The following is a 229,261-nucleotide window of genomic DNA, read 5'->3' on the forward strand; positions in this document are numbered from 1 at the left end:
TGCTTCTACAGCATTTGCTACACGTCGAGGGTGGTCAGTTTGTCCCGGAATCCCCTGGTCAGTTTGCCCCGGAATTGGTGGTCAGCTTGCCCCGGAATCAGGTGGTCTGGTTCATCAGAATCTCCAATATCACGCTCATAATTTTCATTCGATTTACCGTGGATATGCCGGTAGTTAATGACTAAGCCCCTGTTGATATTTGCCATGTTTCGGTTCTATGATTAATAGTAAAGTTAAGATTATCCCCGCCTGTAATACCATCCCGGAAACAAATCCCGCGCAAGTGCCTGCCTGCCGGATGAGCGCGATGAAACAGTCGTATAGCGCAGCTTACGGTCTGTTTTGGACTGCGGGTCGGCCATACGGCAGGCCGGCTCTTGCCTCCTGCCCGAACCTGTTGAATGGATGAGCGAACGCGAAGCAATGAACTGGGTGCAGGGTAGCTATTCCCCTCATCATTAACGCCCCTAAAGAGTAGATCAGTCCCGGAATGCATCAGGATAGCAGCGGCATCCATCGCAGAAGATACAGCGGATAGCCCGGCCGGCGGAAGAATGACGTTTCGGGATGCCAGAGTGACAAAAGGGTTAACAGTTTTGGATAACAATACTTCGCCTTACCGGAACAACTCAAACCGTTTTTGTTCGCATCAATTCATACGATTCCCTCAGATAAACAAATAAGGCTGGCCGGATATCATCGAGGGATTCTACACGAATATGGTTCTCGAACTTTTTGCCGGTAGCCGAACTTTTCAACACAGGCTTTTCTGGGTGCGCTGCGGCAGAATAGAACTTAATGTCAAGCCATTTCTTCATCGGCCGGATAATGAGAAAACCGACACGGCGCGTAAAGACAATACAATTCGGCGTAACACCGACGAGTACTTTAGGCCAGTCCGCTACCTCGGCAAGGATCTTGTCAAACGCCAAAACCAGTTCCGGCGACCGTCCCTCAAACAAACTGTCCAGACTGACCCGCGCACAATAATGGCGGTAATCATTCCAGGGCAGTTCACGGTCACAATTCGGGCAGGTCCAGCTCATCTTTGCATGTTTTTAAAAGCACAGCCAAAACTATGCCGCCAGGGGCCTTCCACATATTCCCAGAGATCGAGACCAATTGTACTTACTGCGAACGGCTTGAAAAGGTCTCTCAGTTTCAGCAGTAGTTGTCTGGAAGTCTCCGGCATCACTTTATTCTGAATAACGATATGCGGTTCTTATCGTTCGAAAGAGATAAAGAACAACAACTATAGTTAGCGCTTTGTCAATTTTTAAAGTACCGGCGGCGAAGGTACTTTTTGATATTATCTTTGTGTATCCGACAGGATAACAGTAGTTCTTGCATTTATATCAGTATTTATATTTGGTTACCCTTCGCCAACATTTTTTCAATTGGTGATGGGCATAATTAGTGTAAACGGTTTTGTAGAAAAGCTGGATTTGAAGGATATGAAAATATCAACTTTGATGTACAGCTACCCGGCTCTGATAACTTATCAGTTTGCCATGGGCATAATTAGTATTAACGATTTTGTAAAAACATTAAATTTAAAGGATATGAAAAAAAACATAATAAGGTGGATTGGGGTCGTTGCGGGGATGCTTCAAAAAAGTTGATCCTGCTGAGCAGATGCACGAACGAATTATCATAACACCCCGGGGGTTCGAGTCCCTACATCTCCACTAAAGCCTGTCCCCTTACCGGGACAGGCTTTTTGTTTTTAAAAATGCCAGTGTACAATTCCAAACCATCCCCCGTGCCCCATTACAAAGCTTAGCGATTCCCGTCCGGCCGATGTGCGTTCTGTATTCGCTGATTAACTCCGTTTAGGCAATGTGATCGGAATTCCGACCTTTAAACCAAAACCCATGTTCCGCTGGCGGAAGTCATCGATCGGCTCTGCCTTGTTTGTCTTAATGGTGGTTCGCTGCGAATCAGTAAAGTCTTCGTAACGAAAGTAAGTGATGACAGATAGTACAGTTTTATCCTTTTCTCTGTTATTGACGTTAAAAATAAAACCGCCCTCTGCGCCGATCTTCCAGGTATCATTTTGCCTTCCTGCGATAGCGGGAAGCTTAAACAGATCACTTTGGGCTACATTCCCTGATAAATATAAGCCCGGGCAGGAAGATGCCAGCGGAAGCAGATAAAGTTCTACGGTACCCTGCTTCATAAAAGCAGACTGTATATCGCTGTTATTATATGCTGAGCCGGTTTTCGACTTCTCGGTTACAGATGTGCCGTAAATAAACATGGGATTCCTGGTCTCATAGTTATAAGCCGTCAAATTAGCCAGGTTGTTACTTTGAGAAAGAGACAAGGCCCCTCTTAAAAATACACCAAGCTTTCCCGGATTGACCCAATATTGATTCAAGGTAAGGGATGCACCGTATGACCAGCGGTAACCTGATTTAAAGTAAAGTGAATCGCGCCCTTCAAATAAGGTATAGTACTCATTGGCTTTGTCCGTTTTAACAAAAGGAGAAAATGTTAACCAGAGATAGGATTTTTGTGTCCATATAGTGCTGGCATTAGCGATCACTTTATTAACCTTATCAGCGGGAAGTCCGTCAAAGGCCTTTTTTTGTTTCAGGTACAGCAATACCACATCATTATTGAAAGTGGCCGGGTCCATCAGTCCGGTTTTTGCATCATTTTTAGCCGGCGGCAAAATGGCCATAATGGCGTCCAGGGATTGATCCGTCTTAATGACTAAACCAGATTTGCGGATAAGTTTGGGTATCAGATATGCTGCAATGCTTTTTTGCGCCTCAATATCTACCGTTACCTGCGGTAGTGTCTTAGGCTGATTCAATATGCCCAGATGATGATTATAAAGTGCTGTTACGACGTAAAATGTATCAATTGATCTGCCAGCCTGTTCAAACACAAGTTCATTCTGCGCTGCTAATATTTGCTTTTTAGGCCCGTTCGTTTGCTTAGGGCCAAACTTTGCGCTATTGTGTAAGGTAATAAAATGCCACGACGGCCTGAACTCGAAAGCGGAGCTCGCGCTGTTCAGGCCTTTTAAAAAACTAAAGTTCTTGTCAGTAACGCCGCCCTTTAGTTCAAAGCTGAAAATATCCCAGGGGACTTTAGAATTTTTGGTAGGGAACACGGCAGAGATCGTTCCTTCCGGCTTGGATACATCGATCTTAAATCCACTGACCGGCGTGTTTTCGCCTGTAATGGCATAAGTGATATCATCGACGATCATTTTGGTGAATATAGAATCGGGGATCAGTTGGCTTTTCTGCGCAAAACCCGGGGCTGTCAGAAGGATAAACCCTACGGTAAACCAGCTTCTGATCAGTTTGATAAGTAAGTTTTTTTTCATGAAAGGTGATTAAGGTTGTCTAAAGTTAACGATATGAAATTAAAGAACTCAAAATAACTTCTTCCGGGTGTTTTCACGGTAATTTTTTTTCAAAACCTGAAACTCACCTGCGTACCCGTATAGTGATCATAGGATGGGATATAAAGTATGTAGTTATACTTTACAAGTTGATTAACGCAATTATGGTAGGTTGAAATTGAACTTATTTTAGCGAGTAACATCATTTCGCGCCTGGTAATTTTGAAATTCGCATGTTTACCGCTTTTGATCCAAGTTACAAATAAGGCAAAAAACAGGCTGATATGCGATTGTAATAACCTTTCGTCATTAAGCACTCTCAGCGATAAACGAAAAAACGGTCCGTTCACTTTCCCCCACCTTCCATTAGGAGTTCTATGTCCTTCCTTTTATAATAGATCAGGCTACCTATTTTGGTATATGGCAAATTATGCTGAATCCGGAGACTTTGCAGGGTACCTGCGGATATATGCAGCAATTTGCGAACCTGACTGGTTCTTAGCCATTCATCCGATACTTTATCGGTTGTAGAATTATTTAATATAGTCTTAAATTCCGTAATCAGCTCTTTTTTGAACTGGACGAGATCTTCTTTTGTAATAATTTCTGCTGCCATAAACTTATTTATGGCAGCAAAAATCCTGGCTTTAGTCCGCCTGAATTGAGGAGGTCTTCTGTACTACAGATAAATAATTATTGCTGAACCAGTTGCTGTTCTTTTGGCCCCACAGCCATTTTTCGCTTTAACTGCATCATATCTTCACTAACTTTAACGTCAAGGATCTTTGCATAATGCTGTGTCTGTTTCAGGTTTTTGTGCCCGAGCATTTTAGAAACGGATTCTATGGGGACACCGTTACTAAGTGTTATGGTAGTAGCAAAGGTATGCCTTGCGATATGGAAGGTTAGCACCTTATTGATACCACAAGTATCTGCGATTTCTTTCAAATAAGCATTCATCTTCTGATTACTAAGAATGGGCATTACAGTTCCCTTAACCATACACACGGGATGCTTATCATATTTTCTGATAATGGCCTGTGAGACCGGAAGTAATGGAATTTTTGAAATGGTGTCGGTTTTCTGACGGGTGGTGTCAATCCATTCTTCCCCGTCTATACCTATAACGATCTCTGTGCGCCGTAGTTTCTGAACATCTGCGTAAGCAAGGCCGGTATAGCAACTGAAAAGAAATATATCCCTGACTATGGACAAACGGTCAGTAGGGAATTCCTTCTCAGAAATAACAACCAACTCGTTTTCGCTGAGGTAGGGCCGTTGTATATATCTTTTGGCTAAGCTGAATTCAGAAAAAGGATCTTGCCTGATCCAGTGCCGCTTTACACAAAGCAGAACTATTTTCTTAAAGTAAGTAAGGTATTTGATGGTTGTATTATGCTGGCATTTTCTTTCTGATTTAAGATAGAAGGAAAATTGGCTTATAAATTCGTAGTCCAGTTTTCTGATATCAAGGTCAGGTGCATCATACTTCCATAAAATAAATCGCCGGACATGCAGGAGCGTTCTTTCAAACAAATCCAGTGTGCCGGGTGAATATTCCTCCGGCACCAATGCTTGAATCTGCAGGTTATGAGCCTGAAATTCTTTAAGAATATACTTCCGGTCATCAACACCCAGCAGGCAGTTTTTTATAGCTAACGCAGTGATATCTTTATTGGCATCGATAAGAGCCCGTCGCGCATCATGAACCTTACTGGACAGCAGGTCAAGGTATAGATTAAGCGATTTGGCATCCTCCTTAGAACCGGCAGCTCTGCCGCTCCTGCTGTTCCAGCGGTTGGGGTCCCAGGTACGTTTTGCTGAAATTGCAATTGGATCGCCGTCAACGGTGATCCTTAAATAGATTTGGTATGGATCATTGTCTTTGTAAAACTTTGGTTTTTTCAGGTAGACCAATAAACTGAAGGTTTTCTCTAACATAAAATGCTGAATTAAGAGTGAACAAAATTCGACTCACAGCACTTACAAAACAAGATGTTTTATAATCGAACATCCTTATTGCCAATTAGTTATGGCACTTTTAGAGAGTAGTAAAACCAAAATCAAGTACTCCTTAAATTACTCTTTTTTATTTTGGGCTTATATGAATGATTTGTGATAGTAGCAGAAATAAAAAAGCCTCTAAATCAACGATTTAGAGGCTTTTGAAACCCTTTGATATTGGTCTTAGCGGTGAGGGAGGAGATTGAACCCTCGGTGTGTTCAATATGAAACGGGCTTAAATGAACAATATTGATAGGTTTATGAAAAAAATCAAACTAATAAATGCTATTCGACTACAAACAGTAACAAATTAAATGAGAGTAATTTGGAGATTAGTTCAATTACATCAAATAACTATCTAATTAACAGGATTTTATATAATACATAAAACAACAAAAACACTTCGAACCTAAAATTCTTTAACGAAGAATTCGACACAATTTAGATTGCTTTATGAAATCTTCCTATAGCATCTTACATTTTCATCCCGGCCATACTATTACCATTCCCGTTTTTAAAAATTGCTTCGCTATTCAGTAAGTAAGCACCATTAATGACGACCACATCACCGGCATTTAAGCCCGATAAAATAGGTACATAGTTTTGGTTCCCGGTCCCCGTTTTGATCATTCTCGGGGAGAAGCTGCCATTCGTATTTTTAACCCAAACCATGCTGCCCTTACCACTGGTCAGGATAGCCGAAGCCGGCACCGCTAAAGACCGGTTATTCCCGCCGGCTATCGCGATATAAGCCTGCATGCCCGGCCTGATCAAACCCTGAGGATTAGGAATACTTATTCTGATCAGATCTACTTTGGACGCGTCTGAAAGTTCAGGATTGATAAAGTCTACTTTGCCTTTGATGATGGTACCGCCAAGATCAGGCAGGGATACATTGACCATCTCATTCTCTTTGTAATTGCCGGTTTCACTGGCGTAAAGCTGCGCTTCCACCCAAAGATTGTTTAATCCCTGCGTTTTCAGTACCGTCATACCCTCGGTCACATAATCGCCCTCGTGAACGGCGATGTCACTTACCGTACCGGCAACGTTACTTAATATCGTGGTGGTGGCAGAAACTTTCTGCGTTGTTGCCAAATTCTTGATCTGTGATCCGGACAATCCCCATAATTTTAATTTACTTTCTGCGGCAGTGATCAGTTGTTGATAGTCCACGTCGGGGTTATGCAACACTTTTTGTTGCTGTTTAGCCAATAAGTATTCTTTCTCGGCTACTTGCAAGTCTTCGCTGTAAAGCGCATAGACCGGCTGACCTATGGTGATCTTTTCGCCAATAGCCCGGATAAACAATTGCTGTACCCGCCCGGCCAACCTGGCACTAAACTCCGCTGATGTATTTTCATTGGTAGTGACGGTTCCCGTCAAGGTTTTCTCGTTGCCGGTGTTTTCTTCCCGGATCGTATCTGTTTGTATCCCTGCCAATTGGATCTGCGTTGCGTTCAAAGTGATCGTGTTCGCGCTGGCAGCATCATTGAGTTCGACCTTGATCAGTTTCATCCCGCAGATCGGACAGTTGCCATCATGGTCTTCATGCACCTGCGGATGCATAGAACAGGTATAATAGGCTTTTTGCTGTTGAATCGCTGTCTGCTTTGGCTTTTGTTGGCAGGCTGCAAAAAACAGAGCCAACAGCAGGGTTAATATTTTGAGGTTATTCATGACCTTTAGTTTTAAGAAAGCTTTCACTATCTGTTAAATATTGGGCATTGATCGCCAGGCTGTCTGTAACGGCCAATCCCTTGACGATCTGCATTTCGTTTCCATTGACCGCTCCGGTATTGACCTCATGCGCCCGGTATAAGGCACCGGATTTTAGCCAGACTACTTTAGAGCTGCCTAAATTAATGATAGCTGATCTGGGTATCCATAAGCCATGTTTGGTGCCGGTTTGTATTTCGGCTTTGACCAGGCTGTTTACTTTGAGGTCATGATCCATATTATCGAGATACACCCGGATGCTGGTGGTCTTATCTCCATTTTGTAAAGCAGGTTCTATAAAATCAACTTTCCCCGCTATTGTTTTTTCAGGCTTATCTGTCAATATCAACTGAACTGCCTGGTTTAGTTTTAAGCTTGCTATGACTGATTGATCAATTTTCAGGATCGCCCAGAGCTTGTGCGGGTTGACCACATTAAATAATGTCTGGCCTTTCGCTACATTCATTCCTTCTTTAATGGCTAAAGGCAGGTTGTTGGCAAAGCCAGCCACCATCGGCGCATCGCCACTGACCTGGTCATGCGGCGTATCATGTACATGGCCCTCGTAGGGACTAAAAACCGGCAAACTGTAAAACGCTTTACCTGTTTTAACCACCTGGGTAACCTGCTGCCGGGTCATACCTGACAATAAAAGTTTTTGTCTGGCCGCGTTGATCAATTCCGTTTCCTGCGCCGAGTTTTTGCTCAGATAGATCAGATCTTGCTGTGCGCTAACTAAGTCAGGACTATAAATATCAAAAATACGCTGCCCCGCACGGATCTCCTGAAAGGCGTACTTGATGTACAGTTTTTCGATACGACCAGAAAATCGCGAAGCGATATTATTGAACGTCCGGGTATCAAAGTCTAAATAACCCTGTGCAGTTATTTTGGTCGGCATATCTTTCTGTACCGGGGTGATCGCCTCAACATTAGAAATTACAGTACTGTTGACCGGCTGCAAAACTGTATTCAAGCTAATACCTGCACCCTCGCTGGCCTGGCCAGATCTCTTAACCAAGGTCATCCCACATATCGGGCAACTGCCGGGATGATCTTCCATGATCTGCGGGTGCATCGGGCAGGTATATTTTACATCGCTTTTTACGGCGGTTGCAGCTGACGCCGGTTTTTTATTTTCGCAGGCGGTTACCACCAGCATGATGGCTAATGATAAGGTTAAAATACTTTTAATACTTTTCATATTCCCTTTCATAAGCTACCTGTAACGTTAATAATTCCTGTAAACGGTCTAATGCCGCCATCCTTGCTGTTTGCAAACTTTTGATCCCGTCGAGTACGGATGGCAGATCACCGGTGTTTTGCTCGTAAGCCAGTAAGGCGGTTTTATACGTATTTTGCAGAGCAGGAATGATGTTTTGGTTATAGTTCCTTAATTGCCTTTTTTTGCTGCTCATATCCGTTCTTAGTCCCGCTAATCGCCCTTGTGCCTGGTTAAGTATGTCCCTTTTCTTTTGTTGTAATTCTTCCACCTCGTACCGGATACCTTTCAAATTGGCTTTATATTCTTTAGAAGCCCAGGGTACGATCGGGATGGTGACCGAACCCATTAAGACATATTGATTGGCCATACCACCGTAGCTTTGCATGTGTGCTGCTTGTACGCCAAAGTCTGGCTTGCGCCTGGCGTACTCCATTTGTGAGTTCAGTTGCTGTAATTCGATATTCCGGTTGATTCCTTTGATATCACTTCTTTGGTTAGTAAGAATAGCTGTATCAGTAATATTGGTTTCGTAATCTTTTAATACGAGCGTTGTATCCACCGTAAAAGTGGTTTGCTGCGACCGGTTCATCAGTGTATTGAGCATGATGTTCCTTTGGCTGATCTCATTATTCAATTGGTCACGGGTATTATCCAGTTCAAACAGGTCAGCTTTAGCTTTATAAATATTGGGCAGTTTTTCCTTGCCGTAGGTCAGCCGGATATTGGCATCCTTCAGCATATATTCCAGCAAATTTTGTGTGTTCTGCAATTGCACTAATTTCTGTTCCAGTACCACCCGTTCATAGTAATATTGCCTGGCTTGCGCGAGCAGTTGATTTTTCAGGTAGTTTCTATCTTCCTTCGTGATGTTGGATAAGCCTTTCAGGTAATCTTCTTTAGCCTTAAGCTTGGCCGGGTTGGTAAACATCTGCTCTGCCTGGATCATAAAGGAGCCGCCATTGGGGTTAACCTGGTAGGGCACCTGGTATTGCCCGGCGCTGATCTTTGGCGCATCCAGGCTTTTTGCCCCGGTCGCATAAGCATCCTGCGCGCTGCCTTTGGCATCATAAGCCAAGAGTGCCGGGTTAGCGGCCATACGGGCTAAAACACTGTCTAAAGGCAGGCGCTGTGCGTTTGCAAAAGTGGCTGCACATAGTAAACCTGTTAGTATGATCTGATATTTTTTCATGATTCCTTTACCTCCAATACTTCCAGCTTGCCATATTTTTTGAGTTCGTATTCTTTTACCATCAAAAAGATGAGCGGTGTAACCAATAAAATATGGGTTGAAGAAGTTAATACCCCACCGATCATCGGCAAGACTATAGGCAGCATCACATCGCTGCCCGTCCCGGTTGCCCAAAGCACCGGCACCAAACCGAACAAGGCTACGCAAACCGTCATCAGTTTTGGACGCAGGCGTTTCACCGCGCCGTTCATCACGTAGAACCTTAGATCTTCTTTAGTGATCGTTTCCTTCGAATTACCTTTTAGTATCACCAATTGCTGCATGGCATCATTCAAATAGATCACCATCACGATACCCGTTTCTACGGCGATCCCAAACAGGGCAATAAAGCCGACAGCTACGGCAACCGATAGATGCACCCCGAAAAAGTACACCATGTAAGCGCCGCCTATCAACGCGAATGGAATAGAGATCAGGCTGAAGAATGCTTCTCTTATAGAATTGAAAGCGAAGTAAAGGCAGGCAAAGATGATGATGAGCACGACGGGTAAAATCATTTTTAAAGTATGTTCTGCCCGGATCAAATTTTCGTATTGCCCGCTCCATTCGATATAATATCCCTTGGGCAACGTTTTGACGAGGCTATTGAGTTTATCCTGCGCTTCCTTTACGGTACTACCAAGATCACGGTCACGCACGTTAAATAAAACTGTACCCCTTAACAGCGCATTTTCCGATTGGATCATGGCCGGGCCATCGCTGATCTTAATATCCGCAACGGACGATAAAGGTATCGGGCCATTATTCATCGTTTGCACCAAAGTTCGTTTGATCGCCTCCAGGTTATTACGGTAATCCTGCGCCAACCTGGCATTGACGCTAAAACGCTGCCTGCCCTCGACGGTCATGGTCAGATTCATTCCGCCTAAAGCACTTTCCACTACTTCGTTCACATCATCCACACTCAATCCATAGCGGCCGATAGCATCCTTATTGACCTGTATATCCAGGTATTTGCCACCGGTGATCGGGTCGACATATAAGTCCTTTACGCCATTTAACCCGACTAATGCCTGTTTCATTTGGGTGGCCAAAACATTGATCGTGTCCAGGTTCTGCCCGTAGATCTTCAATCCCACATCCGTACGGATACCGGTAGAGAGCATATTGATCCGGTTAATAATGGGCTGTGTCCAGCCGTTCACTACACCGGGAATTTGGAGTTTGGCGTTCAACTCATCGATGATATCTTCCTTTTTTATGCCCGCGCGCCACTCACTTTTTGGTTTTAGCAGCACGATAGTTTCCGTCATACTGATGGGGGAATTATCGGTAGCGGTATTCGCCCTACCTGCTTTGCCCAACACATTAGCTACTTCGGGTATGCTTTTGATGATCTTATCCTGTACCTGCAACAGTTGTTTAGCCTGTGCATTGGATACATCCGGCTGGGTAACCGGCATAAAAAGGATAGTTCCCTCATCCAGCGGTGGCATAAATTCACTGCCTAAAGAAAGCAATAAAGGTATGCTGACGAGCAGGGCAATGATATTGATCCCGATAGTTGTTTTGCGCCATGTTACGCACCAGTTGAGTATTGGCCTGTAAATTCTTTCCAGTCCCCGGTTGAGCGGGTTATGGTCGTCGGTTCTTAATTTGCCTTTCAGGAAAAAGGAGATCAGCACCGGTGCCAGTGTTACTGCCAAAATAGCATCAATAGCCAGTATAAATGTTTTCGTCCAGGCTAATGGGCCAAACAACTTGCCCTCTTGCCCTTCCAATAAAAATACCGGCAGAAATGAGGCTACGATGATCAGCGTAGAAAAAAACACGCCCCGACCCACCTGCTTACAGGAGGCTTCTATGATCTTGATTCGTTCTGCTGTGGTCATGACTTTTCTTTTACTTGTGCAATGGATAAATTCCGGTGCGAGTTTTCTACCATGACGATCCCGTTATCTACGATCACCCCGATAGCTAAAGCAATACCGGTGAGCGACATGATGTTGGATGATATGCCAAACGCATTGAGCAAAATAAAACTGGCCGCGATGGTGATGGGTATTTGAATAATAATGCTGAGCGCGCTTTTAATACTTAACAGGAATAGAATAACGATAATAGACACCGTGATCATTTCTTCGATAAGCGTGTGTTTGACAGAACCCACCGCGTTTTCGATCAGTTCGCTGCGGTCATAAGCGATTTTGAAACTCACACCCGCAGGCAAACCTTTTTGAATATCCGCCATTTTAGCTTTGACCGCATGAATCACTTTATCCGCGTTCTCTCCATAGCGCATCACGACGATACCGCCGACCGCTTCACCGTTCCCGTTGCGGTCAAAAATGCCGAGGCGTTCATCGCCGCCCATTTGTACCGTAGCCAGATCTTTGATCCTGACCGGTATCGTATTGTTAACACCGACAGCAATATTTTCTACATCGGATAATGACTTGATATAACCCAGGCCACGCACAATATAACCGGTGCCGTTCATTTCAAACTTGCGCCCGCCCACATCATTGTTATTGCTTTTGATGGATTTGAGTACCTGTGACAGCGGAATATTATAATAGTTAAGTTTATTGGGATCAATGCTTACCTGGTACTGCTTTTCAAAACCACCAAAGGAAGCGACCTCGCTCACACCCGGGACCGTTTGTAAGCCCAGTTTTACATACCAATCCTGCAAAGCCCGCTGCTCGCCCAGATCCATATTCTTGGTATCCAGCGTGTACCACAGAATATGCCCGACACCGGTACCATCCGGCCCGAGCGTTGGGGTAATGCCCGGCGGCAATAAACGCTGCGCATAATTCAGCCGTTCCAGTACCCGGCTTCTTGCCCAATAGACATCGGCCTTATCTTCAAATACAATATAAACAAAACTCATCCCGAACATGGAGGTCGCACGGATCGCCCGAACTTTGGGAATACCTTGCAGGTTGCTTACCAGCGGGTAGGTAACCTGATCTTCCATTACCTGCGGGCTGCGGCCCTGCCATTCGGTAAATACGATCACCTGGTTTTCCGACAGGTCGGGAATGGCGTCAATGGGGTTCTCGCTTACCGCGTATACGCCCCAGGCAAAAAGCCCGATAGCAGCCAGCAATACGAGATACCTGTTTTTTAAGGACAGGCTTATCAATTGGTTGATCATCTTAATTGATTTAATCAGCCCCGCATGTTGCGGGGCTGAAATGAATTACATTTTCATTTTTCCTGCCGGTTTCTTTTTATCGACCTTTTTTACCAGCGTCATACCGCATTTAGGGCATTTGCCGGGTTTATCACTCAATACTTCCGGGTGCATGGTACAGGTGTATTGTACTTTGGCAACAGGCTTTACCTTTTTGGTTTTGGTGGTATCAGAAACAGGGTTAGTTATGTGTGCGGCAAAAACGGTCGCGGCAGAAAACAAGATGGCAACAGCCATCAGTATTACTTTTTTCATGGGTTTAAAATTTAAGAAATGAATAAATAGCACAGGCAAAAACCTATACGGAATTATGAATTAAGATGGATCACGAGGGGAAATACAGGTCAGATCCTGTAGGCGCAGTTTAAAGTATAGATCGGTGTAGCTGGGCATCCTGGTGGAGCGTGACTTCGATAGCCTATTGCCGCAATTTGTTCACTTACAGACACATCAGCATTCCAAGCGCTTTCTGGAGGCAGGATCACCGGTGAAAGATTGACTAAAGCAAAAGAAGCCGCGTTAACATGCGTATCCTTTACCTTAAAAGACTTCACATCATTTTTGCAGCAATTATCTTTATCTGTATGATCCGCAATTGCATAGGTTAGTTTAACCGATGCGAGTTTACCGCAGCAATAAAAACGGTTCACCCCGATACCCACGCAGGATAACAGGTAAATTGCCGTTAATAAAATAAGCGCGGAGCGTTTCATTGATACGAATATACTTATTAATTTATAGTAACTGTTTATTCCAACTGCCGGGACTAAGATTTTACTTTTAACAGACTCGCGTTGATCGCCACCACGACTGTACTAACCGTCATCAGTACTGCACCAGCCGCCGGACTTAACACAATGCCCTGGTTATACAACACACCCGCGGCCAGTGGTAAGGCCACCACATTATAACCGGTCGCCCAGGCCAGGTTCTGTATCATTTTACGATAAGTCGCCTTACCAAACAGGATCAGGCTGACTATATCTTTGGGATTACTATTCACCAAAACGATCCCGGCAGTTTCTGCGGCTATATCGCTGCCTGAACCTACAGCGATCCCAATATCAGCCTGGGCAAGTGCAGGTGCATCATTAACACCGTCACCGGTCATCGCTACAAATTCGCCCTTGCCTTGCAGTTCTTTGATTTTCTCTAACTTCTGATGTGGCAACACTTCTGCAATAAAACTATCCATGCCTAATATTTTACTTACGCTGGCGGCTACTTTTTGGTTGTCCCCGGTTAGCAGGATGGATTTGATGTTTTCTTCCTTTAAGGTTTTAATAGCTTCTGCAGATTCGGGCCGTATTTCATCGGATAAGGCAATATATCCCGCCAGCTTTTGATCGATCAATACAAATACTACTGTTTCGGTGTCATTAGCGATAAATCCATCCGGTACAGCTAATTTATTTTCATTCAAATAGCCAGGGCTGACGACCAATAGCTTTTTGCCTTCCACGGTGGCTTCAACTCCCTGGCCAGTGATCGCCTTAAAGTTTTCGGCTTGCGGGATTGTTAGTTTCAACTCTTTAACTTTTTGCAGGATACCTGTCGCGATAGGGTGTTCCGATTTTTGTTCTAATGCCGATGCTAAACGTATGATTTCATTTTCATTGAGGTCTTTTTGTAAGGAAACCACTTTTGACACTTCAAACTTCCCAACGGTAAGCGTACCGGTTTTATCGAATACAATGGTGGTGATCTTCCTGGCATTTTCAAAAGCGGTTCTGTTTTTGATGAGTAAGCCATGCTTAGCCGACAAGGCAGTTGATTTGGCTACGACAAGTGGTACCGCTAAACCCAAAGCATGGGGGCAGCATATAACGATAACGGTTACCATTCTTTCCATCGCGAACGCTAAGGTCTGGCCTGTTAGATACCAATATAGGAATGTGCCGATGCCCGTAACTAACGCGATAACGGTTAACCACTTGGCGGCGGTATCTGCTAAAAGCTGTGTCTGAGATTTGGATTTTTGTGCATCGTCCACCAATTTAACTACCTGGGACAAATAGGAATCTTTGGCCGCGTGGGACACGGTTACCTTAAAGGAGCCATTTCCATTGATAGAACCAGCGATTACTTTATCGCCTTTTACTTTTAATACCGGCTTGGATTCCCCGGTCAGCATCGATTCATTCAGGTAACTTTCGCCTTCCAGTATGATCCCGTCAGCCGCGACTTTCTCGCCTGGCTTAATTAGGATAATATCATTTTCTTTCAGGGTATCGGTTTTTACATCATGCACCATGTCCGGCATGACCATATGTGCATCTGCCGGCATAAGCTGTACCAATAACTCCAATTCATTTGACGCGCCCATAACCGAACGCATTTCTATCCAGTGCCCCAATAACATGATTAAAATAAGGGTAGCGAGTTCCCAAAAGAAATCCATCCCTTTCAAGCCGAATACAATAGCCACACTATAACTGTAAGCAACGGTAATGGCAAAGCCGATGAGGAACATCATGCCAGGATTTTTTGCCTTTACTTCAGCTACTAAACCCGTTAAAAAAGGCCAGCCACCATAAACAAATACGATAGAGGATAAAGCAAACAAAATGTAGGACGACCCTGTGAACTGCCAGTTAACACCCATAAAATGCTGTATCATCGTTGATAACAGCATAATTGGAATGGTCAATACCAGTACTACATAAAACCGCTTTTTAAAATCGGCGATCATCATGGCATGGTGTTCATGCTCCGACATGCCCATGTGCGGATCATGACCTTTGTGCATTTTACTATGATCCATCCCTGCCGTCATTTTTTCCATATGCATTTTACATGAGTTTAATTGATAGATCAGTTTCCCGATCTTATTCTACCGCATAGCAAAATTGCAAATAATTGATTACCAATTAAATGACGACCATCATATTATAAAATGTCCCCCATTGTCATTTAATGCTGACTAATTTTCGCTGCGATAATAAAGTTACACTTAATAAAAGCGCAGTTAAAATCCCTCCATATAAAAAATCCTTGCCCGGATAATGGCTGCCCATAAAGCCCGCTATAGGATAAGCGACGGCCCACCAAAGGTGCGAAAAGGCAAAGTGCGATCCATAAATCTTGCCCTGTTCATTTTCGGCAATATTTTCACCGATCAGGGTTTCTGATGGCATTTCCGCAAGGCTTTGGCCCAGGCCGGCAAAGAGCCATAATACCAGCATTACCGGGTACCCAACGAAATTGGTGATGGAGATGGTGATCGCCAACACCGTCGCGCCAATAATCAATGATAACCTGCGTGATTTGGTTTTATCTAGACTGCCGGCCACAAATGCTGCAATACTGGCACCTATACCAAAAGCAGCCATTATCCAGCCATAGTGCTTATCATCCAGGTGTAGTCCGCTCTTAATATGTCCTACGGTATTCACCAATATTTGTGCTCCCGCAATCGCTGAAACAAATTCTATGAGCAATGCAAAGCGGATCAGCGGATTTTTAAACAAGAGCCGGATCCCTTTGATCGCATCATGCCAGGCGGTGAATGCCTTTTCATTTTTCTTTATGGCGTGCTGTAGTTTGGTTGCCGGAAGCATCAATATCAGAATAGCGGCGATAACGAACGAAACTGCATCAATAAAAAAGATATCTTTTGCGCCAAACCACACCGCAAGTATCCCCGCTAAACCGGGGCCTAATACGCCTAAGATCTGAAAAGTTGCTGTAGACAAACCTACTGCCTGCCTGTAATTAGCTTGATCTACCACTTGCGGTATAACTGCGCGATAGGTAGGCGTAAAAAAGGCATTGAATATGTTAAGTAAAAAAACAAGCACGTAGATCTGCCACTCCTGATCCACAAAAGGCAAACACGCGACAATCGCCATTCGGATAAAGTGAGTCACGTATAGAATAGTTTTTCGACTCATGCGGTCAGCCAGCACGCCCGCGAAGGGCGAAAAGATAATAAAGGCAGTAACCCGCAGGGTTAGCGCTGTCGCTAAAATAACAGCTGATTTTTCTTTACCAAACTGATAGGATAATAAAGCCAATCCAACCCAGGTAAAAGCGTCACCCAGTAAACTAATGGATTCAGCAAAGTATAATATAGAGAATATCCGATTTTTTAAGACCTGAAAGGATTCTTTTAGCGCGTTTAGTAATGACGTGGACCTGACTGCTTTATTCATTATTTAACTTGGATCTTTTGGATAAAGACAGCCGGATTTATATTAGCTTCCTGCTAACGGATAACCTTTACCGATCCAATTGGTTTGCAGGTTAACGGGAAGGTTTAACAGCTTAACATTGGTAAACCCCATTTTCTTCAATTCCTGGAAAGCAGGCCTGATGTTAGGGCATTTAGGAAAAGGACAGCAACCGCAGTAAATAACGATCCCTGTATTTTTAGGCAGCGTGGCCACCATACTTTTTAACGCTTTCAGATTTTCTGATTTACTAGCCGCACCAATATGTTTAGCTCCTTTAATATCTTCAACCGCACCTATATTTATTATTAACGGAAGGGTAGCCGTGTTTGCTTTGATACTGGCAGCAAGTGCAGCAGGCTCTATTAGTTCACTGTCTGTCCAGGGATAATTATTCAGAACGGCAGGTAAAGCTACCGGGGATGTCTGCGCTTTGCCTGTTGACACCCATAGCGCTGCTATGATAAGGCAAAAAGTTGTTAGGTGTATTTTATTTTTCATTTAGGTGAAATTATGATGACCTTTATTACCGAGATCGGATTTTATTCATGAAAGATAATCAAAAAGCACACTGGGAGAATGTTTATTCCAATAAAACTTCTGAAGAGGTAAGCTGGACACAGGCGGTGCCCCAAACATCTTTGGATTTTATTCACGGGTTTAAGCTATCTAAAAGTTCGAGTATCATTGATATTGGTGGGGGCGATAGTAAACTGGTAGATTTTCTTTTACAGGAGGGCTTTCAGAATATTACCGTTTTGGATATCTCCGAAGCCGCGATCAACAAAGCAAAAGCCAGGCTTGGCGAACAAAGCAAATTGGTTAAGTGGGTAGTTTCTGATATTACCGAGTTTAAAACAGATGAGCATTTTGACCTGTGGCACGACCGTGCTACTTTCCATTTCCTGACCCGGGAAAGCCAGGTAGCAGCTTACCTGAAAATAGCAGGCGATGCAATCAGTAGCTATATGGTTGTAGGTACATTTTCAGAAAACGGGCCGGAAAAATGCAGTGGCCTGCCTATAAAACAATATACAGAAGATCAGTTAAGATCCCGGCTACAAAAAGACTTTGAAAAGATCAGATGTATTAATGAAGACCATATTACGCCTTTTCAAACCAAACAAAACTTCCTGTTTTGCAGCTTTAAAAAGCAAAGTGTCAATTAATTAATTTAGACCACCGTTATTAATGCCCGGTTGTTTAGAGGCTCCAACCAACCGATAGGCGCCAAATTATGCCCCAGGCTTTTTAGTTCTGCTTCAAACGCCGCAGCACCCTCCTCCGCAACGGCTACCAGCAGGCCGCCGCTTGTTTGCGGATCAGCCAGGATATATTTCTGTTCTTCGGTCAACTGCCCAATTTTGCTTCCATAGCTTTTCCAGTTACGCTCAGTACCGCCCGGAAAGCATTTTTGTTCTAAGTAGCCCGCTAACGATGGGATCACCGGGACTTTATCAAACTCAATGATCGCCGCTAAACCACTGCCCTCGCACATTTCTGAAAGATGGCCTAATAAACCAAAACCGGTAACGTCAGTCATGGCTTTTACATGATCCATTCGGCCAAATACTTCGCCCAACTTGTTTAAAGTGGTCATGCTCCTTAATGCAATCGCTGCATCTTCCGGTAACAGCACACCCCGCTTTTGAGCAGTTGATAAGATGCCTACACCCAAAGCTTTTGTGAGGTATAACCGGCAACCCGCAGTGGCTGTTGAATTCTGTTTAAGCTGTGAAATATTCACTATACCATTAACCGCTAAACCAAATACCGGCTCGGGGCAATCAATACTATGGCCCCCTGCTAATGTTATACCTGCTTCGGCGCAAATAGCGCGGGAGCCCTCCAATACTTTTTGAGCGACTTCCGGCAGCAATTTATCAATCGGCCAGCCCAAAATAGCAATGGCCAATACCGGTTTACCGCCCATAGCATAAACATCACTGATCGCGTTAGCAGAAGCGATACGCCCGAAGTCATAGGCATCATCCACAATCGGCATAAAAAAGTCTGTCGTAGAGATTAAGGCCGTACCGTTACCCAGATCTAAAACCGCTGCGTCGTCTCTTTTATCATTACTAACCAACAACCTCGTATCCGGAATTGCAGCGATAGGGCTGTGCAGTATCTTGTCGAGAATTGCGGGGCTGATCTTACAGCCGCAACCTGCACCGTGTGAATATTGAGTAAGTTTTATGGTTTGATTATCCATTAGTAATATGCGTATTGACTGTAAAATTTAATAGGTGATAGGCCTGGTTAGCGATAGCGGAATCGTTTAATTCTAATGAAAAGACCTTCTCCGGGTTTCGCTTATTTAAACCGGTACGATAGGTTTTATCATAATAAACCAGCACTATCTTCACAAAATCTCTCATGCGGCCTTCCATAATGGCCTCGATAGCGTATTTGGTTTGTTCGTGGCCAAGCCGTTTGCGGATACGTTCGGTAGATTCCATCAGGAAATTTTTATCTAAAGACCCGTATTCAGCAGCCAACGCGTTAACACGCAGCTGCAAATTAACCTTGATATCAATCATCGGAGCACCCCGCATTTGGTGCCAGAATGAATTGGGTATAGAACGTTTGCCTATGGATAAGCTTTCATCTTCTACCCAAATTTTTTGCTGCTTATCCAGTCCTTTTAACTGATCGGCCAAATTGTTTTCAAATTGTTCCTGTGTCGGCTGTACCATTTTATTCATGCTGCCATAGGAAGAACCCTGATGCTGTGCCAGATCTTCCAGGTCTATCACTTGTTCGCCCATTGATTTGAACTTTTGCAATAACTTTGTTTTACCTGAACCGGTCATCCCACCGAGAATTTGAAGCTGATAGGGTTGCTCAAATTGCTGATGCACCCAGCCGCGATATTTTTTGTAGCCACCTTGTATTAGATAGACATCGAAGCCGTAGAGATCAAGCACCCAGGCCATTGCCCCGCTGCGCATACCGCCGCGCCAGCAATGCACTCCTATCTTTTTGTCCGGTGCGATAATCAAAGCCTCTTTAATAAAGCCCGACCATTTAGAACCGGTGAGATCAAAGCCTAAAAGGATAGCTTCTTCACGGCCAACTTGTTTGTAAGTTGTTCCTACGCTGACCCTTTCTTCATTAGTAAACAGAGGGAGGTTGAATGCGCCGGGCACATGGCCCTGTTCAAATTCAGCCGGTGTGCGTACATCAACTAAAGGGATGATGTTATGGAGAAGCAGGAAATCATTAACTAAAATCGGCTTGGTCATTAAAAGCAAAGATACGTTACAAATCAAACAACGGAGGCGGCTAACTAAGGAAAGCAACTAACGCTTATATTTTGTTACTACTAACGATATGATTCATTTTAGATAAAGCATCACGGCATTTCATGTTGAGAAAACGCTAAAGCCGTAACTCTACATGAAGCTAAAATGGGTTCAAGGCGATCAATTAATCGGCCTACAGCACGAATCCCCTTCCTGTACAGGCGGACATTTTACAGAGCCATAACTGCAAAACACACAACAATCGCCCGCCATTGGTTTGAGTATCTTTTTACAATTTCGCATTCATAAAAATAAGTACAGGCGTTTAACGGCATTAGTTCTTGTTTTTTAAAACCGCAATACGGACAGGTAATCACCGTGATATTTAATATAACTTCAGCCATCGAATCTTCGCTTAATCATCACTTCCTTCCATTCTGATAAAACAATAACCTTAGCCCGTTGAAAACAACCACCAAAGTCGATCCTTCATGACCGACTACCGCCGGGCCTATCCCGGAAATTCCGAGAATAGTTAAAGGTATCAAAACGACAACCATACCTAAACTGATCACCAGGTTTTGTTTGATGATCCGGCGGGACTGGCGGCTTAAGCCGATAGCGAACGGCAGGTTGTCCAGCCTGTCAGCCATTAAAGCGATATCTGCTGTTTCTAAAGCTACATCGGAACCTGCCGCACCCATGGCGATACCCACGGTACTTTTAGCCATTGCCGGTGCATCATTCACGCCGTCACCGATCATGGCGACCTTCTTTTCTTTCTTAATCAGATCCTGTACTGCTTTAACCTTTTCTTCGGGAAGCAGACCGCCCATCGCATCGGTGATGCCTATTTGTTTAGCAACGGCCTCCGCTACCTGTTGATTATCACCGGTCAGCATGATCATCCGTTTAATGCCCAGGTCTTTCAATTCCTGTAAGGTTTCCTTTGCTTCGTTACGCGGTACATCCATCAGGGAGATCAAACCAACAATTTCGCCGTCCTGTTCGACTAGCATAGTTGTGTTGCCTTCTTTTTCCAGTTTTTCAACCTGGGCATGCACCTCATCGGAAAGTTTTTTAAATAAACTGCGATTACCGATAATGATCTTCTTACTACCAACGGTTGCTTTGACCCCATGCCCGGTAACCGCTTGCAGGTTCTTGGCTGACGGAATATCCTTCTGCTTTAATCGTTCCAAACCGCCTTTGACAATTGCCGCAGCTAATGGGTGATCGCTTAATTTTTCAACAGCGATTGCGATCTCCAAAATTTCATCTTCGGACAGTTTAGCTAATGCCACCACGCCGGTTAGCTGTGGCTTACCTTCGGTAAGTGTACCTGTTTTATCAAAAGCAATGGCGGTCAGCCCGCCTAATTCTTCCAAGGGTCCGCCGCCCTTAATGAGTACACCACTACGCGCCGCACGGGCGATGGCGCTTAAAACCGCGCTTGGCGTAGAAATAGCTAAAGCGCAGGGACTCGCCGCAACCAATACTGCCATTGCCCTATAGAAGCTTTTGCTAAAGGGTTCATCGATCACCAGAAAGGCGAGTAATAATAGGCCTACAAGGATCAATACAGCCGGCACATAATATTTTTGCAGCTTATCGGTGAACAACTGCGTGGGCGATTTTTGTGCTTCCGTATCGTTCACCAGTTTAACCAACCTTGATAAGGTTGAATCAGCGGCCAGTTTAGTCACCTTTACTTCCAATACCTGGCTACCGTTGATCGTGCCTGCAAATACTTTATTTTCGGCTTTGAGTGTTTTGTCATCATGATCTTTGTCCGGATCGGCAACCGGCGATTTATCAACCGGCACACTTTCACCCGTGATCGGTGCCTGGTTAACACTGCTTTCCCCTTTGATCACGGCACCGTCGGCAGAGATCTTGCTGTTAGGTTTGATAATGATGATATCTCCTAAAACCAATTCCTCGATCGGCACTTCTGTTTCTTTACCATCCCGGCGAACTATGGCTGTTTTAGGCGCCAGGTCTGCCAATGCCGCTATAGACTTAGTCGCTTTTCCCATGGCGTAATGTTCCAGCGAATGGCCGAAGCTGAATAGGAATAACAATAACGCGCCTTCAGCCCATTGTCCCAAAAATGCCGCACCAACAGCGGCAACCAGCATCAAAAAGTCGATCTCAAACTGTCCTTTGCTGATCGCTTCGTAAGCTTCTTTAGTGGTATAAAATCCGCCAAAGAAATAACCAATACCGTATAATATCGTACTGGTGAGCGGTGGCAGCGCGTGTACGAATGATAAGCCAAAGCCTAACGCAAGGAAGACACCAGAAAGCGTCGCAAATATGAGTTCCGTGTTCTTGCCGAAAATGCCACCATGCTCGTGATCGTGACCAGCTTCGTTTCCTTCATGTTTATGATCGTGTTTATACTCTTTATCTTTTGCAATGGATATATCAATGCTGGGTTGTTTTTTTGCCGTTTTGGCTGTATGTTGGGTTTGCTTTTTCATAGGTTAAATTATTCGTCTTCGCCTGTATTTACCATTTTAGCCAGCACGAAGAATGTCTTTTTCACTACGATCTTCGAGCCTTCTTTTAATTCCTTTACAGGGGTGATCTCTGTAAAGCCAATATCCGATACCCCTTTGGCTAAGGATACCCGTTCAAATACAATTTCATTGGCATCCTGTTTTTTTACCCGGAAAATATAATCCTGGCCGCCGTTGCTGACGATGGCCTCTGAAGGGACCGCCGGCACCACCGATGTGCCGATACTGATAATAGCAGTAACATTCATCCCTTCGATCAGCCCGGCTTTATCACCCATTACCACGGCATGTACCGGGATAGTTTTGGACTGGCTGGCAAAGGCCGTACCTATAGAATAGATCTGCGCATCATATTCCTTGCCTGCACTATTGGTCAGGGTAAAATGGATACGCTGCCCGGCTTTCACTTTAGGCAGGTCTTTTTCAAATACGAACAGGTCAAGGTGGAGTTGTGAATTATTTACGATCTGCGCTATGGGTGTGGACGCATCTACGTTGGAGCCGATCTGTGCAGAAACCTCACTCACCGTACCGCTGATCGGCGCGCGCACAGGTATGCTGGTTACAATATGCCCATTATTAGTTGCGGATTGGGAGATGCCCATGGCCGATAATTGCATTTGCTGTGATCTTTGGGTCGCCTTTAATGCCGACAATTCTGCTTCGGCCTTTTGCAGGTTTTTTAAAGGGGCAGCATTGCCCTCAACCAGTTCTTTCTGCCTTTGGTATTCCTGTTGGGCTAGTATCAGTTGCGCCTGGTTGGTTTGAGATTGTTGCTGTAACTGCGCTATTTCGGGGTTCATGATCGTAGCGATCACCTGGCCCTTGTTCACATAATTGCCGGGCTGTACAGTCAATGTCTTTATTGTTCCGTTAGTGACCGAAGTAACCAGGGCCTTGTTTTGGTTGGGAACAGACAGCAAGCCGTTAGCTTTTATAGCTGTCGCCAGGTTCTTCATTTCGATCGTGCCGAGTTCTATACCAGCTGTTTTGATCTGGTTAGTAGTTAAACTTACCGTATTAACGGCTTCGGGGGTGGCCTCCTGTTTCGCCTCTTCTTTGGGTTTTTCCTGCTGCCCACAGGAAATGACCGTAACTGACACAAGGGCGAGGAATAGGTAGCTATAATATTTCAAATATGCTTTCATGTAATATCTTATTTGCTGTTATTGGTGTAATAGTTCAGTTGAATGGCCGATTGGTTGTATTCATTCAGCACGTCCAGATAGTTCCTTTGAATATCAATCGCCTGGGTAAGGTATTGTGATAACTCCGCAAAACCGATCTCGCCGGAACGGTAAGACAAGTTAGCCGCCTTGATGATGGCATCAGCTTGCTTTAACCCGGTGGAGCTATAATAGTCCAATAGATCATTGTTCTTTTGTAAGGTCTCCTGTTCCTGATTGTAGGATGTGCTGAAGGCCAGTTGCTGATCGGCCAGTACGGTTTGCTGGTACCTTTGTTCCAGTTGGGCAGCTTTGACCGAATGCTTGTACTGCCCCATCCCAAACAGCGGGATACCGACCGTTACCGAGAATCCGGAATAAGACGGGTTAACGCCATACAGTCGCTGTGAAAAGAAGCGCCCCTCGAAGGAGGGCATCTGACCCTGGCCGGCAACTTTTGCTTCCGCATCTGCGATGTTCACGTTCTGCTGTTGTAATTTTAATAAGGGATGTGCAGCGGTATCCGGTGCGGAGCCATCCAGTTTGACCTTTTGCAATGATGAACTATCCGGCAATAAATTCAACTGCGTATTTAACAGCCGCTTTAATGCCCGCTGCTGGTTACTGATATCCCTTTGTACCAATCGCAACTGCACTTTGGTTTCTTTAGCTTTAGCCTGGGCGGCGATACTATCCAGTCCGGCATTTTCGCCCGTCTTCACTCTCAAGACGGCAGCTTTAGCTAAGGTGGTGTAGATGCTATCCAGGCGTTGCCATAAACGTTGTTTACTTTGGTAATACCACAGGTTATAATAAGTTCCGGAAATATCTCTTTTGATCCCGGCAAGTTGTACTTGTTGGGCATACTCAGCCGATCTGGTTTGTTCATTTAATAGCCCTTTTTTAGCTTTGTATAAACCCGGCCAGTCCAGGCTTTGGGAAACACCGATCTTTAAAATGCCTTTCTGATCATCCGGATTGATGTCCTCGTTCTCGACAAAAACACCTGTTTTAGGTAAGGTGAAAGCTGTTTTGCCGAGTTCCTTACGCTGGTCTATCTTTAAACCCGAAGAACGCAACTGCAAATTATTTTGTAGTGCCATTTCATAAGCACCGTTTAGGCTGATCCGTTTGGCAGGATTGGTTTGCGCGAAGGTTGGTAGGGTGACGCCAATGACCAACAAGGTGATCAAAACTTTTTTCATTTTACCTGATGGGGATTTAGTGTTTTTAGTAAAGATCAAATAGAGTAAAGGCAACACGATCAGCGTTAACAAGGTCGCTGTCAACAAGCCGCCGATCACCACCGTAGCCAATGGTTTTTGCACTTCCGCACCCGCGCTGGATGAAACTGCCATCGGCAGAAAGCCCAGCGAAGCTACCGCTCCCGTCATCAGTACCGGGCGTAGGCGGTCTTTTGTGCCCTGATATATCCTTTGCAATACGTCATCCTCACCATCTTTGGCTAACTGGTTGAACGTACCAATGAGGACGATACCATTCAGAACGGCCACGCCAAACAGGGCAATAAAGCCCACACCTGCGGAAATGCTAAATGGCATTCCACGTAATAACAAAGCGAACACACCGCCAATAGCCGACATGGGTATGGCTGTAAAAATAAGGGTCGCCTGTTTAACGGACTTGAACGTGAAATACAGCAGAATGAAAATGAGCAATAGCGCTGCCGGAACGGCGATCATCAGCCGGGCACTTGCCTGTCGCAGGTTCTCAAAGGTGCCGCCGTAAGTGTAGTAATAGCCGGTAGGCAACGGGACTTTGGTATTAAGCTTGGCCTGTACTTCCTTCACCACGCTTTCTACATCCCTGCCGCTTACATTAAAGCTGACCACGATACGCCGCCTGGCATTTTCGCGACTGATCTGCGCCGGGCCAGTTTCATAGGCCACGGTTGCTACCTGCGATAAAGGGATCTGGTTGCCATCGGTCGTAGGGATAAACAGGTCGCTGACATTTTCTATCGCCTTGCGATGGGCGGAATCTAATCTAACTACGAGGTCAAACCGGCGTTCATTTTCATAGATAGCACCTGTCGAAGTTCCGGCAAAGGCCGTACTGATCACCTGGTTCACCTCTTCGATATTTAAGCCGTAATTGGCCATCCGTGCCCGGTCATATTTAACGGTGATCTGTGGCAATCCGCTAACCCTTTCCACCTGTGGGGCAGTAACGCCTTGAATAGGCTTAATGGCCCGCGCTACTTTAGCCGCGAGCAGGTTTAAGGTATCGAGGTTCTCCCCAAAGATCTTGACGGCGACATCCTGTTTCACCCCGGTCATGAGTTCATTAAAGCGCATTTGTATCGGCTGACTGGGTTCTGCGATCACGCCGGGAATATCAGCCAGGGTGTTGCGCATATCATCTGCCAGTTCATAAAAACCTTTACCACTTGGCCATTCGGATTTATCTTTCAGGATCACCATGAGGTCAGATGCCTCCGGTGGCATCGGGTCGGTCGCCACATCGGCACTGCCTGTTTTGCCAACCACCATTTTTACCTCCGGATATCTTTTCAGCATCCGTTCGGCCTGCATAATGGTTTCCACGGTCTGAGTGACCGAGGTGCCCTGCGGCAATACAAATTCTATCGCATAATCACCCTCTTCCAGTTGCGGGATAAACTCACCGCCCATCCTGGAAAAGATGATCCCGCTGACAATTAATAAGGCAACCGCAATGGCAACTACCTGATACTTAAAACGGATCGCCGCTTTTAAGACAGGTTCGTATTTCCGCTGCAAAAACCCGATCATCCGGTTGGAAAACGTCTTTTTGGGTTCGGCTTCTTTGGACAGGAATAGCGCCGACATCATCGGGATATAAGTAAGCGATAACAGCAAAGCACCTAAGATGGCAAAGCCTACCGTCTGCGCCATTGGGCGGAACATTTTACCTTCGATACCTACTAAGGTTAAGATCGGTATATACACCACTAAAATAATGATCTCGCCAAACGCAGCGCTGTTACGGATACGGGAAGCGGATTGGAAAACTTCCTCGTCCATTTCAGCCTGCGTGAACCGCCCTGTATTCTTTTTCAGCAAAAGATGGTGCATGGTCGCCTCCACAATGATCACCGCGCCATCCACTATCAGCCCGAAATCGATCGCCCCTAAAGACATCAGGTTAGCCGACACGCCAAAAAGGTTCATTAGCGACAAAGCGAATAGCAGTGCTAAAGGAATAGCTGAAGCGACGATCAGGCCTGCCCGCCAGTTGCCTAAGAATAGCACTAGCACAAAGATCACGATCAAGGCACCTTCGATCAGGTTACGCTCAACCGTGCTGATCGCCCGGTTAATGAGATTGGTCCGATCTAAAAACGGCTCGATAATCACATCGTTTGGTAACGATTTTTGTACAAGTTTCATGCGTTCTTTCACCAGGCCTACAACTTCGGCGCTATTTGCACCCTTGGTCATGAGCACAATACCGCCAACCACTTCTTTTTCGCCATTATAAGTCATCGCCCCGTAGCGCGGCGGTGAACCTAATTGGATTTTGGCGACGTTCTTAATGAGTATCGGTACACCATTCGCCTGCCGTTTAATGATGGTGTTTTCAATATCGGGAATGCCGGCCATCAAACCCACACCACGGATAAAATAAGCATTTGGCTTGCGGTCAATATAGGCGCCGCCTGTGTTTTGGTTATTTTTTTCTAAAGCCGTAAATATCTCGGGGATAGTGACCTCCATTGCTTTGAGCTTATCAGGATCAAGGGCGACCTCGTATTGTTTGGCTACCCCGCCAAAAGCGGTTACTTCAGCTACGCCAGTTATGCCGTACAACTGACGCGTCACAATCCAGTCCTGCATCGTGCGCAGGTCCATCGCCGAGTATTTCTTTTCACTACCTTTTTTAGGGTGTAGAATATATTGATAGATCTCGCCTAAACCCGTGGTAACAGGTGCCATTTCAGGTCTGCCGGTGCCTTTGGGAATCTGCTCCTGTACCTCGTTCAGTTTTTCGGCGATCAGTTGCCGAGCGAAGTAAACGTTCACGGATTCCTTAAAAACAATGGTAATAACGCTCAATCCAAAACGGGACATCGAGCGCATTTCGGTAATATCAGGCAAGTTGGACAGCGAACGTTCTACCGGATAGGTGATGAACTGCTCCACTTCCTGCGCGGCTAAGGTTGGTGCTTTGGTGATCACCTGCACCTGGTTATTGGTAATATCGGGTAAAGCATCGACCGGGATCTGCGATGTGCTCCAGATACCCCAGGCGATTAATGCCAGGGTAAAAAAGCCGATCAAAAGTTTATTACGGATACTGAACCGTATAATGGCATCTAACATAAATGATAAAAATTAATACGAATAGAAACAGGCCTGTCGAAGATCTTTCGCAGGCATACTTAATCAAGAACAGGTCGTATTAACCGATTTGAGGGGGCTGCCAGATGGAAAGGCTTACTTGCTGGATGGCCGGCGTAGAATGTATTGGATACTCCAAACAAACTTGTGCTACCGGAAGAACTGAAAAAACATTTTGTTGCAGGACACGAACGGTCGAACAGCAAGCGCAGGTGCAAAATGGAGAACACGTTTCCTGCTGGATTCCGCTATTGCAAGAATGGCTCTTTTGGATTGTCGTGTAAAGCTTAACAGTGTTGTCTTGCGTATCACGGCATGGCATAATAGCCAAAACCGTCATATATAAACTTATTACCACTGCTAAATACTTCATTCACAACAAAAGTAACAATGTTTACTCAACTTACTTATATCTATTAACGATGAATGACAAATTCAATGGCAGCCGACAATGATGGTTGATGCATCCCCATCCCTAACATAGAAAACAACAAGTTATTGGAGAGTACTTAATCAATAAAGTAATCGTTTAAATATCTTTAATGAATAACGTTATTAAGCATCTTAAATTTATTAGATATTTATGTAAAACTAACCTTTCTCAAAAAGTTGTTCTACATCAAATTCCTTATAGTACATAATTCCACCAATCTTAGTAAACTTTAATAAACCATTAATTCGTAAGTTCTGTAAAGTTCCAGGTGAGATGTTCATTATCTTAAGCACGTCCGCACTTTTAATCCATTTTCTTTTTTTATTGTTATCAATTCGAAGTAGCACAGAAAGGTCTCTTAGAAGTTCGTTCTTAAATTCCTCCAGATCCTCTTTCGTAATTATATTAATTGCAGCCATTTGGTTTTTGGACAAAATTATAATTTCAAACTAGGGTTTCGAGATATTAGCAAGCCGCCAAAGTCGGTCAGTTAACGAATGTTTAATTTATTTGACCTATTTGCATAGCGCTCAAAACCACTTCTAAATTATTCATGTCCTGTCCTACCCTTTTATCTAATAATTTGGCATAATGCTGCGTTTGCCTAAGACTTTTATGACCAAGCATTTTTGAAACTGATTCCAGCGGCACCCCATTGTTAAGTGTTATTGTTGTTGCGAACGTATGGCGCGCGATATGAAAGGTCAGGTTTTTTGAAATCCCACATACGTCTGTAATCTCCTTCAGATACGAATTCATCTTTTGATTACTTAAAGTTGGAAGCACGGTGCCACGTACCTCACACACCGGATGGTTTTTATACTTCTCTATTAAAGCAATTGGGAAAGCTAAAAGCGGCACTTTAGAAAGCGTATCTGTTTTCTGGCGATTAATGTTGATCCATTTTTGATTTTTCTCACCTACAATAATTTCAGACCTTTTTAATTTTGCTACGTCTGCATAAGCCAATCCTGTATAGCAACTGAATAAAAAAATGTCCCTTACTTGAGATAACCTTTCTGAAACGAAACATTTATTTATCATCTTATTTAATTCATCATTAGTAAGATAATCTTTCGGTACTTCTTTTTTTGTTAATTTGAAGTTAGCGAATGGGTCTCTTGTTAACCAACCATATTTAACACATAAAAGCACTATCTTTTTAAAGTAAGTCAGGTATTTAATAGTTGTATTATGCTGGCAGTTTCTAACTGTTTTAAACCAAAAAGAATACTGATCTATAAATTCATGGTCAAGTTTTTTTAACTCCAGATCATCCATCCCGTATTTCCAAATGATGAAATTGCGGGTATGTTCTAATGTTCGTTCGAAGAGATCCAGAGTCCCAGCGGCATATTCTTTGTCTAATAATTCTTCTACTCTTTTGTTGTGGTCTTTAAATATTACGAGTATGGTTTTTCTATCATCGACGCCAAGTAAACAATTTTTGATGGCTAAAGCCGTGATATCCTTATTAGCATCAATAAGTATCCTTCGCGCTTCATGAACTTTATTTGTTAAGAGGTCGATAAAAGTGTTTAATCCCCGCGCATCTTCCTTGGTGCCAATAGCTCTGCCACTTCGTGCGTTCCATCTCAAAGGGTCCCAAGTGCGTTTGGCGGAAAGTTCAATAGGAACACCATCTACTGTTATCCTGAGATAAATTTGATACGGATCTTTGTCTTTGTAAAATTTCGGTTTTTTCAGGTAGACAAGTAAACTGAAAGTCTTTTCTAACATACTGCTTCAATTAAAGGGTTAACAAATGTCGAAATGCAGCACTTACAAAACAAGATGTTCGATAATCGGACACCTTGATTACCAATTAAATATGGCATTACTAAAGAGTAGTAAACTTATTATCAACTACTCTCTTAATTACTCCAATTTATTTTGGGCTTATATGAATGATTTGGCAAAGCAGCAGAAATAAAAAAGCCTCTAAATCAACGATTTAGAGGCTTTTGAAACCCTTTGATATTGGTCTTAGCGGTGAGGGAGGGATTCGAACCCTCGGTACAGTTGCCCGTACGTCAGTTTAGCAAACTGATCCTTTCGGCCTCTCAGGCACCTCACCAGGTATTAAAAATAAAGTCCCTTTTTTCGGGATTGCAAATATAGTAATTCAGGCAAGCTGTCAAAAAAAAAAATCGTTTTATATGGGGGAGTTTTTAATAAAATGAGCGTTGCACCAGCATAAACCCACAAACAGCTCACTTAATCAACCACTTAACCATTCACCAAACAATTAATAATCTATTCTTACGTGATAAATACTCATCAGCATCCGCTTGAAGATGGTTTTAATGGTTTCGAGGTCTTTTAGGGTTATATTACTGTCTTTCAGCTGGTTTTGATCCAGTTTGTATTTTACAATGCGATCTACCAGTACACTGATGGATTCTTCATCTGGCTCCTTCAAAGAGCGCGAGGCGGCTTCAACCGAGTCGGCAAGCATCAAAACGCCCGCTTCTTTGGAAAAAGGAATAGGCCCGGGATAACGGAAAATGTTCTCATTGATGAATTTTTCGGGGAAGTTCTTTAAAAACGACTGGTAGAAATAATCTACCCTGGTATTGCCGTGATGGGTGCGAATAAAATCAATAACGATCTCGGGCAGGTTTGCCTTACGTGCCATTTCAATCCCCTTACTTACGTGGCGAATGATGATCTGGGCGCTTTCCTCATAAGGCAGCTTATCGTGTGGGTTAAAATGTGAGGTTTGGTTCTCTATAAAAAACAGCGGGTTCTGCATTTTACCAATATCGTGGTACAAAGCTCCTGCCCTAACCAGCAACGCGTTGCCGCCTATGGAATAAATAGCATTCTCGGCAAGGTTGGCCACCTGCAGGGAATGCTGAAACGTACCCGGGGCACTAAAAGCCATCTCGCGCAGCAAGGGCGCGTTGGTGTTGGTCAGTTCTATCAGGGTGATATCTGATGTTATGGCGAACATCTTTTCGAAGGCATAGATGAGCGGATAGGCCAGCAAGGTGAGCATTACGCTGCCCGCAAATGGCAGAAAGTCCATCCAGTCGATAGTAGTGAACGAACCTTCGCGCACCAGGGATATCCCCATAAAGGAAACAAAATACGCGAAAGTGATAATAAGTGCAGATATGAGGAATTGCTCGCGGCGCAACAGGTTCTTAATGCTATAGATGGATACCATCCCTGCCGTGATCTCGAAAAAAGCAAATTCGAAACTGTTCGGTACAAAAAAGCCTGCCACAAGTACTACCAGCAAGTGAATATTAAGCGCCAAACGGGTATCAAACAATATGCGGATGATGATAGGAACAATACAGTAAGGGATGTAGTACAAATTGCCCGGCCATTGCAGCTTAATAGCAAGCGATAATGTGGCCAGCATGGCGGTCACAACAAGCAATATCAAACTTACCAAACGGTTATCGTCATAAATATCGCGCCTGAACAGGTATAGAAATATCATCAGCAGTGTTATAACCAGGCCCACCAGTAAAAACTGGCCAAGCAACACCAGCGTATGATTACCGTTGATTCGCGCGTTATCTTCAAATGCTTTTTTAAACGAACCTAACTTTTGAAAAGCCTCATCATTAATAACCGAACCCTTACTGATAATGGTTTCGCCTTTTTGTACCATACCACGGGTTATGGAAAGATTTTCTACTACTTCCTGCTCCAGCCTTTGGGTAAGTTTTAAATCGTAAGTAAGATTGGTTTGCAGCCTGTCCTGCATCAGGTTCAGCAGAAAGGCCCTGTCAACGTAAGGCACTTTACCTATGGCGTTATCGCAATAGGCAATTGCCGTTTCGCGGGTAAGCAAGTCGGCCGTGTTGCGTTCAGTAGCAATGTTGTTGTTAAGTATAGTAACCTTGTAATTAGGGTTACCCTGCTGATATTTTGAATCGGGCTTAAAAACACCACGGGTGTAAACGTCGGTAAGCAGGGAGATGCCTGTTTGCAGGTATTGCGCTTTTAATTTATCGTTGATACCTGCGGTATGCCATTTGATCTCCAGATCTGTTTTAAACCCTTCCACCAGTTGCTTACCCACCTCTGTATTTAACTGGTAAACGGGGGTTACGGTAGCCAGCGCTGCTTTTTCGTCGGCCTCTATCTCCTGGTTGGTTTTTAAGATAGCGAAGTTATAAGGCGATACCAGATCCTTTTGGTTCCAGATGCGGCTTTTTTCGTATTCATAGCCAAATTTGGCCTGCTTGGGCAGGGCGTAAACAATAACGCTTACGCTGGCTATCATCATAAAAAATTTAACATTTAGCGCGTATTTACGCAATAATGCCTTCTGCCGCGACGATGATAATTTTGCCATTTGCGAGTTTAACCTATCAAAAATAATATAAGTTTCGGTTAAATGTGTTTTTTCTTGTTTTTATCAAAACAAAGTTGATATCTTTATGATATCATTTTAAAATCATTTCAACCATGAACTCTGAAAAAGTTATCACAGCGCCTTCGGGCTATTTAGCATTGTTATTATTCTTTTTGCTGGGCGGGGCGGCAGCATATTTCTTTATAACACTAAACCCTGTGCCGGGTGCTATTATTACAGTTGCAGATATTATATTAGTGCTTTGCGGACTTATCGTGGTAAACCCGAATGAGTCGCGTGTGCTTATCCTGTTTGGTAATTACATGGGCACCGTTAAATCGGGCGGTTTTTATTGGGTAAACCCTTTCACCGTTAAAAAGAAGGTTTCCTTACGCGCTTTTAACCTTAACGGGCAGCAATTAAAAGTGAACGACAGCGTAGGTAACCCCATAGAAATTGCGGCGGTAATAGTTTGGCAGGTAAAGGAAACCGCTAAAGCCGTTTTCGCGGTAGAAAACTATCTGCAATATGTAAACATACAAAGCGAGGCGGCGGTACGCCACCTGGCAAACTCTTACCCATATGACCATATTGAAGATGAAACCGCCAGCATTACCCTCCGTGGCGGCGCCGAAGAGGTAAGCCACATGCTGGAGAAAGAATTGAACGAACGCCTGGAACGTGCCGGCATAGAAGTGATCGAGGCACGGATCTCTCACCTGGCTTATGCGCCTGAGATAGCACAAGCGATGCTGCAGCGCCAGCAGGCATCGGCCATTATTGCAGCACGCAGGCTCATTGTGGAAGGTGCCGTAGGTATGGTAGAAATGGCTTTGAACAAAATGGCCGAAAAGAACATTGTAGAACTCGACGAAGAGCGCAAAGCAGCTATGGTAAGTAACCTGCTGGTAGTTTTATGCGGCGAGCGAGCGGTTTCCCCGGTTGTGAACACAGGCACCCTATACCACTAAGAGAATGAATGATTTTAGAAATTTTGACCAGATAAAAACAAATGAGCTGTTTATTACCCGGCATAAATGGTTCTTTCCCTATTACGAGCTTACAGACGGCCAGTTTGTATATGGTAAACTAAGTTATAAAAGCCATTGGCGCAGGTACGCAATCATAGAAACAGCCGAGGGCCGCTGGACCATCAAGCACAAGGGTTGGTTTAAATGCGCTATGCTGCTGAACCAGGATGAGGATCATACCATAGGCACCATTGAGCCGCAACGGTGGAAACGGGATACCTTATTAAAGCTGGATAATGGATTTGAGGCCACTTACTTGTATAAAAAGCTGTTTACTAAAGCTTTAACGCTCGCCAGTGCTACACAGGGTGATTTATTGCAGATCATACAGAAACCATTCGGGATAAAAACGCCCTTTAAAATACAGGTTGATGCGTCGCCGCAGAAGGTGAAGCTGAATATACCTTTATTTACTTTGATAGGTGTAAACTTAATTTTACTGCGGCAGGCACAGGCTGCCGCAGCGGCTTCGGCATAAGGAATGTAATGGCAGAGAAAAAAGCATTTATATTGAGGATTAACCCAGAAGTACTCAAGGAGATAGAAGCCTGGGGTGCCGAAGAATTCCGTAGCACTAACGGGCAGATAGAATATTTGATGCAACAGGCGCTGGCCGGACGGAAGAAAGCCACGCGCAAGAAAAAGGACTAAATTTAAGCCAGGTGCCTACTGGTCCAATCTTTGAAATATGGACGGGTGGTCAACAAATCATTTCTGGTTATCACCGCAATTAGCCGAACAATTTTTGATTGAGCAGACGAGTAAAATCAACTCGGTATAATAGAAGAGTGCATATTTACTATGCATGCATAATAAATTATCCACACCGCGTTATTCTTAAAGCAAAAAATATAACTTTGCGACACCAAATATAAAAGGCATCCAACATCATGAAAGAAGTATATATCGTATCGGCAACGCGTACCCCTATCGGCAGTTTTGGCGGTAGCCTGGCGAATTTATCGGCAACGGCTTTAGGCGCTGTGGTGATTAAGTCGGCGGTTGAAAAGGCCTGTCTGCAACCCTCCGATATCCAGGAAGTTTACATGGGCAACGTGCTTTCGGCCAATTTGGGCCAGGCACCGGCCACACAGGCCGCTATATTCGCCGGCTTGCCTTTTATGCCCGCTACCACGGTTAACAAAGTTTGCGCATCGGGCATGAAAGCTATTATGCTGGCTGCCCAAAGCATCGCCAATGGCGATAACGATATTGTGCTGGCAGGCGGTATGGAAAGCATGAGCAATGTGCCATATTATTTGGATAAGGCCCGCAACGGCTACCGCCTGGGCAACGGCCAGATAACCGACGGCCTGGTGAAAGACGGCCTTTGGGATGTATACAACGATTATCATATGGGCTCCGCTGCCGAACTTTGTGCTGTAGATTGTAATGTTACCCGCGAAGAACAGGATGCTTTCGCGATAGAATCCTACAGACGCGCGCAGGCATCGCAAACTGCCGGAAAGTTTGCCAACGAAATAACCCCGGTAGAGCTAAAAGATAAGAAAGGCGAGGTAACCTTATTCAGCAACGATGAGGAACCTGCTGCGGTGAAATTCGACAAGATCCCCACGCTAAAGCCGGTATTTAAAAAAGACGGTACAGTTACCGCCGCCAATGCGTCCACCCTCAATGATGGTGCTGCGGCGCTGGTTTTAATGAGTAAAGAAAAAGCCGAAGCGATGGGCATAAAGCCTTTAGCCAAAATAGTATCTTATGCCGATGCACAGCAGGCACCGGAGTATTTTACAACCGCGCCCTCAAAAGCTATCCCATTGGCTTTACATAAAGCAGGATTGTCAGCAGAGCAAATTGATTTCTTTGAGATAAACGAGGCTTTCTCCGTAGTATCGGTAGCAAACAACAAATTATTGAATTTAGACCCTGCTAAAGTTAACGTAAACGGCGGCGCAGTGGCTATAGGGCACCCGCTTGGCGCTTCGGGCGCGCGTATTATTGTTACGCTGATACATGTTTTACAGCAGAATGGCGGCAAGCTTGGCGCAGCCGGGATATGCAATGGCGGTGGTGGCGCAAGCGCAATGGTGATAGAGAATTTGGTGTAGATTTTGCGGGATTATTTGTAAATTAGCGTTATGACAGTTGTAGAAGAGAACGACGAAATTGTAGTTAGGTTTTCAAAAGGGGTAAACCTTGATGAAATTCAAAAGCAATTGGATTATATCCGGTTTAAGGAAATAACTGCAAAAAGCAAGGCAACGCAAGAAGATGTGGATACATTGGCAGCAGAAGTAAACAAAGCATGGTGGGAGAAAAACAAGTCAAAATATTTCCCCGCTGTCTAAGTGGACATCATTGTCGATACCAATATAGTTTTCAGCGCAATTTTGACCTCTACCGGGAAAATTGCAGAATTATTAGCCAACAAGCCCGCTGGGCTTAATTATTTTACTCCTAATCATATGTTGAAAGAGTTAGAAACTCATTCTAAAAAACTTCTTTCACTTACCGCGTACACTCGCGATGAATACGATGAAGCGAGAAATTTCGTTATCCAACAAATACAAGTAGTTGCAATCACCAATATTAGTTTAGTTAATCAGAAAATAGCCGGCGAAATTTTAATCGATATAGATAAAGAGGACGCGCCTTTTTTAGCATTAGCCTTTGAGAAAAATGCCATGCTATGGACGGGCGACAAGAAGTTAATTAAAGGCTTGTCGGCAAAAGAACATTTTAATATTATTACCACAGATATTTTATATTCTCAATATTATTAACGGTGCAAAAAACATCCATTATTTTCTTCTTTTTACTTTTTAATGCCTGTTTTTCCTTTGCCCAGCATTCTGATGATAGCGGCAATCAAAAACTGCTGCGTATGTACCAGGATAGTCTTGCTAACCTGGGTAAACGCTTTATAAACGACACCAACGACCTGGCCCGCAAAGCGGCTAACTATAAGTTCATCCCCACGCTGGTATCTGCCTTAAAAGTTAACAATTCATTCCGTTTCCCGTTCGATTCGGTAAAAAGTGTGAGCATTATTAACGCGCCCGATAACCGTTTCCGCATCATCAGCTGGCATGTAATGAATGCCGATGGCAGCTACCGCTTTTACGGAACCATACAAATGAACACCGGAGATAAGCTGGTAATGTACCCCCTGGAAGATTACTCCCCGCTATTAAAAAACCCCGAAGACAGCCTCACCAATAATCGCAAATGGTACGGCGCCCAGTATTATAAGATCATCCGGGTAGATACCGGCAATCCCTATTATGTTTTACTGGGCTGGAAAGGCAGCACCGTCCGCTCCAATAAAAAAGTGATAGATGTGATCTCATTCAACCGGGACAATAAACCGGTAATGGGCATGGGCGTTTTTAATGGCAACGGCAAAAACCGTAAGCGTGTGGTGTTTGAATATACCCGGCAAGCATCTATGTTGCTGCGCTATGTGCCCGAACAGAACCTCATCGTTTTTGACCACCTGGCCCCGCCAGACCCAAAAATGAAGGATAAGCCCGATACCTTTGGGCCCGACCTGAGTTACGATGGCTATAAACTAAAAGAAGGTAAATGGGTATTTGTAGAGAACCTGGATATGCGTAACATCCCACAACCCGAAGACGCTGGTTTTGTAGACCCAAAAAAGCAAGCGATCATTGATAGAGACCAGGTACCGGTAAAAAAAACAATACAGCAGTAAATAAACCAATTAACCATCATTGATATACCCTTCTGTAATAATTTCGGTATAAAATTTTGGTTTAGTATAATTATAGTATTTTTAAAGCAAATTTTATCCCCACCACGATAATGCAGGAAACCCCGATAGCGTCAGAAAAGCCGAAAGGCCGTATCCCCAGTAGTGTACCCTTTATTATAGGCAACGAATTTGCCGAACGTTTTAGCTTTTACGGAATGCGCAGCATATTGGCTGTATTCCTGGTGCACCAGTTTTTCAGTCACGATGCTACCGCCATAGCCAACGCAAAATCAAACAGTATAAACCACACCTTCTCTACCCTGGTATATGCCACTCCCCTTCTCGGCGCCATCCTGGCCGACTGGTTCTTTGGCAAATACCGGGTCATCCTCATCGGTTCGTTGATATACACCATAGGTCACTTTTTACTGTCGATGTTTGATACCTCGCTTAGCGGCTTCCAAACCGGATTGATCATCATCGCGTTCTCGGCAGGGGCCATTAAATCCTGCGTATCCGCCAACGTGGGCGATCAGTTCGACCATAGCAACCAGCATTTAATGAGCAGCATTTACAGCTGGTTCTATTTCAGTATCAACGCTGGCTCCATGGTGAGTTTAGCGCTGATCCCCGTTATTTACGAAAAATGGGGCGCTTCATGGGCGTTTGGAGTACCGGGGATACTGATGGCATTAGCCACTATCATCTTCTTCTCGGGCAGCAAACGGTATATTAAGCTACCGCCAAAAGGAATTAATAAAGATAATTTTGTATCAGTAAGTTTCTATGCACTCATGTGCAAGTTCAATGGCAAAACAAAAGCCAGCGGGAAAACCGCTTGGGAATGCGCCGAAGCCAGGTATGGTGAAGAAAAAGTTGACGGCATAAAAGCAGTTTGGCGCGTTATGGCCGTATTTGCCTTTATCCCGGTTTTCTGGTCGCTTTGGGATATGAACAGTGCCGAATGGGTGCTGCAATCGAAAGAGTTAGATCTTAGCCTCGGCATTTTTGGCTGGACGGTTCTGCCATCGCAGATCCAAACCGTAAACGCTTTCTTCCTGCTTGCGTTTATCCCTATCTTCAATTACGGCTTATACCCTTTAGTACAAAAACTGGGCATTAAGTTAACCCCGCTGCGTAAAATTGGCTTTGGTTTGTTTGTAACCGGCTTTAGCTTTGTCATCATCGCTTTACTGCAAGTGAAGGTTGATGCAGGCCAGCACCCATCCGTTTGGTGGCAAATACTGGCTTTTGCTATCCTTTCTGCAGGCGAAGTATTGGTATCTATCACTGGCCTGGAGTATGCTTACACCCAATCGCCGCCATCTATGAAAAGCACCATGACAGCCATTTGGTATTTCACTTACTCTATCGGTTCGTTCTTCAACGCGGTAGTAAATAACAGCATCGCGGGTGGCGGTATGTTTAAAACCTTTACCGGCGCATCGTTCTTCTGGCTGTTCGTGGCCATCTGTTTTGGTTTTGTGGTGGTATTTGTGTTTGTGAGTCCCTTCATCAAGGAGAAAGCTTACCTGGCTGCCGATGTGTTGGCAAAAGGCATGGATATCCGCGACGATCACACCAGCAAAATTCATCCCGATAACCCTATCGTGTAAAATATTTACTCGCCTAAGCCGTTTGCATTTAAGGCAAAAGATAGCGTGTAAAGAAAATATTACCTAAAAATTACAGGATCGCTGCAGCTTTCCTGTTTTTTTATTTTGAACCATTATAAATTGGGTTATTTTAGCCGTTTACATTTACCTCATTTCAACTATTGATAAGTGCCGGATAGTATAGTAATTATACCAACCTACAACGAGAAGGAAAACATCGAAAGGATGATTCACAAGGTATTTTCGCTTGTGCACGATTTCCATTTACTTATTGTCGATGACGGGTCGCCCGATGGCACTGCAAAAATTGTAAAATCATTACAGCGCGATTACGGCGAAAAGCTTTTCATTGTAGAACGAACGGGCAAACTGGGTTTAGGTACGGCCTACATCCACGGTTTTAAATGGGCCATTGCCAACCATTACGATTATGTTTTTGAGATGGATGCCGATTTTTCGCATAACCCAGACGACTTGCTTCGCCTGCGCCAGGCCTGTATAGATGATAACGACGCGGTTATCGGTTCCCGGTATATCAAAGGGGTTAACGTGGTTAACTGGCCCATGAGCAGGGTGCTGATGAGTTATTTCGCATCGGTTTACGTGCGCTTTATTACCGGTATTGATATACAGGATTCTACCGCCGGCTTTATGTGCTACAGGCGCAAAGTACTGGAAACCATCGAACTGGATAAAGTAAAATTTGTAGGTTACGCGTTCCAGATAGAAATGAAATTCACTACCATAAAACATGGTTTCAGGATAAAAGAGATCCCCATCATCTTTACCGACCGCACTGCCGGCACCTCCAAAATGTCAAAAGGCATTTTCAAAGAAGCCGTGTTTGGCGTACTGCAAATGAAATTCAACAGCATCTTCAGGAAGTATCCAGAGGGGTAGATTTGAGATGTGAGATATCAGATGTGAGATAAGGCCTTGCTGCTAAGCATTTTTGTCTCAAATCTCAAATCTCGTATCTAACATCTAACTAAAAAATACTAATTTCGTTGGCAATGAATGAAAATCTCGACCCGGAACGTGAGCACCTATCCCCTGCCGAACGCGATATAGAAAAAGTATTGCGCCCGCAGGCTTTTGAAGATTTTACAGGGCAACATAAGATATTAGCCAACTTAAAAATATTTGTACAGGCCGCCCGCCAGCGTGGCGAAGCGCTGGACCATGTGTTGCTTCACGGCCCGCCGGGGCTGGGCAAAACTACCCTCTCGCACATTGTGGCCAACGAGATGGGCGTGGGTATTAAAATAACATCGGGCCCGGTGCTTGATAAACCCGGCGACCTGGCCGGCCTGCTCACCAACCTGGAGACCGGCGACATCCTTTTTATAGACGAGATCCACCGCCTCAGTCCGCTGGTAGAAGAATACCTGTACTCGGCCATGGAGGACTTTAAGATAGATATTATGCTGGAGAGCGGGCCAAACGCGCGTTCGGTGCAGATCTCATTGAACCCTTTCACTCTTGTTGGTGCAACCACCCGCTCGGGATTGCTTACCGCGCCGTTAAGGGCAAGATTTGGGATCAATGCCCGGCTGGAATATTACGATGCTAAACTGTTAACCACCATCGTATTACGTTCTTCATCCATATTAAAAACGCCCATCAGCGATGAAGGTGCCTATGAAATTGCCCGCCGCAGCCGCGGTACGCCGCGTATAGCAAACGCCCTGTTGCGCCGCACACGCGATTTTGCCCAGATAAAAGGCGATGGCAATATTGATACCGCCATTGCCAAGTACGCCCTGAACGCCCTTAATGTGGATGAGCACGGGCTCGACGAGATGGATAACAAGATCCTGAGCACCATTATAGATAAATTTAAGGGCGGCCCTGTTGGCCTGAAAACCATAGCCACCGCCGTTGGCGAAGAAGAAGGCACCATTGAAGAAGTTTACGAGCCTTTTTTGATACAGGAAGGTTTTTTAATGCGAACAGCCCGCGGCCGCGAGGCTACAGAGGCCGCTTATAAGCATTTGGGCAGGATAAAACTGGGGGGCAATCCGTCATTATTTTAACATAATTGCGCGACGGTGGAAATTTATCATTGGTTAAATATTTACCAATCAGGAAATTAAAAAGTGTCTGTTTTACACAATGTGATACTTTTTTAACATTAAAACATTATTGGGGTTGCAGTTGTAGTTAATTTTTTATTATTTGCCTGCACCAATAACAGCCTATGTTAGACGTAATACCTTGCGAAAACGAGTTACTCCTAAGAGTTGCCGGTGGAGATGAACACGCCTTTAGCGAACTGTTCAACACCCATCACCAGCTTTTAGGTACCCATATATACCGTATAACCGGATCTGCTGAGCTTGCGGAAGAAGTGGTGCAGGACGTTTTCCTGAAAATATGGCTCAGCCGCGAAAGCCTTGCGGCGGTGCAGCATTTCAAAGCCTATTTGTTTGTAATTTCTAAAAATCATGCGCTCAACTGCCTGCGAAAGCTCGCTAAAGAACGCCTCCGCCAAAAAACCATCGAAGAAAACGCGATGGTACTGATCCCTGAAGAAAGCAGCGGCTTAGATGCTTACTACAGCCTGCTTGACGAGGCCATTGACCACCTGCCGCCGCAGCAGCAAAAGGTATACCTGCTTAGCCGCCACAAGCGCTTAAAGTATGATGAGATAGCCAGCCAGATGGGCCTCTCTCGCGAAACCGTGAAGAAATATCTGCAGGCATCTACCCATTCCATCACCAATTTTGTGCAGTCGAACATGGATATGTCTGCCGTAATTGCGCTCGCTGCAATTATTTTGAAAAAAAGTTAAGAAGCAATAGCCCCTTTTTATTCGCCGTTTGTGTCTTTAACATAAAGCTCCCCTGCTTTATACGCTGCCAATTATTGAACAACATTTAATGAAAACATCCAGGTTGAGGTTGCAATACCTTTTTGATAAATATTATAACAAAACGGCCACTCCGCAGGAGCGCGACGAGCTATTTGCTATAGTAGATGCCGGCAAGTGCGATGAAGAGTTGTCACGCTATGTCCGCCAGGCCTGGGACGAGCTTAAACCGGGTGAGTCTTTTTTTGATGCTGATAAATCAAATGCCATTCTAAAAAACATACTGGGCTCCGTCGATACCGATAACAGCCGGAAGCCCGGCCGAACGTTGATCTTATGGGGGAAAATTGCAGCGGCTGCTGTGGCACTTATTTTTATCTCGCTTTGCACTTACTGGCATTTATATCCTAAAAAGGAAACGCAAACACATGCTAAAGCAGTTAAACACCCTGCGCATGACGCTTTACCGGGCGGCAACAAGGCTATACTTACCCTCGCCAACGGCAAAACCATTATTCTGGATAACGCCCAAAACGGAACGCTGGCTAAGCAAGGCGCTACCATAGTTAAAAAAACCGCAGACGGCCAGCTACTGTATAACTCCGCCGCCATGGCCGATAATAGCCCCATCCCATCCATCAATACCATTGTAACGCCACGCGGCGGACAATACCAGGTTATTTTACCCGATGGCACCAAAGTTTGGTTAAATGCGGCATCGTCATTACGCTTTCCTACGGTTTTTACCGGCAAAACCCGCGAGGTTGATATAACCGGCGAGGCTTATTTCGAAGTGGCCAAAAACCCGGCGATGCCTTTTAAAGTGAAAACCAACCGTGCCGAAATTGAGGTACTGGGCACCCATTTCAACGTAATGGCCTACGATGACGAGACCACGATGAAGACAACCCTGCTGGAAGGCGCCGTAAATATTAAAAGCGGAAGCTTTAGCGCCATCCTCAAACCCGGCCAGCAGGCACAGATAACCGCCAACGGCCAAAGCAAAGTGGTTGATGATGTGGATGTAAACGACGAAACCGCCTGGAAAAACGGCATCTTCCAGTTCAGGGACGCGGGGATAGATATGATATTGCGCCAGGCATCACGCTGGTACGATGTGGACGTGATCTACAAAGGCAAAATCCCCCACCGGGAATTTAATGGCCGCATAGCGCGCAGTGTAAAAGCATCGGAGTTGCTTAATATGCTGGAGTACACCGGCTTTAAATTAAAAATTGAAGGAAAGAACATCATCGTTTTATAAAGAGCCAAAAAAACACGCAATATACATTACCAACATTCACCTTTAAAAAACGCACCATGATTGAAGAACTACGACGACGACCAAGTTAGCCCGCAAAGCGAACCCGGTTGGGCTAAACGTGCCAACAGATCATAAAAAAACCGGGAAGTGTTTCGACCACTTCTCCGGCTAAATATCTGGGTTCCCCAACCATCGCAATCTGACGAATTGAAACTTAATGTTTAACCCAAACTCTACAAACTTATGAATTTTAATTCTAAGGCCCTGCCCCTGGCGTGGCCTAAACTTTCCAAAATTATTTTGGTTATGAAACTCACTGCCATTTTAATAATTGCAGCACTCACCAACATCAGCGCCAAAACTTACAGCCAGGTGGTTTCTTTAAAACAAAAGAACACCTCGGTTGAAAAGATCCTGCGCCAGATAGAAAAACAAACCGGTTATCATTTTATGTATGATAAGCAGGATGTATCAAGAGCGGGCGCTATCAATATCGAAGTATCGAAGGTTACTATTGCCGAAGCACTCGACAAAGCCTTTGAAGGACAGCCGCTTACCTACAAAATCTTCCAGGAGACCATTGTAGTAAAAAAGAAGGATGCCGACAATAACCCTGTTGAAATTAAAGCAGTAGACATTGTTGGTACCGTTACAGATGCCAAAGGCCCCTTGCCTGGTGTAAACGTAAAGCTTAAAGGTACCACAACCGGTACAGTAACCGATGTTAACGGCAAATACAAGCTCACCGTACCAGAGGGCAACGGCACGTTGGTATTCAGCTTTATTGGCTACAACTCGCAGGAAGTTGCCATTAATAACCGCGCCACCATTGACGTGGTATTGGCAGAGCAGCCACAGGCACTAAGTGAGGTGGTTGTAGTGGGCTACGGCACTCAAAAACGTGTGGACCTTACCGGTTCGGTAGGCAGCGTGAGTGGTCGCCAGTTGCAGGACAGGCCGCAAACCAACCTGGAGCAGGAGCTTGCCGGAAAAATTGCCGGTGTAAACGTATCTACCAACTCGGGCGCACCGGGTGGTGCTACCAAGATCCGTATTCGTGGTTACAGCTCAATCAACACCAATACCGACCCATTGTACGTTGTTGACGGCGTGGTTTGGACAGAAGGCGGTAACTCCATTAACCCTAACGATGTAGAATCGATAGATGTACTGAAGGATGCATCCTCTACCGCTATTTATGGCACGCGCGGTGCAAACGGCGTTATTTTGGTAACCACCAAGCGTGGAAACAAAGGCGCGCCGTCATCAGTAAGTTATGATAGCTATGTAAGCGTAAGCAAAATGGCACGCAAAATACCGGTGCTAAATGCGAAACAATTTTTAGCGGTGGAAGACCAGTCGTACGCCAACATCAAAAAATACGACCCGGTTGGCTGGGCGGCAGGCAAATACGCCGATGACGACCCGAAAGTGATTCGCACGGCATTAATAGGCAAGCTGTTCGATAGTAATTTACAGCCGCTATATGATGTAGACTGGCAGGATGCAACCACCCGCACCGCGGTTAGCCAGAACCACAACCTATCGTTCACCGGCGCTACAGAAAAGCTGAACTACGGCTTATTCTTAAACTATGCCGACGACCAGGGTATCATCATCAATAGCTACTTAAAACGCTATAATGCCCGACTAACTTTTGATAACCAGGTAAAATCGTGGTTAAAAGTTGGCGCTACTTTAAACTACAATGCGCAGGATGGCCGCCTGCAGGATAATGGTACCGGTGGTAACAACATCCCGCGTATGTTAATTGAGATGCCATCTATCATCCCTATAAAATACCCCGACGGCAGCTACGGCAAACGTACCGACTACCCCAATATGGAGGGCGGCGATAACCCTGTTGCTCAGGCAAACGAAATTGTAAACCTTAATAAGATCCGCGTGTTTAGCGGTAACGGTTACTTAAATTTCAACCTGTTCCCGGGCTTGCAGTTCCGCAGTACGCTGGGAGTAACCACTTCTGCAAATTACTTCCCTAATTCGCAAACAGGTTTGGTTGGCGGCGCAACTGCCGATCAGAAGTACAGCTCGGCTTCTATCAGCGAGCGTAACAACACGTTCTGGCAATGGGAAAATCACTTCACCTACGATAAAACCTTCAACGACATCCACAAGATCAATGTGGTGGCGGGTTTCGAACGTCAGAATTTTAAACAAACAGGTTTTGGCGCATCAACTGGCAGCTTATCTGACGATTTTTATGGTTATTACAACCTTGCAGCAGGTAAGATTCCAGGCATACCTGGCTCTAATTACGACGCGTGGCAAATGCAGTCGTTTTTCGGCAGGATCAATTACAATCTCAAGGAGAAATACCTGTTAACTGTTACCGGCCGTGAAGATGGTTCATCCCGCTTCGGTAAAAACGTTAAATATGGTTTCTTCCCTTCTGCCGCATTGGCGTGGCGCGCATCGCAGGAAGCGTTTCTGAAGGATAACAAAACCATATCCGACCTAAAGTTCCGCTTAAGCTACGGGCTAACCGGTAACTCAGAGATTGGACAGTATCAATCGCAGGCCAGAATTGAGACCACCAACTATATTTTTGGCGGCGCGCAAGCCATTGGCACGCACCAAACCACTATTGGTAATGAAGATCTGTCATGGGAGAAAAATTCCGAGATAGACTTTGGTGTATCACTTGGCTTATTTAACAACCGTGTTACTTTGGAAGCCGACGCTTATCTAAAGAAAACCCAGGCCTTGCTGCTGAATGCGCCATTACCGCAAACCAGTGGCTTTGGCAGTGTTTATAAAAACATTGGCAGGCTGCAAAACAAGGGTTTGGAGTTCACCATCAGCACACAAAATATAAAAACCGATAATTTCAGCTGGAACTCTTCCTTCAATATTTCGCTGTTAAAAAGCAAGATCATTGCATTGGGTGCTAATAACGACGATATCTACCTGTCGCCGGGATTCCTGTCAGATTTTAACCTGATGCGTGTTGGCCTTGCGCCGGGCAGTTTTTACGGCTACACGGTATTAGGCACCTGGGGTACCAGCGAAGCTACTGAAGCGGCTAAATACAACCTGCTTCCGGGTGATCTAAAAATAAAGGATCTGAATGGCGACGGCAAAATCAGTGCCGACGACCGCGAAGTATTAGGAAAATCAACTCCGGATGGTTACGGTACCTTTACCAACAACTTCCGCTATAAAAACATCGATTTGGGTGTAGAGTTACAGTTTAACTATGGGAACCAGATCATGAACCTAACCCGCCACTCGGGCCAGGACCGTACCGGCCAGGCAAACAGCTACGCCACTGTATTAAACGCGTGGACACCAGAAAACCAAAACACCAGCATAGCCGAAAACAGGCCAGCCTATGTGAGGTATCAAACCGAGATCTATTCTACCAAGGTAGAAAACGGATCGTTCATACGCGGCAGGGCGGTAACACTGGGTTACAACTTTTCGAATAACATTCTTAAGAAATTAAAAATGAGCAGGCTGAGGGTATATGCACAAGGGCAAAACCTGTTCCTGATAACCAAATACACCGGTTACGATCCTGAGGTATCTACCTACAACGGCAACAGCAACTTTACCCAGGGCATCCAGTTTTATGATTATCCAAAACCAAGAACATTTCTGCTTGGTGTAAACGCAAGTTTCTAATTAAACAACAATTAATATACAGTATTATGAAGTTTAACTTAAAAAAATACAGGGTCGGGTTGCTATTACTGATCCTTACTACAGCACTTGGCAGCTGCAGAAAATATCTCGATGAAGAAAATAAAGGTAACTTTGTAAAGGATAATTACTTTACAACCGCATCGCAGGCCCAAACTTTTGTAAACGGTATTTATACCTCGTTATATATGTTCCAAAACGGCGATGCCTATGGCGAGAGCCCTTTTATTACGCTTGAATTATTTGCCGGGCATGCTACCTCACTTGGGCAAAGCGTAAACAACCGGGCCGTTATTACACAAACTACCAGTTCGGTTAACCCGGGTTTTCAAACGGTTTGGGCTAATAGTTATAACGCTATTTCAAACGCCAACATCGCCATCGCTAATATCCCCAAGATCACTATGCCCGATGCAGACAAAAAACGACTACTTGGCGAGGCCTACTTTTTAAGGGCATTCTTCTATTTCCACCTGGTAAGGCTTTATGGCGATGTGCCTTTAATTACCGAACCTGTTGCCATTAACAGCGAGAACCTGTACCCTACCCGTACCCCTATTGCCGATGTATATGCTTTGATTGTGAGCGACTTGCAGGCGGCCAAAACTTCGGGCTTAGCTGAAAAGGAAGAAACAGGCCGCGCGTCGCTTGGCGCTGTACGTACATTACTGGGCAGCGTATACTTAACTATGGCGGGCTTCCCTTTAAATAAGCCGGAGAACTATGCTTTGGCTGCACAGGAGGTTTTACCCGTGTTGAGCCAATATACCCTGTTTGACAAATACGATTACCTGCACGATAATGCCCATAAAAACACAGGCGAACTTATCTTCCAGATAAATTACCTGTTGGGTGTACGTACTAATGCCATTCCGCAACTTACACTGCCATTTAATTTACAGGTAGGTGCCTACGGTGATCACCTTGGAGCCATGATCCCCACCGATGAATTTGTGGCAAGCTACGAGAGCGGCGACCTGCGTGCACAGGAAAGGCAATTTTATTTCTCCAGTTATCCTAAAGACAAAGACCCAAATACAATCATACAATTTGGCGAGCACGCTTTATACAAGTTTTTCCATGTAGAAAGCGCATTAGGCAATGGTAGTTCTGACGAGAACTGGACATTGCTGCGTTTACCAGAGGCAATGCTGATATATGCCGAGGCAAGCAACGAAGCCGGGGGTTCGCCTAATTCAACTGCATATGCGCAGATAAATGCCATCAGGACCCGTGCTAAACTTGCTCCGTTAAGTGGTCTGTCTAAAGATGCCTTCAGGGAAGCCGTTTGGCGCGAGCGTTACCACGAGTTGGCCTATGAGGATAAAGCGTACTTCGATATCCAGCGTACGCATAAGGTGTATAATGTTACAAACAACACCTTTGGTGATGCCACCTCCACCCCTAATGAACAGGGTGTAACCATGAAACAGCAATACTACCTGTGGGCAATACCGCAGCGAGAAATAAACACCAACACTAAACTCACTCAAAACCCCGGTTGGTAACAAAATAAATATAAAAGACTGGCAATACCCGCCAGTCTTTTATATTTACCGCCGGTTTAGTCCGCCAACATCAATTCACATATGAAAAAAAGTTTCCTTTTTTTAAGTTCGATACTCTTAGCCACCACCACATTTGCCCAGCAGGCACCAAAAATAACCGACCCGGTTGAATGGATAAACCCATTGATGGGCACCCAATCTAAATACGACCTGAGTAATGGTAACACCTACCCTGCCATTGCCCTGCCCTGGGGAATGAACTTTTGGACTCCGCAAACGGGCAAAATGGGCGACGGATGGCAGTACACTTACGATGCTTATAAGATAAACGGCTTTAAACAAACCCACCAGCCATCTCCCTGGATGAACGACTATGGGCAGTTTGCCATTATGCCTGCAACAGGCAAGCTAAAAGTTACGCAAAACGGCCGTCAAAGCTGGTTTTCGCATAAAACAGAGATTGCCAAACCCTACTACTACAGCGTTTACCTGGCCGACCATGATGTTACTACCGAGATAACGCCTACGGAGCGCAGCGCGCAATTCAGGTTCACCTACCCAAAATCAGATAGCTCATTTATTGTGATAGACGCCTTTGATAAAGGTTCCTACATCAAGGTATTGCGTGGCGAAGGTAAAATAGTGGGTTACTCTACCAAGTATGCCCGCGGTCCGTTAAAAAACTTTAAAAATTACTTTGTTATTTATGTAGATAAACCAATAGCGCTGTCACAGCTTTACAGCGATAGTACTTTGAACGACGGCAGCGAACTCACTGCAAAGCATGTGAGCGCGATCATTGGTTTCAAAACTGCAAAAGGCGAGAAAGTACACCTGCGTGTAGCTTCGTCATTCATCAGCATTGAACAAGCCGACATAAGCCTGCAAAGAGAAGTGGGTAAAGATAGCTTTGATGCTACCGAAGCGAAGGCCAAAGCCACCTGGAACAAAACACTGAGCCGTTTAGCGGTTGAAGGCGGCACGGTTGACCAAACCCGCACTTTTTACTCTTGCCTTTACCGGATGCTGTTCTTCCCAAACAAAATGTACGAGGTAGACGCCAAAGGGCAAATTATGCACTGGAGCGCACAGGACGGCACGGTAAAACCCGGCTATAAATTTGCTGGTACGGGCTTTTGGGATACCTTCCGCGCTTTGTACCCTTTCCTGAATTTGGTTTACCCGGCCATCAACAAAGAGATGCAGGCCGGTTTGGTTAATGATTATAAAGAAGGTGGCTGGCTACCCGAGTGGAGTAGCCCGGGTTACTCGGACGTTATGGTTGGTAACAACTCCGCGTCGGTAGTATCTGATGCTTACCTTAAAGGTGGCCGCGGTTACGATATCAATACGCTCTACGAAGCCCTAACCCATGGTGCCAATAATGATGGCCCGAGGGCTACCGGCCGTGATGGTGTTGACTATTACAATTCGCTTGGATATGTGCCTTACGACGTAAAGATAAACGAGAACGCCGCACGCACTTTGGAGTATGCATATGACGATTTCACCATATATAAATTAGGCAAAGCCCTGGGACGCCCAACTGCTGAAACCGACGTGTACAAACAACGCAGCATGAACTACAAAAACCTGTTCGACCCGCAAACCGGGTTAATGCGCGGTAAAAACAAGGACGGTAAATTCCAGACCCCTTTTAACCCTTTTAAATGGGGTGATGCTTTTACCGAAGGAAATAGCTGGCACTACACCTGGAGCGTTTTCCATGATATCAACGGGCTTATCAGTTTGATGGGTGGCAAGGAAAAATTTGTGACCAAGTTGGATTCGGTATGGTCGTTACCACCGGTATTTGATGACAGTTACTACGGTGAAGTTATCCACGAGATCCGCGAGATGCAGATTGCCGGCATGGGCCAGTACGCACACGGTAATCAGCCTATCCAGCACATGCCTTACCTGTACAACTACGCCGGCCAGCCATGGAAAACCCAAACCCATGTGCGCGATGTAATGAACAAGCTTTATAAAGCCACCCCCGACGGTTACTGCGGTGATGAGGATAACGGACAAACATCGGCCTGGTACGTATTTTCGGCAATGGGCTTTTACCCGGTTTGCCCATCCAGCGGCCAATATGTGTTGGGTACACCTTTGTTTAAAAAACTCACACTGACCTTGGAGAATGGCAAAAAAGTGATCATTAACGCGCCAACAAACAGCGATGCTAACCGTTATGTAAGCGCTTTAACCGTAAATGGTAAAGCGTACGATTACAACTGGCTTAGCCACGCGGCGTTATTAAACGGCGGTGTGCTGAATTTCAGCATGTCGGCAACGCCAAACAAAGCAAGAGGCATTAAGGCCGAAGACGTACCATATTCATTATCAACAGAAAAGTAAAAAAAGAGGATATATTAGCAGCATGAAATTAACGCGGTTTTTATTTTGCCTGGCCATACTTTCGGCTGTATTGAGATCATTTTCTTTTGCGCAGGATACGGTAAAGGCAAAAATTACCCCGCCGGTGGTAAAGGTGCTGCCTCCATCGCCGCCGCCGGTATTGATGAGTACGCTTAGGCTGGGCATAGCGGGCATGTCGCACGATCATGTGAACGGCATCCTTAACGACTACCAGCAGGGCAAAGTTATTATTGTTGGTATTGCCGAAGCGGATAAAGCGCTCCGCGCCAAATACCAGGAAAAATACAAGTTACCAGATTCCATCTTTTTTGACGATTTGAAGAAGATGGCCGTAACCACCAAACCCGATGCGGTACTGGGCTATAACCCGGTTGCCAAACACATTGATGTGGTGGAGATCTGCGCCCCTTTAGGCATCAGCGTAATGGTAGAAAAACCGCTCGCTGCTACCCTTGCACAGGCTAAGCGCATGGAGTTTTTAGCGTTGAAGTATTATATTAAACTGCTTACCAACTACGAAACTACCTGGTACCCCTCCTACCAGCATGTTTATAACATGGCATCGAAGGACAGCATAGGCCGGATCCGCAAAATGGTGGTGCACGATGGGCACCAGGGACCAAAGGAAATTGGTTGCAGCAAAGAATTTTTAAGTTGGCTGACCGACCCTGAACTAAACGGCGGCGGCGCCCTTATCGACTTTGGCTGCTACGGTGCCGACCTGATGACCTGGCTGATGGAAGGCCAGAAACCAATTGCCGTAACGGCTGTTGCACGCCACTTTAAACTGAATGTTTATCCCAAAGTGGAAGATGATGTTAATATTTTAATAGAATACCCTACCGCCACCGGGCTCATAGAAGCATCATGGAATTGGCCATTCTCGATAAAGGACCTGGAAGTTTTTGGCGATAAAGGCTACATGCACGCGCTCGACCGAACCAACGTTCTGACCAGGGTAAACGATAACGTAAGCAATGCCAACATCACCAATGCTTTGGAAGCACCGCTGGATAACCCGGTTACCTACCTGCCGCTGGTACTTAAAAACCGACTACTTGGCATTAACGACCGCTCCTCGCTAAAATATAATATGACGGTGATGCAGATACTCGACGCAGCCAAACGTTCCATTGCCGAGGGTAAGCGGATAGTGCTTTAATTCTATTTTATTTATTAACAGTTAATAATATATCCTTTAGAATTGTATTATTTTAGCGCCCTAACTATAAACAATCATCCATCGCTATGTTAAAACAATTTTCTGCCCTGTTACCATTGTTCGTTTTTGGCATGGTTTCCTGCCAGTCCAAACCATCATCAACCGATAAAAAAGCAAACGATACCGTTGCCACCACGCAAACCAGCTCGCCCGATGTGGTAGCCAAGCTGGCAACCGGCCCGGTAGATAATGCCGCAGTAATGGCCCGCAAACAAGTACCAATTGTTTGCTACCACCAAATACGCGACTGGAAAGCTACCGACAGCAAAGGCGCTAAAGATTATATTGTACAAATAGCGGCTTTTAAAGAGCACATAAAAATGCTGGCCGATAGCGGTTATCATACCATCCTGCCAAATCAGCTATATAATTATTTAACTACCGGTGCCGCGCTACCCAAGAAACCTATCATGCTCACGTTTGATGATACGGATCTGGATCAGTTTACCATTGCTGCCCCGGAGTTGAAGAAATATGGTTTTAAAGCCGTTTATTTTGTGATGACCGTATCTATAGGCCGCCCGCATTACATGACTGCCGATATGGTTAAAAAACTATCAGACGATGGTAACGTGATTGCCAGCCACACCTGGGATCACCATCGTGTAGACAAGTACACGCATAACGGCATATTGGTGATAAAAGGCAAAAACGGCAAAATAACCAACCGCCCGGTTGATGATTGGGTTACCCAGATAGATAAGCCAACCAAAAAACTGGAAGAAATAACCGGTAAAGAGATCGTTTACTTTGCCTACCCATTTGGGATCTGGAAAAAACCGGTGTTGCCTGAGATTCAAAAAAGAGAATTCAAATTGGCTTTTCAACTTGCTGACAAACGCGACCCGGACTATCCTCTACTAACTGTTCGCCGCATATTGGATAGTGGTTACTGGAGCACCAAAACCTTCAGCAACAGCGTTAGAAATAGCTTCTAAAAAGACTTAGGCATAAGCCATGTACGGATCTCATCTTCAAAACATTGCTAACAATGGATTCACCGTTGTAGATGATGTTTTCACCGAAGATGAGATCCGTTCTGTTTTGCACGAGATCAGCAAAGCCGACGCTAACAAAAGCACATTCCGTAAATCAGCCGGGCTTTTTGCCATCAGGCAATTCCTTAAAGAAATTCCGGCAGCAAAGTCGCTCATTTTTAACGCAAAACTAAGGGCAGCTATTACCGCCTTATTTGGGGATGGTTTTGTCGTTGTGAAATCCATTTATTTTGACAAACCCGAAGAATCTAACTGGTTTGTGGCTTGGCACCAGGACCTCACCATCTCGGTAGATAAGCGAACCGACCTGCCGGGCTTTGGGCCGTGGACGGTTAAGCAAGATCGGTTCGCGGTACAGCCCCCATTACAAATTCTTGAAGATAATTTCACTATCCGCATCCACCTGGATGATGCAGATGCAGGCAACGGTGCGTTGAAGGTTGTGCCCGGCTCTCATCTCAAAGGCATCTACCGGCCCGAAACGATCGATTGGGATGTAGAGACCGAAACTACCTGTACTGTTAAGGCCGGCTGCATCATGGTAATGCGCCCTTTGCTGCTCCATGCCTCCAACCGTACAATCAACCACAAGCCCCGTAAAGTGATCCATATTGAATTTAGCAGGGCCGGGTTGCCAGGAGAGATAACCTGGGCAGAACTTTGCAAAACTCAATAATTTAAAAAATTGTTGCCACAACATAATTTTTATCCCGGATTCTATTTTCGTCCTGTAAAGCAACCTAATTAATTTATTACTGATTTTATGTTTATCACTATAACTGCTACGCAATGATGCGATAAGTTTTAGCACACCATCGCCATGAAGGGAAAGGCAGAGTTGCTTAGTTTATCAGATCAGCTTAAAAAAAGCCAGAAAAACACCGTCAGCTTAGACCAGGTTGTGCTCGATCATATTTCCGGCTAACTGGAAAGGCTGGATACCGTGATCAACAATATGGCACACGAAGCCCCGGCGCGTACCATTTACAATTAATCAGCTTAGCATCAGCATTCCGGCACATAACATATTCCATTTATTTTATCCGCTCAAATGAGCTATATTATAGGTAAATTGCGCGTATATGAGCACCCAGGAGATCATCACCATCACCATTGTACTTACTGCTTTATTTGCCTACATCAACAACCGGTTTATAAAATGGCCGCCCACCATTGGTATTATGGTACTCTCGTTGTTTTCTTCGGTTTTACTTGCAACGTTAGGTAGTTCACAGTCGTTACTCTCGGCAAAAGCCATTCAATTAGCCAGCTCGGTAGATTTTCAGGATGTGCTGATGAACTTTATGCTTAGTTTCCTGCTCTTTGCCGGGGCCATACATATCGATGCCAACAAACTTAAAAAAGAACGCTGGCCCATTTTATTACTGGCTACGGCGGGCACGCTTATTTCTACCTTCTTGGTAGGTGGCATGGTGTATTACCTCCTAATACTGTTTCACATCAGCGTACCCTTTATCTATTGCCTGCTGTTTGGCGCACTGATATCCCCTACCGACCCTATAGCTGTTCTGGCGATATTAAAGCAAGCCAAAATACCCGCCTCTCTCGAACTTAAAATATCCGGCGAATCGTTGTTTAACGATGGCGTGGCGGTGGTTATCTTCATTAGCATTGCAGAGGTGGCGCGCTCCGGTGATTTTTCTGCGATGGCCGTTAGCAAGCTATTTTTGCAAGAAGCCGTTGGCGGCTTAATATTTGGCGGTGTACTTGGCTACGCAGGTTTCTGGGCATTGCGCTCCATAGATGATTATAAGGTAGAGGTTTTAATTACCCTCGCCATTGTAATGGGAGGGTATTTTTTAGCAGGCCGTTTACACATATCGGGGCCGTTGGCCATGGTGGTTGCAGGCATTGTTACCGGCAATAAAAGGCACGAGGGGTTGTCCGACGTAAGCCGCGATTACCTGGATAAATTTTGGGAGCTGATAGACGAGATCCTAAACGCGGTGCTTTTTCTGCTGATTGGGCTGGAAATGCTCATCATCAAAATAAACCCGGTGATGATGACCATTGGAGGCATCACTATCCTCATTGTTTTGCTGGCGCGATGGATCTCGGTTTTTATCCCCATATCACTATTGCGTTACAAAATAAAGTTCGAAAACAACGCGGTAATTATCCTTACCTGGGGTGGTTTGCGCGGGGGGCTTTCTGTAGCCATGGCCCTATCGCTCGGCACAAATATGTACCGCGATGAGTTTGTACTGATCACCTACATCGTAGTCGTATTCTCCATTTTGGTGCAAGGGTTAACGATTGGCAAGGTGGCGAAGCGGCTGCAAACTAAGACTTAGTTTGCACAATCAGTTTCTTCAGCCCTAAAAACTTTGCATACTGTTTTGCCGCTTTTTCAACCGCCATCAAATTCTTCTGGCTTAAGGGTTTAAAAGGCGTTATCTCTATTTCCAGCAAGTCCTTTTTTATGGTACGTTTCCAAAGCCCCTCAATTTTGCCATTGATGAGGATGGTATGGTTAAAAATAGTGCCGCGCGGGTCCACTTTGTTGATGTGCTTGACATCGACGGCAGCGCTGCGGTCTTTATAGCTCACTATATACTCGTCATAATTGGGTAGCAGACGAACGGGGTTTGCTTTAACACCGGTTAATCCCGGCTCTGTAAACCAGTAAGTATTACCTTCAGCCTCGTGACTGCTCAGTTTCGATCTAACGGCTTCCAGCCCGGCTTTGGCCTCGGTATTGGTCAGGCCGCTCCACCAGGCAAAATCGGCTACAGTTGCCGGGCCATGCGATATGAAATAACGTTCGGCAAGGGTGGCAATAGCTTCCTCTTTTTCGAGGGGTTTTGTTTTAGGCACACGCGCATCAAACAAAGCATAGGTAAACTGCTTGCCTTCCCGTCCGCCACTGCACACCAATTGTTCCAGTTCCAGATGCATCATGATGTGTACAAATCGCTGGTCGTTAGTGGCAACTCCGTGAAGATTAAGATAATCTGCGAGTTCGTCCCGTGCCATCTGCTTTTTTCCTTCCAGTGCTTTAGCTACCAACTTTTCGCATTTGTCAAGAACATGTTCATCCAACTGGAGTTCCCGATGGCGAGATGCCGCGGCAGATTGGATCCGTCGGGCCGTCAAATCAAGCATCCAACGAATATCATCGGGATGTACAAAATGCCAGGTGGGGCGCAATACGTGGGTGCGAATAATATCACCATCGGCTAAGGCTTTGTCCATTAATTCATCAGTACCATTTTTTAAACGCTGGCCCACTGCCCATTTGGCCCCGGCATAATCCTGCGACTGCACAGCGCCCATGTGCTTTACGATATCGGCAGGGCTTGTAAACTCCGGGTTTACCAAATGCTGGTTTTGAAGACGTAATTGGGTGATGCTGAAAATACTCATGACTGGTTAGCAATACACTAATATAGTAAGGTTAGCGTAATATATTTGTTTGGCAGAATTATCCGGTAAACGTCTCATCCCGGTTCGCTAATCGTGTTTAAGCAAAACCATTCACCGCTCACTACTCACCACTTAACTAACATTCCCCCAACTTTTCCACAATGGCATTAATCCAAAGGCAATGGATTAAATTAGCAGATTATTAAAAGGACAAACTTGGCCAAAACTACCGAAACCAAAGAAACGCCCCTAATGCAGCAATACAATGCCATCAAGGTGAAATATCCTGGTGCGTTGCTGCTATTCCGCGTGGGCGATTTTTACGAAACTTTTGGCGAAGATGCCATTAAAGCCGCCGGCATTTTGGGCATTACGCTCACCCGCAGGGGCAATGGCGCTGCTACTTTTATCGAATTGGCGGGTTTCCCACACCATTCGCTGGACACTTATTTACCCAAACTGGTACGTGCCGGCCAGCGCGTGGCCATCTGCGACCAGTTGGAAGACCCTAAAACCACCAAAACCATTGTAAAGCGCGGCGTTACCGAGCTGGTTACGCCGGGTGTGGCCATTAGTGACAACATTCTGCAGCAAAAGAGCAATAATTATCTCGCGTCGTTACATTTCGAAAAGAACAGTATCGGCATTGCCCTGATAGATATTTCTACCGGCGAGTTTTTAACCGCGCAGGGCAACGTGGGTTATATAGATAAACTGCTGCAAAGCTACGCGCCAAGCGAGGTGATATTCCCCAAAAGTCGCCAACACGATTTTAAAGACAATTACGGCGACCGCTTTTACACCTACACCCTTGATGATTGGCCTTACAGCGGCGATTACGCGCAGGAAACCCTGCTGAAGCATTTCGGTGTAAAGTCGCTCAAAGGTTTCGGGATCGATAAATTGAATTTAGGCATCGTAGCGGCAGGTGTTGCACTGCATTATTTAAATGAGACAGAACACCGCAACCTGCAGCACATCAGCGCTATCGGGCGCGTTGAAGAAGACCGGTACCTGTGGCTTGACAGGTTCAGCATCCGCAACCTGGAACTGGTTGGCTCGGCCAACGAAAACGCTTTAACACTGGTTGATGTGCTCGACCATACCTGCTCGCCTATGGGCGCCCGTTTGCTGCGCCGCTGGATAGTGATGCCGCTGAAAGAAATAAAACCAATAAACGACCGCCTTGGCGTTGTAGAGCATTTTATAGCGCAGGAAGAACTGCGCGAAACCTTACAGCAATACATCCGCCAGATAAGCGACCTGGAAAGGCTCATCTCTAAAATAGGGCTTCAACGCGCCAACCCCCGCGAGGTTTGCCAGTTGAAGAAAGCACTGCTGGCCATTGCCGAAATAAAAAAAATAACAGAAGCTACCGGTAGCGAACCACTGCGCGCCATTGGCGAGCAGCTAAACCCATGCCCCACCATTTGCGAAAAGATTGCCCGCGAACTGCACCCCGAGCCGCCGGTAATGCTGGTTAAAGGTTCGGTAATGAACGAAGGGATAAACGAGGAACTCGACAGGTTGCGTAAGATCGCTTTTGGCGGTAAAGGCTACCTGCTGGAGATCCAAAAGCGCGAAGCGGAAGCTACGGGCATACCATCGCTAAAAGTATCATTTAATAACGTGTTTGGTTATTACCTGGAGGTTACGCACAGCCACCGCGAAAAGGTACCCACCGAGTGGATCCGCAAGCAAACGCTGGTGAATGCCGAACGTTACATCACCCCCGAATTAAAGGAATACGAAGAGCAGATATTAGGTGCCGAAGAAAAAATACTGGCGCTGGAAACCCGGATGTATAACGACCTGCTTTATTCGTTATCGGAATACATCAAGCCTATCCAATTGAACGCGCAACTGATAGCCCGGTTGGATGTGCTGCTAAACTTCGCTACCATATCTATCAAGAACTATTACGTAAAGCCAAACGTGAACGACAGTCGCGTGCTGGATATAAAAGGCGGCCGCCACCCGGTGATAGAAAAAAACCTACCGCTGGGCGAAGAATACATTACCAACGATGTATATCTCGATTCGGATTCGCAGCAGATCATCATCATTACCGGGCCAAATATGGCGGGTAAATCGGCCTTGCTAAGGCAAACCGGCCTTATCGTGCTGATGGCGCAGATGGGCTGCTTTGTACCGGCCAAGGCCGCTTCCATTGGTTTGGTGGATAAGATCTTCACCCGTGTTGGTGCATCGGATAACCTGTCCTCTGGCGAATCAACCTTTATGGTGGAGATGAACGAAACGGCGAGTATCCTCAATAACTTGTCAGACAGAAGCCTGATTCTTTTGGATGAGATAGGTCGCGGCACCTCTACTTATGACGGAATTTCCATCGCCTGGTCTATAGCCGAATATTTGCATAACCAGACAACGGCGCGTGCCAAAACCCTTTTTGCCACCCACTACCATGAACTGAACGAACTGAGCAACACCTTTAACCGGATCAAGAATTTCAACGTATCGGTTAAAGAGGTTGGGCAACAGATCATCTTTCTGCGCAAGCTGGTACCGGGCGGCAGCGAACACAGTTTTGGGATCCACGTAGCCAAACTGGCCGGAATGCCGCAAAAGGTGCTCAACCGCGCGCACGAGATATTAAAGAAACTGGAAAACGAACGTACCGGCGGCGAGCACATCAAAGAAAGCATCCGCAAGGTGCAAAAGCAAGCGGTGCAGATGCAAATGTTCTCGATAGATGACCCGGTGCTGGTCAAGATCCGCGATACACTAAATAACCTGGATGTAAATACGCTAACCCCGGTAGAAGCCCTGATGAAACTGGACGAGATACAGCGGGTGATTAAAGGATGATAGATGTGCGGATATGCAGATGAGGATTGACAAATTTAAAATCCACGCGTCATTGCGAGGAACGAAGCAATCTCTGAACTGTGCATTACCGCTTTGAATGCCGTCGCGCGTCCTATCGGGAGATTGCTTCGTACCCCGCAAAGACGTGGTGGAGAGGCTTTGTTGAAATGTTTATAACATCCGCTGTAACGTTTTTGCGTTTAGCGATATCTTTAGTGCATGTTTTTTAAACGCCATACCAATTTTGCCTTCCTTTTTGCTGCCGCGATACTTTTAACCGCCTGCCACTCCCGTAAACTAACTGTTCGCAATATACCGGTAAGGGTAAATCGCGGCCCTTACGTAATGGTGAAGCCTGAGAAGGAAATAGCCGATAAGTACGCCACAATTATGGGCCTTAAACGCAACGATATCCAAAACGGCAGGCTTTATAGTTTTATAGACGAATGGATGGGCACCCCCTATCGCTTTGGCGGCATGGATAAAGAAGGCGTGGATTGCTCTGGCCTGGTATTCTTACTGCAACTGCAGGTATATGATCTGCCCCTACCACGCACCTGCGCCATGCAGGTAAATAATATCAAGCGTAAATATGAGGATGAACTAAAAGAAGGCGACCTGGTTTTCTTCGACTTTGATGGCAAGCAATTTAGCCATGTGGGCGTTTACCTGCAAAACGGCTACATTGTACACGCCAGCACCCGCCGCGGTGTAGTGATTGTAAAACTGCACGATAACGGCATCTATCAATATTTTTCCCGCGCGGGCTCGGTTATCGATCCCGCTTTAGCAACACCGGGAAATTAGCGCCGGTGCAGTAGGGTTATAATACTTTAATCAACTACTTCAACAGGTTTGGAAACCAGTTTTTTGCGCGAGGTGAACAGCCTGCTTAAAAATGGCTGGCTATCATTTTTGGGATAATACCTCCGCTTTAACCTGCCCATCAAAATGCCAAAAATAGCAAATACGTATACCACCATCTGCGGGTATACCGAGAAATAAGAAATCACCCACATTGCTGCAAAAACAACCGGCACTGCAACGTAGTTGAGCCGCTGTACACGCCACTCTAATATATTCTCTACTTTGGCGTTTTTGATGCAGAGCGTGCTTTTTTTTATGATCAAATAATGGATGAGTACCGTTTGTGCCACGGTTATCATCAGTATAATGCCAAAGTATATATTGAAGCCCCAGGAGTACATCATCATTTTGCGGTTCAACGCTATTAGCGACGCCGCGAAAGGGAAGAGTGATACAAAAAACAAGAATGCCAGGTTGAGTATGATCAAACCCTTATCATAATCCTTTAAAATACTGAACATGCGCAGGTGCCTTACCCAAAAAACGCCAATGAGGAAAAAGCTTAAAATGTACGCCAAAAACCTGGGCAGCAGATCGATGATGGCCTCTTTTACCTGTATTTCGCTTGCATGCCTTATGCTTTCGGGGAGTTTCATCTCCAAAACCATAATGGTGATAATGATGGCAAACACCGCGTCGCTGAATAGCACCACCCGCTCCAGTTGAAACTCTTTCTTTATTTCTTCTTCCTCGGTTATATTCATGGCTAAATATAATTTGTATATTTTTGTAGTATTATGGAGAAACCAAAACAGGATTACTCTTTCTGGACTAAATATAAGCGTTTTGCAGGCACCGAGATCATGCTCTACATCATCATGATCGTTGGCATCATCCTGGGTATTATCATCTTTAGCTGATCAATTCTTTACCAGCGATACATTGTAATTATCTGCCTCCACTACCTGTTGGTAAAACTCTACCAGCTGGCTATAAAGCTCTTTGCTGTAGGTGCCGTCAATCAGTTGCAGGCGGCGTTTAAAGGTTAGTTTATCGCCGCTGATCTCCATATTAGCTGTAAATTTCCCGAAGGGTTTATCAATAGCTACGTGTAGGGGACCAAACTCGGCTTTGTACCCAGCCGGCAGCTTGTAGGTAATTTCATCCTCATCAGTATACCCGCTGTTGATGTAAAGCGCCGTATTGCGGTTTCGTACTTCGCGCGGGGACCGACCACTACGGTTTAGGGGATTAAGCGAAAAATACAGCTTACCATTATCGGTTGTGGCAAAATCCCGCGCGTTCAACTTCACTTCCTCGGTAATTACAGGCAATATGTTTTTCTCCTGTTTAAAGCCAAAGCTCTCTATATCAAGATTGTTCACAGCCGGGTATAATTTGGGAAACATTTTCAACTGCTCGCTGCGCGGCTCATCCAGCATATCCTCCCGGTTATCATATTGCGTCCCTTTAAAAACGGTTGTGATACTGCCGTTAAGCTCGCCGTTATTATCTATTACAAAATCGGCGCGGCGTGTCTGCAGATTCACTTGTGGACTATACCTGGCGGTACGCATCAGCCTGCCACCTTCCGGGGTGCAGGCCAAAACGGTTCTGTCGTCGGTAAAATCGCTTAAAAACCCGAAGGGGATCTTTTGGCTGGTGCATTCTAAAAAAGTAGTATCATTTTTAAAGGGCAGGCACAAAATAATATGGTTGCCCTGACTCATGCTGGCAAAATCCTTCATCAGGCTTACTTTAGGGTTACCGGCTTCTACAACGCAATACCACGACTCGATACCCACCACATTTAGCAGCGCCTGTGTATAGTTTACCAGGGCCTTGCAGTCGCCGTAGCTGTTACGGTCTACATCTGATGCCAAAAAAGGTCGGTAGCCGCCAATGCCGACCTGCACACTAATGTAGCGGGTCTTGCCCTGCATATATTCATAGATCTTTTTGGCCTTCAGCTTAGGGTCGGTGATGCCTGCCGTAAGATCTTTGATAACCTGCACAGTTGGCGATGGCAGTTCCCTGCGGTTAACCAGCAACTTATCATAGGTCCATTGGCCAAGTTCTTTCCAGTTGTTGAACGATCCGGTTATGCCCTCGTATTTAAAATTTTGCGGCGCAATTTTTACCGAACTGAGGTAATCTTCTTCATTAGGGCTATAAGGCTCATATTTAAAGGCTTTTATATCGTTTAGCTGCCAGGTGTAAGTTTTAAGCCCCTCTTTTGTTGTAGCAATGCTCACCTTACCGGGCATATTAATCTCCTTGTACCTGATGTTGAAGGAGGGGGCGCAAGTAAACGTAAACGTGCTTTTTTCTACCGCCAGCCCGGGCGAGTCGTTTGGCGTCCAATCACTAAAATTAAGCGATTGTTTTGACCGCAGTTCATATTCATACTCAATGGTGTAAGGGTAAGCGCCGATGGAAGGTATAAAGTGCTTTACCCGGGAATCATCAAATAGCGAATAACTTGCTGTAGCGCTTTGGTCAACAAGGTCTTTCTCGGTGAATTTACCTATTGGTTTGCCAAATTCGTTATAGGTAGTTCCCTTAAAGTTGCGTACTACATTGGTTTTATTATACCATAAAACTATACGGGCAATATCATCTCCGTTTTTGTTCATTACGGTTATGGCCTTTTTTATATGGTAAACCGTATTATCGTCGTCTTTTACCTCGGTATTTACGTCCTCGCTTCTCACAACCGCACTGGCATAGGGTAGCAAGCCTTTAGATATAAGGCTTACATCGTAATTGGGCTGTGCTTTGGCCAGGGTTGCCAGCATCAGCATAAAAACGGTAGTACAAATTAATTTCATTTACTTCTTTTTAAACACAATTTCTGCCTTCTCTGTTGCTATAATCTTATTGTACAGTTCTTTTAAGTACGGGTATTCTTCGGGCTCGTACACGGTTTTGGTGAATTGCAATACGTTAGAGAAGGTGAAGGTGTTCCCTTCCGCCACAAAATTGGTAATAAATTTACCGCCCTGATTGGGCAGGCTCACGGCCACGCCCTGCGGCGCGCTGTCCACTACGTAATCTGCCGGCAGGTGCATGGTTAGCATAAAACGGTCGTCTGATGGCATCCCTTTATCCACGGGGTAGTTACGTTCGTTCAGTTTAAAAGGGTTATTGGTTATCCTGTCAAAAAAGAACGGGTTAAACGCCAGTTTGCTGTGGTCTAAATTGTCATATACGTCTATTTCTACTTCCAGCTTCTCAACCAGCGATAGGTTAAGGCTATCCAGGTTAGTAATATCGGCAGAAAGTATTTTGGTTTTAACAAGCCTTTCGTCCAGGTCTTCTATATACTCATCCTGTGTGTTGAATTTTTTAATAGCAGTTCTTTTCTCGTAGGCATCATAACCATTATAATAGGTTGTAATGGTGCCTTTTAGCTTACCATTGCTTTGCAACGTGAGGTCGTAAGCGCTGGTTTGCGATTTACGTTGTTTTGATAACGATACCATGTCTATCCAAAAGCTTGGCTTATCTAAACTCATTACCCGGCCCTGGTCGTTTAAACATTTTAGTGGCAGCATATCAAACCCAAGTAAAGGGTCGGTGGCATCAAGCATATAAGTTTTATCGCCAATGTTTGCCCTGGCAACCACATAGTTAAAATCGTCTTCTACCGGGTAAAGCTTATTAATGAAGCCATTAGTGCGGGTGCTCAACAATACGGCCTCAGTTCTTATCCCCGCGGCACTTAGCGCGGCAACCAGTGCCAGGTTTATATCGCCAACGGTACCGCTGTGGCTATCCAATGCTTTACGTACATTATCGCTGCCGGTGGAGGTTAATTTGTTCCACTTTATAGTTTTTTGGATGTAGGCATACACGGCTTTTGCCTTCTCAAGATCATCGGTTTTACCGGCAATTACCGATGCTATGTAGGGTTTTAACTGATCTTTCTTTTTTAATTGAGAGCCGAAATAATCCGACCGCTTAAGGTTGAAGTCGATATCTGCCCATTCTTTGGCAACCTTTATTTTTTGCCCGGTACTGGGGTTGGTATAATCGGAGAGTTCGAAGTAAACAGCCGACATGAAATTTTTAGGCGACGTCATGTAATCCTCTTCAACAAATGCCGGTATATTTTCCATTTGGAAAACCATAAAAGAGCAATCGGCCTTAGCGCCGTACCAGCTAAAGCATTCTTTTTCAATTTCGGCGGTATTCTTGGTGAGTTTTAAATTACCACGCAATGAGATGTTAAAATTCCAGAACCCTGGGATGTGAACATCATACCTGGAATTTACTTTTGGGATATCATCCTGCAGCTTCCACGACGGAAACAAGCCCAAAGCCGCCGACTTTGTGGTGTATTTATACTCGATGATACAGCCAGGGCGCAGATTAGGCAGGGTGAATTTAACAGTTTTCCAATACTTATTCTCCTTCGTGGTAAAAGCCGACTTTGAGTCCAACTCTACAGTTTGGTGGTTACCGCTGTCGTCCAAATAAGTAGTGTAACCCTTTATATCGCTGGCTTCCTCTTCCGAGTTGGAGAGGATCCGCAATGGGATCTCTACGGTAGCTTTATCAAACCCTTTGGTAGTAAGTAATTTTATTTTGACGTGATAATCCAGCGACAGCCTGATATTGCCTTCGCTGTTATCGCTTATGCGGGCCAGGCCATACTCATTTAACACAACGGCACGGGCGGCGGTATCTTTATTATACTTTTTCATACTCATTTCCTCGGCAGAGTTGTCGCCGTAAACAAAATCCTGGCTATGTGCCAGCGGACTTAAAAGGATGAAAAAGAAAACTACAAGTAAAATTTTATTCATATCAGGTTTAAATTGACTTAGGTGCAATGAAAATAACAAAATTACGTCACAATTTATTCATAAAAATAAAAGCCGATAATTTTAAGGTTTTTGCCACCTTTGCATTCCTGATAAAATAACCAATGAAATTAAATTTAAAGCGGCCTCTCGCCTTTTTCGACCTTGAAACTACCGGTATAAATATTGGCGCCGACCGTATTGTAGAAATATCTGTTATAAAACTTAACCCCGATGGCAGCGAGGAAGTTATGACCTGGCGTGTACAGCCGGGCATCCCTATCCCACTGGAATCATCTATGGTACATGGTATTTATGATGAGCATGTACAAGACGAGAAGCGCTTTCATGAATTAGGTGAAGATATCGCCGCGTTTATTGGCGACAGTGACCTTGCGGGATACAATAGCAATAAGTTTGACATCCCTATGTTGATGGAAGAATTCTTGCGCGCAGGCGTAATGTTCGACCTGGAGAACCGCTATTTTGTAGATGTACAGAACATTTTCCATCAGATGGAGCAGCGTACGCTAAGAGCTGCTTACAAATTTTATTGCGAAAAAGACATCATTAACGCGCACTCTGCCGAAGCGGACACCCGCGCCACCATGGAAGTTTTACTGGCCCAGGTAGAGCGTTATGTTGATACCGAATACGAAGATAAAAAAGGCAATCGCAGCAAGCCTGTAGTAGGCGATGTGGAAGCCTTGCATAAATTCACCAACCTGAGCCGCCCGGTTGATTTTGCCGGCCGCATGGTTTATAATGAGGACGGTGAAGAAACGATAAACTTTGGCAAACACAAAGGAAAACGTGTAGAGGATGTATTGAATGTAGAACCAAGCTATTACTCGTGGATGATGCAGGGCGATTTCCCGCTATACACCAAACGCAAGCTGGAAGAGATCCACAAACGCTGGAGTGCCAAAAAAACAGCCGAAAGGCAGGCAGCCAGGCCCGCGCAAACTGCAGCTACCACTGCCCCCAAACAGGAAGCCCCTAAACAGGCCTTCGCAAACAACGCGCCCAAAACCAGCCCGCAGTTAAACAGGCCATACAACAACCAGCCTTTTAAAAAGAAGGAAGAACCTGCCAAACCAGTTGATGACGATATGCTGAAACAACTGGCAAGCAAGTTTGGAAAAGGACTTTAAGGGAGATAAAGAATAAATACACGGAAGCCTGCTAACCGATAGCAGGCTTCCGTGTATCCTGACTTCCCGGCTCTTGCATCTCTTTTCTATTGATATTATGGCTAATACGGTGGTTTCAACACTAAATGGGGCGCAGGAAATTGATATTTCTTTTCAGGCCTTCAAACTTTGTGCGCTTTACGGCGGAGTTTTTAAACACTTTTTGAAACACATCCTGGGTGATGTCTTCCCAATCTTTCTTTTTTAATCCCTGGAGTTCGGGGTGCGGTGTAAAAGATGGTTCGTTGTGAAGTACGGAGAAGCGATTCCAGGGGCATACATCCTGACAGATATCGCAACCAAACATCCAGTTATCCATTTTGCCCTTAAATTCCTGCGGAATCTCGTTCTTCAGCTCAATGGTGAGGTAAGAGATACACCGGCTGCCATCCACCACATAAGGGCCTACAATGGCATCTGTAGGGCAGGCGTCGATACATTTGGTACAGGTGCCGCAATGGTCTGCAGTGGGCTCTACGTCGTACTCCAGTTCGATATCCACGATCAGCTCTGCTAAAAAAAAGAAAGACCCGACCTGCTTACTCAGCAGGTTTGAGTTTTTACCTATCCAACCAAGCCCGGCCTTTTTTGCCCAGGCTTTGTCCAATACCGGCGCCGAATCTACAAAGGCACGGCCGCCAACCTCCCCTATCTTTTCGTTAATAACCTGTAAAAGCTGCTTTAGCTTATCTTTAATAACCAAGTGATAATCAGCTCCATAAGCATACTTTGAGAGCTTTGGAGCGGAGGGATCGAGCTGTAACTCGTTAGAATAGTAATTGAGCCCAAGGGAAATAACAGACTTGGCACCATTTACCAGTAAACGGGGATCGAGGCGTTTATCAAAGTAGTTTTCCATGTAGCGCATTTCGCCGTGCATGCCTTTATTAAGCCATGTTTCCAGCCGGGGTGCCTCCTCCTCTAAGAACTCCGCCCTGGCTATACCACAAAATAAAAAGCCCAGGTTTTTGGCCTCGGTTTTGATCATTTGCGAGTATGCATGGCGGTTTTGCATGGATACAAAGATAAGGAAAAGCTTAAGTCAAAAGTTTAATGTAAAAAGTTGAAAGTTGAAAGTGCGAGCATAGGTTAATTTTGACTTTTTGAAACTGGTACGATTTTTTCTATCTATAATAAGTTACCCGTACCCGGACATACTGCAGGTAACTACATCAACCTTAAATTATACAGATATGGAAACTACAATTGAAAAATTCGACCGCGCCAACAATCAGGGCAAAAACCATGATACTAAAGGCAATATTGCCAATGCAGATAACGATATGGTAAAACCGGAAACAGACGATACCGAAAAGCAAATGGAAATACCTACCGTTACGCCTGATAATGATAACGAAGAACTGGAGAACCCGCAGCCGCAAAACGCCTCCAATAAAGGGCAGGGACCGGCCGGCGAAAACCTCTAAAACAATAAAGCCTCTTCAAATGAAGAGGCTTTATTGTTTAGTTGCCGTTATGGTAAGCCATTGCATTGGCATAAGTGGCCTCGCCGCTTATTTTATTTTTATCGTCGATGCGGAAGATGCTGCATTTGCGTACATCGTACCGTACACCGCCATTGGTTTTATCTTTTAAGCCGATCACATCGTATTCTACAATCACAGTGGAGTCGGTATTGATTACTTTATCAACCAAATACTTCGCATCCGGCGATACGTAAAACTCAAGGTGAAAGATCTGATCGGCACCTTCGGGGCCGGTTGCCATGCCTTTCCAATCGCTTGATGTAATGTTGGCTTTCAGCGCATACTGGCCAACGATGCTTTTTAGGTCATGGTCGTTCAGGTATCTAAAGTGTTCCTGTATCAGGGTTTCTGATTGTGCCTTTTTATCTACAGCAGGTTTTTCCGGCTGTTGGGTGCAGGCCGCAAATGCCAGGGCTGCAAATAAAATGTAAGCGGTGGAACGAAGTGTACTGCGCATGGCTAAATATACGATTTGATTTACTTATACCGCCTTAACTTCCTTATTCCGCCTTAATATCGAAAGGAAGAAACCGATAACCATAATAATGGTACCCGCCCAAAAGAAATTGATATATGGGAATTTAATTGCGCGCATTACAATGTACTTTTTAGCACTCTCGGGCTGCTGATAAACAGATATTTCCACCTTCTTTTTATCCGGGATAATTTTGCTGAACTGCAGTTTTAAGCCGGCCTCTTCCACCTTGGTCGGAAAATCAAATACGCCGCCGTTTTTCTTCAGCATGTAAACCGGTGCGGTATGATAGGTTTTACCGTGCGTTACAATTTCCAGTTCGGCACCAACAGATACCAGTACTTCGCTTGCCGCGATGTTTTGCAGTTTAACACCGTTGTTGAGTTGTTTTAACACCATATAACCTTCGCGGAAACGGATAGTATCGCCTACGGCTACCTCATGTGGTACGGCGGGGTCGTAATCTTTAGTATCGTCTTTAGGGGCTTCTTCCTCACCCGCCACACCCTTTTCCTCGCTGGTACTGGCCGAGTTGGTCATGGTGATGTGAGTGTACAGATCGTGGAACAGGTAGTGCCTGGTATCCGGCGATGAAGCAAGCGAACCTTTATTTACCTGTACTTTAGGGTACAGGGTAAAATCTTCGGCTACTTTGCCTGTGGCATCAACCCTGCGGTAATTCACTTTATAAAAGTGATCGGGCAGGTTGAGCGAGTCGCCTAAATAGGTAACGGTGTAGTCGCCCATTTTTTGTGGCTCGTTGCGGTACACCAAAATATTTTCGCGGGGGTTCTCGTCCTTAGCAAACTCGGCGGAATAGCTCTCACCTGTATTGTTGATTGATATTACTGTACTTGTCCCCGCGGATATCAGCGCGCCCACCATCAGTAAACCAAAACCAATATGCGCAACCGCCGAACCAGCCAGTTTAAACTTACCTTTAAAAGCATCGGCCAAAACCTTACCGTTGGCAATAACCGAATAGATAGAGCCGCACATCACCAGCACAAAAACAAAGTTTAGTTTGTAAAGGCCTGTAGCGTAAACCACCAGCGCGGTTATCAATATTGAAAACACCAGGTAAACAGCTGTAGTAATAAAAAACTTAGTTACATCGGTCTTTTTATACTTCAGGAATTGCGTAAAGGCAGTCAGTATAGTTATCACAAACACAAACGACGACTGGATAACATTATAGTGGATCATCCTGGCCTTCTCGGCAGGTGGCGCAATGTTAAAACCGAACATGGCGTTCCACACCGGCACCGATGTTACGACCAACAAATGGAAGCAGGATAAGCCCAGGAATACGGCACCTACAAACATCCAGAACTCGCGGGAGTAAGTCTCTTCATCTTTTTTGGTGATCGGCAGTTCTTTCCAACGGCTTATCAGCAGCCAAACCGACATTACAAAGAAGATCAGTATCCCGGTAACCAGCTGCCAGAACATACCGAGGTCGGTAAAGGAGTGTACAGAAGTATCGCCCAAAATACCGCTACGGTTCAGGAAAGACGAGTACCAAACCAGCACAAAGCTGATGAGCATTAAAAATGTTGCGGTAAAGTAAGAGTGACCGGTATTTTTATACACAATAAGCACGTGCACTGCCGCAACCATCGTGATCCACGGAAAAATAGAAGCATTCTCTACCGGATCCCATGCCCAAAAACCACCAAAGTTTAAGGATTCGTAAGCCCAGAACGACCCCATTACTACACCTGTTCCCAATATCATACAAGCAAACAGCGCGTATGGGATAGACGGTGCTACCCAATCTTTATAGCGTTTTTGCCAAAGGCCGGCAACCGCATAAGCGAAAGGAACAACCATAGCCGCAAAACCCAAAAACAAGGTTGGCGGGTGGATGATCATCCAGTAGTTTTGCAGGGATGGCACCATACCTTGCCCGTCTTTTATAAACGACATGTAATCGGGGCTTTTAAATATCGGGGCTTCCGACGCCGACATAAAATCCCTAAGCAGCAAAAACGGCGAGCTGCCTAAATGCACACCCAAAACGTTGATGCCCAAAACCATGGTAGCCAGCGTTACCTGCGACAGGGCGACAACCGTCATCACTGGTCGCTCCCAGGTGCCAGCTTTCCAGATCAGCACAATGCCTAATACGGCCTGCCAGAAGATCCAAAGCAAAAAGCCACCCTCCTGCCCGTTCCAAAAGGCGGAGATAATATAGCGTACCGGCAACGTTTTGGAAGTATATGCCCAAACGTAATGGTACTCAAAAAAGTGATTGTAAATAATATAGAATAAACAGGCACCGATACCTAATATAGATAACGAGTTGATATAAAAACCAATACGACCAAGTTTTTGCCAGGTACCGCCGGGTTTGCCGGCATCATCTGTAGTAGAAAAATAATAGCTGATGAATGATAGAAGCGCCGCCCCGAAAGCGAGAACGAGAAAAAACTGGCCTATCTGCCCCGGTAAAAGGTGCTCGCCTTTAAAAACTGTATCCATTAAAATTGGTTATATGCTGGCCTGTTTGGCCTTGTATTCTTTCGTTTCTAACTTGTCCTGGGTGTATTTAGAGGGGCATTTCATCAGGATATTGGAGGCATGGAATTCGTTGCCTATCATTTTACCGGTAAGCACAATTTGCTCAGAGCGTTCAAAATCTTCGGGTTTGGTACCGGTGAACACCACCTTACATTCGTTACCCACGGTATCGCGCATGTAGAACGAGAAGTAATTGGCATCCTTTACGGCATCGTAATGCAATTCTTTTTGTTTATTAAGGCGACCAACAACTTTTAATTCGCTGGTGGTTTGCTTAGCATCGTTAAAATTACCGTAACTACTTGTGCTTGAGTAAACACTAATAATAACCGCTATAGCAATAGCTATCACAATGAGGCCAAAAATGGAACTTTTCTTCATGCTTTGATCAATACGTAAACCGGACTACAAAAATACAAAACGCTGAGCTAATAATGTTTATTACAAGGGATATATGTTATTTAGAATTGTTATTAATAGGTTGTAAGGGTTGTAAGGGTTGTAAGGGTTGTAAGGGTTGTAAGGGTTGTAAGGGTTGTAAGGGTTGTAAGGGTTGTAAGGGTTGTAAGGGTTGTAAGGGTTGTAAGGGTTGTAAGGGTTGTAAGGGGGAATGCGAAATGAGGTTCGTTGTTTTAGATTATGAAAATTCTTTAATCCTGAAAATTCTGATTCAGACAAATTATGGGCGATGCCTGCGGCCCGGGCTCTGCACTGCAACTCCTCATTCCATCCCCACCGATAGAAGTGGGTACTCCATTCCGGGGTTTCCGTTCCTATCCCTATCGCGGGTTCCTGAACTTTGCCACCACGTCATGGCAATGACGCCTTTTTACTAATAAAAAAAACCGTGTTAATCGTTAAATCCATTAATCCTGTTTATCTTTATCTCATTAAAATCTCTTTATAAAATATCCCACCCATTTGCATTGCATTTGATAGGCAGTGTACCTCTTGTGCCTCGAACGGCATAAACATAATTTCTTATACCCTTTTTTTATAAAGAACACCATGCAATCAAACATAAAAGTTGCCGTAATTGGCGGCACAGGTAAGGCCGGTAAATATCTTGTTAAGCAATTAACAGCCCAGAATATCCCCGTTAAATTCCTTCATCGCAAACCGGAGAATTTGCAAATTGACAACCCGCTTATAGAACTTATAAAAGGCGACGCCCGCGATTACAACGCCCTGCTAAACCTGATGGCAAGTTGCAACGCTGTCATCAGCACCGTTGGCCAACCAACAGGCGAACCGCCCGTTTTTAGCGATGTTACCACCAAGATCTTAAAAGCAATGGGCGAATTAAACATTCGCCGGTACATCAGCACAACTGGTTTAAACGTGGATACTCCCTTCGATAACAAAGGCCCTAAAACAAAATTCGGAACCGAATGGATGTACCAGAATTATCCAAAAACCACCACTGATAAACAGGTGGAATACGAGGTGCTCGCTGCCAGCCAACTCGACTGGACCCTTGTCCGCCTCCCCATGATTCAGCAAACAGACGACCTACCCGAAGTAGTAACCAGCCTGCTGGATTGCCCGGGCGATTTCATCAGCGCATCGAGCCTTGGTAAATGGATGATAGCCCAATTGAGCAGCGATGAGTTTGTGAGGAAAGCGCCGTTTATTGCGAATAGGGAATAGTTATAAAGGTTGGGAGAAGTTGGAAAGGTTAAAAACGTTTTAGAAGTTAAAAAAGTTCGAACTTTTCCCACCCTTTTAACTTCTCCCCAACCTTTTCAACTTAATACTACCACACCAGCTTATACCCCACCCCTCTTATATTAATGATCTGGATATTAGGGTCGGCGGCGAGGTGGCGGCGGAGTTTGGTGATGAACACATCCAGGCTGCGGGCGTTAAAAAAGCTATCATCACCCCAAACGGTATCGAGCAGCATTTTGCGGGGCAATACTTCATGGCCGCTTTTGCAAAGGAGTTTTAAAATATCGCTTTCGCGCGCGGTTATTGGCCAGGTGTTAATGCCTTGCTGCAAGGTGTTTTTTACAGGGTTAAAACGCAGGTTGCTTATCTGGTAATGTTCATTGGCCGGCCTTTCGGGCGTTTTACGAATAAGCAGCCGGTTATGGCTCAGTAATACCTTCATCCTTACGATCAGCTCTTCTACACTAAAAGGCTTCTTGAGGTAGTCATTTGCACCACTCTCAAAACCAGCTACCACGTCTTTAGGCTGCGATTTGGCCGTCAGGAAAATGATTGGCGTTATTTTATCTATCTCGCGAATCTTGCGCGCCAGCTCAAAACCATCCATTTTTGGCATCATCACATCCAGGGCTAAAATGTCGGGCTTTTGCTCCCGGTATTTTTGCATGGCTTGCTCACCATTGGCGCAAAGCACCACCTCAAAGCCCGATTCCTCTAAACTCTCGCGCACGATATGGGCCAGCGCCAGCTCGTCCTCGGCCAATAAAACCTTTATTTTATCCATTTTTTAGCGGGATAGATACTGTAAACTCACTGCCTTTGTTCACCTTACTGGCAACCGATACTTTGCCGCCATGGGCCTCTGCAATGTATTTAACATAATTAAGCCCAAGGCCCGTTCCTTTTACATTGTGTACATTCCCCGCTGGTACACGGTGAAATTTGTCAAAAATGTATTTAATATGCTTTGCGGGTATACCCATGCCATTATCCTTTATCGAAAACACGGCGTATTTGTTATGTTTTGTAAGGTTTATTTTAATATCCACGGGTTCGGTTGCGTACTTGATGGCGTTATCTATTAGGTTGAGCATAATATTGCGTAAATGTACCTTATCCGCCTCTATCTCCCCGATCCCATCGCGGTTGATGTAGCTAATACTTACCTCCTTCGTCGTTTTTTGTTTCTCCGCTTCTATCAGCTCGTTCATCAGGTCGTCAATGGCTATTTTTTCCTTCACCAAAACCACCTTTTTGCTTTCGAAAGCCGCTACGTTAAGCACCTTGGTTACCAGCCCATCCAACCGGCTCAGTTCGTTGCGCGATGTTTGGAGGTAGCGTTGGGTTTTCTCCGGGTCGTTTAAGCCGTTAAACTTCTGCAGTCCCTCTATGGCAACGGTGATGGTGGCTATAGGGGTTTTCAGTTCGTGTGTCATGTTGTTGATAAAATCGTCCTTTAGCTCCGTTAGTTTCTTTTGCTTAACTATGGTAAGGATAATATAGAACAAACAAAATTTGGTAAACACTATAAGGAATCCCGACAGGCAGAGTATCAGCACCATCTCGCTCAATATGCCTACCTGTGCCCTGTCGTACACAGCCCGTACATATAAGGTGTTTTTGGGGGTGTCCTGCAAAAATAAAAATCCGTGGTATTTGTAGGTAAACTGTTCGCTTTCACTATATCGGAGTTGTTCCACATGATGAGGGTCGAAATCACTTGCCGGTATCGGCATATCAGACCACACCATACTAAAATCACCGATCCTACGATTTTTGGGATGCAGCTGGCGCATAGCCTCTTTAAAATAACGGTGAAGCTTTACGCTATCTGCACCGCGATAGTTGGGCGGCAGTTCATACACGCCACTTTGGATAATGTTATTATGAGCCATCACGCTATCACTTGGCTCGTTACTATGGGCCTTTAGGAAATCCCGCAACTGGACGGAATGAGACGAGATATCTTCAAAGCTAAACGACATCTCCACCATATCCATTAGTTGGGGTACATAAAACGACATTTCGGCAACTACCTCGGGTACCGTTGCTTTGTGCGCTATTTTTTGACGATAATGGTTGAATTTAGGGATAGTAGTTTGAAAAGGTTTTGACATTCCCACGTACTTGTTCGATATGCCGATCTCTAAACCTACATGTATAGTATCCTGGTCGCGTATAGTATCAAGCTTTATTTTGGTACCCGGGTCTGATAATCGTTTTACTATTACCACCCTAATGGAATCGAAGTAATCTTTTTTGCAGCTGTCGAGTGCGCGCTGCATGGCGACATTAATGTCGCCATCAAATTTTTCTTTGTTCAGTTTATAGGCAGTAAAGGTCCAGTAAAGCTGGAGTGCTATAATCCCGGAGAGTAAAATAGTGGTTAAAAATAATACGATGTAAAGTTTCTTTTTCATGATTTTGGTTGCTTAAGGTAAAAGTAATTTGCCCAAAAGCAACCTGCTGCATCTGTTAACATTCGTTAACGTTAAATAAGGGTGGGTAAGGGAAAAGCAGGTATAATACTATTCCCTGGTAAGCTTGCTATCCCTCACTATCTCGATGTTGAAAAATCCCTTACTAAGAGTTAACACCGCAAAATGCGAATCGGACAGGGTTTTATCGTCATCACAATTCACACTAAGCCCAACCCGCTTATAATTAATTTCCGCATGCGGCCCGCTTCTCGTATGCCGGTAATACTTATACTCAATAAGCCTTTTAACGGTAAAAGTCTTCCCTTCAGCAAAAACACTGTTAACGAAGAAAAAAGCACCCGCAGCCAAAAACCAATAGTACATGGTATAATAATTTCGTTTGCTGCAAAAAAGTAGTATGGGCAGGCAAAAGACGACAATAGACAGCAAAAACCATTTATCATCTAACACGATGTTTCGAAACGCTATCAGCAAGTAAAAAGCCGATAAAACAGACAAAACCCCGGCAATAACAGTTAAGTTGCCGGGCCAATTAAATTGCCTTTGCTTGTGCTTCTTTTGCGTACGTTTCTGCTCGCGTTGTTTTAATGTAAGCATAACTTATCGTGTCAGTTTACTATCTCTTATAATTAAATATCCCAGCCGGCCTCTGCTTACTTTTAAAACCAGGTAATTTGCTTTTTTCATTTCACCATCGTTGCCAACATTAAACGACCTGTTAAAATCGTTATATCTTACATCCACAGAAGACGGATGTCTCCCTTGCCGTTCATTCTTCTGTATTATATTCAGTTTGATATCGATGGTACTTGTATCTGTAAAGGCGTTATTAATGAATATTGGTATAGCAACAACAAGGGAGCCATATCCTAAAAAAGCAAAGAAATAATTCTCTCGCTTTTTGGCAAACAATATGCCTATAAGCCCGCACACAGCACCGAGCGCCAATGGGATGATGTTATTTATCAAAACATCCCTTATATTAAAAATACTATAAAAAAAGCAAAGCACGCAAAACACCCAAAACGCTATCAACACCGGCGACCCCAATTCAATTTTAGGTTTATCGGGCTGTTTACTTTTTATAATGGCTTGTAACTGGGGAACAGTTAATTTACGCAGGCGCTTCATCCGGCTAAATATAATATTATCAAATGTATGAATACAAAAAAGGATGTCTTTATAGCGCCCTCTTCACGTTGCTGTAATGCGCGCATTTTATATACTTTACTATCATTTCACCAACCGTTGGCCTCTGATGATGTGATAACCAAACAATCCTTTATCAATAGTGATCACCGCGTACGCTGCTTGCTTTAATGCCTCGTCGCTTGCGGCTTTAACTGATAGTTTCTTATCGCGGAAGTTAACCATCGCTTGCGGGCCGTATTTGCCATAGTGGTTATATTTTGCCTGGATGCCGACTTTAAAGTCCACCTTCTTCCCATCGGAAAATACATCATTTAGAAAAAATAATACCGAATTGAAAATAAATGCGACCACTAAAACTATCGCCAAAAAACCTTTTACCCTCTTAGCGAAGAACGCAGCTACCAATACACCAAAGCTGCATCCGGCAAGCACGGGGATATGCCATGCTACCAAAGTACGGTCATATTCTATTAAGGGATAAAAGAACGTGTAGTAACCCAAAACAAATATCGCTGGAACTTTTATAAGGCACGACCAGCAGCCAAACCTGCTGTTTAAAGTCCACCTAAATTCTTTTTGGAAGGCTTGCGGTTTAGTCAATGATAGGTTCACCGTCGGGATGTTTTCATTCGATTAAAGTAGGAATATTTTCCAATCCAGCGGCACAAAAAAAGAGCGCCTTTACGGCGCTCTCCATATCTAAACGGCAAATCAATCTTATTTCTTGATTCTTGCCTCTTGCTTCTAACCAAATATCACGGCCAAACACCAAGGTTTTGGTACGATACCGCTATTTTGTTGATAGCGCCTACCATGGCTGCGTTACGCAGGGTTCCTATCTTAGGGTTGTTCTTGTAGATCTCGCGGATCTCGTGGTACGAGCGGATCATGGTATCTTCCAAACCGGAATTTACCAGTTCCAATTCAGACGCGCCTTTGATGATAGTTGAACGCTGCATTGGCGTTAACGCTGTGCCGGTGATGCCTTCTACCATGTTCACCAAATTCAGATTAGAGTTTTCCTCAAACCTGCGGTTGATGCGGCCGAATGCTACGTGACTCAGGTTTTTCAACCACTCAAAGTACGATACCGTAACACCGCCAGCGTTGGCATACATATCAGGGATGATCATACCACCATTTTTGTAAAACGCGGCTTCTGCTTCCGGCGAAGTTGGGCCGTTCGCGCCTTCGGCAATAATTTTAGCTTTGATGCTGCCTACGTTTTGTGAGGTGATCTGGTTTTCTAAAGCAGCCGGCACCAAGATATCGCAAGGCTGCTCCAGGCCGTCCATGGTGTTTTTAAACTCTTTTTTTGCGCCGGCATACCCTAAGATAGATCCGCTTGCTTTGCGGTGCTGAAATACAGCTTCCACATCCAAACCATCTTCGTTGTAAATAGCACCTTCAAACTCGCAAAGGCCAACTATTAGTGCGCCAAATTCCGAAAGGAACTTTGCAGAGTAGTAACCTACGTTACCCAAGCCTTGTACAATTATTTTTTTGCCGCTTAAGCCGGTGGTTAAGCCAATCTTCTGCATATCCTCAGCAACACCCACGCATTCGCGGATAGCAATGGCAACGCCACGGCCGGTTGCTTCTCTCCTGCCGGCAATACCATGCAGTGCAATAGGCTTACCTGTTACAGCACCCATAGCATCCAGTTGACCAGGATTCATGGTAGCATAGGTGTCGGCAATCCAGCTCATTTCGCGTTCGCCGCTACCGTAATCAGGTGCAGGTACATCAATGCTTGGGCCTATAAAGTTCTTTTTGATAAGCTCTACCGTGTAGCGACGGGTAATATTCTCCAATTCGCTTACGCTGTAACTTTTAGGATTTATTTTTATGCCGCCTTTAGCACCGCCAAAAGGAACGTTCACTATGGCGCATTTGTAGGTCATGAGGGCAGCAAGCGCCATTACTTCATCCTCGTTCACCATTTCGCTGTAGCGGATACCACCTTTGGTTGGGCTTTGGTGGTGCGAGTGTTCTACACGCCAGGCATCAATAACTTCGAAACCATTGCCCCTGCGTATAGGGAAACGGAAACGGTAAACACTGTTACACGATTTTATCTGGTCTAACAAACCGGCATCGTGTTGGGTAAATTGCGCTGCAAAATCAAAGTTTTTACATACATCACCAAAAAAGTGAGTATCCTGATCTGCAGTCGGATTATTAATATTCATAATTTAGAATTGGATAAAAAATTAATCTCTCAAAAAACTGCGCAAAGTTGGTTCTTTTTTTGCGAATAATGCAAATTTTTAAAAGACAGTATCTGTTTAAAATGTAAAGAAATTTAAAATCAAAGTTTAAACAGTATTCAGGGGGATTAGTTTAATTCTCCTTCTCTATTTTTTTTAGTCGGCGGTCAATACTGAACAAGTAAATGGCCAGCCCGGTAAAAATTATAACAATGGTGATCACTACCACGTAAATCATCCCCGATGTGCGAAGCGCGTCCGCCATTTGTACATCACTGCCCGGCTGGGCGTTCACGGTAATAAAACTAAGCAGCATAGCCACTAAAAATACCAGTTTCTTCATCTCTTAATTTATCGCGTTCTTTTTAAATTCTATTAAACGTATACGGTAGCGCAGGGTAGCTATCCAAACCGCAATAAGCGCCCAGGCAATAAAAGCCGGGTAAAGCACTATACGCATGCGGTTGTCCATATCCAATTTACCAAACGCAGGGTTACCACCGTTGCCGGGGTGTAACGAGTCGGTTAGGCGGGGCAGAACCATTATGAGCACCACCATAATAGGGAATGCAAAAATGTTGTATATGGCCGATATTTTGCCGCGTTTTTGCTCTTCGTCTATCGAGTTGCGCAGCACCAGGTAGGCGCAGTACAGTAAAAAGGCTATTGCGGCGCTGTTTTGTTTGGGGTCGTTGCTCCAGTATTCGCCCCAGGCGTATTTGGCCCAAAGCATGCCGGTTACCAGCCCCAGTGCAAAAAAGAAAAGCCCTGTATTCACGCATTCGACAGCTATGAGGTCGTGCTCCTCTTTACCGCTTTGTAAGTATCTGATGCTGTAAACTACCGATATGGTGAACACCGTAAACATGGCTATCCACATAGGTACGTGAAAATAAGTGTTGCGTATTGTTTCGTGCAGGATAGGCAGTCGGGGTACGCCTATCAAAAAACCGGCTGTGAGTGTATAAAATATCAGCACAACGGCCAATACTTTCCACCAGGTTTGATAAATGAATTTCATATTGTGCGGCAAAGGTAATTATTTGTTTGTTGAAGAATAGCGCGTTTATGTATAATTAGTATTATTGCAGTGCGAGGCTTTAACAGTTATAATGTTATTTTATTTAAGTTATAAGCGTTGAGAAAATGGCAGGGTTAGCGGTGAGTTGTGAGTTGTGAGTTGTGGAATACTAACCTGCTTCCTTTTGTTTTAAATTCTAAAAATTCATTCAGTTCTTTAAACTCGGGTTCAGACAATGAATGATGGCGATGCCTGCGGCCCGGGCTTTGCAGGGCTGCGCTACGCTCCGGCCCTTCGGGCTAAACCCTTCCAATCCCTATCGCTTCCGAACCGCTGATTTTTCGTTTATAATTTGTTTTTCTAAGGTACTCAAGAAGGCTTTGCCGTTTTAATGATTTTGAGATTACGCTGATGATACCTTCCTAACTAATAAACAAATCCACCAATGAACTAATGAACAACTGAACTAATGAACCACCCTAATCCCCCGGCTCATAATCAACCGGCAGCAGGTTTGATAGCTTCGATTTGCTCCAGGTACCTTCGTAAAGCGGACTTTCGGCGATCACAATGCCGTTCATATCAAAAATAGCGTAGCGTTTGCTGTAAAGGCTTACCACGCTGGTTTCAAAATTCTCCATATCCAGCGGGCGGTATATATCCCTAAAGTTTTCTTCCTCGTGCTTTTTGGTGTACACCACATACAGGTAAGCCGGGAACGTAATAGCAAAGATCCCCTCCTGCCCCGTAACGCGTAACACATCGATAGATTTCAACGGCGGTTTTATCAAATTCTCCTGGGCCCATTTAGGCACGTTCTGCTGATCTATCCAGTACCTTGCCGAATCGCGGTTAACCATCTCGAACTGCTTTATTTTCTTCTGGATAAAGCCTTCCTGGTAACGGTTTGGGTTGAGGATACGGGTGTAGTTATAAATGAGGAAACCCTCGTCCGCCAGTTTATTTTTGTAAAGTGACCTGTAAAAATGCTGTGCCGACCCATAATAGGCATCCTCGCGTTTGGCCTTCCACTTTTTCTTTTGCGATTCGCTGCCCGGCAGTTCCTCGAAAAGCGCCTTGCCCGCGTACGAGATGGTATGCGTCAAATTATCGCTGCTGAAGCTATTCAGCAAAAATTTAGTACGATAGCCAAGGGCATTGTTCTCCACCACCAAAAACTCATCAGAGGATGCTTCCAGTGTTTGCTTTCTGCGGATGTAGGTAAGATCGAGCACATGCGGGTTGGTCACCTTGCACTGTTTAGCGTTTTCGGTAGTACCTATAAAATCTTTTTTAAACTGCTCGTAGTTCTTTTTCCAGTCGGCATTACTGGTGATATTTACCGCCCGCATCATCATCACTTTGGGTGTCATTTCAATAACCAGGTTAATAGGCTGGCTGCCTACCAGTACCTGTTTGGTGTATTCTTCATAACCCAGCGTAGTTACCACCAGGTTATACTGCCCGGGTTTTATGCCGTTCAGTGTGAAAGTTCCGTCATCTAAAGTGGCCGTGCCATAACTGGCATTACTCAGGAAAACACTGGCCTTTGCAACCGGGTTATGCGTACCGGCGGCTGTTACTTTACCGCTTATAAACCCAGCCTGCGCTGCCGCCATTAAGGGTAACCATAAAAACATCAGTATAAACCAGCTGCGGCGCATTGTTTTTTTAATTTTAGAGGACGCTAATAAAGATATAATTTATGAAGCAGAGATGAAAAAAATGGATGGTAATTAAAAAGATACAAGGGGGTTTCCCTTAATCCCTCCACAAAAACGGGAACAATATTAACGAGGTGGTGATCACGATAACATTGATGGCTACCAGCACGCCAATGGTGCCGTAGCTGTGCCCGCGGTCTATCCCGTCCATAGCGGCTTTACTTACTTTTATCAGCAGCAATATCACCGGGATAATTACCGGGAAGCTTAATATGGCCATTAACGTACCGTTATTACCCGCTTTGGATGCAATGGCCGATATCATGGTGAACACCGTAGAAAAGCTGATGCTGCCTATCAGCACCGTGATAAAGTAGAAAAACAGGTCGCCTACCGTGTTGGTGAAGAACAGCATATATACCAACAAGGCCAATATACTCAGCAAGCCCATGAGCATGGCATTGTAGATGGTTTTAGATAAGATAATGGCCTGCGGGCGCGCTATGGTATAATAATACAGCAAGCGGCTTTTACTCTCCTGCATAAAACTTTTGGCGATAGCGTTAACCGAGGCAAACAGCATAATGATCCAGAACAAAATATTCCAAACAATTGGATACCCCTGGCTGCTTTTAAAACCGGGATTTAAGTTAAAGGAGATATAGCAGATAAAAACCGTAGAAACGATGTACAGCAACACCCCGTTAAAGGCGTATTTGGAGCGCCATTCCAGGATGATCTCCTTTTTTAATAAGTTATAGGTCTCGTTAAAAAGCCTCATTGGGGCAAATATAGCAACTTGTAAGTGTTCCACTTAGAATGTGGAACACCTATTTTAAAAATGCATTTGATTATCAGTACTTTACAGTTTTTCGTGAAACACTTTGGCCCCCCCTGCTATTTAGGTGATTTATATAAATATCTGATAATTAATCAATTAAATAAAGTAGAACTTACAAAAATATAAAGTGAAACACTTTATATGTCATATTTTCCCAGAGCCGCCTTTCTTAAAATTTCAAGATTGGCGATTTCGGCTAAAGCCAATTCCGTTGGTTTTAACTTATCCGTTGGCTAAAGCCGAACGGCAATGGACCTGAAAAAGCATTGTGTCTAAATATTGCCGTCCCCTTTAGGGGGCGGATTATGTATACCGATCCCTGGCTTCAGCCAAAATCAACGCAAAAGTTTAAAAGCGATTCTCCACTCATACCTTTTGCAAAAATCTGTTCTTTCCCAATATTTCCTTAGTTTTACCTTTCAACATGAAGAAATTAGACTTAGCGGATAAATGGATCCTGGTTACCGGTGCCTCATCTGGTTTGGGGCAGGAAATGGCCAAACAACTGGCCACAAAACACCGCGCAAACCTCATCATCGCTGCACGCCGTAAAGACAAACTCGATCAGCTTAAAACCGAACTGGAGGCATCCGCAGGCATCAAAGTAAAAGTAATGGTAGCCGACCTGTCCGTACATGAGGATGTGGTGCGGATGATAGATGATAGCTTGGCCGATGGCACGCTCTATGGCGCTATATTAAACGCGGGCGTAACCTACTTTGGCCGCCACAGTGATATGCCCTGGGAACAAACCGAGAACATCATGAAAACCAACGTGAACAGCGTGGTGTATATGACCAGCCGCCTGGTGGCCCATTTCGAAAAGGCAAAAACCGAGGGCGGCGTCATGATCGTATCCAGCATGGCGGCTTTTTTCCCGGTACCTTACCAGGCGGTGTATTCGGCAACCAAGGCTTTTATTATGGCCTTTGCCAATGCCTTATCTGTTGAGATAAAAAACCCGGCGCTTTCTTTAACCGTGTACGCCCCGGGGGGCATTGCTACAGAAATGACCGAAGGCAAAAACTTTAACGACCTTAAAAGCTGGCTGATGCCGGTTGATCAGGCAGCTATTGAAGGGTTAAATGCCTTCATCTCGCGCAAGCATGTGCATATCCCGGGCTTTTTAAACCGGGTGGGTAATGTATTTATGAGTTTTATGCCGCGCAAGTTCATCACCAAAAACATGGGCAAGGTGTACTACAAAGCTTTGCTTAAAGCAGAAAGTTTATAACCATATGTACGAGGCATTCCATAAAACGCCGGTTGGCTTTGTCCGCATCAGGGCAGATGAAACGCATGTTGTCTCTATCAGCATCCGCGATGAAGAATGCGCGGAAACACCGTCAGATTCGCCGGTGATCAATCTCGCCATTAAGGAACTGGATGAATATTTTGATGGGACCAGGAGACAATTCGAGCTGCCGCTTAACCAAATAGGTACCGATTTTCAGAAAGAAGTGTGGGAGAACCTGCTCACCGTAAAATATGGCAGCACCATGAGCTATTTGCAACTGGCCAACCAAATGAAAAACCCATTGGCCATACGTGCCATAGCGGCATCTAACGGTAGAAATATGCTGTGGATAGTAGTGCCCTGCCACCGCGTTATTGGAAGCGATGGCAGCTTAACCGGCTATGCCGGTGGCCTGTGGCGCAAACAATGGCTGCTTGACCACGAAGCCCGCGTGATGGGCGTGGGGCAAACTAAACTGTTTTTTTAAGTTTATCTCCTAACAGTTTTACAATTTTACTGTGCAGTTCTTGCGGTTCAAACGGTTTTGGTAAAACATCGTTCATACCGGCAGCTATGGCTTCTTTATGCTCGTGCTCATAAGCCGCGGCAGATAACGATATAATAGGCACGCTCCGTTTAGGTTCAGTAAACTCCATCCGGATGGCTCTTGCCGTTTCGTAGCCGTTAAGGCCGGGCATGTGGGTATCCATTAAAACCAGGTCGTAATCATGCGCTTTAAACTTTTCGAGCGCATTGGTACCATTATCGGCCACCATTACATTCACTTTCCAGTCTTTTAACATCTTTACCAGCATAAACTGGTTTATCATATTATCCTCGGCCACCAAAATATTTAAACCTTCAAAAGAGGTGAGTGCTTCGGCTGGTTTAACAGCTTTATGTTCGGGCATTTTAGCTATCTCAAACCAGTTGGTAAAATTAAACACGCTGCCCTTCCCTATCCGGCTGCTTACGGTAAGTTCTCCGCCTTTTAGCTCAACCAACTTTTTAACAATAGTAAGCCCCAAACCTGTACCACCATATTTGCTGGCGGTATCATCTTCGGCCTGCTCAAAAGATTCAAATATCCTCGAAAGGCGGTCGGCAGGGATCCCGATACCACTATCCTCTACGCTAAATTTCAACTGTACTTTATCGCCGATTTTCTGAAGCAACGCAACCTTAAGCTTAACAGTTCCCCTGTCTGTAAATTTAATGGCATTACTCAACAGGTTCATCAGTATCTGGTTGATCCTTAAGGAATCTATCAGCAAAACCTCGGGCACCTCCTTATCAATTTCCAGCTCAAACTCAATGCTTTTCTGGTCGGCACTGAATTTAAGCAAGCCATGCACCGATTCGATGATATTGCGCAAATTATGCGGCGACCTAATAATATTAAACTTACCTGCCTCTATTTTAGAAATATCCAGCACATCGTTTATAACGCCCAGTAACGATCGCGACGATGTTTCCAGCATATCCAACAGGTTACTCTGCTGGGTGGTTACGCCCGTTTTGCGCAGCAAATTGCTAAGGCCTATAATGCCGTTCACCGGGGTGCGCAGCTCGTGGCTCATGTTGGCCAAAAATATTTCTTTTACTTTTTTACCGTACTCGGCAGCTTCTTTAGATTTGATGAGCTGTTGCTCATAACTCTTTTGAGGCGTACAATCGCTTATGTTCATAAAAAGAACCTTGTTGCGGTACGATACGCGGCAATCTACCCATATAGTGCGCTTATCAAAGGTATTAAATTGAAACTCGAACACCGAGAATTGCAGGTTATCTTTAATTATCTCGCTAAGTTTCTTTTTAAAGGCATCTTTATCCGCATCAATGGCCAAATCTAATATGCTGCTATTAAGTACCTCTGACTGCCGGTAACCCAATATTTTTTCTACTGCCGGGTTAACGGTTTTTATCCGCAGGGTGGTAGCATAAACAGAACATATCAGGTCGGCACTATTTTTCACTACAACGGCGTAGTCCTCCAATTCTATATTTTTGGCTTTTATCTCGTCTTGCTGGCGCGCAAGCTGTATAAACGAATCAACTTTTGCAGAGGTGATGTAAGGGTCGAGCGGTTTGTAAAGGTAATCTACGGCGCCGGCACCAAAACCTTTAACAGCGTATTTGCTTTCTTTGGATATGGCGGTTACAAATATCACCATGATGTCCCTGGTACGTGGGTTCGACTTCAGCATCTCCACCAGTTCAAAGCCGTCCATTTCGGGCATTTGTACATCAACAAGTGCTATGGAAATATGATTTTCCCAGGCAATCTTTAAAGCGTCGTTTGGCGACGTAGTAGTAAACAAGCGGATATCATTACGCTTTAAAAGTGCTTCAAGCGCAACAATATTTTCTTCTCTGTCATCAACGATTAGAATATTAATAGGGGTCATTTAATATGTAGGTGCGTTAAGTACCATTCTGTAGTAGCTCAAATATCTCCGTAGTCCGTAATATGTATTCAGCACCATCAATGCTAATGGCCGCGTTTGGCATTTCCGCCATTTCTGCATCTTCGGGGTGCTGGGCAATAGTTAGCGCGCCGCTTTGGCGCAGTTTTAAAAGGCCCTCCGCCCCATCCTGATTAGCTCCCGAAAGTAGTATAGCTGTGCAGCTTTTGCCAAAAGAATCGGCAGCACTTTCAAAAGTTACATCTATAGATGGCTTTGAATACCATATCGCTTCTGATACATCCAGGCTAAAAAAACCGTTTTTCTCCATCAATGTATGATAGTTTGCCGGCGCTATGTAAATAGCGTTGCTTTCTATCGGTTCTTTGTCACTAATTTCCCTGAGCAACATACGGCTGTTCTCGGCGAATAGTTTCTCAATTTCGCTAAAAAAATTCTTTTTCCGGTGAATAATGATAACAACTGTTTTATTAAAGTCGTGTGGTAATAATTTCACCAGCCTGAACAACAATTTAAACGAACCCGCCGAGCCGCCCAAAAGCAGCATTTTCGATTTGTTAAACCGCCCGATCAGTTGAGTATTAAGAGCCAATTTTTTGGTATATATTTTCCTTTTGACTGATCACCTTAAACTTTTTGCGAAAACCATCGCTGCGGATGGTCTCTTTGTTACCCAAACAAAGGTAACCTAATGGACAGAGACTTTTGTAAAAAAGATCGAGGATGCGCTCCTGCAGCTCTGTTTCAAAATATATAAAAACATTACGGCAGCTGATCATCTGAAACTCATTAAATACTGTGTCTGAAATAAGGTTGTGTACGGAGAAAAGTGTATTTTGTTTCAACTCGCTGTGAATAGCAGCCGCATCGTACATAATGGTAAAATGATCGGTTATGGAGCCGGGCAGGCCGGTAAACAGGTAGTTTTCTGCGTAACTTTTTATTTTGCGCAAGCTATAGATGCCCTTGCGTGCTTCCTTTAATACTTCGGTGTTAATATCGGTGCCGTAGATGAAGGATTTTTTGCCCAACCCTTCCTCCTTTAACAGGATAGCCAGCGAATAAGCTTCCTCACCCGATGAGCAGCCCGCGCACCAGACCTTGGTATGCTGATAGGTAGAAAGGTAAGGGATAACCTGCGTATTTAAGGCTTTGTAAAAGGAAGGATCGCGAAACATCTCGGTTACGTTAACCGTGATCTCTTCCAGAAATTCCTGAAAAAAGGCCTGGTCGTTCACCAGGATATGTTTCAGATCGTAAAAGGAAAGCTTTTTTAGCATCATGATCCGCGCCAGCCGCCTTTTTAGGGAGGCCTTGGTGTAATCACTAAAATCGAAGCCGTGGATCTTTTTTACAAGGTCTATCAGTTCGGTTAACTGCGGTGTTGTTAAATTGCTATCCTTACCTAAAATTTCTCTCATGTCAGCTATCAAGCCACAATTGCATCAATGAAATGAGCCTGTCCATATCTACCGGTTTGGTGATATAATCATTAGCGCCGGCTGCTATGCATTTCTCGCGGTCGTCTTTCATTGCTTTTGCGGTTAACGCGATAACAGGTAATTTGGCCCATTTGTTTTGCTTGCGTATATACCTTGTGGCCTCGTATCCGTCCATTTTAGGCATCATGATATCCATCAGTACAATATCTATATCGCTTATTTCTTCGAGCTTGGCTATCGCCTCTTCGCCGTCATTGGCTATCACAACATTAAGGTCATACTCTTCCAGCGCGCTGCTCAGGGCGAAAATATTGCGCATATCATCATCTACCACCAAAACCTTTTTACCCTTAAGGCTGTCTTTATTGGCAGTTATTGATCTTTTTGGCGATATAGGGGTCGATGCCTGCGGCGTGCCCGGTGATTCGCTTATTTTGTTCAGGAAGAGGTTCACCTCATCTATCAGCCTGTCTGATGATTTGTTGGTTTTAACCACCATAGCGTTTGCATAATGCATCAGCCTGTTTACTGAGGATTTATCGAGTTCCATTGCGGTATTGATGATCACCGGTAACGCGGCAAACTTATCCACCTCTTTTATCTTATCTAACAGGTCGAGGCCCGAGATATCAGGGAGGTTCAGATCCAATATTACGCACTGGTATTCGTTCTCATGCAGCATCCTGAAAGCCGACTCGCCATCGTAGGCCTGGTCAACGGTAATGCCCTGGCTTTGCATCAGGTCTTTCAGGGCCTGGCTTTGGGCCTTATGGTCTTCTACCAACAGTATCTGCTTAAAGCGGGTACCGCTGTTCACCATAATATCGGTAAACAGTTTATCAAGCGTTTCGGTATCCACCGGCTTTTTAAGGAAGCTGATAGCCCCTTCTTTACGCACACGGTTTGCCGCCGCCTCACCTGCCGACATCAGGTGTACCGGGATACCGAGGGTTTCCGGGTCATTCTTCAGTTCCTTCAATATCTGCCAGCCATCTTTACCGGGTAGCATAATATCCAGAATAACCGCGTCCGGCTGCTTTTCTTTTATTATTTCAAAAGCGCCTGTGCCTTCGTGCACCATAATAGCTTTGTAGCCATGGTCTTTGGCGTAATCCTGCAAAATATTAGCGAAATTCTTATCGTCTTCTACAATTACCACCGTTGGTTCGCGGCCGCTTTCCGGCTTTTTAGCGATAGTATTCAGGAAGCTGGCTGCGGGTTTAAAGGTTTCAACAGTTGGCAGGGCCTCCCCCTCAACACGCTTGGCCTCCAATGGCAGGGTAAGTGTAAACTCGCTGCCTTCGCCCGGCTCGCTGGTAAGGGTGATGTGCCCGCCAAGCAGGCTTGCCAATTCGCGGCTGATGGATAGGCCAAGCCCCGTGCCGCCGTATTTGCGGCTGGTAGAACCATCTGCCTGCTGAAAGGCCTCGAATATGATCTTCTGTTTTTCGGCAGGGATACCAATGCCCGAATCTTTTATGCTGAAACTGACGGTTTTGGCCAACACACCTGGTTTTGCCGTAACCGAAATAGAGCCACCCTCGGGTGTGAATTTAAACGCGTTCGATAACAGGTTTTTAATAACCTGCTCCACCCTTTGCTTATCGGTAAAGAAGGTTGCGGGAACATCCAGCGCATGTGTTTTAAAGGTGATGTTCTTATTCATTGCCATTTCGGCAAACAGCGACTGCACATCGCCCAGAATTTCGGAGATCCGGATATCCTCGTTCTGCATCTCCAGCTTACCCGATTCTATCTTAGAGAGGTCGAGGATATCGTTTATCAGCGTGAGCAGATCGTTACCGGCGTTGAAAATTACGCTGGCGTACTTTATCTGATCCTCCGACAGATTTAGCGGCTTGTTATCTTTCAGGATGCGCGCCAGTACCAAAATACTATTTAACGGTGTGCGCAGCTCATGGCTCATGTTGGCCAAAAACTCCGATTTATATTTACCGGTAATCTCCAGCTCGTCGGCTTTCTGCGTAATGCTCTGGCGGGCCTCTTCAATGGCCTGGTTCTTCTCTTCCAGTAAACTGGCCTTTTCTTCCAGTTCGGCGTTAATGGTGCGCAGTTCTTCCTGCTGTACGCGCAACTCTTCTTCTGATGCCTGCAACATTTCTGTTTTGTTCATCAGCTCTTCGTTGGTAACGCGCATTTCTTCCTGCTGTGCTTCCAGTTCTTCTGCCTGCTGTTGAGTTTCCTCAAACAGATCGTGCATAATGGTACGCGCCTGGGCGGTGTTTACCGCTATGCCAATATCATTTGCAACAAGCAAAATGTAATCTTTCACCTGTTCGCGCAGTTCGCCGCGGAAACCAATCTCCATCACACCCTTTAATTTGTTGTCGAAAAAGAACGGAACGATGAAGGTTTCTATGATCTCCTCGCTTACGATAGATGAACCCAGCTCCAATTTATCATTCAGCTTGCCTTTTACCACAGCGGCGCGTTCGTCCTTGGCGGCCTGGCCTATCCAACCTTCGGAAATTCGGATAGATTTTTTGAGTGATGCAGGGTCGTTATAAGCGTATGACGCGTACAGGTCCAGGCGTTCCTCTGCTTCGTTAAACAAGTAAAAAGTGCCGGTGAGGGCGTGGGCATATTTACTTACTTCGGCTAATATATTTTCTGAAAGCTCTTTTTCGCTTTGCTGCCCCTGTATTTTATCATTAAGCGTGCCTGTACCGGTAAGCAGCCAGTTTTTGGCCTCGTTTTCGGCCAATACTTTTTCCAGTTGGATATTGGCAACTTTTACTTCTTCCTCTATCTTTTTCTGCCTGGCAAACGTTGCCTGGATGTAGAAGAACATGATAACAACGATGACAAGGAATATTAGCGAACCAATAATGATAACAATAATGGCCCTTTTCGATGCATCATTAGATGCCGCTTTTCGCTTTGCAAGCAGGCTGTTCTCTGTTTCTATCACGCGGTTTTTAAGATCGCGGATACTATCCATATTGCCTTTGCCAGCCAAAAACATGTGGCGGGCAACCATATAGTCAAGCCCTTTGGCTTCGCGGGTATCAATGTTTAGTTTTAACACGGCCATTTGGCGTGCCACAAGTTCTTTAAGCGAGTCGATACGTTTCACCTGGACAGGGTTGTCGGCTATCAAGTCGCCAAGCTGTGATAAATTCTCGTTGATGCGCGGTACTGCAACGTTATACGGGGCTAAAAAAACCTTGTTGGCTGTTGCGCCGTAACCGCGCATACCGGTTTCTCCGTCTACTAAATTTTGCAGTAAGCTATTGGTGGTTTTTATAACCTTTTGGGTATGGTCTACCCATACGGTGTCGTCCTCCAACTGCTTGATGCTGTTAAAAGAAAGTAAGCCGACGAATAATACCAATACAATGGAAACAGCAAAGCCTGCTAATACCTGGTTGCGAAAGGAAAGCTTTAACATTTAGTAGAATATAGTTTATATGTGATACAAATATGTTTAAAAATTCAATCGTTAACTAAATTTAATACAACGAAAATAACTTTAAACAGATTAGGAGTACCTATACCGTAGCGGCAGGTGATTTAGCCGGTACAATAAGCTTCTTTTTAGAAAACAGTGCACCTAATACTGCCAGCAGTGGGCCAACAAACAATACATACCACCCCCATTTAAATTTGATCTTACTGGTGAGGAAGGCATTGATACCCTTGAAGGGGATAAAGCTAAAAGTGGTTGTAACCTTTAGAAACGCCGCCAGCAAAAGCAAGGCTACCAGCGCCAAAGACATAAAAGCGGTAAACCGTGTTACTTTAGTTTGGTTAAAAAACGTGCACAGTATGCCTATGATACCTACCAGCAATAGCAACAAACCAAAGGGTTGGTTCATTTTGTAAACATTCATGGTAACGAGGCCAAAGGCGCTCAGCATGGGGCAATACGTAGCGGCAATAAGTATTATAAAACCAATAAGTGATAAGAGTGAAGGCAGGCGCATTATATTATTTTTTAATGTCCATTTTATCGGCAAAGTGGGCGCAGTAATCGCGCAGGTCTTCTACAATGTTTTTCTCCCCGGTTGCGCGTAAGAAGGTATCGCCCATGGTTTGCAGGGTTTCGTAAAAGAAACGCTTCATCTCATCAACCGGCATATCTTTGGTCCAAAGGTCTATTTTCAATGTATTTTGATAGCTCTGATCCCATAAGGAAAGCATGAACGCCTGCACAGGCAAAGCCTCTTTATTTTTTGAATCGGTTGATTCCCAAAGAATTTTTTCGGGGATGTTATTATCGTCGAGTTGTACAGTCAGCTTTATTTCAGCAGTCTTCATCAGTTCTATTTAACAATTAAAAATATGATCGCCACCAAAGTTATAAAGCTTAGCTCTACAATCCATAGTTTTTTGGTTTCGGCAAAGAAATTACGGAAAATTATATCCAGCAATGACACAACCACGCCAAACAATATAAATATCCAGGTGATGGTGCCGCTCCAGTGCTCATAAGGGCTGCCCGTGATTTTAGCACCGTTAATAAATATGTAACCGGCCAGTATAAAAAAACCGGCGGTAGCAAAGTTTAACGGGCTTACCCTGAATTTACGTGGTTGATCAGCGTTTTTTGCCGGATCTATTTTGGCTTCCATATTTTTTTATGGGTTTCTTATTGGTTGGGTGATTAGGTTGTTTTTTGGCTTTGGCCGCTTCAAACTTCTTGATCTGCGCTAATGATTTCTTTTCGTGGAAGGCTCCTTTAAAGTCGGGGTCCTCTTTGCGTTTTTGCAGGTCTATCTCTTTGGCCTGCTCCTGGCGTTCCTCGTACGGGGTTTCTTCTATAAACACACCCTCCGGGATATTGTAAACCGGGATGGTTTGCCTGATGAGCTTTTGGATCTTATTTACATAATACTCCTCAGAAGGAACCGCAAATGTGATGGCTACGCCCGAGTTATACGCCCTGCCAGTACGGCCAATACGGTGTACATAATCTTCTATCACCACGGGTACATCATAGTTTATTACGTGGCTTACATCGCTCACATCAATACCGCGCGATGCAACATCGGTAGCTACCAGTATCTTCACCTTATCTTCTTTAAACGAATTGATGGAGTTGATACGGGTATTTTGCCCTTTGTTGGCATGCAGCACCTTTACGCCTGTTTCACCGTATTTGCGCAGCAGGAATTTATATACATCCTCTGCTGCCACCCTGGTTTTGCAAAACACCATCAGTTTTTTAATGTCGCCTTCTTTGTCCATCAAAACCTTCAGCAAGTTTATCTTGGTTTTATTGTTAGGAACGTGGTACAACTGCTGGGTAACCGTTTCGGCGGTAGTTGCCTGCGGGGTTACCTCTATCACGGTAGGAAATTCCAAAAAGTTATGCGACAGCTCCTGGATCTTCTCCGACATAGTTGCCGAGAACAGCAGGTTTTGGCGTTTAACCGGTACTACCTCTAAAATACGGTTTATCTGCGGCATAAAGCCCATATCCATCATCTTATCGGCTTCATCAAGCACCAGCACCTGCAAGGTTTTGGTAACAATGTGGCCTGCTAAATAAATATCCAGCAAACGCCCCGGTGTGGCTACAATAATATCAACGCCTTTGTTTATCTGCTCTATCTGCGTTTTGGGGCCGAGGCCGCCGTAAAGCACCACAACCCGCAGATCGGTATTTGCCGCGAAGGCTTTGATGTTCTCTTCTATTTGCATAGCCAACTCGCGCGTTGGCGAAACAATGAGCGCGCGCGGACTATCGCCCTGCGCGTATTTCAGCTTCATTAATATCGGCAACACGTAAGCGGCGGTTTTGCCCGTACCTGTTTGTGCAATGCCCATTACATCCTGCCCGTTCATTATCGGCGGGATAGCCTTTTCCTGTATCGGCGTAGCTTCAGTATAACCAGCATCGGCGATAGCATTCAATATCTGCCGGTTAAATTTAAAATCTTCAAAGGGTATGCCCATGGCGGCAAAGATAAGGTTTTTGTTTTAGAGGAGGAATGAAGGAAGAAAACACCCGGGAAATCGCTTTTAAATTTCAGGGTTGGCAATTTTCGGCTAAAGCCAATTCTCGGGTTTCAACTTAACCGTTGGCTAAAGCCGAACGGCAATAAATGTGAAAAAAACATTATTTCTACCTCTATTGCCGTCTCCTTTAGGGGACGGATAGAATAAGCAAATTCCTGGCTTTAGCCAAAATAGTATAAAAGTTCAAAAGCCAGCCCCAGAAGACAGCGCCAATTATTACTACCGGTGGGTTGTAACATTCACCCCTATTTCCCCGTCATTCCAAAAAACATTTATCTTCGCACGCATATTCTCATCCATGAAAAAACACTTACTTACCGCTTTAGTCGTCTTATTATTTGCGGGCGCATCATTTGCCCAAACCGGCAAAGGTGCCAAATACGTTGGCGGCAGCTTTTATTTAAACTATAACGAAGCCGGCACCAGCAGCTACGTAACTTATCCGCAGGGTGCTACCCAATATTACAATACGGGCATTCTCAACATGAATGTTAGTCCGGAGTTTGGCTTCTTCCTGGGCAATAAATGGACCATCGGCATCCAGCCCGGCTATTCGCGCGTATCGGGTACCGAAACCAGCTATTACTATTCTGCCACCAACCCTTTAAACAACTATACTTATGTACATAAGTATCACACGGATATTATAGGCCTGGCCATTAACCTGCGCTACTACTGGATGCTGAGCGATAAATTTGGCATTTACCCCCAAATGGGTATCAGCAGCAACCATGTGCTTAACAATTTTACCGTTGGTTCGCTTAATGTAGGCGGCGGCCCGAATGTAGTTTTCTTCCCAACGAAAAAGCTGGGCATCAATATGGGCTTTGGCACGGTTAACTATAATTACAACTACCAAACCAATGGCACCACGTTAAACCTATCACTGAACAACAACTTTAGCTTTGGGCTGAATTATTATTGGGGAGGGAAGAATTAGAATCAAAAGACAAGAGGTTAGAATCAAGAGCCAAGATATAAGAGCCAAGACGAAGGACATACTAACACTTCTATCTTAATTCTTGTGTCTTGATTCTTGACTCTATCCCCCTATCTTTGCCCCTATGCCAACTATCCTCATCAAAGCCGCTACCATTATTAACGAAGGCAAACAATTTGTTGCCGATGTACTGGTGAAAGACGGCCGCATCGAACGTATCGATAGCACAATCAATGCAACAGCCAACAGGGGAATCAACGCTGAAGGGCTACACCTTTTTCCGGGTTGTATAGACGACCAGGTACATTTCCGCGAACCGGGGCTAACGCATAAGGGTAATATTTATACCGAATCGCGCGCGGCAGTGGCGGGCGGTATCACCTCTTTTATGGAGATGCCCAATACCGTACCCAATACGCTCACCCGCGAATTACTGGAAGATAAATATGCGATAGCCGCGCAAAACTCGCCGGCCAATTACTCCTTTTACATGGGTGCCAGTAACGATAACCTGGACGAGGTGCTGCGTACCGACACGGCAAACGTATGCGGTATTAAGGTGTTCATGGGATCATCAACCGGTAATATGCTGGTAGATAACCCTGCCACGCTGGAGAATTTATTCGCCAACTCTCCTATGCTCATTGCTACGCACTGCGAAGATGAGGCTACCATCAAAGCTAACCTGGAACATTTCAAACAGTTGCTTGGCGAGAATATCCCGATAAAACTTCACCCCAAAATAAGGAGCGCCGAGGCTTGCTACCTGTCATCAAGTATGGCGGTAGAACTGGCTAAAAAGCATAACACCCGCCTGCATATCCTGCATATATCTACCGAGAAAGAAACACATTTATTCAGTAATGATATCCCGCTGGAAGAGAAGCGGATAACCGCGGAGGCCTGCATTCATCATTTATGGTTTAGCGATGCCGATTACGAAACAAAAGGCAACCTGATAAAATGGAACCCGGCCGTTAAAACGGCAGAGGATCGCGACGGAATATTAGCCGCCGTACTGGATGGCCGTATAGACGTAATTGCTACCGACCACGCCCCGCATACCAGCGAAGAAAAAGCGCAAGCTTACCTGCAGGCACCAAGCGGTGGCCCCTTAGTGCAGCATGCGTTAGTAGCCATGTTGGAACTTTACAAGCAAGGCAAAATAACGCTGGAGCAAATTGCCGAAAAAATGGCGCACAATGTTGCCAAGTGTTTCCAGATAGAAAAGCGCGGTTTTATCCGCGAGGGTTATTGGGCGGATTTGGTGCTTGTTGATCTGAACCAGGCATGGAACGTGAACAAAAGCAATATTTTATACAAATGCGGCTGGTCGCCGTTTGAGGGGCAGCAATTTGGTGCGAGCGTAACGCATACCATTGTTTCCGGCAATGTGGTTTACGAGGGCGGAAAAGTGGCAGAAGGCACCTACGGGCAGCGGATGAGTTTTGTGAGATAGTTGCTGCGAAATTTTTTTTAATTCCCCTCTTGAGAGGGGCGAGTGCCGGCATGTGTGGTGGCGGGGTGTGTTCGTCACTTTGCAACCTAAGAAACACACCCCTCCACCCCTCTCAAGAGGGGAATCGCACCGCCCCCTGCTCTTAATTCAATTCTCGCTGCCGTCCAATCAATTTATAAACACCTCATCCATAAACACCCAACCCGGCTTTCCTTTTGCGGAATGCCAATCGGGGACTACTTTAATTGGCCTGGCAATTAGTTTTATACAGGAGATGGTTTGCGCTTTATTCAATTTACAGCTTAATGGCACTAAGCCAAAAGGATCATCCTTATGCGGTGTTGCGGTTTTCAAGGTACTGAGCAGTTTCAGGTGATCTTTATCTGCCCCGCCCCATATTTCTATGCTGGCGGCTAAAAATATCTGTGAACCAATATTGCGCATGGTGTTGAGTTCCAACGAATGCATCTCAATGGGTTTGTTAAACCACATCATTATAGCCAGATTCTTTTGCGAGGCCAGCCATTTGCCGTTACCGAAACTGGTGCCTCCAAGGTCTTTATCGATGATGGTTTTGGCGCCATCGCCCTTATACTTATCATCGGGGCGGGTTATAAACATAACGCTATCGGGCGTGTACCGGCATTTGTAAACGTTAAACTGTACCGTATCGCTGCATATCCACCCGGTTTTAAAAGCACGTGCTTTTATCACCGTGCTTTCGGTTATAACTGTACCCGGCTTATACAACATGGAACGGACGCTATCCGGCGCGCTGTTATCTGTGGTGTAACGGATCTCAACTCCTTTGATAGGGTTGGTCAGCTGTGGCGGATAGCTTTCGCTAAATATCACCGACGAATTTTTCAACTCCGGGTTGGTTAACTTCACCGGCTTGCCATCGTCTTTAAAACCGGTTAATATTTTCAATTGTTTGTTGGTGGCTTGCAGCAATTGAAAATCGGCAGGCTTTAGGCCGGTATCCCAAACGGCCAGTTCAGTCAGACTTTTTATGGCGGCTAATTGTTTAATGTCCGCTACGGTTAGCTTTACCCCTGCTAAAGAAAGACTACGCAGGTTTTTCAATCCGGCCAACTCTTTCAGACCAGTTCCGGTAACATCACTAAAGTTGAGCACCAGGCGGCGCAGGTTCTCCAGTTTGGCAACGGCTTTCAGGTCGGCATCTTTTACCGGCATTTTATTCAGATCGAGCGATACCACCTGTTTGCTGATCGGGCTCAATTCCTCCAAAGCCTTTACGTTGAAAGTGCTTTTATTGTAGATGTTCACCGCCAAAGCAGGCGACTCGGCAGCCAGCGGATAAACCACACGATAATTGTTATTCAGTTTTTTGATATCATCCTCGCTGGCGGCAGAAAATGCATATGTTTCTTCCGTACTCTCCACAGGTTTTAAGAACGTTGAAGCGATCATCCTCAGGGAATCGGTAGCGGGCAGGTCGATAACTTTCTTCTTGAAATCGGGGTTATTCTTCACCCAAAAATACAGGAGCAGTTTTTCTTCGTCGGTAAGCTGCGGTTTGCCTATGGGCGGCATGTGTTTCTTTTCACCTTCGGGGAGGTGGATGCGTTGGAGCAACAGGCTTATTTGTGGGTTACCCGCTACAAACAATTTCCCTTTTTTTCCACCTTTCAGAATAGACTCCTCGTCGGTGAGTTTTAAGCCACCTTTTGTTTTATCTGCATTGTGGCAGCTTTGGCATTTAGCCTCGAAGATGGGGGCGATCACATCGCGGTAAACCAGTGCCTCGTTTATGGGCACCTGCGTTTTATCCTTATCCATCATGGGGCCAAAAACAAAATCATCGCCATGGGTAATGTTCCCGCCGAAATGCCCGGCCATTATCAAACAAAAAACGGTAACCAGGGCACCCGTTTTGGCCATGGCAGCCGTATAACGCTCGCGGTTGCGGATAAGGTAAACGCCATAGCCCACAAAGGCCACACCCACACCAAACCATTTATGCCATTGTAAATTACTGCCCTCGTAACCGGCTTCGTGCGAGAGCAGCAAGCCCATAATTACCGTGACCGAAGCAAACAAAGCCCCCAGCACCAGCAAATAATCGGTAAAGGATTGATAAAATTTCTCGTCGACAAACTCCGGCTTGAAGCGGAAATACTCCATCAGCATGGCCAGCATCAGTATCACTATGGGGAAATGCAGCACAAGCGGATGCAGCCTGCCCGCCGGTTGCAGCCATTGCGGTACCACCAGGCTACTGCCGGCCAGCAATAAAACCAAAATAAAAACATTCAGCGCGAAAAGCGCCCCATCCGCAAAACCTTTATGGCTGCTCTTCATATATTAAACGTGCTGCTGCAAGGGTTTAAACGCGTGTAAACTTATAAGGATAAACCTTGCCCGATGCCCACTGCGCCACATACAGGTTCTCGTCGTTATCTACGCATACATCATGCGGGTTCATAAAGATCTTTTCGGCCTGGGCCATGGGTTGTAATACCCCGTCGATGTAAACCGGTTCGGTACCGCCGAGGTTGGAAACCACTTTATTATTTTTATCGAGAATGGTTGTAAAGCCCGAATTTTCCTTACCCAGATCGGGCGAGCGCAGCACGGCGGCGTAAAGGTGATCGCCTTTAATAACCGGGCGGCATACGCAGGCACCGGGCAGTTTTATAATTTCCTGCAGCTTGCCATCCATGCTGAAACGTTTGAAGCAATTGCGGGTACGGTCGGTAATTAATAAAGTTGGGGTGCTGTAGCGCCGGTCGATCACAATACCATGAGCATTATCCAGGTGCTCGTCGCCCTCGCCTTTGCCGCCGAAAAAGCCTTTTAGCTTGCCGTCTTTATCGTAATGGGTGATGTATTGCGCGCCATAACCGTCTGCAATAAAAATATCGCCATTAATATCTATCGCAGTTTCCGTCGGGACAAACTCCTCCACTTTTTTGTAGACACCCGTTCCCATCGGCACGTTAATGGTCATTAATATTTTGCCATCCAGTGTGGTTTTGTAAACCTGGTGTTTCACGGTATCGGTGATGAACAGAACCTCGGTACCATTCTCGTTAAATAAGGTAAGCCCATGCGCTCCCGGGAAATCGTGCCCCCAGGTGCTCAGTAACTTGCCCGATTTATTATAGATGAGCACGTTATTCTTTGTCTCGTTCGTCAGCAGCAAAATGCGGCCCTTGCTATCCTGTACCATCTCGTGGCAATCGTTCACCGGGTTCTTCTGCGAATTGGCCTTGCTCCATTCCTTATCCAAACGATAGCGCATATTGCCATGGCCGTAGATAGGTCCGTCATTTTTGGCGAACATATCTTTTGCAATAAAAATACCTGCGGAGAGGACTGATGTATTCTTTATAAATTGTCTTCTTTCCATTGACACGATTTTAGGATTTATGGATAACACGATTGTTGAACTATTTTTTTCAAGTCTCCCCCTTCAGGGGGAGATTTAGAGGGGGCTTTGCCTTACGTTATTATCCCCCTTACTACATTGCCTGCCACGTCTGTTAAACGATAGCGGCGGCCCTGGCTTTTAAAGGTTAATTTTTTGTGGTCGATGCCCAGTTGGTTGAGGATGGTTGCGTGGAAATCGTGTACGTGTACCGGGTCTTTCACAATGTTATACCCAAACTCGTCCGATTCGCCATAAACCATACCTGGCTTTATGCCACCGCCGGCCATCCAAACGCTGAAGCAGCGCGGGTGATGGTCGCGGCCATAATTGGCCACATCCAGCTTACCCTGGCTATAATTGGTTCTGCCGAACTCTCCGCCCCAGATCACCAGTGTTTCGTCCAGCAATCCGCGTTGTTTTAAATCCGTAACCAATGCTGCCGAGGCCTGGTCTACATCCTTGGCCTGCCCGGCCATTTCCTGCGGCAGGTTATTATGCTGATCCCAGCCCTGGTGGTACAGCTGCACAAAGCGAACACCGTTCTCCGACAGTTTCCTCGCCAATAAACAATTGGCCGCGTAGGTACCGGGGATCAAACATTCGGGACCATACATTTTTACAATATCATCCGACTCCTTCGATACATCCATTATCTCGGGCACCGCTGTTTGCATGCGGTAGGCCATCTCGTATTGCTGGATCTTGGTGTTTATCTCCGGGTCGCCAAATTCTTTGTAGTTGATATCGTTCAGCGCTGCCAAATTATCCAGCATTTTGCGGCGTTCGTGGCGGTTCAAGCCTTCCGGGTCGTTCAGGTACAGGATAGGATCCTCGCCACTGCTAAACTGTACCCCCTGGTGAATGGAATCTAAAAAGCCATTACTCCATAGTTTGGAGTATACACCTTGCCCGTTGCCTTTGCCTTTGGAAAGCAGTACCGTAAAGGCAGGGAGGTTTTTATTCTCGCTCCCGAGGCCATAGCTCACCCAGGAGCCCATGCTGGGGCGGTTACCCTGCTGGGCACCGGTCTGGAAAAAAGTAAGCGCAGGATCGTGATTAATGGCATCTGTGTTCATTGACCGGATGATGCAGATATCATCTGCTATCTTGCCGATATGGGGGAACAGGTCGCTGATCCAGGCGCGAGATTCGCCGTATTGTTTAAAATCGTAAAAAGAGCCTACCAATGGGAAGGACGTTTGCTTGGCGGTCATCCCCGTCAGGATCTGGTTACCACGTACCGATGGCGGCAGCTCTTGCCCCATCATTTCGCGCAGTTTGGGTTTGTAATCGAAGGATTCCAGCTGCGAGGGCGCACCATCCTGGAACAGGTAGATCACCCGCTTGGCCTTTGGCGCAAAGTTGGGGATCCCGGCAATAAAATCGGCCTCGCTTTCCTCGCCCTTCCCGCTGAACAGGTCCGGTATCAACAACGAACCGAGGGCGGCGCTACCAATGCCCAGGCTCAGTCTCGAAAGGAACCTGCGCCGGTTGATATTGAGCCTGCTTTCTAAAAAGTCTTTTTCCATATCAGGTTTTTGTTATCGCCTCTTCTAAATTGTACATCGCGTCAACCACTTTCATCATCGCCGCCAGTTTTACTTTATCTGCATTGGCCGGCACGGGGTACTCGCCAACTTTAAGCAATTTTTCCGCATCGGCTTTCGTCATGCTCTTTAGTTCGTCGTTGTAGTAAGCCGTTAATATCGCCAGTTCTTTTTCCTGCGGATGCCTGCACATAATGAGGCGGAAAGCTTTGATGATCTTATCCTTAGATTGACTGTTATCCTGCAATAATTTTGCTGCCAATACCCTTGCACTTTCCAGCACGGTTGGGTCGTTCAGCATCACCAGCGCCTGCAGCGGCGTATTGGTGCGCAGGCGTTTCACCTCGCACTGGTCGCGGTTACTGGCATCAAATATGGCCAGCGATGCCGGCGGAACCGTGCGTTTAATGAGCGTGTACATGCCCCGGCGGTAAAGATCAGGCCCATGCACTTGTTTATAGGTGGCCAGTTGCCCCCTGCCCGATGTGGCATTCTCCCAAAGGCCGGGTGGCTGGTAAGGGTTTACGCTTGGGCCACCAATTTTGTGGTTCAGCAAGCCGCTGCTGGCCAAAACCAAATCGCGCACAAACTCCGCGGGTAAACGGTTACGCGGGCCGCGGGCATATAAAATATTATCGGGGTCGGTTCTTAATTTCTCCGGACTAACCACAGCCGACTGCCGGTATGTAGCCGACATCACCACCAATTTCACCAGCCTTTTCATATCCCAGCCATGATCCCTAAAATCTACCGAGAGCCAGTCCAACAGTTCGGGATGCGAAGGCAGATCGCCCTGCATACCAAAATCGCCCGAGTTTTTTACAATGCCCCTGCCAAAAAACTCCTGCCAAACCTGGTTCACAAAAACTCTCGCGGTAAGCGGATTTTTTTTATTGAAAAGCCATTCGGCAAGCCCAAGCCTGTTTTTTGGGTAATTATCCGTAAATGGCAGTATAGCTTTTGGCGTGCCGAGCGTTACCTCATCGCCATGCGCATCGTAATTGCCGCGCTTAAGCACAAAGGTTCGGCGCACATAGTCGCTATCACCCATGATGGATACAATGAGCTTATCAGTATCCTGCTTATTTATAAACTTCAAAATATTCTTAACATCGGCATTACTGATCTGCATCATCGGCCGCTTGGCGTAGGTTTCGGGGCCGCCCACGGAAGATTGCAGCCCTGCTTCTTTTACGCTATTGAAAAAGGCGAATACCTGGTAATATTCTTTTTGCGAGAAAGGGTCGTATTTATGGTCGTGGCAGTGGGCGCATTCCAGCGTTATGCCAAGCAGGGCCTTACCAAACGTGTTGGTACGGTCGGTAACATAACTTACGCGATATTCTTCATCTATCACGCCACCTTCCTCGGTAATTTTATGATTGCGATTAAAGCCCGTTGCCAGTAATTGTTCTTTGGTGGCGTTTGGCATTTTGTCGCCGGCGAGTTGCCAGGTAATAAATTTATCGTAGGGCAGGTTCTCGTTAAAAGCGTGGATCACCCAATCGCGCCAGGGCCATTGGCTGCGGTAGTTATCGTCCTGGTAACCGTGCGAATCGGCATAGCGCGAAACATCCAGCCAGTGCAGCGCCATTTTTTCGCCATACTGCGGGCTGGCCATTAATTCGTCTACCACCTTTTGGTACGCATCCGGGCTTTTATCGGCCAAAAAGCTGTCCATCATTTTAAGAGTTGGCGGCAAGCCGGTAAGATCCAGCGACAGCCTTTTTAGCAGCCGTTCTTTATCAGCTTCGGCGTTCGGTTCAAAACCTTTTTGTTCTATTTTTTGCAGCACGAAATTATCTATCGGGTTCTTTACCCACGCGGTATTTTTTACCTGCGGAACGGGGTGAGCGCGCGGCACCACAAAGGCCCAATGCTTTTCGTATTTGGCACCTTGCTTTATCCATTTCTTAACCAGGTCCACTTCAAACGGGGTAAGTTTTTTTAGGTTTGATGATACTGGTGGCATTTGCTCGGCGGTGTCTTTGGTAGAAATGCGGCGGTAAACTTCCGACAGGGAAGGGTCGCCAGGAACCAGTGCGTGGGCGGTTGGATTGTCTTTTAATGCCGCGTAAGCTATCTCGGGGATGTCCAGCCGCAGGTCGGCTTCGCGATGCCCGGCATCGGGGCCGTGGCATTTATAACACTTATCAGAAAGTATGGGGCGGATGTTGAAATTGTAGCTTATCGTATCGGGGATCTGCTCCTCATCCATCTGCTGCCCTGCAGAATTGCAGGCGTGCAGGCAATATAAAATGCAACCGGCTATCAAAAGCCATACGAGATGCAATTTCCGGAACATGGGCAAAAAATTTGGTTTACGATCAGTGCTTTTTCAAATGTAACTAAACCAAAACATTTTTTACTCCAAAAAATTAACCTTTAAACAACGTAATTAAACTTTTACTTTGGCCATGATGGAGAACGAAGCAATTTATCCGCAATGCGACCGGCTACTGGACCAACTATCCAAATTCGACAGTGAATTGCTGGACCTCGGTGGCTACATCAACGATGACCGCTTCCGGCTTTTTGAGAAAGGGATCGGCTTTAATTTGCCGCTCGATTTTAAATACATCCTTACCCTGCACAACGGCATATCCCTGATGGGTACCAAGGTGTATGGGCTGGATGATGATTTGAAGGAATCGTCGCTAAACAAGGTGTATCACTTTGAGCACCTCGGAGCCGGAAACCCCATGCCCGCCCACTTCCTTCCTTTTTCGCCGGATGGCACCGGCAACCACTACTGCCTCGATCTTTCTAAAATAACGGATGGACTTTGCCCGGTAGTTTTCTGGGAGCACGATGTTGCCTATCTATCATTGAATAACGTAGAAGTTTGCAACAAGAGTTTTACCGATTGGATGCAACAAGTAATGATAGACTGGACGACGGACGATTATAATTACGACGGGAGCGAGAAATAACCCGCTCCCGAAATTCGCTTAATCTACGGCTACGTAAACCTTCGATTCAATATCCTCAAAACTTTTGCCGGCAACATCGTAAACATCAAAATCGGCGGTGTAGATCCGGCCCTCGGCAGTGGCCCAAATGTGCTGCCAGGTGGCCGCGATGTTTGCCGGAAATTTTCCTTCGGGCGTATACACGTTGTACTTGCCATGGGCAATAGCCTTGCCGGTAAAACCCTCTGGCAGGTATTCAATGGAACTTACTTTACAACCGAGGATGGCGGTGTAGTAATCGGTATGATCCGATTCGTAATCGGTGTATACACAATATAGTTCGTTGCCTTCCTTGTCTTCCAATTTGTCGGCCAGGTTCTCCTGGGTGAAGCGCTGCCACAGGCTACCAATATCTTTATCTGCGCGGCCTTCCTGGTTAATGGTACGTACGGCGATGCCCGCTACGAAAAACATGGGTAATTCTACTGTTTTGAAGTCCATTTTGCTGTATTACTAATTGTTATATAGGTTTATAATTTCGCTAATTAACAGATTATTATAGAATTTATATTAATAAACTGTTTATATACTAAGCGGCTAAAGAAGCAGCGCTTTGTTATAAGGTATCTTACAGTATTACTATTTGTTATACCGATTCATAATTAACTAATAAACAGCTATTTACAATATTCACTTAAAAGCGTTTATCTATTTGCCCCTCCAAGGGTCTACGCCCGATTTTTTCCCATTTTAGCTGTCAAAAAGGTGAGATTTTTCTATCAATTCTTTACAGCCAGGAAAGGATTCGGCGGCTTTTTATCGACCGTACCGGGTCTTCATTAGTCAGAAAGAAAAAGGCAGAAACAATAGTTTCCCCGCTCCTAAACCTGTGACCAGTGCAAAACACATGGCATAAATATAGCATGTATTTCGCCAAAAAAATCGGCAGCATCAACATATTTTCATGCCCCTGCCCTACCCTTTTGTCTTGCTTAATTCTCCTCCAGCAACTTCTTCAAGCCGCCGAATATCGCTTGCCAGCTCCCTTCCGAATGTTGTTTTGCAGCTTCGTCTTTAATATTATCCTGGGTTATTATCAGGGTAGTCACGCCGTCCGTTTCCTTAAGTTGGTAACTCACTATTTGATAATTTTCCGGCTTATCTTCCAGGCCGCCCATGCTGCTCCAGTAGCTGTATTTCACATATTCGCCGGGCGTAATTTCCAATATGGTGCCCTTGTCCTGATAAGCTTTGCCTTCCCATTCGCCGCTCCAAACAATGGGGCTGCCCTCCATCCAGGCCGATTCCTGGCTGGTACCAAAGAAGTATTGCTTCACTATTTCGGGGTCGGTTATTCCGTTCCACACTGCTGCTTTTGGCGCGTTGAACGTTATTTCGGTTGTTAATTTTAAGTTTCCCATTATTTATAATTTAGTAGTAGGTGTCAATTCTCCTGTTATCATTGCCGATCTGATCAGCTTAAAATCCAGTTCGCCTATCTCAAAAAAGCCGAATCTGAATTTAAATCCCCAGGCTTTCTTGTTTTCTATAAACTCCAATCCGTCTATCAGCGGAGCTATTGGTGTTTCATCGGCTTCATAAAATTCCACGTTACGGCGGTAAGGCGTAAAGTCTTCGGCCATTTTATGCTGATAAATTACGCCTTCGCATACTCTGCCAATGGCGGTAAAAGCCTGTAAGGGTTCCTTGCCGCTATAGCTAAGTTTTGGCGAGTAGAACACAACCCAATCGCCCTCGTGCAGCCGTTTAAGCGGCCCTTCTTTGCCATGGTTGGCCTGCATAAAACCACCGGAAACGCCGCGTTGCAGGTGGTCTTTTGATACAACGGTTATCCAATATTGGGTTTCAGCTTTCATGTATTTAAACAAGGTTAATGTTATTTCGTTTGCAAGGGATGGCAAAGAAAAGAGGGCGGAGTGACAACTGTATGTCAGCAGAGGTTAGAAATTTTTATTTGGTGAGGTTTTAATGTAGAGTGCATTTACAGTGGCGGGGTGACTCACTCCAATGGCACTTCATACCTCGAATCTCTAACTGTATTAATGAGAATTAAAGAAACGTTCAAAAAAACAAGCAGAAAAAAACAGCAAAATATGTTAACCCTGCTAAAATTCAAACACTTCATTATCAATTAGTTATAAACAGATTTCCGAAATTGTGTTAAGTTATGTTAACCCTGATAGACACACCCCTGATAGACACATAAATTCAATTCCGCGCTACTATCTCGCCTGCTATCGCCTTTATCCTATCCCTTACAAAGGCCGGACTAACGATCTCGGCCTGGTCGCCGTACATCATAAACCAACGTACAAAACCCTCTACCGACATGGTGAGGAAGGTCATTTCCAATTGGTCGGCCAGTTGCACTTCAGATACAAAACCGTTGTAGTATTTCTGGTCGTTAAGGTACCGCGCCATACTGTTATCTACCCGCATTACAATGGTTTCCAGCTTATGGTCAAAAGCGGTTTGTGCGATATAGGCCTTTAGCGTGGGGTGCTTACCCTCAAATGTATGCTCGGTTTCGGTAAGGGAGCGGATACGGTCGGTACGGAAATCACGGTAATCCTGGCGCATGCGGCAAAAGGCTATCATATGCCAGTAACTATCAAGGTAAAATATGCCTACCGGCTCTATTTCGCGGTTGGTTTTTTCCTGGCTGTAGCCGGCCATATAATCAATGCAAAGCACCTTTTTATTGGCTATGCCATTGAGGATGGGCTGCAGGTGGTCGTTATTATTGATGCGGCGCTGGCTATGGCTTTTAAGCACCGCAATGCTGTTATCCATACTTTCCAGCAGGTCCTTTTCAGCTGTTTTAAGGATAGCGCGAACCTTATACATGGCCGATTTATGCTGCGCAGCGGTAGACGCGTCGGTCATTTTCTCCACAAATTTTTCGGCGGTTAAAAATGCTGTGGCCTCCTCGCGGGTGAACATAATGGGCGGCAAGCGGTACCCTTCTACCAGGGAATAGCCCACCCCAGCCTCGCCGATGATGGGGATGCCTGCCTCCTCCAGTGAGCGCACATCGCGATAAACCGTGCGCAGGCTGATGCCGAACCTATCGGCAATATCGCTGGCTTTTACTACCCTGCGCGATTGCAATTGGATCAGGATGGCGGAGATACGGTCGATACGGTTCATACCTCAAAATAAATGAAATTAAACTAAATTAGCCCAAAACGTGTTTAATAATTATGAGCGAACCTATCAACGACAGAATCATCACTTTTGAGCGTTATTACGACCCCATGCTGGCCCATATCATCCGCGCGCGGCTGGAAGATGCAGGCATCCCCTGCTTTATTGCCGACGAAAACACCGTCAGCGCCCATCCATTTTATAACCAGGCCATAGGCGGCATCAAGATAAAAATATTTGAGCACGACCTGGAGCGCTGCCGTGAGATACTGGCGGAGGATAATGAGCTGGGGGAGTAACCATCCTTTTTAAAGACGAGGCTCTGGCTTTTTTTTAAAGTCCTCCTCCTGTGGAGAGGACTTAGGTAAGGCTCCTTCCCTGGGGTACATCAGCGGGACATCTGTATCAAAACTGATACAAAAGCAAGTATTTATACCTGATAATTTTATATTAGCCTCATGATCGATCGCCGTAAATTCCTTAAAGTAACCGCCGCAAGCGCTTCATTGGCAGCTATATCTAAGTACAGCCTGGCAACACCTGCAGGCAATAATACCGGTACTGCCGCTGCGGGCCGTTTACCCATCGTAATTTCTACCTGGGATTTTGGCATTGCCGCCAATAAAGAGGCATGGAAAACCCTCGCCGCCGGCGGGCGGGCCTTGGACGCTGTAGAAGCAGGCGTAAAGATCCCCGAAGCAGACATGAAAAACCATACTGTGGGCCGTGCCGGCTACCCCGACCGCGACGGGTATGTTACCCTGGATGCCTGCATTATGGATGAGTTTGGCAATTGCGGCGCAGTTGCGGCCATGGAAGATATAGCCCACCCTATTGCGGTAGCGCGTTTGGTGATGGAAAAAACCCCGCACGTAATGCTGGTTGGCGATGGTGCAAGTCAGTTTGCCGTAGAACAAGGCATTAAACGCGAGAAACTACTCACCCCCGAATCGGAAAAAGAGTGGAAGAAATGGCTCGTTAAAGCCGAGTATTCCCCAAAAATGAATATAGAGAACGACCAGCACCGCCCCGGTGGCAAATACAACCACGATACCATTGGTATGCTGGCCATTGATGCCAAGGGCAATATCAGCGGAGCCTGCACCACAAGCGGCATGGCGTTTAAATTGCATGGCCGCGTTGGCGACAGTCCCATTATTGGCGCGGGTTTATTTGTAGATAACGAGGTTGGCGGCGCTACTTCTACCGGCGTGGGCGAAGAAGTGATCCGCAACGTAGGCAGCTTTTTGGTAGTGGAACTGATGCGCCAGGGTTTATCGCCCGAGGACGCCTGCAAGGAAGCTGTTCACCGCATTATCAAAAAGAAGCCGGAGACCGCTAAAAAGATCCAGGTTGGTTTTTTGGCCATCAACAAAAAAGGCGAATACGGCGCTTACGCCATACAAGAAGGTTTCTCCTTCGCGGTATGCGATTCGAACAAGCAAGATTTGCTTATACCCGGCAAAAGCTTTTATAAAGACGAGAAGAAGTAGTTGATGGTTCATGGATCATAGTTGGTGGTTCATAGTCGAAGTTATACGTTTGCCTGCTCTACCATGAACCATCATCTATGAACTAAAGGAATTGATGGTTTATAGCAGAAAAACTACCTTTGCCATCGCCCCCATTAACCATTCACAATGAACTAATATGGTAAGCTTAGAAGTTTGCTCCAATTCAGTAACCTCAGCGGTAGCAGCACAGGAAGGCGGCGCTATGCGGGTAGAACTTTGCGATAACCTCGCCGAAGGCGGCACTACCCCATCTTACGGCCAGCTGGTATTGGCCCGCAAAATTTTACACATTAAACTTTTTGTACTGATCCGCCCCCGCAGTGGCGATTTCCTCTACTCCGACCTTGAGTTTGAGATCATGAAAGCCGATGTACGCGCGTGCATTGAGACCGGCTGCGATGGCGTTGTCATTGGCATACTCAACGCTGATGGCACCATAGATAAACCCCGCTGCCTGGAATTGGTGCGCATGGCCAAGCAATACGGTTTGGGCGTAACCTTTCACCGCGCCTTTGACATGTGCGCCGACCTGTACCAATCTTTAGAAGATGTAATAGAACTTGGCTGCGACCGCATCCTTACCTCTGGCGGTAAAAGCACCGCCATGGAGGGCGCCAGTGTGCTCAACCATCTCGTAGAAAAAGCGGCGGGCCGCATAACCATTATGGCCGGCAGCGGTGTTAACCCCAATAATGTTGCCGACCTGGTACATTTTACCAATGTTACCGAAGTACACAGCTCCGCCCGCATCAGCGTCCCCGGCAAAATGGAATACCAAAACGAGCATATCTTACTCAGCAATGGTTTAAAAGACGAATACGGGATTGAAGTTACCGGTGTGGAAGTGGTGAAGAACATTATCGCGGCAGCGAATAGTTGATACATTCATCATGGGCACCACAACTTTTGTATACAGCAAGACAGTAGGTTTTACGGGACTCGCTTTTTTTGCAGGCTTTATGTCTGTATTCTTAGTGTTGGGATTTATCGCCAACGATAGTAAGCTGTGGATGTTTGTCAGCTTTATAGAGATTTCCATCCTCGTCAGTCTTGTTTTTTTTGTGAGGCGCTGCCTTGTTCCCGCCATCAAAAATCAGCCAGCCCTTTTGCTGGATGAGGAGAAATTAACATTTTATGTAACCGGTAGCGTTATTTATTGGAAGGATGTTGTGGAGATCTCCTTCGATAAAAGCCGCTACACCAAATACCTGTCGTTCGACCTGTTGGGCGACAAAAAGAATATCGGGCTCGGGCTTACCTGGGTAAGAGGCAACAACAAGGAGATTTACGAAACTGTACTGGCGTACTTTGAAGCTTCGCTAAAGGAAGATGGGCAACTGGGGTATACGAAGGATGATGTGGTGTAAAGCATTCCTTAAAATATACTCACCGGCAATACCAACTCTATCCTGTTCCTGCCATTCCCGCCAAACAAATCGTCATCCAACAAATAACTGTAACGGATGCCGAACGATACCGAACCCTGGTTAAACAGCTTCCCATCAAAAAACAAGGCTGCGCCGGCCGAGCGGAAATCAGCTTTAAAAGGCTTGCCGTTCAGCAGAAAACTACCGTCTGTAGCGTGAGTATGATCATAAAACAAATAGCCACGTACGCGCAAAAGGTAAGCGAGGTTGGCAAAACCAGCATCGGGGTAGGCTATGGGGAAGTGGTAGCTGGTACCAAACTTTTGCATTTTTTCCAAACTTTCGACAGTGTACCCTTTAGAGAAGGGAAAATCGTTAGAGAACCCGATGCTGTTGTTTGCCCCCTTTTGCTGGTATGCACCGCTGATAACGAGGCTATGGTTTATAGAGAGGCCCGGGAAATAAAAGGACCCTGTTCCCAAAAATTGGGTGGCGCTTAGTCCGGCAATTGCGGTTTTATAATTGAGGCTGATGCTTTGTGCCAGGCGCGGGTTTATTTGCTGTTTGGCCTGTTGGATCTCGTTACTGAAACTGATATAGTTATTAAGGTAGGTATAATGCCTGTCGGCAAACTGGCTGCGGAATGCCTCCTGGAAACGGCGTTGGCTGTAGTACACATCGCTCCCGGCGGATAAAAACGTGGAGGTTTTACCAGCAGTAAAGTTCAACGGCAACTCCAAACCGGCGTGCAGGTCGGTCTCATTAAAGTAAACGCTGTTGCCTTTAGAAAAGCCCTTGCGGTCGAAAGTATAATTGGCACCTGCCGAAATATAAGGGAAGAGCGCGCCATATATGCCGGTATAACCAATGCGTTTGTAACCTTCGTCCCGGTTGTAGTTAAAGGAGAGGCGCGACTGGAAAGTGTTCAGCACATTCTCACCGGCGAGTTCCAGGGAGTAATTGGGATCGTTAAGATTAGGGAAGATACTGTGAAAATTGAACAGGCCGTGCGCTTTGCTGTATTTGGTGATGGTAAGCGGGGTGCTTGGTACAGATGCGAAAAGGTTGGCGGCAGAGTCCTGTTCTAATTTAGTGACACCAAAATCGGATATCGGTTCTGCCTCGCTTAGTGGTGTTTCATTAAGGTCATTTTCTGATAGGGTTCCCTCACGAATATAATAGCCATAGGGTGTAAAGCCAACCCACGCCATCTTAGAATTAATTACCGCAGGTTGATATGCTCCTATCTCCGGGCTCATGTTTTCCTCACTTGTGTCCTTCAAAAACACCTTCCCCGTTTTTACGGAGAGCACAAATAATTTATCGTAGGCACCCGTGGTTTTGCTGAATATAATTTTGCCGTCGCCCACTGCGATAAAACCTATTGGCTCAAAACTAAATGGGGTGAAATATTTTGCCGCCCCGGTTTTTATATCTATCGAAGCCAGCGCCATCTCCCCTTTGCCATTCCTTACAGCGGTAACTATTTTATCAGCGCCATAAAATTTAGGGTAGGTATAAAACAGTTTATCACGATTTGGGATAGCATTAAGCAGCTTTCCGGTCGAAGCATCTAATAAATGCAGCGTACTATTTCCGGATGGTTCTACATCAACAGCCACAATGGTTTTGCTATCATCGCTAAAGGCTGGCGAAAAATATTTGGTTTTATGGGTGATGCGTTGCTCTTTGCGGGTGTTGATATCCAGCACTACTAATTCGTTGTAATTACGGTATCCCCATCGTACGTCAGGGCGATAGGCGGCATAAATCACCTTGCCGTTGTGGTAAGTGAAATAGCTATCGGTATTGATGCTTTGTACGGCTATGAAACGCTCTTTCGCCCCTGTTCGCAATACAAATTGCGGTATGTGGTTATAAGTTGTTTTGAGGTAGATAAGCGTGCTATCATTCACATAGGCCGGATATTCTTCATGGGCAACAAAATGAGCCGGCGGTTGATCATCTATCATATTATCATTGGCAAACTGCTTTTTGAAATGAGCAAATGCATTCTCTCTGAAGTTTTTATAATTCAGGCCCGAATAATTTTTGATAGCATTTTGAAACGGATAAAAGCCGGTTTTGAAAGCGGCTGCATCATGTGTTACTTTCCCCCAAAAATCATTACCATATTTTTCTCGTCCGTACGCCACCATCATATAGCCAAGGGGGTAATGATCGGGGATATAATCTACGTACGAGCCATTGCGCAGTTTCATCCAGCTATAATTCTTCCCCGTTGCCCAAAGCGCACGGAAACCGTTATAAAAGTACGGCAACCGGCCCCTGCCCTGCTGGCTTACCAGTGTTTCGTTGTAAACGGCATCCCCCTCGAAGAACCAGTTGGGGATAGAAAGATCGTTACCCAGTGCCTGCCCGCCTTCGCCAAAAACCACGCGCAAAGCATGGGAGAGCCCCACATTAAAATTGTTGTACTGCTGCACATGCCTAAATTCGTGAATGGCCAGTTGCCCCGGCCAGTACAAGCTGCCAATCTCGAAACTATTTTGCGATGGCGTTAGGTAAAACTCACTGCGGAAAGGCGCTAAACCAACATAGGCGTTGGATATGGTGGTTTGGTTTTGCAGCACAATACTCACCTGTTTCTGCTTAAAACCAATAGTCTGCTTTATTTGCGGGTTAATGTATTGGATAATATTAGCCACCCGCATCGCCGCCGAATCCATCCCCTCGGGAAAGATCACCTTGCTTGCCGGGGTGTTCACCTGCTTCCATTTGATAGCTGGCGGGTTGCCTCCAAACTGCTGGGCGCTGGCGAAAGTGGCGGTCGTAAGTAGCAGTAGCAGGGTTTGGCAGAAGCGGTTTATCATTAGGGTGAAAGTAGGAAAAATTGTGTTAAACGTGATGAAACAGATTTGAGAATTCATTTTTTAGCAGGCTTCCTCTCCGTTGCGTCATTGCGAGGTACGAAGCAACCTCCCGATAGAAGATAGACGACAAGTAAAGCGGTCATGCACAGTTCTGAGATTGCTTCGTACCTCGCAATGACGCCTTAGTGTGCAAATCCGAAATCCACATGACATTTCCTCCCCTAAAACTAAGTACATTTGCCCTTTGTTATTGATACATCATGGCTAAAGTTTCTATCAACCTGGCAACGGGCTCTATCCAAAAAGAAGATATTATTGTAGGGATCGACCTTGGCACCACCAATTCGCTGGTGGCCTTTATCGACCCTGATAAAAACCCAAAAGTAATTAACGATACAGGCAAAGGTGTGTTGGTACCCTCTATAGTGCATTTTGGCGCAACCGGGGATATCAAAGTAGGCAACGAAGCCAAAGAATTTTTAATAACTGATCCGCAGAACACCGTGTTCTCGGTAAAGCGCCTTTTGGGCCGCTCTTATGCAGATGTAAAGAATTACCAGAACTTTTTCTCGTACAAAATTATTGATGATGATACCGAAAGCCTGGTAAAAATAAAGGTAGGCGACAAATTCTACACCCCTATCGAACTTTCGGGCCTGATCCTGAAAGAACTGAAAGAACGCGCCGAGCATGCCCTTAAAACCCCGGTGAACCGCGCGGTTATTACCGTACCTGCTTATTTTAACGATTCGCAGCGCCAGGCAACACGCGACGCGGGTAAACTGGCCGGGCTGGATGTTTTACGCATTGTGAACGAGCCAACAGCCGCGAGCCTGGCCTACGGCATCGGCCTGAACCCCGAAGAAACCAAAACCGTAGCGGTGTACGACCTGGGCGGCGGTACTTTTGATGTATCGATACTACAAATTCAGAACGGCATCTTCGAGGTATTATCAACCAATGGCGATACCTTTTTAGGCGGCGACGATTTCGACCGTGCCATTGCCGATTACTGGATAGAAAAGAACAACATAGATAAAACCGAACTGGCCGAGAATCGCGAGCTTACCCAACAGCTACGCCTGAAAGCTGAGGAAGCCAAAAAAGCATTCGCGCATCAGAGCATCTTCAACGAGAAGATAGGTGACATCTGGTGCACTATCGACCGCAATACCTTTAACGACCTGATCCTGGCCAAAGTACAGAAAACCATCACCGCTTGCCAAAACGCGTTGAAGGATGCCAAGCTAACCATTGCTGATATTGATGAAGTAATTATGGTTGGCGGCAGTACCCGCACCGCATTGGTGAAGAAAATGGTGGCGGAATTTTTCGGTCGCCCCGTGCATGATGATGTAAACCCGGACGAAGTGGTTGCCCTTGGCGCGGCCATTCAGGCCGATGTTTTGGCCGGTAATCGCAGCGATATTTTATTGCTTGATGTTACCCCGCTTTCCTTAGGTATTGAAACCATGGGGGGGTTGATGGATACCATTATCCCCCGCAACAGCAAGATCCCGACCAAGGCCGGCAGGCAATACACCACCAGTAAGGATGGGCAGGTGAACATGAAAATTGCCGTTTACCAGGGCGAACGCGACCTTATTAAAGAGAACCGTAAACTGGCCGAGTTTGAACTGAAAGGCATTCCCGCCATGCCGGCAGGTTTCCCCAAGGTAGATATCAACTTTATATTGAATGCCGATGGGATACTAAAGATCCAGGCTATTGAACTGCGCAGCGGCGTAAAACAGGAAGTGGAAGTAAAACCCGCTTATGGCATAAACGACGAACTGGTAGAGAAAATGCTGATGGATAGCATCACCAACGCAAAAGACGACGTTGCCGCCCGTATGCTAATTGAGGCCAAAACCGAAGGCGAGCAGATGGTGTACACCGTAGAGCGTTTCCTGGAGAAACACAGCACACACCTTACCGCACAGGAGATCAGCGATACCCACGAGCATGTTACTTCGCTAAAAGCTGCTTTAGCCTCCGGCGATAAAGACCTTATCCACAGCAAAATTGACGAAACCAACAACTTTACCCGCGACTTCGCCGAACGCGTGATGGACGAAGCTATTAGCGTAGCCATGAAAGGTAAAAACATAGAGTAAGTTTTTAAAGAGTGCCGGTGAGGACACCGGCACGGGGGATTTAATCCCCTTCCTTGCTGTGGTGTCCTCACCACAGCTGCCGCGAGATTAGCGCAGCGTATCTCGTGGTGTAGCACAAGGTAAGCATTCTGCTTACGTCAGCTGAAAGCTGACCACATGCATACCACGGGTTGAAAACCCTCGGCTGCATTTAAAAAAATACCGCATTTTGTTTAAAACCCATTGGCATAAAAACCGTTATTTGTAGCAACCAAATAACACTGCACTTGAAAAACATCTTCCGCATTCTGCTCGTCACGTTTATTGCATCCATCAGTACCGCATCCGCTCAAACTACACTAAAAGATACCACGCTAAAACCCACCCTTGATACCGCCAAATACGATTCATTGATGAAGCGGATGGCCAATGGTGATAAGCGCTGGCCGGTTAAGAACGCGCCGCTCCCTTTGCCGGGTGCTATATTGCCTTTTAAACGCATCGTGGCCTACTACGGTAATATGTATTCCAAAAACATGGGTGCACTGGGCCAGTACGAGCCTGTAGAGATGCGCCGCAGGTTAATGACCGAAGTAAAAGCATGGCAGGCGGCCGATACCCTCACCCCTGTTGTGCCCGCCCTGCATTATATATGTGTAACCGCCCAGGCAGACGCTGGCCGCAATGGCTTGCATAACCTGCGGATGCCATTTAGCCAGATAGATAAAGCCATTGAAATGGCAAAACCCATTAACGCGCTGGTGTTTTTAGATATCCAGGTTGGTTTTAGCACCGTGCAAACCGAGCTGCCCCTGCTGGAGAAATACCTCAAAATACCAAACGTCCATTTTGGTATCGACCCGGAATTTTCGATGAAGGAAGGCAGCGTACCCGGCAAACGCATCGGAACTTTCGATGCCGCCGATATTAACTTTGTGACCGACTACCTGAGCAAGCTCTGCATAAAATACAACCTGCCACCAAAGGTTTTTGTAGTTCATCGTTTCACCAAACGCATGGTTACCAATTATCAGGATATCAAACTGCGCAACAATGTACAATTTGTAATGGATATGGACGGATGGGGCGGCCCCGATCTGAAGAAAGGCACCTACAAATACTTTGTACAAGGCGAACCTGTACAGTTCACCGGGTTTAAACTGTTCTACAAAAACGATATAAAACCCGAGCCGCACCGCATGCTTACCCCAAAAGAGGTTTTAAGCCTGAAACCAATGCCGGTTTACATACAGTATCAGTAACCCAGCCGTCATCCCGAATTTATTTCGGGAACCTACGTGCAATGTAGCCAATTTGCTATATTGCATGTGAGATGCTGAAATAGATTCAGCAGGACGTCTTTTTCAATGTATACCCAGCTTAAACAATTCCTCGCCAAAAACATGGTTGCCGATGAGGCGCAGCTGGATGCTTTTTGCCAAAAATTCCGGTTGAAGAGAACCAAACGGAACGAGATTCTGCTCACAGCCGGGGATGTTTGTCCTTATATCTACTTCGTCAATTCCGGTTGCCTGCGTATTTATATGATGGATGTGAATGGCAAAGAGTCTACCCGTTTTTTGGTGACCGAAGGTAGATTCGGCACAGCTTTCCCAAGTTTTACCTTACAGGAACCGTCGCTGGCCTACATCCAAAGCATCGAACCTACCGAGGCCCTTTACATCAATTATCATGATTTTAGGGAACTACTGGATATCATCCCCGGCTGGGAACGGGTATACCGCATCAACTTAGAGCACGATTATATCGCTTCCATCAAACGCATCGAGAGCCTTATCACCATGGATGCCACCCAGCGGTACAAGCAACTGATGGAAACCACCCCTACCCTTATCCAGCGGCTGCCTAACAAAATCATTGCCGACTACCTCGGCATTTCCCAGGAAACCCTCAGCCGACTGAAATCTAAAAAGTAAATTATTGACATTTGTCAAATTCCAGCCGAAATCTTATAGCTTGCTTTGTTGTATGAAGTTTAAAACCATGTTTAAAAGAATTATAGCAACCATAGCCATCGGGCTGCCATTACTGGCAAGCGCGCAAAACGTAAAAATAGGCCAGCGTACCATCAAGTTTAATGATACCGCCAGGCAGCGCCCTTTAGTTACCGAGGTTTGGTACCCCACTACCGACAGCGGCGACCCCTTTGTTATTCCACACTACCCCTTCGTGCACATCTCCACTGTAAGGGATGCAAAATTGCCGGACGGTAAACACCCGCTCATCATGATCTCGCACGGGACGGGTGGCGGTCGCATTACTTTAGAATGGCTGGCCGATGCACTGGTGCAAAAAGGCTTCATTGTGGCGGCTGTAGACCATTGGGGAAACACTTATGATAACAAGATAGCCATTAATTTTGTAACCCCGTGGCAGCGCCCGCGGGATATCAGCTTTGTACTGACAGGCTTACTAAACGATAAAGACTTCGGCCAGCTTATAGATCCTGCTCGCATTGGCGCGGCAGGCTTTTCCATCGGCGGTTATACGGTAATTGCCCTGGCCGGTGGCAAACTGGATCTGAAAGCACTGGATGCTTTCACCAAAACACCTGAAGGCATCAGAGAGATCACCCTGCCCGAGTTCCCAAATTTGGCCAGCCAGATAGACGACGAAGCGGTAGCATTGTCGTTTAAAACCAGTCCCGATTTAAAGGATAAGCGCATCAAGGCATTTTTTGCCATGTGCCCGGCAGTTGGGCAAGGGTTTACCAATAAAGCGCAATTAAAACGCGTCACCGCTCCTATGTACATTGTGGGCTCGCAAAGCGACAGTATAGCCCCTGTGAATACCAATGCTTTGGTATTCCGTAAACTGATCCCTAAAAGTAAACTGCTTATTATCCCCGGCAAAACAGGGCATTACGTTTTCCTCAACGAGGGCTCCGAAGAAATGAAACCCACCGGGGGAGTTTATTTTAATGACGATGCCACGGTAAACCGAAAGGCTATTCACCAACAAGTTGGCGATGTGGCAGTAAAGTTTTTTAGCGGCGCATTGAAATAAACGATTGCGATTTGTAAGAAAATTTATATTTTTAGTACAAATCTTATTAACAAATGCGCCGCATTATACCTTTTTTACTTTTTTCAGTTATTTTATTGCTATTCAACAGCGTATCTGCTCAAAATATGGGGGCGCTTAACGCCATGCTCGCCAGGCAAAACATGAACATGCAGATGCAAATGAATATGAATGCGCGCCAAATGTGGGCATTGGGCAGTAATGAAAATTACAATCCTAAGCATACGTTTTTGATCACTATGATTGATGGTAGTAAAAAAGAGGTGTATTCGAGAATATATGCCGATACTGTTGCCCATAAAAGTTATTTGGTGTTTGAAGATAAGTCGTTACCAAAATCAGATACCAATAGGGTAAGGAAAATCTATCCACAGCAAACTATCAATATAACCCGCAATATGGCACTCGCGCCGTCTATTATAAAACGTGCCGATTTTCCAACGGTGCCGAAATATTACACAGGAATAGCTAAAGATAGTTGCTGGATGTTTAAGGTAATTGCAGGCCCGGTAAGCGCCTATTCGCTGTTAAGCGAAGAAGAGGGCCAAATGTTTAACCCGGGAACGATTGTAGCTATCCAGCTAAATGATGGTCCTATTGTAAAATGCACCGAGGAGAACCTCAAGACAATGGTTGCGCACGATGCCGAAGCAATGGAGAAAATACAGGATAAGAATTACTTAAAGGCAATTAAGAAGTTCAACCGTAATATAGAAAAGACAGCAGCTAAAAAATATTAAAGCCCCTTGCGGGGCTTTAATATTTTCCAAAAACTCCCCCTTTAGGGGGTTGAGGGGCTTACAGATTATCAATAATTTCCTGCTCTTTCAAAGCAGCGATATTATTTTTATCGCTATACGTATCTGTTTGGCTTGCAAAATCTTCTAAGATGGAAGCGATTGTGTCCAGGTTATCTGAGACACGCTGGTGCATATCTGGCAAGTCTTTTTCTAACCTTTTATTACCCAAGTCAAAATTATCCACTTCTATTTTGCCTAATTTGGCAATTATAGCTTGTTGACTATGTTTCAAGTCTTCTAATTCATGGACTATCTTTTCCATCAATTCAAATTTTCTTATCTTATCCATGGTATCTGTTTTTAGTATTTATATACAGTCAACATCAAAAACATAAAATTGTTTAACATTTGGAAGTTTGATTTATAACTAATAACTTAGTTATATGAAATACATCCTGTCTGTTCTGCTTTTTACCTGCCTCTTTTTTAATGTTTCGGCGCAAACCAAAGTGGATGATGCCCTGCTTTTGGATTACTACCAAAACCAGCGTTTTGCCGATGCTTCCGACTACCTAAAAACTGTCTATACCGAACCGGTAACCGATTTGAAAGCACTCTCCCAGCTCGCCTACACCTCCAACATGGCCGGCCGCCTGCCCGAGGCCGAAGGCTATTACCAACGCATCTACGATATCGACTCTACACGGTCGGGCGTGCTGTTTAGCCTTGGGAGCATCAACCTGCGCCGGGGCAACTCCGCAAAGGCCGAGGTTTATTATAAACGAATTGCCGCGAAGGATACCACCAACTTTATGGTGTATAAGCAGCTTGCGCAGATCAGTTTGGATAAAGGCGATATCGGTTCGCAAATTGCTTATCTGCAACGGGCAAATAAAATAAACCCCGCGGATGCGGATATTGCATCAGACCTGGCGAACCGTTACATCGACATCAAATTGTTGCCGCAGGCCGAAAATGTATTAAACAAAGCGACAGCTGCCGATCCGGAAAACATCATTTTGCTGGAAAGCCTGATGAAACTGAGCTACGCCCAAAAGAAATGGGCCGAAACGGTAGATGCCTGCCTTAAGTTACTGAAGAATGGTAACGAATCGAGCATCGTACGCACCAAGCTGGGTGTATCGTACTATAACCTAAAGAATTATAACTGCGGTGCAGAAACCTTCGCGGATATCCCCGCTCTGGTGCAAAACGAGTACACCTATTATTATGCCGCCATGTGCTACAAAGCCTTGAAAGACCATAAACGGGCCATCGCATTCTTAGAAAAAGCGATTAACGACGGCATCTCTACCAGCATAGCATCTTATTATGGTGAAATTGCCGATAGCAACGAGAAGCTTTCCAAATACAAAAAGGCAGTGCTGGCCTACCAAAAAGGGCTACAGTTTGAAGAACGCCCAATGATATACTACTCGCTGGCCAATTTGTACGAGGTTAATTTAAAGGATAACAAAACCGCTGCTAAGTATTACAAAAAGTACCTGGCCAGCAACCCACCGGCTACGGAGAAGAATTATATAGCCTATGCGAAGAGCCGGACACGATTAAACGATTAAAAGATTTGACACGACTTTTTTTATCGTAGAGACGCAATATTTTGCGTCTCCCGCATGCAAATCCGAATTGCAAATCCCAATTAGTAATGCCTACCGCTGCATTAACCTCGCTACGTACTTGCCAATAATATCAAACTCCAAATTCACAACGCTGCCTTCGCGTACGTTATGGAGGTTGGTATGCTCATAGGTATAAGGAATTATAGCTACCGAGAAATAATTGAGGCCGGAATTGACTACTGTAAGGCTGATCCCATTCACGCATATCGAACCTTTTTCTACCGTAACGTTACCCGTTGCAGCATCGTACTCAAAGGTGTATTCCCAGCTGCCATCCAGTTCGGTGAATTTGGTGCAGGTGGCCGTTTGGTCGACATGCCCTTGCACAATGTGGCCATCCAGCCGGGCGTTCATTTGCATGCAGCGCTCCAGGTTTACGGGTTCGCCAATTTTAAGGTGGCCAAGGCTGGTTTTATTCAGCGTTTCCTCAATAGCGGTAACGGTATGTGTGGTATCGGTAAGCCCAACTACGGTAAGGCAAACGCCATTATGCGCTACCGACTGATCTATCTTCAATTCGTTGGTAATGGCCGATTCAACAGTAATATGCAGGTTACCCTGCTCCTTGCGTAGGTTGGTTATCTTACCTAAAGTTTCTATAATTCCTGTAAACATAAGAGTAATGCAGATGAGCTTTGTTATTTAGCAGCAAAGCGCACAAAGATATTCACGGTGCGGCACAAAGAAGATATCTGAATGTCAAATTTAGCTATGGCCTTGCTTCGGATGTTTACTTAAAACAACTGGCCAGCTCCACACGTTTATTCCGCAGATCTTTACCACCCTCCATTACCGATTTTAGGTTGGCGAGGTAAAACGTCCACCCTATCTGGCATTGCACCAGCAGGTTTTTCTCGGGGTCGCTTTCCTGCGGAATGTTTTCCTGTAACAGATCCACAATAGTCAACCCGTTGCGGGTACTAAAAGAAACCGTTGCCGTACTACCACCTGTAAATGTAAATTTGATCAGGTCCATCCCGTTGGCCTCTAATATTTGGCCCTTTTCCACCACGGTATTATCGTATCCGTGCCAGTGCCATTCGTAGGTATCTTCCTTTGAGATCTGCTCATCGCCCGACCGCAGTCGTTGGGGAACCGTAAAAAAGTCGGCTTTCCGCAGAAACCATTTTTCCATTCCGCCGGGTGTTGCCCAGGCCAGGTAAAGACTGCGCATATCCACGTTATAATCGCCGCAAAGCTTAAATTTTTTCCACCTGATGTCTTCCATAACCGGTTTAATTAGCCAGATAAAGCTAACGATAATACTTTGTGTTTTATTAATTTGCCCCAAAATCGTTTACTGATGCCAAAACAAAGCGCCGGGATATTAGCCTACCGAAATACGGATCAGCAGTTGCAGGTTTTCCTCGTTCACCCCGGCGGGCCGTTCTGGAAAAACAAGGATCCGGGCGCCTGGAGCATCCCAAAAGGCGAGTACGATGAGGGGGAAGATGCGCTTGCCGCTGCCCAACGCGAATTTGAAGAGGAAACCGGCCAGACCATCTCCGGTGATTTCTCGCCCCTCGCCCCCATCAAATACAAAAACGGCAAAGTAGTACATGCCTGGGCAGTGGCTGCCGACATAGACCATACCAACATCAAAAGCAATTACTTTGAAATGGAATGGCCGCCACGATCTGGCAAGGTGGCCAGCTTTGAAGAAGTGGACCGTGCCGACTGGTTTGACATAGCAACCGCCAAACAAAAAATAGTACCGGCACAGGTGCCGTTTATAGAAGAATTGGCGGCGATGCTAATAGGGTAATCTATTGGGAGGTTCGACGTAAGGCAGGTCTTATCTATCCCTCTTGTATTTCCGCTTAAATCAGCCATACTCTTTGATTGTAAGCACCCCGTAAATCCCCTTTGCAGATACCGCTTAAAATGTTAGTTTTGGGTAGCGATTCCCGTTACCAATATTTACCAAAATGCCAATTACAACCACCGTTATCACCGGCGCCACATCCGGCATAGGAAAAGAGACTGCGCTGGCCCTCGCAAAAAAAGACCATGCGCTGTACTTACTGGTGCGCGATATGGATAAGGGTGAACTGGTAAAGCAGGAATTGATAAGCGCATCAAAAAACAATAACATCTATACCGTATTTTGTGATCTGTCTGATATGGAAAGCGTGCACAACGCCGCCCAGGTACTTAAAACCAGCCTTTTTAGTATCAATGTGCTCATCAACAACGCAGGCGGGGTATTTAACAACCACCAACTTACCAAAGACGGCTTTGAGATGACCTTCGCCGTAAACCATCTCGGGCATTTTTTGCTGACCAATTTGCTCCTTCCGCTACTGGAGCGCGGCCAGGCCCGTGTTATTAATGTAAGCAGCGATGCGCACCGCATGGCCAAGCCTCAATTTAAGGATCTGCAATGGGTACATACCCCTTACTCACCGCTTAAAGCTTACGCGACAGCTAAACTCTTCAATATTTATTTTACCCGTGCGCTGGAGGTAAAGTTTGGGCCGAAAGGAATTACCTCTTTTGCGCTGCACCCGGGGATAGTCAACTCTAATTTTGGAGAAGGCCTTGGTGGCACGGGCAAAACTTTATTATGGCTGGCGCGCCCTTTTATGATAACACCCGAGCAGGGTGCCTTAACCAGCATTTACCTGGCAACCGCCAGCCGTATAGATTCAAAGAGCGGTAAATACTTTAAAAACATGAAGGTTACCGCCCCATCGGCAAGAGCAATTAACGAAGAGGGGCGCAATAACTTATGGAATAAGAGCATGGAGTTGGTAGCGCCATTCCTTTAAACCCATGTTAATGATGTTTAAACATTGTTAAAATGACATTTCTGTAACATTTCTGTTTGCATGCTAACATTTATTGTTTTTTTAAGTTAGATTAGTGCTATTAAACCAGACCCCAAACAGATGACAATTAACAGAAAACTATTTGCAACCGTAGCCTTGCTATCCGTAGTAGCTTTTATGGCTATGTCGCCCGCTCCGAAACCAGAAGAGGAGCATAAATTCCAAAACCTTAAAGTACTCCCCAAGAACATTACCGAAAAAAAATTGCACGAGGTAATGGACGAGTGGAACGCATCGTTAGGTGTACGCTGTAACTTTTGCCACGTGCGTAACGAAGAAGCCAAAAAAATGGATTTCCCGAGTGACGATAAGCCGGAAAAGAAAATGGCCCGCCACATGTATAAAATGATGAACGACATCAACAAAAAATACTTTGAGGCGAAAAAAGATAGTTTGGGCATGATGATGAAAACAGGTGTTAACTGCTATAGCTGCCACCGCGGTGTTTCACATCCGGAAGTAGTTGCCCCGCCGGCTCCGCAACGCCGTGGCCCGGGTGGTCCGCCTCCGGGTCCTGGTGGCCCTCCTCCGGGTGGTCAGGGTGCTACGCCTCCGGCAGGCAGTCCTCCGCCGCCACCTGCGCCTCCTCAAAATTAAGATAATTTGGATAATGTAATGAAGCTGTTATGAAACGATTTTTTTATTGTGCCATAACGGCTTTTTACTTTTATGGCTGCGCAGGTACACCGCCTGTTGCGGGCAATGATGCCGATAAAAAAGCATTGGCCGAAACCAGCAGGTTAATAGGCGCTGCTTTTGCTAAAGGCGATGTTAAAGCTGTAATGAAGTTCCATCACCCCGATGTGGTTAAGGGCTTAAGCTACGGCAGTTTAACCATTGGGCGCGATTCCGTTGAGGCCAGTATGGCGCGTACCTTTAAATCTTTCAGGCTCGAATTTATTGCCAATAAGATAGAAGATGAATTGTTTGAAGGGAACACGGCCACTCAAATAAGTTCGTTCACCATTAAAGGGACGCCCATAGCAGGTGGGCAACCATTTATATTTAAAGGCCGGGCCATGGTGGTTTATATTAAGTATAAAAAGAGCCCCACAGGTTGGGCATCCATCCGTGAAGTGATACAGCCCGCCCCTTAACAAACGTTTTTGTATTTTACCAGCATGAAAAGCAAAGCACACGCTGCCAACTCCCGCAGAAAATTCATCACCCAAACCTTAACCGCCGCGGGTGGCATAGCCTTATTAGGTACAAACTCGGCATTTACGCAAATCAAAAACACCCCCATCAGGGAGCTGGGGGACTTCGCCGACATGACCGTTCAACAGATTATCGATCTGATATTGAAAGAGGGCAACTTAACGCCGTTTGCCGGTACAGTTGATACACTGAAAAGCGGTAGCGCTGATATGGTGGTTACCGGCATTGTTACTACCATGTTTGCAACCATTACCGTAATTGAAGAAGCGGCAAAACTTGGCGCTAACTTCATTATTGCGCACGAGCCTACCTTTTATAACCACACCGATAACCCCGAATGGGTTAAAAACAATTCGGTAGTAAAACAGAAGCAGGCTTTGCTGGCAAAACACAAGATCACCGTTTGGCGTTTTCACGATTATATCCACTCCATAAAACCCGACCTGGTAGCTTATGGCACCGCCAAAAAGCTGGGCTGGTTGCAATACTTTAAAACGGGTAAGTATGATGTTACCGTACCGGCTATGAGTTTGCAGGCATTAATAAAGCATTTAAAAACGTCGCTGGGCATCAAACACCTCCGCTACATTGGCGACCTAAACCAACAAGTTGCACATATTGCCCTGTTACCGGGCGCTCCAGGGGGCCAGCGGCAAGTTACTTTCGCCGAAACCGAAAAACCGGATGTAATAGTGGCCGGAGAACTTTCCGAATGGGAAACCGCCGAATACATGCGCGACCAAAAATTATTGGGTGGCAAAATGGCCCTCGTACTCTTAGGCCATAATTTCAGCGAAGACCCCGGCATGTGGTATTTGGTAGAATGGCTGCAGCCAAAGTTGCCCGGCATGAAGATAACGCACATAGCGTCGGGCGACGCTTTTGAGTGGATGTGATGAACACGAATTGCACTAATTATTCGAATTTAACGAATTAAAAGAGCACCTAAACCGGCTAACGATGAAGCGCTAATCTTACCATCACGATTTGTGAAATTCGTCACATTCGTGAAATTCGTGTTAACTCAATTCGTGTTTATAAATTCTGCGCTATTACAAAGCCGCTGGCCCAGGCCCATTGGAAATTATAGCCGCCAAGCCAGCCGGTAACGTCCACACATTCGCCACCGAAAAACAGGCCCTGTACTTTTTTGCTTTCGAGGGTTTTGGAGGACAGATCGTTGGTATCTACGCCGCCGGTCATTACTTCGGCCTTATCGTAGCCTTTGGTACCCGCCGGTTTTACTTTAAATTCGTGGATCAGTATACTGATGTCTTCCAGTTCGGTTTTGGTGAGGGAGGCGAGGTTTTTTTCCGCGGGCACATAATCGCTCAATGCATCAGCAAACTTGCGGGTAAACAAGCCGCTGAGGTAAGCCAGCAGCATTTTCTTGCCATTTTGTTCCCGTTCGGCCAGTATCATTTCTACGATATCTTTTCCGGGCAGCAGGTCGATGTAAATGGATTCACCCGGTTTCCAATAAGAGGAAATCTGCAAAATGGCCGGGCCGCTTAACCCCCAATGAGTGAACAAAATGTTCTCTTCAAAGCTTGCCCTATCGTTCCATACCCTGCAAAACACGCTGTTGCCGCTCAGTTTTTCGTACCAGGGCTGATCCTTACCCGTAATGGTAAGCGGCACCAGCGCGGGTGTAGTTTCGGTAACCAGCATCCCAAATTTACGTGCCGTGCGCATTCCAAAATCAGTAGCACCCATCTTGGGTATCGGCAACCCACCGGAAGCTATCACCACTTTTTGGGTTGATAATGTTTGTTGCTTACCGTTCCGCTCCAGGCTAACGGTAAAACCATCGGCGGTTTGTTCCACAGCCATTACCTCTGCATCGCACCAGATCTCCTGCCCAAGGTCATCGCATAAAGTGGTAAAAACGTTCACCACATCCTTTGCCTTATCGCTCACCGGGAACAGTTGGCCAAGGGTTTTCTCTTTACCTTCTATCCCGTAGGTTTCAAAAAAAGTCACGGTATCGTCCACCGTCCATTGCGCTAATGCAGAGCGGCTGAAGTGCTCGTTCTGCGAGATGAACTGTTTGTGCGTAGCGTACAGGTTGGTGTAATTACACCTGCCGCCGCCGCTGATGAGTATTTTTGCCCCTACTTTGTCGTTCTTCTCCAGCACCAATGTGCGTTTGCCTAAAAAGCCGGCTTGTACCGCGCACATGAGTCCGCAGGCGCCGCCGCCGATAATTATAGCATCAAATTGGGTTTGTTTTGTTAAATTTGCTGTCATGGATGATGTTTCGCAAATATCAGAATTTGGAAAGATACTTATCTTTTTAATTACAGGCATTGTAATGATACTGATGTTGTTTGGCGTAAACCGCATTCTTGCTCCGCGAAACCCTAATACAGAGAAACTTAGCACCTACGAATGCGGCGAAGAGCCTACTGGTAATGCCTGGCTGCCCTTCAACTCCCGTTTTTATGTGATCGCGCTGGTGTTCCTGTTGTTTGATGTGGAGATGGTTTTTGTATTCCCCTGGGCTACCGTTTTCGGGAACAAGGAGATCATCCAACTCGACCCGCGCTGGGGATGGGTATCGCTTACTGAGATGTTTATTTTCTTAGGCATCCTTATCCTGGGCCTCGCCTACGTTTGGGTAAAAGGCGACCTCGACTGGATAAAGCCAAACCCTACCGTACCCGATTCGGGCACCAACATCCCGCAATCGCTGTATGATAAAATAAACCTGCAGCAAAGCGCATTCAAGGTAAAAGAATTTAGCTCAGAAGCTTCGGCAACCCTACAATCAACTGCCACCGCAACTGCTACTTCCACTGCTACTCCTCCAAAACCCATGTTTAAACCAAGTTTTAAAAAGCCAGCAAATGACGCCTGATCTAACTAATGAAAGCGGAGGCGTAGTGGTCACCAAAATGAATGACCTGCTTAACTGGGCGCGCCTGTCCTCGCTTTGGCCGTTAAGCTTTGGTATTGCCTGTTGCGCCATAGAAATGATGGGCGCCATGGCTGCTACATACGACCTCGACCGTTTCGGTGTATTCCCCCGCCCGTCTTCCCGACAGGCGGATGTTATTATTATAGCCGGCACCGTTACCTTTAAAATGGCCGAGCGCATCAAACGTCTTTACGAGCAAATGCCCGACCCAAAATATGTGATCAGCATGGGATCATGCTCCAACTGCGGCGGCCCTTACTGGCAGCACGGCTACCACGTAGTAAAAGGCGTGGACAGGGTAATCCCCGTTGATGTTTATGTGCAAGGTTGCCCCCCCCGCCCCGAAGCACTTATCGGCGCTATTCTGGAACTGCAAAAGAAAATTGAGCAGGAGAGTTTAGTAGGGTAAAACGTTGATGGCGGTACCTGTGTCAGTAATCCGCTATTATCTCCGCAAGTTTATGATTATTGTTCCGTGTGCCTTGTTAGGATCGTCCAATAGGCTATTTCAAACCTGTGGATGTTCATGTCTTTTGACAGCAAAAGAAACGAACCAAAGAAAACTGCCGGCCACGTTACGTTCTGTGTAAGTTGGTGGTCGTTCAGAGCCTGTGCCACCCAAACGTTCCTGATGCCGGTTTTTTAAGGCTTCGATGGGTTCCTCAAAGTCGGTTGTCGAATTTTCTTAATCTTCTATTCAAAAAATCGACTCTAAATCAGCAAACTAACTGCTAAAGCAAAACCTTTAATAGAACAGGGCGCAGCCGAGAGTTTTTTCTTTGGTTACTTTATTTTTTGCGGAAAAAAAGAAAGTAACATCCACAGGTTTGCCATAACCAACAGCACAACCCTAACGAAGCACTGCGGGCCAATAACCAGCAACTTGATAAACCTCCGAAGGAAAACCCACACCAAATTTCCTTCTTTCAAATAATGCGCTACATTTGTTACCTATGCAAAAAATACTGGTAGCAAACCGTGGCGAAATTGCTTTGCGGGTAATGCGTTCCGCGCGCGAGATGGGTATAAAAACTGTTGCCGTTTATTCGGCTGCCGACCGCGAGGCTCTGCACGTTCGCTATGCCGACGAGGCGGTGTTCATTGGCGAAGCACCATCCAACCAAAGTTACCTGGTGGGCGATAAAATAATTGCCGCCTGTAAGGAAACCGGTGCCGAAGGCATACACCCCGGCTACGGTTTTTTAAGCGAGAATGCCAACTTTGCCCGCCAGGTGCGCGAGGCGGGCCTGATACTAATCGGCCCCTCGCCTGAAGCGATGGAAGTAATGGGCAACAAGCTCTCTGCCAAAGCCGCTGCATTAAAATACAACATCCCTATGGTGCCCGGCACAGAGGAAGCCATTACCGATATTGCCGAAGCCAAACTTCGCGCGGTGGAAGTAGGTTTCCCAATACTCATCAAAGCGGCTGCCGGTGGTGGCGGCAAGGGTATGCGCATTGTTGAAACTCCGGAGGATTTCGTGGAACAAATGGACCTCGCCGTATCTGAGGCCACCTCGGCTTTCGGTGATGGCTCGGTATTTATAGAGCGCTACGTTTCTTCGCCAAGGCATATCGAGATCCAGGTTTTGGGCGATACGCATGGCAATATTCTGCACCTGTTCGAGCGGGATTGCTCGGTACAGCGCCGCCACCAAAAGGTGGTGGAAGAAGCGCCATCATTGGTACTAACGCCCGAAATTCGCGAAGCGATGGGCAAATGCGCGGTAGATGTGGCGCGGTCGGTTAATTATACCGGGGCGGGTACGGTGGAGTTTATTATGGATGAGCAGCTCAATTTCTACTTTTTGGAGATGAACACGCGCCTGCAGGTGGAGCATCCTGTTACGGAACTCATTACCGGTATCGACCTCGTGAAAGAGCAGATCCGCATTGCCCGTGGCGAAGCCATCAGCTTTAAACAGGAGGATCTGAAAATAAACGGCCACGCCATGGAACTGCGCGTATACGCCGAAGACCCCGCCAACAATTTCCTGCCGGACATCGGCACGTTGCAAACCTATGTAACTCCAAAAGGCCCCGGCGTACGTGTGGACGATGGCTTTGAACAAGGCATGGAGATCCCCATTTATTACGACCCGATGATAGCCAAACTCATCACCTTTGGTAAGGACCGCAGGGAAGCCATCGAACGCATGATTCGCGCTATTGACGAGTATATCATCACCGGCATTACTACCACCCTGCCCTTCGGCAAGTTTGTAATGCAACACGATGCCTTTACATCGGGGCAGTTTGACACCCATTTTGTAAAAAAATATTTCACACCGGAATCCCTGGATACCGGCACCGAAGAAGAAGCCATGATAGCCGCACTGGTAATGGAACGATTACTGGGCACAACAAAAATTTCATTGGCGGAAAGCCCTACTACAGGTGTTTCTAATTGGGTAAAAAACAGGTCGTAGAGATACATACTTCGCGTCTTCTTTTAGGCGGGGATCAACCCTACACAACCGTTAAGTGTTCACGACACACAAGTGAACACCGTGAACATTTATAAAAAACTCAAAATCAGCTATTTACAAATTACAGAGTGATGTCAATATTGTGTCACCACTTATATTGTTGCTGTTAACTATTTAGCGGGTAAAAAGACACGCAAGCCAAAATGATATATGAGACCACCAAGTGTTCTTGATATATTGGCAAACCGGCTTTGATACAGCTTCTACATCAAAAAATCACCCACCTCACATAGTATTAATCGTTTAATCCTTAAATCGTGTCAATTCGTGTTAAAATTTGTTAAATAATTTGGATAATTACGAAATAGTCGTAGATTTACGAAACAATCGTAGAAAGATGGAGAAATTATCACAGCAAGAGGAAGATGCCATGCAAGTAGCCTGGCAGGCGGGCACCGGTTTTATCAGGGATTTTTTGGAATTACTTGCCGAACCTAAGCCACCTTATACCACCCTTGCATCAACCATAAAAAACCTGGAGAATAAGGGTTTCTTAAAAAGTGAGAAGCTTGGTAATTCTTACCGGTACACCCCCGCTATACAGGAAGAGGAGTACAAAAAACGCTTTATGAGCGGCTTTGTAAGTGATTACTTTAAAAACTCCTATAAAGACCTGGTTACCTTTTTCGCTAACGAGAAAAAGATTAGCGCCAGCGAGTTGAAAGAGATCATTAAACTGATAGAAAAACCTTAATAACCACTACAATGCCAACCTTATTTGTTTTTTTATTTAAAGTGAACATGGCCCTGCTGCTTTTTTGCGCTGGCTATTACCTGGTGCTACGCCACCTTACTTTTTATTCGCTAAACAGGGTTTATTTAATAACGGCTATCATATTTGCCAGCGTCTACCCCAAAATAGACCTGACGGCATTCGCACAGCGGCACGAGAATATCGCCTTGCCGGTACAGTCGGTAATATTAAACTGGCAGGCCCCGGCGGCAAAACTGGTAAAACCTCTCGCCCAGCCCGATTACTGGCAATGGGCAACAATAGTTTTCTGGGCGGGTGCGGCGTTGCTGGCTATACGTTTACTGGTGCAGCTATTTTCGTTATTAAAACTTCACCGCAGGTCAACATCGGCCAATGTACTTAACCACCATGTAAGGCTCATCAGCGGCGAGGCGGCACCATTCTCCTTTTGGCGAAGCATCTACGTAAACCCGGCCAACCATTCCGCAGCCGATCTGAAAGCCATCCTGCTGCACGAACAGGTGCACGTAAACGGCTGGCATACCATTGATATTTTGTTAGCCGAACTCAGCAGCATCTTCTACTGGTTCAATCCCGGGGTATGGCTGATGAAGAAGGCGGTGCGCGAGAACATCGAGTTTATTACCGACCGTAAAATCCTCAACAACGGCATCGATACCAAAGCCTACCAATACAGCCTGGTGAACGTGAGCTTTAACGCAACCACGCCCGGCATTGTAAACCACTTTAACATTTCAACCATTAAAAAACGCATAATTATGATGAACGCGAAAAGATCTTCGAGGGTAAACCTCACCCGCTACGCATTTGTGGTGCCGGCTGTGGCGCTGCTGCTGGTGTTCAGTTTTTCTAATGCTGCTGTTGTTAAAAAGAATGGCGTAAAAGCATATAAAGCGATCAGCAATACAATAACCGAAAATTTAAAGGATGTGATGCCTTCGGTGTTTATCGATAAAGTTATTGACTCCGCTAAACCAAATAGGGCATTGTCTGAAGATAACGATTTCGGCTACCCGATTTATGTAAACGGCATTAAAAAGAGTACACAGGAACCGCTTCCACATGACAACGAAAGCATGTATTTCCTAAGCGGCAGAGATGCTAAAAAATATCTTAATATTGGCAATGGCGAAGGAAGGGTAACATTTACCTTTACCACCAACTCTACCAACGGAAAAGCACTGAAAGACAAAATTGAAAAATTGATAGCCGAAAATAAAGTAAAGCGCGAACAGGTGAGCCCGGAAGGGCTTGCAAAGCTTAATGCTAAACTTGTAGAAATGGATTCTTTCGACAAGGAAATGGACGCAGAGAGAAAAGCCAATTTCACTTCTACGCCAAATAAAGAGAACTACGGGGCGCTTGTTATCGATACCACTAAGAAAACCTCCTTCAAGTTCACTACAAACAACATCAGCCTGCTGGATTCCCTGAACTATGTATTGAATGGTAAAAAGATCACCATAGAAGAGTTTAACAAGATCGACCCTAACAAGATCATCGCGGTAAACATTGTTACTGCCGATATAGCCAAAACCATGCTGAACGATTATGACAGCATGAACTTCAAACCACACAGCAAGATCCTGTTTGTTACCACCAGCGATTCTGAAAAGGGCAAACAACTGGCCGAAGCGCTCGGCGTTAGGCAAAGGATAACTGCAATACGCATAAATGGTAAAGATCTTAGCCCAATGCAGGCAGATTCTATAGTGATTAATAATGTACGATTAACAAAAAACCTGAAACTCAGGAAAAGCGGTGATTTGTTGTCTCGCGATATGGATTCGGTAGTAATAGTGGGAAACGGAACAAAAAACCTATACCGGATGAACAGTGACCTGGCAACGGTAAGTGGCTTTAATACGCTCACCTACTCTACCACCTCGCCAGCCGATGTGAACAAGCGATTGAATACCGTGAGCCTATATGCCCGCTCCGGCAAAAACAGCGACATTGCCGAAGTGCGTGCCCTGCAGGGCAATGTATTTTACAGCGACAAAAACATCAGCCGCATATCTGATAAACTTATCGTGATAGATGGCAAGGAAGCTACTGAAAAGGACCTTAAAAAACTCTCCGCTTTCGACATCGACCGGATGAGTACTTCATCAGATGCCGATACCGTAAAAAAATACGGAGCCAAGGCAAAGTACGGCGTGGTTTACATCTACACCAAAAAAGCGAAATAATAAAGTACCAGTTATAGTTAATTTAAATTGGTAAGGCCGGGTAGCTAATACTGCCTGGCCTGCTGTTTTTTATTGTAGGCTATGGTGTAGTCAAAATCGGGCAAAGGCGATCACCGGCTGCATTTTTTTACCCGCAAACTTCATTTGGCAAGCATTTTGTTTAATAGTTAATATCACCAAAAAACTACTATACTATGTCTATTTCAGCATACCAACAAACCGCAGATGTACAGCTAAAAGTTGTAAACAACGCGCCTGATACCCGGGTAAACACTGGCGTAGCATCAGCAAAAATATTCAATATTTCGTTCAGCTATTTAAAAAAAGCTTACCGTACCAAGGTGATGAAGGTGCTTTACGCTGGCAGAGATGCCATGTATAAAGTGGTAATGCCCAGCAGCCTTAACGAGGGTAGCTATATGCACTGGCTGCAACGCCAGGATGAAGGCTGGGTGGTGATATTGGGTGAACCTATGGACGCCAAATTATTAAAGGCGGTAACAACTGCTATAGGTACCCAGGAATAAAGCGGTATTGAATTTATAAAAGATCTCCAAGCTCAACAATTAAAAAGGCCCCGAAATTTCGGGGCCTTTTTGTATTTTATTTGACGAATATTTTCAATTAAACAGCTGGCTCATCGGCAGTTGTATCTACCGCGTCATACGGAGAGCGCTCTTTCTTCAGGATAGCAGCGGTTACTAATGCGATAATACAGCCCGATATTAAAGAACCTATAGCCGCAGCAACCGCGCCAAACAGAGCACCATATTTTTTTGTCATTTCAATTGCCTGGTCTATCTGTTCCTGCGACATGTTCTTCTCTGCCAGCACGGTTTGTTGTTGCTCGGCAGCTTTATCCAAAGCGCCGGGATTTAAAAAGGCAAGGTAAACGTAAAAGAAAATAGCCAGCAAAAAGCCCGAAAAGAGCGAGTATTTAAACCCGGTATTAAACGCTTGTCCAAATGTTATGTAACCACCCAACTGATCTTTAAACTCCTTTTGTGCTAAAAAGCAAAAGGCGATAAACGGTAAATAACTAAGGTATTTCACAGGAGAATTTGGATCAAGGTTCAGCAACTCTGTTCCATAGGTAATTACAATTGTTGTGATAGTATAAATAACCGCCCATTTGGTGGCTATTTTAACATTGGTGGGTTTGGTTTCCATTTTTTGGATTTAATAAGGGTTAATTATAAGTTTAAATTTTATTTAAAGCTAATTAATATTTCCAACACAGCCATATCAAAAGATTTACTTACCGCGTCATCGGCGTAAGCGCTCTTTTCGGCCTCGGTTGGCTCGGTATTCTGGAAGAAGCAGATCATCGGGTAAAATAGTTCTTTCAGTTCCGAATCATCAGGTAAAGTACCGGCAACTTTGGCTATTTCGGCAGCCGGGCTTTCAACCAATATCTGGTTAGCGATAACCGGCTCGTAAATACGGTACTCATCCTGAAACTCGTCCTCATCAACCAGCAAAAATTCTTTCAGGTAATCTTCCAGTTCAGGGTCAATATCCTCATCTTCGCACTCGTTAAGGTAAAGCAGCAGGTTAAGCAGTTCGGTGCCCCTATCCAGGGTTTGCTCTTCAATTTTTTCCCACTCGGGCGTTTCCAGGTAATCGTCTTCCAGTTTTTTAACGTCTTCGCTAAAAAAGTTCACTAAAAGCAGGTCGAAGAATACTTCATGCAATTCTTCGAGCTTTGGGTTATCGTTAAAAACTTCGTCAAGCGAGTCGACTTTTTTCAGGAAAGTATCATCTGACGAAAAAACAGATTCGAATTTGGCGTTAAGCGCGGTAGCGTTAAAGCTATCATATTTAGAGAAAGCCGACAGCGCGCCGGTAATAGCCGCGCTTATTTTTGGGTCAGTCATGGTTAATTAGAGTTAGATATTTGATTATTATTACAGGTTAACAAAACTTTTCCTTTTAAGTTGTGCCCCAGGAATGGCGAGTTATAGCTTTTAGACAAGTTAGCGCCACGGTTGTATTCCCATTCGGTCTCGGTATCCAGCAAAACCAGGTTTGCTTTCTCGCCTTCGGCCAGTGTAGGTATAGCTACATTTAATATTTTGCGTGGATTGATCGACAGCAATTCCACAATTTGGTATACAGATAAGCCTGCTTTTATAGCCAGCGAGAATGCCGTTTGTAAGCCGATGATACCATACTCGGCCACCTCGAACTCTACATCCTTAAATTCTATCTCGTGCGGGGTGTGCTGGGTTACCAGCGCATCTATGGTGCCGTCTTTAAGGCCCGCTATCAGGGCATCCACATCTGCCTGGGTACGCAGCGGCGGTTTCACTTTATAAAGGCTGTCGAAGCCCATCAGCGCCTCGTCTGTTAATACGATGTTATGGATAGCGGTATCGCAGGTTACTTTTAGTCCGCGTTTTTTTGCTTCGCGGATCAACTCCACCGAGCGGGCTGTAGAAATAGTAGTAAAGTGAATATCGGTTCCCGAATCTTCGGCCAGGTAAATATCCCGGGCTATCATCAACTCTTCGGCAAGAGAGGGGATGCCCTTCATGCCCAGCATGGTGCTTACCACGCCTTCGTTCATTTTTGCCTTACCGGCGATGAAAGCGTCTTCGGCATAAGAAATTACCTTTGCGCCGAAGCCCTGCACGTACAATAAAGCGCGTTCCATCAGGCCGGCATCTTGTACCGGGCGGTTGCCATCGGTAAAGGCCTTGGCGCCGCTTTTAAACATATCGTACATTTCTGATAGGTCCTTGCCTTCGCGTTTATGCGAGATGGTGCCCAGCGGGTATATATCCACCAGTTTGCCCTTGGCACGGTTAAGCAGGTATTCAACTTCGGCTTTGGAATGTACGGGCGGATGCGTGTTAGGCATGAGGGCTATGCCGGTAAAACCACCGGCTGCTGCCGCCGCGGTACCGGTTTGCAGGTCCTCTTTGGTTTCTAAACCCAGTTCGCCAACGTTGCAGTTAAGGTCGAAAAAGCCGGGCGCGAGGTATTTGCCGGTGGCGTCTATCACCTCCGCTTTATCATCGCTCAGCGACGCGCCTATTTTTGCGACGATGCCCTTTTGAATTAAAATATCGGCAACCTGGTTATGAAAGAGAGACTCGGGATATACAACAGTGGCAGATTTGATAAGCAAATTCATTATCGCTGTTTAAAGGTGGGTTTAATGATTATCCGGCTTGCGTGGCTATACTTTTATCGGTTTTATAGAACCGGATGAGCATCGTTTCGGCGGCCAAAAATATCAAAGCCAAAATTATACAAAGTTTCCATAATTGAAGACCCGAATTTTCGGCACTGTTGATATTGTTCACATTAAATTTATCGCCCGCTATAAAATTGCTCTTTTGCGGGAAAAGTTTAGCCAGATCATTGCGATTGAGGTACGACAGGTCCGATTCGCTCCTATTATCATTAAAGGCCAGAACGGCGGCGGTGCTGTCCTGTTTTTTTAGCTCATAAATACCGGTTTGGTTAAGCTGGCCGGGTAGGTAAAGCACCGTGCTTCCCTCCTGCTGTTTTACATCGGGGATAATGGATTCAGTGCCTTTTACCAGTTTCACCACCTGTTTCTCCGTAGATTGCAGCGGCACGGTCTCAATAGCCTGGTTACTGCCAAGGGTGTAGAATAAGGATTGATCGTGTCCGCTCAGCAGGGCCACCCTAAACATCACCGGCACAAACAAGGCGTGTACGGGCAGGTTGCTAAAATCTTCGTTCAACGCAACGGCAGCTATATACAGCTTCCCCTTGCCCAAACTATAGCCCTCCCAAAGCGATTGCCCGGTTTGCAATTTCATCAGGTTTTCGGCCTGCCTGGAAGCGCCGCTTAGGGCGTAGTATTTCTTCACCACCGGCAGATCGGGGTTTTGCGGGAAAGATTCGAAGATATTTTTAAACACCTGGCTTTGCAGGTTAAGGCCCGATACTTTATTAGCCTCGGTAATAGTTTTGCCCGGGTATGCCGCGCCCATCGGCTGTAAAAGGGCCTGGTAGCTCAATAGTTCGGCTTCCGCAGAGGGGAATATCATTAGTGTGCCACCTTTGCTTACATAGGTTTTTAATTGCTGCACAAGGCCTGCCGAAACATTATCGATATCGCTCAAAACAATAAGCGGATAGGTGTTCAGCGCCGCGTAATCTACATTACCGTCCTGGGTGCGTTTAATACTGAAGAAAGGGTCGGCAGCAAAAACGGCGCTGAGGTATTTATTGGGCGTACCGCCGTCTACCAGCAATAAGGGCAGTTTACTATTTACATTAAAGGTGAAGTAAAAGCTGTTATCAAAGGTCACTGGGTTATCCTGCAGCTGGATCTCGCCACGCTGCCAACCGGCCTGCAAGCCCGAAAAAGTAAGCGTATCAACCTGTACAGAACGTGCCGCCACCGTAAAACTGCCCAATGCCTTTTGCACGCCGTTGATCAGCAGCTTCAATGGTATTTTCTCTGCCGATTTGCCGGCATAGTTTCGCAACCGTACCATTAATTTTTCGCTTTCGCCGGGGCGATGCGTGGCGTTTAACAGCCATACCGAATCTACGGCAACGTTGGGCAGTTCGCTGGCGCTAAGCTGTATGAGGTTTACCGGGAGGTCTGTTTTGGCGATATCGGCCTTACCTGCTATATTCTTTTGAAAATCGGAGATGATATAAAATTGCTTCAACGCACCTGGGGTCATCCCCAGTAAACTTTGCTGGCGGGCTGTTATCTGGGCAATGCTCCGGCTTTGCGGACTTATCTTTACCGCATCCACGGCATCGTTAAACTCCTCGCGGTTGAGCAAGCGTTGGTGTTTGCCTTCGAAATCTTGCGTGAGGAGTTGAAAGCGATCGTTTATGGCGTATGCCGATGCTATTTGCCTGGCCTTTTGTTTGGCCTCGTCCAACAGACTGCCCTCGCGGTTGAGGGTTTGCATGGAGTAAGAATTATCTACAAAAATGCTTACCAAAGCTTGTTTTCCGGCATCGGCGCTGTCCTTGCCGGGGATAAATGGCCTCGCGAAAGCAAAAACCAAAAACGCCAGTGCCAGCATCCGCGCGGCTAATATCAAACGCTCTTTAATGTTGCGGCGCGATGCCTGCTGCTCCTGCACTTCTTTCAGGAACTGCACATTACTAAAGTAAACCTTTTTATACCGCCTGAAATTGAACAGGTGAACGAATACGGGGATAGCCAGGGTGAACAGCGCAAACAGGAAAACCGGGTACAAAAAGTGCATTGATGCGGATTGGATGTGTTACAAATTTGCGAAAAATAAACCGGGATTAAACAGCTTTAGCCGATTAATGGATCTCGCCTGTTGTAATTAACGGGGATGCCTTTTTAACATTGCAAGCAGCCATCAATTGTGATATAAATTCTGTAATTCTTCTACTCCATCTATATCTGAAAGAAAATATTTGTATTTGACGGGTTGTAGGCAAAAGCAGAGGACCGATCATAAAAAAAATGCCCTGGCAACCACCCGGGCATTTTTTTATTTGGCTGAAAATCACCCGTTTATTACTTATAAAGAAATATAATTATCCAATTACATCAACGCGTGTGGCTTCTGGCACGGCTTTGGCTTTACACAAAACATGAAAGTTGTATTCAAAAGAACAAAAGCCGTAAAAAAGGATTCTTGCACAATAGTAAGCCTGTTTGCAAAGAAGATAATGGAACTGAAAGAGGTTCATTTCGCCACGTTGAACTTCCCAGGGTTTATTGCATAAGGTCTTCAACAAAGGTGCTATCTCTGCGCATGGTGCTATAGTGCCAAGTAATCCTGGATATGCATGTCTTCCGCTTTTCTATCTAAGATCGCCTCGTACATCGCCGTAGCCTGATGGTGAACAATTACCTTATCCCCTCCTTCTTCTCCGTTTCTTTTTAGCTTCCGCTTTTTTCTTTTTTGTAGATTTCTTAACTACAGTTCTCTTTTCGGGTTCTGCTTGCTTTACTGTTTGGGCAGCAGGTTTATCGTTTTTCACCGCTACAGAATCTTTACTTAATTGCTGTACCGTAAAATTATTATTACGCAAACCATATTGTATTTGCCTTTTGGCACCGGTTGGTTTGGCAAGGCTATCGTTCCGGTCATAAATCGGGAATTCGCGGATCAGCAAGCCATCTTTAATATAAAAATTATCGTCGCCCCTGTAGCCTTTGCGCTGCGAGGTGGTCAGTTTTGGAAAATCGAGCTTGTTAGCATTACTGTTGTTAAACTCATACGCGTATATTTTGGCATATTTAACCGTATCCATCGCCCTTGCCTGGATCAGAATCTCAGGGTTACCATCGGTATCCATGTCGGCATTGTATGCATCGGCAATGGTTCCGTCCAGGTCGCCCGTGGTGGTGATATACTTGGCGGCGGAAGAATCGGAGTGCAGGATCATAAACGCGCCAACGGCGCTTGCTCCCCGGCCCCAGCTCAGCACATCATACGTTTGCCCCGGCGATACCTCTATCGCTTTATGAAACCGAAATGGTTCCATTAAAGTTGGCTTTCCGGGCGCTACTTTAGCCAAAATGGCTTTTTGCGGGTCGCTGCTACATGCTGCTAATAGTATGCAAACCGTCGCTGTTAATAAACAATATCTTGCATTCATCTTTATATCGGCTTAATTGTAAAGCATTTCCGGCGATACCTCTCCTTTTGGCTTGCCGGGGATAGTCATGTAAACGCGCAGCATGCTGTTGCTGGTATAAGCATCCACATACTTAATGGTGATCTTGTGAAAACCCTTCAGTAAGGGTACTACGGCGTTTGTTTCGTTATTGCCTTTACGGCCATCGTTATCCACCAAAGGCAGGTCATCTATGTACAACACCGAACCATTGTAGGATTGTGTGGAGAAGCCATAATTGCCATCCACATCAGCCTTAATATAACCGGTATAAACCACGCCATATTTACCAAATGCTTTTTTAAACGCCGAGTTGGCCGTTTGGAAGCTTTTGGCAATACCCGTATCTATCACCGCGGCAGGGTTTATCTGCGTTGTATTTACATAAGCACCCTGCGATACCTGGTATTTAACCCCGGTGTTGGTGCCGGTAAAATCAACCGCAGGCATAGGCGCTTTGTTGTAAACCATGGTGCGGGTTATTGGGCTGCGTTTACCAGATGGGGTAACCACGATAGTTTGGAGCTCTCGGTACTGGTCTATAGGCACCTCGTAGGTCATGGGTTTGGTATACACCATTTCCGTTTCGCGCGGGGTGTAGCCATCAATGGTGTAGTATACGGTAGCGCCCTCCACCGGCGATTTTAAGTTCACCGTTAGCTGTGTACCAATAATGGTGGTATCGGCACTGCCAATGGCAACTGGCACGTGGTACTCGTAGCCTGCCTTATCCAGCCATGCTAAATGGCCCGGTAAACGGGTTTCCGCAAAATCCTTATAGTTTTTGTTGGCCACAGGTGCCCATGCAATTTCTGAAAGGGCCAGCATCCTTGGCAACAGCATAAACTCTACCTTTTTATCGGTTGTAATGTATTCGGTCCATAAGTTGGCCTGTACACCTTTAATATGTGCCTGCTGCTCGGGTGTTAAAACCGCTGGCGTTGGGTTGTAGCTGTAAATTTTCGAGATGGGCTCGTTACCGCCAATGCTTAATGGTTCCTGGTTAAGCCTTCCCTGACCATGGTCTATATAAAGGCCCTGGCTGCCCGGCGTCATAATTACATCGTGGTTTTGCTGCGCGGCAGCTATGCCACCTTCTTCGCCCCTCCAGCTCATTACGGTAGCGTTTGGCGCGAGGCCACCTTCTAAAATTTCGTCCCAGCCGATAATACTGCGGCCCTTGCTGTTCACAAATTTTTCCATCCGCTGGATAAAGTAGCTTTGCAAACCGTGTTCGTCCTTCAGTTTTAATTTTTTGATGAGGTCCTGGCAAAACTTGGAGTTTTTCCAAACCGTCTTGGGTGCTTCGTCGCCGCCAATATGGATATATTTACTTGGGAAAAGGTCGATAACCTCGGTCAATACATCCTCCAAAAAGTGGAAAGTTTTTTCGGACGGGCAATAAATATTATTGAAAACGCCCCAGGTTTCGGCAACCTTATAATCTATTTTGGGGTCGCAGCTTAGTTCGGGGAAAGCGGCCAAAGCAGCTTGTGCATGACCCGGCATTTCAATCTCGGGTACAATGTTGATGTATCTGTCGGCCGCGTATTTAATTACATCGCGGATCTGATCTTGCGTGTAATACCCGCTTACCTTGGTATTATCAAACTGTTGCGGGGTACGGTCGCGGTAGTTGCCTATAACGGTTTGTGCGCGCACGCTGGCCACTTGGGTAAGGCGGGGGTATTTCTTTATTTCGATGCGCCAGCCCTGGTCGTCGGTAAGGTGCCAGTGGAAATTATTGAGTTTATAACCCGCCATCAGGTCGATGTAGCGTTTCACCATTTCTACTGAGAAAAAGTGGCGGCAAACATCCAGCATTACACCACGATAGCCAAAGCGGGGATAATCTTCGATAGTTGCACAAGGCAATTTAGCGGTTGCGGCACGTTCTAAGGGCATCAATTGCATTAAGGTTTGGATCCCGTAAAACAAGCCGGCCCCTTTGCCGGCAACCGTAATTTGCTGTGGTGTGATGGTGAGGCGGTAACCTTCGGCAGGTAAACCTTCTGTACCGGTTGACGTTAGGTAGATGACATTTGAGCCCGCATTTGCATTCCGCATCCCAACCTGCTTGTTGTAAGCCATATTATTGGCCAAAAAGGAGGAGAAAAACAGCACCGCTTTATTATTTGGCGTATCGGCCTGTATTTTGGTTTCCTGGCTGAGGATAAACTTGCCGGTAGACCTTTTAACAGAAACCGGGACAGGAATGATACCCATATTAGGATCCGCATCCTGGGCGTTTACGGTAGTAGCAGCGGTAATTAATAGCGCAAAAAGCAACGAGGGAATCTTTTTAAACATAGGAACAAATTAACCGGGTTTATTACGAGGTGGTGAATTTAAGATTTTCTTGCGATTTCGCCGATTACTTTTTGCGATTACATCGATTTTGTGTGGGCGGCAACGCCGAAAAACTTTAGGTCGTTTGCGAGGAACCAAGCAAGCTCTAAAAAGGAAAAGCGACCACGCATATTGTCTACCAGTCTATCGAGAGGTTGCTTCGTTCCTCGCAATGACGCGGTAGTGAATTGCTTCCTCTCAAACTACTCACTACTCACTACTCCACCACTCACCATCTAATTCAACGTTGGGTTCTCCGGGAAATTGGCGATGTGGGCGTAGCGCTGGCCAAGGCTAATAACGGTTTCTTTCCAGAGGTTATGCTCGTTGTTGGCAAAAACGGCGTCTGCCTCAAATTTATTGGTCACTATCCAGGCGTCTTCGCGTAATTCGTTATCCAGTTGGTCGGGCGTCCAGCCGCTGTAGCCGGTAAAGAATTTTATCTCATCTTCCGTAAGCTGATAATTGGTTATCAGCTCCTTTATCTTGTCAAAATCGCCCCCCCAAAAAACGCCTTCCGCTATTTCAATGCCGCCTTCAATTTTGTCGGGGCAGCGATGAATGTAGTGCAAGGTATTTTCTGCTACGGGGCCGCCCATATAAACCGGGATCTCCGAATAAGATACATCAGGTAGGATATCGCCCAGCATATAGTCGGTTTGGTGGTTCAGAATAAAACCCATAGCGCCGGCCGGCGAATACTCGGTAAGGATAATAACCGACCGCTTAAAGTTCGGGTCGGGCATAAATGGTTCTGATATTAATAAGCGCCCTGCGGCTGCCGGAATTTGACTAAGCATGGGTGTAAAATTTATTATGTTATAACGCCAATTGTAAAATTATGTTCAATATCATTTAAAATGAACACTTATACAATATGTACGGTATAATTAATTTGTAAGTTTGCGATAATGAACGAGCAAGATATAGAAAATTTAAGGCAGGATTACAATGCGGCTTCGCTAAACGAAACCGATGTAGACGCCAACCCGATGCGCCAGTTTGATAAGTGGTTTAACGAGGCAATTAACTACAAAGTACATGAGCCAAACGCCATGACTTTGGCCACTGCCACGCATGATGGCCGCCCGTCGGCACGTATTGTTTTGCTGAAAGGCTTTAGCGATGATGGCTTTAAATTCTACACAAATTACCTTAGTCGCAAAGGTAAAGAGATAGCCAAAAACCCGCTGGGTGCCTTAATATTCCACTGGGGCGATATGGAACGCCAGATCCGTGTGGAAGGAACGATAGAAAAACTCGACCGCGATTATTCTGAAAAATATTTCCATTCCCGCCCAAAAAAGAGCCAGCTTGGCGCGGTGGTTTCTCCACAGAGCCAGGAAATTAGCGGCCGCGAAATGCTGGAACAAAAAATGGCAGAACTGGAAGCAGAATATGCCGATAAAGAAATACCAAAACCATCTTTTTGGGGTGGATATGTGCTCCGCCCGCGCCTGATCGAATTTTGGCAAGGTCGCCGCAGCCGTTTGCACGATAGGATAGTTTACAAAAAAACCGATAACAAAACCTGGAAGATAGTTCGCCTGGCGCCATGAGTTTCGACGAGATCAAATTATTGCTTACCGAAAAGTTTGGCGATGGCATCATAACCGGCGAAGAACGCGGCGGGATGCAGCCGGCCTTGCTTATTGAGGCTGACCGGATAGCCGAGGTTTGCCTGGAGCTGCGCAATAACCCGCGTACATACTTTGATTTCCTGAGCTGCCTGAGCGGGGTAGATTATGGCGTGGAAGCCGGCCGCTTTGGTGTGGTGTATCATTTATCGTCTATCCCGTATAATTTGCAGTTGGTTTTAAAGATCAGCAAACCTAACGACCGCGATCTGGAAGAACTTCCCTCCTTTCCCAGCATCGCCTCCGTTTATCGCGCTGCCGATTGGCACGAACGCGAAGCGTATGATATGCTGGGTATCTATTTTGATGGCCACCCGGACTTACGCAGGCTTTTAATGCCTGATGATTGGGAAGGGTTTCCGTTGAGAAAAGATTATCAAAATGCGGAGTATTATAAGGGGATAAAAATAGATTAAATGATTTCGGAATTCGGATGTTCGATTTCGGATTTACGGAAGAATTATTTTTGATTTTGAGATGGATAAAGTCGAATTAAAAAAGAGGACAAAAAAATTCACTGTAGACATTATTAAGTTTGTTGAAAGTTTACCGAATGGTAAAGCAATGAATGTTTGTGTTAATCAATTAATACGTTGCTCCTCGTCTATCGGTGCTAATTACCGGGCTGCTTGCCGTGGTAAATCAATTCCGGATTTCATTAATAAAATCGTAATTGTAGAGGAAGAGGCCGACGAATCGATGTATTGGTTGGAAGTTATGCACGAGGCTGATTTAGTGAAGTTTGAACAAGTAAAATACTTTTTAAATGAAGCAAATGAATTGACGGCAATTTTCACCGCAATCGGGAAAACGGCCAAAGAAAATCAAAGAATTTCCAAAATCGACAAATCAAAAAATAAATAAATCCGAAATCGAACATCCGAAATCCGAAATAACATTGACTTCAAATCCCAAATATAGTACCGCCCTCGAAAGTTATCACAAAAAGATAACAGACGCTGCCGTTGAAGACATGGTGCTGAACATGGGGCCGCAGCACCCCTCTACGCATGGGGTTTTGCGGCTGGAGCTGATCACTGATGGCGAGATCGTTAAGGAGGTTATCCCTCATATCGGTTACCTGCACCGCTGTTTTGAAAAACACGCCGAATCGCTTACCTATCAGCAAACCATCCCTTTTACCGATAGGATGGATTACCTCGCATCTATGAACAACAGCCACGCCTGGGTAATGGGTGTGGAACGCATGCTGGGCATTGATAAGGATATCCCAAAACGTATAGAATACATCCGCGTGCTGGTTTGCGAGCTAAACCGCATCGCGTCGCACCTGATAGCCATTGGCACCTACGGCATCGATATCGGCGCCTTTACCCCCTTCCTTTGGTGTTTCCGCGACCGCGAACATATCATGGGCATGCTGGAATGGGCCTCCGGCTCGCGCATGCTGTATAATTATATATGGGTGGGCGGCTTGTTTTACGATCTGCCGGTGGGTTTTGAAGAACGCTGCCGCGAGTTCCTGGATTACTTTAAACCCAAAATGGTAGAGCTTAACCGCCTGCTTACCGATAACCAGATTTTTATTAGTCGCACCGCTAACGTCGGCGTGCTGCCCCTGGATGTGGCCATAAACTACGGTTGCAGCGGCCCGGTGTTGCGCGGCTCGGGATTGAAGTACGATTTGCGCCGCATCGATAATTACTCTGCTTACCCCGAACTGGAGTTCGAGGTGCCTGTTGGCACAGGCCAGATGGGTAAAACCGGCGATTGCTGGGACAGGTATAAAGTTAGGGTGGATGAGGTTGACGAATCGCTTAAAATAATTGAGCAGTGCCTTAACCGCCTGCAAAAAGAGCTGAAACGCACCCCGGATTTCGACCCGCGTGCCAAATTGCCCCGTAAGCTTACCCCGAAACCACAAGATTACTACATGCGCGCCGAAGGTACCAAAGGCGAACTGGGTTTTTATTTTATACATGACAGCGACCGCAAAGAGATCCCATTCCGCGTAAAATCCCGTGGACCGAGTTTTTGTAACCTCTCCGTATTGGAAGAATTGGGCAAAGGCGTGATGATTGCCGATCTGATTGCCACCATTGGATCTTTGGATTTTGTGCTGGGGGAAGTGGATAGGTAGCTGGTTAGAGGTTAGAGAGCAATGCAGATTAGTATGCTTTGTTTAAATTCTGAAAATTCTTTTCCTTAAATTCGAGTTCAGACAATGTTCTGGAAGTTCTGATTAAGATATGGGCGATGCCTTTGGCCCGGGCTCATACGCTCATACTGCACAGGCCTTAGCCACGAGGCCGGTATCCGCTCACATCCCTATCGCTGGTGGAGTGGCAATTCATCATCCCAAAACCGTATAACAAAAAAAAGGAGAAGCAATTTCTCGTCTCTCCTCTTCATATTGATTTTTTTGGATGTTACTGGTTATAAACTTTCACTATAAACACGTAGTTTTTCAGTTTTTTAAGCTGCTGTGTACGATTTAAACCCGCTAAAGTATTTTTAGTATTCAAAATTAATGGGGTGTTTTTTAAAGAGTCTGCAGGAATATCCTGGATAGTCTTTAAGAATAATGCAGATTTTTTAGCAAACGCAACGCCCTGTGTTTGGGTTTGCCTTCCGCTGATAATACCAATCACATTACCTTTGGAATCGAAAAGCGGGCCACCACTATTCCCTTGATTCACGGGAACGGATACCGTATATTCTGCCGTATCGCCTTGAAAACCTACGTCAGACGTTAACGCCCCGGGACCAAAAACTACAGCGTCTGTAGGGTATCCATATGTATAAACATCTTCGCCCAACTCGCTTTTTCCTTTTTTGAAACCGTAAGGAACGGTCCCAAGGTTTTTAAAAGCAGGGTCGTTTATTTGTAATACCGCTATATCGTGGCTGGCATCGGTAGCAATAACCTTGGTATGGAAAGATTCGCCATCAGCGTTTTGCACATACACTGAATCTGCGCCATTTACAACATGGAGATTGGTCAAAATATAACCGTTAGACGATAAGGCAAATCCTGTTCCGCGGTACTTTGCAGTAATAATTGGGCCTGTTTTTCCACCTCTTTTAATAAGGTCGTTTGTTTTAACCTCAAGTTTCTTAGTTGAGTTTTCAACCTGGTTAACTTTACTTACAAGTTGTTGATAATCGGCTTTCTTATTGCTTAAATAACCTGTAAAAAACAAAGTAAGCAAAGTAGCAAATATGGCTATAGAAGCCGCTACCGATATTTTGGAGTGATGTTGGCGCCATAAACGTACCACGATTGATGGGTGCGCCATCAGATCATGCGCGAGTGTATGCACATCTATCTCATCATGGATGGCGTTTAGCCTTAGCTCCATCGTATGCCTGTCGTTATACTGCTTTAGTAAGCCGGTGAAGTGTTTATGCTCCTCCAGTTTTGTTTCAACCGCTGCATCCTTGTTACGTAATGCATCAAATTCCGCACGTTCTTCAACGGTCATCTCGCCGTTTAGGTAACGTTCGATCATCTCTAATAGTTGATCATTTTTCATTCTTCGCCCCTCTTTCTATTGTTGCTGAAAAAACAATTTTTTTAGCCTTTGCAGGCATTTGTATTTCTGCGTCTTCGCGTTATCCGCGTTTGTATATCCAAACCGTTCGCAGATGTCCTGCATCGATTTATTGTGCATGTAAAAGTCTTCCATAATGGTTTTGCAGGGTTCGCCAAGCATTTTAAGCGCCTCGCCCATTTTGTTGAGCTGCAAGTCTCGCTCCTGGTGCTTTTCAACCTCATCCTCCACCGGCAGGTAATCTTCAAAATCCTTTATATCGCCACCGTACCGGTTCATTTGCTTTAAACGTTTAAGCCAAAGCCGCCTGCAGATGGAGTAGATATAAGTTTTAAGCTTGCTGCTCAGTTCAAAATCGCCCCGTTTAACCTTATTATAAAGAACTATGATCGCCTCCTGGTAAACATCCTTTGCATCGTCTTCGTTACCGTTATTATTGATAACCAATTGCAATATCATTGGAAAGTAAGCCAGGTAAAGCTTTTTAAGAACAACTTCGGAATTATTAAGTATACCCAGTATTACTTCACTATCCGCCGGTATCTCCACATTTAAATGATTATTCACTACTTAATACGCTTTATACTAAATTGTAACCCAATATTATCAACTATTTTTTTTGAACGGAAAATCGCCCGTTTCTATGCTGTAAAGGCGGCAAAAACCGCCGGAATTAACCTGCAATATCGGGTTAATATTTGAGAGCTTTAGCGGCCTGTGGCATAATAATTGAATTTGGATGGGTATTAAACTTGTATTTAAATACTTACAAACGTTAAAACATCCACTATGAAAAATTCCATTAAGTGCACATTCGCGGCTTTAGCTATCGCGATAGCAGCCACGGCATGTGGCGGTGACCATGGCGGCCAACATTCCGATTCGCTTAAGGCCGATACATCCGTAATGGCCGATTCTACCAAAGCGCCTGTTTCACCGGCACCGGGTTCAAACGGTTCGGCAATATCGGCTGATACAGGGCTGGACAGGTCGGGTTCGGGCGGTACCGATACCGTGAAGAAACCGTAAAATTTAATATCGAACACCGAAATCCCCCCTCATCATTCGATATTCAACATTCGGTGTTCGATATCATTCAACCCATTTGTCTCCTTTTTTTCGATAGGGTTACCTTTTTCATGTTCGGTATATTAATACCAAAGTCAAATCAATCATGAAAAATCTATTCAAACTTGCCCTGGTGGCTTTTGTAGCATCTGCCACCATCATCGCCTGCGATCCGCCAAAACCAAAAACCGAAGAAACCGAAAAGATCGACTCACTTAACGTGACCGATACCCTCAAAAAAGATTCGGTTACAGTGAAAGCCGATTCGTTAAAAATTGATTCTATAAAAAAATAATCAAAATCGAAAGGTTACCTTTTCAAGTTTTAAGTATTAACTACAAAGTCTATAAGTTTAATATTTAAAACTTGAAAGGTTAACTTTTAAAGTTGAGACATTAAGGTAAACATTTAACAAAACACTGATCATGAAAAATTCATTCAAATTAGCAATTGTAACTTTAGTAATAGCCGTTTCTGCTGCTGCCTGCGGTGGCGAAGCAAAAAAAGATGTAGTTGATAGCACAAGCATAGATTCTACAATCACAAAAACGACTACCGTAGTTGATTCGACCAAAAAAGACACTGTTTTGGTTGTTGATACCACTAAAAAAGACACAACTAAAAAATAATTTAAAATAACGGGTTACCTTTTTAGGTTTCCGGTATTAACCAGCGTAAGAATAAATATATTTATAACTCCCAAAACAAAAAAACATGAAAAATTCATTCAAACTTGCGGTTTTAGCTTTAGCTATCTCTGTTTCTGCTGTAGCTTGTAAAGGTAAAACTGCTTCTGAAGGTGCAGATACAACTGTAAAAGACACTACTGTTAAAGTTGATTCAACTGTTAAAGTTGATTCTACAGTAAAAGATACAACTGTTGTAGTTACTGAGAAAGACACTATTAAAAAATAATCTTAGCCTTTAAAGGTTTTAAGATTCATTAGTTTTTCAATAAAAAAGGTGATCCGTGTATTTTTTTAAAATACTTGGGTTACCTTTTTTTGTTTTGAGTATTAAGCTGTGAAAACTATTAAATCACTTAAAAAAACACAAACATGAAAAATGCATTCAAAATTGGCTTTTTAGCCTTAGCTATCGCGGTATCTGCTGTTGCTTGTAAAGGTAAAACTGACGCTGCTGCTGCAGATTCAGCTGCAATGGATTCAGCTAAAATGGATTCAGCAAAGATGGATACAGCTAAAATGGACACAGCTAAAATGGACACAGCTAAAAAAATGTAATTCATTTTTTTAAACAAAAAAGCCCTCCGGTTTATTCCGAAGGGCTTTTTTGTTGACATAAATTCATGTAAAACATTTATGCCGGTATTTGTTTATTGCTGAAAGCGTAGTTTATATGAGATACAGGGATTGGAATAAACTCAACGAAGAAGAAAAAATGAGTACACACCGGAAGCAACACCCGCGTATAAGAGTGGCTACCATTTTCACCATTCTGTTTGCTGTTGTATTTGGTGTAGCACTTTTGCGCATCTTTAAAAACAAACGGGTGTACGTAAACCGCAAACCAAATAAACTGGAAGCCTTTACGGTTGCTAAATCATTTGTAAAAAATAAGCTAACACGTGCCGCAACATTCAGCAATCATAACTTCGATGCAGAAATAGATACGGCCCAAAACGCATATCACATCTCATCCTACGTAAACGCGCAGGACAGCACGGGCCAATTTGTTAAAACGAACTGGCAAATAAACCTCAGCTATGCTGGAGGTGCCTGGGCCGATACCACCAGCTGGCGTTTAATAGATCTTAAATTTAATAGGTAGGCATGCGATAGCGGAAAATAAAAAAAAGAGCATTCTATAGGATGCTCTTTTTTGTGTCTTAACAGCCAATATTTTAATGCAGAACGCCGTCACGCAAGGCTTTTACGGTATCATGCGCGGCTTTTAAATTGCTTTGCTGCCGGGTAAGCAGTTCGCGAATGTAGGCAGGCAAGGCTTCTCCGTCGAGTGCGGTTTGATAGGTTTTCTTTATGGCATCTTCGCCAAATTCACATTCCTCTAAAATACTGTGCGTACTATGCCCGTTAAAGGCAGCCTTCAGATCCAGCCAGGTACGGTGCAGTTTGCCACTGGTTGATGTACCGGTTTCAATATCCTTACCAAGAGCGGCTATTTCGGTAGCAATTTCCATTTTAAACCGGTGGCTATCGCCAATAAAATTCACAAAGGTGTTTTTAAGATCAGCGCCGTCATCTTTTAACTCATTGATTGCGCGCTCAAAACCTGCTATCCGGTCGTTATTTATCAAAACCAGGTCGTTCAGGGTTTCTACAGTTGCTTTTGTATTTTCCATAACTTATCCTCTTTAATAAATAAAACCGCATAAAAAAAATATTGTTTCAATTAAGAAACAATATTTCATAGTTAATTTATAAAACTTTGTTTATTGTTTCCCCCTGAATGCAGAAATGATCCAGAGGATAATGCCGATGATAACGATAACGGCTATAACACCAACCGCCGCGCCGGCTTTAAATATGCCGCTTATGACCGAGCAGCTACTGAGGGCAAATAATGCCACTGCAAATAATAAAAAGTTAAGTTTTTTCATGGTAAACTATTGATAGATTTTTGTAAAAAATCTCATACAATAATCGCACCCGATTTTAAAAAGCGGAGATTAGCCTAGTTTTCCTCTATATTATTGGCTTCTGCAGGCAAAAAGCGTACAGCAATCAATACAATAAAAAAACTCATTAAAAACAGTGGTACCACCGTTTCGAGTATCAATAGTAAATTCATTTCAAGAAATTAGCAGGTGCAAGCACCGTTAATAATTATTTAGGTTGGTAGTCCCGGCTCAAATATGCTGTTTCTCAGATAGGTTCTACTAATTTAAAGATTGGTTATGAAAAAAAAAACAGTTTAATGAAAAAAAGATGAAATTTTATTAAAACATAATTAATAAGAAAATTAAAACAGTTTTTAATTAATGTCAAGCATACATTAATTAGAAAATATGGGCACCGTGCTTTAAAAGAATGTAAATTTAGCCCCTGATATGAATTTTCTGTTTTCGCTAAATAAAGTTATTGTAAAACTTGCCGGGAATACGGCCATAGATCAATTAAGCCTTACCGTAAACAAAGGGCAACACTGGGCGCTAACCGGTAAAAGCGGCCCGGGGAAGAGCGTACTGTTGCAGGTTATAGCGGGCAATATCAGCATCAGCGGTGGAAAGGTTGCTTATAACTTTACCAACCAGCATGGTGAGCCAGCTATTGATTTCCATCCCTACATTGCTTTCGCAGGTGCCAGGCACCATTTTAAAAACCTGTCAAACACCAGTAATTTTTATTACCAGCAGCGTTACAACTCCACCGATTCGGAAGACGCGCTTACCGCAGAGCAATATTTGCGCGTTATCAAACCCAATACCCAGTCCCCTGTTTACTGGTCGTTCGAAAAAACGATATCTGCACTAAACCTGCAACACCTGCGCGATAAGCAGGTGATCAAGCTATCCAACGGCGAAACAAAACGCCTGATGATAGCCGCCGCTTTACTAAAAAACCCTACGTTATTGCTATTAGATAACCCGCTTACCGGGCTTGACGTAGCCACCCGCCAGTATTTTAATACCTTGCTGAGCGAAATAGGCGCATCGGGGATCACCTTAATTGTCGCCACTTCCGCACATGAAGTGCCGGGTATCATCAGCAACGTAGCCGTATTAAATAACGGTACTATCAGCAAAAGCATGCCCAGGGCGGCGTTTGAGGCTGATGCGACGCAATTCCCGGAAAAGCCCAATGTGGATGCTGCCGCCTTAGCATCCCTCATTAATACCGATACGCAGCCGCACGATTACAAAAAAATTGTGGCTATGAATAATGTGGTGATCCGGTATGGTGAAAAGATTATCCTCAACCACATTAACTGGACCATAAACCCCGGTGAGCGCTGGGCGTTGCTGGGGCCAAACGGCGCGGGTAAATCTACCCTGCTCAGTTTAATAAACGGCGATAACCCGCAGGCGTACGCCAATGACATTGTACTGTTTGATAAAAAGCGCGGTACCGGCGAAAGTATTTGGGATATAAAAAGCAAAATAGGATTTGTATCGCCCGAGTTTTACCAGTATTTTCCTACCGATAACTCCTGCCTGCAGGTGATAGAATCGGGCTTTTATGATACGCTGGGGCTTTTCCGCCAAAGCAGTCCGGCCAAAGTTGCTATGGCCCTAAGCTGGATGAAAGCCCTGGAGATTGATAAATATGCCCGTGTACTATTAAAAAACATCCCCGCCAGCGCGCAGCGCCTATGCCTGCTGGCTCGTGCGCTTATCAAAAACCCCGCGCTGTTAATCTTCGACGAACCCTGCCAGGGACTGGACGATCATCAGCAGCTTCACTTTAAAATCGTGATAGATGCCATTTGCAGCATCAGTAAGGTTACACTGATATACGTTACTCACTATCAGCACGAGATACCGGATAGCGTGGACAGGGTTTTGAGGTTAGATAAGGGGGAAGTGGTGATGGCTTAGTAATGAGTGGCTATTAACAGGTACCCATATTCCTTCGCTTGCGTGCTCTAAAAGAAAAAAATATCATTAATAAAAATGGTATCGAAGTAGGCCAAAGTGATTTAACCGTAGTTATAAATTGTGCTGTTGATTGATAGGCCAAATCTTGCCGCATAAACACATAGGAATTGCCACAAATAAAAAGCGGAGTTGCCTTTATAACACTGCCTTCATCAGTTTTGTAGTACGGCATCACAAAATAAACTTTATCATGATAAGGCATAAAGTTTATTTTTCCTTTAAAACTATAACCCAAGTCCAATACATTAACGAGGTCGCTGTACTGTGCATTGTCGGTTAGACTAACTGTAACGCCACTACCGGCTTTGTTCTTTTTTATCAGTTCGGTGCAGTTTAAGGCAAGTTGTTGTAGCGCCTTGGCGTTGTCTTTTTTATCGCCTGCCAGGGTAATAACCTGAAAATCCTTATAGTCCGAAATTTTTAACTTAGGCTTGGTGTACTTGTTCCAGCTCTTAATGCTTGCATCATTCCACCAAACAACATCCATCCCCACACGCGCAGATACTTTCACCTTATAAAGGTAAATGCTCACCCCTATCACCGGCAAAAAAACCAGGCTAATCAGTCCGGGGAAGTAAAGTCGGAAAAATTTTGGTTCCATTGGTTATGGGTCTTAGGTTAACCAAATCTATATATAAATCAGGGCTTTGTCAACCCAATACCACCTTTCGCCATTTACCTTTCTGCTTTCCCATCCCACTGTGTATATTTGTACATGAATACAGCCGATCTGTTGCAGCGCGCTTTAGCTTTCGATTTTTTGAGCCAGGAGGAAGGGGTTTACCTCTACAATAACGCCTCCACTGCCGACCTTATGTACACCGCTAACGAGCTGCGCAAGATCCAGGTGCCCCACGGCAAAGTTACCTGGCAGATAGACCGTAACGTAAACACCACCAACGTTTGCATCGCCAACTGTAAGTTCTGTAACTTTTTCCGCCGCCCCGGGCACGATGATGCTTATATCACCGATATTGAGACCTATAAAAAGAAAATTGAAGAAACCTTCCGCTACGGCGGCGACCAGCTTTTGCTACAAGGCGGTCACCACCCAGATCTTGGGCTTCAATTTTATACCGACCTTTTCCGCGAGCTGAAACAGCTTTATCCAAAATTAAAGCTGCATTCTTTAGGTCCGCCGGAAATTGCCCACGTAGCCAAGCTGGAAGGCATGAGCCATTACGATGTGCTGAAAGCCATGAAGGAATCGGGGTTGGATTCCCTCCCAGGTGCCGGTGCCGAGATCCTGAACGACCGTGTACGCCGCCTCATCTCTAAGGGTAAATGCGGTGGCAAAGAGTGGCTGGATGTAATGCGTGCAGCTCATCAGCTCAACCTGCCAAGTTCCGCCACCATGATGTTCGGCCATATCGAAACCATCGAAGAGCGCTTTGAGCATTTGGTTTGGATCCGCGAAGTGCAGGCAGAAAAGCCAGAGGGCCATCACGGCTTTGTGGCCTTTATCCCCTGGCCGTTCCAGGATGATGGTACGTTGCTGAGAAAGGTACGCGGCATTACCAACAACGTAACCGGTGATGAATACATCCGCATGATTGCTTTAAGTCGCATTATGCTGCCCAATATTAAAAACATACAAGCCAGCTGGTTAACCGTAGGCAAGCAGGTTGCACAATTGTGCCTGCACGCCGGCGCAAACGATTTTGGCTCTATCATGATAGAAGAGAATGTGGTATCTGCAGCAGGCGCTCCGCATCGTTTTACCGCCAAAGGCATCCAGGATTCTATCAAAGAAGCCGGTTTCGAACCGCAGCTCCGCACTCAAAAATACGATTGGCGCGATGTGCCCGTAGAAATTGAGGAACAGGTGATAAATTATTAAGCGCCCAACTTCTTTTACAAGCCCATCATTGTGAGGCACGAAGCAATCTCCCGACATGCAAATGGCGATTGCAAGGTGGTTATGCAATGCTTAGAGATTGCTTCGTGCCTCGCAATGACGAGGTGGAAAACTCCCCCGAACAAAACCCACCCCCGCTTGTTAATCTACCATGGAACGCCACAATCTTAGCATTACCAAAGACGACGAAACTTTTCGTTTCGAGATAAGCGATTACCCGCATCACACGCACGATCATTGTAAATTTGATGTGTACCAGGATGGTGTACTGGTTGCCGGCTTTAACCCCGATGAACAGAACGTCCTCCACATTTGTAACGACAGTGGCACGGTTCCGGCCGAGGTTTTAAACCTGCTGGCCGACGAGATAGAAGCGCATCACTGGATGTAGACAATTTCTCGCTTAAAATTCCCTGTCTTTCATCTTTCCGTCGTTCATCTTTCAGCCTAACTTATATATTTGCAGCGCATGGAAGATATCGGGCAATACATCGAGGCACTCATTTTCGCGTCTGAACAAGGCATCCGTATGGAAGAAATTTTGTACTGCCTGCAGGCCGCATTCGAGCACGATTTTACCGCCGATGAGGTAAACCAGCATATAGATACCATCCGCGCCAAGTACGGCGAAAGCCATTATGCCATCGAAGTGGTAAAGATCAATAACGGTTACCAATTCCTCACCAAAAAGAAATTCCACCCGGTTATCAGTCTGCTACAGATGCAGCGCTCTAAAAAGAAACTGAGCCAGGCAGCGCTGGAAACTCTTGCCATCATCGCCTATAAACAGCCGGTAACAAAGCTGGATGTGGAGCAGATCCGCGGCGTAAACTGCGATTATTCGATCCAAAAACTGCTGGAAAAAGAGTTAATTGCCATTACTGGAAAGGCCGAAAGCGTTGGCAAGCCCATCCTTTATGGCACCAGCACCCTCTTCATGGACTATTTTGGTATAAACAGCATTACCGAACTGCCACAGCTAAAGGAATTTACAGAAAGCACCAGCACTATTGGCAAGCCTCCAGAATAAATTCAAAAGATGTTTTTATTGAAAATGATTTTAATTATTTTTACTCTTAATAAGTTGATTATTCAACAACAACCTTTACATTTAAAAACAATTAGGTTAACCGATAAAAATTTTAACAAATAAACATTTATTAAAATGGCAACTCCAAAAAAACCTGCTACCAAAAAAATAGCTGACGACGAGGATGACGACTTGGATGATGACGTAACGCCAGGCAAAAAAGTAGCAGACGACGATGATGATTTTGATGACGATGTCCCACTGGACGATGACCTGGGAAGATTCGACTCTTTTGACCCCTATGATGACGAAGACGACGACTAATACCGCCGCATAACCATATTTTGCAAAGCATTCAGTAGCCCGCTGGATGCTTTTTTTATAAAGGGCATTTTACTACCTGATGAAGATAACCGAAGTAAAAAGTAAAGCTGATAAAAAAGCGTTCCTGGAGGTCGCGCGGATTATTTACAAAAACGACGATAACTGGGTTTGCCCGCTCGATAACGATATCGAAGCCGTTTTTGATCCAGTCCGCAACAACTTCCATACCCATGGCAAGGTCATCCGCTGGATCGTGGCTGATTATAATGGCCGGCTTATAGGCCGCGTGGCCGCTTTCATCAACGAAAACAAAGCTTACCATTATGAGCAGCCAACCGGTGGCATGGGGTTTTTTGAATGTATAGACAGCCAGGAAGCTGCCTTTTTACTTTTTGATACCGCAAAAACCTGGTTGCAGGCAAACGGCATGCAGGCTATGGACGGCCCCATCAACTTTGGCGAGAATGATAATTTTTGGGGACTGTTGGTAGAGGGCTTTACCCCACCATCCTACGGTATGAACTACCACCTGCCTTACTACCAAGGTTTTTTTGAAGATTACGGTTTTAAAACGCAATACGAGCAGATAACCAACCATTTGGATGTACACAAGCCCTTTTCAGAGCGGTTCACCAAAATAGCCAACTGGGTTATCAAAAAGCCGGGCTACAGTTTCGAGCATTTTAAAGCGAAGGAAATTGAGAAATACGCGGCCGATTTTTTAGACATATACAACGACGGCTGGCAGGATTTTGAGAATTTTGTACCGATAAACCACACCACTATCCTGGAGAGTTTTGAAAAGATGAAGGCTATTATGGATGAGCGACTAATATGGTTCGCCTACATCAACAACGAGCCCGCGTCTTTTATTGTGATACTGCCGGATGCCAACCAGCTGATAAAGCCGCTAAACGGCAAATTGAACCTGATAGGTAAGCTGATGTTTGTTTATCGCCGTTGGAAGGGGGTATCGCGTATGCGGGCTATTGTTATGGGTACCAAGCAAAAATTCCAACACCACGGGCTCGAATCGGCCATTTTTATCAAACTAAAAGAATACGTTTTACCCCTTAAACAGTATGATGAGCTGGAATTATCGTGGGTGGGTGATTTTAATGAGAAAATGATAGCCATGCACGCAGCGGTAGGCGCTACATTTGGCAAAAGGCATTTAACGATGCGATGTATTTTTGAGCCCGGAAAATAACTCCCGGGCCAAAAACTTATGCAGTAACTTTTTTGTGCCTTAATTCTTCAAAAAGTTCAATAACTTTCTTCTGGAGGTCGATAACTTCGGTTTCGCGGTCCATTAGTTTTTTATTAACGTTCTCTAACTCACTGGCGATCTTTTGATCGTGCTCAGTTTCGTTATAAGTAAGCAACTGCACAACCGACATCTCAAACAAAGCAGAGATCTGCTCCAAACGAGAAAGGTTAATGTCAGTAATTCCGGTTTCGATCTTCGAAAAGGCGGGGATAGAGATATCTAATCGCTTAGCTACTTCTTCCTGGCTCCAGCCTTTTTGGTGGCGTAACAAGCGGATTTTTTTTCCAAGTGTCTTCATATGTGGTTAATTAGGATAAGGGTTTCTCAATAGTTAATAAAGTTACAATTAATTTGAATAATAAACTAATTACTAATATTATTTATAATAATTAATTTTTTAATCATCAAATTAATTTTCCTTCAATCGGGGGTTCAAAAAAAATACTTTTTTGTTTGCCGGGGCAAATTTCAAAGTAGCGGCATAAGATAGTTTCTTTATCCTTAGTGTTTTATGGTGAAACAACACCATCGCCCATTTTGCCGCCAAAACATTCTTTAAACAGCTAAATGTATACAATTCTATGCAGTCAATCAAGGGATGTTAATAAAATATTGTTAAAAGCAAATTCATTTTATAGCGCATTAAGGCGCTATAATTTTTTAAGAACAAATAACATCGCGTTACTTTAACAACAGCACAGGAACCGGCGAACTTGCAGCCAGTTGCTGCGATATACTGTTATGCAATATCGACTGGAGGAAACTATAGGTATGCGGTAAGGCTATCACCATCTGTGCGCCTTTTTCAACCGCGAAATCAAGCACGCCCTTAATAATTTCAGGGTCGTTTATGTAATAATATTCAGGTTTAAGGTCTTTAAGCATTTGGTGCAGGGCAGTTTCTTCAGCCAGTGTTTCGGCATCGGCAACACCTTGCTTTCCTTTGGCTACTGCGTGCACCACTAAAAGCTTAATATTCCTCTTATCCAATAACTTATGCAACGCCTCGGCAGGAACGCTATCTTTCACTTTTTTAAAGTCGCAGGCTACAAGGGCCGTATTAATCCGCTGGTATTTATAAGCCGGCGGCACTACCATTACCGGCACCGGGCAGGTTTTTGATATGGCTATTACATGGCTGCCAATCCCTATATTTTTTTCACGCACGGTGCTGTTGCCAATACTACCCAAAATAACCAGGCCCACATTGTTTTGCGCAACGGCATCAACAACAGCACGCAGCAAATGCGAGCGATGCAAGCGGGTTTGAATAATTACCCCCTCTTTTACCCTGCTTTGCAGTGTATATTTTAAAGTCTCCAGTTGGCCTATACGGATGCCGGCTTCCTCTTCTACTTCGCTCTCGCGCAACATCATCATATCCGCATTGGGCAAAAGCGATTCATAGGGAGAAACGTAGTAAGCGTTGATGAGTATAATGCGCTCAACATCGGTTTGGTGGCTTAGCTGGGCGGCATAGTGGGCGGCGTTAAAGGCGGCTTCGGAGAAGTCGATAGGTACAAGATAAGTTTTCATATCGATACATTTAATACTTTCTGACTATTTTGGTCTAAAAGTTAATACAATACAAATTTAACAAACCCAGTGTGCGGCATTGTCAACCGGGGTTCATTTTTCTAATGGGTACTTTAAAGGTATTGATTTATTAGAAAACATCCCTACATTTGTACTGTAATAAAAATTATTACATATAAGACATGAACGGACGGTTCCCTATAGCACTACATATTATGACACTGCTTTGCAGTGCGGAGCGTATGCTATCGTCGGAATATATGGCGGGCAGCATCAATGTAAATTCGGTTTTGGTGCGTAAGGAACTCAGCAATCTTATTAAAAACAAGCTGGTAAGCAGTCAGGAAGGAAAGAACGGTGGTTATACCCTCGCCCGGCCTGCCGCGCAGATCACCCTTGCAGAAATTTACGAAACCGTAAAACCTGAAGCTGTTTTGGGCCAGGCAAAAAATCAGCCGAACCCGGCCTGCCCTATCGGCAAGCAGATCAATCAGCATATAACAGACCTATATGTTGATGTAGATAAGGCGTTGATGCAAAGGCTGGGGAATACAACTTTACTGGCATTTGTAGCCAAATTCAATTAAAAAAATTTAAAACAAACTGTAACATATTTAATTACAATTAAACAAACACAATTATGAAAGTAGCAATAATAGGCGCGACAGGCTTTGTAGGCAGCGCGGTAGTAGCAGAAGGCGTTTCGCGCGGGTATGAGATAACCGCCATCGTTCGTGATACGGCAAAAGTGCAAAAGGCAGCGGGCGTAACCGCCGTATCCGCAGATGTATACGATGCAGATGCGTTGGCAGCGGCCTTATCCGGTCACGATGCCGTTATAAACGCCTTTAATGCCGGGTGGAAAAACCCAAACTTGTACGATGATTTTACAAAAGGCTGCAACAGCATACAGGCAGCTACAAAAAAAGCAGGTGTAAAACGCTACCTGACTATTGGTGGCGCCGGTAGTTTATATATTGGCGAACATCAACTGGTAGATTCTCCGCAGTTCCCGAAAGAGTATTACGCCGGTGCCTCTGCCGCCCGAGATTATCTTGCTGCCCTGCGCAAAGAAGAAGATTTGGATTGGACCTTCTTGAGCCCCGCCATTAACCTGCACCCCGGCGAACGTACCGGCACCTTCCGTTTAGGTACCGAAAACCCGGTGTTTGATGAACATGGCAAAAATGATATTTCGGTAGCCGATTTGGCCGTTGCGATATTTGATGAGTTGGAAAATAACCAGTTTGTAAAATCAAGATTTACAGTAGGATACTAACTTGAATATAAAGTTTGAATAGGGTGGGCGAATTTAGGGCCCATCCTATTTACGCTTTATTTAGATACCCGGCCAAAAAAATAATTAAAGCCTACCTGGTATGATGATAATTTAGTAGCCATATCAGCCAACCTGGTTGCGTCAACGCTGTTATAGTAAGCGCCATAAATTTCCAATCGTTTATTTAAAACAATTCCCGTTTTAAATTGAAAGCTTGCGTAATCCTTTGCAATTAAATTATCCGGCGTTGTAACTGTAGTAATGGGGCTTCCACCTCTTATTTTACTAACCTCGTTTTTGCTTAACGACAAAATATTTAGCGAGTACCCCAAATCAGCAAATACCTTTAAGGCCGCAGTGTTATAAAAATTATAAACCAATTGCGGCGTTAGAGAGATTACATTTTCTCTTAATTTCAAATTATAAGTTATCGGGTCAGCTTCGTTATAAAGCGGATCGGGCTTGCCAACAATGTCGTAGTTGCTTTGGGTGTAGCCAAGTTCTAATCGTAAAATAAGGTTACCAATATCTGGTTTAACCATCAAATCAACGCCCGCAGTAATTTTCGGGAATACAGAAGTAGACGGTGATGCATCATAATAAAGAGATTTAACAGGGTACTTTAAGGTACTGGATTTTAGCGCTGCCCCAGCAAATAACCTAAAAATAGGATTGCCCGAGGTATAAGACACCTTTGATGCATTGTCGCCATTCACTTTATTCGTAATCTCCCCCAATTCGTCACCCCGGTAGGCTGCCCTTTGAGCCAGTTGCATCAATTTAACGTCACTTGGCTTATATATGATAGCCAACTTACTCAACTGATTCCGATAGGTGTTGCGCTCTATAAAGTTGTTAAGGTCTTCTGGGTTTTGATATATCCCATAAACCAACTCCGCTGGTACATCCTGAGAACCCTCCTTTACATAAAATCGCTTTTTAATGCCGTCTGCATACGAATAAAGTGTAACGTTTTTACCAGTATTAAGTATTTTCAAAAACACCGTTCCATTTGATGATGCAGTATCCTTTAACGAAGGCGGCGATGCAATATCCATACGATTTATACTGATGCCAACTGTATATAATTCATAGGCAGCCCTATCCGCAATCTCAAAATATTTTATGTCATGAGCAGTCAACAGCTTAGCTTTTTCGCGTAATGCAGATTTAAAGTGTATGCTTGTGGGGTTCTTCCCCCATTCTTTATAGTCGATATAGCCTTTGAGCGTATCACCTTTTAAGTTTATAGCGTAGCCGACTTTATAGTTTGATTGAGCAAGAGATAACAGCGGAAATAAAAACAAAGCGGCGAAATAGAATATCTTCATAATAAGTTAGGTTGAACTTTAAAAATATGGTTTTTCCGATGCAAAAGCAATAAGTTTCCACAACTTGATAACTCAATTTAAGTAGAAAAATGTAAAGCAGTTGCCAGCGTTTGGTAGCTCCGTTAGAACGACAGCTCTAAGCATCGGTATAAATCTAAACTATAAATTTCGCCGCCACCCACTCTTTGTCCTTTTTGTGGATGATGTACTTTAGGCCATACTTACCGGCTTCGTTAATGATGATATCCAGGTCGGGCGATTCATAAAACCCGCTGAAATAGATCTCGCCGCCAGGTTTTAAAGCTTTGGAGTAGCTCTCCATCTGGTCGAGCAGGATATTGCGGTTGATATTGGCGAGGATAGTATCGTACTGCTCGTTTGGGATGGCTTCTTTGGAACCACATAAGGCTTTGATATGCTGAACATTATTCAGCGTCGAGTTTTCGATAGTGCTCTCGTAACAAACGATATCATTATCGATAGCGGTTAGTTCCGCAGCGCCTAATTTGGCAGCGAGGATGGCTAAAATACCTGTTCCGCAGCCCATATCCAGCACGTTTTTGCCCGCAAAATCGTTTTCAAGCATCAAAGCCATCATCATAGCGGTGGTTTGATGGTGACCTGTACCAAAGGCCATCTTAGGGTCGATAACGATCTCATAGGGAAATTCCGGCTTAGGGGCATGGAAAGTAGCCCTTACAAACACCTGGCCGCTTACCTCTATCGGTTCAAAGTTACTTTCCCAAACCTCGTTCCAGTTCTTCTGCGGAATAAGGGTGATCTCATAGCTGAAGATAAACATCTCCCGGTAATCAGCGAGTGTTTCATCAAGCGTTTCCTGGTTAAAATGATCTACCTGGATGTAGGCCTTAAAGCCGGTTTCCACCTCTTCAAAAGTATCAAAACCTATCTCCCCCAAAGCCGCGATAAGCAGGTCCTGCTGGTAATCTTCGGTAGTAATCGTAGTGAAAAAGAGTTCGTAGTAGTTCATGGGGGAGATTGGAGTATTGAGATGTGAGATATGAGACCGAAACTCTTTGTCTCAATACTCATATCTAACATCTCATATCTAATTAATTAAACGCTTTAACAATATCGGTAAAATCGCGCGATTTAAGGGAAGCGCCACCTATCAGGCCGCCATCGATATCTGCGCAGGCAAATAGTTCGGCCGCGTTTTTAGGATTACAGCTGCCGCCATAAAGAATGGTGGTTGCATCAGCAACTTCCTGGCTATATTTAGCAGCAATTTCCGCACGGATAAACGCATGGATCTCCTGTGCCTGGTCTGATGTTGCAGTTACACCTGTACCAATAGCCCAAACAGGTTCGTAAGCTAAAACCAACGTACCAAACGCATCTGCGTCTAAATGGAAAACGCCTTCAGCTAACTGGCTTTTAATAATATCAAAATGTTTTTCAGCTTCGCGTTCCTGCAAAGTTTCGCCGATACAGAAGATTGGTTTTAAACCGTTTTTAAGCGCTGTATCTGTTTTTTTGGCAAGCAGTTCGTTGCTTTCGCCAAAGTACTGGCGGCGCTCCGAGTGGCCTAAAATAACGTATTCGGCACCTGTTGATTTTACTTGTTTAGCAGATATTTCGCCGGTGTAAGCGCCAGATTCGGCCTGGTGTGCATTTTGTGCGCCAATGGCAACATTGCTATAGCCTTTTGCTAATGCCGCAAGGCTGTGCAGGTGAATAAACGGGCTGCACACAACCACTTGCTGATTGCCTGTTGCTTCGTCTTTAACCATGTTCACCACTTCAGAAAACAAGGCTAAGCCCTCGCTGTAATCAAGGTTCATTTTCCAGTTTCCGGCTACAATTTTCTTTCTCATTTTTTTGTTGTAAAAGTTATAAGGGTTATTAAAAGTTATAAAGGTTATCAAAAGTTGTAAAGGGAACAAAAGTCGCAGAGGTTAATGAAGACGATAAGAATTTTCATTTCTAACTTTTCCAACCTCTCTTAACCCCTACTAACCTTTCTCAGCCTCTCTCGTTAATTCAAACACAGTTTTTAATATATTATGCTCTGCTTCGTCAAAGGTACGGTGCTCACGGCGGGCAAATACGCGCGCCGTGGTTTCCATTGCCTTATCGTAGGCATACTCTTCAAATCCGGTGCTGCCTCCCCAGGCAAAATCGGGGATATGCGTGCTTGGGTAGCCGCCACCAAAAACATTGGCGTTTACCCCCACCACCGTACCGGTATTAAACATGGTATTGATGCCGCTTTTAGCATGATCTGCCATAATAAGGCCACAAAATTGCAAACCAGTATCCCGATAGCTTTGCGTACTGTAATCCCACAGTTTTACTGTCGAATAATTGTTCTTTAAATTAGAGTTATTGGTATCGGCACCTAAATTACACCACTCGCCTACTACGGCGTTGCCTAAATAACCTTCGTGGCCTTTGTTAGAATAACCCCAAACCACGGCATTGTTCACCTCACCGCCAATGCGGCAATAAGGGCCAATAGTAGTAGCGCCGTACACCTTCGTGCCCATTTTCAGCTGTGAATACTCGCCTAAAGCAAAAGGGCCGCGAATGTTGGTACCTTCCCAAACCTCGGTGTTGTTAGCCAAATAAATAGGACCGTTTAGGGTGCTGAACGTACAGCATTCGGCCTGCGCGCCTTCTTCGGCAAAAAATGCATCCCCTATGATGATATTACTGCTGCTGATGGTGGCACTTGTGCGACCGTTGGTCAGCAGGGCAAAATCCTTGCGGAGCTCGGCATCATTGTTTCTAAAAATATGTTCGGGGTATTGGATACGGGTGAGTTTGCTATCGTATTTAAGCGCGCCTGCTAGGTAAAGATCAGGCGAGAAACTTTTGGCTTCGGCCATATTAAGCCGCACGGCTATCATTACATCATCTAAGGCGATGGCCTCACCTGTTTGCAATTCGCTAATGATAGCAACCAGATTTTCATCCGGGCAAACAGAGCCGTTGATGAAAAAATTATCACTCTCCACAACCATCGGAAACTTTGCCTGTAGGTACTCTTCGGTGTAAAACGAGAAATCCCGGGCCAGGTGTTTGCCCCATTTTTCGGCAATGGTAAGGATACCTATGCGCAGATCGGCAACCGGGCGGGTGAACGTTAAAGGCAGAAGGGTATTACGGGCGTTATCGTCGAAGAGAATGATTGCCATGGGGCCAAAAATAAAAAAAGTCCCCCGGTAAACGGGGGACTCGTAAATATTTTATTGAAAAAACACTTATTTTTTGTTGTAACGGCTACGGAACTTGTCTATACGTCCGGCAGTATCAACTAACTTCATTTTACCTGTGTAGAACGGGTGTGAAGTGTGTGAAATTTCTAATTTAATCAGCGGATATTCATTGCCATCTTCCCATTTTACGGATTCGCGGCTATCGATGCATGATTTGGTTATGAAAGAATAGTCGTTAGACATATCCTTGAAAACAACTAACCTATAGTTTGATGGGTGCAGATCTTTTTTCATTGCTATTGTATACTTTTCTTTCTTATAAAAGAGGTGCAAATGTAATGAATTAATTCAAAAGTTGAAAGTCAAAATTAAAAAGTTTTTAACAGCTGTTGAGAGATCGTGCTTGGAAGCACTAATCCGCTGTTTTTTTCGATTCTGTTACTCCATTACGGCGACACCCTTAAATTAATGCTCCGCAGCCCCAATATCGAAAAAGCCGCCAAGAGGGCGAATAGCACCGTAATAATCAGTGCTAACGCCGTAAAGAAGAACGTTTATACCATCATTAATTAGTGGCGAATTGGCTTGTAAACGGTAGTCATCCGCGCTGTAATTTACAAATTTGCATCCGTTGATGTTTTTGCCCGTAAAATTTTTCAAGATAAGGGTTTTCACTCTCCTGCTGGTTGCATTTATTGCAACACCCGCACCTGGCACAACAATAACATTGTTAATAACGGTATTCATTGGGATACTTTCGGAGTTTAATTTGATGCCATCTAAAGCCGGAGAGATGATAGTGTTATTAATAAATTGAAAGTTTGGGCCCGGCGTGTACCTCGAATCGGCATAGATACCATGCGCACCCGAATTAATAATGATGTTATTACATACCAGATTGTCGCCCAGCCCCAATACAATAATGCCGTTACCCGGCGCATTCTTAACAAAATTACTATAGCATTTACCGCCAGTACCTTCACCTATCTGAATTCCATTGTTCTGGCCGCTTGCAAAGGGCGTTAATCCGGGCGATTTAACGGTATTACTATAAATTTCGGCCCCTGCAATTGCGCTACCCACCTGGATACCTTCGCAACCGGTGGAGTCGGTGAAATTGTTGTAAACCTTTAGGTTCACGACATCGTGCGGCATAACCGTACCACAGGAGAGCGATCTACCTTCGGCATAAAAGGAATTCCCTATATAAAAGCCTTCGCCCCCGGTTTTGTGCACATAGTTATCATGAATAAATATGTTACTCATGGTAAAGTGGCCGCGCTGCGTTTCCAGATCGCAGGATGGGTCTGTTTTAGCCATGATCCCGGCAAATCCGCTGTTACGCACCTCAACGTTTGCTATCTCGAAATCTGAGCTAAGGTCATCAATCGTCATACCGATGTTGCCACCATTTACATCAATGCCGTACTTATTTGCCGGATCGCCGTTGCCCATTATTTTAAAGTACTGGCAATTGATAGTTTTAAACCCATAAGATGCGGTAATTGATGTAGATAATGTAACCTTGCCGCCTTTGTTAACAATAACAATTGGGCTTGCGGCCGTCCCCTTAAAATTTTTGAGTAACAACGCACCTCTCGTGCCGGCGGGGATACATACCACAGCGCCGGGCGGTATATCTGTTCCATCAACAAACCATTCATTAGGCTTAACGGTGTAAGTAAAATTGCTTAGTATTTCTGTTGTAGCATCGGCAACTACGGCGAGCTTCTTTGCGTTCTGAAGCACATCAATTTTGTTATCTATTTTGGTACACATCGCGCAAGACGATGCGATCAATAAAAACGCCGATAAGCGCATAAAGTGATTTTTCTTTCCCATCGTTAAAATAATCAAGGCACAAACAGCCCAAAGATATTTTGCCCGGACTGTTTGCGATAAAAGCATTTATACGACGGTTTCAGAAAATGGTTACTTCTAAAGGTTGTAAAAACTTTCCTCTCAAGCAATAAATCACAGCATGTAAATTATTGCTGCACAAAATTGAAGTAAAGGTATTTACCCGCTTTACGGGGTGGGGTTTGGTCTCTGCCGGAGCATCAATATTCCGTTGCACCAATATCGAAAGCACCGCCAACAGGGCGTTCGGTGCCGTAATAATCAATATTAACGCCGTACAGCAAAGCGTTTGCACCGGCATTTACCAATGGCGACGAGGGCAGCAAATGAAAATCTTCCCCGCTATAGTTTACAAATTTGCAGGTATTAATATCGGCATTTACGTAATTATTTAAAGCGGTGAGTTTAACACCGCCGCTCTTTTTGTTTATGGCGATGCCCCCCTGTTTTATGATGACGTTATTGATCACGGTGTTCATTTGGACAGTTTCGGAGTTTAATTTTATCCCATCCAAAGCGGGAGCAATGATGGTATTATTAATAAATTGAAAATTTGCCCCCGGGGTGTACCGCGAATCGGCAAAAATACCATGCCCCCCGGCGTTAAGGATATAGTTGTTGTATACCAGGTTATCTCCCAATCCCAGAACAATAATACCGTTGCCCGGCGCATTCCTGATAAGATTATTATAGCATTTGCCACCCGTGCCCTCTCCTATCTGAATCCCGTTATCCTGCCCGGCAGCAAAAGGCTTTAAGCCCGGCGACTTAACCGTATTGTTATAAATTTCGGCCCCTGCTGTCGCGCTCCCAACCTGGATCCCTTCGCAACCCGTGGAGTCAACAATATTGTTATATACCTTAACATTGGTTACATCGTGTGGCAAAACCTTGCCGCAAGCAAGCGAAACCCCATCGGCATAAAAGGAATTACCTACGTAAAAACCTTCACCGCCTGTTTGGTGTACATAATTATCGTGAAGCATAATATTCCTCATGGTAAAGTGCCCGCGCTGTGTTGCCACATCGCAGGTTGGGTCGGTTTTTGCCATAATGCCGGCAAACCCGCTGTTGCGCACCTCTACATTGGCTATTTCCAGCTCGGTGCTCAGGTCGTCCATTGTAATGCCAATATTGGCACCTGTAACGTCGATGCCATATTTAACGCCCGAGGCGCCGTTGCCCAATATTTTAAAGAACCGGCAATTTTGCGCCTTTAATCCGTATGACGCTGAAGCCGTAGCCGATATAGTTACCTTACCGCCCTGGTTAATTACTGTGATAGGTTTATCAGCGGTGCCTTTAATGTTTTTAAGCAGCAATGCGTCGCGCTTACCTGCCGGGATATAGATGATAGCGCCGGCGGGTACAGCAGCCGCATCGAACTGCCAATCGGTAGCCTTTATGGTAAAGGCAGGCACAGGAGGTACAGGCGGCGGTATGGTAGAAGTCTTCGTAGTATCGGGCACGGTTTTTACAACGGGCATTTTAGCCGCGTCCGGTTTTTTGGCACACATCACCAAGGAAGCAACTAAAAATACACCTGTAATACAACGCATTAAGTAAATTGTGTTTTTCATTTAAGTTTAAACCGGCCGCAGCAGTTACTCCTATCAGGAGTAAAAATAACTATTCGATGATGATATTCATCATCCTGCAACGCGGTTTATTATACGTAGTTTTTTGAGGATTGTTGCCTTTGGGGGGGGGGATTTGTCTGAACTCGAATTTGTAGAATTATCGGAATTTATAGAAAGGCTCCTTTTGATTTTTAAAATTCAAACAATTCGGTAATTCCATAAACTTGGGGTCAGGCGATAAAGCTAACTGATTTGGGCGTTGCCTTCGGCCGGGCTCTACGCTGCAACTCCTCATTCCACGCTGCTGATAGAAGCAGCGCTACATTCCGGGGTTTCCACTGCGATCCTTAACGCGGGATTGGCTAAACTCGAATTTGTCGAATTAATTGGAATACAGAAAGGAGGTTTTAGTTTTTTTAAATTCTGACCATTTGGTAATTCTTAAAATTCAAGTTCAGACAATAACTGCCCACAGCAACTGCTACCTAACCTCCTGGCACAGCTCCACCAAAACCCCGTTCGCGCTCTTCGGGTGCACAAAACACACCAACTTATTATCCGCGCCGCGTTTCGGTTTATCATTCAACAGCACAAAGCCTTCAGCTTTTAAACGGGCCATTTCGGCTTCTATATCTGTAACATCAAAGGCGATATGGTGGATGCCCTCCCCTTTTTTCTCCAGAAATTTGGCGATGGGGCTATCGGCAGAGGTGGCTTCCAGCAGTTCTATTTTATTGGGGCCGCTTTGCAAAAAGGCGGTATTTACGCCCTCAGAGGGCACTTCCTCGGTTTTATAAACAGACGTATTCAGCAGCAGTTCGTAGATATTTTTGGCAGTCTGCATATCCTTCACTGCAATGCCTATGTGCTCTATCTTGTTCATGTCCAAATATTGTAAATTATTGGCATCAAAATGCATTTTATAGGGCTTGTAAACTATTAAAGTAAAAGTTTGCGTATATTTGTGTTGTTAATTTTTAACCATGAACATCCCAATTTATTTAGATAACAACGCCACCACACCAATGGACCCCCGGGTGCTGGAAGCCATGCTGCCTTATTTCAACGAAAAGTTTGGTAATGCGGCAAGCCGTAACCACCCTTTTGGCTGGGTAGCAGAGGAAGGCGTTGATTATGCACGCGAACAAGTGGCCAAACTGATAGGCGCTTCAGAAAAAGAGATCATCTTTACTTCGGGCGCTACCGAATCAGACAACCTGGCTATTAAAGGCGTGTTTGAAATGTATAAAGAAAAAGGCAACCACATTATTACCGCGGTTACCGAGCATAAAGCAATATTAGATGCCTGCAAACACGTTGAAAAACTGGGCGGTAAGGTTACTTACCTTCCCGTTAAAGAAGACGGTTTGGTAGATCTTGCAGCGCTTGAAGAAGCCATGACACCGGAAACCATCCTGGTATCCATCATGTATGGCAACAATGAAATTGGTGTAATTCAACCTGTTAAAGAAATTGCTGCTATTGCCCACAAGTATGGCGCTTTATTTATGACGGATGCTACACAGGCAGTTGGTAAAATACCTGTAGATGTTATTGCTGATGGTATCGACCTGTTAGCTTTATCGGCCCATAAAATGTACGGCCCTAAAGGCGTTGGCGCTTTATACGTTCGCCGTAAAGGGCCACGTGTAAAAGTTACCGCGCAAATGGACGGTGGCGGTCATGAGCGCGGTATGCGTTCTGGTACCCTAAACGTACCTGGTATTGTTGGCTTGGGTAAAGCCTGCGAAATTGCCGGTTTGGAAATGGAAAGCGAAGCGATCCGCTTATCTGCCCTGCGCGATAAACTGGAAAGTGCTTTAACCGTTTTAGAGGAAAGCTATGTAAACGGTAACGTAGAACACCGCTTGCCGCATGTAGCCAACATCTCTTTTAAATATGTTGAAGGTGAAGGTTTAATGATGGCGATGAAAGACCTGGCGGTATCGTCTGGTTCTGCTTGTACGTCAGCATCGTTGGAACCATCATACGTATTGAAAAGCCTTGGCTTATCAGACGACCTGGCACACTCATCTATCCGTTTTGGTTTAGGCCGCTTTACTACCGAAGAAGAAGTTGATTACGCTGTAGAAGTAACCAAAACAGCGGTTACCAACCTGCGCAACATGTCGCCACTTTGGGAAATGTTTAAAGAAGGCATCGACCTGGACTCGATTGAGTGGGCGGAACACTAAAGATAGATGTGCAGATTTCGGATGTGCGGATATGCAGATGAAAAATGCGCAATTGATTAGAATTTAAAATTTGAAACATAGAAAGTATTAAGGCTTTTGACTTTTTACTTTTGACTTAATACTTAAAAACATGGCTTATTCAGATAAAGTTATCGACCATTACACTAACCCCCGCAACGTGGGCACGTTAGATAAAAGCAGCCACAAAGTGGGTACCGGCCTTGTTGGTGCGCCCGAGTGCGGCGACGTAATGCGTTTACAAATACAAGTTGATGAAAACAACATCATCACCGACGCGAAATTTAAAACATTTGGCTGTGGTTCGGCTATCGCTTCTTCATCTTTAGCTACAGAGTGGCTTAAAGGTAAAAGCGTAGATGACGCCATGAAAATTGACAACATGGATATCGTAGAAGAGCTTGCTCTTCCACCGGTTAAGATCCACTGTTCTGTTTTGGCAGAGGATGCTATTAAAGCAGCCATCAACGATTTCCGCGTAAAAAACGGCATGGAGCCAATTGTGCTTGAAAAATCACATCACTAAATTTTGGTGAGTATTGAGTAGAGAATAGTGAGTGGTTTTTATTACTTAACTATTCTCTACTCACTACTCTCAACTCACTACTTACTATGGTAACTGTAACTGATAAAGCAAAATCTAAAATAGATAACCTGATGCAGGATAGCGGGCTTGATGCCTCTTATTTTCTGCGGGTATCTGTACAGGGTGGCGGCTGCTCGGGTTTATCCTACAACCTCGATTTTGATAACGAGGAAAAAAAGGGCGACCAGTTTTTTGAAGACCGCGGCGTACGTTTCGCGCTGGATATGAAATCGTTCCTGTACCTTGCCGGTACGGAGTTGGATTTCAGCGACGGTTTGAACGGTAAAGGCTTTAACTTCCATAACCCAAATGCAACCCGCACCTGCGGCTGTGGCGAAAGCTTCTCGGTATAAACGCCTCTCCTTATAACATTTAATAGCTCCGTTTTGCGGAGCTATTTTTGTTTAAAGCTAAATGCTATATTTAAAACCACAAACCTAAGCATGAAACTTAAAATTACCATCTCAGCAGTACTGCTGGTCTTACTTTTCGCCCCATGTGCCTTTTCGCAACTCAAAATGCGTCCTGTAATGGAGCTGAAAGCGGATACGTCCGGCTGGGTATTATTAAAGGAATTGTTTAAAACCGCTAAAAACAAGATAGATGTTTTGCCTGCTACAAACAGCGAGAGGGCAGCGGAAGCCTTATACCAAACCCAGGTTACTACACATTCTTATATGGGTGCTATTATTTATTTTACCGGTGGTTTGTTGATAGATAACGGTTGGATAAGATTGTTAGGATCGGGCAGCGACCGGTTAACCCGCACGTTACCAGCCTGGAACAAAGGCAAAACGTTTAAGGAGTTTGGCGAACGCCCTGGTTATATACTCATCGGCGATGATGCTGTTGGTGGTTTTTTTGCCCTAAATGGCGGTGCGTTAGGGCCAGAAACCGGTAAAGTATATTATCTGGCGCCTGAAACTTTGAGATGGGAATCACTTCAGCAGAGTTATTCGGATTTTTTGGGGTTTTGCATCAATGGAAATTTAAATAATTTTTATGAGGCGTATCATTGGAAAGGCTGGCAAAATGATGTTAAAAAATTACACGGCGATAGCGTTTACAACTTCTACCCCACATTATGGAGTGAAGAAGGCCGCGTCATTCAAAGAGACACCCGCAAAATTGTGCCGGTGCAAGAACAATATGATTTTAATATGGATTCGATCAGACAGTTGAATATCAAATAGAACCAAGGCTCCGCAAAACGGAGCCTTGGTTGTTTTAATTATGCAATCTTATTTAACGTAACTTATATATAATAAAGAAACCCCCTGACGGGGCAGGTTTATTACCTCGCTGATGCTTGCATTAGCAACGGCTAAAACCATAGGCTTACCAATCGTTTTTAGTTTCCCGGCCTGCTCCAATTGCAGAACCTGCGCTGCAGTTGGCGCAGCCGGCGAACCCATCTTTTTCCATACCGTATAGGAATTACTGTGTTCATCATCAATGCGGTATTCGGTTAGTTTTACTTTTTTCGCGCCACTGCGCAGGCCGGTAATATTCACCGTCACGGGTTCGGCATTGCTTTGCTTATCTTTATCCGCATAGTTCCAAACCATAACGGTTACTTGCTGGTCATTTTTTGCCGCCAGTCCGCCGATATCCGTTTGTGAACCGCGGATGCTGGAATCGAGAATGGTTTTAAGATCGTACGTGCGGTTACCTGTAACCTGCACCCTCGCTCCTTTCATCATCCCAAACATCCTGAAAACATTCAATACCGGCTTATCAACGCCATTCGTCGCCAAATCGCGGAAACCCGCAAACCATGGCTGATCTTCAAACTCGAACGACCAGCTAACCGCACCAATTAAATTGGTTTTATAAACGTCCATCAATTCATAAACCCGGGCGAAAGAGGCCGCCGTATAGCTCGAATACATCGTACCGTTACGGTAGGCGTTCTCCGGATTGGTAGACATTCCGCAAGCCGCGCAGCCTTCCGGGTCTGATTCACCGATTACAATGGGAATATTTTTAAGGGCGGCGTAGGAGTTGATCTTTTTAAAATGCTGCGCAATATCATTAAGCTGCCGCCTTATACTCATCACTACGGTATCTTTTACTAAGCTTGGCGCGCCTTTAGCGTGAAACAACACCAGGTCCAGCGGCGAACCGATGCGCCCGGTTACATAATTGGTATCAGTTAGGCAATGCTCCAAAAAGCCGCCCAGCCATTTTTCGTCGCCACCTGTAACGTTGGGGCCTCCAATACGGGCGGTAGGTAGCGCACGTTTCAGGCCATCGGCCGCATAATCATATAATTTATAAAATTCAGCCGGGGTGCCTTTCCAATAAGCCCCGTTGGCTTCGTTCCATACCTCCCAATACCAGCTTTCTACTTCTTTTTTACCGTAGCGCGCTACGCAGTGGCTCACCCACTGATAAACCAGTTCGCCCCATTTTTTATAGTCTTTTGGCGGGTATGCCCAGCCTGTTTCTATTTTACCATAGTTCATTCCCGGTTCCCATTGATGCTGGTATGGTTCGGGTTTTACAGATAACGCTTTGGGCATAAAACCAATTTGAGCCAGGGGTTTCATGCCCCGTTTAACGTAGGTGTCAAAAATACTATCTACTATACGGTAGTTGTAAACGGGTTTCCCATCGGCATCCTCGGTGTAAATATTGGTCGATCCCCATTTAAGGGCAGGGGTACCATCGCCGGTGGTTAACAGGTTGTGCGCACGCACATATACCGGCACAGGGCTTAATTTGGCAATTTCGCTAAGGAGCTTACGGCCATCTTTCATGTAAGTATAGTTTGGCTCATCGTAACCAAACCATGCCCATAAAGGCTTCATATCGCCCTGCTCCTGCTGCAGGTTTACGTTAATAACTGCCGGCGTTTTTTGCGCGTTAACTTTTACACATAGCACACCAAGCATTAATAACAACACACCAAATTGTTTCATAGGTTAAAATTTAACGGTTAAGCTAAGCAAATTAATTCGAGGGTTAATCTATTAAATAATATGGATACTTCTGTACATAGTATTCTTCCATAATAAGAGATTGGTATTATTATGAAATTAATATAGCTTTGTTTTAGTATAAACCTGATATAAACTTAATGAACATCGTAGCGGAGCAATCAACTATTCCGGGGCTCATCCGTAATGTTGTAGCAAACATACACCCGGATACCCATACCTTTATGATACACAAGGTAAAGGATACCTGGGTAGAGATCTCTTATAAACAAGCCCTCGAAAAAATTGACGCTATCTCTGCGTGGTTCCTGGATATTGGCATACAAAAAGGCGACCGGCTGGCCCTCCTGATAGAGAACGGTCCCGATTACGTTTATTACGACCAGGCGCTGCAGCAAATTGGCGCAATAAATACGTCTATATACCCCACCCTTTCGGAAGCTGAGGTAGAATACATCCTCAACGATTCTGAAGCACGCACCATCCTTTGTGGTAACCCTTTCTTATTTCGTAAGGTTTTAAAAATAGCCAATAGTTGTAATTCACTTACCCGCATTATCCCGGCGTTTGATGATTTTGAAAAGTTCAGCGATAAAGTAAGTTTAAATGCCGGGGTTGTTGGTTTTAAAAGGGTAATAGAAGAAGGGCTGGAATGTGTGGCTAATTACGCCCATGCCATTATTGCCGCGCGGGAAGCTATTCTGCCCTCTGATATATCCTGCCTTATCTATACATCGGGCACAACGGGTACACCAAAGGGTGTTATGTTGACCCATAGCAACCTTACCCAAAACGTAAGGTGGAGTTTAACGCAGATCCCTATTATTGAAAGTTCGGACCTGTTCCTGTCGTTCCTGCCATTATCGCACGTGTTCGAACGCATGGCTACGTACTACATATCTATGAACAAGGGCTGTACTATTGCCTTCGCGCAAAGCCTCGAGCTATTGGCCAAGAACATGATGGAAGTGAAGCCAACCGTATTATGCTGTGTGCCGCGCCTGCTGGAGCGCATCCATGATAAGGCCATGAAGAATGGACTTGCCGCAGGCGGCATGAAAACCAAAATATTTACCTGGGCGCTAAAAATTGGCGAAGAAGTGCGCAAGGTGCACGAGGAGGGTAAAAAACCGGGCATGATATTGGCCACCCAGCATAAACTGGCAGACAAGCTTGTTTTCAGCAAGATAAAGGAAAAAACAGGTGGTAATTTAAAATTACTGGTATCGGGTGGCGGCGCATTGCCAAAAAACATCGGGGAGTTCTTTGGGAACATCGGCATTATGGTATTGGAAGGTTTTGGTTTAACAGAAACCTCCCCTGTAATGGCCGTAACGGAAGATCATCGCATCATCATTGGCACGGTTGGGCGGATCATCCCCGGGATTGAGGTAGCCATTCAGAACGTCGATACTAAGAAGATCTACACTATACAAACCCACGATAACTTTAAGCCCGATTTCACTTCGGAAGAAGGTGAGATCATCGTGCGCGGGCATTGCGTAATGAAAGGCTATTGGCGCAAACCAGAGGAGACAGCAGCGGTAATAGACACCGAAGGCTGGTTCCACACGGGTGATATCGGGCGTTTTTACAAAGGTAACCTGCAAATTACCGACAGGCTGAAAAATATGCTGGTAAACGCCTACGGCAAAAACATTTACCCCACCCCGGTAGAAAACACCTACCTCAAAAGCCCCAAAATTGAGCACGTATTTTTATTGGGCGATAAACGCGAGTACATCACCGCTATATTAGTTCCCGGCCGCGAACTGCTGCAAGAGACCTTCCACCTGGGTGACGATTTCTTTGAGAAACCGGATGTGTTTATTGAGGACCCCGAGATCATAGAATGGATAAACCAGGACGTTAAAAAACACTCCAACGAACTGGCCAAATTCGAAAGGATCAAAAACTTTAAGCTGAAACGCTTACCATTCAGCATGGAGGAGGGCGAGATCACCCCTACCCTGAAAGCCAAACGCAAAGTAATTGAAAAGAAATACGCCGAAGCGATAGACGAATTGTATTTACAGGAAACGGAGGCGGAATAATGCCATGCTAAAATTACGCATCCAAAAAATATTATTGCTTTTTATTTTAGCTACAGGCGCGTTGCAGTCTTTTGCCTGCCCAATGCCCTTTAAAGTTAAAGATACTATCATCAAAACTACGCCCCCGCTACGGGGTTTTTACAGCAAATACCTTAATTGCGAAGGCATCCCTATCCGCTCATCGTCGGTAGTGGATGATAAGGCGTTGTTCGTAGCTTCAGGCAAAATAAAGCGAATGCTTGCGCACATGCCGGCTGCTACAAAGCAATTGGTAAAGACCGGTGCCGAACTGCATATCATTGGCAAAAACCAGCAAACCTCCGACCTTCCCGAATTCCGCGACCAAAAGGGCGTAAAGTTTATGGATAATGGTATCATGACCGACATTGACCAGCGCACACGCGGTATGGGTGGCCTGTTAGCGTCCTGCGGCGAAGAAAACCTACTGACCCTACCCGGCGACAGGTACGGCGGCGGCTCCGATATCTGCTTTCATGAGTTTGCGCATACAATTATGAATTATGGTTTAGACAACGCTTTACGCGAAAAGATCATAGCAAGGCACAAGCAAGCTCTCGCCGAAGGCTTATGGAAAGGCGCTTACGCGGGTTCTAATCCTGATGAATACTGGGCCGAACTTTCGATGTGGTACTTTGATAAGCACGGCGAGTTTTTGCGTGATACTAAACTTCCGGTTGCAGGTGCCGAAGGTTTAAAAGCTTACGATGCAGCAGGTTATGCTTTATTAGATTCCATCTACTCGGGCAAACTACAACCAAAAGAAGGCCCGAGCAAAGCCTCGGCAGTCGTGCAAAAAGGCGATGCTTCGGTAGATTCTCCAACGAATGCACAACTTCTGTTGATCAATGATTCTCCCCGAAAAATAAAACTTTACTGGATAGATTTTGAGGGAAAACCGGTTTTCTACAAAGAAGTTGAACCAAAAGCGCGCTATACCCAACCTACCTTTATGCAACATGTATGGTTGGTAGAAGATGCCGATAAAACCACGCTGGTATACATTCGCGTAAGGGATGAACAATGCGAAATAAACATAGTTAAGTAAGCTTATCTAACTGCGTACTATTTCTTAGTCGGCGTGTATTTCCAAAAATCCTTTTTTAAAGATGGATTGCCGGTACCTGTGTAGCCTACGCCGTCAATGGAAAAACTTACGGCATCGTAACGTGCTTCGCCGCCGAACGTGGTTACTTTTATCCAACTGTTAGCAAGGGAATCGTATTTGTACCAATCGTCTGCAGATCCGGTGGGTATGGTGCCCATCCCTACATAACCATCGGTACCGATAACAAACTGGCTGCTAAAAACACGTTCTTTACCTGTAAAGTCGGCCTTGGCGTTCCATTTATTGGTAATGGGATCATACTCCCAAAAATCTTTCTTTACAATATCCGGCGATGAACCACCCAGGCCGGCATAGCCCTTGCCACCTATAGCAAAAGCAGCCACACCAAAGCTGCCGTTACCGGGGTAATCGGCAAGGCGGGTCCACTTATCGGCGGTGGCGTCGTACTTCCAAAAATCTTTATAATTGGCCGCGTAGTTATTATCAGTGCCCAGGCCAAGATAGCCTGTGCCATTTATTTCAAATGCAATTACATTCTCTCGTGCCACACCTGGAAAATCTGCCTTTTGAGTCCATTTATCGATGACTGAGTCATATTCCCAAAAATCTTTATTTTGTGCAATCGCGCCGGGGTCGTCATACTGCACCCCAAAACCAGTGCCCATGTACGCCTTGCCGCTTATGGTAAAACCGCGAATGTATTCTGCAGCCTGGCCGGGGTAATCAGCCTTTTGAGTCCATTTATCAGTGGCGGGGTCATACTCCCAAAGATCATACAAAGGCACTACGTTAAAGCCTGATCCGGCGTTGCCGCCGATGAGGTAACCCTTTTTACCAACGGTAAAAGCATAGGCGCGTACCCTACCCACACCCGGAAAATCGCCAAGTTTTTTCCATAAACCGGGCAGCGCATTGGCGTAATTGGGCACAAAGGGTTTTTCCTTTTTACAGGAAAAAAGCATAGCGACAGCGAGAAACAAAAAGATTACTCTTTTAAAAGGCATATTGGTTGGCGAGATAAAGTAAATATATCATTTACATTTTACAATGTACCGGTATACTTACTTCATAAATACGCAATTATGCCGCCTGCGGTTGCTTTTTAAGCGTTTAGCAGTTCCTGGTAAATATCAATAAACTGCCCAACATGCAGCCCATCCGTTAAGCCATGGTGAACGGTGATAGATAAAGGCATCATCTTTTTCCCATGCACCTCGGTTATCTTGCCTACTGATAATTTGGTTGAACTATCTTGATAAGAAAAGCTGCGGGCATGGGTTAGCCCCGTAAACTTAATCCCCGGCATGGCCGAAAAGTGGATGATATTGTTGTAAGAAACGCTAAGGTCGAGCCCTTTTGTGGCTAAGATCCGTTCAGTCTCTGTTTTAGCGAAGGCAGCAAATTCATCAAGCGCTGGCGCAAAGGGCACAAAGCCAAACCCAAAGGTACCGTTTGGCCGAAGCACCACATGGGTAACATCTATCTGATCGTATAAAAAAACTTCGTTGTTTATAGCGCGGTACCTAAAGTTCTCGTGCCTGTTTATTGCCGTAATAGCACAGTGCAGGTAATACAGATAAAATGACACGCCAAGTTCTTTCGCTCTTTGGTAGGCAATAGTAACATCGATATCCACATTGAGGCTAAAATAAGGCTCCTCAAAACTGTTAAAGAGTTTAAAATGGTCTTCGCGCAACCAGCCTTCCAGTTCAATTTTGGTTCTCATCTACAATAATTCCAGTATATCCTTAATGCTTTCTACGCTTTTAAAGCGCTCGTTATCAATACTTTCTTCAATTTGCTCATGCGCCCAGGTAATGTGGTAAGGCACGTGCACGCCGTAACCACCCACGTTTAGCACGGGCAAAATATCACTCTTTAAGGAGTTACCCACCATCAGCAGTTCCGAAGGTTGAATATCCAGGTGTTTAAGCAATTTGAGGTAATTGGCATCATCCTTCTCGCTCATGATCTCGATATGGTGAAAATAAGGGTTTAAACCCGATTTACGCAGTTTACGCTCCTGATCCAGCAAGTCGCCTTTGGTGGCTACTACCAGTCGGTATTTGCCTTTGAGGGCTTCCAATACTTCTTCCACCCCATCCAGCAATTCGATAGGCTGATTAAGCATTTGCTTGCCCAGATCCATAATTTGCTTTACTACATCGATGCTCAGCGTATCGTTGGTGATCTTCATGGCGGCCTCTATCATGGAGAGGATAAAGCCCTTTATGCCATAGCCGTATAAACCAAGATTCTCTATCTCAATGCGCAGCAGCTCGCGCTCCAGGTCGTGCCGCGACAGGTATTCACTTAGCAGTTCGCAAAAACGCTCTTCTGTTTCCCTGAAATATGGTTCGTTCACCCAAAGGGTATCATCAGCGTCGAACGCGATAACTTTGATGTTCATGCGGTAAAGGTATTTATTTGAAATAAATATTCATATACTACCCGGTCTCCCATCTCAAATCTAACCTCTCATATCTAAACAAAAAACCCTATTTTTGCAGCCTTAAAATACACCGTTTTAATATGAGTATTGCGCTATCCGAACAGGAACTTATACGCCGGGAATCGTTACAAAAACTACGCGAACTGGGCATCAACCCTTACCCTGCCGAAGCTTATGATGTAAATGCATGGGCACAGGATATTAATGATAATTTTGAAGCTACCCCCGATAAATATAAACAGGTTACCATAGCCGGCCGTATCATGACGCGCCGTATTATGGGCAGCGCTTCTTTCGCCGAGATACAGGACTCTACCGGCCGTGTGCAGATCTACATCAAACGTGATGATATTTGCCCTGACGAGGACAAAACGCTTTACAATACCGTATTTAAAAAGCTGTTAGATATTGGCGATTACGTTGGCGTAAAAGGATACGTTTTCTTGACCCAAACAGGTGAGATCTCGATACATACACAGGAACTAACCATCCTGTCTAAATCGCTTAAACCTTTGCCGGTTGTTAAGCGCGAGGAAGATGGCACCATTCACGATGGTTTTACCGACCCGGAAATGCGTTACCGCCAGCGTTATGTTGATTTAACGGTTAACCCCGAATATAAAAACATCTTCATCAACCGTTCTAAAGTGATTAGCGCTATGCGCGGTTACTTTAATACCCAGGGCTGGATGGAGGTGGAAACGCCTATCCTGCAGCCTGTGCATGGCGGTGCAGCGGCCCGTCCGTTTGCTACACACCACAACACGCTGGATATGCCGCTTTTCCTGCGCATAGCCAACGAGCTTTACCTGAAAAGGTTGATCGTAGCCGGTTTTGACGGCGTTTACGAGTTTGGTAAAATGTTCCGTAACGAAGGTATGGACCGCACCCACAACCCGGAATTTACCGCGATGGAAATTTACGTGGCCTATAAAGATTATATCTGGATGATGGCCATGGTGGAAGAATGTTTAGAAACCGTCGCCAAAGCGGTTCACGGCATACCTGTGGTACAGGTTGGCAAGCACGAGATAAATTTTGCCGGCCCTTACGAGAAATTATCCATGTACGATTCTATCCTGAAATATACCGGGATAGATGTATCCGCGATGGACGAGGCTGGTTTGCTTAAAGTTTGTGCCGACTTGGGTATCGAAACCAATGCTACCATGGGAAAAGGCAAACTGGTAGACGAGATCTTCAGCGCTAAAGTTGAAGCAAACCTGATACAGCCAACTTATATTACCGATTACCCTATAGAAATGACGCCGCTCGCTAAAAAACACCGTACCAAAGAAGGGTTGGTTGAGCGCTTTGAGCTTTTTGTGAATGGCAAGGAAATAGCAAACGCTTACTCGGAGTTGAACGACCCGATTGACCAGCGTGAGCGTTTAGAAGAGCAATTGGTATTGGCCGGCCGTGGCGACGATGAAGCTATGGCCATGGACGACGACTTCCTGCGTGCGCTGGAATACGGTATGCCGCCAACCTCGGGCCTGGGTATCGGTATCGACCGTTTGGTGATGCTGATGACCAACCAAAGCACCATACAGGAGGTATTATTCTTCCCGCAGATGCGACCGGAGAAAAAGGCTAAAGTAGCTACTGCCGATGACTTTATTGCCATTGGTATACCCGCCGAGTGGGTACCCGTGTTGAATAAAATGGGCTTCAACACTGTTGAAGAACTAAAAGCAGGCAACCCAAATAAGGTATTTAATGACCTTGGCGGGATGCGCAAAAAGCTAAAATTGGATATTGCTATGCCGACTAAGGAAGAGGTGATGAAATGGTTTGAATAATATCCAACCACATTGCATTTAAAAAGGCCCGTTAAGGGCCTTTTTTGTTTAGCAGTTATTCAAATTTCTTACCCGAAGATACGCTCGGCCAATCATCCGTACGGAACGGGCTTACGGGCATCCCTTGTGTGTTAAACAGGTTAGCGTCAATGGGAGCGTCTGTCCAGGCATAGCGGGCGGCTACGGGCTTGGGCACATTTGGCGACCAGATCCTTACCTGGTTGCCGCTTATTACTGCTTGCGCGTAGTAAAACTTATGATCGGCACCGGCGATTTCAAAGCCTTTTAAGTAGCCATATTTATCCTTCACCATCAAACCGTTTTCGGCGTGAGTAAGGTTGATCATGGCATAACCTGTGCTAAAATCTGCGGATGCCAGTTGGGGGCTTTCGGCAAAACCCGGCACATGGTATACGAGGTTAAACGCCGAAGCAGCCAGTCGGTAACCCACAGTTGCTTTATCTTTCGGGTGAATATTAAAGGCATCGCCCACATCAATGGTTATGGCTGTGCCTGTGTTAGGTAGTTTTAGTGTAGTATTTTGTGCTTCGCGCAATTCGGCCCAGCTGCTACCAGCGTTGCTGTTCTGCGTACCACCGAATGAGGCTAACTGCACGAACAGGAAAGGAAACGGCGATTTCCATTTTTCCCGCCAGTTGTTGATCAACAGCGGGAAAACCGTGCGGTATTGATAAGCTCGTTCTACGTTTGCTTCGCCCTGATACCAGATCACGCCGGCAATCCCATAAGGCAGCAAGGGATTTATCATGGCGTTATAAAGCGAGAAGGCGTTATTATTGGGCATAAAATCGAAATGATAAGGTTTACCCAGATCAGGCATTACCCGCCATTTACTATCTGCAAAACTTATGGTAGTATCTGCAAAACGAGTATTAAAGTCACCCGAGTATGCGGTGAGCCCGATATCAAAGCGGGAAGTATCTTTTTGCGTTCCAAGGGCAACCAATAAGGTATTGGCTCCACCCTTCCAGCTTCCTGCAGGGAGCTGATACTTGTTATCGGACGAATTGCCGTCTTTATCTATCCGCACACCGTTTATGTAGATAGCAGCACTGGTGCTGGTTTGCCCCAATGTAATAACGGATGGCTCCGCTACATAGGTGCTATCCAAAATGATGGTGCGCTGTATAAACCCCTGCCCGCGGTAGGAGTATAACCTTCCAACCCATTCCCATGAGCTCGGCATGTATCCCTGCTGCCAGCTATCAAAAAAGCTTGCGGGCTTTGCGGCGAGCTCAGCGGTTGTATAATTCACGACAGGCATACCACGATATGCCCAAAGCTTTAGGCGCTTATCTGCCCTGGCGGCTAACTCTTTTTCGTTTACCGGTAATCCGGGTACCACGGCTGCTAATTCGGGCGAAGCAAGCATGGCGTCCCTGCTTATCCAGTCCTCGGCTTCGGTACCGCCCCAACTACTGTTAATCAAACCAACGGTAACGTGTAAATTCTCCGCCAATCGCTTTGCGTAAAAATAGCCTACGGCAGAAAAATCGCCAACGGTGTTTGCCGTGGCTATCTTCCATTCCCCGCCTGTTAATTCGGTTTCCGGTTTAAGGCTTACTTTATGCGGGACATAAAACTGGCGCACGGCAATGTTATCAGCAATCTTCCGCTCTGCCTTAAACCCGTAGGCGTTCTTCAGCTGGAACTCCATATTGGATTGTCCTGAGCAAAGCCAAACCTCGCCCAGCATTACATCGGCATAAGTGATGGTGTCCTTGCCTGATGATACGATCATGGTGTATGGGCCGCCTTCTTTCATGGCGGGGTATTTTACTTTCCAATTGCCCTGCGCATCGGTAGTAGCAGTTTTAATGATGTTATTTAAACTAACACTCACCTTAGCGCGCTTTGCAGCTTTACCCCAAACCGGGATGGCTTGATTTCTTTGCAGCACCATATGGTTGCTAAATAACTTACCTGTAGCAAGTTGGGCAAAACCGGCCTGTGTACAAAAACACGCGAATACAGCAAGGAAGAAAACTTTCATGATCGGTATCGTAAAGAAAGGGTTTATGGGTTGGTTACCGGGAGTAAATATAGCCAATTGGCTGCAATGGAGAACGTTATCAACACATATCTTCCACAATTGTGAAAAATAACGGCGCCTGGTATTCACAATTCCTTAACAGAATGATAAAACTAATCAAACTTTCGTTTTAGATAAGATGTTTAACTTTATATCAAACACACTAATAGGAATACACATGACTAACTCCATCCTCGAGATAACCGAAAACGAATACCTGATAAAACTGAACAGAAATACTTTTAACCTGTCGTTTATCCGTAGCCTGCTTAAAATGGTGGAGGTGGCCGAACCGTCCGAAGAGAAGGCTTATAATGTTGTTGACAGGCATATATCTGCCAATCAAAACCATTCTTCGGAGCCGGATTATTTTAGCTCGCTCGACGAGAAATAAAATCCTTCCTGCTTAGAATTTCTGCTGACGGAAACCGCCGCGTATTACCTGCGGCTTATCCATTTGCGCCATCTGGCCTTTCATCATCTTTATCTGGTCGGCAAGAAGTTTGTTTTTGTCGTCTTTAGCAGCTTCCTTTAAATATACATCAGCTTCGCGTTTGCTATTATTCCGTTGCGCCGCAGAAGCACCTGCAGCATTTGCCTTTGCCATGGATATACCTGCAAGGCTCAGTTTAGCCAGCGCGGTGTTGTGGCTCATGCCCATTCCCAATTGCAGGGCCTTCTTAAAGTATTTCTCCGATTTTAATGGTGCTTTGCGAGATTCGATTAATCCGATAAGCAGGTTGTAGTAACCATACTGGCCTTTATATAGTTGTTTTTCGTAATCGGTAATTTTAAGCAGCCATTTTCCGGATTCATCGGTATTTTCTTTACGCAGGTAATACTGCGCAATCAGCATGTTCTCGTTAAAAAAGAAGGTGAGCAGTATTAAACCGCCGATTAAAAACACAGGTATCCCCCATCCCCAAAAGCCAAACACACACAGGGCAACGCCGCCACCCATTGTAACACAAGCAATAATTAACCTAACTATATTCGACATAATTTGTATTAGTATAATCAAAGTGCGAATATCGTTATTTGTAAGCTTACAATAAAACATCTGTATTAATATTTATGGCAGGAGAATTAGAGCCCGGCTGGCAGAAAGCCATCGGCACCGAATTAACAAAACCGTATATGCTGGATCTGAAAAATTTCCTGGTACAGGAAAAGGAAGCCGGCCACATTACTTACCCAAAAAACAAAGAAATTTTTAACGCTTTTAATATTACACCTTTTGATAATGTAGAGGTAGTAATTATCGGCCAGGACCCCTACCACGGCCCCAACCAGGCTCACGGGCTTTCCTTTTCGGTGCGCGAAGGGGTACCAGCTCCACCATCGTTAAAAAATATTTACAAAGAGTTAGCTACCGATATCCCCGGCATCCGGATCCCCCAGACCGGTGACCTCACCAAATGGGCCGAACAAGGTGTATTATTATTAAACGCCACCCTAACCGTTCGCGCGGCCACGGCAGGCTCACACCAAAAAAAGGGCTGGGAAAAATTCACCGATGCCGCCATCAAAACCCTGTCGGATGAGAAAACAGGAATCGTATTTATACTTTGGGGCGCCTATGCACAATCGAAAAGCGCGCTCATCAACCCAAACAATAATCACCTCATCATCAAATCCACACACCCCTCTCCCCTTGCGGTAAGCCACGGAGGCTTCTTTGGCTCAAAGCCATTCTCTAAAACAAATGATTTTTTGAAGAAAGAAGGGAAGGAAGAGATTGATTGGCAAATCGGGTAGATGTGCAGATATGCGGATGTGCAAATTTCAGATGTGCAAATATGCAGATGGAAAAAAAATGCCCTTAAACTAAAATGTGCAGATCAGCTTTTATTGAAGCTCATCTACACATCTGAAATTTGCACATCTACACATCTATCTTAATATTCCAGCGGCACTATCGGCTCTTTCTTGCTGGTGCTCATGATCATCATGGTTTGGAAAGTTTTTACCACGGTGATGCGGCTTATTTTATCCATGATGAGGCGCTCGTACGATTTAATGTCGCGCACGTAAACCTTTAGCAGAAAATCGCACTGTCCGGTTACGTGGTGGCACTCGGTAACTTCCTTAATATTTTGGATCTCATCCAAAAAAGTTTGAATGGTATTCTTCTGGTGAAAATCCAGCGAGATCTGGATAAAGGTTTTTATGCCCAAGCCCAATTTCTCTTCATCCACTAAAGCGTGATAGCTTTTAATGTACTCGGCGTTCTCCAGTTTGCGCACGCGTTCTAAGGTAGGTGCCGGTGAAAGCCCTATTTCGTTGGACAGCTGCAGGTTGGTTATGCGGCCGTTTTCCTGTAATATCTTGAGTATTTGAAGGTCTATCTTATCTAATTCAGCTCCCATGGTACATGCAAATATAAAATAATCTACATCACACAAAATATAATTCCACACAAATATCGTTTAGCAGAACAAATTAAAAACAATTGTAGTTTTTTAGACAAGTCTAAAAATAATATTATATTTGACTAAATGAATACATTAGCCGAGGAGAATTATCTAAAAGCCATCTATAAGTTAGCGTCGCTTACAGAGAGCGTGAGCACCAACCAAATAGCAGCATCGCTGGAGACAAAAGCCTCGTCGGTTACGGATATGCTGCGCAAGCTGTCTGATAAAACACTCATCAATTATACCCGTTACCAGGGCGTAAGCCTTACCGAGGCGGGCGAAAAAGTGGCTATCAATATTATCCGTAAGCACCGGCTTTGGGAGTATTTTTTGGTAGAAAAGCTGAATTTTAAGTGGGATGAGGTGCATGATATGGCCGAGGAAATGGAGCATATCTCCTCTAACGAATTAATAGACCGGCTGGATGAATTTATGGGCTTCCCCAAGCGCGACCCGCATGGCGACCCGATACCCGATTGCAACGGGCAGTTTAAAATAAATGACCTTAAACCAATTTCGGCAATGGCTGTTAGTGCCAGGGGGATTATTTCGGGCGTTAGGGATCACTCATCCGTTTTTTTACAATACCTGGAAAAACAGGGACTCATCATCGGCAAAAAAATAACAGTAAAAGAGATCATCAGTTATGATAACACAGTAGTACTGCAAATGGATAACAAAGTTTTACAAATAAGCCACGAGGTGGCGAATAACCTTTTGATAGCTATATGATAACAAGCGAATCGTTGGGCGATGTGCACAACTCGGTAGGTACCGAAAATAAAACCGGCTGGCGCAAACTGCTTTCATTTTTAGGCCCCGCCTATTTGGTAAGCGTTGGTTATATGGACCCTGGTAACTGGGCAACCGATTTAGCCGCCGGCAGCCAGTTTGGTTACAAATTGATATGGGTGCTGCTGTTATCAAATATGATTGCCCTTCTGTTGCAAAACCTATGTGTAAGGCTGGGCATAGTGCGCGGGCTCGACCTGGCGCAGGCATCCAAACACTCGTACCCGCGCTTTGTAAATTTTTGCCTGTACATATTGGCGCAGATCTCTATCATCGCCTGCGATCTGGCGGAAGTGATAGGTATGGCCATTGGTTTAAACCTGCTGTTCGGCTTGCCGTTAATATGGGGCGTATCTATTACGATGCTGGATACTTTATTGCTTTTGTTCCTGCTGAATAAAGGGATGCGCAAGCTGGAAGGCTTTATTATATCGCTGATATTTATTGTGGGGCTGGCCTTTTTACTGGAGATGTTTATTGTGCAACCACACGTAATAGATGTTGCCAAAGGCTTTATCCCAACAGAGCTGAACAGCCGTTCGCTTTACCTGGCCATTGGTATCATCGGCGCTACGGTAATGCCGCATAACCTATACCTTCACTCCTCCCTGGTGCAAACCCGCAAGATAGACCGAACGGAAGAAGGCATAAAAACCGCCATCCGCTATAACTTCTGGGATACTACTATTGCCCTTAACCTTGCTTTTTTTGTGAACGCGGCGATACTGATACTGGCTGCCAGCGCATTTTTTGGCCGAGGTTACCACGAAGTTGCCGAGATACAGGACGCGCATCAATTGCTCAGCAATATTTTTGGTAAACTGGCACCCGCCTTGTTTGCCATAGCCTTGATAGCCGCCGGGCAAAGCTCTACCGTTACCGGCACGCTTGCCGGGCAAATTATTATGGAAGGCCACCTCAACCTGCGCATAGCACCGTGGCTAAGGCGTTTGCTCACCCGGATATTTGCTATAGTACCCGCGTTTTTCACCATTCTGCATGCGGGGGAAGAAGGCCTGGGCAAACTATTAATACTAAGCCAGGTAGTGCTAAGTCTGCAGTTAGGTTTCGCTATTATCCCGCTCATCCATTTCACATCTGATAAAAATCGGATGGGTAAATTTGCCACCGGGTTGCCTTTAAGAATATTGGCCTGGGTATTTGCCGTGCTGATTGTGGGATTAAATGTTCGCCTGGTGATACAGGAAATTGGCACATGGGCTGATGCTAACCAGGGCTCGGCCAACTTGGTGCATTTTGTTATAACACCTATAGCCGTAGCCATAGGCGCGTTGCTGCTTTACGTTTTCCTTCGCCCGCTTTTATACAAGCATACCGACCAGCGCACTTACATTCCGCACGGCATAGCAGCATCGCTTGATAACTTAGAGCCTGTGCACTATAACCATATAGCGGTAACCATTGATTTTTCTAAAAACGACCAGGACTGCATCCGTCATGCCCTAATGCAAGGCGGTAAGAAAGCCAAATACAGCCTCATCCACGTGGTAGAAACGGCCGGGGCAAGGTACTACGGCAAGCAGGTAATGGACAACGAAACCCAAAGCGATGTAAACAATTTAGATAAGTATGTGGAGGCTTTAATCAAGCTAAACTATAAGGCGGAAGCGAAAATTGGCTACGGTGGCCCGGCAACGGCCATTGCCGAAATTGTGAATAGCGAAGGCATAGACTTCATCGTAATGGGCTCGCACGGACACAAGGCAATTAAGGACCTTATTTTTGGAACCACCGTTAATACCGTGAGGCATAAGGTAAACGTACCTGTGCTGGTTGTTAAGCCGGGCGCAAAATAATTTGCATATTTGCAGCGTAATGAAGCAGGATATCTACATCAAGAATAAAAAAGCATACTTTGAGTACCACATACTGGACAAATACGTAGCGGGCATACAATTGCTGGGTACCGAAATAAAATCCATCCGCGAAGGTAAAGCCAACGTGAACGATGCTTTTTGCACCTTTATTGGCAACCAGCTTTACATCCGCAATCTGCATATTTCCGAGTATTCCTTCGGTTCGTTCTACAACCACGAGGCCAAACGCGACCGTGTGCTGCTGTTGAATAAAAAGGAATTAAAAAAACTCCTTACCCGTGGCGAAGAAAAAGGCTTGACCATTATCCCGCTTGCCCTCTTCATTAGCGAGCGAGGCTTTGCTAAGGTGGAGATAGGCCTCGCCCAGGGTAAAAAGACCTTCGACAAGCGCGAAACCATGAAAGAGCGCGATACGAAAATAGAGATGGACAGGGCGATGAAAAGGTAGGAAGCCCCCCAGCCCCCTGAAGGGGAGCAGAATTTTACATTAAGATATAGACCATAAATAAGAATACCCTTTGACAAAAATTAAAGGGTATTTTGCTTTTCAAAAACTCCCCCTTCAGGGGGCTGGGGGGCTCACCAGGCCCTATCCCCTACCAGCGGCACAAACCTGAACGTATCCAACACGTGCCTTTCGTAATCGTTTTCGCTGGTTTTTAATACGGTAACCATTTTTTGGGATTTCTCATCGCCTACCGGGATAACCAATATACCGCCTATTTTGAGTTGTTTTAATAGCAGGTCGGGCACGGTTGGGGCACCGGCGGTTACAATGATCTTGTCGTACGGGGCATCGCTGGCGATACCTACGGAGCCGTCGCCTAAAAAGAATTTGGGTTTGTAACCCATGTAGGGTAAAACCTGTATGGTGCGTTCGTAAAGTTTTTCCTGGCGCTCTATAGTGAACACTTTTGCACCAACCTCCATCAATACACAGGTTTGGTAGCCGCAACCTGTGCCAATCTCCAGCACCTTATCGCCTTTGCGGATGTGGAGCAGTTCGGTTTGATAAGCTACGGTGTATGGCTGAGAAATGGTTTGCCCTGCACCTATCGGGAAGGCAATATCCTTGTAAGCCTGGTTCCAAAAAGTTTCATCGAAAAAATAGTGGCGGGGTATCTTACCAATGGCAGCTAAAACCCGTTCGTCCTCAATTCCTTTTTTTCGCAAAACCTCAACCAATCGCTTACGCGCACCCTGTTCCCTGTAATTATCTATAAACTTATACGCCATACAAGATGCTAAGATAATACACGGTTGAGGGATTTAGCGATTAACACGATTGATTTACCTAATGGCTATTTTATCCAACTGATTTAGAGGCTAATTCTTTTAGTATGGATCTACATCGGGTTGAACGATACAGCCCTTACTCAATTTAGTGGTTTGGAATTGCGTGATCACATCTCGCATCAGGGCTTTTGCCTTTACTACCGATACGCCATCCCGTTCAAATTTTAGCATGATGGTTTTGATGTAGTAATTGCGGATGCGGTTGACAAGCGGTGCCTCGGGGCCGATCACCCGGTCGCCGAAGTGTTTACGGAGTTCGTTGGTGAGGTATTCTGCCTGGTTATAAAGTATTTCGGGGTTCTTGTGCTTAATATCTATGCTGATGATGCGGTAAAATGGCGGGTATTTAAAGCTTTTACGTTCCTCCATTTCGGTAAAATACAGGTCGGCGTAATCATTCTCTATCACCTGTTTTATTACACGGTGGCTGGGGTCGTAAGTTTGGATGACTACCTTGCCTTGCTTACCCCTGCGCCCCGCCCTGCCGCTTACCTGCGCCAGCATCTGGAAGCTGCGCTCGTTGGCGCGGTAATCCGGGTATTTCAAAAGGCTATCGGCATTGATGATCCCAATAACGGTTACATCCGCAAAATCGAGCCCTTTGGCCACCATTTGAGTGCCTATTAATATGTCTATCTTTTTCTCCTCGAGGTTATTCAAAATGGTTTGCAGCGAATTTCGCGAGCGGGTGGTATCCAGGTCCATCCTTGCCAGGCGCACATCGGGCATTAATACCGAGAGCTCATCCTCTACTTTCTCGGTACCAAATCCCTTGTATTCTAAATGGGTAGAACCGCATGCAGGGCAAACCGATGGCGTATCTTCCTTATAGCCGCAATAATGGCAATGCAGCTTGGTAGTATGCTTATGATAGGTAAGGCTTACATCGCAGTTGATGCATTTTGGCGTATAAGCGCAAACCCGGCACATCAGCACCGGCGCGTAACCCCTGCGGTTCTGGAAGAGGATCACTTGCTCCTTATTCTCCAGCGCAAGCTGCATATCCGCCATCAACACACTGGTAAAGTGCGATTGCATGGTTTTTTGCTTCAACTCTTTGGATATACTTACCACCTCTACTAATGGCAGCTGCACACCGCCATAACGTTCAGTCAGTTCTACCAAACCGTATTTGTGGGTACGTGCGTTGTAGTAAGTTTCAAAAGACGGCGTAGCCGAGCCTAACAGCACTTTACCGCCGTGCATATTTGCTAAATAAATAGCGGCATCACGGGCATTATAGCGGGGTGCCGGGTCGTATTGCTTGTAGGATGTTTCGTGTTCCTCATCTACGATCAGCAGCCCAAGATCATGGAACGGCAGAAATATCGACGACCTTGCGCCAAGCACCACCTTATACTCGTTACGCAACACTTTTTGCCAAACCTCCACCCGCTCGTTATCATTAAAACGGGAATGGTAAACACCGATAGTACCGCCGAAATAAATGCGTAAACGTTCGATGATGTGGGTGGTTAAGGCAATCTCCGGCAGTAAATAAAGCACCTGCCTGCCGGTTGCTATCATCTCCTCTATCAGCTTTATATAGATTTGGGTTTTACCCGATGCAGTTACGCCATGCAGCAGCACCACATCTTTCTTTTCAAAATGCTGGCGTACTTCGCCCAAAGCCAGTTGCTGGGCTTCGCTCAGCGTAAAATTGCTTATCGCCTCGTCGTCCTCTTCATATCCAAGGCGGCTAATCGTTTTGTGCTCGGCAAAAAACACCTCTTTTTCTATCAGCGATTTTATGCTCGATTCGCCCGCGCCGCTTTCTTCTATCAATTCGTTCTTAGCCACCGCTTTTTGCTGGCGCGATAATTTAAGATAGGTTAGCAGCGCGTCGGCCTGTTTTGGCGCGCGCTTTTCCAGGATCTCAAAAAGTTCTTTGCGGTTATCGGAGTTATGGTAAACCGGGTTTAAAGTGATATAAGTTTTCTTGCGCGGTTTATACCGTTCGCTTACTTCTTCGGATATCGTGATAACGTTTTTTTCGAAGAGCGACTTCAATATCGGCATTACCGTTTTTTGGCCCAGCAGTTTTACAATATCGCTCACCGTTAATTCGGGTTGAATATCCAGCGCTTCGGTGATGAGGTACTCTTTATCGTTCAGTTGGGTTTTATCGTACTCGTATTCCCGGTTCAGCATTACCTTGGTTTCGCTGGCCAGTTTTAGCGCCGAAGGGAGGGCCGCGTTCATCACTTCACCCTCGTTGCACATATAATACTCGGCCAGCCAGTGCCAAAATTGTAACTGCCGCAGGGTAACTACGGGTGCATCGTCCAATATCTCGATGATGTATTTTGCTTCGTATTTTTCGGGAGCATGCTCGCTGATGGCTGCGATAATGGCGGTATAGAGCTTGCTTTTACCAAATTGCACCACCACCCTTTTACCCATCACAGCCCCATCATTCATCTCGAATGGCACGCGATAGGTATAGTTGCGACTGATAGCCAAAGGCAATATCACCTCAACAAAAAGCGTTTTACGGTTGTGCAGCTGCACTTCGGCAAATTCTAACATCAGATTATTTGTTTCGGAAAGCAGCGAGTGCAAGTGTTATCCAGCCAATTATAAATAATAAGCCACCAACAGGGGTAACCGGGCCAATAGCTGTTAAGCCGGGCATTTTTAGCAGGTCGCGACAGGCCAATAAATAAAGCGAGCCCGAGAAAAGGATAATACCAAATGTGAACAAATAATAAGTGGCCGTTACAAGCCCATTTTTAAACCTGGTAAAGGTTGATAGAAACAGCAAGCCGAAAACGTGATAAAACTGGTATTGCACCCCAGTTTGCCATACTTCCAGTTGCCGTGGCTCGAGCGATGCCTTTAAGGCATGAGCCCCAAAAGCGCCGCACATAACGGCAATAGCGCCAAACAGCGCCGCGGTAATAATAATTTGTTTGTTCATGCAGATATAAAAGGCTAAGTTAACCAAATGAAAGTATTACTTTATTGTGGTACGGTAAAATTCTAACTTGCGTTCGCAAACGGAGATGAAAAAACTCATTCTATTTACACTTATTTTAGTTGCCGCGACAGGATACATTACCATTAAGTACTTTAAAAGTTTAAAGTCATCGGGTATGCACGCGGGCAACATTATGCGCACCATTCCCGATAACGCGGTGGCTGTGTTTGAGTTTAGCAACGATAAGGGGTTTTACGATATATTCACCGGCAACACCTTGCTGGGCAGCCTGATTGGCGAGCAAAAACTGAGCGAGCTGGACACGGTAAGAAAGACACTTTTTGCCACCCACTTGTTACAGCGGCTATTTGATGGCAGCAATATTTTTATCTCACTCCATTCATCCAACCAGCCCGAAACAGAATTATTGCTTACGGCTGCCGCCGCTAAAGATGCTGATATAGGCGCATTTGATGCGCTGGCCAAACAGAAGAAAACCGGCATGCTGATAACCCCCTTAACCATCGACGAAAAAAAAGGGTACACTGTTTTCTTCGCGCAGTTAAAAAAGCGCTTTTATATTATTAATACCGACGAGAACATCTACTCGGCAAGTTTTTCCAAAGAATTGCTCACCAGGGCCGCCCTATACAAAAACGACAAAGAGACCGAAGCGTTTGTCCCGCTGCCCGATCAGCAGAACTCAAACTCGCTGGCCAATTTGTACATTAACTACAGCCAGCTATCCTCCCTGTTCGATCAGCTGTTTAAAACCAAAAACCACGACCTGTTTAAAAGCTTACGCCTGCTGCCTGCATCAGCCGCGTTAAACCTTAATTATAAAGCGGATGCAATAATGTTTAACGGTTACACCAATATACAAACCGATAAACCAGCCAGCTACTTAAACTTGTTTACCACTCAGTCACCGGTACTCAACAACCTTAAGGAGATCTTCCCCTCCACGGTAGCGTATTCGATGGATATGGCTGTTTCCAACCCGGTTAAATTCCTTTCAGATCTGGCCGTATTTCATGATAAGGCAGGGCTAAAACCCGAGAAAGACACGCTGTTTGCCCGCATAAAAGCAGAAACGGGCATCGCGCTGCGAACAGAGTTAAACAGGGCATTGGGTAACGAATTCGCTGTGGTGACCACACGTTACAGAGAACGGATTGCACTGATAGCTGTAAAAGACGGCTCTAAGCTGCGCCCGGTAATGGCAAACATCAGCACCATGGTAAATGATGAAACCGGCGAGTTTAATTACAATAAGCTCCCCTACTTTTTATTGGGCGATGCTTTTAACTCCTTCAAACGCCCATACTTCCGCATTATTGATAATTACCTTGTGCTTGCAAATAGCATAAAAGAGCTGGATAGCTACAGCGACAGTTACCTTAACCGCAAATTTTTAAACAAGACCGGGCAATACAACCGGTTTGATAATTTGATGGGCGAACGAAGCAACGTTACTTTCTTCATCAACTTTAAAAACGCGCAACCTATATTAAAGAACGATCTGAAAGACGATTTCTTTAATGCTTACAAAAGCAATAAACTCTCGCTCGAAAACTTTTACGCCGCATCTTACCAGCTTACCGCTACCGATAATAACTTTTATACCAATTTTTGCATGTTGCAAAATATGATTGATACAACCGGTGGTAGTAAAACATCCAAAAGCCCTCAATAAATACAACTCTGAGCGCTTAATTCCGTTAAAGGGTTATATTATTGGGCTAAGCGTACCCCTAAGTCAAATTTGAATTATATATTTAAGGGCGTTAACCGCGAGCATAGATACGGCGAGATTTTATGAAGAAATTTTTATTGGCATTCCCTTTTTTACTTTTTACCATCCAATCCTTTGGCCAGCAATTTTCTCAGTACAATACCGGTACCCTTTACGATTCTTTTGAAAACCCTTCGCGAGCCTCCTTCACGCCAGATTCCAGCAGGAAATACGCGTTCAACTTCTTGCTGCCAAACTTTTCGGTAAACTCTTTTTTAACCGGCAATTCGCAGGTGCCGTTAAAAACAAGGGCTTTTTTAGGCTATTATAATACTGCCAATTTAAAATTTGGCGAGAACAGGCTTAACCGCGTCAATGCCAATCTCAATTACTACTCCATTATGTATAAGGCTTTCACTAATCTGGATGGCAATGCGGAGATTGGTATATCCGCGCAAACAAGGATAGAAGGAAGGGGTATTTTCAGTGATGAATCTGTAGCCCTGTTTAATGGCCCCACCGCCTTTAAGAACGATCATTACGACAATATTTTCAACAACAGCGGCACTTACCAGGCCTATCACCAGGTTAGTTTTACCTATCGCGAAAAAATAAACCGGAAAATCGCCGTAGGCGTTAAGCTAAGCGCTTTGATGGGTATTCGCTACCAAAAGATAGACGTGGCAACTTCCACGCTGGATATTGACAGGCCAAACGACCAGGCATTTTTGGCTATGACCGGGAAATACAAATTAAACTATATCCCCGGCACTTTTACCACACACGATTATCTGCCCACCTTCAGAAACCCCGGGGCAGCCATCGGCGCGGGTGTTTCGCTGCGTACACGCGATGCCTTTAACCTGCAATTCAACGTAAAAGATCTTGGTTTGATACGCTGGAGCAGCCGGTCGAGCACGTATAACTTTGCATCCTCAGATACCATCTCTGCCTTTTCTTCGGGCAGGCGCGAGCGTAATATTTACGAAGCCGCAAAAAACGTGGCAAAAACCAATGAAGTTTTAGGGTCATTCGTCACTCCTACAAATGCTAAAATTGAAATTAGCGCCAATAAAACATACTGGTTAGATTATAACAGCCAGTACAGATATTCTCCTACCCTTATCCTATCAAAGGAAATGTTTTTTGACGGCGTCACCGCAGCATTGGTTAACCCCATAACGCATGGTAATTACACGCTTACGCTCACCACGGCCTATAACAATTACAAAATACTAAGTGTAGGCGGGCAGTTTATGATCAAAACGCCGAACGCAGAGTTTTTTATAGGCAGCGAAAGATTATTTCCAACTGGCAGACTTCTTTTAGCTTCAACAAAAAGCGAGGGGCAGATAAATCGCAGCGCATCTTACACCGGGGCGGACATGTTTTTGGGAGTTACCTTTAAATTTGGCCCGCTGATAGAGCATCCGCTTAATGCCAGCTATATCCCTATTGAAAATAAGCCTGGTTTCTTTAAACGGATCTTTAGCCGGATCTTTGGAAAAGACGACGAGTATTAAGCGTTTGCTTTTTTACCAGCGATAAAATCTTTGAGGTAATAAGGTTCAAAATAAGCCACATCAACAAAATCCTTTTTATTGAATTTGTCAAGGGCTATACCTGTAAGGTAAACCGCCGAGTTTGTAAAGCCGGGTAAAAAGTGTGCGTTTGGGTTCTGCCCAAGGGCTTCTCTGCATTTCTCGGCACCGTCGCCAAAAAACAACACCTTATGATCAGCCAAAACATCGGCAAAGCTATTGCTGTCTACAATTTCTGCCGCGGTAGGTTTTATGGTATTATCCCGTGCATCAAATATAGCGGTGAACACTTCCATCCGACGGGCGTCTATCATTGGGCATAGCAGCATTTCGGCATCGGTTTGCGCAACGCCTTTAGCCATTGCAGTCAAAGTTTCCACAGCTATCAATGGTTTATCCAGCGCGAAGCAAAGACCTTTTGCGGTAGAAACCCCAATACGTAAGCCCGTGTAGGAACCGGGCCCGCAGCTTACCGCAATAGCATCAAGATCCGCGTAAGTAATACCGGCTTCCTTTATTAAACCATCAATATAAACGGTTACCACCTCGGCATGTATATTGCGCTGGTCTATTTCTTTAAAACCCAATACCTCGCCGTTACGCGCAAGCGCTACAGAACAGGAGGTGGTGGCGGTTTCTATTTGTAGAATGATCATTTAAGTCAAAATTAAAAAGTCAAAATTAAAAATATCAGGCCAAGTGGTTTTGACTTTTTACTTTAAACTTTTGACTTCAATCATATTTTAGTTCAAAGTTAAGAGTATAAGGCCCTTAGTTTTAAGTTACCCAACCAAGGCGGCTAACTTTTTACTTTTGACCTTAAACTTTTGACTTATTCATGGAACCGGATCATGCCCGTGCCCACCCCAGGGGTTGCAGCTGGCTATCCGTTTTATAGTTAGCCACCCGCCTTTAAAAGCACCATATTTTTTTATGGCGTCTAACCCATATTGCGAGCAGGTTGGCGTATACCGGCACGATGCCCCCGTTAAGGGTGAAATAAAGTACCTATAAAATTTTATCAGCAGCAAAAAAATGCTCCCGATAAGGCCGTTGAATAAATCCCACAAAAATTTCATTTGGATACCTCCGCCGCCATTTGCCCCAAAAGTTTCAGCATCTTTTTTTCGACGAACGCAAAATCTCCTATCTCTTTACCAATATAGCCAATGGATAAAACTATGCGTTTATCAGCATCGGTAAGTGGGGAGTATAAAAGCGATTGTTTATTTAAGCGGTAAGCTTCGCGCATGAGGCGCTTTATTAAATTACGGTCTACAGCGCGCTTGTAGCGCTTCTTAGCCACCGCAAATAATACCTGCACAGGAAATTGCTGCTCAGCATCTGAGAGCATCCAGGAGGCCCTGAAGGGGTAACATAAAAAAGAAGAACCGTTATGAAAAAGCCCGTCGATAAGCTTCTTGTTACATAACCGTTCTTCTTTTTTAAAAGTATGCATAGTTGTTAGTGCTGAACCTAAATTAAGCTTGTAACCGGTTCGGCCCCTTATTTAATAAGGAGAAACAACCGGCGTATTAAGCTTTGTGGCTGCGCTCGTCAGAAACTGACAGTCTTTTGCGGCCTTTGGCTCTTCTTGCTGCTAATATTCTTCTGCCGTTAGCAGTTGACATGCGCTCACGGAAACCGTGTTTATTTCTTCTTTTCCTTTGTGAGGGCTGAAACGTTCTTTTCATGGCTATATTTTATTCTTATTATCCTTAATCTTCCTTTTAAAAAACAAGAGTGCAAATGTAGCGTATTTTTTAGTTTATTCAAATAGAAATGTTGTAATTTGATAACGTGTATTTATTAACATACTAACATCCCGGTTTAAGTCATGAAAATTACTGTTATCGCACTAATGCTGTTATTACCGCTCGCCGCCCTGTGCCAGGACCCTATGGCCGCGCATTATAAGGTATATAATACAGCTAAAAACGCCCCGACAACCATAGATGATGTGGTGAACGATATGGCAAAAGCCGATGTGCTTTTCTTTGGCGAGGAACATAACGACAGCACCGGGCATTACCTGGAAGCACTGATATTTAAAAAACTGATAGAGAAATACCCGGCAAAAATGGCGTTATCGATGGAGATGTTCCAAACCGATTGCCAAACCGTTTTGAATGAATACCTTGCAGGGTTTATCCGCGAGAAGAATTTGATTAGCGAGGGCCGCGCCTGGAAAAACTATAAAGATTACCGTGCCATGGTTGAATCCGCCAAAGATAACCACCTACCGGTTATTGCCGGCAACGCCCCTACCCGCTATACCAATATGGTTACCCGCGTTGGGCTGGGCGACCTGCAAAAGCTTGATGCCACAGCCAAAAGCTGGCTTCCTCCCCTGCCTATTGATACCGCTACCGGCCGTTATTACGAAAAGTTTGGCGAGGTAATGGGTGGCCACGCGGGGCCAATGAAGGTTTACCAATCGCAAAACTTGTGGGATGCTACCATGGGTTACTCCATAGCAAAGTTTTATAAGGCGAACAAGGGGAGCAAGATCTTCCAGGTAAATGGTGGTTTTCACAGCGAGGAAAAACTGGGTACGATTGCGCAGTTAAAAAAGTATGCACCCAACGTCAAAGTCATCAATATCCAGGCGTACGCCGATGACGGTTTTGAAACCCCAGACTGGACCAAATTCACCAAATTTGGCGACTATATTATTTTAACGAACCCTAAACTGGCTAAGACGTTTTAGTGAGTAGTGAAAAATCGTAAATGGAGCTATTGTTTTGGTTATTCTTCAAAAATTACCAAATCGCCAAGCTTTTTCGGAGCTACCGTGCGGTAGGCAGTTTTCAGCAGATCGATAAGCATTTCTTCGCGTACGGTGAGAAGATTGGCGTGGGTCCACCCCTGCTTGCCCCATTTATTGGGCACAGGGTAAACTACAGTTTTATCAAATGCGCAAAACACATCCTGGTCTATTGCCGGCAGCTTAAGCGTAGCCCGGTTCTCCTTAGCATTAAGCGTAGCGAAGATCTTCTTACTCACCTTAAAAGATCGGTTCTCGAAATGCGCATCCTCCACCGCCTCGGGCAGCGAAAGGGCAATCTGTCGAAAGGTATCGGTGGTTATCATACTTATTTATCACCGTTAACTACTGCTACTTTCGCCATTTGCGGGTCGATAGATGAGCAAATTATTATAATAGTATCCTTTACTTTATACATGTCTATATTATTGGAGAAATCCTGATAATACTTTTTGTTATTATAAGTATAGCCAACGGTAATGGAATAAAAGGTGGATGACCTGTGGCGGCTTTGATTTTCTGCGACAACAACCCCTTTAACGCTTACACCGTTCTGTTTAAGCATACTTTCTTGAAACTCTCCTGTGTAAACAAGTAAAGTTACAAATAGTACAAGCCCTATTACCGAATAAACAGACCATACAATTATGGATAATGGCCTTTGTGTATAGCTGTTAAAGTTAAACCAGATAACAGCCAAGCCAAAATAGCCTGTAACCATAGCAATAAGCGGTACACAAGTGTATAGCGTGTTACTTTTATAAGAGTAAAAATAAAAGGCACAACCGCCTGTTAATAAAACGACCAGAAAAACTGCCGAAGATTTCCCTTTTTCGTGCAACATTACAGTGGTTTACTTCTTCGCAGCCAAAATATCTCTTATCTCTGCCAGTAAAACTTCCTCCTTGCTTGGTGCAGGCGGTGCGGCAGGTGCTGTTTCTTCTTGCTTTTTCATTGCGTTTATAGCCTTTATAGCAACAAATATGCAAAGGGCGATGATCAGGAACTGGATAATAGCGTTGATGAACAAGCCATAATGAATGGCTACCTCGGCTACTTTCGCCGTGGCATCCGCAGGGGTTAGGATGATCTTTTTATCGGCAAAATCTACACCGCCGATAAGATACCCGAGAGGTGGCATGATCACATCAGACACTAAAGAGGTGACTATCTTACCAAAAGCCGCGCCTATAATTACACCCACAGCCAAGTCAACCATGTTGCCTTTAACGGCAAACTCTTTAAATTCTTTTACAAATCCCATAATTCAGTATTTAGATATTTTTAAAGTTATCAATATTTAATAATCAACCCAAACAAAATAAAGTTAATAGCATTTACACCTTTACACTGCTTACCGCTTCTTTATTTTATAAATTAAGGTAATTGATGTACTTTTGCCCTTGTCTTAATTATGCTTAAACAGAACCTCCAGCAAAAACTTTTACAGAAACTTTCGCCGCAGCAAATACAATTTATAAAGCTGCTGCAGGTGCCTACCGTGTCGCTCGATACGCGTATTAAAGAAGAATTGGAAGAAAACCCCGCGCTTGAAGATATCAGCCTAACTAATATAAACGAACCCGAGGAACAATACCCCGACCGCGACCCCGACGAAGACACCTACAACAGTGACGACGAAAAGGGCGAGATGGACGAGTTTAATATTGACGATTACCTGCAGGAAGATAACGTAAACGATTACGGTTCGCGGTACGACCAGAACGGTGACGATGAAGACGAACGTAAAGAGATCCCTATTGCCGTGCAAAGCTCGTTCTTCGAGAGCCTGCAATCGCAGCTTGACCTGTTGCCGGTATCAGATAAAGATTTTGCCATTGGCAAGCAGATCATTGGCAGCCTGGATGACGATGGTTACCTGCGCAGGCCCATCATGTCGTTAACCGACGACCTGGCCTTTTCGCAAAACGTAATGGCCGAGGATGAAGAGGTTGAGGATATGCTAAAGGTGATCCAAAGCTTCGACCCTGCGGGTGTTGGCGCCCGCAGCCTGCAGGAATGCCTGCTCATCCAGCTCCGCAAAAAAGACGCTACCGACCCCATCATCAAAAAAGCGATAACGGTGGTTGAGGATTACCTGGACGAATTTACCCGCAAGCATTACGATAAACTGGAGCGCTCGTTAAACATGAACTCTATTGAGCTGCGCGGCGTTGTTAACGAAATACTAAAGCTTAACCCGAAACCGGGCGATAGCAACGAGGTAAGCACCAAGCAAATGCAGGTGATACCTGATTTCCATATCAGTAATAACGATGGCACGCTGATACTTACGCTCAACTCCAAAAACGCGCCCGAACTTAAAGTGAGCCGCTCCTACCAGGAGATGTTCCAGCATTACGATAAGGCGTCGCAAAAGGATAAGAAGATGAAAGAAGCGGTTCAGTTTGTAAAGCAAAAGCTCGATTCGGCCAAGTGGTTTATTGATGCCATCAAACAGCGCCAGCAAACCTTGCTGAAGACCATGAACGCCATAATGCAATACCAGTACGATTTCTTTTTAACCGGCGACGATAAGAATCTGAAGCCGATGATCTTAAAAGACATCGCCGACCGCATTGGCATGGATATTTCAACCGTATCGCGCGTAGCCAACTCTAAATACGTACAAACAGAACACGGAACCTTTCTGCTAAAATCATTCTTCAGCGAGGCTATCCAAACCGAAAGCGGCGAAGAAGTATCAAACAAAGAGGTGAAAAAGATCCTGGAAGAGCATATTGGCCAGGAAGACAAACGCCATCCCCTTGCAGATGAAAAACTAACCGACATCCTTAAAGAAGCAGGCTACAATATTGCCCGCCGCACCGTTGCCAAATACCGGGAACAAATGAATATCCCGGTAGCGAGGTTGAGGAAGGAGCTGTAGGTTAGTTCATAGTTGATGGTTCATAGATCATAGCTATTGGTAGATAGTTCATTGATCATGGTTGATGGTACGAAGAGAAAACTTACAGCGAGTTCTTCAATGCTGTGATCATTTTAACCAATATTTCGTATTCATTATATAAGTTTGTAAATAACTCATCGGCGATATAACCCCGTTTTTGGGCAATGAATAATCCGCTAACTACTTCAATACCTGAGCGGAAGGAATAAGTAAGAAATACTTTAAAAACGGCTTTGGTTTGTCCGGTCGATCCTTCGGCAATATTCAGCACAACTGAATCAGCGGCGCGTTTCATCTGCGACGACAAAACGTATATTTCGTCTTTAGGAAATGTTTTGGTGAGTTGATTAATCCGTTCACTTAAATCAAGCGCCCGTTGCCATACCTGCAAACTTTCAAACCTAAACGCCATCTCTCTTACTATGATCTATGAACCATCAACTATGAACTAACTAAAACCCGTGCTGCGGGCTCTTCAAATTATAGCGGTTGTTTAATAAGATGCCTAATACAATTTCGTGTGAGCCGTTGCTTACGGTGCGGAGGGCAGATGTGGTAACATCATAAGAGTAGCCAACGTTTACTACGCTGCTGAGGTTAAAGCCTGCCAGTACCGCGTACGAATCATCCTTACGGAAAGAGCCGCCGAACCAAAACCTGTCGCGGAAGGATAGCTTCATGGTGACATCAAAGGTTACCGGTGCAGGGTCAATGAATTTTAGTAATGCCGATGGCAGCAGGGTAACATCGTCTGATAAGAAGATCTTATACCCGCCTGTGGCGAAGAAATGCGGTACCGTTTTGCTTTGGTTCGCGGTATTCCCGGTAGTGATGTAAAGGTTTTGCGGCAATACCTGCTGTGCCGAGATCCCGAAGTAGAACCTTGAGGAATATGCCCAAACGCCCACGCCCAAGTCCGGTTTCCATTGGCTGTTGTTGATATTGTTCAACACCGGGTCGTTAGAGTTCTCCAGCGTGATCAGATCCGTATTGAGGTTGATATGGCTCACCCCTGCCGAAACACCAACGGAAACGTTAAGCTGATCCGTGATACCTAAATGGTAAGCGTAGGTAGCATCAATATTGGTTTGCGTAATGGGCCCTGCTTTATCAGACACGATCATGAAGCCGATACCGTGGTGAGGTTCGGCAGCGCGGTAGTATTGTGTAAACAACCTGCTCGAAGGATTTTCGCCACCCGATGCGGGGAACGCGGTTGCATCGCCCTGCACAAAGTTTTCGCCTAAAGGTGCGTTTATGCTAAAGTAGCTGGTTACCGGTGCTCCCTGCAAGCCGGTCCACTGGCTGCGGTAACCCAATTTGGCATCGGTATAGTTTTCTATACCGGTTACTGCCGGGTTTAACAGGTAGTTATTAAAAACATATTGCGTGTATTGCGGCCGCTGTTGCGCAAATGCAGCCGTACAAAATGAAAGCAATACGAATAAAAGTAAATTTTTCTTCATCTGATAATTGTGACACTTCCCGAAACCACCTTTCGGCCATTTTTAGGATTTATAATATAATAATATGTTCCTGAAGGTAAGTTGGCGCCTTTGTACGTTCCGTCCCATGGAATACCATAACCAGTAGACGAATATACCTTTTCTCCATATCGGTTGTATACGTCAACTGTGTTTCCGGGGTAGCTTTCTAAGTATTTTATGGTCCAGGTATCGTTAAAGCCGTCGCCGTTAGGCGTAAAGGTATTTATTACGCCCAACTTTTTCAGCACTTTAACAAAAATTTCGTCTGATGCCTGGCACCCATCGCTGCTGGTCACCGTTAAAGTATAACTAATATCGTCAATCGCGGAGCAAACGGGATTCAAAACATCATCATGATCCAGCCCGATAGCCGGGGTCCATTTGTAGCTTAAATTCTTACCCGATGCCTGCGCTTTTATCAGTACAGTCCCTCCTTCCAGCAATCCGGTATTTCCACCCGCGTTAACCGTTGGTGTAGGGTTCACCACAATATCCTGCGATGCACTAAAATCGCAGCCGTTTTGCGCCGTAAAGGTGTACGTAATGGTAAACGTACCAACGCCGGCGGCGGCGGGGCTAAACAGCCCGGTAGCACTTACACCCTTGCCGCTAAAAACGCCCGTGCCGGCAAACCCGTTTTTATTAACCGCTATCTGAATAGGTGTTGCCTCCCGGCAAACCGTACCTATCTGCGAAAGGGAAATAACAGGGTTGGCTTTCACTGTAATATCCTGCCCGGTAACGTCCACACAAGTTTCGCCGGAGTATGCTTCCATACGCACGTGGTACGTTTTAGTGGCGGGGGTGTTGAATAAGCTATAAGCATGGCTGTACTTCCGGCTCGCGGGCACATCGGGGCGGGTAAAGGTTTCAACGTCCTGGCGGTTGCCGTTATAGTCGTAATACCAAACTATTTTGGTAAAGTTGCCAAAATCCAGTGTTGATACCTCATTAAAAATGACCGGGTTGCTGCTGCAAAGCGCGTCTTTGTTTTCTACACTAAACTTTGCCACAGGCTGTGCACCATTCACGGTAAACTGCTGTGTTTTGGTAAACGAACAGCCGCTTGCCGATGTAACTGTTAAAGTAACCGTGTACACAGCCGCTACCGAATATCTGTGCTGCGGATCTTTAGCCGTTGAGGTATTCGGGTTAGCCGCTTTCGCATTGGCATCGCCAAAGTTCCATAAATAAGTAAAACCGCTTTCGCTGTTATCCGCAATCGTGCTCTTATCGGTAAATTTTGCAGCATCAGAGATACAAACATCGGGCAGCGAAAAATCCACCACCGGTATAGGGCTAACCGTGATGCTTTTTTCGAAGGTTATGCTGCTGCAGCCTTTATCATTGGTGAGTGTAAGTTTAATTTTGTAGGTACCCGTAGCAGCATACAAATGCGTAAACGGAGTCTTATCCGTCCGGGCTTCTGTAGTTCCGTCGCCAAAATCGTAAAGCCATTTTACAATGGTGCCATCGCCCGGCGCAGATACATCTGTAATAGTTACATCGTTATCAGCGCAAAGGGGGGCGCTCACATTAAACAAGGCAACCGGCGGCTTTGATATGTGCACCTTTATTGCTGCCGATGTATTGGAGCACTCGTTTATATTTTGGGTTGTTAAAATTACGTTGTAATCGCCCGTTGCCGCATAAATGTGTTCAGGATTTTGCAGGCTGCTGGTTGTACCATCACCAAAATCCCATAGCCAGGTTTTCAATTCGCTTCCCTTAGCATCGGTAGCATCCGTAAATTGTACAGGCTCGCCGGGGCAATTACCCACGTAGGTAAACTTAGCGTCGGGATAATCAGTAATATTAAAATCAAAATCTATATCTGTAGTTATGCCGCACAAATCGCCGTTGGGGTTTATAACGGTAGCGGTTACACTATAGTCTCCTGCTGCAAATTTCACCGTTGTATAATATTCGTAATTGTATAGCGTTTTCCCTTCCTTAACGGTAGTAGATACCACCATAGGGTTGTTATCTGTAAAAACAGGCCTGCCGTCTTTAAAATCCCAGTCTATTTTTGTTGTTTGATAAGGTAGCGTGAGCTGCATCCTATACTCAATATCCTTGCAGCCGCTAATTTGAGTGGGGCTGTTTGGCTTGTTATCCTGCAATGCTATAAACTGGTTTAAATTTTTAAGGCTGGCACCTGCCGCATAGCCGTACGATTCAAACTTGCCAAAGCCGTAAGCAATAGCATTAAACCCATCTGCCGCCCTTATGTTATGGGTACCGCTGGAAACTTCTATCTGAGCGTAAGCGTACGTAGGATCGCCGCTGAGTTGGGTAAAATTAGTGTACGGCCTGCCATCAAGCGTAAAAGTTGATTTTTGCGCATCCTTAATAACCACATTGATGTAGTGTGCCGCAATATTACTATAGGGGCTGGAGTACAGGGTAACGTGATCCAGTGTTTGCTCGGTAGGCGTTAAAAAGATCATTTCCGGGTCGCCCAGATCAAAAAAATCGGTTTGGCAGCTATTAAGCTGCTGGCCTTGTGATACCGCGTATTGAACCACCTGAATAGGTTTATCGGCGGTGATGATATTGGGTTGCTGCGAGGGGATCTCGTAGTTGTATAATCCGCGGAGCGGAAAAAAGGTCTTTTGCCCGTTAACCGTCAGGTTGGTATTATCATCGCTGAATATCACCCTGAAAATATCATAATTGCGGTGTTTAAGCGGCACGGTGATATAGCTTTTACCCCAGGATGCCGTTGGATAAACCTGCTGAAAAAGATTATCTGACGTAAAACCTGCCTCGCGGCAGCCTATCCCAATTTTTGTACTGCCCGAGAAAACTGCTATACGTTTACAATCGCCGTTGGTACTTTTGGCACGAATGATGGTGTTGGTTAGATCTGCCAACGCAAGCCCCTGGTAAACCTCGCCTTTTTTGAGGGTAAGTGTTATGGTTTGTCCAGCTCTCGACCCATCCAGCAGGTCGGCGGCAGGTATTACCTCAACAATGGTATTATCCTCCGTGCCAATCACCATAAAACTGGAGTACGAGCGCAAGTTATCCATTTCTGAATTAGACTGTTGCGTGTAATTGATAGAGTAATAATTTTTTCCCAACGCGTTCACCGGCAGCAAAAGCGTTGCGCCCGATACACTGCTTGCGTAAATGTGCGCATACACCGCCACGCTTTTCAGCGCGGTAATATGCAGACCCTTTAAAAACTGGCCCTGGCTTTTTAAATAAGCGCTGCGCGGAATGTCTACCTTGGTAACCTGGTTTGCGGTTACGGTATAGGGAATTGAGTAGCTACCATCGGCAACTTCAACCTTGCCGGTAGTATTGGTACCGCCGGTAATGTACAGGCTCATCTGGCTTTGGCCAGTGCTTTCTATATGCGACATATAGGCCGTCCAGAACTCCTTGCCCTGGTTAGATTGGGCCAGGCCAGTATAGGCGCAACAAATTAAAATGAATGCTATTGCTGCACCTATCGCCTTTACCCTATTCAATTTAATTGTGTGTTTTTATAATTTATACTACCTGTAACAGCCTGCCCGAATAACTTAAAACAAACCATCTGTTTAAATAAATACAGCTTAGGCATTTAGCATGTTGCAAAACACCAAATTGGTAGGTAAATATATCGCTTTTTGCGATTAAAAGAACTTGTCGGGATTGGGAACGAGGTTTAAAAATTTCTCAAAGTTCTCTTCGTAGTGCGATTGATCCAAACGGTAATAAAAAGCGCCTTTTTTCGACGACTGTTTATCCTTTTCGGCCAGTTTCACCAAAAGCCCCGTAGAAAGTAGTTTGCGGCTAAAATTACGGTCGTCAAACTCTGTTTGGTATACGCCTTCGTACAAAGACTGCAATTGCGGAATGGTAAATTTACCCGGCAATAACTGGAACAAAATAGGATGCAGCGCTGCTTTGTAACGTAATTGTTTCAAAGCGATATTCACCATTTCTGGGTGATCGAATACCATGTCCGGCATATCGTCCAGTAAAAACCACTCCGGGCTGTGCTCTCCGCTTATTTGCTCTTCGTACTGATGGATATCAATTAGGGCAAAGTAAGTTACGGATAGGGTTCGTTCTACGGGATCGCGGTTGGGGTTACCAAACACCATAAACTGATCCATATAAACGTCCTTAAGGCCGGTGCGTTCCTCCAGCACGCGGTTAGCCGCATCGTCCGGGCTTTCTGATGGGTTGATGAAACCGCCCATTAAACTCCATTTCCCTTCTTCGGGGGTTAAACTGCGTTTTACCAGTAACAATTTAACGTTTACACCATCAAAACCAAATATGATACAGTCTACAGCAACTAAAATTCGATGTTGCCCGGGATATTCATGCATGCGAAGTACTTTTATTTACAAGTGTAAAAATAATATCACCATTTAAAAAGAAACTGCCAAAATGTAATGCGTTTGTAAGTAAAACTATTAGCGCCCAACATTCTTAATAATACTTTGATATTTACATTAGCTCAGCAAAATATACATAAAAATTGGAAACTATCTTAAACATATCCAACCTCCATAAAACCTACAAAAGCGCCGGGCGCATCCTAACGGTTTTGGATAATATCAATTTCGCCATCAGCACCGGCTCTACCAACGCCATTGTTGGCCCATCGGGCAGCGGCAAAACCACCCTGCTTGGCCTTTGCGCCGGGCTGGACAGCGCTTCATCAGGCATTGTAGAGTTAAACGGCGTTAACCTTGGCTCACTGGGCGAAGACAAGCGCGCGCAGGTGCGCAACCAGTACGTGGGCTTTATTTTCCAGAATTTTCAACTGTTGCCTACGCTTACAGCATTGGAGAACGTGATGGTTCCACTGGAGCTTCGCGGAGAGAAAAATATTAAGGCGCGTTCTTTAGACCTGCTTGATAAGGTAGGCCTTGCCGACCGCGGCCACCACTACCCTGCCCAGCTTTCGGGCGGCGAGCAGCAAAGGGTGTCGTTAGCCAGGGCTTTTTCCAATTCGCCAAAAATATTATTTGCCGATGAACCAACCGGGAATTTGGATGCCGAAACCAGCGAAAAAGTGGTGAAGCTGATCTTCGACCTGAATACCGAGGCGGGTACTACCCTTGTTTTGGTAACGCACGACCTGGAGCTGGCAGCCAAAACACACCGTATATTAAAAATAAAAGGCGGCAAGCTGGTATCTGATGAAAAAACCGTTAACGAAAAGGCGGTAAATGGATAACGTAAATTATAACCGCAAAATAAACTTTGGCTGGCTGTTTAAAATGGCTGTGCGCGATAGCCGCCGCAACCGGGCCAGGCTGTTGCTGTTTATTTCCTCCATCGTGTTTGGCATAGCGGCACTGGTTGCTATCTATTCGTTTAAGTACAATATCCAAAATGATATTAACGGGCAGGCTGCTACTTTAATTGGTGCCGATTTAAGCATAACAGGCAATAAAGAGCCGGGCAAAAAGCTGCAAACGCTGCTGGACTCCATCGGCGGCGAGCGGTCTGAGGAGCGCAGTTTTGCCTCTATGATCTATTTCACCCGCACGCAAGGCACCAGGCTGGTGAACATTAAAGCGTTAAAAGGCGCGTTCCCCTACTATGGCAGTTTAGAAACCACCCCATTAAAGGCCGGTACCGGTTTTAAAAGCGGCAAATACGCTTTGGTGGATAAAACACTGATGCTGCAATTTACCGCCAAAGTGGGCGACTCCATTAAAGTGGGTAACGCGACTTTTGTAATAGCGGGCATCCTGAACAAAGCGCCGGGGCAAACCGGCTTATCATCGGGCATTGCCCCTATTGTGTACATCCCGTTTCAATACCTGGCCGATACCAAACTTATTGGCACCGGCAGCCGCATAAATTTCGCCTACTATTATAAATTCCCGCAGGGTTACAACATAGAAAAACTCGTCAAGAAAATAGATCCCGCGCTGGACAAAGCCGAGTACGGCTCTGATACCGTAGAAAACCGCAAGGAAAATACCGGCCGTTCCTTTGGCGACCTGTCGCGATTTTTATCGCTGGTGGCCTTTATCGCTTTGTTGCTGGGCTGCGTTGGTGTGGCAAGCGCTATCAATATTTACATCCGCGAAAAAATTGCCTCCATAGCCATTATGCGCTGCATGGGCGTAAAAGCTTCCGAAGCGTTTTTAATTTATTTGATACAGATCACCGGCATAGGGCTCATCGGTTCCGTTGCGGGGGCGATATTGGGTACCTCGGTGCAGCATTTGCTGCCATATGTGTTAAAGGATTTTTTGCCGATAACCATATCGGTGAGCATCTCGTGGATGGCTATCTGGCAGGGCATTGGTTTGGGCATTATCATTTCGGTGTTATTCGCACTGCTGCCGCTCATCAATATCCGTAACATTTCGCCGCTGAACACGCTGCGCATGTCGTTCGAGGAAACAACTACCAAACGCGACCCTTTTCGCTGGCTGGTATACCTGCTGGTGGTAGGATTTATAACAGGCTTCTCCTATTTACAACTGGGCGACTGGCTGGGTGCCGGAGTATTCACGGTTGGAATCCTGGTAGCTTTTCTGATCCTAACGGCTATCGCCTGGCTGCTGATCCGCTTTACGCGCCTGCTTATCATGAGCAGCTGGAGCTATATTTTGCGACAGGGCTTCGCCAATTTATACCGGCCAAATAACCAAACCATTATCCTCACAGTATCTATAGGTTTAAGTACGGCGTTTATTTGCACGCTGTTTTTGATCCAGCAACTGCTCATTAGCCAGGTATCGCTGTCGTCCAGCGGCAACCAAAGCAATATGATCCTGTTTGATATCCAAACCAGCCAGGAAAAACCACTTGCCGAACTTACCCGCAAACAGGGTCTGCCGGTATTATCCCAAGTACCCATCATTACCATGCGGCTGGATAAAGTGAACGGCAAAACCGCCGCCGATGCAAAAAAAGACAGCACCCTGCATATTTCTCCCCGGGCTTTTGCCTGGGAATACCGCGTTACCTACCGCGATTCGCTTACCAATTCGGAGCAGATCACTTCAGGTAAATTCATAGGCAAGGCCGCGCCGGGCAGGGATATACCTGTATCAGCAGAGGAGCGTTTTGCCAACAGGATCAACGTAAAAGTTGGTGATAAGCTGGTGTTTAACGTACAGGGCATAATGATGAATGCCTATGTAAGCAGCATCCGCAAGGTAAACTGGAACAAGATACAGACCAATTTTCAGGTAGTGTTCCCCGCCGGGGTGTTGGAAGACGCGCCGCAGTTTCATGTTTTACTTACCCATGTGCCATCACAACCTGTATCGGCAGCGTACCAGCAGGCGGTGGTAAAGCAGTTCCCCAATATTTCTATCATCGATCTCGGGCTGGTACTAACCGTATTAGACGAACTGCTGGATAAAATAGGCTACGTGATCAAATTCATGAGCGGCTTTAGTATCGTCACCGGTATTATCGTGCTTATCTCCTCGGTCCGCATCAGCAAATACCAACGGATAAAAGAAAGCGTTTTATTACGTACCATGGGTGCAAGCCGCAGGCAGATATTTTCTATCACCGCTTTGGAGTACCTGTTTTTGGGGACTTTATCGGCATCGACAGGAATCGTTATCGCCATCGGGTCGAGCTGGCTGCTGGCCAAGTACCGGTTCGATATGCCCTATCATGTTAACCTGTGGCCGGTTGCCGCTATGTTTTTTGCCATTACCGCGCTAACGGTTATTATCGGTTTGTTAAACAGCCGGGGCATTTTAAACAAACCTCCGCTGGAGGTGTTACGTTCAAACGCATAATTCAAACATGAAACATCCATTAAAAATAATACCTGTACTGGCTTTAACCGTTTTTTTAGCGGCATGCGGGGGCGATAAAAAGCCAGCCGAAAGCGATAGTACCTCCACGGCGGCGGGCAACGCTCAACCTAAAAAAACTATTTTATTTTTTGGCGATAGCTTAACCGCGGGCTATGGTTTAGACGATGCCACCGAAGCTTTCCCCGGGGTTGTGCAGGCTAAGATAGATTCGGCAAAATTGCCTTACACTATTGTGAATGGCGGTTTAAGCGGCGAAACATCCGCCGGTGGAAGGAGCCGGATAGACTGGCTGCTGAAACAGCCGTTCGATATTTTTGTGCTTGAACTCGGCGCTAACGACGGCTTGCGTGGCCTCCCTGTAGCCTCCACTGCCGAAAACCTGCAGGCTATTATTGATAAAGTGAAAACCAAATACCCGCAGGCCAAACTGGTAATGCTGGGGATGCAGGTACCAACCAATATGGGCGCTACCTACTCCTCCGATTTTAAAAACATCTTCCCAACGCTGGCTACCAAAAATAACATGACGCTGGTGCCCTTCTTGCTGCAGGGCGTCGGCGGTGTGCGCAAACTAAACCAGGCCGATGGCATCCACCCTACCGAAGAAGGCGCTAAAATTGTCGCCGCTAATGTTTGGGCAGAGTTGAAAGGGATCTTATAAACACTAATTTCACGAACAAAAGCGAATTTCACGAATTTTAGGACCTGTCGATTTAAAAATCTAACAGCCTCCGGATATTCGTGAAATTCGACTCAATTCGTGAAATTCGTGTCAATTCGTGAAATTCGTGTCAATTAATTAATGCCCTGCTACGATCTCTACTTTCTTCACCTTCAAATTCTTTAAGGCGAACCAAAGGATGGCTACGAAGCTTATACCCGGCACCAAATAGGCTACCTGTATGTTAAACATATCGGACACACGACCCATTATTGGCGGCATTATAGCACCACCCACAATCCCCATGATCACCAGCGACGAGCCAAGCTTTTTGGTTTTAGCCGTAAGATCGCGGATGCTGAGCGAGAATATAGTTGGGAACATGATTGACATGAAGAACCACACCGCCATCAACGTGTAAACCGCCGCGCTGCCGCTTAGGTTCACCGCAGAGATGATGAGAATAATATTGATAACCGCATAAGTAACCAACAATTTTACCGGGTTGAAATATCGCATCAGTAAAGTACCAATAAACCGCCCCGACATGAAACCCAGGAACGCCAGCGGTAAATAAATGGTGGAAGCATCTTTTTCGGATAAGCCCGCCACCTTCTCGCTAAAGCGGATAAAGAAGCTACTGACACAGGCCTGGCCGCCAACGTAAAAGAACTCTGCTAATACGCCGCTCATCAATTGTTTATTTTTTAACAACTCGCCAATGCGCGCTGATAACGGGCGGCGCTCGTCGTTGATCTCTTCGCCGCTCTCTTCATTTATCACTGGGAAGGCTGTACGCCATACCAAAATGGCTACGGTAAGTACAACCAGGCTTATCACTATGTAAGGGATCTGTACGGATGAAGCTTCTTTATCGAGGTACTGCTTTAGAACTTCCGGCGACATTGCATTTTCTTCTGCCGCTGTCAAATTTTTCCCCGAGAGGATAAACAGCCCCCCAAGCAATGGGCCAACCGTTGCTGCCAGCCCGTTGAACGATTGCGCGAAATTGATACGTTGCGTGGCTTTATCCGGGTCGCCCAGTACGGTAATGAGCGGGTTAGCGGCGGTCTCTAAAAAGGCCATGCCCGAGAATACGATAAACAGCGCCCCCAGGAAAAACGCGTAGTTCCTTGCGGCAGCAGCCGGCACAAATAGCATGGCGCCAAATGAAAATAACAGCAAGCCCAATATAATGCCGCCTTTATAACCGTATTTCTTCATAAACAAAGCGGCCGGGATTGGCAGCAGGAAGTATGCGAAATAAGATGCGGAGTCGATAAGCGAGGATTGAAAATCGGTTAGCTGGCAGGCTTTTTTAAGGTGCGGAATAAGTATCGGGTTAAGGTTCAGTGCGAATCCCCATAAAAAGAAAAGGGACGTTATAAGTGCTACTGCGATTACGTTGCTGTTTTTTTGCATTGTTAGATTTTAATAGATCAAGACGAAATTGGTGGCCCAATATATATTATTTAAACACAGCTTGTATGTCTTTCAGCGATATTGCCAATATTTTTAAACAGATTGCGTTTAACGCTGATTTTCTCCGGCAAAATGGAACACACTATGCCGGTGGGTATGATATTCGACTGGCTTGAAAAAGCCGGAGATTAGTTCACCTCCAGTTCATCCTTCGATGGCAATTTTGGGAACGCGCCATGCGGCCCGGTTTGGTACCAGAACACTACCGATGCCAGGTCGTCCTGCAGTGGCAAATACCGGCCACCGTTGCGCCAGCCAAGCGCTTGAAGGGTTACTTTCAGGGTCTTTTCAAAACGGATCGGGTCGGCAATATGCCAGCGGTACAGTCCAAAACGCTGGGCTACGTTGTACAGCCCATCACCTTTTATCACCTGCGCTAAACCCGTGTATGGGCCGCTAAACTCGGTATAGGCATGGGTTTCGGAGCCATCCGCGTTTTTGCGGCGGGTATCAAAATTGTACGATCCGCAGAAATAATCCTCTGTACCGGTGCCAATAATGGTTGGGAATTTGGTATCGCCATCCATAAAGAATTTGATCTCGCCCTCGCCCCACCAGCCATTTTTATTGGAGCCATAGGCCAGGTACGTACCCACGTACTGCCCTTTACCTTGTATGCTATCCACCAAAACATAGTCTTTTTTATAAGGCAGCGGGTTTATTCTGTGGAACTGCGCGTGGAAATACCCCGCGTCCTCGGGTACTTTCGTCAACGTATAATCTACCTGGTAATACAGCACCATATCCTCATCATTTATATTCTCCATGGTGATGCGGCATTTCTTTTTGAAAGGCATGGGCCAGTAGCAATTGAACGCGCTGCCGGGGTTTACCACCACAGCAAGCGAACTGATGGGCGCGTACTTGCCCCAGCCCATGCAAAAGAAATCGCCTACGGGCGCTTCTACCGATGGGGTTGTTTCATCGTCCCAATAAAAGCGGATGATGGAATAGCGCCAGTTGCCGGTGGGCGTCATCCAGATATGCTGCACGGCACCAGGGCCATCTATTTCGGCAACGGTATATGTTGTATGTTTTTTGATGACGACGCTCGGACTCACCTTCCAGGTTTGACCCAGTTCGCGCGAAGCGCCGGCACCGGTACCCGTGGTGGCCATTCCCCCCTTGCCTTTTTCGCCGTTAAAATTTTCGGGACTGATGGAGCGGCTAACAGCATCCGACGTACGGAAGATGTTGCCCATATTGTTGTTTAACCCATCGTATTTTTGCTGCGCACACACAGTGAGGGCCAGGATACATAGCATCCCCGCTAAAAACAATTGCTTCTTCATAAATTGAGGTTTATAAAAATAAATGTAGGAAAATAATGGGGAGATGCAATAGAGAGTGGCGGTGGCAGTTGCGGTAGTAGGGAAAACGTTTTTAAAAGCATTGCGTGCGAAGGCGCGTGCGATTCCCCTCTTGAGAGGGGTGGAGGGGTGTGTTTGGCGTGTTGCAAAGTGGGCTAACACACCCCTACCACCGCGTATTCCCTACGCGCCCCCTCTCGAAAGGGGAAAAAATAAAAGCGATCTCTTTGTTAATTGCGGTAGCAGCAACCCAATTTTGAACATCGTAATTAAAAACCCGTACCACCCCGTAACTGCTTCTGCTACTGCAAACTAAAAACCGCAAACAACAAACTAAAAAATCGTATCTTTGCACCCTCAAAAAACGGAAATAATGGTGTGGGCAGAAAAATTTAAGCTGAATAGACAATTGGTAAAAGCGGTGGCCGAAGCCGGCTTCGAGGTGCCTAAAGAGATACAGTTAAAAACGCTCACACGCATCACCGGCGGGCAGGATGTTATTGGCATTGGTCCTGAAGGTGCGGGTAAAACCACCACCCTGGTTTTGGCGACCCTTAACCGTTTTAATCACAAAGCCGACGGCGTGCCTGGTGCTTTGATCCTGGCTCCCGACCAGGAACGCGTTTTTGATATCGTAACACAATTTGAGCGACTGAATCGTAATACCTCTATCCGTATTGTAAGTCTGCATAATGGCACACCGGTAGACCAGCAAATGGACGACCTGGCCGATGGTGCCGATATTGTTGTTGCTACGCCCGACCGCGCCCGTGCCATTTATTTAAAACTTGGTTTAAACCTGAATAAGGTGAAATTTTTGGTGGTAGACGATGCGCACCTTATTGTTAAGCAAGGCCTGCAACTCCCTGTAGTTGAACTGGCTAATAGTATTGATAAAGGCCAGCACATCGTATTCAGCGAAGTGTTGCACGACAAGCTGCACAAAATGATAGCGCCATTTATGGTGAACCCCGCTACTATAGAAGTGGACGAACTGCCCGAAGAAACGGTAGCCACCCACCCGCAAATGGTTTACCATGTGCCCAACTTTGGTACCAAGCTAAACCTGCTGAGCCTGTTTATGTACGATGAGGAACTGTTTACCAAAACCGTTGTGTTCGCCAATACAAAAACCACGGCAGAGACACTTTACAAGAGCCTGGAGAATCGTTTGCGTAAATCGGTAGCGTTATTAAGCCCCGCCTTTTTTGAACATAACCAGGTGAATGATATCAGCGAATTTAAGGCGAACGATGCTTTAAGGGTATTGATCGTTGCCAATGAGAGCGTTGAAACGATCGACTTAACGGAGATCCCATTCATCCTGCATTTCGATCTGCCGTTGGAGAAAGAAGTGTTCATAAACCATATCATCAACACTGATCCTACCGCCGAAGACGAAACCCTGGCCATTACCTTTGCTACCGATATTGAACTGGACCAGGTGCGGAAGATTGAACAGGCTACCGGGCAAAAAATGCAAAGCGCGGAATTACCGGAGGAATTGGTGATTGAGAAAACGCGTAAGCAGAAAGAAAGCGAGAAAGTAGTAAAACCAACCAGGGTTGACCCTAACAAGCATGTGCCGGGTGAGGCCTTTCACGACAAGAAACCGGAGAACGCCAAAACTTACAACATCAGCGCCAACAAAAAGGCGAAGATGAATAAGAAGAAGAACCACTAAGGTTTAAAGCAAAAATGCTGTTCCAATAGGGTGGCAAAAAAGTGTTTCACTTCTTTTTTTGTTATTTTTGAATATACACTCAATTGATTGGCAATAAGAATCTTACACCAATCACCTAAAGAACAGGGGTGTTCCAAAGTGTTTCACAAAAAACTGTAAAATACTGATTATCAGTATTTTTTTTAAAAATAAGTGTTCCACATTTAAAAGTGAAACACTAACGCGTTTTACCTTAAGCCTAAGCTTCGCTCGCAGGCATTTTCTTGTGATATTTAACGTACAAGTCCTCTACCTTTTTACGCGCCCAAGGGGTTTTACGCAAAAATTTAAGGCTGGAGCCAACGCTTGGGTCTTCCAAAAAGCAGTTGATCCGGATGCGGTAACCCAGTTCTTCCCAGCCAAAATGCGCCACCAAAGCATTGATGATGGCCTCTAATGTTTTGCCTTGCAGCGGGTCTTTCGATTTTTGCTCCATTGGGCAAATTTAGCTATTTACTTAACTGTACCAACTCTAACGCTTTTATGGTATCAGCATAAAGCTGATCGTACAAACGATCGTCAAGCACCTGTTTGCTGATCAGCTTACTGCCCATACCCACCGCGCATACGCCCGAGCGGAACCAGCCGGAGATATTGCCCGCTTCAATTTCCACGCCGCCGGTTGGTATAAACAGCTGCCCGGCGAACAATTCCCGTATAGACGACATAAAAGCCGGACCTAAGATATTGGCAGGGAACAGCTTGATCAGCATCGCTTTATATTGCTGCGCGATGTGGATCTCAGTAGGAGTCATACATCCAGGGATCCAAAGCATTTTATAATTCGCTGCCACCAGGGCCACTTCGTTATCCACTATAGGTGATACCAGAAAGTCGGCGCCTGCATCCACAAAAACCTCGGCTTCCTGCCCGTTTTTTATGGTGCCGATACCTAAGTATAAGCCCGGCATTTCTTTAACCACCGCCTTTTTTATCAACCGGAAATTATGCAGGGCTTCTTTACCCCTGTTGGTATATTCCAATACCCGCACGCCCGCTTTGTACAGCGTGCGTACAATTTCCACACTCACGTCCGCGTCCTCATAAAAAAATAAGGGGAGCATTCCCTGGGCTAATATGCTATCTAATACCTCTTCTTTACTGGCCATTCTCTATCGTATTAGTTATTTCTTCAACTGTATTTGTGGTAGCGTCACTGGCTACAAAAAGCTTTTTAAAGGCCGCCGCGGTTGCGTATTCCAGCGTTTGCTGCGGGGTTTGGTCGTTGTAAAAGCCGTATATCAACCCGGCCATAAAGCAATCGCCCGAGCCAACTTTGCTCACTATTGCATTGGCACTGTATTCCTGCGAGCTGTAAAATTCACCATCTGCATACAGGGCGGCGTAGTATTCAATTTCGCCGTTGCCATCAAACCGGAAGGTATTGGCTACCGCTTTACATTTGGGGAATTGCTCCACCATCCTTTTGGATGTGGACAGCGCTTCCTTCAGATAAATACTCTTTTGCCCACTCTCGTGGATATCACCTAAAACAAGAATTCCCAGCATGGTTTCAACGGCCCATATATTGCCCATTATTACATCGCAGTACTCCACCAGCTCTGTCATAACATCCTGTGGTTGTTTGCCGTACTGCCATAGCTTAGAGCGGTAATTCAGATCCACAGATATGGTGATCCCCCTGGCAGATGCCGCCTGTAATACCTCCAGACATACATCAGCTGTTTGCTGACTAATCGCCGGGCATATCGCGCTGAAATGAAACCAGGTAACGCCATCTAAGGCCTTATCCCAATCCACCATACCGGGTGTAAGCTCGGCGAAGGCGGAGGCGGCTCGGTCATATATCAATGCGTCGTGCTTCAGGTCCTTCCCTTTGGTGAGGAAATAAAGCCCTATCCTGTTGCCACCATAAAATACTTTAGAGGTATCGATGCCTTGTTGGTTGACGTAGCCTATCACCTGATCGGACATGCCGTTTTTTGGCAAAGCCGTAAAGTATTGCGAAGGTACATCCCAAAGCGATAAGGCCGAAGCCACGTTCAGTTCGGCACCACCAACAAAAACCGATAAGGCATTGTCCGCCAGCCACTGCCCGCCGTCATCCGGACTAAGCCTTAACAGTAGTTCGCCGAAGGAAAGTACGGCACCTTCTTTATAATTCTTTGATAACCCCTTGCTCATTTCTTTTCAAAATCAAAGTAATTCTTCGCGTTATAGTAGCAAATATCCTGAATGATCTTACCCGTCCATTCGATATCGTTTGGCAATTCGCCGTTCTCAATATCATCTGCAAACAGGTTACACAGGATCCGTCTGAAATATTCGTGGCGTGGGAAAGACAGGAAGCTGCGTGAATCCGTCAGCATCCCTACCATCCGGCTGATGAGCCCCATGTTAGAGAGGGTGTTCAACTGCTTGGTCATGCCGTCCTTCTGATCCAGAAACCACCATGCTGATCCCCATTGGATCTTACCCGCCACCGAGCCATCCTGGAAGTTGCCTGCCATGGTTGCCATCAGTTCGTTATCTGCAGGGTTAAGGTTGTAAAGAATGGTTTTAGCGAGCTTATCTTCGCTATCCAGCTTGTCTAAAAATTTAGAAAGGTTTTTTCCCTGGTGAAAATCACCTATCGAATCGCGCCCGGTATCGGGGCCGCTTTGTATAAAACCGCGCGTACTATTGTTGCGCAAGGCACCTATGTGATATTGCTGCACCCAGCCCTTCTCGTAATCCCAAATGGCAAACTGGTGCAGCATAAAGGATTTAAACTTGATATTTTCGTTACTGCTGATGGGCTGGTTGCTCCTTATTTTAGCAAATATGTCGCTTGCTTCTTTGTCGGTACAATCCTCGGCGTACATCTGGTCTATCCCATGGTCAGACACGGTACAACCGTTGACAGCAAAGTAGTTATGGCGTTTTTTTAAAGCAGAAATATAGCCGTAAAAATCGCCTATATCGCTATCAACTACTTTCTCCAATTGGCCGATATAGGCATTAAGCGCAGGGATGTTATCGCTGTTCATCGCCTTATCCGGGCGGAATGCAGGGAACACCTTCACTCCCCAATTATCGGCCTTTATCTTTTGGTGATGCTCCAGGTTATCGATGGGGTCGTCGGTGGTGCAGATCACCTCTACATTCATTTTGGTGATCAGGTTGCGCACGCTGTACTCCGGGGTTTGCAGTTTGGCGTTGCAATCGTCGTAAATAAAGTCGGCGGTGCTGGGCATTAGCCTTGAGGAGATGCCGAAGTATCGTTGCAGTTCCAGGTGCGTCCAATGGTAAAGGGGGTTGCGCAGGGTGTATGGCACGGTTGCCGCCCATTGCTCAAATTTCTTTTTATCGCTGCGCCCTCCGGTGATGAAACTTTCATCAACCCCGTTGGCGCGCATGGCCCGCCATTTATAATGGTCGCCGTGGAGCCATACCGACGTGATATTGTCGAAATTGATATCGTTGGCAATTTCGTTTGGTGGCAGGTGACAATGGTAGTCTATAATGGACATATCAGCGGCAAAGTCGTGGTATAAACGCCTGGCCGTGTCTGTTTGCAGCAAAAAATCCTCGTCGAGAAAGGTCTTCATAGGTCTAATAGTTCGGGATTTGTAATTATAGGGTTTATCTGCCAAATACTAAAAATTTATCTACGAAAACGTTGCCGGAAAACTGTGATCATGCCCCAAAATGTATGAATTTTTCCGTGTAGAGACGCGGCACTTCGCGTCTGCGGTACAATGAGCGGCCCTCTATCTCACACAAAGCTAAAACCGGGCAAACCTAAGCAATAGAGAAAATTACGCCTGTTTAAATTACAGCAAACAAAAAAGACGCGAAGTATCGCGTCTCTACAATTGTATTTTTTAGTATTAATTACTTCACCACCAAAACGCCATCGGCCATAATGGAGATATCTTTCTTAGGGTCTTTTATAGCGGCAATTTCGGTTTGGCTTTTGCCCGCGTCTTTGGCATAATGTATCTGGCGTTCAACCGAGGTTTCTTTGATCCTGGCAAGGCCTTCTACCACAACGGTTTTACCAACAATGTTCTGTGGCATAAAATAAGCGTAATCGGTAAACTGCACCATAATGGTTTTGCCATCGTCCTGCGCCAGTTTCATAAAGCAGCCTTTCTTTGTGCAAACCTCTACCACGGTGCCGGTGATTTTTCCGGTGTAGGCAGTATCAGTGCTTAGGGTAGTTTTCAAAGCCGCGGTAGTTAAGGCGTTATCTGCGGTTACGGTTTTGCCGTAAGTTACGCCGGCATCGGCTGGTTTAATATTTGTTTGCGCAAAAGTTACTGCCGAAAAACAAAGGCAGATGATAAATAATGCTATGGCTTTCATGTTGTTTTTGGGTTTTTGATAATAGATATGCTTCACAAAAATAAGATAATCGGGCATATATTTCCTAATAGTTTATCATGATCTGAGGGGAATGACTTTTAAACTTCTACGCTAATTTGGCTAAAGCCGCCTACAATGCTGTCCCATCCGTCCCCTAAAGGGGACGGCAATAAATTTAGAAACAGTTCTTTTTTCATAATCATTGCCGTTCGGCTTTAGCCAACGGTTAATTGAAACCAACGGAATTGGCTGTAGCCGAAAATTACCAATTCCGAAATTTCAAATGCGATTCCCCTGATAAGTTTACCCGGACATCAACAGATGTTTGCCGGTCAGAGGATTGCAACAGGAGTGGTTAAAATTAAGTTTCACTTCAAATAACATCCATTAGTTCTTGATTAACAGGTTTATTTCACTTTAACGAAAGTTCCTTTGAGGAAATAACTGCTTATGAAATCACCCTAAAAGTAAGATTTATCCGCTCCCCTATTGCCTTGGTAGACTTGGGTACCTGGTGCAGCCAGTTGTGTTGGAGGTCGCCTTTCATGATGAGGAGTGAGCCGTTCTCCAGCTCTACGGAGTACTTCTGCTGCTTAGCCGTTTTATGCTTTACATCAAACCTGCGGATCTCCCCAAAGCTCACCGATGCGATAATGGGGTTAACGCCCAGCTCAGGCTCATCATCGGCATGCCAGGCTACAGAATCATTACCGTTGCGGTAAAGGTTCAGCAGAACGCTATTAAACGTAATGCCAGCGGCAGCGTCTACACACTGCTTGATAAAGTGCAGCTCATCGGTCCATGGGTATGGGTCGTACTTTTTGCCAGAGAAGGCATAGGTTTTGCTGTTGTCGCCATACCATGCGGTCAACCGGGGGGTATTCAGGATTTTCCCATACATCTGGATGGTTTCCTGGTTCCAGCGGATATTGGTTTTTAATGCGGGAATCAACGTATCGCATTCGGCCTTGGTAAAAAACCTGGGTTTGTATTCCATCAAATCGGGAGGCAGTTGAGGGTTTTGCAGGCCGCCGTCAAAAAAGCTGAGCTGTTCCATGTTGGTAAATTAACATTTCGGCACAAAAAGTGTTGTACCAAATGCGACTAATACTTTAAATTATGAGTTCGGCATTTGTAAAAGAAGGTGAAAACCAGTGGCTGCACGAGATTGGCCCATCCATGAACGCGCTCCTCGTTTTTCTGCAAAAAGAAAACGGCGGACTGCGCATCTACGAACGTAAAAATTACTACAACCAACAAGAAGGCCGCGATGTATACCAGATGAGTGATGGCCTAAGCTACGCCAAAAAAGACGACAGCAAGTGGTATATTGTGTGGGATTAGCGCCCCTACCCCCTATATTTTTATAAAGATCTTCTTGCGGTAAAGCCAGTAAAGTATCAGCCAGTCAATCAGTAAAACCACTGCACCTTTTACAAGGGTACTGTAGGTATCGCCAAAAAGCTGGTCGTAATGCTGGCCCATGTGGGTGTACAAGGTTTTGATAATAAAGCTCCCAAAACCATCTGCCAGTACATAGGCCACAATAGAGTTGGTGCCCACTACCACCAAAAACAAGGCCCAGCGCTGGTGCTTCCCGGCATCAATAATGCCATAAAACAAGGCCAGCAGCAAAAAGCAACAGCCTCCGCTGAAGATAACCCAACCGGGTGTCCAGATCCTTTTTACAACCGGTGCTACGCCGGTAAAATGCAGTACACCTGCAAACACCAGCAATGCTATCCCTATCGTTACAAAGCGCCTCACCAAAACAAAAGGTGCCGTACCCGTGCGGAGCATATTACCGGCCAGCAGACCAACTATCATGGTGCCCAATGTTGGGATAAAACTTAGGGTGGAATAACCGCCGGCGTTAAAGTTAAAATGTTGCTCGCGCGGAAAAAGGTTGAGGAACCAGTTATCAACCGCCCAGGCCAAATTGGTGTTCTTATTCCAATGCGCCGCGAAACCTTTAAAATTCCCTTCCCAGTCGGCAGTAACACCGCTGCCCGCATAGTTAAATCCTGCACCGGGCAAGGGGTATAAAACAAAGGCCAACCAGTAACCGGCCAAAATTAATACAAGCGCTATGAGCTGTGTGCGCTCTTTGCAAAAACCAAGCAGAAACAAAAAAGTGTATCCTAATCCTATTTGGCTAAGGGTATCTTCAAAAGTAAAGTAGGTTTGGTTTGCCCACAGGGATCTCAGAAAAATGCCAAGCGCTATAAGGATAACCGACCGGATCAGCGCGTGCTTGAGTAAGCCGCCAAACTTGTCGCCTTTGGCTAATCGCCCCGCTATAGAGAAAGGTAGTGCCACGCCTACCATAAAAGAAAAGGATGGTTGGATCAGGTCGTGCAGCGAGCATCCCGCCCATTGCACGTGATCTTGGTTAAAATAGAGGAACTTCCAAAACCCATTGCCGGGTAACGACTCAGATACATGCCTAAAATTGAGCACCTCCCCCATCATCAGTAACATTACAAAACCGCGATAGGCATCTATAGACGTTAACCGCTTGCTTGCCACAGGTGCTATTACCGGGGCGTCGTTTGGGTGGATTTGGGTTTTCAATTGTAAATTTAGGCCAGGCCCGGTTTTAAGTCCGTTTGTTAAATAAAGTTAAACATCTGCCGCGAATAGAACGTTAATATTTTTAACGCTAATTTGCGTGCAACAGACCAACGCACATGAAAAATCTCAGTCTCCTATCCTTATTTGCTGCATGTACTTTTTTGTTCGCCTGCGGCGATCCGCAGCGTGAAAATAAGCATAATAATGCCAATGTGCGCGCGCACATCAAAAATAATAATATTTCAATTGCTTATACAGACACCGGCAAGGGCGACACCACGCTGCTTTTTGTGCATGGCTGGTGCATTAACAAAAGCTACTGGGTGGATCAGGCGGCATACTTCAGCAGGCGTTACCGTGTAGTGGCGATGGACCTGGCGGGTTATGGGCAATCGGGCAATAACCGCGATAAATGGGACACGCAAGCTTTTGCAAGCGATGTAAACGCGGTGATAGACCAGCTAAAATTAAAGAATGTAATTCTGCTGGGGCATTCCATGTCGGGCGATATTGTGCTGCAGGCCGCCATTAACCAACCCGACAAGGTGATAGGAATAGTAGGCGTAGATAACTTTAAGAGTGCCGGGGCGCCACCGCAGACCGCCGCCCAAAAGAAAGAAATAGCCGATGCGATTGCTGCTATGCGGAAGGATTTTAAGAAGATAGCGTTCCAATGGTTTAACGAGGGGCTGTTCTCGAAAACAACCAGCAAACCTATAAAAGAGCGAATATTGAACGATGTTGCTCACGCGGACACCGTAGTGGCTGTGGCGTCGATGGAGCAGCAGGCTTATGACGAAGTGCCTAACCTCATCAAATCTAAAAAGAAACTGTACCTGATCAATAGCGATTACCAGCCTACAGATACCTTGTGGCTGGTGAAAAATAAGATCCCTTATCAGGTATTAGAGATCCATAACACGGGGCATTTCCCGATGGTGGAGGCACCAAAGGAGTTTAATATGCAGTTAGAAAAGGTACTGGCAAATATGAAACGGTAGTTACAAAAGTTCGTCGTCCTCTTCTACCCCGGCGTTCTTTTTTACCGAGAATGTAAAGGTGCTGCCCGAACCTATCTCCGATTCTACCCTGATGCTGCCCTGCAGTTTCTCCACCAAAGCCTTAACGGTGTATAAACCAACGCCGGTACCTTTTTGGTTAAACCTGTCTATAACATTCAGGGTGGCTTCTTTGTAAAATATTTTATCGAGATTTTTTTCGGCAATCCCCATCCCGTTATCGGTTACTTTAAAGTTGTAGAAATCGCCTTCCTCCCGGAATTGTATGGTGATAATACCGGCCTCTTTGTCATTATAACGGATGGCATTGGTAAGCAGGTTGATAAAGATCTGCTCCAGCGCTACCGATGAGCAGGTAAGGGTGTGATCTACCGGTGGAAGGTTAATTTTTACGCCGTAAGGCACGTCTATCAGGCTAACTACATTTTTCAACAGCGTATTCAGATCCAAACATTTTTGGTTGGTAAGCAAAGATGATGGTGCCGAAGAATACGCCAGCATTTCATCCACCAGCGTTAATAGCCTTTTTGTGGAAGTGATGTTCAAATCCAACAGTCTCTTGCTTTTATCATCGCTGTCTTTGCCTAAACGCATTCTAAGCGCCTGGGAGGTAAGCAACATACTGCTCAACGGATTTTTAATATCGTGCGCGGCTGTTGAAGCGAATTTTTGGATAAAAGAATTGGTCTCCAGCAGGTGTTGATTACTCTTCTCCAACCGGGCCAGCTTGCGCCTCAACTCCATTTGGGTAATTACCTGCTTGGCCAGGATCCGTAAGGATTTCTGTTGACGCGCGTTCAGGTTCTTCGGCATGGTATCTAATACACATAACGAGCCAAGGGCAAAGCCATCCTCGTTCACCAACGGCACGCCGGCATAAAAAACAATATTTGGGCTTCCTGTAACCAAAGGGTTTGCCAAAAAACGCTCATCCTTACGCGCATCGGGCACTATCATCACATCGTTTTTATTCAGGATGGTATGCGAACAAAAGGCGTATTCTCTCGGCGTTTCCTTAGCATCATGCCCCAGGATGGATTTAAACCATTGCCTTTTGTCGTCAAGTAGACTTATGAGTGCGACCGACGTTTGGCAGATCTCGGACGCGAGATGAGTTAATTCCTCAAAATCGTCTTCGGGCATTGTATCTAAAATATCGTACGTTGCCAGCGCTTCCAGGCGCTCATCTTCATTGTCTGGTAAGGGATAGGATAAATTACTCAAGCGGGTAAAATTAATAGGGGAATTATTATGAGGTTAAAGGTATAAATAATCCACCGACTCAAAACATAATATTAACTGAAATGTAAAAAAATTACCTATATATAACAGAGTGTCCTCCTAAAATCTTAACAAACAAAAAAAGCGGATGAGTGGCTCATCCGCTTTTAAATACCAGGGTTTAACTTATGCTTCTACTTCAAAACCGGTGGAGGTGGCCAATTCCCTCCATGCTTCCATGTCGGCTTTTACATCTTCCATTTTTTGGGCGGCGATGCCATAAGCATCGGCACCTAAAAATAAATGCATAGGCACCTCCACAGATTCGGCTGCGGCGATCATCACCAGGGCCGCCTTATCCGGATCACCGGCCTGGTTGCCGTTGATGTCGTTTTGGTGAGCGGCCTGCACCGCGCGTACTTCCTTGTAAGCCTGGATCTCGTTTTTAGGTGTACTTAACGAATCTGGCGCAAGGAAATTGGTACGGAAATAGCCCGGTGAAACGATGGTCGCTTTTACGCCGAATGATTTGCTCTCTGCAGCCAAAGATTCGGTAAAGCCCTGTACCGCAAATTTAGTAGCACAGTAAATACCAAAGCCCGGGAAGTTGCCGGTAAAACCACCGATGGACGACACATTAAATATATGTCCCGATTGTTGTGCACGCAAATGCGGCATCACCGCGCGAATGACATTTAATGAGCCAAATACGTTCACATCGAAGTTTTCTCGGGCTTCTTCATCGCTTAGTTCTTCTAAGCTGCCTGTTAAACCGTACCCAGCGTTATTAACCACTACATCAATTTTACCGAAGTGGCTGATCATTTGATCAATAGCATTTGTAACGCTGTCCTCAGCTTTAATATTTACCGACAGGGGAAGGAAGTTTTCGTGCTCCCCTACTACCTTGGTAAGATCAGTAATGCTGCGGCTGGTGGCTGCTACGTTATATCCTTTATCTAATAATTGTTTAACCAGGCTAAGCCCTAAACCTTTAGAGGCACCGGTTACAAACCATGTTTTTTGAGTGTTCATTTTGTTAGTTGTTTTTGTTTTGTTGAGTAGAATTTTATTTATCAGGCGTTGTAAGCCATTGATTTGGTGATCGCTTCGTTTACCCGGAATTCTCTTTCCAGTTTTTCGAGTTTAGCCATTGCGCGGTCGTAAGCATCTTCGCCGAGCAACAAGTATAAAGGTGGGTTCTCCATTTGCACCACATCTATAATAGCGGCTGCGGCTTTTTCTGGGTCTCCGTTTTGCTTGCCGTCCATTTGCAGGTATTTGGTGTGGATATCTCGCACGGCGCTATAATCGGCAATGGGGTGTTTGGCCATATTAAGCGATTCCCCGGTCAAGAAACTGGTACGGAATGCGCCCGGGGCAACTACCGTTACCTTTACGCCGAACTCGGCAACATCCTGCGCCAATACTTCCGACAGGCCAACTACAGAGAATTTGGTAGCCGCATATACCGACCAGCCCGTATTAGCCGATATCCCCGCAATAGATGATATATTGATAATATGCCCCGACTGCTGAGACCGCATATATGGCATCACCATACGGATAACGTTCAGGGTACCAAATACATTAACTTCAAAATTATCGCGGGTTTCGCGGTCGGTAAGTTCTTCTATGCTGCCGCCAATACCGTAGCCGGCGTTGTTTATCACTACATCAATGCTTTTAAACGCTGCATTTGTTTGATGGAGGGCACAGCCAACGCTGTCCTCATTACCTAATTCTACTTCTAAAGGCAAAAAATTTGGAGCAGTTACACCAACAGCTGATATTAAGTCGGTAACGTTGCGTGAAGTTGCGGCTACATTATGGCCGGATTGTAGTAATTGTTTAACCAGGCTAAGCCCGAACCCTTTGGACGCGCCTGTGATAAACCATGTTTTTTTGTTGTCCATAAGCTTGTTTTTTTGATAAAACAAAGATATGGGGCAAAAACAGGCTACCGTTTACGCAATTCAAACCAATTATTGCAAAATTCAAACAACGCGAAACGCGGATGGCGTTTTACTGGTTTGTTTTTTGAAAAAGTTATTAAAATGGGCCGGCTCTTCAAAGCCCAGGCTGTAGCTGATCTCGGACACGTTCCAGTTGGTGTGGCGGAGGAGGGCTTTGGCTTCACTGGCCAGGCGTTCCATAATATGGTGGGTGGTGGTTTTGCCGGTGGTTTGGCGGATGGCCCGGTTAAGGTGATTTACGTGTACCGACAACTGATCCGCGAAATCTTTGGCCGACCGCAGTCCGAAGCGCTGTGCAGGCGACTCTATCGGGAACTGCCGCTCCAGCAGTTCGGTGAATACGGAGGTAATGCGCGAATTGGCATCCGGGTGCTGGTACAGCCTGTCCGACGGCTGGATCTTCATGGCATAATGGATCAGCTCGGTAATGTAATTGCGCAGCAGATCGTACTTAAAGCGATAATCGGAATTGATCTCGGCGAGCATCTTCTCAAACATGGCGAATACATAGTTATCTTGTTCGCTGTTAAGTACATATACCGGGTTTGCACCGGGAGCGAACATAGGCAACTCGTGGATATTGCTGCGCATCATTTCGGTAAAGAACGACTCTTTATAGATACAGAACCGCCCCGAATGCTCGTTATTTAAATTCTCGAAGGTATAGGGCACAAAAGGGTTGAAAAACACCAGGGCGCTGCCATCCATCTCGATGCTTTTATCGGCATAATGCACCACGCCCTTCCCCCTAAAGAGGCTCACCTTATAAAAATCGCGGCGACTGTATACCACGGGTTTCGCCCCCGGCATATAGCAATCTTCGGTGCGGAAAACGTTGAAGTGGCCGATATCCTGGCTCAGGTTATCGGGCATCCAGTTAAACTTTTGCCGATAAAAATCCTCGAGTGTTTCTGTTGTTGCCATAAAACAAAGTTACATAATTCAAACTACAGATAAAATACCGCTGATACCAGCTTATCAAAAAACAACCCTATTATTGCCATCAACAGCCGTTTTTGGCCATTTTTACTTGCTAAAACTTTCGTTTTTTTCCGCTTTTTTACCAAAAAAGGGCGTTTTTATTCAAAAATAGCAGCGTTTTGCACACCTAAAATGCATTGATTTCTCGGGGTACCAAAAAACAACGGGCCAAAAAAAGGAAACGCTATTTCCCAGCCAGGTAAAACTTCTCCCAAAAATCTACCGTTTTGGTCATCTCGCTCCTGTCAATTGTAGTAGTACCGGCACCGCCGCGCATACCACCACCCCTTCGACCACCGCCGCCACCCATTCCGCCGCGACTGCCGCCCATACCGCCGCCGCCACCAGACATTCCGCCGCCGCCCATACCACCACGACCACCTCCCATCCCGCCATCCATCCCACCGCGACCGCCACCACCTTCGGGCTTATCGCCCTGCTTTGACCGGATGATGCCGTTAATTTTGATATTGAAGGCCCATTCGTTCTTATCGGCGCTGCCGGTATGCATCATAGCGATGGGTACCGCAGCTTCGTACACCAGGTAACCATCGCGGTCCACACCCAGCGCAGTTTTAATACCATAGGTATTCGCGGTGGTCATTACCTCGTTCAGCACATCGGCAAATCCGGTGGCCTTTATTTGTTTGAGGCGGGTAAGGCTGGCCTCCATCCGCTCCTGCCGGTCGTCCTCGCTGTCGGGCTGGCCAATGCCGCCATCTGCCGGTGGCGGCATTGGCCTTTCGGCAGGCATGGCCTCCGGGTCGGTATAGGGGAAGGTTACGCTAAAAGCTTCTTTTTTCTTCCCTTTCGGGTCGATAGAGAACGTAATGCCGGCCATCAGCGCGCGGCGCTGTTCGGAACGGTCGCTGATGCGCACCGCTACATAAATATTATCCTTATCGTTGGCAATGGTGTAGGGGATCTTTTTCTCTTCGTTGATATAGCGCAGGCTGTCGCCCCACTCGTTGAGCTTACCATCAACCACAACCGCCGCGGGCGGCAATTGCAGCACGGGTTTATCATTTTTAGATTGGGCGCAAACGGCAAGCGGCAGCGCAAAAGCAGCCAGCAAAAAGTAATGACGGGGAGTTTTCATCGTTGGGGGCTGTGATGTGTTAATAGATATGCTATTAACAGCGGCGCGGGCGGGTTATTATGGCGGGGGAAGTAAAGAGTTTATTACAAAGGAGGAGGGGCGGGTAGTTACGTGAGCTGCGCGATGTTTACTGTGTTAAAGCCACAAGATCCTTTATGAGAGCCTGTGCGGGCAAATGCCTGCAGAATTTTTTTAGTCTTCTACCCGGTTAAGTGTCCGCGCTTATTTCTTAATCCTTAGCTAATTAGAGGGTGTAAAATAAACTGTGTCAAAGTGTAATTAATTACCTTTAACATAGTTTAAGATGAAACAAGAAGAGTCGCTCGAGTACGAGCAAATGAAAAAGAAAGCCCTGGAGCAGCTTCGCTCGGGCAAATCACTTTATGGCAAGGATGGCGCATTTGCGCCCTTGCTCAAAAGTTTTTTGGATGCAGCTTTGGAAGCTGAGTTAGAAAGCCATTTAGATGAAGCTGAACGAAGTTCAGGCAACCGTAAGAATGGCAAGACCACTAAAGATGTACGGACCTCTGACGGCACGATTTCGGTTAATACGCCTCGTGACCGCAATGCCAGCTTTGAGCCTGAACTGATCCGTAAACGGGAAACGATACTTGCCGAGAGCCTGGAATCAAAGATTATCGGGATGTATGGTTTAGGGATGAGCCTTCGTGATATCTCTAAGCATATTAAGGATATGTATGATACCGAGATCAGCCACAGCACCTTATCAGCTATTACAGACAAGATCATCCCCGAAGTGAAAGAATGGCAATCAAGGCCACTGGAAGAGCTGTACCCGATTGTTTGGCTTGATGCCATGCACTATAAAGTGAAAGAAGACCACCGGATGGTATCGCACGCTGTTTATAATATTCTGGGCATAGACCGCCATGGCCACAAAGAACTTTTAGGCATGTATGTTTCTCAAAGTGAGGGTGCTAACTTTTGGTTGTCGGTTTTGACAGATTTACAGAACCGCGGTGTAAAGGATATTTTGATCGCTTGTATCGATAACCTGAACGGGTTCCCTCAAGCCATTAATACCGTATTCCCTCAAACTGAGATCCAGACCTGCATTGTTCACCAGATCCGCAATAGCCTGAAATATGTGGCCTCTAAAGATCAGAAAGTATTTATGAAAGATCTGAAGCCGGTTTACCAGGCAGAGACGCTGGAATTGGCCGAACTGCGCTTGGATGAACTGGAAGAAAAGTGGGGCAAGAAATACGAAAAGGTGTTGGAGTCATGGCGCCGGAACTGGTCAAAACTAACTACCTATTTCCGTTACGATGCTGCCGTCCGAAAGCTCATCTATACCACCAATACTATCGAGGGTTTTCACCGGCAGATTAGAAAAGTGACAAAAACTAAAGGGGGCTTTACTTCTGATATGGCTTTGTTAAAACTGATCTATCTGGCTCATAACAACATTAAGCAAAAATGGACGATGCCTCTTTCAAATTGGGCTACGACTGCTCAGAAACTGGCCATTTGGTTTCCTGGGAGAATGATATTAGATTTGATGTAGCAATCATGCCCAGTCAGGCTCCGGCCCCATGGGGCCGAAGCCTGACTGGGCATGACACAGTTTATTTTACAGACCC

The 229,261-nt window shown here is 45.3% G+C and carries 212 protein-coding genes, 1 tRNA gene and 1 pseudogene; 94 read left to right on the plus strand and 120 right to left on the minus strand.

Translation table 11 applies throughout. The features are described from left to right. A partial coding sequence (locus tag ABIX36_RS20375; RefSeq protein ID WP_348084015.1) for a hypothetical protein occupies positions 1 to 185 on the plus strand: 185 nt, incomplete at its 5' end. Positions 186 to 629: 444 nt separating this feature from the next. On the opposite strand, the gene ABIX36_RS20380 is transcribed toward ABIX36_RS20375, so the two are convergent. From ABIX36_RS20380 to ABIX36_RS20445, 14 genes are all read right to left on the minus strand, one after another. Further along, a complete protein-coding gene (locus tag ABIX36_RS20380; protein WP_348084016.1) occupies positions 630 to 1,046 on the minus strand; it encodes a DUF5655 domain-containing protein in 417 nt (138 codons plus the stop codon). A 776-nt stretch (positions 1,047 to 1,822) separates the two neighbouring features. Next, entirely contained in the window at positions 1,823 to 3,343 is a 1,521-nt protein-coding gene (locus ABIX36_RS20385; RefSeq protein WP_348084017.1) for a hypothetical protein, read from the minus strand. A gap of 364 nt (positions 3,344 to 3,707) precedes the next feature. Next, the gene (locus ABIX36_RS20390; RefSeq protein WP_348084018.1) at positions 3,708 to 3,977 is read right to left on the minus strand and encodes a helix-turn-helix domain-containing protein; all 270 of its coding nucleotides are present in this window, start codon (positions 3,975 to 3,977) and stop codon (positions 3,708 to 3,710) included. A gap of 77 nt (positions 3,978 to 4,054) precedes the next feature. Then, positions 4,055 to 5,302 carry a site-specific integrase gene (locus ABIX36_RS20395; RefSeq protein ID WP_348084019.1) on the minus strand — a complete coding sequence of 416 codons (1,248 nt, stop codon included), beginning with the start codon at positions 5,300 to 5,302 and terminating at the stop codon, positions 4,055 to 4,057. Positions 5,303 to 5,839: 537 nt separating this feature from the next. Continuing rightward, on the minus strand, positions 5,840 to 7,045 hold the full coding sequence (locus ABIX36_RS20400) for an efflux RND transporter periplasmic adaptor subunit (protein ID WP_348084020.1): 1,206 nt from the start codon (positions 7,043 to 7,045) through the stop codon (positions 5,840 to 5,842). Further along, positions 7,038 to 8,246, minus strand: a complete 1,209-nt coding sequence (locus ABIX36_RS20405) for an HlyD family efflux transporter periplasmic adaptor subunit (protein WP_348084021.1) — start codon at positions 8,244 to 8,246, stop codon at positions 7,038 to 7,040. Before ABIX36_RS20405 ends, ABIX36_RS20400 begins: the two co-directional genes overlap by 8 nt. Before the next feature lie 28 nt (positions 8,247 to 8,274). After that, entirely contained in the window at positions 8,275 to 9,498 is a 1,224-nt protein-coding gene (locus tag ABIX36_RS20410; RefSeq protein ID WP_348084022.1) for a TolC family protein, read from the minus strand. Continuing rightward, complete coding sequence (locus ABIX36_RS20415; RefSeq protein ID WP_348084023.1) at positions 9,495 to 11,390, minus strand: efflux RND transporter permease subunit; 1,896 nt, start codon at positions 11,388 to 11,390, stop codon at positions 9,495 to 9,497. The genes ABIX36_RS20410 and ABIX36_RS20415 overlap by 4 nt, the downstream gene beginning before the upstream one ends. Further along, positions 11,387 to 12,661 (minus strand): efflux RND transporter permease subunit, encoded by a 1,275-nt coding sequence (locus ABIX36_RS20420; RefSeq protein WP_348084024.1) that lies wholly within the window; start codon positions 12,659 to 12,661, stop codon positions 11,387 to 11,389. The genes ABIX36_RS20415 and ABIX36_RS20420 overlap by 4 nt, the downstream gene beginning before the upstream one ends. 45 nt (positions 12,662 to 12,706) lie before the next feature. Beyond that, positions 12,707 to 12,955, minus strand: coding sequence for a heavy metal-binding domain-containing protein (locus tag ABIX36_RS20425; RefSeq protein ID WP_348084025.1), 249 nt, complete (start codon positions 12,953 to 12,955; stop codon positions 12,707 to 12,709). An 89-nt stretch (positions 12,956 to 13,044) separates the two neighbouring features. Then, positions 13,045 to 13,413, minus strand: a complete 369-nt coding sequence (locus ABIX36_RS20430; RefSeq protein WP_348084026.1) for a hypothetical protein — start codon at positions 13,411 to 13,413, stop codon at positions 13,045 to 13,047. A gap of 53 nt (positions 13,414 to 13,466) precedes the next feature. Further along, positions 13,467 to 15,491, minus strand: coding sequence for a copper-translocating P-type ATPase (locus tag ABIX36_RS20435; RefSeq protein ID WP_348084027.1), 2,025 nt, complete (start codon positions 15,489 to 15,491; stop codon positions 13,467 to 13,469). 118 nt (positions 15,492 to 15,609) lie between these two features. Continuing rightward, on the minus strand, positions 15,610 to 16,854 hold the full coding sequence (locus tag ABIX36_RS20440; RefSeq protein ID WP_348084028.1) for an MFS transporter: 1,245 nt from the start codon (positions 16,852 to 16,854) through the stop codon (positions 15,610 to 15,612). Between the two features lie 42 nt (positions 16,855 to 16,896). Beyond that, positions 16,897 to 17,373 carry a rhodanese-like domain-containing protein gene (locus tag ABIX36_RS20445; protein WP_348084029.1) on the minus strand — a complete coding sequence of 159 codons (477 nt, stop codon included), beginning with the start codon at positions 17,371 to 17,373 and terminating at the stop codon, positions 16,897 to 16,899. Between the two features lie 47 nt (positions 17,374 to 17,420). Here ABIX36_RS20445 and ABIX36_RS20450 point away from each other — a divergent pair, with 47 nt between their 5' ends. Further along, complete coding sequence (locus tag ABIX36_RS20450) at positions 17,421 to 18,041, plus strand: class I SAM-dependent methyltransferase (protein ID WP_348084030.1); 621 nt, start codon at positions 17,421 to 17,423, stop codon at positions 18,039 to 18,041. 5 nt (positions 18,042 to 18,046) lie between these two features. On the opposite strand, the gene selD is transcribed toward ABIX36_RS20450, so the two are convergent. The 10 genes and pseudogenes from selD to ABIX36_RS20500 form a co-directional block, all read right to left on the minus strand. Beyond that, positions 18,047 to 19,087 carry a selenide, water dikinase SelD gene (gene selD / locus ABIX36_RS20455; RefSeq protein WP_348084031.1) on the minus strand — a complete coding sequence of 347 codons (1,041 nt, stop codon included), beginning with the start codon at positions 19,085 to 19,087 and terminating at the stop codon, positions 18,047 to 18,049. Next, positions 19,080 to 20,120, minus strand: coding sequence for a tRNA 2-selenouridine(34) synthase MnmH (gene mnmH / locus ABIX36_RS20460; protein ID WP_348084032.1), 1,041 nt, complete (start codon positions 20,118 to 20,120; stop codon positions 19,080 to 19,082). Before mnmH ends, selD begins: the two co-directional genes overlap by 8 nt. 180 nt (positions 20,121 to 20,300) lie before the next feature. Next, positions 20,301 to 20,524 (minus strand): annotated as a pseudogene (locus tag ABIX36_RS20465) (GDCCVxC domain-containing (seleno)protein). Between the two features lie 18 nt (positions 20,525 to 20,542). Beyond that, a complete protein-coding gene (locus tag ABIX36_RS20470) occupies positions 20,543 to 22,606 on the minus strand; it encodes a heavy metal translocating P-type ATPase (protein ID WP_348084033.1) in 2,064 nt (687 codons plus the stop codon). A gap of 8 nt (positions 22,607 to 22,614) precedes the next feature. Continuing rightward, positions 22,615 to 23,793, minus strand: coding sequence for an efflux RND transporter periplasmic adaptor subunit (locus tag ABIX36_RS20475; RefSeq protein ID WP_348084034.1), 1,179 nt, complete (start codon positions 23,791 to 23,793; stop codon positions 22,615 to 22,617). An 8-nt stretch (positions 23,794 to 23,801) separates the two neighbouring features. Further along, positions 23,802 to 28,136 carry a CusA/CzcA family heavy metal efflux RND transporter gene (locus ABIX36_RS20480; RefSeq protein WP_348084035.1) on the minus strand — a complete coding sequence of 1,445 codons (4,335 nt, stop codon included), beginning with the start codon at positions 28,134 to 28,136 and terminating at the stop codon, positions 23,802 to 23,804. A 609-nt stretch (positions 28,137 to 28,745) separates the two neighbouring features. Next, positions 28,746 to 29,006, minus strand: coding sequence for a helix-turn-helix domain-containing protein (locus ABIX36_RS20485; RefSeq protein ID WP_348084036.1), 261 nt, complete (start codon positions 29,004 to 29,006; stop codon positions 28,746 to 28,748). 82 nt (positions 29,007 to 29,088) lie between these two features. Further along, on the minus strand, positions 29,089 to 30,327 hold the full coding sequence (locus tag ABIX36_RS20490; protein WP_348084037.1) for a site-specific integrase: 1,239 nt from the start codon (positions 30,325 to 30,327) through the stop codon (positions 29,089 to 29,091). Between the two features lie 250 nt (positions 30,328 to 30,577). After that, positions 30,578 to 30,664, minus strand: a tRNA-Ser gene (locus tag ABIX36_RS20495). A 171-nt stretch (positions 30,665 to 30,835) separates the two neighbouring features. Beyond that, positions 30,836 to 32,905 carry an HDIG domain-containing metalloprotein gene (locus tag ABIX36_RS20500; protein WP_348084038.1) on the minus strand — a complete coding sequence of 690 codons (2,070 nt, stop codon included), beginning with the start codon at positions 32,903 to 32,905 and terminating at the stop codon, positions 30,836 to 30,838. A gap of 113 nt (positions 32,906 to 33,018) precedes the next feature. On the opposite strand from ABIX36_RS20500, the gene ABIX36_RS20505 reads away from it, so the two are divergent. The 19 genes from ABIX36_RS20505 to ABIX36_RS20595 all read left to right on the plus strand — a co-directional run bounded on the left by ABIX36_RS20505 (position 33,019) and on the right by ABIX36_RS20595 (position 55,398). Next, positions 33,019 to 33,876 carry an SPFH domain-containing protein gene (locus ABIX36_RS20505; RefSeq protein ID WP_348084039.1) on the plus strand — a complete coding sequence of 286 codons (858 nt, stop codon included), beginning with the start codon at positions 33,019 to 33,021 and terminating at the stop codon, positions 33,874 to 33,876. A 4-nt stretch (positions 33,877 to 33,880) separates the two neighbouring features. Continuing rightward, complete coding sequence (locus ABIX36_RS20510) at positions 33,881 to 34,414, plus strand: hypothetical protein (RefSeq protein ID WP_348084040.1); 534 nt, start codon at positions 33,881 to 33,883, stop codon at positions 34,412 to 34,414. A 32-nt stretch (positions 34,415 to 34,446) separates the two neighbouring features. Further along, complete coding sequence (locus tag ABIX36_RS20515; protein WP_348084041.1) at positions 34,447 to 34,587, plus strand: Arc family DNA binding domain-containing protein; 141 nt, start codon at positions 34,447 to 34,449, stop codon at positions 34,585 to 34,587. A 239-nt stretch (positions 34,588 to 34,826) separates the two neighbouring features. Further along, positions 34,827 to 36,005 (plus strand): acetyl-CoA C-acyltransferase, encoded by a 1,179-nt coding sequence (locus tag ABIX36_RS20520; RefSeq protein ID WP_348084042.1) that lies wholly within the window; start codon positions 34,827 to 34,829, stop codon positions 36,003 to 36,005. 30 nt (positions 36,006 to 36,035) lie between these two features. Beyond that, positions 36,036 to 36,245, plus strand: coding sequence for a hypothetical protein (locus ABIX36_RS20525; protein ID WP_348084043.1), 210 nt, complete (start codon positions 36,036 to 36,038; stop codon positions 36,243 to 36,245). Beyond that, entirely contained in the window at positions 36,246 to 36,680 is a 435-nt protein-coding gene (locus ABIX36_RS20530; protein WP_348084044.1) for a putative toxin-antitoxin system toxin component, PIN family, read from the plus strand. 2 nt (positions 36,681 to 36,682) lie between these two features. Then, positions 36,683 to 37,612, plus strand: a complete 930-nt coding sequence (locus tag ABIX36_RS20535; RefSeq protein ID WP_348084045.1) for a hypothetical protein — start codon at positions 36,683 to 36,685, stop codon at positions 37,610 to 37,612. A 110-nt stretch (positions 37,613 to 37,722) separates the two neighbouring features. After that, positions 37,723 to 39,228 (plus strand): MFS transporter, encoded by a 1,506-nt coding sequence (locus ABIX36_RS20540; RefSeq protein WP_348084046.1) that lies wholly within the window; start codon positions 37,723 to 37,725, stop codon positions 39,226 to 39,228. A 168-nt stretch (positions 39,229 to 39,396) separates the two neighbouring features. Then, positions 39,397 to 40,128 (plus strand): polyprenol monophosphomannose synthase, encoded by a 732-nt coding sequence (locus tag ABIX36_RS20545; protein ID WP_348084047.1) that lies wholly within the window; start codon positions 39,397 to 39,399, stop codon positions 40,126 to 40,128. Positions 40,129 to 40,241: 113 nt separating this feature from the next. Next, the gene (ruvB, locus tag ABIX36_RS20550; RefSeq protein ID WP_348084048.1) at positions 40,242 to 41,264 is read left to right on the plus strand and encodes a Holliday junction branch migration DNA helicase RuvB; all 1,023 of its coding nucleotides are present in this window, start codon (positions 40,242 to 40,244) and stop codon (positions 41,262 to 41,264) included. Between the two features lie 164 nt (positions 41,265 to 41,428). Continuing rightward, positions 41,429 to 42,022: a sigma-70 family RNA polymerase sigma factor gene (locus tag ABIX36_RS20555; protein ID WP_348084049.1), complete on the plus strand. Its 594-nt coding sequence runs from the start codon at positions 41,429 to 41,431 to the stop codon at positions 42,020 to 42,022. Between the two features lie 88 nt (positions 42,023 to 42,110). After that, positions 42,111 to 43,304, plus strand: coding sequence for a FecR family protein (locus ABIX36_RS20560; RefSeq protein WP_348084050.1), 1,194 nt, complete (start codon positions 42,111 to 42,113; stop codon positions 43,302 to 43,304). 306 nt (positions 43,305 to 43,610) lie between these two features. Further along, positions 43,611 to 46,952 (plus strand): TonB-dependent receptor, encoded by a 3,342-nt coding sequence (locus ABIX36_RS20565; protein WP_348084051.1) that lies wholly within the window; start codon positions 43,611 to 43,613, stop codon positions 46,950 to 46,952. 26 nt (positions 46,953 to 46,978) lie between these two features. Continuing rightward, positions 46,979 to 48,478 carry a RagB/SusD family nutrient uptake outer membrane protein gene (locus ABIX36_RS20570; protein ID WP_348084052.1) on the plus strand — a complete coding sequence of 500 codons (1,500 nt, stop codon included), beginning with the start codon at positions 46,979 to 46,981 and terminating at the stop codon, positions 48,476 to 48,478. Positions 48,479 to 48,559: 81 nt separating this feature from the next. Continuing rightward, positions 48,560 to 50,842, plus strand: a complete 2,283-nt coding sequence (locus ABIX36_RS20575; protein WP_348084053.1) for a GH92 family glycosyl hydrolase — start codon at positions 48,560 to 48,562, stop codon at positions 50,840 to 50,842. 22 nt (positions 50,843 to 50,864) lie between these two features. Then, positions 50,865 to 52,025, plus strand: coding sequence for a Gfo/Idh/MocA family oxidoreductase (locus tag ABIX36_RS20580; RefSeq protein WP_348084054.1), 1,161 nt, complete (start codon positions 50,865 to 50,867; stop codon positions 52,023 to 52,025). 86 nt (positions 52,026 to 52,111) lie between these two features. Further along, complete coding sequence (locus ABIX36_RS20585; RefSeq protein WP_348084055.1) at positions 52,112 to 53,023, plus strand: polysaccharide deacetylase family protein; 912 nt, start codon at positions 52,112 to 52,114, stop codon at positions 53,021 to 53,023. Positions 53,024 to 53,042: 19 nt separating this feature from the next. Beyond that, entirely contained in the window at positions 53,043 to 53,759 is a 717-nt protein-coding gene (locus ABIX36_RS20590; RefSeq protein ID WP_348084056.1) for a phytanoyl-CoA dioxygenase family protein, read from the plus strand. A gap of 406 nt (positions 53,760 to 54,165) precedes the next feature. After that, positions 54,166 to 55,398 carry a sodium:proton antiporter gene (locus ABIX36_RS20595; RefSeq protein ID WP_348084057.1) on the plus strand — a complete coding sequence of 411 codons (1,233 nt, stop codon included), beginning with the start codon at positions 54,166 to 54,168 and terminating at the stop codon, positions 55,396 to 55,398. On the opposite strand, the gene ABIX36_RS20600 is transcribed toward ABIX36_RS20595, so the two are convergent. Continuing rightward, complete coding sequence (locus tag ABIX36_RS20600; RefSeq protein WP_348084058.1) at positions 55,388 to 56,470, minus strand: winged helix DNA-binding domain-containing protein; 1,083 nt, start codon at positions 56,468 to 56,470, stop codon at positions 55,388 to 55,390. The genes ABIX36_RS20595 and ABIX36_RS20600 overlap by 11 nt on opposite strands. Positions 56,471 to 56,686: 216 nt before the next feature. On the opposite strand from ABIX36_RS20600, the gene mutS reads away from it, so the two are divergent. Together mutS and ABIX36_RS20610 are read left to right on the plus strand one after the other, a co-directional pair. Next, positions 56,687 to 59,299 carry a DNA mismatch repair protein MutS gene (mutS, locus tag ABIX36_RS20605; RefSeq protein WP_348084059.1) on the plus strand — a complete coding sequence of 871 codons (2,613 nt, stop codon included), beginning with the start codon at positions 56,687 to 56,689 and terminating at the stop codon, positions 59,297 to 59,299. Positions 59,300 to 59,518: 219 nt separating this feature from the next. Continuing rightward, positions 59,519 to 60,106 (plus strand): C40 family peptidase, encoded by a 588-nt coding sequence (locus tag ABIX36_RS20610; protein WP_348084060.1) that lies wholly within the window; start codon positions 59,519 to 59,521, stop codon positions 60,104 to 60,106. A gap of 26 nt (positions 60,107 to 60,132) precedes the next feature. Here ABIX36_RS20610 and ABIX36_RS20615 read toward each other — a convergent pair whose 3' ends face one another. Next, positions 60,133 to 60,870, minus strand: coding sequence for a TMEM175 family protein (locus ABIX36_RS20615; RefSeq protein WP_348084061.1), 738 nt, complete (start codon positions 60,868 to 60,870; stop codon positions 60,133 to 60,135). 33 nt (positions 60,871 to 60,903) lie between these two features. On the opposite strand from ABIX36_RS20615, the gene ABIX36_RS20620 reads away from it, so the two are divergent. Further along, positions 60,904 to 61,026, plus strand: coding sequence for a hypothetical protein (locus tag ABIX36_RS20620; protein WP_262708159.1), 123 nt, complete (start codon positions 60,904 to 60,906; stop codon positions 61,024 to 61,026). Here the strand turns inward: ABIX36_RS20620 and ABIX36_RS20625 are convergent, their stop codons facing one another. Both ABIX36_RS20625 and ABIX36_RS20630 read right to left on the minus strand, forming a co-directional pair. After that, the gene (locus ABIX36_RS20625; protein WP_348084062.1) at positions 61,027 to 62,937 is read right to left on the minus strand and encodes a DUF3857 domain-containing protein; all 1,911 of its coding nucleotides are present in this window, start codon (positions 62,935 to 62,937) and stop codon (positions 61,027 to 61,029) included. It abuts the gene before it with no gap. Then, on the minus strand, positions 62,938 to 64,917 hold the full coding sequence (locus tag ABIX36_RS20630; RefSeq protein WP_348084063.1) for a transglutaminase domain-containing protein: 1,980 nt from the start codon (positions 64,915 to 64,917) through the stop codon (positions 62,938 to 62,940). A gap of 122 nt (positions 64,918 to 65,039) precedes the next feature. Here ABIX36_RS20630 and ABIX36_RS20635 point away from each other — a divergent pair, with 122 nt between their 5' ends. Further along, positions 65,040 to 66,068, plus strand: a complete 1,029-nt coding sequence (locus ABIX36_RS20635; protein ID WP_348084064.1) for an exonuclease domain-containing protein — start codon at positions 65,040 to 65,042, stop codon at positions 66,066 to 66,068. Between the two features lie 121 nt (positions 66,069 to 66,189). Here the strand turns inward: ABIX36_RS20635 and queG are convergent, their stop codons facing one another. Continuing rightward, positions 66,190 to 67,122: a tRNA epoxyqueuosine(34) reductase QueG gene (queG, locus tag ABIX36_RS20640; protein WP_348084065.1), complete on the minus strand. Its 933-nt coding sequence runs from the start codon at positions 67,120 to 67,122 to the stop codon at positions 66,190 to 66,192. 178 nt (positions 67,123 to 67,300) lie between these two features. Here queG and ABIX36_RS20645 point away from each other — a divergent pair, with 178 nt between their 5' ends. Beyond that, positions 67,301 to 67,534, plus strand: a complete 234-nt coding sequence (locus ABIX36_RS20645; protein WP_348084066.1) for a hypothetical protein — start codon at positions 67,301 to 67,303, stop codon at positions 67,532 to 67,534. A 37-nt stretch (positions 67,535 to 67,571) separates the two neighbouring features. On the opposite strand, the gene ABIX36_RS20650 is transcribed toward ABIX36_RS20645, so the two are convergent. The 3 genes from ABIX36_RS20650 to ABIX36_RS20660 are packed head-to-tail and all read right to left on the minus strand — an operon-like array spanning position 67,572 to position 70,973. After that, a complete protein-coding gene (locus ABIX36_RS20650; protein ID WP_348084067.1) occupies positions 67,572 to 68,051 on the minus strand; it encodes a nuclear transport factor 2 family protein in 480 nt (159 codons plus the stop codon). A gap of 24 nt (positions 68,052 to 68,075) precedes the next feature. Next, positions 68,076 to 70,553 (minus strand): cytochrome c biogenesis protein CcsA, encoded by a 2,478-nt coding sequence (gene ccsA / locus ABIX36_RS20655; RefSeq protein ID WP_348084068.1) that lies wholly within the window; start codon positions 70,551 to 70,553, stop codon positions 68,076 to 68,078. A gap of 9 nt (positions 70,554 to 70,562) precedes the next feature. Next, a complete protein-coding gene (locus tag ABIX36_RS20660) occupies positions 70,563 to 70,973 on the minus strand; it encodes a cytochrome c maturation protein CcmE (protein WP_348084069.1) in 411 nt (136 codons plus the stop codon). Positions 70,974 to 71,600: 627 nt separating this feature from the next. Here ABIX36_RS20660 and ABIX36_RS20665 point away from each other — a divergent pair. After that, a complete protein-coding gene (locus ABIX36_RS20665) occupies positions 71,601 to 72,242 on the plus strand; it encodes an NAD(P)H-binding protein (RefSeq protein WP_348084070.1) in 642 nt (213 codons plus the stop codon). Between the two features lie 106 nt (positions 72,243 to 72,348). On the opposite strand, the gene ABIX36_RS20670 is transcribed toward ABIX36_RS20665, so the two are convergent. The 10 genes from ABIX36_RS20670 to ABIX36_RS20715 form a co-directional block, all read right to left on the minus strand. After that, positions 72,349 to 73,047 (minus strand): response regulator transcription factor, encoded by a 699-nt coding sequence (locus ABIX36_RS20670; RefSeq protein WP_348084071.1) that lies wholly within the window; start codon positions 73,045 to 73,047, stop codon positions 72,349 to 72,351. Continuing rightward, positions 73,040 to 74,683, minus strand: a complete 1,644-nt coding sequence (locus tag ABIX36_RS20675; protein ID WP_348084072.1) for a HAMP domain-containing sensor histidine kinase — start codon at positions 74,681 to 74,683, stop codon at positions 73,040 to 73,042. The genes ABIX36_RS20670 and ABIX36_RS20675 overlap by 8 nt, the downstream gene beginning before the upstream one ends. 108 nt (positions 74,684 to 74,791) lie before the next feature. Further along, positions 74,792 to 75,301 (minus strand): hypothetical protein, encoded by a 510-nt coding sequence (locus ABIX36_RS20680; RefSeq protein WP_348084073.1) that lies wholly within the window; start codon positions 75,299 to 75,301, stop codon positions 74,792 to 74,794. 3 nt (positions 75,302 to 75,304) lie between these two features. Further along, entirely contained in the window at positions 75,305 to 75,835 is a 531-nt protein-coding gene (locus tag ABIX36_RS20685; protein ID WP_348084074.1) for a hypothetical protein, read from the minus strand. 102 nt (positions 75,836 to 75,937) lie between these two features. Then, positions 75,938 to 76,468 (minus strand): hypothetical protein, encoded by a 531-nt coding sequence (locus tag ABIX36_RS20690; protein WP_348084075.1) that lies wholly within the window; start codon positions 76,466 to 76,468, stop codon positions 75,938 to 75,940. A 143-nt stretch (positions 76,469 to 76,611) separates the two neighbouring features. After that, positions 76,612 to 78,048: a Glu/Leu/Phe/Val dehydrogenase gene (locus ABIX36_RS20695; protein ID WP_348084076.1), complete on the minus strand. Its 1,437-nt coding sequence runs from the start codon at positions 78,046 to 78,048 to the stop codon at positions 76,612 to 76,614. Between the two features lie 151 nt (positions 78,049 to 78,199). After that, complete coding sequence (locus ABIX36_RS20700) at positions 78,200 to 78,409, minus strand: CcmD family protein (RefSeq protein WP_348084077.1); 210 nt, start codon at positions 78,407 to 78,409, stop codon at positions 78,200 to 78,202. Positions 78,410 to 78,412: 3 nt separating this feature from the next. Continuing rightward, entirely contained in the window at positions 78,413 to 79,078 is a 666-nt protein-coding gene (gene ccsA, locus ABIX36_RS20705; RefSeq protein ID WP_128533810.1) for a cytochrome c biogenesis protein CcsA, read from the minus strand. 488 nt (positions 79,079 to 79,566) lie between these two features. Continuing rightward, positions 79,567 to 80,751, minus strand: coding sequence for a carboxypeptidase-like regulatory domain-containing protein (locus ABIX36_RS20710; protein ID WP_348084078.1), 1,185 nt, complete (start codon positions 80,749 to 80,751; stop codon positions 79,567 to 79,569). A gap of 97 nt (positions 80,752 to 80,848) precedes the next feature. Beyond that, complete coding sequence (locus ABIX36_RS20715; RefSeq protein WP_348084079.1) at positions 80,849 to 81,532, minus strand: heme exporter protein CcmB; 684 nt, start codon at positions 81,530 to 81,532, stop codon at positions 80,849 to 80,851. Positions 81,533 to 82,016: 484 nt separating this feature from the next. Here ABIX36_RS20715 and ABIX36_RS20720 point away from each other — a divergent pair, with 484 nt between their 5' ends. Beyond that, positions 82,017 to 82,826: an SDR family NAD(P)-dependent oxidoreductase gene (locus tag ABIX36_RS20720; RefSeq protein WP_348084080.1), complete on the plus strand. Its 810-nt coding sequence runs from the start codon at positions 82,017 to 82,019 to the stop codon at positions 82,824 to 82,826. A 4-nt stretch (positions 82,827 to 82,830) separates the two neighbouring features. After that, a complete protein-coding gene (locus tag ABIX36_RS20725) occupies positions 82,831 to 83,316 on the plus strand; it encodes a methylated-DNA--[protein]-cysteine S-methyltransferase (protein ID WP_348084081.1) in 486 nt (161 codons plus the stop codon). Here ABIX36_RS20725 and ABIX36_RS20730 read toward each other — a convergent pair. From ABIX36_RS20730 to ABIX36_RS20765, 8 genes are all read right to left on the minus strand, one after another. Continuing rightward, positions 83,300 to 85,237, minus strand: a complete 1,938-nt coding sequence (locus tag ABIX36_RS20730) for a response regulator (protein WP_348084082.1) — start codon at positions 85,235 to 85,237, stop codon at positions 83,300 to 83,302. The two genes, ABIX36_RS20725 and ABIX36_RS20730, sit on opposite strands and share 17 nt — an antisense overlap. Positions 85,238 to 85,253: 16 nt before the next feature. After that, positions 85,254 to 85,847 (minus strand): chemotaxis protein CheB, encoded by a 594-nt coding sequence (locus ABIX36_RS20735; RefSeq protein ID WP_348084083.1) that lies wholly within the window; start codon positions 85,845 to 85,847, stop codon positions 85,254 to 85,256. Continuing rightward, positions 85,837 to 86,676 carry a protein-glutamate O-methyltransferase CheR gene (locus ABIX36_RS20740; RefSeq protein ID WP_348084084.1) on the minus strand — a complete coding sequence of 280 codons (840 nt, stop codon included), beginning with the start codon at positions 86,674 to 86,676 and terminating at the stop codon, positions 85,837 to 85,839. The genes ABIX36_RS20735 and ABIX36_RS20740 overlap by 11 nt, the downstream gene beginning before the upstream one ends. Position 86,677: 1 nt before the next feature. Beyond that, complete coding sequence (locus tag ABIX36_RS20745; protein WP_348084085.1) at positions 86,678 to 90,109, minus strand: response regulator; 3,432 nt, start codon at positions 90,107 to 90,109, stop codon at positions 86,678 to 86,680. A gap of 100 nt (positions 90,110 to 90,209) precedes the next feature. Beyond that, entirely contained in the window at positions 90,210 to 90,644 is a 435-nt protein-coding gene (locus ABIX36_RS20750) for a hypothetical protein (protein ID WP_348084086.1), read from the minus strand. Positions 90,645 to 90,648: 4 nt separating this feature from the next. Beyond that, entirely contained in the window at positions 90,649 to 90,978 is a 330-nt protein-coding gene (gldC, locus tag ABIX36_RS20755) for a gliding motility protein GldC (RefSeq protein ID WP_348084087.1), read from the minus strand. Positions 90,979 to 90,983: 5 nt separating this feature from the next. Beyond that, complete coding sequence (locus ABIX36_RS20760; RefSeq protein ID WP_348084088.1) at positions 90,984 to 91,292, minus strand: hypothetical protein; 309 nt, start codon at positions 91,290 to 91,292, stop codon at positions 90,984 to 90,986. Next, positions 91,258 to 92,619, minus strand: coding sequence for a DEAD/DEAH box helicase (locus tag ABIX36_RS20765; protein ID WP_348084089.1), 1,362 nt, complete (start codon positions 92,617 to 92,619; stop codon positions 91,258 to 91,260). The genes ABIX36_RS20760 and ABIX36_RS20765 overlap by 35 nt, the downstream gene beginning before the upstream one ends. A 361-nt stretch (positions 92,620 to 92,980) precedes the next feature. Here ABIX36_RS20765 and ABIX36_RS20770 point away from each other — a divergent pair, with 361 nt between their 5' ends. Further along, entirely contained in the window at positions 92,981 to 93,622 is a 642-nt protein-coding gene (locus tag ABIX36_RS20770) for a hypothetical protein (RefSeq protein WP_348084090.1), read from the plus strand. Positions 93,623 to 93,746: 124 nt separating this feature from the next. Continuing rightward, positions 93,747 to 95,081 (plus strand): dihydroorotase, encoded by a 1,335-nt coding sequence (locus tag ABIX36_RS20775; protein ID WP_348084091.1) that lies wholly within the window; start codon positions 93,747 to 93,749, stop codon positions 95,079 to 95,081. A gap of 168 nt (positions 95,082 to 95,249) precedes the next feature. On the opposite strand, the gene ABIX36_RS20780 is transcribed toward ABIX36_RS20775, so the two are convergent. The 4 genes from ABIX36_RS20780 to ABIX36_RS20795 form a co-directional block, all read right to left on the minus strand. Further along, positions 95,250 to 97,406 (minus strand): c-type cytochrome domain-containing protein, encoded by a 2,157-nt coding sequence (locus ABIX36_RS20780; protein WP_348084092.1) that lies wholly within the window; start codon positions 97,404 to 97,406, stop codon positions 95,250 to 95,252. A gap of 25 nt (positions 97,407 to 97,431) precedes the next feature. Next, positions 97,432 to 98,457 (minus strand): hypothetical protein, encoded by a 1,026-nt coding sequence (locus ABIX36_RS20785; RefSeq protein ID WP_348084093.1) that lies wholly within the window; start codon positions 98,455 to 98,457, stop codon positions 97,432 to 97,434. A gap of 92 nt (positions 98,458 to 98,549) precedes the next feature. Then, positions 98,550 to 100,007, minus strand: a complete 1,458-nt coding sequence (locus ABIX36_RS20790; RefSeq protein WP_348084094.1) for a DUF1501 domain-containing protein — start codon at positions 100,005 to 100,007, stop codon at positions 98,550 to 98,552. Between the two features lies 1 nt (position 100,008). Beyond that, a complete protein-coding gene (locus tag ABIX36_RS20795) occupies positions 100,009 to 102,330 on the minus strand; it encodes a PSD1 and planctomycete cytochrome C domain-containing protein (protein ID WP_348084095.1) in 2,322 nt (773 codons plus the stop codon). Between the two features lie 112 nt (positions 102,331 to 102,442). Between ABIX36_RS20795 and ABIX36_RS20800 the strand changes: the two genes are divergently transcribed. Then, a complete protein-coding gene (locus tag ABIX36_RS20800) occupies positions 102,443 to 102,958 on the plus strand; it encodes an SMI1/KNR4 family protein (protein WP_348084096.1) in 516 nt (171 codons plus the stop codon). Between the two features lie 18 nt (positions 102,959 to 102,976). Here the strand turns inward: ABIX36_RS20800 and ABIX36_RS20805 are convergent, their stop codons facing one another. The 4 genes from ABIX36_RS20805 to ABIX36_RS20820 all read right to left on the minus strand — a co-directional run bounded on the left by ABIX36_RS20805 (position 102,977) and on the right by ABIX36_RS20820 (position 106,108). Next, positions 102,977 to 103,438: a GyrI-like domain-containing protein gene (locus ABIX36_RS20805; protein WP_348084097.1), complete on the minus strand. Its 462-nt coding sequence runs from the start codon at positions 103,436 to 103,438 to the stop codon at positions 102,977 to 102,979. 491 nt (positions 103,439 to 103,929) lie between these two features. Continuing rightward, positions 103,930 to 104,358 carry an SRPBCC family protein gene (locus tag ABIX36_RS20810; protein ID WP_348084098.1) on the minus strand — a complete coding sequence of 143 codons (429 nt, stop codon included), beginning with the start codon at positions 104,356 to 104,358 and terminating at the stop codon, positions 103,930 to 103,932. A 3-nt stretch (positions 104,359 to 104,361) separates the two neighbouring features. Continuing rightward, complete coding sequence (locus ABIX36_RS20815) at positions 104,362 to 104,814, minus strand: EVE domain-containing protein (protein WP_348084099.1); 453 nt, start codon at positions 104,812 to 104,814, stop codon at positions 104,362 to 104,364. A gap of 352 nt (positions 104,815 to 105,166) precedes the next feature. After that, on the minus strand, positions 105,167 to 106,108 hold the full coding sequence (locus ABIX36_RS20820) for a YafY family protein (protein ID WP_348084100.1): 942 nt from the start codon (positions 106,106 to 106,108) through the stop codon (positions 105,167 to 105,169). A gap of 53 nt (positions 106,109 to 106,161) precedes the next feature. Here ABIX36_RS20820 and ABIX36_RS20825 point away from each other — a divergent pair, with 53 nt between their 5' ends. The 4 genes from ABIX36_RS20825 (at position 106,162) to ABIX36_RS20840 (ending at position 108,986) form a co-directional block, all read left to right on the plus strand. After that, positions 106,162 to 106,404, plus strand: a complete 243-nt coding sequence (locus ABIX36_RS20825; protein WP_348084101.1) for a DUF2007 domain-containing protein — start codon at positions 106,162 to 106,164, stop codon at positions 106,402 to 106,404. 159 nt (positions 106,405 to 106,563) lie between these two features. Further along, positions 106,564 to 107,598, plus strand: a complete 1,035-nt coding sequence (locus tag ABIX36_RS20830; protein ID WP_348084102.1) for a N(4)-(beta-N-acetylglucosaminyl)-L-asparaginase — start codon at positions 106,564 to 106,566, stop codon at positions 107,596 to 107,598. A 157-nt stretch (positions 107,599 to 107,755) separates the two neighbouring features. Further along, entirely contained in the window at positions 107,756 to 108,499 is a 744-nt protein-coding gene (locus ABIX36_RS20835) for a copper homeostasis protein CutC (protein ID WP_348084103.1), read from the plus strand. A 79-nt stretch (positions 108,500 to 108,578) separates the two neighbouring features. Continuing rightward, a complete protein-coding gene (locus ABIX36_RS20840) occupies positions 108,579 to 108,986 on the plus strand; it encodes a hypothetical protein (protein ID WP_348084104.1) in 408 nt (135 codons plus the stop codon). Between the two features lie 8 nt (positions 108,987 to 108,994). On the opposite strand, the gene ABIX36_RS20845 is transcribed toward ABIX36_RS20840, so the two are convergent. Then, positions 108,995 to 111,820 carry a hypothetical protein gene (locus tag ABIX36_RS20845; protein WP_348084105.1) on the minus strand — a complete coding sequence of 942 codons (2,826 nt, stop codon included), beginning with the start codon at positions 111,818 to 111,820 and terminating at the stop codon, positions 108,995 to 108,997. Positions 111,821 to 112,080: 260 nt separating this feature from the next. Here ABIX36_RS20845 and hscA point away from each other — a divergent pair, with 260 nt between their 5' ends. The 5 genes from hscA to ABIX36_RS20870 all read left to right on the plus strand — a co-directional run bounded on the left by hscA (position 112,081) and on the right by ABIX36_RS20870 (position 117,701). Next, on the plus strand, positions 112,081 to 113,937 hold the full coding sequence (gene hscA, locus ABIX36_RS20850) for a Fe-S protein assembly chaperone HscA (protein WP_348084106.1): 1,857 nt from the start codon (positions 112,081 to 112,083) through the stop codon (positions 113,935 to 113,937). Positions 113,938 to 114,203: 266 nt separating this feature from the next. Continuing rightward, positions 114,204 to 115,178: a hypothetical protein gene (locus ABIX36_RS20855; protein ID WP_348084107.1), complete on the plus strand. Its 975-nt coding sequence runs from the start codon at positions 114,204 to 114,206 to the stop codon at positions 115,176 to 115,178. 105 nt (positions 115,179 to 115,283) lie between these two features. After that, a complete protein-coding gene (locus ABIX36_RS20860; RefSeq protein ID WP_348084108.1) occupies positions 115,284 to 115,853 on the plus strand; it encodes a Crp/Fnr family transcriptional regulator in 570 nt (189 codons plus the stop codon). A gap of 67 nt (positions 115,854 to 115,920) precedes the next feature. After that, positions 115,921 to 116,943, plus strand: coding sequence for a hypothetical protein (locus tag ABIX36_RS20865; protein WP_348084109.1), 1,023 nt, complete (start codon positions 115,921 to 115,923; stop codon positions 116,941 to 116,943). Positions 116,944 to 116,996: 53 nt separating this feature from the next. After that, positions 116,997 to 117,701 carry a hypothetical protein gene (locus tag ABIX36_RS20870; protein WP_348084110.1) on the plus strand — a complete coding sequence of 235 codons (705 nt, stop codon included), beginning with the start codon at positions 116,997 to 116,999 and terminating at the stop codon, positions 117,699 to 117,701. A gap of 58 nt (positions 117,702 to 117,759) precedes the next feature. On the opposite strand, the gene ABIX36_RS20875 is transcribed toward ABIX36_RS20870, so the two are convergent. Beyond that, entirely contained in the window at positions 117,760 to 118,050 is a 291-nt protein-coding gene (locus ABIX36_RS20875; protein ID WP_348084111.1) for a hypothetical protein, read from the minus strand. A gap of 94 nt (positions 118,051 to 118,144) precedes the next feature. Here ABIX36_RS20875 and ABIX36_RS20880 point away from each other — a divergent pair, with 94 nt between their 5' ends. Further along, positions 118,145 to 119,281: a tetratricopeptide repeat protein gene (locus ABIX36_RS20880; protein ID WP_348084112.1), complete on the plus strand. Its 1,137-nt coding sequence runs from the start codon at positions 118,145 to 118,147 to the stop codon at positions 119,279 to 119,281. Positions 119,282 to 119,371: 90 nt separating this feature from the next. On the opposite strand, the gene ABIX36_RS20885 is transcribed toward ABIX36_RS20880, so the two are convergent. Then, positions 119,372 to 119,956 carry a riboflavin synthase gene (locus tag ABIX36_RS20885; RefSeq protein WP_348084113.1) on the minus strand — a complete coding sequence of 195 codons (585 nt, stop codon included), beginning with the start codon at positions 119,954 to 119,956 and terminating at the stop codon, positions 119,372 to 119,374. A gap of 115 nt (positions 119,957 to 120,071) precedes the next feature. After that, positions 120,072 to 120,569 carry an SRPBCC domain-containing protein gene (locus ABIX36_RS20890; protein WP_348084114.1) on the minus strand — a complete coding sequence of 166 codons (498 nt, stop codon included), beginning with the start codon at positions 120,567 to 120,569 and terminating at the stop codon, positions 120,072 to 120,074. A 75-nt stretch (positions 120,570 to 120,644) separates the two neighbouring features. Here ABIX36_RS20890 and ABIX36_RS20895 point away from each other — a divergent pair, with 75 nt between their 5' ends. The 5 genes from ABIX36_RS20895 (at position 120,645) to ABIX36_RS20915 (ending at position 124,226) form a co-directional block, all read left to right on the plus strand. Beyond that, positions 120,645 to 121,106 carry an NUDIX domain-containing protein gene (locus tag ABIX36_RS20895; RefSeq protein ID WP_348084115.1) on the plus strand — a complete coding sequence of 154 codons (462 nt, stop codon included), beginning with the start codon at positions 120,645 to 120,647 and terminating at the stop codon, positions 121,104 to 121,106. Positions 121,107 to 121,269: 163 nt separating this feature from the next. After that, the gene (locus ABIX36_RS20900; RefSeq protein ID WP_348084116.1) at positions 121,270 to 122,112 is read left to right on the plus strand and encodes an SDR family NAD(P)-dependent oxidoreductase; all 843 of its coding nucleotides are present in this window, start codon (positions 121,270 to 121,272) and stop codon (positions 122,110 to 122,112) included. Positions 122,113 to 122,232: 120 nt separating this feature from the next. After that, complete coding sequence (locus ABIX36_RS20905) at positions 122,233 to 122,769, plus strand: c-type cytochrome (RefSeq protein WP_348084117.1); 537 nt, start codon at positions 122,233 to 122,235, stop codon at positions 122,767 to 122,769. Between the two features lie 29 nt (positions 122,770 to 122,798). Further along, entirely contained in the window at positions 122,799 to 123,269 is a 471-nt protein-coding gene (locus ABIX36_RS20910; protein ID WP_348084118.1) for a nuclear transport factor 2 family protein, read from the plus strand. A 24-nt stretch (positions 123,270 to 123,293) separates the two neighbouring features. Further along, a complete protein-coding gene (locus ABIX36_RS20915) occupies positions 123,294 to 124,226 on the plus strand; it encodes a Nif3-like dinuclear metal center hexameric protein (protein WP_348084119.1) in 933 nt (310 codons plus the stop codon). A gap of 139 nt (positions 124,227 to 124,365) precedes the next feature. On the opposite strand, the gene ABIX36_RS20920 is transcribed toward ABIX36_RS20915, so the two are convergent. Continuing rightward, entirely contained in the window at positions 124,366 to 125,580 is a 1,215-nt protein-coding gene (locus tag ABIX36_RS20920) for an NAD(P)/FAD-dependent oxidoreductase (RefSeq protein ID WP_348084120.1), read from the minus strand. On the opposite strand from ABIX36_RS20920, the gene ABIX36_RS20925 reads away from it, so the two are divergent. The 6 genes from ABIX36_RS20925 (at position 125,579) to ABIX36_RS20950 (ending at position 132,173) form a co-directional block, all read left to right on the plus strand. After that, the gene (locus tag ABIX36_RS20925) at positions 125,579 to 126,190 is read left to right on the plus strand and encodes an NADH-quinone oxidoreductase subunit A (RefSeq protein WP_348084121.1); all 612 of its coding nucleotides are present in this window, start codon (positions 125,579 to 125,581) and stop codon (positions 126,188 to 126,190) included. The genes ABIX36_RS20920 and ABIX36_RS20925 overlap by 2 nt on opposite strands. Then, positions 126,180 to 126,659 carry an NADH-quinone oxidoreductase subunit B gene (locus tag ABIX36_RS20930; RefSeq protein WP_128534336.1) on the plus strand — a complete coding sequence of 160 codons (480 nt, stop codon included), beginning with the start codon at positions 126,180 to 126,182 and terminating at the stop codon, positions 126,657 to 126,659. The genes ABIX36_RS20925 and ABIX36_RS20930 overlap by 11 nt, the downstream gene beginning before the upstream one ends. Positions 126,660 to 127,203: 544 nt before the next feature. After that, positions 127,204 to 128,679, plus strand: a complete 1,476-nt coding sequence (gene accC, locus ABIX36_RS20935) for an acetyl-CoA carboxylase biotin carboxylase subunit (protein WP_348084122.1) — start codon at positions 127,204 to 127,206, stop codon at positions 128,677 to 128,679. Between the two features lie 397 nt (positions 128,680 to 129,076). Further along, positions 129,077 to 129,433: a BlaI/MecI/CopY family transcriptional regulator gene (locus ABIX36_RS20940; protein WP_128534338.1), complete on the plus strand. Its 357-nt coding sequence runs from the start codon at positions 129,077 to 129,079 to the stop codon at positions 129,431 to 129,433. An 11-nt stretch (positions 129,434 to 129,444) separates the two neighbouring features. After that, positions 129,445 to 131,646, plus strand: coding sequence for a M56 family metallopeptidase (locus ABIX36_RS20945; RefSeq protein WP_348084123.1), 2,202 nt, complete (start codon positions 129,445 to 129,447; stop codon positions 131,644 to 131,646). 194 nt (positions 131,647 to 131,840) lie between these two features. Beyond that, positions 131,841 to 132,173: a hypothetical protein gene (locus ABIX36_RS20950; protein ID WP_348084124.1), complete on the plus strand. Its 333-nt coding sequence runs from the start codon at positions 131,841 to 131,843 to the stop codon at positions 132,171 to 132,173. Between the two features lie 97 nt (positions 132,174 to 132,270). Here the strand turns inward: ABIX36_RS20950 and ABIX36_RS20955 are convergent, their stop codons facing one another. The 7 genes from ABIX36_RS20955 to ABIX36_RS20985 form a co-directional block, all read right to left on the minus strand. Then, positions 132,271 to 132,816 (minus strand): DUF4199 domain-containing protein, encoded by a 546-nt coding sequence (locus ABIX36_RS20955; protein ID WP_348084125.1) that lies wholly within the window; start codon positions 132,814 to 132,816, stop codon positions 132,271 to 132,273. A 38-nt stretch (positions 132,817 to 132,854) separates the two neighbouring features. Further along, positions 132,855 to 133,523 (minus strand): hypothetical protein, encoded by a 669-nt coding sequence (locus ABIX36_RS20960; RefSeq protein WP_348084126.1) that lies wholly within the window; start codon positions 133,521 to 133,523, stop codon positions 132,855 to 132,857. A gap of 2 nt (positions 133,524 to 133,525) precedes the next feature. Beyond that, positions 133,526 to 134,785 (minus strand): dihydroorotase, encoded by a 1,260-nt coding sequence (locus ABIX36_RS20965; RefSeq protein WP_348084127.1) that lies wholly within the window; start codon positions 134,783 to 134,785, stop codon positions 133,526 to 133,528. Between the two features lie 28 nt (positions 134,786 to 134,813). Continuing rightward, positions 134,814 to 136,862: a BatA domain-containing protein gene (locus ABIX36_RS20970; RefSeq protein WP_348084128.1), complete on the minus strand. Its 2,049-nt coding sequence runs from the start codon at positions 136,860 to 136,862 to the stop codon at positions 134,814 to 134,816. A 625-nt stretch (positions 136,863 to 137,487) separates the two neighbouring features. Beyond that, on the minus strand, positions 137,488 to 138,237 hold the full coding sequence (locus ABIX36_RS20975; protein ID WP_348084129.1) for a hypothetical protein: 750 nt from the start codon (positions 138,235 to 138,237) through the stop codon (positions 137,488 to 137,490). A gap of 12 nt (positions 138,238 to 138,249) precedes the next feature. Beyond that, positions 138,250 to 140,565, minus strand: a complete 2,316-nt coding sequence (locus tag ABIX36_RS20980) for a family 20 glycosylhydrolase (RefSeq protein WP_348084130.1) — start codon at positions 140,563 to 140,565, stop codon at positions 138,250 to 138,252. Positions 140,566 to 140,840: 275 nt separating this feature from the next. After that, positions 140,841 to 141,404, minus strand: a complete 564-nt coding sequence (locus ABIX36_RS20985; protein WP_348084131.1) for a YqgE/AlgH family protein — start codon at positions 141,402 to 141,404, stop codon at positions 140,841 to 140,843. A 111-nt stretch (positions 141,405 to 141,515) separates the two neighbouring features. Between ABIX36_RS20985 and pdxH the strand changes: the two genes are divergently transcribed. The 4 genes from pdxH (at position 141,516) to ABIX36_RS21005 (ending at position 144,342) form a co-directional block, all read left to right on the plus strand. After that, positions 141,516 to 142,163 (plus strand): pyridoxamine 5'-phosphate oxidase, encoded by a 648-nt coding sequence (gene pdxH / locus ABIX36_RS20990; protein WP_348084132.1) that lies wholly within the window; start codon positions 141,516 to 141,518, stop codon positions 142,161 to 142,163. Further along, a complete protein-coding gene (locus ABIX36_RS20995; protein WP_348084133.1) occupies positions 142,160 to 142,657 on the plus strand; it encodes an NADH-quinone oxidoreductase subunit C in 498 nt (165 codons plus the stop codon). Before pdxH ends, ABIX36_RS20995 begins: the two co-directional genes overlap by 4 nt. A 61-nt stretch (positions 142,658 to 142,718) precedes the next feature. Next, a complete protein-coding gene (locus tag ABIX36_RS21000; RefSeq protein WP_348084134.1) occupies positions 142,719 to 143,105 on the plus strand; it encodes a four helix bundle protein in 387 nt (128 codons plus the stop codon). 109 nt (positions 143,106 to 143,214) lie between these two features. Beyond that, the gene (locus ABIX36_RS21005) at positions 143,215 to 144,342 is read left to right on the plus strand and encodes an NADH-quinone oxidoreductase subunit D (RefSeq protein WP_348084216.1); all 1,128 of its coding nucleotides are present in this window, start codon (positions 143,215 to 143,217) and stop codon (positions 144,340 to 144,342) included. A gap of 289 nt (positions 144,343 to 144,631) precedes the next feature. Here ABIX36_RS21005 and ABIX36_RS21010 read toward each other — a convergent pair whose 3' ends face one another. Both ABIX36_RS21010 and ABIX36_RS21015 read right to left on the minus strand, forming a co-directional pair. After that, complete coding sequence (locus ABIX36_RS21010; protein WP_348084135.1) at positions 144,632 to 145,738, minus strand: serine protease; 1,107 nt, start codon at positions 145,736 to 145,738, stop codon at positions 144,632 to 144,634. A 15-nt stretch (positions 145,739 to 145,753) separates the two neighbouring features. Next, positions 145,754 to 146,323 (minus strand): sigma-70 family RNA polymerase sigma factor, encoded by a 570-nt coding sequence (locus ABIX36_RS21015; protein ID WP_348084136.1) that lies wholly within the window; start codon positions 146,321 to 146,323, stop codon positions 145,754 to 145,756. 222 nt (positions 146,324 to 146,545) lie between these two features. On the opposite strand from ABIX36_RS21015, the gene ABIX36_RS21020 reads away from it, so the two are divergent. From ABIX36_RS21020 to ABIX36_RS21045, 6 genes are all read left to right on the plus strand, one after another. Next, positions 146,546 to 146,785 (plus strand): hypothetical protein, encoded by a 240-nt coding sequence (locus ABIX36_RS21020; RefSeq protein ID WP_348084137.1) that lies wholly within the window; start codon positions 146,546 to 146,548, stop codon positions 146,783 to 146,785. A 145-nt stretch (positions 146,786 to 146,930) separates the two neighbouring features. Then, complete coding sequence (locus ABIX36_RS21025; protein WP_348084138.1) at positions 146,931 to 147,119, plus strand: hypothetical protein; 189 nt, start codon at positions 146,931 to 146,933, stop codon at positions 147,117 to 147,119. Between the two features lie 130 nt (positions 147,120 to 147,249). Beyond that, a complete protein-coding gene (locus ABIX36_RS21030; protein ID WP_348084139.1) occupies positions 147,250 to 147,453 on the plus strand; it encodes a hypothetical protein in 204 nt (67 codons plus the stop codon). A gap of 85 nt (positions 147,454 to 147,538) precedes the next feature. Beyond that, positions 147,539 to 147,739, plus strand: coding sequence for a hypothetical protein (locus ABIX36_RS21035; protein WP_348084140.1), 201 nt, complete (start codon positions 147,539 to 147,541; stop codon positions 147,737 to 147,739). Between the two features lie 143 nt (positions 147,740 to 147,882). Continuing rightward, entirely contained in the window at positions 147,883 to 148,068 is a 186-nt protein-coding gene (locus ABIX36_RS21040) for a hypothetical protein (RefSeq protein WP_348084141.1), read from the plus strand. Positions 148,069 to 148,183: 115 nt separating this feature from the next. After that, positions 148,184 to 148,615, plus strand: a complete 432-nt coding sequence (locus ABIX36_RS21045; RefSeq protein ID WP_348084142.1) for a hypothetical protein — start codon at positions 148,184 to 148,186, stop codon at positions 148,613 to 148,615. A gap of 73 nt (positions 148,616 to 148,688) precedes the next feature. On the opposite strand, the gene ABIX36_RS21050 is transcribed toward ABIX36_RS21045, so the two are convergent. Both ABIX36_RS21050 and ABIX36_RS21055 read right to left on the minus strand, forming a co-directional pair. Then, positions 148,689 to 149,147 carry a PA2169 family four-helix-bundle protein gene (locus tag ABIX36_RS21050; RefSeq protein ID WP_348084143.1) on the minus strand — a complete coding sequence of 153 codons (459 nt, stop codon included), beginning with the start codon at positions 149,145 to 149,147 and terminating at the stop codon, positions 148,689 to 148,691. Positions 149,148 to 149,237: 90 nt separating this feature from the next. Further along, complete coding sequence (locus tag ABIX36_RS21055; RefSeq protein ID WP_348084144.1) at positions 149,238 to 149,405, minus strand: lipoprotein; 168 nt, start codon at positions 149,403 to 149,405, stop codon at positions 149,238 to 149,240. Positions 149,406 to 149,855: 450 nt separating this feature from the next. Between ABIX36_RS21055 and ABIX36_RS21060 the strand changes: the two genes are divergently transcribed. Next, the gene (locus ABIX36_RS21060; protein WP_348084145.1) at positions 149,856 to 151,343 is read left to right on the plus strand and encodes an ATP-binding cassette domain-containing protein; all 1,488 of its coding nucleotides are present in this window, start codon (positions 149,856 to 149,858) and stop codon (positions 151,341 to 151,343) included. Positions 151,344 to 151,356: 13 nt separating this feature from the next. Here ABIX36_RS21060 and ABIX36_RS21065 read toward each other — a convergent pair whose 3' ends face one another. Next, positions 151,357 to 152,004, minus strand: coding sequence for a hypothetical protein (locus ABIX36_RS21065; RefSeq protein ID WP_348084146.1), 648 nt, complete (start codon positions 152,002 to 152,004; stop codon positions 151,357 to 151,359). 114 nt (positions 152,005 to 152,118) lie between these two features. On the opposite strand from ABIX36_RS21065, the gene mqnC reads away from it, so the two are divergent. From mqnC to ABIX36_RS21090, 5 genes are all read left to right on the plus strand, one after another. Further along, a complete protein-coding gene (gene mqnC, locus ABIX36_RS21070) occupies positions 152,119 to 153,243 on the plus strand; it encodes a cyclic dehypoxanthinyl futalosine synthase (protein ID WP_348084147.1) in 1,125 nt (374 codons plus the stop codon). 169 nt (positions 153,244 to 153,412) lie between these two features. Continuing rightward, the gene (locus ABIX36_RS21075; protein ID WP_348084148.1) at positions 153,413 to 153,652 is read left to right on the plus strand and encodes a hypothetical protein; all 240 of its coding nucleotides are present in this window, start codon (positions 153,413 to 153,415) and stop codon (positions 153,650 to 153,652) included. A gap of 78 nt (positions 153,653 to 153,730) precedes the next feature. After that, positions 153,731 to 154,291, plus strand: coding sequence for an SMC-Scp complex subunit ScpB (scpB, locus tag ABIX36_RS21080; protein WP_348084149.1), 561 nt, complete (start codon positions 153,731 to 153,733; stop codon positions 154,289 to 154,291). 135 nt (positions 154,292 to 154,426) lie between these two features. Continuing rightward, a complete protein-coding gene (locus ABIX36_RS21085; RefSeq protein WP_348084150.1) occupies positions 154,427 to 154,615 on the plus strand; it encodes a hypothetical protein in 189 nt (62 codons plus the stop codon). 79 nt (positions 154,616 to 154,694) lie between these two features. After that, positions 154,695 to 155,825, plus strand: a complete 1,131-nt coding sequence (locus tag ABIX36_RS21090; RefSeq protein WP_348084151.1) for a GNAT family N-acetyltransferase — start codon at positions 154,695 to 154,697, stop codon at positions 155,823 to 155,825. Between the two features lie 16 nt (positions 155,826 to 155,841). Here the strand turns inward: ABIX36_RS21090 and ABIX36_RS21095 are convergent, their stop codons facing one another. Continuing rightward, positions 155,842 to 156,183, minus strand: a complete 342-nt coding sequence (locus ABIX36_RS21095) for a helix-turn-helix transcriptional regulator (protein ID WP_348084152.1) — start codon at positions 156,181 to 156,183, stop codon at positions 155,842 to 155,844. Between the two features lie 383 nt (positions 156,184 to 156,566). Continuing rightward, entirely contained in the window at positions 156,567 to 157,421 is an 855-nt protein-coding gene (locus ABIX36_RS21100; RefSeq protein WP_348084153.1) for a universal stress protein, read from the minus strand. 182 nt (positions 157,422 to 157,603) lie between these two features. Here ABIX36_RS21100 and ABIX36_RS21105 point away from each other — a divergent pair, with 182 nt between their 5' ends. Continuing rightward, positions 157,604 to 158,008 carry an Rrf2 family transcriptional regulator gene (locus ABIX36_RS21105; protein WP_348084154.1) on the plus strand — a complete coding sequence of 135 codons (405 nt, stop codon included), beginning with the start codon at positions 157,604 to 157,606 and terminating at the stop codon, positions 158,006 to 158,008. 53 nt (positions 158,009 to 158,061) lie between these two features. Then, positions 158,062 to 158,700, plus strand: a complete 639-nt coding sequence (locus ABIX36_RS21110; RefSeq protein WP_348084155.1) for an NAD(P)H-binding protein — start codon at positions 158,062 to 158,064, stop codon at positions 158,698 to 158,700. Between the two features lie 56 nt (positions 158,701 to 158,756). On the opposite strand, the gene ABIX36_RS21115 is transcribed toward ABIX36_RS21110, so the two are convergent. From ABIX36_RS21115 to mce, 8 genes are all read right to left on the minus strand, one after another. After that, positions 158,757 to 160,031, minus strand: a complete 1,275-nt coding sequence (locus tag ABIX36_RS21115; RefSeq protein ID WP_348084156.1) for a hypothetical protein — start codon at positions 160,029 to 160,031, stop codon at positions 158,757 to 158,759. A 154-nt stretch (positions 160,032 to 160,185) separates the two neighbouring features. Continuing rightward, positions 160,186 to 161,022, minus strand: coding sequence for a 50S ribosomal protein L11 methyltransferase (gene prmA / locus ABIX36_RS21120; RefSeq protein ID WP_348084157.1), 837 nt, complete (start codon positions 161,020 to 161,022; stop codon positions 160,186 to 160,188). Positions 161,023 to 161,104: 82 nt separating this feature from the next. Further along, entirely contained in the window at positions 161,105 to 161,869 is a 765-nt protein-coding gene (gene tpiA, locus ABIX36_RS21125) for a triose-phosphate isomerase (protein WP_348084158.1), read from the minus strand. A gap of 138 nt (positions 161,870 to 162,007) precedes the next feature. Continuing rightward, positions 162,008 to 163,192, minus strand: a complete 1,185-nt coding sequence (locus ABIX36_RS21130) for a putative sugar nucleotidyl transferase (protein ID WP_348084159.1) — start codon at positions 163,190 to 163,192, stop codon at positions 162,008 to 162,010. A 66-nt stretch (positions 163,193 to 163,258) separates the two neighbouring features. Next, entirely contained in the window at positions 163,259 to 163,507 is a 249-nt protein-coding gene (locus ABIX36_RS21135) for a type B 50S ribosomal protein L31 (protein ID WP_128534376.1), read from the minus strand. Positions 163,508 to 163,678: 171 nt separating this feature from the next. Beyond that, positions 163,679 to 165,055, minus strand: coding sequence for a right-handed parallel beta-helix repeat-containing protein (locus ABIX36_RS21140; protein ID WP_348084160.1), 1,377 nt, complete (start codon positions 165,053 to 165,055; stop codon positions 163,679 to 163,681). Between the two features lie 218 nt (positions 165,056 to 165,273). Next, positions 165,274 to 166,653 carry a right-handed parallel beta-helix repeat-containing protein gene (locus tag ABIX36_RS21145; RefSeq protein ID WP_348084161.1) on the minus strand — a complete coding sequence of 460 codons (1,380 nt, stop codon included), beginning with the start codon at positions 166,651 to 166,653 and terminating at the stop codon, positions 165,274 to 165,276. Positions 166,654 to 167,134: 481 nt separating this feature from the next. Then, positions 167,135 to 167,536 (minus strand): methylmalonyl-CoA epimerase, encoded by a 402-nt coding sequence (gene mce, locus ABIX36_RS21150; RefSeq protein ID WP_348084162.1) that lies wholly within the window; start codon positions 167,534 to 167,536, stop codon positions 167,135 to 167,137. Positions 167,537 to 167,636: 100 nt separating this feature from the next. On the opposite strand from mce, the gene ABIX36_RS21155 reads away from it, so the two are divergent. The 4 genes from ABIX36_RS21155 to ABIX36_RS21170 all read left to right on the plus strand — a co-directional run bounded on the left by ABIX36_RS21155 (position 167,637) and on the right by ABIX36_RS21170 (position 170,645). After that, positions 167,637 to 168,848 carry an IscS subfamily cysteine desulfurase gene (locus ABIX36_RS21155; RefSeq protein WP_348084163.1) on the plus strand — a complete coding sequence of 404 codons (1,212 nt, stop codon included), beginning with the start codon at positions 167,637 to 167,639 and terminating at the stop codon, positions 168,846 to 168,848. 130 nt (positions 168,849 to 168,978) lie between these two features. Continuing rightward, positions 168,979 to 169,392 carry a Fe-S cluster assembly scaffold IscU gene (gene iscU, locus ABIX36_RS21160; protein WP_128533183.1) on the plus strand — a complete coding sequence of 138 codons (414 nt, stop codon included), beginning with the start codon at positions 168,979 to 168,981 and terminating at the stop codon, positions 169,390 to 169,392. Positions 169,393 to 169,478: 86 nt separating this feature from the next. Beyond that, positions 169,479 to 169,805, plus strand: coding sequence for an iron-sulfur cluster assembly accessory protein (locus ABIX36_RS21165; RefSeq protein ID WP_128533182.1), 327 nt, complete (start codon positions 169,479 to 169,481; stop codon positions 169,803 to 169,805). 90 nt (positions 169,806 to 169,895) lie between these two features. Continuing rightward, complete coding sequence (locus ABIX36_RS21170) at positions 169,896 to 170,645, plus strand: DUF2625 domain-containing protein (RefSeq protein ID WP_348084164.1); 750 nt, start codon at positions 169,896 to 169,898, stop codon at positions 170,643 to 170,645. Between the two features lie 48 nt (positions 170,646 to 170,693). On the opposite strand, the gene ABIX36_RS21175 is transcribed toward ABIX36_RS21170, so the two are convergent. Beyond that, positions 170,694 to 172,376 (minus strand): beta-xylosidase, encoded by a 1,683-nt coding sequence (locus ABIX36_RS21175; RefSeq protein WP_348084165.1) that lies wholly within the window; start codon positions 172,374 to 172,376, stop codon positions 170,694 to 170,696. Positions 172,377 to 172,534: 158 nt separating this feature from the next. On the opposite strand from ABIX36_RS21175, the gene ABIX36_RS21180 reads away from it, so the two are divergent. Next, complete coding sequence (locus tag ABIX36_RS21180) at positions 172,535 to 174,448, plus strand: long-chain fatty acid--CoA ligase (RefSeq protein ID WP_348084166.1); 1,914 nt, start codon at positions 172,535 to 172,537, stop codon at positions 174,446 to 174,448. Positions 174,449 to 174,452: 4 nt separating this feature from the next. Next, on the plus strand, positions 174,453 to 175,514 hold the full coding sequence (locus ABIX36_RS21185; protein ID WP_348084167.1) for a hypothetical protein: 1,062 nt from the start codon (positions 174,453 to 174,455) through the stop codon (positions 175,512 to 175,514). A gap of 17 nt (positions 175,515 to 175,531) precedes the next feature. Here the strand turns inward: ABIX36_RS21185 and ABIX36_RS21190 are convergent, their stop codons facing one another. From ABIX36_RS21190 to ABIX36_RS21200, 3 genes are all read right to left on the minus strand, one after another. Beyond that, positions 175,532 to 176,497 (minus strand): kelch repeat-containing protein, encoded by a 966-nt coding sequence (locus tag ABIX36_RS21190; RefSeq protein ID WP_348084168.1) that lies wholly within the window; start codon positions 176,495 to 176,497, stop codon positions 175,532 to 175,534. A 140-nt stretch (positions 176,498 to 176,637) separates the two neighbouring features. Next, on the minus strand, positions 176,638 to 177,261 hold the full coding sequence (locus tag ABIX36_RS21195; RefSeq protein WP_348084169.1) for a CatA-like O-acetyltransferase: 624 nt from the start codon (positions 177,259 to 177,261) through the stop codon (positions 176,638 to 176,640). Then, on the minus strand, positions 177,262 to 177,945 hold the full coding sequence (locus ABIX36_RS21200) for an HAD family hydrolase (protein ID WP_348084170.1): 684 nt from the start codon (positions 177,943 to 177,945) through the stop codon (positions 177,262 to 177,264). Positions 177,946 to 178,067: 122 nt separating this feature from the next. Here ABIX36_RS21200 and lysS point away from each other — a divergent pair, with 122 nt between their 5' ends. After that, positions 178,068 to 179,789, plus strand: a complete 1,722-nt coding sequence (lysS, locus tag ABIX36_RS21205; protein WP_348084171.1) for a lysine--tRNA ligase — start codon at positions 178,068 to 178,070, stop codon at positions 179,787 to 179,789. Between the two features lie 55 nt (positions 179,790 to 179,844). Here the strand turns inward: lysS and ABIX36_RS21210 are convergent, their stop codons facing one another. Next, complete coding sequence (locus tag ABIX36_RS21210) at positions 179,845 to 181,803, minus strand: sialate O-acetylesterase (protein ID WP_348084172.1); 1,959 nt, start codon at positions 181,801 to 181,803, stop codon at positions 179,845 to 179,847. 217 nt (positions 181,804 to 182,020) lie between these two features. Here ABIX36_RS21210 and ABIX36_RS21215 point away from each other — a divergent pair, with 217 nt between their 5' ends. After that, on the plus strand, positions 182,021 to 182,236 hold the full coding sequence (locus ABIX36_RS21215) for a hypothetical protein (protein ID WP_348084173.1): 216 nt from the start codon (positions 182,021 to 182,023) through the stop codon (positions 182,234 to 182,236). 12 nt (positions 182,237 to 182,248) lie between these two features. On the opposite strand, the gene ABIX36_RS21220 is transcribed toward ABIX36_RS21215, so the two are convergent. Continuing rightward, positions 182,249 to 182,842: a DUF2892 domain-containing protein gene (locus ABIX36_RS21220; RefSeq protein ID WP_348084174.1), complete on the minus strand. Its 594-nt coding sequence runs from the start codon at positions 182,840 to 182,842 to the stop codon at positions 182,249 to 182,251. Between the two features lie 74 nt (positions 182,843 to 182,916). Here ABIX36_RS21220 and ung point away from each other — a divergent pair, with 74 nt between their 5' ends. After that, positions 182,917 to 183,600 carry a uracil-DNA glycosylase gene (ung, locus tag ABIX36_RS21225; protein WP_348084175.1) on the plus strand — a complete coding sequence of 228 codons (684 nt, stop codon included), beginning with the start codon at positions 182,917 to 182,919 and terminating at the stop codon, positions 183,598 to 183,600. A gap of 140 nt (positions 183,601 to 183,740) precedes the next feature. On the opposite strand, the gene ABIX36_RS21230 is transcribed toward ung, so the two are convergent. After that, positions 183,741 to 184,211 (minus strand): Lrp/AsnC family transcriptional regulator, encoded by a 471-nt coding sequence (locus tag ABIX36_RS21230; protein WP_128533168.1) that lies wholly within the window; start codon positions 184,209 to 184,211, stop codon positions 183,741 to 183,743. 129 nt (positions 184,212 to 184,340) lie between these two features. Here ABIX36_RS21230 and ABIX36_RS21235 point away from each other — a divergent pair, with 129 nt between their 5' ends. From ABIX36_RS21235 to smpB, 3 genes are read left to right on the plus strand one after another with little or no spacing between them, the layout of a single operon-like run. After that, positions 184,341 to 184,991 carry a metal-dependent transcriptional regulator gene (locus tag ABIX36_RS21235; protein WP_348084176.1) on the plus strand — a complete coding sequence of 217 codons (651 nt, stop codon included), beginning with the start codon at positions 184,341 to 184,343 and terminating at the stop codon, positions 184,989 to 184,991. Next, a complete protein-coding gene (locus ABIX36_RS21240; RefSeq protein WP_348084177.1) occupies positions 184,988 to 186,868 on the plus strand; it encodes an Nramp family divalent metal transporter in 1,881 nt (626 codons plus the stop codon). The genes ABIX36_RS21235 and ABIX36_RS21240 overlap by 4 nt, the downstream gene beginning before the upstream one ends. Positions 186,869 to 186,887: 19 nt before the next feature. Next, entirely contained in the window at positions 186,888 to 187,337 is a 450-nt protein-coding gene (gene smpB, locus ABIX36_RS21245) for an SsrA-binding protein SmpB (RefSeq protein WP_128533165.1), read from the plus strand. A gap of 131 nt (positions 187,338 to 187,468) precedes the next feature. Here smpB and ABIX36_RS21250 read toward each other — a convergent pair whose 3' ends face one another. The 3 genes from ABIX36_RS21250 to ABIX36_RS21260 all read right to left on the minus strand — a co-directional run bounded on the left by ABIX36_RS21250 (position 187,469) and on the right by ABIX36_RS21260 (position 191,105). Continuing rightward, a complete protein-coding gene (locus tag ABIX36_RS21250) occupies positions 187,469 to 188,125 on the minus strand; it encodes a protein-L-isoaspartate(D-aspartate) O-methyltransferase (protein ID WP_348084178.1) in 657 nt (218 codons plus the stop codon). A 99-nt stretch (positions 188,126 to 188,224) separates the two neighbouring features. Continuing rightward, positions 188,225 to 190,714 (minus strand): primosomal protein N', encoded by a 2,490-nt coding sequence (priA, locus tag ABIX36_RS21255; protein ID WP_348084179.1) that lies wholly within the window; start codon positions 190,712 to 190,714, stop codon positions 188,225 to 188,227. A 4-nt stretch (positions 190,715 to 190,718) separates the two neighbouring features. After that, positions 190,719 to 191,105, minus strand: coding sequence for a DUF423 domain-containing protein (locus ABIX36_RS21260; protein WP_348084180.1), 387 nt, complete (start codon positions 191,103 to 191,105; stop codon positions 190,719 to 190,721). Between the two features lie 85 nt (positions 191,106 to 191,190). On the opposite strand from ABIX36_RS21260, the gene ABIX36_RS21265 reads away from it, so the two are divergent. After that, positions 191,191 to 192,801 carry a hypothetical protein gene (locus tag ABIX36_RS21265; RefSeq protein WP_348084181.1) on the plus strand — a complete coding sequence of 537 codons (1,611 nt, stop codon included), beginning with the start codon at positions 191,191 to 191,193 and terminating at the stop codon, positions 192,799 to 192,801. Positions 192,802 to 192,923: 122 nt separating this feature from the next. Continuing rightward, complete coding sequence (locus ABIX36_RS21270) at positions 192,924 to 194,363, plus strand: DUF5723 family protein (protein WP_348084182.1); 1,440 nt, start codon at positions 192,924 to 192,926, stop codon at positions 194,361 to 194,363. On the opposite strand, the gene tsaB is transcribed toward ABIX36_RS21270, so the two are convergent. From tsaB to rpmH, 4 genes are all read right to left on the minus strand, one after another. Then, the gene (gene tsaB / locus ABIX36_RS21275) at positions 194,360 to 195,037 is read right to left on the minus strand and encodes a tRNA (adenosine(37)-N6)-threonylcarbamoyltransferase complex dimerization subunit type 1 TsaB (RefSeq protein WP_348084183.1); all 678 of its coding nucleotides are present in this window, start codon (positions 195,035 to 195,037) and stop codon (positions 194,360 to 194,362) included. The genes ABIX36_RS21270 and tsaB overlap by 4 nt on opposite strands. A gap of 180 nt (positions 195,038 to 195,217) precedes the next feature. Then, positions 195,218 to 195,460 (minus strand): membrane protein insertion efficiency factor YidD, encoded by a 243-nt coding sequence (gene yidD / locus ABIX36_RS21280; protein ID WP_348084184.1) that lies wholly within the window; start codon positions 195,458 to 195,460, stop codon positions 195,218 to 195,220. After that, on the minus strand, positions 195,457 to 195,840 hold the full coding sequence (locus ABIX36_RS21285) for a ribonuclease P protein component (RefSeq protein WP_348084185.1): 384 nt from the start codon (positions 195,838 to 195,840) through the stop codon (positions 195,457 to 195,459). The genes yidD and ABIX36_RS21285 overlap by 4 nt, the downstream gene beginning before the upstream one ends. A 76-nt stretch (positions 195,841 to 195,916) precedes the next feature. After that, complete coding sequence (rpmH, locus tag ABIX36_RS21290; protein WP_096351641.1) at positions 195,917 to 196,075, minus strand: 50S ribosomal protein L34; 159 nt, start codon at positions 196,073 to 196,075, stop codon at positions 195,917 to 195,919. Between the two features lie 143 nt (positions 196,076 to 196,218). On the opposite strand from rpmH, the gene ABIX36_RS21295 reads away from it, so the two are divergent. Beyond that, positions 196,219 to 197,091, plus strand: a complete 873-nt coding sequence (locus ABIX36_RS21295) for a ChaN family lipoprotein (RefSeq protein ID WP_348084186.1) — start codon at positions 196,219 to 196,221, stop codon at positions 197,089 to 197,091. A gap of 38 nt (positions 197,092 to 197,129) precedes the next feature. On the opposite strand, the gene ABIX36_RS21300 is transcribed toward ABIX36_RS21295, so the two are convergent. The 3 genes from ABIX36_RS21300 to mscL are packed head-to-tail and all read right to left on the minus strand — an operon-like array spanning position 197,130 to position 198,412. Further along, a complete protein-coding gene (locus ABIX36_RS21300) occupies positions 197,130 to 197,474 on the minus strand; it encodes an MmcQ/YjbR family DNA-binding protein (RefSeq protein ID WP_348084187.1) in 345 nt (114 codons plus the stop codon). Between the two features lie 2 nt (positions 197,475 to 197,476). Beyond that, the gene (locus ABIX36_RS21305; protein ID WP_348084188.1) at positions 197,477 to 197,992 is read right to left on the minus strand and encodes a DUF3592 domain-containing protein; all 516 of its coding nucleotides are present in this window, start codon (positions 197,990 to 197,992) and stop codon (positions 197,477 to 197,479) included. Between the two features lie 9 nt (positions 197,993 to 198,001). Then, positions 198,002 to 198,412, minus strand: coding sequence for a large-conductance mechanosensitive channel protein MscL (gene mscL, locus ABIX36_RS21310; RefSeq protein ID WP_348084189.1), 411 nt, complete (start codon positions 198,410 to 198,412; stop codon positions 198,002 to 198,004). Positions 198,413 to 198,562: 150 nt separating this feature from the next. On the opposite strand from mscL, the gene rpoN reads away from it, so the two are divergent. Beyond that, positions 198,563 to 200,038, plus strand: a complete 1,476-nt coding sequence (rpoN, locus tag ABIX36_RS21315) for an RNA polymerase factor sigma-54 (protein WP_348084190.1) — start codon at positions 198,563 to 198,565, stop codon at positions 200,036 to 200,038. An 82-nt stretch (positions 200,039 to 200,120) separates the two neighbouring features. Here the strand turns inward: rpoN and ABIX36_RS21320 are convergent, their stop codons facing one another. From ABIX36_RS21320 to ABIX36_RS21335, 4 genes are all read right to left on the minus strand, one after another. Further along, on the minus strand, positions 200,121 to 200,471 hold the full coding sequence (locus ABIX36_RS21320; RefSeq protein WP_348084191.1) for a four helix bundle protein: 351 nt from the start codon (positions 200,469 to 200,471) through the stop codon (positions 200,121 to 200,123). A 40-nt stretch (positions 200,472 to 200,511) separates the two neighbouring features. Continuing rightward, complete coding sequence (locus ABIX36_RS21325; RefSeq protein WP_348084192.1) at positions 200,512 to 201,525, minus strand: type IX secretion system membrane protein PorP/SprF; 1,014 nt, start codon at positions 201,523 to 201,525, stop codon at positions 200,512 to 200,514. Next, positions 201,522 to 205,025 (minus strand): PKD domain-containing protein, encoded by a 3,504-nt coding sequence (locus tag ABIX36_RS21330; protein WP_348084193.1) that lies wholly within the window; start codon positions 205,023 to 205,025, stop codon positions 201,522 to 201,524. Before ABIX36_RS21330 ends, ABIX36_RS21325 begins: the two co-directional genes overlap by 4 nt. A gap of 147 nt (positions 205,026 to 205,172) precedes the next feature. After that, the gene (locus ABIX36_RS21335) at positions 205,173 to 205,877 is read right to left on the minus strand and encodes an NUDIX domain-containing protein (protein WP_348084194.1); all 705 of its coding nucleotides are present in this window, start codon (positions 205,875 to 205,877) and stop codon (positions 205,173 to 205,175) included. A gap of 152 nt (positions 205,878 to 206,029) precedes the next feature. Between ABIX36_RS21335 and ABIX36_RS21340 the strand changes: the two genes are divergently transcribed. Genes ABIX36_RS21340 through ABIX36_RS21350 form a run of 3 tightly spaced genes read left to right on the plus strand, consistent with a single transcriptional unit; the run spans position 206,030 to position 209,961 of the window. After that, on the plus strand, positions 206,030 to 206,734 hold the full coding sequence (locus ABIX36_RS21340; RefSeq protein ID WP_348084195.1) for an ABC transporter ATP-binding protein: 705 nt from the start codon (positions 206,030 to 206,032) through the stop codon (positions 206,732 to 206,734). Continuing rightward, entirely contained in the window at positions 206,727 to 209,279 is a 2,553-nt protein-coding gene (locus tag ABIX36_RS21345; RefSeq protein ID WP_348084196.1) for an FtsX-like permease family protein, read from the plus strand. Before ABIX36_RS21340 ends, ABIX36_RS21345 begins: the two co-directional genes overlap by 8 nt. 7 nt (positions 209,280 to 209,286) lie before the next feature. Beyond that, entirely contained in the window at positions 209,287 to 209,961 is a 675-nt protein-coding gene (locus tag ABIX36_RS21350) for an arylesterase (RefSeq protein WP_348084197.1), read from the plus strand. 138 nt (positions 209,962 to 210,099) lie between these two features. Here the strand turns inward: ABIX36_RS21350 and fucP are convergent, their stop codons facing one another. Further along, entirely contained in the window at positions 210,100 to 211,383 is a 1,284-nt protein-coding gene (fucP, locus tag ABIX36_RS21355) for an L-fucose:H+ symporter permease (protein ID WP_348084198.1), read from the minus strand. Between the two features lie 188 nt (positions 211,384 to 211,571). Then, entirely contained in the window at positions 211,572 to 212,735 is a 1,164-nt protein-coding gene (locus ABIX36_RS21360) for a glycoside hydrolase family 172 protein (protein ID WP_348084199.1), read from the minus strand. Positions 212,736 to 213,126: 391 nt separating this feature from the next. Here ABIX36_RS21360 and ABIX36_RS21365 point away from each other — a divergent pair, with 391 nt between their 5' ends. Beyond that, on the plus strand, positions 213,127 to 214,437 hold the full coding sequence (locus tag ABIX36_RS21365; RefSeq protein WP_348084200.1) for a DEAD/DEAH box helicase: 1,311 nt from the start codon (positions 213,127 to 213,129) through the stop codon (positions 214,435 to 214,437). Between the two features lie 238 nt (positions 214,438 to 214,675). Here the strand turns inward: ABIX36_RS21365 and ABIX36_RS21370 are convergent, their stop codons facing one another. From ABIX36_RS21370 to ABIX36_RS21395, 6 genes are all read right to left on the minus strand, one after another. After that, a complete protein-coding gene (locus ABIX36_RS21370; RefSeq protein WP_348084201.1) occupies positions 214,676 to 214,912 on the minus strand; it encodes a VF530 family protein in 237 nt (78 codons plus the stop codon). Between the two features lie 13 nt (positions 214,913 to 214,925). Further along, positions 214,926 to 215,585 (minus strand): bifunctional 4-hydroxy-2-oxoglutarate aldolase/2-dehydro-3-deoxy-phosphogluconate aldolase, encoded by a 660-nt coding sequence (locus ABIX36_RS21375; RefSeq protein ID WP_348084202.1) that lies wholly within the window; start codon positions 215,583 to 215,585, stop codon positions 214,926 to 214,928. After that, the gene (locus ABIX36_RS21380) at positions 215,575 to 216,621 is read right to left on the minus strand and encodes a sugar kinase (protein WP_348084203.1); all 1,047 of its coding nucleotides are present in this window, start codon (positions 216,619 to 216,621) and stop codon (positions 215,575 to 215,577) included. The genes ABIX36_RS21375 and ABIX36_RS21380 overlap by 11 nt, the downstream gene beginning before the upstream one ends. Then, a complete protein-coding gene (uxaC, locus tag ABIX36_RS21385; RefSeq protein WP_348084204.1) occupies positions 216,618 to 218,027 on the minus strand; it encodes a glucuronate isomerase in 1,410 nt (469 codons plus the stop codon). Before uxaC ends, ABIX36_RS21380 begins: the two co-directional genes overlap by 4 nt. Positions 218,028 to 218,313: 286 nt before the next feature. Then, complete coding sequence (locus ABIX36_RS21390; protein WP_348084205.1) at positions 218,314 to 218,844, minus strand: DUF4920 domain-containing protein; 531 nt, start codon at positions 218,842 to 218,844, stop codon at positions 218,314 to 218,316. A 391-nt stretch (positions 218,845 to 219,235) separates the two neighbouring features. After that, positions 219,236 to 219,844 (minus strand): alpha-ketoglutarate-dependent dioxygenase AlkB, encoded by a 609-nt coding sequence (locus ABIX36_RS21395; RefSeq protein ID WP_348084206.1) that lies wholly within the window; start codon positions 219,842 to 219,844, stop codon positions 219,236 to 219,238. A 62-nt stretch (positions 219,845 to 219,906) separates the two neighbouring features. Between ABIX36_RS21395 and ABIX36_RS21400 the strand changes: the two genes are divergently transcribed. Beyond that, entirely contained in the window at positions 219,907 to 220,131 is a 225-nt protein-coding gene (locus ABIX36_RS21400) for a hypothetical protein (RefSeq protein ID WP_348084207.1), read from the plus strand. Between the two features lie 12 nt (positions 220,132 to 220,143). Here the strand turns inward: ABIX36_RS21400 and ABIX36_RS21405 are convergent, their stop codons facing one another. Continuing rightward, the gene (locus tag ABIX36_RS21405) at positions 220,144 to 221,361 is read right to left on the minus strand and encodes a hypothetical protein (protein WP_348084208.1); all 1,218 of its coding nucleotides are present in this window, start codon (positions 221,359 to 221,361) and stop codon (positions 220,144 to 220,146) included. Between the two features lie 116 nt (positions 221,362 to 221,477). Between ABIX36_RS21405 and ABIX36_RS21410 the strand changes: the two genes are divergently transcribed. Continuing rightward, entirely contained in the window at positions 221,478 to 222,362 is an 885-nt protein-coding gene (locus ABIX36_RS21410; RefSeq protein ID WP_348084209.1) for an alpha/beta hydrolase, read from the plus strand. On the opposite strand, the gene ABIX36_RS21415 is transcribed toward ABIX36_RS21410, so the two are convergent. The 5 genes from ABIX36_RS21415 to ABIX36_RS21435 form a co-directional block, all read right to left on the minus strand. Continuing rightward, positions 222,363 to 223,604 carry a GAF domain-containing sensor histidine kinase gene (locus ABIX36_RS21415; protein ID WP_348084210.1) on the minus strand — a complete coding sequence of 414 codons (1,242 nt, stop codon included), beginning with the start codon at positions 223,602 to 223,604 and terminating at the stop codon, positions 222,363 to 222,365. Positions 223,605 to 223,787: 183 nt separating this feature from the next. Further along, entirely contained in the window at positions 223,788 to 224,636 is an 849-nt protein-coding gene (locus ABIX36_RS21420) for an SDR family NAD(P)-dependent oxidoreductase (RefSeq protein ID WP_348084211.1), read from the minus strand. A gap of 41 nt (positions 224,637 to 224,677) precedes the next feature. Beyond that, positions 224,678 to 225,517: an SDR family NAD(P)-dependent oxidoreductase gene (locus tag ABIX36_RS21425; RefSeq protein ID WP_348084212.1), complete on the minus strand. Its 840-nt coding sequence runs from the start codon at positions 225,515 to 225,517 to the stop codon at positions 224,678 to 224,680. A gap of 81 nt (positions 225,518 to 225,598) precedes the next feature. Next, positions 225,599 to 226,501, minus strand: coding sequence for a helix-turn-helix transcriptional regulator (locus ABIX36_RS21430; RefSeq protein WP_348084213.1), 903 nt, complete (start codon positions 226,499 to 226,501; stop codon positions 225,599 to 225,601). 241 nt (positions 226,502 to 226,742) lie between these two features. After that, entirely contained in the window at positions 226,743 to 227,657 is a 915-nt protein-coding gene (locus ABIX36_RS21435; RefSeq protein WP_348084214.1) for a hypothetical protein, read from the minus strand. Between the two features lie 304 nt (positions 227,658 to 227,961). On the opposite strand from ABIX36_RS21435, the gene ABIX36_RS21440 reads away from it, so the two are divergent. Beyond that, the gene (locus ABIX36_RS21440) at positions 227,962 to 229,185 is read left to right on the plus strand and encodes an IS256 family transposase (RefSeq protein WP_348084215.1); all 1,224 of its coding nucleotides are present in this window, start codon (positions 227,962 to 227,964) and stop codon (positions 229,183 to 229,185) included. The last annotated feature ends 76 nt before the right edge of the window (positions 229,186 to 229,261 follow it).

The sequence above is a fragment of the Mucilaginibacter sp. genome (assembly GCF_039925265.1).
GTDB lineage: Bacteria > Bacteroidota > Bacteroidia > Sphingobacteriales > Sphingobacteriaceae > Mucilaginibacter.

What these genes read in the sequence shown, in the direction of transcription:
- ABIX36_RS20380 (WP_348084016.1), bottom strand. Translation starts at nt 1,046, where the DNA reads ATGAGCTGGACCTGCCCGAATTGTGACCGTGAACTGCCCTGGAATGAT.
- ABIX36_RS20385 (WP_348084017.1), bottom strand. Translation starts at nt 3,343, where the DNA reads ATGAAAAAAAACTTACTTATCAAACTGATCAGAAGCTGGTTTACCGTA.
- ABIX36_RS20390 (WP_348084018.1), bottom strand. Translation starts at nt 3,977, where the DNA reads ATGGCAGCAGAAATTATTACAAAAGAAGATCTCGTCCAGTTCAAAAAA.
- ABIX36_RS20395 (WP_348084019.1), bottom strand. Translation starts at nt 5,302, where the DNA reads ATGTTAGAGAAAACCTTCAGTTTATTGGTCTACCTGAAAAAACCAAAG.
- ABIX36_RS20400 (WP_348084020.1), bottom strand. Translation starts at nt 7,045, where the DNA reads ATGAATAACCTCAAAATATTAACCCTGCTGTTGGCTCTGTTTTTTGCA.
- ABIX36_RS20405 (WP_348084021.1), bottom strand. Translation starts at nt 8,246, where the DNA reads ATGCTGGTGGTAACCGCCTGCGAAAATAAAAAACCGGCGTCAGCTGCA.
- ABIX36_RS20410 (WP_348084022.1), bottom strand. Translation starts at nt 9,498, where the DNA reads ATGAAAAAATATCAGATCATACTAACAGGTTTACTATGTGCAGCCACT.
- ABIX36_RS20415 (WP_348084023.1), bottom strand. Translation starts at nt 11,390, where the DNA reads ATGACCACAGCAGAACGAATCAAGATCATAGAAGCCTCCTGTAAGCAG.
- ABIX36_RS20420 (WP_348084024.1), bottom strand. Translation starts at nt 12,661, where the DNA reads ATGATCAACCAATTGATAAGCCTGTCCTTAAAAAACAGGTATCTCGTA.
- ABIX36_RS20425 (WP_348084025.1), bottom strand. Translation starts at nt 12,955, where the DNA reads ATGAAAAAAGTAATACTGATGGCTGTTGCCATCTTGTTTTCTGCCGCG.
- ABIX36_RS20430 (WP_348084026.1), bottom strand. Translation starts at nt 13,413, where the DNA reads ATGAAACGCTCCGCGCTTATTTTATTAACGGCAATTTACCTGTTATCC.
- ABIX36_RS20435 (WP_348084027.1), bottom strand. Translation starts at nt 15,491, where the DNA reads ATGCATATGGAAAAAATGACGGCAGGGATGGATCATAGTAAAATGCAC.
- ABIX36_RS20440 (WP_348084028.1), bottom strand. Translation starts at nt 16,854, where the DNA reads ATGAATAAAGCAGTCAGGTCCACGTCATTACTAAACGCGCTAAAAGAA.
- ABIX36_RS20445 (WP_348084029.1), bottom strand. Translation starts at nt 17,373, where the DNA reads ATGAAAAATAAAATACACCTAACAACTTTTTGCCTTATCATAGCAGCG.
- ABIX36_RS20450 (WP_348084030.1), top strand. Translation starts at nt 17,421, where the DNA reads ATGAAAGATAATCAAAAAGCACACTGGGAGAATGTTTATTCCAATAAA.
- selD (WP_348084031.1), bottom strand. Translation starts at nt 19,087, where the DNA reads ATGGATAATCAAACCATAAAACTTACTCAATATTCACACGGTGCAGGT.
- mnmH (WP_348084032.1), bottom strand. Translation starts at nt 20,120, where the DNA reads ATGACCAAGCCGATTTTAGTTAATGATTTCCTGCTTCTCCATAACATC.
- ABIX36_RS20470 (WP_348084033.1), bottom strand. Translation starts at nt 22,606, where the DNA reads ATGAAAAAGCAAACCCAACATACAGCCAAAACGGCAAAAAAACAACCC.
- ABIX36_RS20475 (WP_348084034.1), bottom strand. Translation starts at nt 23,793, where the DNA reads ATGAAAGCATATTTGAAATATTATAGCTACCTATTCCTCGCCCTTGTG.
- ABIX36_RS20480 (WP_348084035.1), bottom strand. Translation starts at nt 28,136, where the DNA reads ATGTTAGATGCCATTATACGGTTCAGTATCCGTAATAAACTTTTGATC.
- ABIX36_RS20485 (WP_348084036.1), bottom strand. Translation starts at nt 29,006, where the DNA reads ATGGCTGCAATTAATATAATTACGAAAGAGGATCTGGAGGAATTTAAG.
- ABIX36_RS20490 (WP_348084037.1), bottom strand. Translation starts at nt 30,327, where the DNA reads ATGTTAGAAAAGACTTTCAGTTTACTTGTCTACCTGAAAAAACCGAAA.
- ABIX36_RS20500 (WP_348084038.1), bottom strand. Translation starts at nt 32,905, where the DNA reads ATGGCAAAATTATCATCGTCGCGGCAGAAGGCATTATTGCGTAAATAC.
- ABIX36_RS20505 (WP_348084039.1), top strand. Translation starts at nt 33,019, where the DNA reads ATGAACTCTGAAAAAGTTATCACAGCGCCTTCGGGCTATTTAGCATTG.
- ABIX36_RS20510 (WP_348084040.1), top strand. Translation starts at nt 33,881, where the DNA reads ATGAATGATTTTAGAAATTTTGACCAGATAAAAACAAATGAGCTGTTT.
- ABIX36_RS20520 (WP_348084042.1), top strand. Translation starts at nt 34,827, where the DNA reads ATGAAAGAAGTATATATCGTATCGGCAACGCGTACCCCTATCGGCAGT.
- ABIX36_RS20525 (WP_348084043.1), top strand. Translation starts at nt 36,036, where the DNA reads ATGACAGTTGTAGAAGAGAACGACGAAATTGTAGTTAGGTTTTCAAAA.
- ABIX36_RS20540 (WP_348084046.1), top strand. Translation starts at nt 37,723, where the DNA reads ATGCAGGAAACCCCGATAGCGTCAGAAAAGCCGAAAGGCCGTATCCCC.
- ruvB (WP_348084048.1), top strand. Translation starts at nt 40,242, where the DNA reads ATGAATGAAAATCTCGACCCGGAACGTGAGCACCTATCCCCTGCCGAA.
- ABIX36_RS20555 (WP_348084049.1), top strand. Translation starts at nt 41,429, where the DNA reads ATGTTAGACGTAATACCTTGCGAAAACGAGTTACTCCTAAGAGTTGCC.
- ABIX36_RS20560 (WP_348084050.1), top strand. Translation starts at nt 42,111, where the DNA reads ATGAAAACATCCAGGTTGAGGTTGCAATACCTTTTTGATAAATATTAT.
- ABIX36_RS20565 (WP_348084051.1), top strand. Translation starts at nt 43,611, where the DNA reads ATGAAACTCACTGCCATTTTAATAATTGCAGCACTCACCAACATCAGC.
- ABIX36_RS20570 (WP_348084052.1), top strand. Translation starts at nt 46,979, where the DNA reads ATGAAGTTTAACTTAAAAAAATACAGGGTCGGGTTGCTATTACTGATC.
- ABIX36_RS20575 (WP_348084053.1), top strand. Translation starts at nt 48,560, where the DNA reads ATGAAAAAAAGTTTCCTTTTTTTAAGTTCGATACTCTTAGCCACCACC.
- ABIX36_RS20580 (WP_348084054.1), top strand. Translation starts at nt 50,865, where the DNA reads ATGAAATTAACGCGGTTTTTATTTTGCCTGGCCATACTTTCGGCTGTA.
- ABIX36_RS20585 (WP_348084055.1), top strand. Translation starts at nt 52,112, where the DNA reads ATGTTAAAACAATTTTCTGCCCTGTTACCATTGTTCGTTTTTGGCATG.
- ABIX36_RS20590 (WP_348084056.1), top strand. Translation starts at nt 53,043, where the DNA reads ATGTACGGATCTCATCTTCAAAACATTGCTAACAATGGATTCACCGTT.
- ABIX36_RS20595 (WP_348084057.1), top strand. Translation starts at nt 54,166, where the DNA reads ATGAGCACCCAGGAGATCATCACCATCACCATTGTACTTACTGCTTTA.
- ABIX36_RS20600 (WP_348084058.1), bottom strand. Translation starts at nt 56,470, where the DNA reads ATGAGTATTTTCAGCATCACCCAATTACGTCTTCAAAACCAGCATTTG.
- ABIX36_RS20610 (WP_348084060.1), top strand. Translation starts at nt 59,519, where the DNA reads ATGTTTTTTAAACGCCATACCAATTTTGCCTTCCTTTTTGCTGCCGCG.
- ABIX36_RS20615 (WP_348084061.1), bottom strand. Translation starts at nt 60,870, where the DNA reads ATGAATATAACCGAGGAAGAAGAAATAAAGAAAGAGTTTCAACTGGAG.
- ABIX36_RS20620 (WP_262708159.1), top strand. Translation starts at nt 60,904, where the DNA reads ATGGAGAAACCAAAACAGGATTACTCTTTCTGGACTAAATATAAGCGT.
- ABIX36_RS20625 (WP_348084062.1), bottom strand. Translation starts at nt 62,937, where the DNA reads ATGAAATTAATTTGTACTACCGTTTTTATGCTGATGCTGGCAACCCTG.
- ABIX36_RS20630 (WP_348084063.1), bottom strand. Translation starts at nt 64,917, where the DNA reads ATGAATAAAATTTTACTTGTAGTTTTCTTTTTCATCCTTTTAAGTCCG.
- ABIX36_RS20635 (WP_348084064.1), top strand. Translation starts at nt 65,040, where the DNA reads ATGAAATTAAATTTAAAGCGGCCTCTCGCCTTTTTCGACCTTGAAACT.
- queG (WP_348084065.1), bottom strand. Translation starts at nt 67,122, where the DNA reads ATGCAAAACCGCCATGCATACTCGCAAATGATCAAAACCGAGGCCAAA.
- ABIX36_RS20645 (WP_348084066.1), top strand. Translation starts at nt 67,301, where the DNA reads ATGGAAACTACAATTGAAAAATTCGACCGCGCCAACAATCAGGGCAAA.
- ABIX36_RS20650 (WP_348084067.1), bottom strand. Translation starts at nt 68,051, where the DNA reads ATGCGCAGTACACTTCGTTCCACCGCTTACATTTTATTTGCAGCCCTG.
- ccsA (WP_348084068.1), bottom strand. Translation starts at nt 70,553, where the DNA reads ATGGATACAGTTTTTAAAGGCGAGCACCTTTTACCGGGGCAGATAGGC.
- ABIX36_RS20660 (WP_348084069.1), bottom strand. Translation starts at nt 70,973, where the DNA reads ATGAAGAAAAGTTCCATTTTTGGCCTCATTGTGATAGCTATTGCTATA.
- ABIX36_RS20665 (WP_348084070.1), top strand. Translation starts at nt 71,601, where the DNA reads ATGCAATCAAACATAAAAGTTGCCGTAATTGGCGGCACAGGTAAGGCC.
- ABIX36_RS20670 (WP_348084071.1), bottom strand. Translation starts at nt 73,047, where the DNA reads ATGGATAAAATAAAGGTTTTATTGGCCGAGGACGAGCTGGCGCTGGCC.
- ABIX36_RS20675 (WP_348084072.1), bottom strand. Translation starts at nt 74,683, where the DNA reads ATGAAAAAGAAACTTTACATCGTATTATTTTTAACCACTATTTTACTC.
- ABIX36_RS20680 (WP_348084073.1), bottom strand. Translation starts at nt 75,301, where the DNA reads ATGCTTACATTAAAACAACGCGAGCAGAAACGTACGCAAAAGAAGCAC.
- ABIX36_RS20685 (WP_348084074.1), bottom strand. Translation starts at nt 75,835, where the DNA reads ATGAAGCGCCTGCGTAAATTAACTGTTCCCCAGTTACAAGCCATTATA.
- ABIX36_RS20695 (WP_348084076.1), bottom strand. Translation starts at nt 78,048, where the DNA reads ATGAATATTAATAATCCGACTGCAGATCAGGATACTCACTTTTTTGGT.
- ABIX36_RS20700 (WP_348084077.1), bottom strand. Translation starts at nt 78,409, where the DNA reads ATGAAGAAACTGGTATTTTTAGTGGCTATGCTGCTTAGTTTTATTACC.
- ABIX36_RS20710 (WP_348084078.1), bottom strand. Translation starts at nt 80,751, where the DNA reads ATGCGCCGCAGCTGGTTTATACTGATGTTTTTATGGTTACCCTTAATG.
- ABIX36_RS20715 (WP_348084079.1), bottom strand. Translation starts at nt 81,532, where the DNA reads ATGAGGCTTTTTAACGAGACCTATAACTTATTAAAAAAGGAGATCATC.
- ABIX36_RS20720 (WP_348084080.1), top strand. Translation starts at nt 82,017, where the DNA reads ATGAAGAAATTAGACTTAGCGGATAAATGGATCCTGGTTACCGGTGCC.
- ABIX36_RS20725 (WP_348084081.1), top strand. Translation starts at nt 82,831, where the DNA reads ATGTACGAGGCATTCCATAAAACGCCGGTTGGCTTTGTCCGCATCAGG.
- ABIX36_RS20730 (WP_348084082.1), bottom strand. Translation starts at nt 85,237, where the DNA reads ATGACCCCTATTAATATTCTAATCGTTGATGACAGAGAAGAAAATATT.
- ABIX36_RS20740 (WP_348084084.1), bottom strand. Translation starts at nt 86,676, where the DNA reads ATGAGAGAAATTTTAGGTAAGGATAGCAATTTAACAACACCGCAGTTA.
- ABIX36_RS20745 (WP_348084085.1), bottom strand. Translation starts at nt 90,109, where the DNA reads ATGTTAAAGCTTTCCTTTCGCAACCAGGTATTAGCAGGCTTTGCTGTT.
- ABIX36_RS20750 (WP_348084086.1), bottom strand. Translation starts at nt 90,644, where the DNA reads ATGCGCCTGCCTTCACTCTTATCACTTATTGGTTTTATAATACTTATT.
- gldC (WP_348084087.1), bottom strand. Translation starts at nt 90,978, where the DNA reads ATGAAGACTGCTGAAATAAAGCTGACTGTACAACTCGACGATAATAAC.
- ABIX36_RS20760 (WP_348084088.1), bottom strand. Translation starts at nt 91,292, where the DNA reads ATGGAAGCCAAAATAGATCCGGCAAAAAACGCTGATCAACCACGTAAA.
- ABIX36_RS20765 (WP_348084089.1), bottom strand. Translation starts at nt 92,619, where the DNA reads ATGGGCATACCCTTTGAAGATTTTAAATTTAACCGGCAGATATTGAAT.
- ABIX36_RS20770 (WP_348084090.1), top strand. Translation starts at nt 92,981, where the DNA reads ATGAAAAAACACTTACTTACCGCTTTAGTCGTCTTATTATTTGCGGGC.
- ABIX36_RS20775 (WP_348084091.1), top strand. Translation starts at nt 93,747, where the DNA reads ATGCCAACTATCCTCATCAAAGCCGCTACCATTATTAACGAAGGCAAA.
- ABIX36_RS20780 (WP_348084092.1), bottom strand. Translation starts at nt 97,406, where the DNA reads ATGAAGAGCAGCCATAAAGGTTTTGCGGATGGGGCGCTTTTCGCGCTG.
- ABIX36_RS20785 (WP_348084093.1), bottom strand. Translation starts at nt 98,457, where the DNA reads ATGGAAAGAAGACAATTTATAAAGAATACATCAGTCCTCTCCGCAGGT.
- ABIX36_RS20790 (WP_348084094.1), bottom strand. Translation starts at nt 100,007, where the DNA reads ATGGAAAAAGACTTTTTAGAAAGCAGGCTCAATATCAACCGGCGCAGG.
- ABIX36_RS20795 (WP_348084095.1), bottom strand. Translation starts at nt 102,330, where the DNA reads ATGTTCCGGAAATTGCATCTCGTATGGCTTTTGATAGCCGGTTGCATT.
- ABIX36_RS20800 (WP_348084096.1), top strand. Translation starts at nt 102,443, where the DNA reads ATGATGGAGAACGAAGCAATTTATCCGCAATGCGACCGGCTACTGGAC.
- ABIX36_RS20805 (WP_348084097.1), bottom strand. Translation starts at nt 103,438, where the DNA reads ATGGACTTCAAAACAGTAGAATTACCCATGTTTTTCGTAGCGGGCATC.
- ABIX36_RS20810 (WP_348084098.1), bottom strand. Translation starts at nt 104,358, where the DNA reads ATGGGAAACTTAAAATTAACAACCGAAATAACGTTCAACGCGCCAAAA.
- ABIX36_RS20815 (WP_348084099.1), bottom strand. Translation starts at nt 104,814, where the DNA reads ATGAAAGCTGAAACCCAATATTGGATAACCGTTGTATCAAAAGACCAC.
- ABIX36_RS20820 (WP_348084100.1), bottom strand. Translation starts at nt 106,108, where the DNA reads ATGAACCGTATCGACCGTATCTCCGCCATCCTGATCCAATTGCAATCG.
- ABIX36_RS20825 (WP_348084101.1), top strand. Translation starts at nt 106,162, where the DNA reads ATGAGCGAACCTATCAACGACAGAATCATCACTTTTGAGCGTTATTAC.
- ABIX36_RS20830 (WP_348084102.1), top strand. Translation starts at nt 106,564, where the DNA reads ATGATCGATCGCCGTAAATTCCTTAAAGTAACCGCCGCAAGCGCTTCA.
- ABIX36_RS20835 (WP_348084103.1), top strand. Translation starts at nt 107,756, where the DNA reads ATGGTAAGCTTAGAAGTTTGCTCCAATTCAGTAACCTCAGCGGTAGCA.
- ABIX36_RS20840 (WP_348084104.1), top strand. Translation starts at nt 108,579, where the DNA reads ATGTCTGTATTCTTAGTGTTGGGATTTATCGCCAACGATAGTAAGCTG.
- ABIX36_RS20845 (WP_348084105.1), bottom strand. Translation starts at nt 111,820, where the DNA reads ATGATAAACCGCTTCTGCCAAACCCTGCTACTGCTACTTACGACCGCC.
- hscA (WP_348084106.1), top strand. Translation starts at nt 112,081, where the DNA reads ATGGCTAAAGTTTCTATCAACCTGGCAACGGGCTCTATCCAAAAAGAA.
- ABIX36_RS20860 (WP_348084108.1), top strand. Translation starts at nt 115,284, where the DNA reads ATGTATACCCAGCTTAAACAATTCCTCGCCAAAAACATGGTTGCCGAT.
- ABIX36_RS20865 (WP_348084109.1), top strand. Translation starts at nt 115,921, where the DNA reads ATGTTTAAAAGAATTATAGCAACCATAGCCATCGGGCTGCCATTACTG.
- ABIX36_RS20870 (WP_348084110.1), top strand. Translation starts at nt 116,997, where the DNA reads ATGCGCCGCATTATACCTTTTTTACTTTTTTCAGTTATTTTATTGCTA.
- ABIX36_RS20875 (WP_348084111.1), bottom strand. Translation starts at nt 118,050, where the DNA reads ATGGATAAGATAAGAAAATTTGAATTGATGGAAAAGATAGTCCATGAA.
- ABIX36_RS20880 (WP_348084112.1), top strand. Translation starts at nt 118,145, where the DNA reads ATGAAATACATCCTGTCTGTTCTGCTTTTTACCTGCCTCTTTTTTAAT.
- ABIX36_RS20885 (WP_348084113.1), bottom strand. Translation starts at nt 119,956, where the DNA reads ATGTTTACAGGAATTATAGAAACTTTAGGTAAGATAACCAACCTACGC.
- ABIX36_RS20890 (WP_348084114.1), bottom strand. Translation starts at nt 120,569, where the DNA reads ATGGAAGACATCAGGTGGAAAAAATTTAAGCTTTGCGGCGATTATAAC.
- ABIX36_RS20895 (WP_348084115.1), top strand. Translation starts at nt 120,645, where the DNA reads ATGCCAAAACAAAGCGCCGGGATATTAGCCTACCGAAATACGGATCAG.
- ABIX36_RS20900 (WP_348084116.1), top strand. Translation starts at nt 121,270, where the DNA reads ATGCCAATTACAACCACCGTTATCACCGGCGCCACATCCGGCATAGGA.
- ABIX36_RS20905 (WP_348084117.1), top strand. Translation starts at nt 122,233, where the DNA reads ATGACAATTAACAGAAAACTATTTGCAACCGTAGCCTTGCTATCCGTA.
- ABIX36_RS20910 (WP_348084118.1), top strand. Translation starts at nt 122,799, where the DNA reads ATGAAACGATTTTTTTATTGTGCCATAACGGCTTTTTACTTTTATGGC.
- ABIX36_RS20915 (WP_348084119.1), top strand. Translation starts at nt 123,294, where the DNA reads ATGAAAAGCAAAGCACACGCTGCCAACTCCCGCAGAAAATTCATCACC.
- ABIX36_RS20925 (WP_348084121.1), top strand. Translation starts at nt 125,579, where the DNA reads ATGGATGATGTTTCGCAAATATCAGAATTTGGAAAGATACTTATCTTT.
- ABIX36_RS20920 (WP_348084120.1), bottom strand. Translation starts at nt 125,580, where the DNA reads ATGACAGCAAATTTAACAAAACAAACCCAATTTGATGCTATAATTATC.
- ABIX36_RS20930 (WP_128534336.1), top strand. Translation starts at nt 126,180, where the DNA reads ATGACGCCTGATCTAACTAATGAAAGCGGAGGCGTAGTGGTCACCAAA.
- accC (WP_348084122.1), top strand. Translation starts at nt 127,204, where the DNA reads ATGCAAAAAATACTGGTAGCAAACCGTGGCGAAATTGCTTTGCGGGTA.
- ABIX36_RS20940 (WP_128534338.1), top strand. Translation starts at nt 129,077, where the DNA reads ATGGAGAAATTATCACAGCAAGAGGAAGATGCCATGCAAGTAGCCTGG.
- ABIX36_RS20945 (WP_348084123.1), top strand. Translation starts at nt 129,445, where the DNA reads ATGCCAACCTTATTTGTTTTTTTATTTAAAGTGAACATGGCCCTGCTG.
- ABIX36_RS20950 (WP_348084124.1), top strand. Translation starts at nt 131,841, where the DNA reads ATGTCTATTTCAGCATACCAACAAACCGCAGATGTACAGCTAAAAGTT.
- ABIX36_RS20955 (WP_348084125.1), bottom strand. Translation starts at nt 132,816, where the DNA reads ATGGAAACCAAACCCACCAATGTTAAAATAGCCACCAAATGGGCGGTT.
- ABIX36_RS20960 (WP_348084126.1), bottom strand. Translation starts at nt 133,523, where the DNA reads ATGACTGACCCAAAAATAAGCGCGGCTATTACCGGCGCGCTGTCGGCT.
- ABIX36_RS20965 (WP_348084127.1), bottom strand. Translation starts at nt 134,785, where the DNA reads ATGAATTTGCTTATCAAATCTGCCACTGTTGTATATCCCGAGTCTCTC.
- ABIX36_RS20970 (WP_348084128.1), bottom strand. Translation starts at nt 136,862, where the DNA reads ATGCACTTTTTGTACCCGGTTTTCCTGTTTGCGCTGTTCACCCTGGCT.
- ABIX36_RS20975 (WP_348084129.1), bottom strand. Translation starts at nt 138,237, where the DNA reads ATGAATGCAAGATATTGTTTATTAACAGCGACGGTTTGCATACTATTA.
- ABIX36_RS20980 (WP_348084130.1), bottom strand. Translation starts at nt 140,565, where the DNA reads ATGTTTAAAAAGATTCCCTCGTTGCTTTTTGCGCTATTAATTACCGCT.
- ABIX36_RS20985 (WP_348084131.1), bottom strand. Translation starts at nt 141,404, where the DNA reads ATGCTTAGTCAAATTCCGGCAGCCGCAGGGCGCTTATTAATATCAGAA.
- pdxH (WP_348084132.1), top strand. Translation starts at nt 141,516, where the DNA reads ATGAACGAGCAAGATATAGAAAATTTAAGGCAGGATTACAATGCGGCT.
- ABIX36_RS20995 (WP_348084133.1), top strand. Translation starts at nt 142,160, where the DNA reads ATGAGTTTCGACGAGATCAAATTATTGCTTACCGAAAAGTTTGGCGAT.
- ABIX36_RS21000 (WP_348084134.1), top strand. Translation starts at nt 142,719, where the DNA reads ATGGATAAAGTCGAATTAAAAAAGAGGACAAAAAAATTCACTGTAGAC.
- ABIX36_RS21005 (WP_348084216.1), top strand. Translation starts at nt 143,215, where the DNA reads ATGGTGCTGAACATGGGGCCGCAGCACCCCTCTACGCATGGGGTTTTG.
- ABIX36_RS21010 (WP_348084135.1), bottom strand. Translation starts at nt 145,738, where the DNA reads ATGAAAAATGATCAACTATTAGAGATGATCGAACGTTACCTAAACGGC.
- ABIX36_RS21020 (WP_348084137.1), top strand. Translation starts at nt 146,546, where the DNA reads ATGAAAAATTCCATTAAGTGCACATTCGCGGCTTTAGCTATCGCGATA.
- ABIX36_RS21025 (WP_348084138.1), top strand. Translation starts at nt 146,931, where the DNA reads ATGAAAAATCTATTCAAACTTGCCCTGGTGGCTTTTGTAGCATCTGCC.
- ABIX36_RS21030 (WP_348084139.1), top strand. Translation starts at nt 147,250, where the DNA reads ATGAAAAATTCATTCAAATTAGCAATTGTAACTTTAGTAATAGCCGTT.
- ABIX36_RS21035 (WP_348084140.1), top strand. Translation starts at nt 147,539, where the DNA reads ATGAAAAATTCATTCAAACTTGCGGTTTTAGCTTTAGCTATCTCTGTT.
- ABIX36_RS21040 (WP_348084141.1), top strand. Translation starts at nt 147,883, where the DNA reads ATGAAAAATGCATTCAAAATTGGCTTTTTAGCCTTAGCTATCGCGGTA.
- ABIX36_RS21045 (WP_348084142.1), top strand. Translation starts at nt 148,184, where the DNA reads ATGAGATACAGGGATTGGAATAAACTCAACGAAGAAGAAAAAATGAGT.
- ABIX36_RS21050 (WP_348084143.1), bottom strand. Translation starts at nt 149,147, where the DNA reads ATGGAAAATACAAAAGCAACTGTAGAAACCCTGAACGACCTGGTTTTG.
- ABIX36_RS21055 (WP_348084144.1), bottom strand. Translation starts at nt 149,405, where the DNA reads ATGAAAAAACTTAACTTTTTATTATTTGCAGTGGCATTATTTGCCCTC.
- ABIX36_RS21060 (WP_348084145.1), top strand. Translation starts at nt 149,856, where the DNA reads ATGAATTTTCTGTTTTCGCTAAATAAAGTTATTGTAAAACTTGCCGGG.
- ABIX36_RS21065 (WP_348084146.1), bottom strand. Translation starts at nt 152,004, where the DNA reads ATGGAACCAAAATTTTTCCGACTTTACTTCCCCGGACTGATTAGCCTG.
- mqnC (WP_348084147.1), top strand. Translation starts at nt 152,119, where the DNA reads ATGAATACAGCCGATCTGTTGCAGCGCGCTTTAGCTTTCGATTTTTTG.
- ABIX36_RS21075 (WP_348084148.1), top strand. Translation starts at nt 153,413, where the DNA reads ATGGAACGCCACAATCTTAGCATTACCAAAGACGACGAAACTTTTCGT.
- scpB (WP_348084149.1), top strand. Translation starts at nt 153,731, where the DNA reads ATGGAAGATATCGGGCAATACATCGAGGCACTCATTTTCGCGTCTGAA.
- ABIX36_RS21085 (WP_348084150.1), top strand. Translation starts at nt 154,427, where the DNA reads ATGGCAACTCCAAAAAAACCTGCTACCAAAAAAATAGCTGACGACGAG.
- ABIX36_RS21090 (WP_348084151.1), top strand. Translation starts at nt 154,695, where the DNA reads ATGAAGATAACCGAAGTAAAAAGTAAAGCTGATAAAAAAGCGTTCCTG.
- ABIX36_RS21095 (WP_348084152.1), bottom strand. Translation starts at nt 156,183, where the DNA reads ATGAAGACACTTGGAAAAAAAATCCGCTTGTTACGCCACCAAAAAGGC.
- ABIX36_RS21100 (WP_348084153.1), bottom strand. Translation starts at nt 157,421, where the DNA reads ATGAAAACTTATCTTGTACCTATCGACTTCTCCGAAGCCGCCTTTAAC.
- ABIX36_RS21105 (WP_348084154.1), top strand. Translation starts at nt 157,604, where the DNA reads ATGAACGGACGGTTCCCTATAGCACTACATATTATGACACTGCTTTGC.
- ABIX36_RS21110 (WP_348084155.1), top strand. Translation starts at nt 158,062, where the DNA reads ATGAAAGTAGCAATAATAGGCGCGACAGGCTTTGTAGGCAGCGCGGTA.
- ABIX36_RS21115 (WP_348084156.1), bottom strand. Translation starts at nt 160,031, where the DNA reads ATGAAGATATTCTATTTCGCCGCTTTGTTTTTATTTCCGCTGTTATCT.
- prmA (WP_348084157.1), bottom strand. Translation starts at nt 161,022, where the DNA reads ATGAACTACTACGAACTCTTTTTCACTACGATTACTACCGAAGATTAC.
- tpiA (WP_348084158.1), bottom strand. Translation starts at nt 161,869, where the DNA reads ATGAGAAAGAAAATTGTAGCCGGAAACTGGAAAATGAACCTTGATTAC.
- ABIX36_RS21130 (WP_348084159.1), bottom strand. Translation starts at nt 163,192, where the DNA reads ATGGCAATCATTCTCTTCGACGATAACGCCCGTAATACCCTTCTGCCT.
- ABIX36_RS21135 (WP_128534376.1), bottom strand. Translation starts at nt 163,507, where the DNA reads ATGAAAAAAGATCTGCACCCATCAAACTATAGGTTAGTTGTTTTCAAG.
- ABIX36_RS21140 (WP_348084160.1), bottom strand. Translation starts at nt 165,055, where the DNA reads ATGGGAAAGAAAAATCACTTTATGCGCTTATCGGCGTTTTTATTGATC.
- ABIX36_RS21145 (WP_348084161.1), bottom strand. Translation starts at nt 166,653, where the DNA reads ATGAAAAACACAATTTACTTAATGCGTTGTATTACAGGTGTATTTTTA.
- mce (WP_348084162.1), bottom strand. Translation starts at nt 167,536, where the DNA reads ATGAACAAGATAGAGCACATAGGCATTGCAGTGAAGGATATGCAGACT.
- ABIX36_RS21155 (WP_348084163.1), top strand. Translation starts at nt 167,637, where the DNA reads ATGAACATCCCAATTTATTTAGATAACAACGCCACCACACCAATGGAC.
- iscU (WP_128533183.1), top strand. Translation starts at nt 168,979, where the DNA reads ATGGCTTATTCAGATAAAGTTATCGACCATTACACTAACCCCCGCAAC.
- ABIX36_RS21165 (WP_128533182.1), top strand. Translation starts at nt 169,479, where the DNA reads ATGGTAACTGTAACTGATAAAGCAAAATCTAAAATAGATAACCTGATG.
- ABIX36_RS21170 (WP_348084164.1), top strand. Translation starts at nt 169,896, where the DNA reads ATGAAACTTAAAATTACCATCTCAGCAGTACTGCTGGTCTTACTTTTC.
- ABIX36_RS21175 (WP_348084165.1), bottom strand. Translation starts at nt 172,376, where the DNA reads ATGAAACAATTTGGTGTGTTGTTATTAATGCTTGGTGTGCTATGTGTA.
- ABIX36_RS21180 (WP_348084166.1), top strand. Translation starts at nt 172,535, where the DNA reads ATGAACATCGTAGCGGAGCAATCAACTATTCCGGGGCTCATCCGTAAT.
- ABIX36_RS21185 (WP_348084167.1), top strand. Translation starts at nt 174,453, where the DNA reads ATGCTAAAATTACGCATCCAAAAAATATTATTGCTTTTTATTTTAGCT.
- ABIX36_RS21190 (WP_348084168.1), bottom strand. Translation starts at nt 176,497, where the DNA reads ATGCTTTTTTCCTGTAAAAAGGAAAAACCCTTTGTGCCCAATTACGCC.
- ABIX36_RS21195 (WP_348084169.1), bottom strand. Translation starts at nt 177,261, where the DNA reads ATGAGAACCAAAATTGAACTGGAAGGCTGGTTGCGCGAAGACCATTTT.
- ABIX36_RS21200 (WP_348084170.1), bottom strand. Translation starts at nt 177,945, where the DNA reads ATGAACATCAAAGTTATCGCGTTCGACGCTGATGATACCCTTTGGGTG.
- lysS (WP_348084171.1), top strand. Translation starts at nt 178,068, where the DNA reads ATGAGTATTGCGCTATCCGAACAGGAACTTATACGCCGGGAATCGTTA.
- ABIX36_RS21210 (WP_348084172.1), bottom strand. Translation starts at nt 181,803, where the DNA reads ATGAAAGTTTTCTTCCTTGCTGTATTCGCGTGTTTTTGTACACAGGCC.
- ABIX36_RS21215 (WP_348084173.1), top strand. Translation starts at nt 182,021, where the DNA reads ATGACTAACTCCATCCTCGAGATAACCGAAAACGAATACCTGATAAAA.
- ABIX36_RS21220 (WP_348084174.1), bottom strand. Translation starts at nt 182,842, where the DNA reads ATGTCGAATATAGTTAGGTTAATTATTGCTTGTGTTACAATGGGTGGC.
- ung (WP_348084175.1), top strand. Translation starts at nt 182,917, where the DNA reads ATGGCAGGAGAATTAGAGCCCGGCTGGCAGAAAGCCATCGGCACCGAA.
- ABIX36_RS21230 (WP_128533168.1), bottom strand. Translation starts at nt 184,211, where the DNA reads ATGGGAGCTGAATTAGATAAGATAGACCTTCAAATACTCAAGATATTA.
- ABIX36_RS21235 (WP_348084176.1), top strand. Translation starts at nt 184,341, where the DNA reads ATGAATACATTAGCCGAGGAGAATTATCTAAAAGCCATCTATAAGTTA.
- ABIX36_RS21240 (WP_348084177.1), top strand. Translation starts at nt 184,988, where the DNA reads ATGATAACAAGCGAATCGTTGGGCGATGTGCACAACTCGGTAGGTACC.
- smpB (WP_128533165.1), top strand. Translation starts at nt 186,888, where the DNA reads ATGAAGCAGGATATCTACATCAAGAATAAAAAAGCATACTTTGAGTAC.
- ABIX36_RS21250 (WP_348084178.1), bottom strand. Translation starts at nt 188,125, where the DNA reads ATGGCGTATAAGTTTATAGATAATTACAGGGAACAGGGTGCGCGTAAG.
- priA (WP_348084179.1), bottom strand. Translation starts at nt 190,714, where the DNA reads ATGTTAGAATTTGCCGAAGTGCAGCTGCACAACCGTAAAACGCTTTTT.
- ABIX36_RS21260 (WP_348084180.1), bottom strand. Translation starts at nt 191,105, where the DNA reads ATGAACAAACAAATTATTATTACCGCGGCGCTGTTTGGCGCTATTGCC.
- ABIX36_RS21265 (WP_348084181.1), top strand. Translation starts at nt 191,191, where the DNA reads ATGAAAAAACTCATTCTATTTACACTTATTTTAGTTGCCGCGACAGGA.
- ABIX36_RS21270 (WP_348084182.1), top strand. Translation starts at nt 192,924, where the DNA reads ATGAAGAAATTTTTATTGGCATTCCCTTTTTTACTTTTTACCATCCAA.
- tsaB (WP_348084183.1), bottom strand. Translation starts at nt 195,037, where the DNA reads ATGATCATTCTACAAATAGAAACCGCCACCACCTCCTGTTCTGTAGCG.
- yidD (WP_348084184.1), bottom strand. Translation starts at nt 195,460, where the DNA reads ATGAAATTTTTGTGGGATTTATTCAACGGCCTTATCGGGAGCATTTTT.
- ABIX36_RS21285 (WP_348084185.1), bottom strand. Translation starts at nt 195,840, where the DNA reads ATGCATACTTTTAAAAAAGAAGAACGGTTATGTAACAAGAAGCTTATC.
- rpmH (WP_096351641.1), bottom strand. Translation starts at nt 196,075, where the DNA reads ATGAAAAGAACGTTTCAGCCCTCACAAAGGAAAAGAAGAAATAAACAC.
- ABIX36_RS21295 (WP_348084186.1), top strand. Translation starts at nt 196,219, where the DNA reads ATGAAAATTACTGTTATCGCACTAATGCTGTTATTACCGCTCGCCGCC.
- ABIX36_RS21300 (WP_348084187.1), bottom strand. Translation starts at nt 197,474, where the DNA reads ATGATAACCACCGATACCTTTCGACAGATTGCCCTTTCGCTGCCCGAG.
- ABIX36_RS21305 (WP_348084188.1), bottom strand. Translation starts at nt 197,992, where the DNA reads ATGTTGCACGAAAAAGGGAAATCTTCGGCAGTTTTTCTGGTCGTTTTA.
- mscL (WP_348084189.1), bottom strand. Translation starts at nt 198,412, where the DNA reads ATGGGATTTGTAAAAGAATTTAAAGAGTTTGCCGTTAAAGGCAACATG.
- rpoN (WP_348084190.1), top strand. Translation starts at nt 198,563, where the DNA reads ATGCTTAAACAGAACCTCCAGCAAAAACTTTTACAGAAACTTTCGCCG.
- ABIX36_RS21320 (WP_348084191.1), bottom strand. Translation starts at nt 200,471, where the DNA reads ATGGCGTTTAGGTTTGAAAGTTTGCAGGTATGGCAACGGGCGCTTGAT.
- ABIX36_RS21325 (WP_348084192.1), bottom strand. Translation starts at nt 201,525, where the DNA reads ATGAAGAAAAATTTACTTTTATTCGTATTGCTTTCATTTTGTACGGCT.
- ABIX36_RS21335 (WP_348084194.1), bottom strand. Translation starts at nt 205,877, where the DNA reads ATGCATGAATATCCCGGGCAACATCGAATTTTAGTTGCTGTAGACTGT.
- ABIX36_RS21345 (WP_348084196.1), top strand. Translation starts at nt 206,727, where the DNA reads ATGGATAACGTAAATTATAACCGCAAAATAAACTTTGGCTGGCTGTTT.
- ABIX36_RS21350 (WP_348084197.1), top strand. Translation starts at nt 209,287, where the DNA reads ATGAAACATCCATTAAAAATAATACCTGTACTGGCTTTAACCGTTTTT.
- fucP (WP_348084198.1), bottom strand. Translation starts at nt 211,383, where the DNA reads ATGCAAAAAAACAGCAACGTAATCGCAGTAGCACTTATAACGTCCCTT.
- ABIX36_RS21360 (WP_348084199.1), bottom strand. Translation starts at nt 212,735, where the DNA reads ATGAAGAAGCAATTGTTTTTAGCGGGGATGCTATGTATCCTGGCCCTC.
- ABIX36_RS21365 (WP_348084200.1), top strand. Translation starts at nt 213,127, where the DNA reads ATGGTGTGGGCAGAAAAATTTAAGCTGAATAGACAATTGGTAAAAGCG.
- ABIX36_RS21370 (WP_348084201.1), bottom strand. Translation starts at nt 214,912, where the DNA reads ATGGAGCAAAAATCGAAAGACCCGCTGCAAGGCAAAACATTAGAGGCC.
- ABIX36_RS21375 (WP_348084202.1), bottom strand. Translation starts at nt 215,585, where the DNA reads ATGGCCAGTAAAGAAGAGGTATTAGATAGCATATTAGCCCAGGGAATG.
- ABIX36_RS21380 (WP_348084203.1), bottom strand. Translation starts at nt 216,621, where the DNA reads ATGAGCAAGGGGTTATCAAAGAATTATAAAGAAGGTGCCGTACTTTCC.
- uxaC (WP_348084204.1), bottom strand. Translation starts at nt 218,027, where the DNA reads ATGAAGACCTTTCTCGACGAGGATTTTTTGCTGCAAACAGACACGGCC.
- ABIX36_RS21390 (WP_348084205.1), bottom strand. Translation starts at nt 218,844, where the DNA reads ATGCCCGATTATCTTATTTTTGTGAAGCATATCTATTATCAAAAACCC.
- ABIX36_RS21395 (WP_348084206.1), bottom strand. Translation starts at nt 219,844, where the DNA reads ATGGAACAGCTCAGCTTTTTTGACGGCGGCCTGCAAAACCCTCAACTG.
- ABIX36_RS21400 (WP_348084207.1), top strand. Translation starts at nt 219,907, where the DNA reads ATGAGTTCGGCATTTGTAAAAGAAGGTGAAAACCAGTGGCTGCACGAG.
- ABIX36_RS21410 (WP_348084209.1), top strand. Translation starts at nt 221,478, where the DNA reads ATGAAAAATCTCAGTCTCCTATCCTTATTTGCTGCATGTACTTTTTTG.
- ABIX36_RS21420 (WP_348084211.1), bottom strand. Translation starts at nt 224,636, where the DNA reads ATGAACACTCAAAAAACATGGTTTGTAACCGGTGCCTCTAAAGGTTTA.
- ABIX36_RS21425 (WP_348084212.1), bottom strand. Translation starts at nt 225,517, where the DNA reads ATGGACAACAAAAAAACATGGTTTATCACAGGCGCGTCCAAAGGGTTC.
- ABIX36_RS21430 (WP_348084213.1), bottom strand. Translation starts at nt 226,501, where the DNA reads ATGGCAACAACAGAAACACTCGAGGATTTTTATCGGCAAAAGTTTAAC.
- ABIX36_RS21435 (WP_348084214.1), bottom strand. Translation starts at nt 227,657, where the DNA reads ATGAAAACTCCCCGTCATTACTTTTTGCTGGCTGCTTTTGCGCTGCCG.
- ABIX36_RS21440 (WP_348084215.1), top strand. Translation starts at nt 227,962, where the DNA reads ATGAAACAAGAAGAGTCGCTCGAGTACGAGCAAATGAAAAAGAAAGCC.